Genomic DNA, 230,686 nt, shown 5'->3' on the forward strand with positions numbered 1-230,686 from the left:
AGCAACAATCAAAAGTATGGCTGCCGAATTGGCTAAAGGTCTAAAAACACCAGAAGACTTAAACCAAATGACAGCAGTCTTTAAAAAATTCATGATTGAAACTGCACTCAATACTGAACTTTCAGACCATCTCGGTTATGAAAAGCATCAGCCCAAGAAAGGCTCAAATAGCCGTAATGGGTTTAGTTCTAAAACCATTACAACTCAAGATGGACAACTGGCTTTAGATATTCCCCGTGATCGAGAAGGTTCATTTGAGCCACAAATTATCAAAAAGCACCAAACACGCATCACCAGTATGGATGACCAAATCCTCTCACTGTATGCAAAAGGAATGACTAATAGGGAAATTGTAGCCTTCTTCAAAGAAATGTACGATGCCGATGTGTCAGCATCTCTCATCAGCAAAGTTACCGATGCTGTGATTGAGCAAGTGACTGAGTGGCAAAATAGAGCCTTAGATAGCCTTTATCCTGTTGTCTATCTTGACTGTATTGTTGTCAAAGTCCGTCAGCACTCCAATGTGATTAACAAGTCCGTATACCTTGCTTTAGGCATCAATATGGATGGGCAAAAAGAATTACTGGGTATGTGGATTGCTCAGACAGAAGGTGCCAAATTCTGGCTGTCAGTCATGACAGAGCTAAAAAATCGAGGAGTACAGGACATTCTTGTTGCCTGTGTAGATGGATTAAAAGGCTTTCCTGACGCGATAGCCTCTGTTTACCCTCATACTGATATTCAACTGTGTATTGTGCATGTTGTACGCAATAGCCTGAGATTTGTAAGCTGGAAAGACTACAAGGCTGTTACGTCGGGTCTGAAAGCGATTTATCAGGCAAGTACAGAGGAAAATGCTTTAAAGTCCCTAGACATCTTCTGTGATCAATGGAATCACCAGTATCCCAAAATTGGAGAATCCTGGCGGGCCAATTGGGAAAATATCCGAACGATCTTTAGCTATCCAGCCGAAATACGTCATGCTATTTATACAACAAATGCGATTGAGTCGTTGAATAGCGTAATACGCCATTCAACGAAGAAAAGGAAAATCTTTTCATCTGATGACTCAGTAAAGAAGGTCATTTACTTAGCAACATCAAATGCTGCGAAGAAATGGACGATGCCAATTCAAAATTGGCGTTTAGCAATGAATTGGTTTACGATTCAGTTCGATGATCGATTAAAAGATCATTTATAAAAAATGGAACTTACACAAAATAATTTACAGGCTCTTTTTATCAGTTTTCTGGTGTTATTAGTAGTGATCCAGTGGAAAACATACGGTCTTCTGTTCGCAAAAACCTTATTTATCGTTCTGTTTTCACTGGTTATAAGTGACCTCATCGAATTCTTTTATCATCATCCTCGACCGTTCCAGTTGCATTTGGGCGACAAATTGATTGGTCATGGCGCTTCATCCTCTTTTCCAAGTCAGCATACCTTAACCATCGTGATTATTGCCTTTTCTTATTTATTGGCTGGATTTAAAAAGATTGGAATATTGGGCTTGGTACTGAGTCTGGTGGTGGGTGTATCCAGAGTTTTTGTGGGTGTACATTTTCCTTTCGATATTGTTGGCTCATTCATCATTGGATTTATATTGGTTGTTGCAACCAACTATGTCTTAAAAGAAATGACGTTAAGAATCAGACGAATCCGTCCCATCCGTGTGATCGATTAGTTTTAAGATATACCTAAAAAAACGGAGCAGAGGCTCCGTTTTTTATGACTTATTTAGCTGGTTGGATATCCAGTTCAAAGGTCCATGTGGTGGCACTTGAGGCGTTACTAGGGTCTGCATATTTGACATCTGTGAGATGTAGACGAGCGTAGCTGTTGCCTTTATTTCCTCGAATGATTGTTGCACCCGCAGGATTTGCTTTTAGCATATGGGCTGCTTGTAGACCATCTGCCTGTGCTGCACTTAAGGTTGGATAATAGTTATACCAGCCATAAGTGAGTTTTTGAGGGTATGTTCCCTTAAAGGTTGGATTCAAAATGGAGGTAATACTGTTAGAACCCCATTTGATATTGGTTGTAGAAGCAGCTGCTTTTAAATCAGCTTCTGTAGAGACATACGCATTACTATCTTTAAACTTATCAATGATTGGTTTACCGTCGGCAGAATAGAATCCTGCTGGTTGTGAGGCAACCATACTGCCTATACCTTGATTAAGTTGAACATTGTAGCGATTAAATGCGAGTTGCCATTGTCCTGTTGCATTTTTACTGGTAGTACCTGTAATCAGATCAACATAGTTCCAGCCTTGAGTCGCATCAATCGTTAGGATTTTTACGTCATGAGGAAGTTGTGTATTGATATAACGAATTGAAATATAACCTGAGGTTGAGCCTTGATAATAATTATAAATCTGTACCGCAAACACCGGTTTTTCGTAGCTTCCAATTGCTGTTGCAGCGCTTGAATCGGTCGTGACCAAGAAAGTTTTAAAGTTTGGTGACATACGGTGATCACCAAACAGATCATATTCAAAGAAGCTGTTGCTGCCCGATGAGGTGTCCATGAATGCATTGCTATACGCATCTACACTCCATGCCTGAGCTGGTAAACTGCCGCCTTGTGTTGCATCCAGTTCTTTGGATAGGTTTGTCCATGTTGCATCAAATGGTGAATAAAGAGCACCGCCATTGCCTGAACCGCTTACACCACTGTTGGTAAATAATAGTGGGGTACGTGTGCCCATTGCAAATTTAAGATCCCAGTCGGTTGTGGTACATGAAATTTCCGCTTGCGTGTCGATATCATAACAATAAGCGTTATTTGCAGTGGGTGTAATGCTCCATTGTTTGCCTTTTACTGTAAATAGATCGGTATTGGTCACAGGCGGATTGCTGGTTCCACTGTTATCTGATGATCCACCTCCACCGCCACAAGCGATCAGAAGGGTACTTAAAGTACTTAAAGCAAATAACTTGGCTAAATTAAGATGAGACATTGATATTGATCCTATAAAGATTATTTCAGATTGCTGTTCCAGTTAAAGCGAAGCCCCATGTAGGTATATCGACCGGCAATCGGGCGATAATCTACTGCGCTAGAAAAATTACGTTGTTCATTGAAGAGATTGTCGATACCGGCAAAAGCACTGATGTAGCGGTTGATGCGATAATCCACTTGCGAGTCGAATGTCACCCAGCTTGGCGACTGTTGCTGATTGGCACTATCGCCGTATTCATTGCTTTGGTAACGGCCGCGTAGGGTCAAATCAAGCTGATCATTCAAGGCATAATCTGCGCCTAAACGTGCAATATGTTTGGGGCGTCGTGTTAAGAGGGTATTGCTGGTTTTATCTTTTGCTTCGGTATAGGTATACGCACCATTCACCGAGAAATAAGGTGTCAGCTTCCATTTGGCAGATGTTTCAATCCCTTTGGTCTCCGCCTTGGCAACGTTGCTGTAGCTGTATTGAGTGATGCCATTGACTGTCGTGGCATGATCAAAATCGGTTTGGATCAGATCCTGAATATCATTCCAGAACAGGTTGATATCCGCATTCCAGCGATCATTTTGAACCAGACTTAGTCCAAGTTGATAACTGTCCGATGACTCTGGTTTTAAGTTGGGATTGCCAATGACGATATAGCCTAAATGACTATGATCAAAAGAATAAAAACGTTCTTTTAAGTTAGGTACGCGATAGCCTTGACCATAGCTCAGGCGTAGATCGGCAAGCAGATCATTCTGGTCGTAAAAACGATATTTGCTACTGAGTTTAAAAGCATTGTGATCGCCAAAATCATCATCATTCTGGAAACGCCAGCCGATGACTGCATCAAGGTTTTGTACGAGATTAAAGTCATTTTGAACATAAAATTCATGACGATCCCGCTTTACCGAACCGCCTTGCATCTCAAATTTACCGTTATTGCTTTGCTCTAACTTTTCTTCATGCCAGTCATAGCCCAATTGCCAGTTTTGCTTATTCCATTTGGGGAGTGTCAGTTGCGAGCTGAAATGATTATTTTCCTGATTCGAGTGTCTTAAAGCAGAAAGGTATCCATCTAAAGTTTGGGTCGAGGTTGAGTCATAGGTTTCATGGACAGCTTTTAAATCGACTTTGCTATTTTTGATGAAATTAAACTGTGAACCCGCACTGAAACGTTGGCGTTCAATATCTTCAAGTTTGTATTGTTTTAAATAAAATGGTGGAACGAAATTTAGACTTCGCTGGCGGTCTTTTTCTTTATATTCATTGAAATCTGCCCATAGCATAAATTGGTCTGAAGGCTGCCACGCACCATAAAATGCATACTGCTGACGCTTTTGCTCATCACCTTGTTGAGGATAATCGTTCGGATTAACGGCAAAGCCATCGCTACTAAACTGGTCTGCGATGATGCGACCTTTTAAAGTGGCATTTGCCGCTTCAATACTGACTTTCTGATGGTGATTATTGATCGATGTATTTTTACCATCTGCATTTTGTTTACCATAAGAGCCAATATCGACTTGCCCTGAAATGGCAACACCGTCTTGCACTTTTTTAGTGATGATATTGATTACCCCACCCATTGCAGATGAGCCATATTGTGCCGAAGCTGCACCTTTAATAACTTCAATATGCTCAATACCACCAATTAAGTATTGATCTAAATCAACAGTAGAACTGGTACTGGCAGCAAGTGGCAGACCATCAATCAGAATCAGCACCTGATCGCTACTCAGACCTTGTAATGAAATTTCATAACCTGATTTGCCATGAATTTCTCTTAACAAGATGCCTGGAATATTTTCCAAAGCATCTTTTAAGGTAATGGCATTGGTTCTTTTTAATTCTTCTTCATCAATAATTTCAGTTCGAATCGGACTATCAATTAATTTTTTTTCTGAACGTGTGCCTGTCACCACAATGGTATCGAGAACATGCAGAGGTGTTTTAGTAACTGCATAAGTTGATTGCTCGGTTGCATACACAGAAGGAGAAATCAAACCTGCTGCTAAAAGAGAAGCAAATAAAATATTAGGTTTAGAACAAAATTGAGGAGAGAGTATATTCACAATATTTAATCGCAATGAAAATTATTCCATAAATTAAATGGTAATCATTCTCACAATAATTTACAATGCTTTACAGGTTTATTTCAAAAAGATACAAGCGACTGAACTAGGGGAAGTTGCTTTATTTAATTGATTCAGTAATTTAGCGTCGAGTTGAGATTTTTTATATGAAGCTTAAGTTGTCTTATGTTTTTGTAACTGCACTGATGATGGGGATCAGTAGTGTGAATGCTGCACAACAGCCAGTAAAATTGGCAGATGCTTTACAACAGCAATCTTTGCATGAAAATCTGACACAAGAACAAGCGCGTCAGGCCATCCTGAAAATGGCAGGAGAATACAAAGTTGATTTCCGCTTTGAAGAGCTTTATTCACTCAAACCAGACTATAAAGTTAAAAAAGATGACCTATCCAGTGGTTATGAAACTGTTGTGGTTTTAGAAAATACGCCAAATAAAGTGTCGTTACAGCATATTTTGGTTGCAGATGGTCACGTGGTGAAGCACTGGCGTCAGGACTGGGAATATGAACCGACCAAGATGTGGAGTTATATTGGGGATTATCGCTGGAAAAGTATGGATTTAAAGCCAGAACAGAGCAAAGGCAAATGGCTGCAAACGGTATGGCAAGTTGATGATTCTCCTCGTTATGCAGGCTTGGGTACATGGACCAAAGATAATGGTGCAGTGGAGTGGGTATCGAATGAAACCTACCGCCCGTTACCACGCCGTGAGCATACCACGCGTAATGATTATGACGTGATTATTGGGATTAACCGCCATGCACTTACTGCAACGGGGTGGGTGCATGAGCAAGACAATATTAAATTTGATACCAAGACCAATACGGCACTTGCCCGTGAGCTGGGAGTTAACCAATACAATAAAGTTGAAGGCTATGATTTCAAGGCTGCTTATGATTACTGGAAGAAGAATGCGGCTTACTGGAGCGCAGTCAGAGATACATGGGCGAATGCATTTAACCAGAATCAAATCGTGGCATTAAAATTTGCAGGAAAAAATGAGAAATCTCATTTTAGTTATTTTAATGATCAGGCAAAGTCAGTCGCAGGAAAAACGGTCAAAGCAGAACAATTGCAAACCCAAGCGAAAACCTTACTTAACCAGCAGCTTGTGGAAGGCAAGCTTCATTAAAAGGGCTATGCGCTCAGCGGGACTCGAACCCACGTCGGTCGCTTAGGAGGCAACTGCTCTATCCAGTTAAGCTATAAGCGCATAATTTTATGATTATAAACAAAAAAGTGATTGCAGATGCAATCACTTTTTGAGAAAACCGATCAACTGTTAGTTTTCAGTATTACGATTTAAAAATTTATAAAAAATAAACATCAATACAATCCAGATTGGAATCATCAGCACTGATTCTTTAAAGCCTTGCTGCCACATGATATACAGCACAACACCAATAAATGCCAACACCAGATAGTTACTGAATGGAGACCACAGCGCCGGATATGAGGTTTTGATTTGTGCAGTTTTAATATGACGACGATATTTCAAATGGGTCAAGCTGATCATGGCCCAGTTTAAAACCAGCGCACCAACAACAACATACATCAAATGACCTAAGGCATCTTCAGGTACAAAGTAGTTAAGTAAAACACAGCCAAAGATCAGGAACGCAGAGAGCAGTACTGCTGGAACAGGGACACCTTGCTTATTGGTTTTGGTAAAGATTTTCGGTGCATTACCTTGCTGAGCTAAACCAAAGACCATACGACTATTGGCATACATACCACTGTTATATACAGATAATGCCGCTGTCAGGATAATAAAGTTCAGTAAATGCGCGGCCCAACCGATTCCCATCTGACTGAAAATCATGACGAAGGGACTCTTATCCAAACCGCCAAGATCGAGTTGATTCCAAGGGACAAGCGACAACAGGATCGCCAGTGAACCGACATAGAACACCAAAATACGAATCACCACCTGGTTAATCGCTTTAGGAATTGTGGTCTTTGGATCTTTGGCTTCTGCTGCGGCCATACCGATCAGTTCAATTCCGCCAAAGGCAAACATCAAGAAAGCCAGCATATAGAACAAGCCTTCAAAGCCATGCGGGAAAAAGCCGCCTTGTGACCACAGGTTGCTAAATGAGGCCGTCGAGTTTGCATCAGCAGTGAACAGTAAGAAAAGACCAAACAGGATCATGGCCACGACCGCTGTTACCTTGATGATCGCTAACCAGAACTCTGATTCACCATAGAATTTAACATTGGTCAGGTTGACTGCGGTAATCACCACAAAGAAAAACAAGACTGACTGCCAGGCGGGGATTTGCGGCCACCAGTAATTAATATATTTACCTACGGCGGTGAGCTCAGTCATTGCCACAAGGATGTAGAGCACCCAATAGTTCCAGCCCGTAATAAAACCTGGAAATTTACCCCAATACTTATAAGCAAAATGACTAAATGAACCTGCAACAGGTTCTTCAACAATCATTTCACCTAAATGACGCATGATTAGAAAAACAATCAAGCCGCCAATTGCATACCCCAAAATAATAGATGGTCCAGCAGACTGGATAATTTGCGCAGAACCTAAAAATAAGCCCGTACCAATTGCTCCACCCATCGCGATGAGTTGGATATGGCGGTTTTTTAGTCCACGCTGAAGTTGAGAAGAATCGTTGTTCAAAGGACTGAGCTCGACGAGGAATTAACTGGATTATTCTAATAGATTGATTGATTTTCGCCTAGTAAAAGTACAGCATTGCCATGACTGCAAAGTTGTTTTTAAAAGTTATTTAAAATTATATATTTAGATTAATATTAATGTGAAATTTGCTTTATATTTATACAGTAAAATCCGATTCTTGTTTTTCCCGACGGATGGTTCCACATTTTTGCCATTGTACAAGTCATGAAAAATACTCAATATAATGCACAGATTTTATCCATGAAAATATAATCAGGCACCATTGGTCGTATGGTATTTATAACGGCTGTGCAGTAATTTGAGATGCAAAATACCGCTGCACCAAGAATATGATAAAAGGAAGAATGGACATGAGCTCAGTACCGCAAATCAAAGTCGCTGCAACCTATATGCGCGGTGGCACAAGTAAAGGGATATTTTTCAAACTGGATGATTTACCCGAAGCGGCACAGGTAGCAGGCAAGGCACGTGATCAACTTCTTTTACGCGTGATTGGCAGTCCGGACCCTTATGGCAAGCAGATTGACGGGATGGGCGGCGCAACCTCCAGTACCAGTAAAACCGTGATTCTGGCAAAAAGTTCAGAGCCAGACCATGATGTGGATTATCTATTTGGACAAGTCTCCATTGATCAGCCATTTGTAGACTGGAGTGGCAACTGTGGCAACCTCACCGCTGCTGTGGGCTCGTTTGCGATTTCTAATGGTCTGGTCGATGCCGACCGTATTCCTGAAAATGGCATCTGTACGGTACGCATCTGGCAGAAGAATATCCAGAAAACCATTATCGCACATGTACCTGTGACTAATGGTGAAGTACAGGAAACCGGTGATTTTGAACTGGACGGGGTAACGTTTCCAGCAGCAGAAGTTCAGATTGAATTTCTGGATCCTGCAGATGATGGTGAAGAAGGCGGCGATATGTTCCCGACAGGAAATGTTGTGGATCAATTGACTGTTCCTGAGGTAGGTACCTTTGACGCAACATTTATTAATGCAGGCATTCCAACCATTTTTCTGAATGCCGAAGATATCGGTTATCAAGGTACAGAATTACAAGATCATATTAACGGCGATGCGGCTGCTTTAGCGCGTTTTGAAAAAATCCGTGCCTATGGCGCGGTGCACATGGGGCTGATTAAAGACATTTCAGAAGCAGCTGCACGCCAGCACACTCCTAAAATTGCATTTGTATCAAAACCAAAGTCGTACACGTCTTCAAGTGGTAAAGCAGTTGAAGCGACTGATGTCGATTTACTGGTTCGTGCCTTGTCGATGGGCAAGTTACATCATGCCATGATGGGAACTGCCGCGGTGGCAATTGGTACAGCTGCTGCCATTCCGGGTACGCTGGTGAATTTGGCAGCTGGGGGCGGTGAACGTGAAGCCGTTCGTTTTGGTCATCCTTCCGGCACCTTACGTGTGGGCGCTCAAGCCGAACTGATTGATGGCAAATGGGCTGTGAAAAAAGCCATTATGAGCCGTAGTGCGCGTGTATTGATGGAAGGCTGGGTGCGTGTACCGGGGGATGCGTTCTAGGCATTACTGAGAACGATGCGATAAAGCCTTCATTTGAAGGCTTTATTATTTGGAATCGATTAAAACTACAAATGCAATTTCTTCAGATAAATAGTGTTATGATGTCGCCATTCTGGCAAGTCTTGTCATTTTCCTTCCATTAAGATTTCCCGAGGCAATTGTGTCATCTATTTCTCAAGTTAATGCGGATGTTTTAAAACAAGCTCAACAACGTATTCAACAGGATTTATTGACAGCATTGGCTGCATTTTCGATTCCAGAACCTTTAAAAGCAGCTGTTCATCATGCCGTCATGCTTGGTGGAAAGCGGGTTCGTCCAGCACTCTGTTATGCCGCTGCATCTTTGCAACCGAATCACAATTTTGCAGCAGCCCGCCGTGCAGCAGTGGCGGTTGAACTGATCCATTGTTATTCATTGGCACATGATGATTTGCCATGTATGGACAATGATTTATTGCGTCGTGGACAGCCGACTTGTCATGTCGCCTTTGGTGAAGATACGGCACTGTTGGCGGGTGATATTTTGCAGTCGATGGCCTTTGAAATCCTGGGCAGTCGTCTGTTTGATGAACAGGGCCAGGGAACTGAAGCCGCGATTGTGTTGAAGCAGGTACAGATCTTGGCGACCGCGAGCTCAAAAATGGTCTGTGGTCAAGTCCTAGATTTGCAGGCAGAAGGGGCTGGTAAGCAAGTTAATCAGGCCGAATTGGAAAATATTCACCGCAATAAAACCGGTGCCTTGATTCAGGCAGCGATCATGATGGGTGCTGTAACCATCTTTGCGGGTACGGATCAGGCGATTCCTAAATTACGTCAATTTGGTCAAACTATTGGTCTGGCGTTTCAGGTACAAGATGACATTCTGGATATTACCGCCAGCACAGAAACCTTGGGCAAAACTGCAGGTAAAGATGAGCAAACGCAGAAGTCGACCTATCCTGCTTTAATGGGGCTGGAACAGGCACAAGCCTATGCGCAAAGTTTGCATGATCAGGCCTTTGACGCTTTAGCGTATTTTGGGGATGATGCCAAAGAACTGGTCGACATTTCGAAGTTTTTGCTAGCGCGTAAAAGTTAAAAAGCAGTCAGTTTTTCGCTATTGATTGATGTTATAAAAGACCAACTTTATGGTCTTTTATGTTTTGGAAATAACAAAAATGCAAATAAATACAGCCGATTCGCCATCAATTCAAGATGTGAACACGCTCGCTGAAATATTTAATGCCTATCGGGTTTTTTATCAACAGGCCAGTGATTTAGCGGGTGCAAGACAATTTATTGAAAACAGATTAAATCATCAGGATTCAGTATTCTTTATCCGGAAAAATGACAACAACAAGATCATTGGTTTTGTACAGCTCTATCCGACTTTTTCTTCAGTATCGCTGGGTAAGGCTTGGATTTTAAATGATCTTTATGTGGATCAGAACTATCGTCGACAAGGTATTGCATTATCCTTAATGCAGCAAGCCATCCAATTTGCGCAAGACACACAGGCCAGATTTATTGCATTAGAGACCGATGCCGAGAATATACAAGCACAAAACTTATATCAAAAACTCGGTTTTCAGGAGCAATCAGCAACCCGATTCTTCGCTTTATCCTTCAATCATATTTGACCTGATCTCATTGGCTTTGAGCTGAGAAGGCTGCTGTTGAAAATTTGATTTAAGCTATCATGTATGAAGATACATAGTCCTAAAATAAAACCAAATAATGATCAAGATAGAGTAGGGGGAAATGTCATGAATCAGAACCAACTCGAACAATGCGCTTTGCACTATGCGCAAAACCTGCCTTTTGCTATCCAGTCGCAACCTTTTGGTCCCGAGTTTGAGGTATTCAAAGTCTTTGACAAAATGTTTATGTATATCGGTTTTAATGCCGGAGCATTGCTTGTCACGGTGAAATGTAAGCCAGAGAAAAGTCTGGAATATCAGGAACTCTATTCTGCGATTTCAGCGGGTTATCACATGAATAAGAAACACTGGATTTCGATTGCCTGTAGCCCCGAGATCACGCCTGATCTGGTACAGGATCTCATTCAGGATTCCTATGATCTCATCATAGCGAAGCTGCCACTTAAAACCCGAAAACTGATCGGGAGAGTTTAAATAAAAAAAGCAGCGTTTACGCTGCTTGTTTTATTGGATAGATGGCTTAATGTTTGCCCATGATGCCACGAATGGCATTGAGTACATCGGCAGGCAGAACCACGGTTTTGGCATTGCCAGATTTAGATAAATCCTGCATTGCTTTCACGTATTGTTCACCGAGTAGATACGCCACAGGGATTTCTTTATCACCTACCGCACTGGTCACCATTTCAATGGCACGTTGTGAAGACTCGGCAAGCACAACCTGTGCTTCTGCATCACGACGAGATGCTTCCAGACGACCATCCGCTTCCAGAATTGCAGCCTGTTTTTCACCATCCGCTTTGGTCACAGTTGCACGACGCTGACGTTCAGCGGCTGCTTGCGCTTCCATCGCCGCCTGCATGGTATGTGAAGGTTGAATATCCTGAATTTCAACCGTTTTCAGAGTAATACCCCAATCTGAAATATCATCAGAAATGGCAGCTTTTAATTTCGCCTTGATATGATCACGTGAAGAAAGTGCATCATCCAGATCCATTTCACCCACGATCGAACGCAGTGACGTCTGCACCAGGTTTTGAATAGCCCAGGTATAATTTTCAATACCGTACACTGCCTTTTCTGGCGTAGTGAGGTTGATATACGCTACGGCATTCATCAATAATACGGCATTGTCGCGGGTAATCACTTCTTGTGAAGGAATATCCAGAACAATATCTTTGGTGGTAATTTTATATGCGACTTCATCCACATAAGGAATCACGAAGTTTAGACCTGGACTCAACGTGGTATGGTATTTACCTAAACGTTGCACAATCCATTTATAACCTTGGGGAACAATACGCACCCCTTTAAAAATAGTTACACCGATAAAAGCTAAAAAAGCTAAAACAATAATCGTACCGACAGACATTAGAAACCCTCTTTGTGTTTATGACGTATGAGGTTGAACGACCAAATCATTACCCAAAATATCAACCACGCGAACGCGATCACCGACATGTACAGGAGTTGTACAACGGCAATGCCATTCATCAGAACCTAAAACAGGGATCGGAAAGCGTACAATAATTTGTCCATGCTCAAGTCCGGTCTGGATCACCATACCGACTTGACCAATGGTTGCTTCGCGAGGGAGACCCGCTTTGGTTTTATCAATCGACAGCGGTTTGATAAATTTGAACCAGAGAATCGTACATAAAATAGATAAAATACCCCAAGTAATCACTTGGGTGGTAAAACCCATCATCGGGAAAAGCCACAGTAAAATACATACCATGACTGCTGCTATGCCAAACCACAATGCAGCAAAAGCAGGCAAAATCAGTTCTGAAAGAATCAGTAAAATCCCTAATACAAACCAGTGCCAAGGTTCAACTACAAATTCCATAGATTTGCTCGCATAACTAAACGGAGTAGAGGTGAAAAAACATTCACCTTAGCACTGTAGCAGATGATTATCTTTATGAATATGAAAAGATTGTTTTTTTAGGCATTGTGGCTGTTGAGGACTAAAAAACTGGGGCTAATGCAAGTTTTAGTGGTCTCAACAGCCTTTGAGGAGGAGTTTTAGAATTTTGGTCGTGGTGCTGGTTTTAAGGCAGCGGGAGATTTCTTAAATGCGGTAATTGCACTTTGAATCGCCGTGATCTTGGCCTGAGCTGCTTTTTCACCTTCTAAAATGGCTTGATTACTCGATTTAAGATCCAGCACGCCTAGATGGCCCACTTTAGGTTGAATCACGATGGTAGCCTGATTCAGTTCTTCATTAATGCTTTGTTGACCCATGATATTAATGGTCTGGTCTAACAAGCCCCACATGCTGAGCGGCTTACCACCGACAGGTCGTGCAGAAATGTCCACCGCAATCACGATATCGGCACCCATATCCTTCGCGGTTTTCACCGGAATTGGACTGACCAAGCCACCATCCACATATTTGGTCTTGCCGATGACCGCAGGGACAAACACATTGGGAATACTGCAAGAGGCACGTACCGCCTGACCGGCATTGCCTTTAATAAACTCGGCTTTTTTGCCACTGTCTAAACGGGTGGCGACTGCGGCAAAACGAATCGGGAATTGCTCAATTGGCTTATTGCCGACTTGGCTATTTACATAATTCTGGAGTTTCTGACCAAGAATAATGCCTTGGCTATTAATGGTCAGATCACGTAAATCCGACTCTTGCAGTTTCAGGGCAAGGTTCTGCATTTGATAGGGTGTTTGACCGCTGGCATAAATACTGCCGACAAAGCTACCGGCACTGGTGCCTGTCACGATTTTCGGTTTGATGCCATGCGATTCTAAGACTTTAATCACACCAATATGGGCAAAGCCTTTGGCACCGCCACCGCCTAATGCCAGTGCAACCACAGGCTCACGTGCCTGAATTGCGGTGGTGGGTGGAGTTTTCTTTGTGATCTGATCACAGCCAAATAAAGCAAGACCAAAAACAGCCAAGCAGGACAGACGAGCAATGTTCATAACAAATGCAGATAAAATGTACAAAAAGATGGGCACATCAGAGCAGATTTACCCTTCATTTTCTAGTTTTTTTTCACAAGTTTTTGTAAGGGTTCAGCCAGCCAATCCGGATTTTTCGGCGAGAAGTGCCCGACATAGCGCTGCATGATCTGATCAAGATCTTGCTGGTAATGCCCGGTCGGGGTAAATGCGCCCAAACAGTAAATGGTTTTATGGTCATAATCAAAGGCAAACATCACAATCGGAATGCCGGCTGCATGGGCAATGTGATAGAAGCCACTTTTCATTTTTTCGGCTTTTTTGCGTGTGCCTTCGGGCGCCATACCGACCCAGATTTTATCGTGCTGTTGAATGGTGGCGACCACTTGTTCAGTCAGACCATGGGCGCTATCGCGACGAACCGGAATCAGTCCGGCCCAATTTAATAGCGGCTGGAAAGGCGGCTTGAATAAGGTGTCTTTACCCAGTACGGTCACTTTTAAGCCCAATCCGCCAATTGCCAGAAAGCCATACCAGCCATCGATATTGGAGGTATGGGGAGAAATGATCGCGACAGCTTTAGGCAGGTTGGGAATTTCTCCTACAACCGTCCAGCCTTGAGCAAGGAACAGCTTTTTACACAATGCACGGCTATAAGATGTGCCACGTTGTGGAACCAGGGGCGGTAAATCTGGAAAATGTTGTGGCATACATGAATATAAATAATGACAACTTTATTCATGTTAAACGCTGATGACAGCGACTGCATTGGCAAAAAATAAGATTTTATTGCTAGAAGAATGAAAGGATTGGATACTGATGCTCCCTTATTACACCAGCGCTGGAAACTGAAAATGCCGAATCTTCGTCAGGTTTACATTTTATTGTTTTCTTTGTATTGGGCGCAGGGTTTGCCTGTAGGCTTTATGACCCATGCCTTGCCCGTGATTCTGAGGGCGCAAGGTGTATCGCTTGCCCATATTGGTGGCTTTGGCTTATTGATGCTGCCGTGGTCGATCAAGGTGTTTTGGGCGGCTTATGTTGATCGTGTGGCTTTATCCCGATTAGGGCATTACCGTAGCTGGATTATTCCCACACAATTATCCAGTGTGCTGATCCTGATTATCTTGTCCTTTTTCCCGATTCAGGCACTGGATCAACCCGGCTATCTGCTGGTTTTCTTTGTCTTGCTGTTTTTGTTGAATTTAACCGGTGCCACGCAGGACATTGCAACCGATGGACTGGCAGTCAACTTACTCAAAACAGATCAACAGCACTGGGGCAATACCTTTCAGGTGATTGGATCACGCCTTGGGTTTATCGTGGGGGGCGGGGCAGTGCTCTGGTGTCTGGACTGGTTACACTGGCAAGCCACCTTTCTGGCGTTGGCTTTATTGGTATTTCTCAATACCTTACCCGTATTGTTATACCGTGAACCTACGCATGCAAACTCAACGACAAGAACGCAGACATCTTCTGTGTCCTTGTTGCAGGCGATCAAAGCCTATTTAAACTATTTTCAATCGTCACCAGAATTAAAAGCCTGGTTACTGGTCCTGATCAGTTTTAAAGTATCTGACGGGCTTTCAGGGCCTTTATTAAAGCCACTGATGGTGGATATGGGATTGAACTTCACCCAGATCGGGGTTTATATCACCATGTTCGGTGCGGTCGCTGCGCTGCTTGGGGCGGGGATGGCCGGACTGCTGCTCAAGCATTATTCCAGAATAGCCTGTTTGATGCTTTTCTCTATTCTAAAAATAAGCAGTTTGATCGCTTATGCAATGATTGCTCACGGCTATGAAAGCCATGTACAGATTGCACCTGTCTGGTTATATACCGTCAATGCCTTTGAAGATGCTTGTTCTGCGATGCTGTTGGTGGTGATGCTGACACTGGTCATGCAATATAGCCGCAAGCAATGTGCCGGAACGGACTTTACTTTTCAGGTCTCAATCATGGCGACTGTCAGTGGCTTGCTGTATTTAATCAGTGGATTTGCTGGAGATGTATGGGGCTACTCTGGTTATTTGAGTTTTATCTGTGTGGTTGCGATGGTTTGCTTAGGGCCGATTTTTTATTGGAAAAATAAAGTAAGCTCAGTTTAAATTTTTATTACAAATATATTGCTAAACATAATAGAAATGAAACAAAACATGAGCCTGTTTAAGTTTTATTTATCTTGATATTTCCCGTTTTTAGTCTGAAATGAAGGATTTTCTGAATTGAGATTGTTTTCACAATGTTCTGCCAATTTGCATTATTAATTATTTGATACAGCAATTAATTTGTTAATATATAAAGAGATAAAATGAAATTAACTACATTGGCCCATGATGTATAAAAATTAAACTTTAGTCGAAATTAGAATAATTAAATAAGATTTTAATCGTTTTGTCATATAAAGTTCATGTGTAGGATTTGTTACAAATTAAACCAGGATGTAAACAATGAAAATCAAAATTGTAACAGCAGCAGTGCTTAGTTTACTGGCAACCACAACATTTGCAGCGCCCACCTTTTATGGGGAGATTGATGCCAGTGTTGATTATTTACCAGAAAAAAATGCAAAAAAATCAAATAAAGATGTCTGGGAGATTAGCTCAAACAGTTCATTTGTCGGACTTAAAGGCGATGAAAAACTTACTGAGCGTTTAAGTGCTGTATATGCGATTGAGTGGGCATTTAATGCTGATGGTGATGGCGACGACTGGAGCAAGCGTAACCGCTTTGTGGGTTTAAAAGATATTCAATTGGGTACTTTGAAAATTGGTGCCCATGATACGCCATTAAAGCAATTATCAAGTGTAGTCGACACCTTTAATAATTATGTAGCGAACAAAGCTGATATCACAGGCATTTTCTCTGGTGAGAACCGTGTGGCTAATGTGGTTATCTATGAATCTCCAGCAGTCAAGTTACTGGACGGTGCGTTTAAATTTAATGCATTATTAGCCACTGGTGAATCAAGTGGTATTAAATCAGACAAAGGCGTTGTTAAAACAGCTGGACGCGGTTTAGGTGATGCATGGTCAGCATCGGTGACTTATGAAAATCCATTGCTGGTGGGGGGTATTGGTTATGATAAAGCGATTCCAAGTAATTTCTTAGGACGTGGTATTTTAAATGCAGCTGAGCCGAAAATTGCTTCAACACTAGCGGCAGATACTTTTGCGGCAGCCAATACAGTACGTGCCATTGGTAAAGTGACGCCACTTGAAGGCCTGGCATTAAAAGCCCTCTATCAAACTTCTGAAGTTGAAAAATCGGCTGGTAATGGCAATGGCGTACTTACTGATAATATTGATGATGCACAAGGCTGGTTAGTGGGCGCTGAATATAATCTTCCACAAGCCAAAAACTGGACGGTAAAAGGCCAGTACAGTCAGAATGACACCAGTTTTAAAAATGACACCGCCGACTTTAAAGCAAAGCAGGTGATTGCTGGAGCAGACTATGCCTTTAACAAACAGGTCAAAACCTACGGTTATGCAGGTTATTTAACCCTTGAGCAGGCCAGCAAAAAAGACAAGCAACCGGTTGCAGGTCTAGGACTGGAATTTAAATTCTAAACTTTGCTTTTTGCAAGTACGCCCTTTAAGTTCGCTTAAAGGGCGTTTTTTATTAATTCATAAAACCATCGTAAATTCGGTTAAATAGCATTAAACTGTTTTTAGAAAACACGATGTTATTTAAACTTTTATTAAAATTATGATTGCACCGAATACTTTTAATTTGCTTCTGATGCGGTTTAAGTCATTTTTAAGTTTTTATTCTTATCTTTAAAACACTAAGAAATTTATTTTTAGATCATGATGCCTATGTTGCTGCAAAGACTCAGAACCAAGCCAATTTCATTACTGACCTTTAATATATTACTGGCCATCTGGTTAGGTGTGTTCCTGAATGTCGCTTTTTATAAAAAGATGTTGGCTTTAACGCCCTATACAGGCATCAAGGCTGGACTTTTTGTCGCTGCTTCTGTGGGCGTGGTCACGGCTTTATATGCTTTTGTTTTTCAGCTACTGAGCTGGAAATGGACCGCAAAACTGCTGGCGATTGCACTGGTCTTTATTGGCGGTTTTGCTGCCTATGCAGTCAATACCCTAGGGGTCTGGATTACCTCCGATCAGATTCAAAACCTGATGCAAACCAACTTTTCTGAAGCACGAGACACCTGGTCCTGGCGCTTGTTGATCTGGATGGCCGGGATGGTACTGCTGCCGATTCTGGTGATTTTGATGACCAAAATCAAATCTGAATCCATTCCCCGGCAACTGTTTAAAAAGTTGATTGCCTCGGTGGTTTCCTTGGCTTTGGTTGGTGGACTGTTATTTGTTTTCTATGTCGATTTTGCAGCTATTTTCCGTGAGAACCGCGATATCAAAGGCATGATCTCGCCTCAAAATATGATCGCCTCTTCGGTATCGTATTATAAAAAGAAAGCGCCTAAACAGAATTTACCGTTGGTACATTATGGTGAAGATGCACAGCGAACTCAGGCTGCAAAGGGTCCGCCTAAACTGATGGTATTGGTGGTGGGTGAAACTGCCCGTGCAGAAAATTTCTCGTTAAATGGTTATGCCAAAGAAACCAATCCGAAATTAGCCAAGCAAAATATTATCAATTTCTCGCAAGTCAGTTCATGCGGTACGGCAACTGCTGTGTCGGTACCGTGTATGTTTTCAGGTATGCCGAGAGAAGATTATGATGAGCAGTTAGCAAGCCATCGTGAAGGACTATTGGATATTGCCAAACGTGCAGGATATCAGGTGACCTGGATTGATAATAATTCAGGCTGTAAGGGCACATGTGACCGGGTAGAACAGTTTAAAATTCCTGAGCCGATCCAGCAAAAATGGTGTAAGGATGGCGAATGTCTGGATGATATCCTGATTGATAGCTTAAAAGCCTATTTAGCGACGATCCCGAAAGACGATACCCAACCACGTTTAATCGTATTACATCAAATGGGTAGTCATGGACCTGCCTATTATGAACGTATTCCGCCAGCATTCCGGGTATTCAAGCCAACATGTGATACCAATGCGATTCAGGGATGTACTCAGGAAGCATTGATTAATAGTTATGATAATACTTTGCTTTATACCGATTATGTGCTGGATTCATTGATCGAAACCTTGAAAAATACAACCCAATACCAAACAGGTTTGTGGTATCTATCTGATCATGGTGAGTCGACAGGTGAGAGCGGCATGTATCTGCATGGTGCGCCTTATGCCATTGCTCCGACTCAGCAGACCCATGTACCGATGTTGATGTGGTTCTCAAGCGCATGGCAACAACAGGCCAACAAACAGATGACATGTCTGGCTCAACAAAGTAAGAACAAACTGAGCCAAGATAATCTGTTCCCGACCTTGTTAAGTTTGCTTGATGTAAAAACCAAAGTAATAAATGCTAAAGATGACATGTTAGAAACATGTGCTAATCCATAAGGTGAAATGAAATCATGACCAAGATCTTGATGATAGAAGATGATTTTATGATTGCAGAGTCAACATTGACCTTACTGCGATATCATCAGTTTGACGTGGAATGGGTCAATAACGGAGTCGATGGACTGGCTTTGCTCACCAAGCAATCTTTTGATCTGGTGCTTCTGGATTTGGGGTTGCCACTCATGGACGGGATGCAGATCCTGAAACAGATTCGCCAACGCAGTGCCTTGCCGGTCCTGATCATTTCCGCCAGAGACCAGTTGCAAAACCGTGTGGATGGTTTGAATCAGGGCGCAGATGACTATCTGATTAAACCGTATGAGTTTGATGAGCTGTTGGCACGGATCAATGCCTTGTTACGCCGTGGCAATGTTGAAACGGCACAACTGAAAAGCCAGTCACAGTTGCTCAAAAGTGGCGAACTGACGCTGGATGTCGATCAGCATCTAGCTACATTTAAAGGCCAGCAGATCGAATTGTCTAACCGGGAATGGGCGATTCTGATTCCGATGGTGACGCATCCGAATAAAATTTTCTCTAAAGCCAACCTCGAAGATAAGTTGTATGATTTCGACAGTGAAGTCACCAGTAATACCATTGAAGTGTATGTACATCATTTGCGGGCCAAACTGGGCAAAGACTTTATTCGAACCATTCGTGGTTTAGGTTATCGTTTGGGACAGTCATAATCCAATGCAAAAAAGCCGCCATTATTCGCTGAAGAAAAGACTGATCTGGGGAACCTCCATTTTTAGCGTGGTGTTAGGTTGTTTTCTGATTTTGGCCGCTTATAAAATTTCATTACATGAAGTGGATGAAATTTTAGATACGCAAATGCAGTATATGGCCGAGCGCTCGACCTCCCAGCCTTTGACCACAGTTTCAAGTCGTGTTGAATTGCACCGGACCTATCATGAAGAAGATTTACTGATCGATATCTGGGCTTATAAAGACCAGTCCCATTTATGGCACCAGACCCATCTCTTGGTTCCGCCAGTCAAACAGGCGGGCTTTTATACTCAGAACACGCCACAAGGGAAGTGGCGTGTCTATGTCATTCCACTTAAAGATTATCAGATTCAGGTGAGTCAGCAGGAGCAGGTGCGAAAAGTTTTTGCATGGGAGCTGGCGGGCAGCATGTTTATTCCTTATATCCTGTTGCTGCCTGTAGCGATTATTGTACTAGCCTTTATCATCAGTCTTAGTCTTAAACCGCTGGATGAATTTAAGGAAGAACTGACCCAGCGCGATTCCGATGGCTTATCACCGATTGATGTGAAAGATTATCCGCAGGAATTATTACCGACCATTGAAGAAATGAACCGGTTGTTTGAACGGATTCAGCATGCACAAACCGAACAGAAGCAGTTTATTGCCGATGCTGCACATGAGCTGAGGACGCCGGTGACGGCCTTGAATCTGCAGACCCGTATCTTGATTAGCCAGTTTCCTGAACATGAATCTTTGCAGAATCTGAGTAAGGGACTCGCCCGTATCCAGCATCTGGTGACTCAGCTTCTGGCCTTGGCTAAACAGGATGTCGCACTCAGCCTGATTGAACCGAATACCAATTTCCGTCTTAATGATGTAGCGTTAAATTGTGTGGAGCAACTGGTCAATCTGGCCATGCAGAAAGAAATTGATCTCGGCTTTGAGCGTAATGATTTAATTGAAATGCAAAGTCTTGAGTCGACGGTGCATTCGATTATTTTTAACCTGATTGACAATGCGATTAAGTACACACCAGTGCAGGGGATCATCAATATTTCGGTCTATAGCGATACCGATGATTTTGCCTATATCCAGATCGAAGACAGTGGTGCAGGGATTGATCCTGAACAATATGACAAGGTGTTGAAGCGTTTCTACCGGGTACATCACCATTTAGAGGTCGGCAGTGGACTGGGCTTATCAATTGTGGATAAAGCGACCCAGCGTTTGGGTGGTGTGTTGAGTTTATCGAGAAGTATTGAACTGGGTGGATTATCGGTATTGGTTAAATTACCGAAAAAACTTGCCCATCATGAAGACAAGGCAAGTCACTAAATCGTTGAGGAAATGACTCAACTGATCTGGGGTGCTGTTTCGGCTTGTTCGCGTAAATAACGTAGAAACAGCACACATTTCTGAATACGCTTACCGTCATTGCCGACTTTACTGACATTAAAGCGTAGTACCCAGTTTAAACGTTTGCCGACTTTGCAAATATCTTTATAGACTTGTGGTTCGGCCAGTAGGGCTTGGTAAAGTTGCTGGCTGGCCTGTTCAAGCTGTTCAAACTCAAAATGATAAGCGGTGGAAAAAATAAATAATAACCAGTCACGTACAAAGCAGTCATGCAGGCTGAGTACATCTTTCGGATCGGTTTCAAAGTCAATAAAGGTAAACTGGTTCTGTTGATCAACCAAAATGTTACGCGCGAAAGCTTCGCTTAAATAACCTTGCTGCTGATGAATATGACTGATGGCTTGAATGGCCTGATCAAATAAGGCATATCTCGCTTCAGGATGATCTTTGAGGCTGCCCAGCTTCTGGTCGAGCTGACTGACAGGACTTTGACGTTGCGAGCCAACGTCTTCCAATAAAATGCCTTTTTTTGAAACTGCCAACACATTCGGCGTCGAGATCCCTAGCGCTTTGAGTTGTTGAATGCGTTTGAACTCGCATTGAATGGCCTTCGCTCCGCCCTGATTGGGGACCGGTGTAATTGCACCTAGATTAAAGATCTTGGCCAGCCATTTCAGCGGCGTATAAAGCCATAGTCCATGGCGTTCAGAAGCCTTTTTTAACCATACTTTGCGTAAGCCTAATTCATAAGATTGAATAGAGTCTTGTTGGGAAGCAAGCGTAGATTCTAAAAATATTTGAAAATCGGACATACGACAGCAAAAAAATCCTAATGTGAGCAAAATTCAGTGCCCGCTCAATGGACACTGTTTGTCACTTTACCACATCAGATGCCAATAAAGGTACTGCATCGCGTTTTGCTGCGCGTTGATGATACTTATAAATAAATGTATAACATACTAAATTAATTACAACACAGACCCACGCTGTCCACAGGTTATGACTGAGGAAGTGGGCACCACGCATCATCTGTGCCCAGCCCATGGCGAATCCAATCAGCATTCCAGCAAACAGATAGAACCAGGCTCTGCGTTTGTGATTGAGGCGATAGACAAAATAACCGGTGATCAAGGCAAAGCCTGTACTGGCATGACCGCCGGGAAAGCAATGTCCGGCAGTTGCAGAAAAATCCCAGACAAAACCTGTTACGGTTTCATGGGTCATATACCACGGGCAGGCCTGGGCAGAGTGCGCTTTGAGCAAGCCTACGATGCAGGTACACAACATACTGACCCAAAACATATAGCCATATTGCCAGCTTTGAACTTTCAGTTTTTCAACTTTAAATGAAGCACACCACAGCAAAAAGAAGATCACGTAAATGGCAGTTAAAAGCTGTTTAACGTAACTATGGTTAAGTTGTTCCAGAAACCAGTCATGCTTATAAGGAAAATCACCATGTAAGCTGACCCAAGGCGCAATCAGATGTAAGTCAATTGCTCCGCCTACAGGAAAAACCAACAGTAAAATAAAAAAACTGATAAAAACTAAAAAGCTCGTCCATAAGAAAAAAGGCGTTCTTAAAATCATGGAACATACTGTTAAGGTGAGATAGACATCTCACTATTTAATTCCTAAAAGCTTAATCAGCTCTTAAATGTATATAAAAAAATGTTGGGTGAACGCTTGCTTGGAAAAGCTTAAAGATTTTATAAATCTGGAGGGCAAGTTTGAGCATTTTATAAAATAACGCTCGAGCTTTATTCGATAAAAAGCAGCCATTTAGGCTGCTTTATTTGTCGGATATTGTTTAGGTTAATGCAAAATTTTATCGAGAAACTGCTGCGCGCGTTCGCCACGTGGCGTACCAAAGAATTCATCTTTGGAGCAGTCTTCAACAATTTTACCCTGATCCATAAAGATAATCCGGTTGGCCACCTGACGGGCAAAGCCCATTTCATGGGTCACACACATCATGGTCATGCCTTCTTTGGCCAGTCCGACCATGACATCCAGTACTTCGTTGATCATTTCCGGATCAAGTGCCGAAGTCGGTTCATCAAACAGCATGGCAATCGGGTCCATGCTCAGCGCACGTGCAATCGCCACCCGTTGCTGTTGCCCGCCTGAAAGCTGGGCCGGATATTTATTGGCATGGGCACTGAGTCCAACACGGTCCAGATAAGCCAGTCCTTTTTTATTGGCTTCTGCTTCCGAACGTCCCAAGACCTTGATCTGGGCTATGGTCAGGTTTTCAGTAATGCTCAGATGTGGAAACAGTTCAAAATGCTGAAATACCATACCAACCCGGCTACGCAGTTTGGTCATATCGGTTTTGGGTTCGTGCACGGGTACGCCATCGACAAAGATTTTACCCTGTTGAAAGGGTTCCAGCCCATTGACGGTTTTAATCAAGGTGGACTTGCCTGAACCTGAAGGACCGCAGACCACCACCACTTCACCTTGACGGATCTGGGTGCTGCAATCGGTCAGGACCTGAAACTGGTCGTACCATTTACTGACATTTTGGAGGTCTATCATTACTTTATTGTCGCTCATACCCGTAACCTCCTTTGTAAACGTTTAACTGCGAATGTGGCAATGGCGCTGATGCTAAAGTACACAAGTCCTGCAAATAGAATATATTGGGTAAGCAAGGACATTAAATCTCCACGAACATAGGTTGTTCTGAAAAAGTCGAGCAGACCAATGGCATACACCATGGTGGAATCCTGAAACAGGATAATGGTTTGCTGAAGTAATAACGGCATCATTTTTCTAAAGGCCTGTGGCAGGATAATCAGTCGCATCGACTGCCCATAACTCATGCCCAACGCGGATGCCGCCGCAGCCTGTCCTTTCGGAATCGACTGGATACCAGCGCGGACAATTTCAGAAAAATAAGCGGCTTCAAACAGCATAAATGCCACGATACTGGAAACCAGTGCGGTATCAATGGTCAGATACTGACCTGTTGCTGCGGTATAGATAAAAGGAACGGCAAAATAAAACCACATCAGCACCAACAGCAGGGGGATGGAACGGAACAGGTTGACATAAGCCTGTGCAACCACATTCAGAATCCTGATGGATGACAGACGCATTAATGCCAGCAGTGTACCAATGGCAATACCGCCAATGGTAGCAATAACTACGACTTTTAAGGTAATGCTGAAACCATGCCAGAGAGCCGGTCCGGACTGCTGTAAATCACTGAGAAAAGAAGTGAACCATTCCATGCTACTTACCTCCTGATATTAAACCAGGAATGCGTAAACGCTTTTCCAGCAGGTTCATGGCAAAGATAAGACAGATATTGATGACAATAAAAATCACGGTGACATAGGTGTAGATTTCGATGGTGTTCTGGGTATATTCACTGATAGTTTTCATCTGCGAAATAATTTCTGCCACACCCACCAAAGACGCAACCGAGGTGTTTTTCACGCAGTTGGTCAGCTCGGAACTCAACGGCGGTAAAATGGTACGAAAAGATTGCGGCAGAATGACATAGCGGTACAGTTGCAGGGTAGAAAATCCCATGGCATAACCGGCATTAATTTGCCCTTTGGGCAGCGCTTCAATACCTGTGCGCACCTGCTCACAGACACGTGCTGCGGTAAACAGTCCAAGTCCGATACTGGCCGAAATCAGGGCCGTGGTATTGGCACCCAGATCATTCATCCACCAGTTTTTAATCGGTGCAGGTAGAAAGTTGGGAACCACATAAAACCAGATAAATAACTGAACCAGTAAAGGGATATTCCTGAACACGGTGACATAGGCCGTACCGATGGCTCTGGCGGTTTTATTTGGAAGTGTGCGCATAATTCCGAGGATACTGCCTAGCAGCATGGCGATACTCCATGCCACAACAGCAATCACGATCAGCCATCCCAGGCCGGTGATAATCCAGTTCAGGTAGGTGGTGTCTCCAATACCTGTCGATTGCCACAATACTCCCCAGTTCCAGCTATAATTCATAATAACTCCTGAGAAGAAACGGGAGAACATCCTCTGTTTCCCGGTTCTGCAATAATAGTCTTGTTATCGCGGGGAATTACTTATCCCGGTCATGTGGATTGGCAATCAAGGCTTTGAGCTGATCAGACATCGCAAAGTCCAGGTTAATATTTTTTGGTGGAATTGGTTGCTGGAACCATTTTTTATACATGTTATTGATTTCACCAGAAGCATAAGTGGCTTTAATGGCATCATCAACCACCTGTTTAAAGCCTGTATCACCTTTACGCAGCATACAGCCATAGATTTCATGAATTGGAGCAGTGCCGACGATTTCCCATTGATTCGGATCTTTGGCTTTGGATTTTTCTCCCGCCAGTAAAATATCATCCATCATGAATGCCACAGCACGACCATTTTGTAGCATCAAGAATGATTCGGCATGGTCTTTGGCAGAAATGATTTCGCCAATGCCCAGTTCTTGCTGGTGCTGGCGGATATAACGTTCAGAGGTTGTTCCTGCTGTGGTGACCAGTTTCTTGCCTTTTAAATCTGAAAAGTCCTTGATACCGGAGTTCTTGGCCGTGAGCAGTCTTGAACCCACTTCAAAGAAACCGACCGAGAAATCAACCTGTTGCTGACGCTCTTTATTGTTGGTGGTTGAGCCACACTCCAGATCAACCGTCCCATTAGAGACCAGTGGAATACGGTTCTGGCTGGTCACCAGGTTATAGCGGATTTTCAGGTCTGGCATATTCAGCTTTTGCTTGACCGCTTCAACTACCTTGAGTTGCAGGTCATGGGCATAACCGACTGGCTGATTCGGATTGGAAGCAATGTAGGAAAAGGGAATCGATGAGTCACGATAACCGAGTACAATCGTACCAGAGCTTTTAATTTTATTGAGTGTGCCCGAAGAAGAAGCACTACCATCTGCCGTTTTGTCACCGGCAGCAGGGGCCTTATTGTCGCTACAGGCACTGAGTCCCAACATCAGGGCGCTTGCACAAAGCAGCGAGGTCATGGTGCGTTTAGATGTCATCTACAAAACTCCTTTTGTATCATTCTGATGCATTCGTAATTGTTGCGGTTTAACCGTTGATTGTTATGAAAAATAATGTTTTCTTTCTAAACATAAAAAATACATTATTTTTCATCTTAATCAACTTGCATACGATTGCTCAAGCGATATTGTTTACCGTTTTGTTAATGGTAACTGTTGATGAATTAAGCAGTTTTTAAATGAATGAATTCTGATAAAAATGCAGGATATATAAAGCATAATTCATGCCGTATGGATAGATCGCTTTATTCAGGCAATACCGTTCTGGAAGTCTAGGCACAATGATGTAAAGAGACTGTATTTTTAAGAAGAGATAAAAAAAGCGGCCTGATCAGCCGCGTTTAAATAAGATAAAAGTTAGAACATCGATTCTTCGGAATTCGCTGAAATTTTATGAATGGACAGGTCGGCACCACGATACTCGTCTTCTTGGGAAAGACGCAGTCCAAGCGTGGCTTTTAACAGGCCATAAACCAGAAAGCCGCCAGCCAGTGCAACGATAATGCCCAGACCGGTACCAATGATTTGTGAAATAAGGGAAATGCCGCCAAGCCCGCCCAGTGCTTGTTGTCCAAAAATTCCTGCGGCAATCCCACCAAAGGCACCACATACGCCGTGTAATGGCCAGACCCCCAGTACATCATCGACTTTCAGTTTGTTTTGGGTATAGGTAAACAGGTAAACAAACAGTGCACCGGCGATGCCACCAATCAGTAATGCACCAATAGGGTGCACAATATCTGAGCCTGCACAAATCGCGACCAGACCCGCCAGCGGACCATTGTGTAAGAACCCCGGGTCATTTTTACCCATAAAATTTGCTGCCAGGGTGCCACCGACCATCGCCATCAATGAATTAATCGCCACCAGACCTGAAATGGCTTCAACCCGTTGAGCGCTCATCACGTTAAAGCCAAACCAGCCGACGATCAGGATCCATGAACCTAAGGCGAGGAATGGAATTGAAGACGGCGGATGTGCGCTGACACGTCCATCATTTTTATAGCGACCATGACGAGCACCCAGTAAAATTACGGCAGCCAAAGCGATCCAGCCACCCATAGCATGCACCACAACTGAACCGGCAAAGTCATGGAAACTTGCACCAAATGTGTTTTCTAGCCACTTTTGCAAACCATAGTTGCCATTCCAGATCATGCCTTCAAAGAAGGGATAGATCAGCGCCACCAGAAGCAGGGTCGCAATCGCTTGCGAGCGCATCTTGGCACGTTCGGCAATACCGCCTGAAATAATCGCGGGAATGGCTGCGGCAAAGGTTAGCAGGAAGAAACAGCGCATCAGGTTATAACCATGGTCTGAGGCTAAGGTGCTCCCTGCATGGAAAAAGTTCTGGCCATAGGCAATCCAGTAGCCGATAAAGAAGTAGGCAATCGCTGAAATGGCGAAGTCGGTCAGGATTTTACTTAAGGCATTCACCTGATTTTTATGCCGTACTGTGCCGAGTTCCAGAAATGCAAAGCCAGCATGCATTGCCAATACCAGTACTGCACCGAGCAGTAAGAAAAATAGATCTACGTTTTGCATAGTGGTGCTCAAAAAAAGTGCTAAATTCGATTCTGGCGCATAGCTTTGATTCATTTTTTGCACCAAAAAGGATTTAGTAAATCTAAAAACTCAGGCTGTAGGGGAACAGCCCAATTTAATGAAATAAATAATGCAAAAAGTGCACCAATTTAGAAATTAATTTGTAATTTTGGTGAATAGTGGTGCAATTTGCTTAAAAATAGCACAGTTTATGCGGTGGTTTGAATGCAATATCACCCTGCAAATTTCATTTATTGTTTTAGTTGATGAACAAACGCAAGCGAGCATACCATCGTCACGCTTTATCTTGATCCGATAGAAGAACATTCCTGACGATGGCGAGCCTGCGTATTTACAGCACAGGTGGGGTATAGCTTAAGGTTCTGCCTAAAATCCAGAGTAAAAACAGCACCAAAGGTAGATGAACAACCAGTTGGGTGACGGTAAAACCAATCACGTCTTTGGCTTTGAGTTTTAAAATCCCGAGCATGGGCAGCATAAAGAAGGGGTTGATCAGGTTGGGCAATGCTTCTGCTGCATTATAAATCTGTACCGACCAGCCGAGATGCACTTGCAGATCATTGGCGGCCTGCATCACATAGGGCGCTTCAATAATCCATTTCCCGCCGCCAGAGGGTACAAAGAAACCCAGTACCGCAGAGTAGATGCCCATCACAATGGCAAAGGTTTCTTTGGAGGCAATCGAGACAAAGAATTCGGCAATATAGTGGGATAAGGAAAGGTCTTCGCTGTTTAAGGCTTGCGTCATAATAAAGGCAATACTGCCGTAGAGCGGGAACTGGATCAGAATTCCTGAGACCGCAGGCACCGCCTGACTGACGGCATTGAGAAAATTACGCGGGGTACGGTGTAAGGCCAGACCTAACATTAAAAACACAAAGTTATAGGTATTGAGACTGGAAATGGCAATGATGGGATTGGTTTTGGAAAACTCGATAAACATCCAGATCAGACCTAATGCCACTACAACAATGGTCAACAGGGGGGAGTTTTCCAGCCAGTCGCCAGGTCGGGTCGATTTAACTTCAGTCTTTTCCTCTTCATTAAAATCTAGCTCAAAATCCTGCATGGTTTTGACATTATCCCCTTTGGGTGCCGACCAGTAGGCAATCGCAATCGAAACAATCACCAGAATCAAAGTCATCAGCATCGATTGCCACAGGAAGATGGTTTCAGTAAATGGAATCACACCGGTTAGGTTATAGATCGACTCAGGCAGACTGGCTTTATTGGCTTGTAATTGTGCCGCAGATGAACTGATGCCCAGTGCCCAGGTCGCACCCATGCCAATAATGGCGGCAGCTGCAGCAGCGCGATAGTCCATATGTAGTTCTTTACGCTTGGCCAGTGCAATCACCAGTAAGGCGGTTAAAATGGTACTGACCGCCCAATTGACCAGTGAAATGAGCAAACTTGTGGTGGCAACCAAGACAATGGCACTACGTCCCGAATGCGGAATACGCGCCATCATCTGAATCAGTTTTTTCACAGGCGCAGACACGGAAACCACGTAACCGACGATAATCAGCATGGTCATTTGCAGGGTAAAGGGAATTAAGCTCCAGAAACCGTTACCGAACGAACTGGCAACATCCTGTACCGGGGCACCGATACAGATTGCAGCGAATGAAACAATGATGACACCGAGTAAGGCAAAAATATAAGAGTCTGGAAACCATTTTTCCGACCAGTTACTGATCCGTAATGCGAAACGCTCCAACAGCGCAGGTTGTTTATTCATCTTAAGCATCCATCTTTGATTGTTATAAAGTTCATTTGTCCTAAATGAATTTTCTGTTGCCTAAAAACGGCTAAAAGTGATGCTCGGAAAGCATCACTTCAATATAGGGAAATAAAAGGAGGTGGTTGGTTAAGCTTGGGCTTCAATCAACAGCTCAACACCCGTGGCCTCCCGGATTTGCTGTTCAGTCACATCAGGGGCTAACTCGACCAGTTTGATGCCTTCAGCAACCACATCCAGTACGCCCAGATCGGTAATGATGCGATGCACCACTTTTTGACCTGTGAGCGGTAAGCTGCACTGTTTGACGATTTTGGCTGTTCCATCTTTGGCATTGTGTTCCATCAACACCACCACGCGTTGTACGCCGGCAACCAGATCCATGGCACCGCCCATCCCTTTGACTTTTTTGCCCGGAATCATCCAGTTGGCGAGGTCGCCTTGTTCAGAGACTTCCATGGCACCCAGAATGGCGATATTGACATGACCTCCACGGATCATGGCGAAGGATTCACTGCTTGAGAAAAAGGCCGCACCTGCACGCGCAGTGACGGTCTGTTTACCTGCATTGATTAAATCAGGGTCGAGTTGTTGTTCAGTTGGAAATTCGCCAATGCCGAGTAGACCATTTTCCGATTGCAGCCACACATCCATATCCTCTGGAATGTAGTTGGCAACCAGTGTTGGCAGGCCAATACCGAGATTGACGTAGAAACCATCCTGTAATTCTTTTGCGGCACGTTGTGCCATTTGTTCACGTGTCCATGCCATGATTATGCGTCCTGTGCTTTTAGAGTTTTTTGTTCGATCCGTTTTTCAGGTGTAGCGTTCAGTACCACACGATTGACGTAAATGCCCGCTAAATGGATTTCATCTGGATCAAGCTCGCCAATCTCAACGATCTGTTCAACTTCGGCAATGGTAATTTTTCCAGCCATGGCACATTCAGGGTTGAAGTTTTGCGCGGTTTTACGGAATACCAGATTGCCGGCTTTATCCGCTTTATAGGCTTTAACCAGTGCCACGTCTGCGGTCAATGATGGTTCAAGGATATAGGTGCGACCATTAAATTCACGTTGTTCCTTACCTTCAGCCACCAAGGTACCTGCACCTGTTGCGGTATAAAAGGCAGGAATACCTGCGCCACCAGCACGTAGTTTTTCGGCGAGTGTGCCTTGAGGTGTGAGTTCAACCTCAAGTTCGCCATTTAGATACTGGCGTTCGAATTCTTTATTTTCGCCCACATAAGACGAAATCATTTTTTTAATTTGTCGGGTCTTGAGCAACACACCCAAGCCAAAATCATCAATGCCTGCATTATTGGAAATACAGGTCAGGCCGGTTACACCTGTATCTTTTAGCGCTTCGATCAATGTCTCAGGGATACCGCATAGGCCAAAACCGCCCACTGCAAAGGTCTGCTGATCTTGCACCACATCTTGTAGTGCCAGTGCTGCGGTTGAATAGACTTTATTCATTTTTTTCACCTGTAAATTCCTTGGTTTCTATTAGTTTTAGCACTCAGGGATTATTTACAGAAGTTTAAATTTCTAAAGGATTAATGAGGGAAACTCATTAATACCAGAAAATTCATCGATTTCACTCAAAAGGGCGCTATGACGGGCGAGTTGGTCTTGGTCTGGTAACTGAAGGGGCTTAGCCAAAATCATGTTGTAGCAGGATCTCGATAAACTCGGCTGAAATATTGGAAAGCTCAAAGTCTTTTTTATAGACAATGCCAATCGCCTGCGGCAGTTTACCGTCCTCAATCTCAATCAGAACGTTATGTTCCTTGTCGATAAAATTCTGAAAATGGCGGGGAATGGCACTGACCCCCATATCCAGTGCCACAAAGCTGGAGAGGGAACTGATCTGATGACATTCAACTTTTAGATCTAAAGTCAGATGATTTTTAAGACAGTTTTCTTCAATCAGGTGTCGAACAATCGAGGGATGTTGTAAGGTGACAAAGGGATTGGCGCACAGCTGTTTCCAACTGATTGATTCTGCACTTGCCAGTGGATGCGTCTTGGGCAACAGCGCCAGAAAATCTTCCTCAAATAAGGGCCTAAATTCCAGTTGATCATGGCGTGGTGGTTCAAAGCAAATCCCAATTTCAAAAATACCATCCTGAACATTTTCCAGTACTTTCTCATTGGGAATATCATGAATGGAAAAGCTGATATTGGGATGCTTGGCTAAGAAGCTATGAATCACTTGCGGCAAAATCGCATGGGTGACAAAGGGCATCGAGGCAATATTGAGGGTGCCGCGATTCAGTTTAAAACGTTGTTTAACATCCTTTTCCATATCCTCCCAGTTGGCCAGTAATTTCTTGGCATAGGGGATCAATGATTTTCCTTCCTGTGTCAGCTCGACGCGCCGGGTATTGCGCTTAAACAGCTTGCCCCCGAGTTCTTCTTCCAGTGATTTGATACTCAAACTTAAAGCAGACTGACTGAGATGCAGTTCAGCAGAGGCATTTGCATAATTCAGGGTACGCGTCAGCGCAAGAAATGCCTTGAGTTGCTTAAGTGTCATGTTCAGTCGCCTGTTCGGAAAGTTTTGATTTATATGGTGTAATTTATAAAAAAAACAGCGCATTGTGACTGGCATTTTTGTTAATTCGCTGGCGCAAGGCAAGCCGTTTATTTTTAACTCAAGGACAAATGATTATTCGCTCACTTTATCTCAATATCGAAAAATAGATTTTAAAAATAATCCGCTAAATATACTTTAAATGGATTGATGAGTATTATTCAATAGTTAATTTGTTTTACTAATCAATTAAATTATTTGCTGTTAATTCATGTAACATATTGATTTATAATAAAAGTTAAAATGATATATTTTGTTTTAATCGTCTTGTTTTTTATGATTTTAATGCTATTTTAAAATACGTTTGAGCATGTATCTTTGTTTTTAAATGCTGTATTGCCATCGGCAGTTTCTTGATTTTATTTATGGTTAGGATAACCACCATACAGAATAAAAAAAATAATTTGGTTGACCCTGACATATATTCTTTGGAATGGAGTAAAAGAATATGTGGGATTTATTTGTCATTCTGCTGTCTTTAGGCTTGCTGATGTACACCGCCTATCGCGGTTTTTCCGTGATTTTGATGGCACCGTTGTGTGCATTATTGGCGGTTTTTCTGATTAACCCCGCCAATGTGCTGCCGTTTTATTCGGGCGTTTTCATGCCGAAAATGGTCAATTTCATTAAAGACTATTTTCTGGTGTTCTTGCTGGGTGCAATCTTTGGCAAAGTGGTAGAAATGTCGGGCATTGCCGAGTCGATTGCCCGCACCATTGTCAACTGGATTGGTGCAAAGAAAGCCATTTTAACCGTGGTCTTACTTGGTGCCATTCTGACCTATAGCGGTGTCAGCCTGTTTGTGGCGGTATTTGCGATTTATCCATTTGCCAATCAGTTGTTCCAGCAAGCCAATATTCCAAAACGACTGATTCCCGGCACCATTGCCTTAGGCGCATTTACATTTACTATGGATGCCTTACCGGGGACACCGCAAATTCAGAACGTGATTCCAACCACCTTCTTTGGCACCAATATTTATGCAGCGCCGTTTTTGGGTGTCATTGGGGCGATCTTCGTCTTGAGCATGGGCTTATTATATTTGGAGTCACGTCGTAAAGCTGCAGCACGAGCAGGTGAAGGCTATGCAGGTTTTGCTGCTGAAGGTACCGTCACGCAAACGACTGCTGATATCGAGCTATCTAATCAAAGCAACGGTTCAGTGCTGCGTCAATGTCTGGCCTTTGTGCCGTTGATTCTGGTTGCAGTGATGAACCGTTATCTATCCACAGCCATCAAAGAATGGTACCCGAATGGCTTTGATTTTAATGCCATTGGTCTCGCTAACTACACGGTTGATGTGGCAAAAACAGGGGCGATTTGGGCAGTCGGTTTGGCCTTGATTGTCGGGATCATTGCGGCAATTTTATTTGATTATCAACGTGTAGTGACCAACTTTAAAGAAGGGGTGAATGCCAGTATCAGTGGTTCATTGCTGGCGGTGATGAATACTGCTTCAGAATATGGTTTCGGTGCGATTATTGCGGCATTGCCGGGCTTTGCTTTAATCAGCCATGCACTCGGTACCACATTCACCAATCCTTTGGTCAATGGCGCTGTGACCACGACCGTATTGGCAGGGATTACCGGTTCAGCCTCGGGCGGGATGAGTATTGCCCTGAGTGCGATGGCAGAAACCTATAACGCTGCCATTGTCGCAGCAGGCATTCCACCGGAAGTAATGCATCGTGTGGTGGCGATGGCCTCGGGCGGTATGGACACACTACCCCATAATGGTGCGGTAATTACCCTGCTTGCGGTTACGGGCTTAACCCATAAGCAATCCTATAAGGATATTTTCGCGGTCACCATTATTAAAACCTTGGCGGTATTTGTGGTGATTGCTGCATTTACATGGTTTGGGATCGTCTAAGGCATATTTTAATTTGAGCTTGCCCATAATAAGGGCGAGCAATCCAGATAAACAAAAACAGGAGTAGCACCGTGACTCAACAACTTGAAGCCAAAGTGGCCTTTATTACCGGTTCAGCCAGTGGTATTGGTTTAGAAATTGCGAAAAAATTTGCTCAGGAAGGCGCGAAAGTGGTGATTTCTGATGTGAATGCCGAGAAATGTCAGCAAGCGGTTGAGCAGTTAAAACAGCAGGGTTTTGAAGCCTTGTCTGCGCCTTGTGATGTAACTGATGAACAGGCTTATAAAGCCGCGATTGATTTGACCACACAAACCTTTGGGCGTCTGGATATCCTGATCAATAATGCCGGTTTTCAGCATGTCGCCGCAATTGAAGACTTCTCAACCGAGATTTACCAGAAACTGGTCCAAGTGATGCTGACAGGTTCATTTATCGGGATTAAACATGTGTTTCCGATTATGAAAGCACAACAATATGGCCGGATTATCAATATGTCTTCGATCAATGGTTTGATTGGTTTTGCAGGTAAGGCGGGATACAACAGTGCCAAGCATGGGGTGATTGGCTTGACCAAAGTGGCGGCTCTGGAATGTGCGCGTGATGGCATTACTGTGAATGCATTATGTCCGGGTTATGTAGATACGCCGTTGGTGCGTGGGCAAATTGCGGACTTGGCCAAAACCCGTAATGTGAGTCTGGAAAGTGCTTTGGAAGATGTGATTTTAGCCATGGTGCCGCAGAAGCGTTTACTCAGCGTGGAGGAAATTGCCGACTATACGATTTTCCTAGCCAGCAACAAAGGGGCAGGGATTACAGGGCAGGCGGTAGTGATGGATGGGGGATATACCGCACAATAAGCTGTGTATGTGATTGAAAAAGCCGCTCAATTGGGCGGTTTTTTATGAAATGACAGTGATGAGTTAGCACAGCGCAATGCGTTTAATTTTTTCATCTGTTAAGAAAAACACAGATGTTGCACAGGTTTCTTCTAAAACATTGACAGAAATACCATCACCTTTGAACTTTAGATAATGTTTTGGGTCAATTTGCTCATCAGCTAAGATATTTCCATCTTCATCAAAGCGATAATCTTCATCCACGTAAATATCTGTTTTAGGTGCAACTTCAAAAGTTCCGAAAATATCGAGGTCATAATCTTTATCTGTATTTTCGTAATAATAAACTTTGTCGCTATTTGAGATACGGAATTCAAAGAGATATTTCATTCCTTTTTTATTTGGGTTTTTCAGTACTCGAAAATTATCCAGATCTCCATCGCCATCAAAATCAATAAATAAAGGTTTTTTGAGATGGGTTGTATCGACTGAATAGCCTTTTGGTAGTGGGGTTGAATTATTGGCGAGATAATCGGATTCGGGTGTAGCAGGAATAAGCACAGGTTCTGATACGGCTTGAGTCTGTTGAGCTGCCTTTTGAATGGGTTGATCGCTTTCTGCTGATGTTTTTGGTTTTTCATTACATCCAGCGAGCAAAATAAATGAGGTGAGTAATAGGACTTTATTCTTCATACAATTTGAGTATTTAAATGATGATGTATATAACAGATTTTAGCTTAAAAGTTGGGTCTGTCATTTTTTATGTTTAATTCAAATTGAGGAGTATGAGAACTTTCTTTAGTCGATATTTTTTGAGTTAGAATGAACCAGCCTTTAATTCTAATACGACTTCATATGAACAATAAACTCGTCAGCTTTTGCCTTTTATCAGTCTGTTTAACTCAGTTGAGCCACGCCCAAGCAACGCCATTCAAGACCTATCAATCTGAGCCGTTGCATTGTGGTGAAGCGACTTTTCAAGTGATTTCATCCTGTTTTGATCCAGATGAAGGCGCGCTGAGAGGAAGTGGTGGCGTCATGCGTGAATCTTGTCAATCCAGTCATTTGCTGGTGAACTGGAAAGGACAGCAAAAGCGGATTGATTTTCCAATTGCAACCGCAGCACAAATGCAGCAATTAAAAAGCAAAGGCTATACGTTGCAAAAAGTGGTTCGCCACGGGGATTGGTCTCCACAAAGTTTGGCCTGTGGTCAGGCCAAAGGCATTTCGGGATATTTTGTTGTGGTAAATCAAGCAACTACCAATGATTTGAATCACGAGTACTTGGGCAAAGGGTCATTGAGTGAAGAACCTGTATTACTGAATTTGAATGGCACGATGACCAGTGATGCAGTTAGACAAAAAATCTATCCCTTGCTGAAACAAGATAAAGTTAAAATCACCAAAGTCGTTTCAGCCAATGCCTTATTTGGCGATGAGTAAAGCTTAGTTCAGCGACTGGTTTATCCAAACACGATATTGAAAGTGTTTGCTGACTTTGTTGGCTGATTATTGCTACACTTTTTAATTTTTAGGCAGATGCGTGATGTCTTTTGATCTTAAAGTCAGTTTAAAGCAAAGGGCTGAACCTTCCTCACAGCAGAAAAAGCTGAATCGCCTGATTGATCAAATAGAACAGCAAAAAATCAGCCTTGCCATGTGGCAGAATGCCCAAGCTGAAATTCAGCAACATACACGGGAAAAGCTGATGCCTGTGTATAGTGAGCTGCATGAAATCCTGTTTCAGCAATTAGATCAGCTTTGGACGCTATTACAACAGCACGAGTTTTCTAAAGCCGATATGCAGCAACTGGATGAAAAAATTGCCCAGCTTGCGCAGTTGTTAAAGCGTTCCAAAATGTTGAAGGATGAACAATTAACGCTGGTCAAGCAGATTGATACTTTTTATCAGCAACATGCCCAGCAATCGCTTAAAAAGAATAAAAAAGTACAGTCAGCCAAATTTGAACAGAATGAAAGTTATGAGCAAAGTACGGCACCAGAAGAAGAGGATGACTTTGAGCAGTATGCCGCTGAGCAACAACAGGCACGAGAACAGGCCAAACTACTTCGACAGCAACAGAAACGTGAACAAGCCGAACAAATGGCAGCGCAATCGCTGAAAACCGTGTATTTAAAAATTGCTGCCATGATTCACCCTGACCGTGAGCAAGATGAGGCCAAGAAAGAAGAAAAAACCGAGTTATTCCAACAAGCGAGTCAGGCTTATGAACAGCAGGATTTGTTTTATTTACTGAAACTGCAATTACAGTTGGAACAGAATAAAGGCGTTGGAGCTAAAGCGTTATCTTCGGAGCAAGTGAAGTTTTATAAACTGGCTTTGGATGCACAGAGCCAGCAATTGGAACATCAAATTGAAGAAATTCTGGATTCTTTTCAGTTGGCGAAAAAAGTAAAGGCTGAGCATCTGCATATGAGTGATGTATATAAAACCATCGATGCGGATTGTGCTGAGTTAAAGCAGCAGTTGAAGTGGGAAAAAGAGCGTTTAAAACATATGAAAAAAGTGAGTGGGGTAGAGATGTTGTTGGAGCATGGGGTGCTTTGATTTTCCCTCACCCCCTTGCGAAGCAGTGCTTCTCATCCCTGAGGGAGAGGGAGTTACAAGTGATTATGTACCTGCATAAAATTTATAATGAACGTTCCCTCTCCTTTTAGGAGAGGGCTAGGGAGAGGTAAAAATAATAAATGAAACTAGGTCCACAATTATTAGAATTTGCTAAAGTCATGCGCAGTAATGCAACTGATGCAGAACATCTAATGTGGCAATTACTTCGGGCTAAACGATTTATAAATCTGAAATTTCGCAGACAGCATGTGATTGCACCTTATATTGTGGATTTTTACTGTCATGAATTGGGCTTAGTGATTGAGTTAGATGGCAGTCAGCACGGTACTGACAATGGAAAAGAATATGACGCTGAACGAACCAAGTTTTTAAAGGCTTCGGATTTAAAAGTGGTGCGGTATTGGAATCATGATGTGCTAAAAAATACTGAATCAGTTTTAGGAGATTTATGGAATGTTTGTTTGCATTTAAAAAGAGAAAGTACCTCTCCCTAACCCTCTCCTACGAGGAGAGGGAATAGAATCCATCAAATACTATATTAATTCACATATCTAAAATTAATAATTAGCAAAGTTAATTTTTATTTAGTTCAATTAATTTTATTAATCGACTCAGTTTTGAAAAAGCATAAAGGGCTGAATTATCAGCCCTTTATACTACAGATTAAATTATGAACTTTAAAGATTAAAGAGCAGCAATCTGTTCCATACTTTGCTTAATTTTCGCTAACTGATCAGCAAACTCAGCCAGTTTAACCTTTTCACCTTCAACAACCGCTGCTGGTGCTTTCGCTACGAAACCTTCATTCGAAAGTTTATTGGCAATTTGATCATGTTGCTTTTGAACCTTATCTAAGTCTTTCTGCAAACGACCTAATTCAGCTTTAGGATCAATCAAGCCCTTCATTGGTACAAATACCGATGCATGGCCTACAACACTTGAAGAAGAAAGCGGTGGTTCTTCGCCTTGTGCCAGGAAAGTAATGCTTTCAACTTTCGCCAATGCCTTAAATAACGCTTCGATACGTGTGATTTGCTCACGTTCAGCATCAGAAATATTTTGCAGCAATACCGGCAATAAACGCGCATTACCCAAGCCCATTTCACCACGGATATTACGTACCGCACCAATCAGATCTTGTAACCACTGCATATCTGCTTCAGCTTGATCATTCACTTTTGCTTGATCAGGCACAGGGTATTGCGCAGTCATAATCGTAGTACCGCCTTTGCCTAACATTGGCGCAAGCGTTTGCCAGATTTCTTCAGTCAAATACGGCATTAATGGATGAGCCAAACGTAAAGAGGCTTCCATTACTGCAAGTAACACACGGCGAACTTCGGCTTTACGCTCTTCTGATACATTGGCATCGTTCAGAACTGGTTTGGTTAACTCAACGTACCAGTCACAGTATTCATTCCAGATAAAGTCATAGATCGCTTGCGCAGCAAGGTCTAAACGATAGGTCGCGAATGCTTGGTGTACCGCAGCTTCTGCTTTTTGCAGACGGCTCATGATCCATTGTTCAGGCAGTTCCCAAAGATCAGGACGTGCTTCTTGACCAACAGTTTGACCTTCCACATTCATCAACACGAAACGGGTCGCGTTCCAGATCTTGTTACAGAAGTTACGGTAGCCTTCAACACGTTTCATGTCGAACTTGATGTCACGACCGGTGTTGGCAAGCGCACAGAAGGTAAAACGAACCGCATCTGTACCGTAAGCCTGAATGCCTTCCGGGAATTCTTTACGCGTTGATTTCTCAATCTTCGCTGCCTGTTTCGGGTTCATCAAACCTGTAGTACGTTTTGCAACAAGGCTTTCAAGATCGATACCGTCAATCAGGTCGAGTGGGTCAAGCACGTTACCTTTAGACTTTGACATCTTCTGGCCTTCGCCATCACGCACTAGGCCGTGAACGTAAACGGTCTTGAATGGAATCTGTGATGTCCCATCTTCATTTTTCATGAAGTGCAGGGTCATCATGATCATACGTGCAACCCAGAAGAAGATGATGTCAAAACCTGTCACCAACACATCAGTCGGGTGGAAGGTTTTGAGGAAATCATTGGCCGCATCTTTCTCTGCATCACCGGTCCAACCTAAGGTTGAGAAGGTCCACAGAGCAGAGGAGAACCATGTATCCAGTACATCTTCATCCTGGTTTAGAGCAGTATCCGCAGGGATGTTATTTTTGGCACGAACTTCAGCTTCGTCACGACCCACATATACATTGCCTTCTGCATCGTACCAGGCTGGAATACGGTGACCCCACCACAACTGACGTGAAATACACCAGTCCTGAATGTTGTTCATCCACGCCATATACATGTTGCTGTATTGCTCTGGAACAAACTTGATACGACCATCTTTCACCGCTTCGATTGCAGGCTCTGCCAATGGCGCAATCTTTACATACCACTGGTCAGTCAATAGTGGCTCAATGATCACGCCAGAACGGTCACCGCGAGGTGGTTTCAAGGTATAAGGTTGAATCTGCTCTAACCAGCCTTCAGCTTCAGCCTGTTCAACCAGTTTCTTACGCGCTTCAAAACGTTCTAAACCGATATAGTCCGCAGGGGCAGCAATGGTTTTAGAAATCTGCTCGCCGGCTTTGGCAATGTATTCAAACTCAGCCAGAACTTCTGCATTTTTATTGAAGATATTGATGATTGGCAATTCACAACGCTTACCCACTTCATAGTCATTGAAGTCGTGCGCAGGGGTGATTTTTACACAGCCCGTACCAAACTCTTTATCGACATATTCATCTTTAACGATTGGAACAGCACGGCCGGTAATTGGCAGGATAATGTTCTGACCCACAAGATGCGCATAGCGTTCATCATCCAGCGCCACCGCAACAGCAGTATCACCCAATAGGGTTTCAGGACGTGTGGTTGCGACTACAATGTGATCTTTACCATCGTGGGTACGCAGTGATTTGTCTTCAAAGAAATATTTGAAGTGCCACAATGAACCTGCTTCTTCTTTATCTGACTCAACTTCGAGATCAGACAGCGCAGTTTGTAGTTTCGGGTCCCAGTTAACCAGACGCTTACCGCGATAGATCAAACCATCTTCATGCAGTTTGACGAACACTTCTTTCACTGCATTGGATAGACCTTCATCCATGGTGAAACGTTCGCGTGACCAGTCTACAGACGAGCCGAGACGACGGATCTGACGGGTAATGGTACCGCCTGACTGTTCTTTCCATTCCCAGATTTTTTCGATGAACTTTTCACGGCCCAGATCATGACGGCTAATGTTTTGTGCACCCAACTGACGTTCGACCACCATCTGCGTTGCAATACCTGCGTGGTCAGTCCCCGGTTGCCATAAGGTATTTTTACCCATCATACGGTTGTAACGGGTGAGGGCATCCATGATGGCATTGTTAAAGCCATGTCCCATGTGCAAGCTACCGGTGACGTTCGGTGGTGGAATCATGATACAGAATGATTCACCTTGACCTGAAGGCTTGAAGTAACCTTGTTGTTCCCAGATTTGATACCACTTCTTTTCGATCTCGGTTGGATCGTAAGTGGTTGCAATATTTTGAGCAGATTGAGCGTCAGTCATAGTACAGAAGATTAAAATTGAATAAAAAATTGCATCTATTGTAGCAAAAAATCCTCGCTTCTGTAGGTCTTTCAGCATGCCATCGCCGATTCAATAGAGCCGCTCAAATAATGTCTGCATTCCGGTTTGTTGCAGCGACATGAGAGCACATCCAGTTTCTTGAGCGCAGATGACCTGATTGCAGGCAAGACGGGCTAAATCCTGATCAGGCACTTATAAACTTTGATTTTTTCTCATAAAACCGATGAAAGGCGTTGGATTTTTAAATAAATAAGATTAGATTTGTGTAATGCATCACATAACTAAAAAATATTGATGCGTAAAACAACAATATAAAAATGCGAAAACTAAAAAGGGATGAGGCTCATGAGTTATTCAATTCTATTGAAGATTAATGAAGTTAGGCATGGACAGTTTGAAACAATTCGCCAGCAATTGAATGCGGGGACGCCTGAAAGTCAGGCTCGTCTGCTGGGAGAAGTCTTGTCGGAAATCGCCTGTGATATCGTTGAGCAGGTCTTTTCAGTGTTACTGATCCAGAATCGCCAGCCGACCCAGTTAACGCAAAAATATACGGCTGAATCTGAAAAAGTCATCCAGCAAATCATTGGTGCTGTACGTAAATATATGCCTTGGTCGATTGCTTTATTTGGTAATGAACGCTTATGTCCTTTTGCTAATTATTTTTCCAATATGATCAAGTATCACGACGAGCAGGTCTATGTGTCTTATCCGATCGATCGGCATTTGGTACAACAGGCACATGCTTTAGTGACAAGACTCAAAAATAATGAAATCAGTGATATGGTCGATGTGTTCCAGACTTTGATCCAGATTGTCGATTTGGGTGTGACCAATTTGTTCCGCGAACCGAAAAAATGCCTCAACTTTAATATGGTGGTGGATAAAACCCTGAATGGCGTGATTAATATGACCGCCCATCTCAGTTATAAACGTCTGGAAAAAATGAGCAATCAGGTTGATAGCAATGCTGCAACTGATTGTGTGAACCATTTTTTAGCATTTATGCATGTTGATACAGAATAGAGTGTGATAAATTCGGCGGGTACAACGCCAAAAATGATAGAAAAATAGATTGGATAAAAGGGCTTGTTCAACAAGCTCTTTTTTATGGAATCTAACAATTAGGGTTATTAGAATGAACACCGCCGTTTTTTTAAATATTCATGCGGACACTTACGCAAGGTTTGCGCATATTCGAACGCAATTATTACAAGGAAATAAAGAAAGTCAGGCTAGCGCTTTAGGGAGTGTCTTATCCGAAATGGCTTGTGAAGTCGTTGAGCAGGTTTTTATCGTTCTATTACAAGAAAATAAACAATATTCGCAAACAGGTGAATCCGAAAAAGTGATTCAGCAAATTTTGGAAGCGATTCGTAAATATATGCCGTGGTCGATTTCATTTTTTGGCAATGATCGTTTAATTCCTCTGGTTGAATATCTTTCAAAAACTTTACAGATCGAAGATGAAACCATTTATATGACTTATCCGGTCAAGCAACCGTTGGCAAAGCAGGTCAAGGCATCTAGCCAGAAACTGGCAAATGGCGATCATAATGAAATTTCAAATTCACTTAAATTACTCACCGAAGTCATTGATGCAGGGGTTGATCACTTGATTCGTGAACCGAAAAAATGTTTAAAGTTCAATTTTGTGGTGGATAAAACCTTAAATGGCGTGATCAATATGACCACGCATCTGGGATATAAACGTTTGGAAAAATTAAGTACCCAGATTGATCAGCAACTGGCTGCAACGTATGTGGATTACTTCCTCAAATTTATGCGCCATTCAGCATAGGCAGGATATAAAAATGGCAAAACTGAAAAGTCTTGAAAATAAAGTGGTCTGGATTACGGGTGCTTCTTCGGGTTTAGGCAAAGCACTGGCACGAGAATGTGCACTACAAGGTGCACAGGTGGTTTTGACTTCACGCCGTTACGATGAGCTGGAAGCGGTACGTGTGGGCTTACTCAAGCCAGAACAGCATCTTTCAATTGCTGCTGATATTACCGATGAAGCTCAGGTTCGCCATGCGCATGAACAGGTTCTGGCAAGTAAAGGGCGGATTGACTGGTTGATCAATAATGCCGGTCTGAGCCAGCGTGCCTTGATTCAGGACACCACCATGCATACTGAACGTGCCATTATGGAAGTCGATTACTTTTCGCAAGTGTTCTTCACCAAGACCGTATTGCCGACCTTGCTGAAACAAAAATCAGGCCGTGTAGTATTTGTCTCCAGTGTTGCAGGCCTACTCGGTACGCAATATCGCGCGACTTATTCAGCAGCCAAAGCTGCCATTCACATGTGGGCCAATAGCTTACGTGCCGAAGTTGCCAATGACGGTGTTGAAGTGTCAGTAGTTTTCCCCGGTTTTGTCAAAACCAATGTGTCTTTCAATGCCTTAAACGGTGAAGGTAAACCGCAAGGCCATCAGGATGAAGCGATTGAAAATGGTCTGGATGCCGATGTATTTGCCGAACGGGTGGTGGAATCCTTGATGGCAGGGGACGAATACATTGTGGTGGGGGGTAAAAAAGAGCAGCTCGGTGTTCTGGTGTCGCGTTTATCGCCGGGTTTGCTGTATAAAATGATCCGCAAAATGAAAGTGAAGTAAGTATCACAATGAGGTATTTAAAAGAGTGTAGCCATGATCGATAGCCCGCGTTTGCCTGACTCTGTCTCTGGCCATCGTGTATCGATTGCCTCTATTGTCAGCTATGTGTTGCTTGCGTTACCTGCCAGCATTGTTGTGGGTGGCGGATTGAGCTGGCTATTCACCTTTAATATGGCAGACTTTGAAGGTGGCAGCGGCTATGCTGCGATCTTCGTTTTTATGTTGACAGCACCGATCAGCTTTCTAGCTACCCTGATTGCTTTGCCGATTATGATTAAAAAGAAACCAACAATTGTGCCTCGTGTGATTTGGGGGTTTGCGGGCTTAACTTTACTATTGCTTTTATATGTCACAAGTATCATGTAGTTGCCTGAAATAATGAAAAACTGGTCTGACTGATAGATGCCAAAGGTAGAATGAAATGACAGTAGATAGCCGCAAGAAAGCCGTTTTTAACTGGAGCGGGGGCAAAGACTCTGCTTTGGCCTTGTATAAGGTCTTACAAGAAAAAGAGTTTCAGGTTATCGCACTATTGACCACGGTCAATGAAGAGACCGCATTGTCTTCGATGCATGCCATTCCGCATACATTGCTTGAAAAACAGGCTGAGAGTATTGGCATTCCGCTTTATCCGGTATTTCTACCCAAGAACCTTCCCGTATATGAACAACGTATGCTGGACGCCGCCAATCACTTTAAGGCGCAAGGGGTGGAGCATTTTATCTTTGGCGATATTTACTTGAGTGATGTGCGCAAATATCGTGAAGAGCGTTTGCACCCTTTAGGCATTGAAGTGGTGGAGCCGATCTGGAATCTGAACTCGGCTGAGGTGATGCAGGATTTTCTGGATTCAGGAATCAAAACCAAAATCATCGTGACCGATGCCAGCAAACTTGATGAATCCTTTATCGGGCAGGATATTGATGCCGCTTTGCTTGAGCGTATGCCAGCGGAGGTGGATGTCTGTGGTGAAAATGGCGAATATCATAGCTTTGCTTATGCAGGTGCTTTATTCAAATATCCTGTCGAGTTTGAAATCGCGGAAACACGTCAGCTGTCGTATGAGTTCAAGCTGGACAATGGCGAAGAAAAAACCTATCACTACTGGCAAGCGATTTTTGCAGAATAGGGCCAAGGTCCTGTATATGACACAGGGCCGTTAAAATTTATTAAATTATTTCTTTATTTTTAATGGGTAAAAGCGGTTTGATCCAAATGACGGATGTTATGCACAATCGGTAGGTCGATTGAGCTTTGCCCCAATAGAACCACACCGTAGCAAGCAGGTCTGAGCGCTGCTTAGGGTTGCACAAAAATGAAAAAAGCTTGCCTCACTTTAATCGTGAAGGCATGGAGATTGTAGATGGAACGACGACTTTCACTTTTGGCCAAGGAACGTACGATTGCCCACTCGGGCTATAACCGTTGGCTACTGCCACCTGCCGCACTGGCAATTCATCTCAGTATTGGTATGGCCTATGGCTTTTCCGTATTTTGGTTGCCCTTATCCAAAGCTCTGGGAATTGATGCGCCGATTGAATGTAAAGATATCGGTTTGCTTGAACAACTGTTCACCACGACCTGTGATTGGACAGTGTCTACCCTAAGCATCATGTACACCTTGTTTTTTGTATTCCTGGGCTCATCTGCCTTTTTATTTGGGGGGTGGCTTGAGCATGCAGGACCGCGTAAAGCGGGTGTGGTTGCGGCATTTTGCTGGGCTGGTGGTTTGATTCTGGCGGCGCTAGGTGTATATACGCATCAGTTGTGGCTGTTGTGGCTAGGAGGAGGAGTGGGAGGCATCGGGCTGGGGCTGGGTTATATTTCGCCTGTATCGACCCTGATCAAGTGGTTCCCGGATCGTCGAGGTCTCGCCACAGGTCTTGCGATTATGGGCTTTGGTGGCGGTGCCATGATTGGCGCGCCGCTCGCGGATCAGTTGATGAAGTTTTTCGCAACCGATATTTCGGTAGGTGTATGGCAAACCTTTCTGGTCTTAGCCGCCGTTTACTTTGTTTTTATGATGGGAGGTGCATTTGGTTATCGGATTCCGCCTTCAAACTGGAAACCAAGTGGCTGGCAACCCGCAGCAAGCCAAGCGAATGCGCTGGTCACCAGTCGTCATGTACATTTAAATAAGGCATGGAAAACCAAGCAGTTTTGGCTGATTTGGGGCGTACTGTGCTTAAATGTTTCGGCAGGTATTGGCATTTTAGCGATGGCTTCTCCGTTGTTGCAGGAAGTGTTTGGTGGGCGTCTGATCGGTTTAGAGATCGGAATCAATGAATTAAATACCGAACAAAAAATGCAGATTGCGACCTTTGCCGCAGGATTTACCGGTTTACTGTCATTATTCAATATTGGTGGGCGGTTCTTCTGGGCATCTGCATCGGATTTTATTGGTCGTAAAAATACCTATTTCATTTTTCTGGCCTTAGGCTTCTTGTTATACGTTTCGATCCCTCAACTGGCTCATGCCGAAAACCTGCCTTTATTCGTTTTAGCTTTCTGCGTCATTCTGTCCATGTATGGTGGGGGCTTTGCCACAGTACCTGCTTATCTGGCGGATATTTTTGGTACCCAAATGGTCGGGGCAATTCATGGTCGTTTGCTGACTGCATGGTCTGTGGCAGGGGTATTGGGCACCTTGCTGATTACCAATATTCGAGATTATCAACTGGCGCATGGCGTGGCTCAAGCCCAATCTTATGATACGACCATGTATATTCTGGCGGCTATGCTAGCCATTGGATTTGTCCTCAATTTAATGGTCAAGCCGGTTGATGAAGATCAATACATGACCGAGGCTGAATTGGCTGCCGAGAAGGCCTTGGCTCATGAGAAATTACCGCAAGATTCCAGTCTGAATCATGGTGTAGCACATGCACCTTCCAAGACAATTACCGTGGTACTGGCTTGGCTGGTGGTGGGTCTGCCTTTACTGGCAGGCATTTGTTTTACCTTACAAAAGGCGATCGTTTTATTTCATTAACCTGAAAATCCTAGTCATAAAAAATGCCTCAAGCCATGAGGCATTTTTTTATTGTGTTCGATATGACTGTTGCGGCTTGAGAATATGCGACTGGAACAGCTTATTCGATGATGGCCGTTCCATAAGCAAACACTTCAACCATGCCACCTTGCATTCCCAGTTCTGTCGTACTGAGGCGAACCCCCATAATCTGTTTAGCGCCCATGGCATGTGCTTCTTGCTTCAGGCGAACCACAGCTTCACGACGCGCACGTTCCACCACACTTTCATAGCTGACCAGACGCCCCCCAAAGAAGTTGCGAATGGAGGCCAGGACATATTTAAAATAATCGTGAGAGATCACCACATTACTGCTGATCATTTGCCCGGGTGCTGTGGGGTGTACAAAGCGATTGGTATCGATCCGGATATGGGCGAACTGTTGTTCTTTTTGATCCAGTTCACGTAAGTGTTTTTGCTCGATATGGCGACCAAAGCCCCAACCCACAGTAAACAGGATCAGAAACAGGACAATCTGAAAAATTAATCCTTCCATACGCTTGCCTATGCGCCGAATGGATCAGGGAGTTTAGGCGCAACAGGCTGCACCACCACCGCTGTACCATAAACAAACAGCTCAGATGCACCTTGGGCAATATTTGAGGTCGAGAAACGGATGCCCACAATGGCATTGGCACCTAAAGCTTTTGCCTTATCAATCATCCGTTGAGTGGCTTCTTGGCGTGACTCTTCGAGTAGTTCGGTATAGCCTGTCAGTTCACCGCCGACAATATTCTTTAAACCCGCCATCAGGTCACGTCCGACATGCTTACTGCGGACGGTGCTGCCATAAACCACATCAAGCTGACGTAAAATTTCATGGCCGGGTACAGACTCTAAACTGCTCAGTAACATCGTCTTCTTCTAAATCATCAATATTTCAGTATTTGAAGATAAGAAATATTCGCAATTGTTGCAATAAAAAAGCTCACCGAAGTGAGCTTTTTTGTCTGCAAAATCAAATTATTTTGCGTAATGCTGTTGTGAGCTTGAAGGCTGGTGCGTAACCGTCTCGCTGGTTGAGGCTTTTAGGCCGCCACCCAGTGTTTTATAGAGCTCAACCTGATTGTTCAGGTCAGCCTGTTGCAATAACAACAAGCCTTGTTCCGCTGAGTAAGCAGAACGCTGAGCATCCAACACGGTCAGGTAACTATCAATACCGGCACGGAAGCGGGCATTTGAAAGTTTATAGGTCGTATTGGTCGCATCAACCAAACGGCGTTGCGCAGTTAAACGATCGCCAATGTTGGCACGTGTTGCCAAGGCATCATTCACTTCACGGAAAGCTGACTGGACAGACTTCTCATAGTTAGCCAATGCAATTTTCTGATCTGTTTCAGAGATTTTGATGTTGGCCTTACGTGTACCCCAGTCAAAGATCGGGATATTCAGGCTTGGACCAATTGACCATAATCCATTGGCTGATTTGAATAAATCACTCAAGTCAGTCGATGCATAACCCGCAGAACCGGTCAGGCTAATGGTTGGGAACAGTTGTGCTTTGGCAGCACCAATATTCGCACCCGCAGCACTTAACTGGTATTCAGAGGCTTTGACATCCGGACGGTTGTTCAATAAGTCACTTGGTAAACCGGCACTTAATACACCTTGTCGGGTGATACGTGCAACTTGCTGTTGCGGCAACAGATTCTGAGGAACCTGCTGGCCCACCAGTAAGTTCAACAGGTTTTGTGCCTGAGCAATCTGGGTTTTGTAGTTGGCCACATCATTACGTGCTGTTTCAACTGAAATCTGTGCCTGACGCACAGGAATTTCACTATCGATACCGACATCAAAACGTTTTTTGTTCAGGTTAAACGAGTCTTGTTGCGCTTTTAGCGTCTGATCGGCAAGTTTAAGTTGTGCACTTGCAAACGAGTAATTTAACCAAGCCTGAGTGACCTGACCAATTAAGCTGATTTGCGTGGCATCACGTGAACTTTGCGTCGCGAGATAGCTATCCAGGGCTGCATCTTTCAGGCTGCGTACACGACCCCAGAAATCCAGCTCATAAGACGTCAGACCCAAGCCCACCTGATAGGTTGAATAGGGGTTGCCCGGATCACGGCTAGGGGTGACCTGACGAACGGCACTACCACTTGCGCCAATGGTTGGCAACTGGTTGTTTTCCGAGATCTGGTATTGCTGCTGAGCTTTTTGAATATTCAAAGTAGCAGTACGTAAATCACGGTTATTGGCAAGCGCCATATCAATCACTTGCAGTAAGCGCTGGTCAGCAAAGAAATCTTTGTAACCTTGTTCCGCGATTGATGTTCCAGAAGCATTGCCATAAGACGCGTAGCTTTCAGGAATATCTGAGCTTACCACAGGCTCTGGCCCGCGCATGCTTTGGCAGGCAGCCAAAGACAGCGCGAGTGCAGAGATTGCAATGCCACGACTGGAAATAGACCATACAGTTTGCATCACGATCAATGCTCCTGAGTATTTAAAGTTTTAGGTTTGTACTTAAAGATACTACGAATCCACACGAAGAATACAGGGATGAAGAAGATACCTAAAAGTGTTGAAGAAATTACACCACCCAGTACACCATAACCGACCGAGTGTTGGCTACCTGCACCGGCACCGCTTGCAAGGGCAAGTGGCAGTACACCGAAACCGAAAGCCAGTGTAGTCATGACGATTGGACGTAAACGCATTTTTGCTGCATGTAAGGTTGCTTCAAACAGGTCTTCACCTTGTTCTTGCAATTCTTTGGCGAATTCGACAATCAGAATGGCGTTCTTCGCTGAAAGACCAATCACCGCAACAATTGCCACCTGGAAATAGATGTTAAAGGATAAGTTTGGATCTCCTTTAATGATCATACCTAACCAGGTCAGTGTAAATGCACCGACGATACCTAATGGTACAACCAGTAATACCGACACAGGGACTGACCAGCTTTCATATAATGCAGCAAGACACAGGAAGACGATCAATAATGAAAGAACCAGTAATGGTGCTGTCTGGCTACCAGAATCACGTTCTTCCAGAGATAAACCACTCCACTCATAGTCGAAACCGGTTAAGCCCATTGATGGTAACTTACCAATGATTTCTTCCATGGCGATCATTGCATCACCAGAGCTGACGCCCGGTGCAGGGGTACCCTGAATGTTCACCGATGATACGCCGTTATAACGCTCTAGACGAGGAGAACCATAAGTCCATTCACCTTTGGCAAAGCCAGAGAATGGAACCATTTCACCCTTGTTATTACGTACATACCACTTGTTTAGGTCTTCAGGCATCATGCGTGTATTCGCTTCACCCTGAACATAAACTTTCTTCACACGACCACGGTCAACGAAGTCATTGATATATGAACCACCCCAAGCCATGCTCATGGTGCTGTTAATATCTGCCAGGCTTACACCCATTGCACCTGCTTGCGCCTGATCAATGGTGATCTGGTACTGTGGTGTATCTTCCTGACCATTCGGACGTACACCGGCAAGACGTTTGTCTTGTGATGCCATACCTAATACCGCATTACGTGCCGCAATCAGTTTCTCATGACCTTGACCGCTTACATCTTTCAACTGGATATCGAAACCAGACGCGACACCCAGTTCAGGCATTGCCGGTAACTGTAATGGCATGATGTACGATGCATCTTTCACAATCATGTTCAATGCCATACCACGTTGAATAATGGCACCGATCTGTGATTCAGGCGTTGTACGCTCGCTCCAGTCTTTTAACTTGATGAAGGCCAGACCCGCGTTTTGACCGACCCCTGTGAATGAGAAACCAGCCACAGTAAAGATCGAATCGACGTTTTCTTTTTCCTTGTTCAGGAAATAGCCTGTCATGGTATCAATGACTTTGTCCGTACGCTCCAAGCTTGCGCTCGGTGGTAACTGCACTAAGGTCATGACCACACCCTGGTCTTCTTCTGGCAAGAATGAAGATGGCAACATTTTGTAGATGCCGACCAAAGCTGCGATCACCGCAATATAAAGCACACCAGAGAATAACTTGTGGTGAGTCATGCGATTGACACCACCTTGGTATTTCTCTGCAACTTTTTCAAAACTACGGTTAAACCAGCGGAAGAAACGCGCAAAAATGTTATTGCTTTGTTCTTTGTTTGGATCATGTTGCTTTAACAGGGTCGCACACAGGGCAGGGGTAAAAGTTAATGCCACGATCAAAGAAAGGATCATCGCCGTAACCAAGGTGATGGAGAACTGACGGTAAATTACCCCGGTGGTTCCGCTAAAGAATGCCATCGGTACGAATACCGCGGTTAATACACTGGTAATACCCACCAGCGCACCGGAAATCTGACTCATCGACTTTTCAGTCGCAGGCACAGGTTCCAGATGTTCTTCTTGCATGACCCGTTCAACGTTCTCGACCACAACGATGGCATCATCCACCAGAAGACCGATGGCCAGTACCATGGCGAACATGGTCAAGGTGTTAATCGAGAAACCGAAGATATTAATTACGGCAAATGTACCCAGTACAACGACTGGTACCGCCAGAGTTGGAATAATCGTTGCGCGCCAGTTCTGCAAGAACAGGAACATCACGATAAATACCAAGACCACTGCTTCAATCAGCGTGTGGACAACACTTTCAATTGATAGACGAATAAACGGAGTGGTGTCATACGCAAGCTTGTCTTTTAAACCGCTTGGATAGTTATGACGTAACTCGGATAAACGTTTTTCAACCGCTGCTGCTGTATCAAGTGCGTTGGCACCGGTTGCAAGCTTGATTGCAACACCACCCGCAGGGTTACCATTAAATTTCGAGTCGAACTGATAGTTATCAGAACCCAATTCTACACGAGCAACATCACCCAAACGTACCTGTGCACCATCTGAAGAGTTTTTCAGGAAGATGTTTTTAAATTGCTCAGGTGTTTGCAACATGCTTTGTGCATTTACCGTCGCATTCAGGACTTGGCCTGCTGTTGATGGCGCACCACCGAGCTGACCGACTGCAACTTGCGAGTTTTGTGCACGAATTGCGGTTGCCACATCGTTTGGTGTCAGGTTAAAGCTGGTCAGTTTTGCCGGATCTAACCAGACACGCATCGCATACGAACCACCAAACACCTGTAGTTCACCCACACCTGCAACACGGCTTAGCGGTTCAGAAATGTTTGAGTTTACATAGTCTTTAATGTCCGATGCAGACAGGCTGTTATCTGGCGAATAGAACGCGATAACCTGCAAGAAGCTGGCGCCAGACTTGGTGACTTTTACACCCTGACGTTGTACGTCAGCAGGTAACAGCGCTGTTGCCGATTGCAATTTGTTTTGAACCTGAACCTGTGCGATATCCGGATCGATACCTTGTTCGAAGTTCAAGTTAATGGATGCTTGACCATTACCCGCACTGTTCGATGAAATGTAACGTAACCCATCCAGACCATTCATTTGTTGTTCAATGATCTGGGTAACGGTATTTTCAACAGTTTGAGCAGAAGCCCCAGGATAAGTCGCAGAAATCGTGACCGTGGGGGGAGCAATTGTCGGATATTGTGCAACTGGCATCTTTGTCAGCGTGATAATCCCCGCCAACATAATGACCAGTGCAATCACCCAAGCGAAAATTGGGCGATGGATAAAAAATTGAGCCATGCAATCTACCCCTTAAGCTTCTGAAGTTGCTTTTTGTTCAGCTTTTGGTGAGTTGGCTTGCTTTTGTTGTTCAGCTGCTTTTGGCGCTGCATTCTGACCTTCAGCTGCTTTTGGTTGATAAGGTTTTACAGACACTTCCTGTCCTTCTTTGACCTTAGCCACACCGTCAACAACAACTTTATCACCAGCCTGTAGGCCATTCGTTATAATCCAGTCCTGACCTTTGACACCAGCAGTGGTGACCGGACGGGTTTCAATCACACCTTTGGCATTGACAACCATTGCAATGGCTTGTCCTGTCGGTAAACGAGATACCGCTGCTTGTGGAATCAGGTAAGCATTAGGCAAAATCCCTTGCGAAATCTTTGCAGTTGCATACATGCCTGGTAATAACAAATGGTTTGGATTCGAGAACACCGCACGTAAAGTCACGGTACCTGTATCCGGGTTGACACTTGCATCAGAGAATGCCAGCTGGCCTTCGACAGGGTATTCCGACCCATCTTCAAGCGTGATTTTGACACGGGTATTGTTACTGTTATTCAAACTGCCTTTGCTCAGTTGTTGACGCAGACGCAATAACTCGGCACTTGATTGGTTAATATCCACATAGATCGGATCAAGTTGTTGAATGGTCACCAATGGATCGGCCTGGTTTGCAGTCACCAATGCACCTGGTGTCACCGAAGAACGGCTAGACTGACCAGAAATTGGCGCACGTACAGTTGAGTAGCCCAAGGTAATTTCAGCATTTTTCAATGCGGCTTGAGACGCTGCAACATCTGCTTCAGCCAGTTTGACCTGAGCATTGATATCGTCATACTCTTGTTTAGAAACCGCATTGGTTCCCACAAGTTGACGATAACGGCCTTCTTTTACGCGTAAAGCATTCAGGTTCGCTTGTTGACGTAATAACGCCGCACGTGCATTGTCTGCAGTCGCACGGTTGGTATTTGCATCAATTTGATAGAGTGCTTGACCTGCCTGAACGTAGCTACCTTCAGCAAATAATCGTTTTAAAATTACGCCGCCTGTTTGCGGACGAACTTCTGAAACTTGATATGCAGAGGTTCGGCCTGACAGTTCGACGTTCTGTTCAACGCTTTGTGGTTGAGCAACAATGACACCTACTTCAGCAGGTGGCATTTTTTGAGCAGCAGCAGCTTGCTGTGCATCTTTAGGATCTTTGCTACAACCAACAAGCGCAATGCTTGTTGCTAATGCGCAAGCAGTGAGGGCAGGAGCCCAAAGCTTAGCCGACATCATTATTCCACCTCAATTTAGATTTTTTATCTAAAAACAAATTGTTGCTGAAAGTGCTTTGATACAGCCCAAACCAAAGCAACGCAGTCCAAATCAACCCAATTCCCCAACCGGCCAGAACGTCGGTCGGGTAGTGAACCCCCGCATAAACTCTAGATATCCCCATGAAAATAAACCATAAAGTAGATACTAAAATGACACTGGTGAGATATTTATGTTGTTGGCATAACAACATGATGATACTCGCCAGGGTTGCAGCATAAAGGCTATGGGCACTTGGGAAGGATGCGCCATAACTTTGAACCAAGTGATAAAACTCCATTGGTCTTGGCCGATCAATGCTCCATTTCAGAAGCCAACCAATCACAATACTGCCACTCACGCTTAAAGCGATAAAGGTCACATTCCTATAATTTTTAATCCGGCTTTGGTACACACACAAAAGAGAGGTTAAAAATAATAAAAAAGGCATGCCACCCAGACGGGAGAGCAGAACTGTCACATGGTTAAGCGTAAATGAACGGTGCTCAAAAAAAGCTTGAACACTAAAAAGGTCTAAAGTTGATGCGTTGGCATTCATGAATCCAATCGCACCGAGTCCTAAAAAAAAGCAACCAATACAAAGCAATAGGTACGGCATGCGCTACTCATTATTTGCTTAACCGTTGTTCAGGGTTGTTGAGTGTTTGAAAGTGTACTCGTGAGTACACTTTAGGTCAAGTCTTGAAATTTTATGATAATTTCATTTTGAAGTTTTTTTAAGGTTCAGTAAAAAAACATAACAAAATTTGATGCATATCTCATTTTGGCTTTTAAGTGTTTAATGTGGTATTCATGCGCTGTAATCACTTTTCCAGCTGTTTAGAATGCATCAATCCATCAAGTTTCTGACAGAACATCTGTAAAAATAAAGTCATAAATTCACCGCATCCGCTGTGCCCGTTTTTTTAAGTTTAACTAAAAAATCCAGTTCAGATCAGCGATCACCTGTTGCATCAAGCCCAGCATAGAAAGGGACAACCGATCTATTGAAACTATTTCTGGCGGGTTGATTATATCCAAAAATAGTTCAAATGTTAGACTTGTAGTTTGCTGACTTTTCTGTACAAAGTTAATGAGATGATGAGGCGTTTTTAGGCTGCTCTTCCACTTCAACCGGTTGCTTTGGCGGCCAGAAAAAATCGCTTGGTCGGGTCAGGAAGTGGGTCATCACTAATTTGGCCAAAGGTTTCCATTGTGCAAAACGAACCCGGCGAGCACGCAAAGCCACAATAATGGTCAAGGTAAAGCTGACGAACAAGTTGGTGAGACCAATGAGCAGGACGCCGAGGAACGACACGATAATCAGACCGATATCCGGATTACCAATAGTCATTAGACCCTGGATAAAGTTCGCCGAGGCAAAGGCAATATGACGGATATCCAAAGGTAAACCCAGAATGAATCCAATCGTACCCATACTTCCCAGCATAATCCCGAACAGGAAATTACCGGCCAAGGCACCGAGATTGGTCTCAATATAGCTTGCAAATTTATCCAGACGTTTTTGTCCCATCCAGCGCTTGAGACGTGGATGCTGTCTTAGACGCGGCCCTACCTTACGATAGACGGCCAGATTATCAAAATAGCCGGCAATCAGGCCGGATAAAAACAGACAGACACCGGCTATTGCTGCATGAGGCACCGCTAAAGAAGTGAAGGGGTTGAGGCTATGCAGAATTTTTGCCGATTTGGCGTGGTTAAGCAGCGGTTCTCCCAGATTGTATTGCCACAAAAAGGTAATCAGCGCCGCCGTCGGAATCGCAATCGAAATATTCCCCAGAATCGCAATAAACTGGGTTCGGATAATATTAATAATCAAAGCGGCCAGTTCAGCAATCTGTGCGGTTTTACTGCCTTTCTGTTGCTGTACCGTGGTTGCAAGTGCAGCCGCTGTCATGGCCGGCTGTTTGGTCGCCACTGTAAAGTGCAACACGTGAATCAGTAAAAAGCCCAGCGAATAATTCATACTGAACAAAAAGGCTTGCATTAATGGCGCAAGCACTAAACGTGCAGTTAAAATTTTGAGACTTGCCATGATGGCAATAATCACACCTGCGCCAGCCGCTGCCTTGTACATACCAAAGAAGCCAGCCTTGTCGGTACTTACATAATGCTCACCCGTTCTACTGGCGTTTTCAGTCACCTGAAGGGCGATCAGTTCACTGGTCGAGTTAAGTAAATGACGAACACTTTTACTGTCATAATGCGCTTTGGTCAAATCGATGATCAATTCACCCAGTGCGGTATAGCGCGCTTCGGTTTTACTGGCCAAGAGTGTCAGCAACAGTTCAATCCGGTCCAGAGACTGCTCCAGTAACGATAGCAGATAGGTCAGACTGATACTGACCCCGATCCGTTTGGTGGCACGACGTATTTTAAGTACCACATCACGACACTGGTCCAGCATTACAAAGGCTTGTGAGGCATCAGGTGGGGGTAAAACTACAACCGCATCCTGATCTTCAATCTGTTTTTTATATTTCTCAATGAACTCAATGATATCGCGGTTCTGAACCAGAAAAGGCGATTCGTATTCGATAATGTCCGGCTGAGCATTAATAAACTCAGGATACAGGCCAATTCCGCTAATCCGGTAAGATAAAACCGTAATTGCCTTGATCAGTTCGTTTTTGGAAACCTGTTTTTCGATGGTATTGCTTTGACTTTCAGCCAAGAGGTTAAATAAGGTCGTCCAGTCCTGATTATCGATCAGATCAAGCCATTCATAATCATTTTCCTGATGAAAGACTTTTCCAATCAGGGTTTTCAGTTGTTGACCATCCTCGACCAGCGGCAGGAAATGCGCCCCTAAACGCTGTCCTAACTGATTCCAGAAACCATCCAGCGAAAGAATGCCGCTATCGGCATATAAACTAATCTGTTTATATTGGCTGATCAGTTTGAGTAAAAAGTTTTGTAGCAGAATGGCAGAGGTTGGGGTAAGTAATAAGATTCTGATCAGGGCGTGAATATGTTGTTTGACTTCATCCGCATCGTTTGGATTTTTAGGGCGGATACGATTGACCAGTTCAATCAGGAGATTTTCATCAAGAACAGCTTGAGGTTGATCAAGCTGTTCCTGCATTTTTAAAAAAAGATCAGATAAAGTTAAATGCATAAGCAGTCAGAAAAATTATTGTAGTCGATGTAAAGCCATGAGCGTCAAATTGATCAGTGCTTGGCGATATTCATTATCAGGCAGCGCTTTTAATGCTTCCAAAGCCGCATCTGTTTCCTGCTGAGCACGTTTTTGACAATATTCCAGGCCACCAGAGTGATGAACAATCTCAATCACTTTGTCCAGTTGCTCAACACCACCTGTTGCAATACTGCGACGAATAATCGCATGATCATCACCAGTTGAATGAGCTAATGCTGAAATTAACGGTAAAGTCGGTTTACCTTCCATTAAATCATCACCGATATTTTTACCTAATGTTTCTGCATCGGAGGTGTAATCCAAAATATCATCGATGATCTGAAAGGCATTGCCAAAATGGCCAGCGAAGCGGCGTAACGGTTCCCGGTATTCTTCCGCCCCCGCTAAAATTGCCGCACCTTCAGTCGCAAGTTCGAATAAACGTGATGTTTTGCCGTGAATAATGCTGAGATAGGTTTCTTCGGTGGTATCCGGCTGGTGCTGTGATTGCAGTTGCAGGACTTCACCTTCCGCGATTTCACAAGTTCCGGTTGAAAAATCTTTCAATAAGGTCATGTTATTCAGATCAACCAACAGATCAAACGCACGTGAGATCAGGAAATCACCGACCAGAACCGCAGTCTGGTTGTTCCAGGTTGCATTGGCGGTTGGACGACCACGGCGCAAGCTCGATTCATCGACCACATCATCATGGACCAGTGTAGCGGTGTGCAGCATTTCAATCACCGCCGCCAGATGCTGGGCCTGTTGCATATCGGCCAAACCGCAGGCACGGGCTGCAAGTAGGCACATAATCGGACGCATGCGTTTGCCACCGGCTTCGACCACATGCTTGCTGACACTCATCACCAAACCGACTTTTGAGCTAATTCCTTCATTGATGAGGCGATCCATCGCAGCAAAATCTGTCGCAACAGGGGAGAGAATGTCTTGCTTAAAATCGATAACCATATGAAGAAAAACCTCGTATAGGTGGGTAATGTTGCCAAGTGTAGCAATTAATCTGTGACTAAACTGTTATGCAGACGGTGTAATCCGCTATTTAAAACGCGATCATGAACTCTTTGCTCTTAAATTAGACAGAAAAAGGGCTGTTCCCACCAAGCGTTATTACTTTACTCACCACAGTACAAAATACAGTTTGTTATTGTCACAATTTGTTTTTGAAAATGTATTGCAAATCTTGACGCGAATCAATCAAAAAAGTGCGCCCACAATCTAATTGATTTTACTAAAAATTCCAAGCAAGTTATCGATATACGGGCATTTATGCAAAATTACTTGTTGTTTGAGCAATTTTCACTTAAAATTTGTCCCCTTGTATAACCCCAGTGGCGTTCGTCTTAAGATCGATATGTCCCTTTATCGGCACGACGACACGGGCAAGTTGGAGTACATTATGTACGCAGTAATCCAAAGCGGTGGTAAACAGCACCGTGTTGTTGAGGGTGAAACCCTTAAAGTAGAATTATTGAAAGCTGAAACTGGCGCGACTATTACGTTTGATGACGTATTAATGGTTGTTAACGGTGACAACATTCAAATCGGTGCTCCAGTTGTAGCTGGCGCAAAAGTAACTGCAGAAGTAGTTGGCCATGGTCGTCACGACAAAATCCGCATCATCAAAATGCGTCGTCGTAAACACTACCGTAAGCAACAAGGTCACCGTCAATGGTTTACCGAGTTGAAAATTACTGGTATCGCAGGCTAACACGAGGAGTAAATAGACATGGCAACTAAAAAAGCCGGTGGATCGACGAAGAACGGTCGTGATTCGAATCCTAAGATGTTGGGTGTTAAAGTTTACGGTGGTCAAACTGTAACTGCTGGTAACATCATCGTTCGTCAACGTGGTACTGAGTTCCACGCTGGTGCAAATGTTGGTATGGGCCGTGACCATACTTTATTTGCTACTGCTGACGGCGTAGTAAAATTTGAAGTGAAAGGTCAGTTTGGCCGTCGCTATGTAACTGTTGAAGCTTAAGTTTTAATAGTTCGAGAAAACCCGCGTTGAGCGGGTTTTTTTATGCGGATAAGGTTTGAATTGTGGTTTAGTCCGAAGCTTTTCCAAAGTTTCCGGTTTTTAAGTCTTCATAGGCCTGTAAAATTTCCTCATAACTATTCATCACAAAAAAGCCATGTCCATTGATCGGTTCCTGCAAGGGAGGCGCCGATAAAAATAACAGATCACAGTTTTCTAAGGCGGTGATCGCAACATCCGTATCAAGGCTGGACATCACCGCCAAGGCTTGCTCTTCCAGAAACTCTTCATCCGCAGCGAACTGCAGTTTGCCTTTGCGTAAATAAATTAAAGTCGTGTCACCATGATGGGCAGGCAGGATAAGTTGCTGTTGTTTATTTAGATAGACATCTAAAACATTCATTGGACTATAAGTGTGGGCAATGCCCTGAATATTGCGGAACTGACCAGCCACGATACGCACATAACCTGCTTCATGTTCCAGTTGCACTGTAGGGATGCTATGACTTAGCAAGCTTTGATAGTGCGGAGCTGCCATCTTGTCTTTTGCGGGAAGATTGACCCACAATTGCAACATTTCAAAATACCCACCGCGCTCACGAAAGGCACGGCTAAAATGTTCCGTATGTTGAATACCGGCAGCTGCGGTCATCCACTGCACATCACCTGATGTCATAATGCCGCCATGGCCGGCAGAATCCTGATGTTGTAATTCACCTGCAAACACAAAGGTCACCGTCTCAAAGCCGCGATGCGGATGTTCATTCACGCCTTTTTTGGGACTTTTCGGTGCCAGTCGTCCAGGTCCCAGATGATCCAGCAGTAAAAAGGGTGAGGTGGTGTTGCCCAGTTCCTGATAAGAAAATACCGACAATGCCGGATAAAAGTCACCAATGGCAAAATGCGTGTCATTACGGTGGATAAAGGCCAGGCTTTTCATGGTGGATTCTGTTCAATATGCTTGGCTTTAGCTTAGCAAACGCTACTGATTCGTCTAGATAAAAACGGATCAATAATTTTCTTTCACCAGACATTGACTTGAGAATGAGTGAATCAGCAAAAAGTTGATTTTTTACTCTTACAATCTCTACATAAAGGTCGCAACTTCATACATAATGCAGAACTTTGCGACACGAACTACACAAAACCTGTGCTTTTCTTCATTTTTTTAATGATCAAAAACAGTAAGATGTCGGCATAACAGTAGAAATCTGATAGAAGGTTGTTTTTATGAATTTCGTAAAAAAAATGGCTTATGCTGCAACATTAAGTGCAATCACACTTGCTCCGGTTGTGAGTAGTCAGGTCTTTGCTGCACCTGTCGCTGCATCGGCTCAGCAAGCAACAAACAGTCTGGTTCAGCAGTTATCTGGCTTGCAACGATTCACCGCAGATTTTGAACAAACCACAAAAGTTGCAAGTAGCAACAGCAATAAAACCGCACAGAAAAAAAGTTTGACCGCTCAACATATGAATCAGACCTTTAAGGGAACGATGAAAGTTGAACGTCCAGGAAAATTCTATTGGGAAACCACCAGTCCGGCCAAACAAACGATCGTGACCACAGGTAAGGTGGTATGGATCTATGATCCTGATTTACAGCAAGCCGTCCGTCAAAGTCTGGATGATCAAATTGCCAATACCCCTGCATTATTGTTATCGGGCAATACCAACCAGATCATGCAGTCTTATCGTGTGACCCAGCCGGACCGTAGCAAACTGTATTACACCTTGTATCCGAAACAGCAAGATGGCGCATTCCAAAGTCTCACCATTAGTTTTGGTGCCAATAAAGCACCGAACTTGATGATCTTGCAGGATTCTTTGGGTCAAACCACCTATGTACGTTTCAATAATCTTAAAGTGAATCCTTCGATTCCAGCATCGGTGTTTAATTTTACACCGCCTAAAGGGACCGATATTATTGATCAGTAAGTCCTGATGAGATAAAAAAGCCGCAGATGATGCGGCTTTTTTTATTGAACCGTTTATAGATACATTTCTTAATTTCATCTACGGGCAAGGCTTTGTATAGTGAAGAAAAACATCAGAGACGTGTAGGACGATGAATACTTCACAACTATCAAAATTTCTTCCCATTCTTCCTATCCTGACGGTTGTGGCATTAGCCGGGTGTCAGCCGAAAAAAGAAACGGCTACCCCGACAGAAAAAACCAGCGATATTCCGCTTATTCATGCCACCGTTACCGCAGTTAAAATTCCAAAACAAAAGGTGTGTCTGGAAGATGGCTGTACCACCTATGACTTGCAAACGGTACACACCAACCAGACCTGGATAGATGACTATTTCATGAACCGGATGAAAAAGGCTGAGCCGAATGCGTTTGCAAATCTGGCTGACCAAGAGGTTAAAGCTCCCGCTGATGGAATGGTGCAGAATGAGAGCAGTACCTCTGTCCGTTTTTTGGGGCAAAATTATAACCTTGCCACCTTTGCCATTCAGAGCTATTCCTATTCAACAGGTGCGGCACATGGCATGTCACATCAAGAGTTTGTCAACTTCGACTTGAAGAACAAGAAGCACATTACCGTGAGCGAACTGCTTAAACCGGAGATGAATAATAAACTTCGTGATGAACTGTATGCTGCAAACCAGAACTGGTTAGAACAGCATAACATCAAGAAAGACCAATTACAGGTCAGTGATAATTATTACTATGGGGTAAATGGCATCGTCTTTGTTTATCCGTTGTATGAGCTGGCTTCTTATGCAGAAGGAATGAGCGAACTGAGCTTGCCATATTATGCGGCGAAGGAGTTTGTCAAAGCCGAATACTTGCCGAGCTTGCCAAAAGATGCAGGCTAGTTTGAGTACAGCCTCTACATATCGTGTGTAGAGGCTGTACAAGCGCTGTATTTTTTTAGGTTTAAGCCTTACACTATAGCCAGTTTTTTCCTCTATTCATGATTGATTATGATCGACCCAAAGTTACTCAGAAATAATATTGAAGCAGTGAATGCTGCTTTGGCAAAACGTGGTATTCAGTTAAATGTACAAGAGTGGGCTGATTTAGAAGCTCGCCGTAAAGATTTGCAATCCAAAGCTGAGAACTTACAAGCAGAGCGTAATGCTGGTGCTAAACAAGTCGGTCAAATCAAAAAATCGGGTGGAGATGCTTCCGAAATCATGGCGCGTATGGCAGCCATCGGGGATGAGATCAAAGCCGCTGAAGTGGCTTTGGCTGAGTTACAAGCTGAGCTAGAGCAAAAATCTCTCGCCATTCCAAACTTGCCAGATGAGTCGGTTCCCTTTGGTAAAGACGAGAGCGATAACCTTGAAATCCTGAAATGGGGCACACCACGCCAGTTTGATTTTGAAATTAAAGATCATACTGATCTAGGTGAAATGATGGGTGGTCTGGAGTTTGAAACAGCGACCAAATTGACAGGTTCACGTTTCAGCGTCTTGAAAGGGCCTTTGGCGCGTTTACAACGTGCGTTAACCCAGTTCATGCTGGATACCCATACTCTTAAAAATGGTTATACCGAAGCTTATGTACCGTATTTGGTCAATGCAGACAGCTTGCGTGGTACAGGCCAACTTCCTAAGTTTGAAGAAGACCTGTTCAAGCTACAAGGTGAAAAAGAGTATTACCTGATCCCAACCGCTGAAGTGCCAGTGACCAACTTCGTGCGTGACGAAATTATTGATGCGGATCGTTTACCGCTGAAATATTCTGCGCATACCCCATGTTTCCGTAGCGAAGCAGGTTCTTATGGTCGTGATACCCGTGGCTTGATCCGTCAACACCAATTCGACAAGGTTGAAATGGTGCAAATCGTTAAACCAGAGCATTCAATGCAGGCGCTTGAAGACTTAACTGCACATGCAGAAGGCATTTTGCAGGCTCTTGGTCTGCCATATCGCAAGATTTTGCTCTGTGGTGGTGATATGGGCTTTGGTGCGGTTAAAACTTATGACCTTGAGGTTTGGGTACCGAGCCAGAATACCTATCGTGAAATTTCAAGCTGCTCAAATATGGGCGATTTCCAGGCACGCCGTATGAAAGCACGCTACCGTGTGGATCAGAAGAAGATCGAATTGGTGCATACCTTGAACGGTTCAGGTCTGGCAGTTGGGCGTACCTTGCTTGCAGTGATGGAAAACTATCAACGCGCAGATGGTTCAATCGAGATTCCAGAAGTATTACGTCCATATATGGGCGGTGTTAGCTACATCGACTAAACTTTGCATCGAATTTGTGCATAGTTTTTGCTTGAGCTCAATCAGATTGAAAATATAGAGGCGTGACGTGGAAATCTTCCCAATCTCTTTAAAGTTGCAACAGCAACGTTGTCTGATTGTGGGCGGTGGGCATATTGCCTACCGCAAAGCAAATTTACTGGTCAAGGCAGGTGCAATTGTGGATGTGATTGCACCTGATATCCTGCCCGAATTACGCCAGCTGGTTGAACAATCGGCAGGGCAATATATTCAAGCTTCTTTTTCTGAAGCTGTTCTGGCCACGCCTTATCGCTTGGTGATTGCAGCGACAGATCAGCCTGATGTCAATAAAGCAGTATTTGAACAGTGTGAACAGCGTAATCTGCTGGTGAATAGTGTCGATGATATTCCGCATTGCCGTTTTATGGTGCCTGCAATTATTGATCGTTCACCGTTGGTGATTTCGGTCGCTTCCAATGGTGCATCCCCGGTTTTATCCAGACAGTTACGCACGCAGATCGAAACCATTGTGCCGCATGGCATGGGTAAGCTGGCTGAGTTTTCAGGCCAGTGGCGCAAGCAAGTCAAAGCCAAAATTGCCAATCCGGATGAGCGTCGTATCTTCTGGGAAAACCTGTATGCCAGTCCGCTGAAAGAACAGGTTTTCAATGACAATATTGCTGTAGCCAATGATCTGATTGAGCAGGCTTTAACAGAATGGACCGCACCGAAAGGTGAGGTTTATCTGGTTGGGGCAGGGCCGGGCGACCCAGAACTGCTGACCTTAAAGGCATTGCGTTTAATGCAACAAGCAGATGTGGTGATTTACGACCGTCTGGTCTCTACGCCGATTCTGGACTTGTGCCGCCGCGATGCTGAAAAGATTTATGTCGGTAAAGCGCGTTCTAACCATTCGGTTCCACAAGATGGCATCAATGCCTTACTGGTGGAATATGCGCAACAAGGTAAACGTGTTTGCCGTTTAAAAGGTGGCGATCCGTTTATCTTTGGTCGTGGTGGTGAAGAAATTCAGGAACTGGTCGAAGCCAATGTCACTTTTCAGGTCGTGCCGGGCATTACCGCAGCTTCAGGCTGTTCCGCCTATGCCGGTATTCCACTGACCCATCGTGATTATGCACAAAGTGTACGGTTCCTGACAGGACATTTAAAAGAAGGTTCACCTGAGCTGCCGTGGAATGAACTGGTCTATGAAAACCAGACCTTGGTGTTATATATGGGACTGGTCGGTCTGGAACGTATTTGTGAGCAATTAATTGCACATGGTCAGCGTCCAAGCATGCCTGTGGCCTTGATTTCCAAAGGTACCACGCCGGAGCAAAAAGTGGTGGTGGGTACTCTGGCGGATATCGCAACCAAAGTATCTGACAATCAGATCGTAGCACCGACTTTAACCATTATTGGTGAAGTGGTCAGTTTACGTGAACAGTTAAAATGGCAATAGAATCCCTCCTTGCGGAGCTATAACCGCTCCTCACCTCTTTAAAAAAGAGGGGGAGTTCCTCCCTTTGAAAAGGGAGGCTAGGAGGGATTATGAAAAGTAGAGAAAATTTGTGATTCATGTCGTCCTATACGAGCCTGAGATTCCAGCGAATACAGGTAATATCATTCGTCTATGTGCCAATACCGGTGCGCAACTACATTTGGTTAAACCTTTGGGTTTTGAGCTGGATGATAAAAAGTTAAAACGTGCAGGATTGGACTACCACGAGTGGGCAAGAATGCAAATTTGGGACAATATTGAGCTGTGCCTCGCTGACTTAAAAGCCAAAGGGGTTGAGCATGTCTTCCCATTGACGACTAAAGGCACAGCAACACCGCATACGGTTGATCTGAATCGTCCCGTGGCCTTGTTGATGGGACCTGAAACCCGTGGTCTGCCTGAGCAAGTGCGTATGATATTCCCGCAAGAGCAGTGGATTCGTTTGCCAATGGCGGAAAACTCAAGAAGCTTGAATCTTTCCAATGCGACCGCTGTCATTGTCTATGAAGCATGGCGACAACAAGGCTTTAAACAACTTTAATCAAAGATCGCCATATGGGCTTGCCACAACCAGCGTATATCCATTGAGGTCTCTAAACCAGATCTCCCGATGATGCGCATTGGGATTGTATTTAGGGCCTTCCAGAATTTCGACTTGATGAGTTTGTAGTTTTAGTACAATCTCATCAAATCGATTGCTTTCAAACCACAATAACACGCCGTTACCGATCACTCGTTTCGGATCGCCGATATGTGGATGTTCATGCGCTTGCCATTGGTGCAATTGCAGCACCATGTGTTGCTCAAACAGCAACTGTTCATATTCTTTACCGCCATGACCGCTTTCCAGGCCAAGCATTGCCTGATACCACTGACTGGTTTTCTCGACATCACTCACTGCAATTAAAGGTTGTGCAATCATCGCCTGTCCCTCATTTTTATTGGATTTCTTGTGGCTGTATCGCATCAAAACGCTGTTGAGCGTAGATGACCTGTTCGATATTACTCTCAGCCCAATCTTTGAGTTGATATGCCATTTCTGCTACTTCCAGACCGAGTGGAGTGAGTGAATAATCCACTCGAATCGGTGCGGTATTCTGGACTTGCCGTTGAATAAAGCCATCTCGTTCCAGCATTTTTAGCTTTTGTGACAAGACCTTGGGTGAAATACCCTGAATGCTTTTTTTCAATAAATTGAAATGTTGGGTGTCTCGTGCCAGCACATTGATAATCATCAGTACCCATTTGTCTGCAATTTTTTCGAAAAATAAACGGGCAGGGCAATGTTGTTGATAAATATCGTATTTTAATGTCTGATTCATAGCGATAACCCTCATTTTCTCGAGCGAATGTCAGTAGTTACCAGTTGGTAACTAATTGACACCTAGTTTCTAAAATATATCATTAAATCGAACTTTTGAAAAATTTTGGATACTCTCATGACACAAATTGCAGTTGTATACTTCTCGGGCTATGGCCATACCAAAGTGGTTGCTGAAACTTTTGCGGGTGCAATTGATGCGGCTTTGATTGAAATTGATCAGAATGGCGAGATTACTGAACAAGACTGGCAAACCCTCAATAATGCGCAAGGTATAGTGTTTGGTGCGCCCACCTATATGGCGGCAACACCGTGGCAGTTTAAGAAATTTGCTGATGCATCTTCTAAAATCTGGTTTACACGCGGCTGGCAAGATAAGGTATTTGCAGGTTTTACCAACAGTGCAAGTCTGAATGGTGACAAGCAAGTGACCTTGATTCAATTACAAACCTTGGCGTCACAACATGGTGGTATTTGGGTGAGCTTGGGTTTATTACCTGCCAATACCAAAGCGGCCAAACGTGAAGATGTGAATAATCTGGGTGGTTCAGTTGGTCTGTTGGTTCAGTCACCGTCAGATGCCAGTGTGGATGAGATTCCAACAGGTGATTTAGAGACTGCGAAGCTTTATGCACAACGTGTAAAAGCAATCGTTGAAAAATTGCATGGTTAAAATAAAAGATAATAAAAAAGGCGCATTGAGCGCCTTTTTTATTTTAATGTGATGAGAATTAATGTTTATCATCAAATTCATTATGTTGTGGTGCGTTGTATTTAAAGCCCTTGGTTTTATAACCCAAGTATAAAATACCAAACATGGCCCACCATAAACCGAACTTCAATGCTGATTCTTCAATTTCAAGCCACATCGCAAAGATGCTGATAAAGCCGAGCAAAGGAATAATCACAAAGCTGATAATGTCTTTCAGGTTTTTAGTTCGGCCATCTCGTAAGGCATATCGAGAAATCACAGACAGGTTTACAAAGGTAAATGCTGTCAATGCACCAAAGCTAATCATTGAAATCACAATATCCAGATCCATAAAGCCCGCAGTCAATGCGACTAAACCGACAATGATAATGTTATACGACGGAGTAAAGGTTTTTGGACTGATATGACCGAAAATCTTCTTATTGATTACGCCATCACGACCCATCACGTACATCAGGCGAGAAACGCCTGCATGTGCAGAAATCCCGGAAGCCATGACTGTTACAATGGCAAAGGCCAATACATAAGACTGGAATAATGAACCGCCGACCAAAAGCAGAATCTCGGGTTGAGTTTCAGCAATATTGGTGAAATACGACTTAGGATCATTCGGGAAGTAAATCTGCATAAAGTAGGTGCTAATAATGAAAATAACACCAGCAAATAATGCCGTCAGGAAAATCGCTTTCGGTAAGGTCTTTTCTGTATCTTTGGTTTCTTCTGCCAAAGAGCTGAGTGAGTCAAAACCTGTAAATGAGAAGCAGAGCAGGGTCGCACCTGTGATTAATGCACCCACTGACGTGAGTTCATTCCAGAACGGTTCCAGACTCCACAACTGATAACGGGTTTCAGCCGTAATCGCGCCGTCTGCATTAATCCCCATCTGTAATTTGTCATAAACCAGATAGGTAAAGGTACCAATCACAATCAGCTGCACCAGTACAATCCAGCTATTGAAGTTGGCAACAAAACGGGCACCACGCAAGTTGATCCCTGTCATGAATGCTGTGAGGACAACCACCCAGACCCAGTGATTTACTGTTGGGAACAAGGCTTCCAGATAAATCACCGCCAAGATAATATTGACCATCGGCGAGAGTAAATAATCCAGCCAGGATGACCAACCCACCATGAAACCTACATTGGGATGAATTGATTTTTGTGCATAGGTATAAGCCGATCCTGATGAAGGGTATCGACGGATCATGTGACCATAACTGATTGAAGTAAATAAGATTGCAATCAGGGCAACAATATAAGAGGTTGGAACATGGTGATGACTTTCTTCGGAAACCAGTCCGAAAGTGTCAAACAACGTCATGGGTTGGATGTAAGCTAAACCAATAATAATAATATGCCAAAGACCAAGTGTCTTTTGCAGCTTAGCTACCGGTGGAGTCCCAGAGATATTTGTCAACGGCGTTATCCTCATAATCGTTGATCAAGGATCAGCTATGGTTTAAGGATCATTTGAGACGAAATGATCCCCCCTACAGAAAAAACGAAGTGCGCCAATCTATCGTAAAACGCTATAAATTGGCAGTACTTTTACAATTTTTTTAGCAACTTTTTTGCCAAAAGGGTAAACAAAAAGATGAATATAGATTCACCAAAATAAAATAAAGCCTCAATGATGAGGCTTTATTTTATTTAAAGTTAATTAATTCAATGAATTACCATGCTTTTTGCAAGATTGCACGGATATCTTGCAGGTTGGCTTCTTTTGGATTGTAGATGATAGAACCATCATTTAACGCCTTTTCAGCCACTTCATCCAGTTGCGCTTCAGTGATTTTACCTGTTTCGCGCAAGGTACGTGGAAGCTTGGTCAGGCTAAATAAGCGGTCGCGCATTGCAAGCACGGTGGCAATGGCTTTGTCGGCACGTAAACTTGCTGGCGTTTGTGCATAAATATCGGCGCCTGCAAGTGGCAGTAATAGTTCACCAATCTTGTCGCCATTAATTTCTTTGTTATATTCAAGCACATATGGCAAGAACAGGTTCATGCATAGGCCGTGGGGCAGGTGGGCTACTGCGCCCAGCGCATGACCGAGTGAATGAACCAGACCAACCATTGAATTCGAGAAAGCAATCCCGGCCATGGTAGATGCCTGAGCAAGCTCTAGGCGACCTTGTGCATCGCTTGGGTTATCCAAAACTTTGAACAGGTTTTCACTGATCTTTTTAATGCCGGCACTGGCATAGGCATCACTCAATGGATTGGCTGCCAAGCAGGTATATGCTTCAACACAGTGCGTCAATGCATCCATACCCGTCATGGCAGTCAGATGCGGTGGCAAGGTCTGGGTCATGCGTGGATCGAGAATCGCTGCATGTGGCATCAGGTAGTAAGAGGCAAAAGCCAGTTTTACATTACGTTGCGTATCCGAAACTACCGCCACCATGGTCGTTTCTGAACCGGTACCTGAGGTGGTTGGAATCACGAAGAAAGGTTTTAATGGTTTAGGCAGGTTGTGTGCACCTGAATATTGCAGCAGGTCATCGCCACCTTCAGAGACCAGGATATTGGTTGCCTTAGAGGTGTCGATGACTGAGCCACCTCCAATCGCAATAATTGCATCACACTTTTGCTTGCGATACAGTTCTGCGGCTAAGCGAACCACTTCCAGACTTGAATCGGGTGGTACATCATCAAAAATTGCGCCAATGACTGCATCTGTGGTGCTGAATGCTGCTTCGATCGGGCTGAGTAAACCATTGGCACGCACGCCTTTGTCGGTAATGATCATGGGGCGTTTTGCGCCTAAAGTCGCAAGTTCAAAAGGAATGTGCTCTAACGCAGCGTTACCAGCAATGACTTTTACAGGACAGAAAAACTCGTAATAAGGCTTAGCCATGTTATGCGCTCCGTTTCAGATATGATTTTGCGACTTTAAGATAGATATTTTTTGCACCTGTGAATTTTTCTTTTAGTGTCAATTCAGCAGGGTAACGTTTGACTGCCAGTGAAGCGATCAGTTTTGGTAGGATCAAGGCTTCCATTTTATTCAGGCAGCGCACCAGACGGATGGCACTGGAGACATCACCATCAGCAATCATACGGTCATTGGCAAAGGCCTGTGCCGTACTTTCCTGAAAAGAAAACACCAGAAAGGCATGGGTCAGATGCTTGAAAGTAATGGTCAAATCAGGCTTGCCTTTATAGTTTGACAACAACTCTAACTGTTTTTCTTCTGTCACACGTGCCACAAACGCAGGTCCATTTGGAAAAACATTCATTGAAAGGATAAAACCAACAGGAAACTTGGACACTTCCTCTTGAACTTCACGATCCACTTGGCTTGCCATTACGAGGCCACGACCCACAACGTCCATCATGAGTTTGACATAGGCAAATTGCAAAGTGGGCTTCACTGCTTTGGTTGAAATCACTTGCTCGTCCCTTGTTAAAATTATGCACTGCTAATTTAGAGTATTTACTCTAATTTATTTTAATTGGATTGAAAAGTAAATTATTCAGATATGACTACAAGGTCATTAAAGAAATCCGTATTTTTTAGGTAGCTAATGAACGTATCGCAAAGCTGTTCGAAGCTTGGGTAATCTTGCAGTAAGTCTTGCAAGCGCACCATTTCTAAACCTGCGTAGCCGCATGGGTTAATGGTTTGAAAGCCGGTTAGGTCGCAATCGATATTCAGTGCAAGTCCATGATAACTACGACCGCGACGGATCTTAAAGCCCAGTGAACCGATCTTACGTCCATCGACATAGACTCCAGGCGCATCAGGTTTGGCATAAGCTTCAATATTGTATTGTTTGAGCAGATCGATCATGGCTTGCTCGGCAAAGCTGACCAACGTACGGACATGCCACTTCAAGCGATTTAAATCCAGAAGGAAATAGGCCACCAGTTGACCTTTGCCATGCCAAGTGACCTGACCGCCACGATCAGTATGAACGACCGGAAGATTGCTCTGCATCAGAATATGTTCTGCCTTACCTGCTTGTCCTTGGGTCAGGACATCCTGATGTTGTAATAACCAGACTTCGTCAGGGGTGTTTTCATCACGCTGGGTTGTGAAGTCTTTCATGGCTTCAAAACGTGTCGTGTAATCTTGAAGATCATTGAAACAACGAATGATTAAGGTCGGTTTTACAGCACTCATTACAGCAGAATTTCCTTAGCAGCTTTTAATCGGGGAGTGGCTTAATTATGGAATGATTTTGAGTAGATAAATAGCCGTTTAAGCATAGATAGGCTGTTATTTTTAACGTAAAAAAATCCAAAATACTGTCGCATTTTGGATTTTTGTATTAAAGCGCTGTCTTGATTAAAGGACAGGCTGCAAGGTCAGCATAGAGTGCATGAACTTGTTCCAGCTCTTCAAAGCGTAGCTGAGCCGTTAAAGAGTGGTATTTACCTGTACGTGAAGGCTGAACTTTTACTGAGTTGCCATCAAATTCAGGGAAGTGCTTCTGCAAAATATCAACAACAGCGACTCGAAGTTCATCCCCTGCATTACCAATCAGTTTGATTGGATAGTCCATTGGGAAGACCCAAAGATGTTCTTGTAATTCACGAGAAGGAGTGCGGTCTAACATGAGCAACCTCTTAATTTGAAACGCCTGCATCAGTGCAGGCGCTTTTGATCTAATACATAGATGGGGATGAAGTGCTAAACTTCAAGTCCTGAGGAAGGGCCTTAACCCTCACTCAAGATGTCCCAAAAGATTAGTCGTTTTCCAGGAATGAACGTAAGTGTTCTGAGCGAGAAGGGTGGCGCAGCTTACGTAACGCTTTCGCTTCAATCTGACGGATACGTTCACGTGTTACGTCAAACTGTTTACCGACTTCTTCCAAAGTATGGTCGGTTGGCATATCGATACCAAAACGCATTTTCAATACTTTAGCTTCACGTTCAGTCAGGTTTTCAAGCACTTCACGGGTCGCTTCTTTTAAGCCTTCTGAGGTCGCAGCATCCACTGGAGAAGTGATGTTCGAGTCCTCAATGAAGTCACCAAGATGCGAATCTTCGTCATCACCGATCGGTGTTTCCATCGAAATCGGTTCTTTCGCGATTTTAAGAACTTTACGAACCTTGACTTCGTCCATTTCCAGACGTTCACCTAACTCTTCAGGCGTTGGTTCACGGCCCATTTCCTGAAGAAGCTGACGTGACACACGGTTGATCTTGTTGATCGTCTCAATCATGTGTACTGGAATACGAATGGTACGGGCCTGATCCGCAATCGAACGGGTGATCGCCTGACGAATCCACCAGGTTGCATAGGTCGAGAATTTATAACCACGACGGTATTCAAACTTGTCTACGGCTTTCATCAAACCGATGTTACCTTCCTGAATAAGATCGAGGAACTGTAAGCCACGGTTGGTGTATTTCTTCGCAATCGAAATCACCAGACGTAAGTTTGCTTCTACCATCTCTTTCTTGGCACGGCGTGCTTTGGCTTCGCCAACCGCCATACGTTTCGAAATCTCTTTGATGTCTTTAACGTTTAGGCCAAGGTCGTTCTCGATATCGGCAATCTTTTGCTGGAATGCCAATACGTCTGGACGTACTTTTTCCAGATGGGCTTTGGTTTCGGCAGGTGCTTTGGCAATCTGTTCGTCTAACCAGGCAGGATTTGATTCTTGCTCAGGGAAGGTGGTACGGAACTGGTTACGGTCCATACGGCCACGACGCACTGCATAACGCATGATTTCACGTTCATTTGAACGGATCTGTTCATGGGTACCACGAATCATTTCTGAAATGATTTCAAATAGACGCGGGGTAAATTTGAACATCATGAACACAGCAGCAAGTGCTTCAAGTGCTGCTTTCGCTTCTTCACTGTTACGACCGTGTTTTGCCACAACGGTTTTTGTTTCGTTCCAAGCCGCTTCTAATTCCGAGAAACGAACTTTAGCAACCTCTGGGTCTGGACCTGAATCACCTTCAGAGTCATCATCACCTTCAGATTCTTCTTCTTCGTCATCATCATCAAGTTTGACGTCTTTGGCTTTAGATGAAGAATCTTTTTCTTCATCTTCTTCTTCAATCTCAGCTTCTTCCAGAACTTCTGGAATATCTTCATCAGTTTCCGGGTCTAAATAACCAGAAAGAATATCGGCAAGACGGCGTTCGCCAGTTAAAAAATCATTATATTCTTGTAAAACAACTTCAACAGCATTTGGCCAGTAAGCAATCGAGTGTAAAACGTCACGAATACCTTCTTCGATGCGTTTTGCAATGCTAATTTCGCCTTCACGTGTAAGAAGTTCAACGGTACCCATTTCACGCATATACATACGTACAGGGTCAGTGGTACGACCAGGCTCACTTTCAACCGATGCTAATACGGCAGCAGCTTCTTCTTCGGCAACTTCGTCAGCAGCTTCGGTGGATTCACCAAACATGGTGTCATCAGTTTCTGGCGCACGTTCATGCACTGGAATACCAACGTCTTGAAGCATCTGGATGATGTCTTCAATCTGCTCACTTTCCGTAATTGAGTCTGGTAGATGATCGTTAACCTCAGCGTAAGTTAAATAACCTTGCTCTTTGCCTCGGCTAATCAGAGCCGCTACTTGCGAAGTAGGGGAATTCATATCGCTCATCTTTGCTTACTCTTTTGTTGAATCTGTGGCGGTGAAAAACCGTGCATGATAGCACAATTCACGGTGAATGTTTTGGATTTGATCCGTTTGCTCTAAATAAAAAATAGAATGGATTGCACGTTTGTTCATTAAATATGGGGTTAAGTCATAATTTTTCAAGCGTAATTCCTGTTTAAAGAACTTTTTTGATTGTTGATGTCCTTGGATTATAAATACACAAAAAAACTGCCGAAAAAAAGTACAAAACACGGTTTTATAGTAAAAAAAACAAATAAAACTTGACAAGGTGGGCTAAGACCGATAAATAGCGGCTAGACCCATTAACATTTTTTCATTAGAGGTACTTAGTGTCTTCTACAGATTTTGAACTAGATGATGATAACTACGGTGAAGATGATGTTGGTTTTGATGAGTCATCAGGTAAAATCAGCGCTAAAGAATCATTAGAAAAGCGCCGTTTAATTGATGACCTTTTAGCTCAACGTCGTTTAGAACGAGAATTAAAAGATTTTGACTATGATTTCGACGATGATGACCTTGACGACGAAGACTAAGCGAAATTGCTAAGACTTCACGTCCGAAAATGTTATGCTGTTGCCGATGTATTTTTGAAACTGGATTAAACAAAGAATGAGCACGTTAGATTTAGACTTATTGAGTAATTATCTTGACGGTGATCAAAACGAATACGGTCTAGATTTTGCAGCGACTCATGGCTTTTTGTGTGCAATTGCCGTTGGTCCACAATTTGATCGTTGGTTAGATGAACTTTTCGAAGGTAACCACAAAAAACTTCCTGCAGAAGTGCTTGAGCAGGTGAAGCTTTGGTTGGAATCGATTCGTCAGGATTTAGCCAATGAAAATGGAATCGAGTTTCCATTTGAAATCGAAGAAGCGGATGTCGAGTCAAGCTTGGGCGATTGGAGTGTGGGTTTTGTCGATGCAATGTTCCTGAATGAAGATGCATGGTTTGCACCTGAGTTTGAAGAACAGTTGATCGATTTAACTTTACCGATCATGGTCTTTAGCGGGATCGATGAAGAAGATCCACAAATGGAATCTTTCCGCCGTAATGGCCAGTTGATGGATGAGTTGGCAGAAGAAATTCCTGAAAACTTAAATGAACTTTACCTGATGTATCATACGCCAGCGTAATGGTGCATCCAGAGCAGCTTAAAAAAGCTGCTCTAGCAAAATAAATATGAAAACGTCCCGAGTGGACGTTTTTTTAATGCTGGCTGTTATTATTAAAATCACATAACAATATTTTATGCTGCCATCATCATGATGTGTTTAATTAAAAAGTCGCGATAAATAAACTGCATCCTAATCCGCTGAGTACAATGCCTATCAGACGATTAATAATAATCTGTTGAGACAGAATTTTATTTCTAATACTGGGCGTGGCACAGAAAAGTGCGATTAGACAAAACCATAATAAGTGACTTGCAGACATGAAAAGACCATAGCCAAGAAGCTTAGCATTGCTATTTTCGCTGCTCATGAGTTGAGAATAAATACTCATGACGAATAATGTGGTTTTAGGGTTGAGGCTGTTGGTGAAAAAGCCATGCTTAAATGCTTGCCAGCGAGTAAGATCAATATGGCTTTCTTTGAATATCACTGCTGCTTGGGTAAATATTTTATAGCCAATATAAATCAGGTAGGTCGCTCCAATATATTGGATCACTTGAATTAAACCGGGAATGTGATGTTGTAAAAACTTTAATCCAATCACACTGTATGCAACATGCACCCAGACTCCACAGGCGATACCATAAGCTGTGCTGAGTCCTAAGCGGCGACCATAGAGATAACTATTTCGGCTGACCAGGGCAAAATCTGCACCTGGACTCATAACGGCAAGTAAGGTGACCAAGCCAACCGCAATTATTTCATTCACTCATCTATTCCTGTAAGCATTGTTTTAATAATTTCTATATTTTTCATATTCTTGCTATATTTAAAAACGAAATTTATTCTGGTTTATGCATGAGTTTTTGGAATGATTGAGCGCTTGTCTTTGAATTCGCTTAAATTTTTTTACTATGTCGCTCGTTATGAAAGTATGACGAGTGCCGCAGAACATTTATGTGTGACACAAGGTGCAGTCAGTAAGCAGCTTAAAAGCCTGGAAGAGATGCTTGGTTTTACCTTATTTATTCGTGAAGCACGAAAATTACGCTTAACCCAGCAAGGCGAGGTGCTGTTTGAATGCTGTCAGCATGTATTTCAACAGATAGACCAATGCTTAGTGCAGCTTAAGCAAACTGAAATAAAAAAGAATTTAGTGTTGTCCTGTGAACCGACGATTGCCATGAAATGGCTGATTCCACGGTTGGCACAATTTAAACAGCTTTATCCCGCCTTTGAAGTGAGCCTGCTCACGGCAGGAGGAGAGGTGGATTTTAGAACACAACACATTGATCTTGCCTTGAGGCGAGATGATTTTGATTGGGGGAATGCAATTTATAGTGAAAAGATTGCAGAAGAGCAGATGTTATCTGTGAAAGCAAAGCATTCACAGTCTGCGGAAAACCAGATATTTATTTCCAAGTCGAGGCCGCAGTTATGGCAGAAATTTAAGCAACATCAAGCCCAATTAAAGTATTTTAAACCCGCTCCTCTTGAGCATTTTTATTTGTGTATTGAAGCTTGTTTGGCCGGATTGGGTGCAACTGTGGTTTCGGCTTATATGGTAGAACGGGAAATTAAATATCATCTGCTGGAACCGATGACATCTGGATATGCTGATGGTTCGTCTTACTATCTGTTATCAGCACAACCTTTTGAAGAAGATGTCCGAAAGATATTGTTGAGAGATTGGCTGAGAGATGAAATGCGCAGCAGCCAGTTATGGCTGGCAGCCTTTAATCCCTTGGCTTTAGATTCATCAGATTAATCTGGTGGCGTTTGAATTAAGCTCTAGGTTTTTTGTTGAGATAAAACTTTTTAACTGCCCACCATGCAATATACACCATCACAATCAGCAAAATGATAGTGCTGATCCTTTGCATAATCAGACTCATCAATGCCTGATTCTGACTGAAGTGAAAACCCAAATAAGCCAGAAAACTGGTCCAGATCACGGTCCCGGCTGTACTATAGAGCATAAATTTACTAAACGGCATTCGGCTCATGCCCGCAGGAATACTGATTAAAGACCGTACTGCCGGAATCATTCTGCCAAAGAATACAATGCGATGACCATGCTTGTTGAACCACTCTAGTGCTTTATCTAAATCGGCAACCTGAATACGCAAGTACTTGCCATATCGTTCTATGAGCCTGACCAGACGAGGTTGAGGAACTTTGCGGCCAATCCAGTACAGCAGCATCGCTGCGAGTATGGAACCTGAACTGCCTGCCATGATGACACCGATGAGCGTCAGTTCACCTTTTGAGGCGGTATAGCCCGCTGAAGGCATAATAATTTCTGAAGGAATAGGTGGAAAAACATTGTCCAGAAACATTAAAAATGCGATACCTAAATATCCCAGTTTTTCCATGATGGAAAGCACCCATTGTTCCAGTCCCATAACGCCTTTATATAATTCATTTGATTGTTGTTTTTAGCATAGTTGTGCCAGGGCGATTGCTCAAGCAGTGAAACGTTACATCATTTTATCAAGCCCATAAAAAAGCCATAGTTTAACTATGGCCTGGAGAAATCTTTTTTGTCGTTTACAGACGCTTGCGTTTTGCAGCCGCAATCTGCGACTGGCGCATACGGAAGCCTGCTTTTTGCTTATCGCTGGTTTTATCAATACAGTAAACACAAGACACGCCATGTTCATAACTTGGCAGTTCAGCTTCAACTTTGGTCAGTGGCCAGCCACAAGCGTGACACTTGATGTTTTCGCCTTCTTCAACGCCGTGGGTTACCGCAGTACGGCCATCGAATACAAAGCATTCCCCTTCCCACATACTTTCTTCAGCAGGGGTTTCTTCGAGGTATTTAAGAATACCGCCTTTCAGGTGGTAGACTTCATTGAAACCTTCTTGAAGCAGGAGAGAGGTTGATTTTTCACAGCGGATACCACCGGTACAGAACATCGCAATTTTTTTGTCTTTGTGCTGTTCAAGGTTTTGCTTGACGTATTCCGGGAATTCACGAAATGTTTCTGTTTTCGGGTCAATCGCACCCTTGAATGTACCTGCTTTGTATTCGTAATCATTGCGGGTATCAATCAGAATCACGTCATCACGGCTAATCAGCTTGTTCCATTCTTTAGGATCAAGGTAGTGGCCCACCAAATCACGTGGCTTTACTTCTACACCTAAAGTTACAATTTCTTTTTTGAGCTTAATTTTCATTTTACGGAATGGTTTTTCAGAGCTTTCAGACTCTTTATATTCCATTGCGTTAAAACCTTCGTCCAAAAGAAATTGATGGATTGTATCAATGGCAGCGCGGTCACCTGCAACCGTACCGTTAATTCCTTCAGAAGCGACAATCAGAGTTCCACATAAATTGATGCGATTCACCAAGTCTAAAAGACGTTGTTGCAGACCTGCTGCATCTGAAACTTCTTTAAATTGATATAGTGCCGCAACAACCCAATTATTGGTCGCTTGCTGTTCTACAGGTGCAAGCTGTTCTACAGTAGCGTTCATGGATAACTCCAAATGTATTAAGATAGGAAAATAAGGCGCATATCTTAGCGTGAAATCTGAAAATAAGCGAGAAAACCATAAAATAAATATGGTTTTATAGGAGTTGGTTTTGAGTAATGATCGTCGAATTCCATCATTGACCCCATGTGCAGGGCGCTGTTCAACGGTATTTGGTGATCTGGTCTGTCGTGGTTGTCGTCGTTTTAATCACGAAGTAATTCAGTGGAATACCTATACGGCCGAGCAGCGTTTGATGGTGTGGAAGCGTTTAGATGCACAGCTCGATCAGATCCTAGTGCCTTTATTACCGCATGCAAACGTACAGCATGTTGAAGGCTTTATTCAAAATAAGCGAATTCGGGTTTTAGACAGCGCCACTACAGGTCGTAAGTTGTATCATGCTTTAAAGCTGTGCGAGAAGAATAAACATTTGGCCCATGAGAGTGGGCTTGGGATTCGTGATGCTCAGGTTAAACCGATCTGGGATGAATTTGAACGTCGGGTACTGGCCTTGGCAAAAGCGAGTTATGAGTTGGCGTGGTTACGTGCCGATGGCATCAGTAATACTTTAATGCGTGCTTTAGAGCTGGAAGAAGACGAGATTTAAGCAAGGACTTGTTATTGAAAATCTTATTGATCATGAGGTTTGTTGATAGACATCTAGCTCATCTTGTTCATATTTTGAGATTAGTTGATCTCCCTGTTATGAAATAGGTTGGATAGTTTTAAAGCGCTAGGGTTACGGGAAAAATATTGTGCCATGATCTGCTGATCTTGTGCACGAATCAAGCTGATTTTAAAACCATGTGTCGTCGTTCCAGAAGAACGCCCTTTAGATCGGTAGATCTTTTCAGTGATGCTGTACATGTTTTTTCCATCACTAAAGCGTCGATCCTCCAGAGCTTGTAGTTGTATGGGTTGAGGAAAATGATAGAGCACTTTTAATCGTTGATAAAACTCATCATAGATATAAATATTTTGCTGATCTGCAAAAATATAACTGAAATTTCCTGGATAGGGCTCACTGCTTTGGCTGCCAATGAGTTGCAGGTGTGATAAATCAACAGGTGTTGTTCCCCAAAACTTGTGCTCAGCACTATGTGGTAATGGATGTTCATTTAAATAAAAAGATCGACCGTCTGTTGCTAGATGTAAGTTTTGACTAAAACGGTTGCTGCCACTAAAAATCTGCGTCTGTTGCGCATTTAACTTGTCCAGCTTTTTATCTTGATAATAAACCACCTGTTGATCGTGAATATATTGGCTGTTATTTGGAAATGCTTGACTCTGTTGCGGATTTAAATCTGTTAATGCTGTTGTTTTGTAGTAGACCTGTTGGTCATCTTTGGCATAGAAATAGCTAAGTGCATTAAATTGTGGATGTAATATCGCAGTAAAACCAGCTGCATTTGCATTGGCTAGGGGCCTATCCTGAAAGTAAACCTGTTGACCATCTTTGGTGAAATCATTGCCTAAATAGCTTGCTTGCGCAGGATTTAATTGAGACAAGATGTGGTCTTGCCAGTAAACATGTTGGGGTGTTTTGCCAACATTGCTATACAGTTCATCGGCACGATCAGCAAGATGACTTAAAGCCAAGCCTGTAAATTGATTGGCACTCGCAGAGGGAAGTAGAAATGTGCCTTGGCCTTGTTTAAAAATATAGACCTGATTTTGAAAAGTTTCAAAATTTGTGCCAGAGATTGACTGGGTGTGTTGATGAGGCAAATCAACGCTGCCATCGTTAAATTCATGCCAGAGGAGACAGCTCATAAAAAGACTAAAACTGGCTAAAATAACAAGGATTAATCCAGCTGTAAGCCATTTTTGTTTTCTTTGAAAAGAGTCTAGCGCCTGTTGATCTGCAATTATGCTAATGCTATCAATATCGGTTTTCTTGTTGATAGTTGCATTGCTGGTACGTTGTAATTGTTGCTGTTTAGCCAGAGCTTCCAGTTTTTTCCAGAATGGTAAAAACTCACAATGTTGCTGGGTTAAAGTGGCAGGCCACATCCATGAATTGAAATAAAAATATTGCCGATAAGGTACTGTTTGGATTAGCAGGTTTAAGCTATGGATCTGGGCATGATGTTGTCGCAGTTGAATATGAATTAAATCTTGCCAAGGATAAAAATAAGTCTGCGCTGATTTTTCTAGACCGAGACCTTGCCGATAGAGTTTAAGCGTAATCGTTTGTTTTAAATATTTTTGATAAAGCTGGTTATAAAGATAAAGAACAGGTAGCAATAGGCCCAACATCAACGCAATATTAAGCAGTTGGGCAAAGAAGGGGAGAATTTGATAAAAATAATAAAGGCTAAAATCGTAGAAGCAGTAAACCAAAAATAACCAGCTCAGAATGATCAGTGCCAAAAACAGCACAAATGACGGAATCTTCATTTCGTATGCTGTGATTGTTGTTTCGTATAAAACAGCGGACTTTTTGTTCATTGCTTTAATGTTTTAGTGGGACGTATATAAAGGTATGTAAGTGTTATTTTTCTCAAGCATAACGGATAAAACAAAAAAAGGATGCATAAGCATCCTTTTTTATCAACGCTAATATGAATTAACGTTTGATGTCGCGCTGCGTCGAGCCTGTGTAAAGCTGACGTGGACGACCGATTTTGTACGGACCGCTGTGCATTTCCAACCAGTGGCTGATCCAGCCTACTGTACGTGCAAGTGCGAAGATTACCGTAAACATTTCTGTTGGGATACCAATCGCTTTTAAGATGATACCTGAGTAGAAATCTACGTTCGGGTAAAGCTTACGCTCTACGAAGTACGGATCGCTAAGCGCAATACGCTCAAGTTCCATAGCAAGTTGCAATTGTGGATCGTTGATGCCTAAAGCTTCAAGAACTTCATCACAAGTCTGTTTCATGACTTTAGCGCGTGGGTCGAAGTTTTTGTAAACACGGTGACCGAAGCCCATGAGTTTAACTTCTTTACGCTTCACTTTTTCCATGAATTCAGCAACGTTTTCTACGCTACCAATTTCATCAAGCATCTTAAGTACAGCTTCGTTTGCACCACCGTGAGCAGGCCCCCAAAGTGCCGAGATACCAGCAGAGATACATGCATACGGATTCGCACCAGTAGAACCGGCAAGACGAACTGTAGAAGTAGATGCATTTTGTTCGTGGTCAGCATGAAGCGTGAAGATACGATCCATTGCACGTGACAGAACAGGATTTACCTTGTAATCACGGTCAGCAGGTGTTGCAAACATCATGTGTAAGAAGTTTTCTGCATAACCAAGATCATTACGTGGGTAAATGAATGGTTGACCTACAGTGTACTTGTAGCTCCATGCTGCAAGGGTAGGGATTTTTGCGATTAAACGAATCGCGGTAATTTCACGGTGATTTACATCTTCGATGTCTAAACCATTGTGATAGAACGCAGATAACGCACCAACAACACCAACCATGATCGCCATCGGATGAGCATCACGACGGAAACCATTGAAGAAACGGCTGACTTGATCGTGAACCATGGTGTGGTTACGTACTTTAGCGTCAAATTCTGTCTTTTGTTCAGCATTTGGAAGTTCGCCATTTAATAATAAATAACAAGTTTCCAAGTAGTCTGCTTGAGTCGCTAATTGATCAATCGGATAGCCACGGTGTAATAACACACCTTTGTCACCATCAATGAATGTGATCTTAGATTCGCAAGCCGCTGTCGCCATAAAACCAGGATCGAAAGTAAAGTGACCTGATGCTAATACATCTTTAACGTCAATTACATCTGGGCCCAATGTGCCGCTGTAAATTGGTAATTCAATTTCTTTGCCATCAAGCTGTAATACGGCTTTTTTGCCAGTTGCTGCAGACATTCAATAGATCTCCTGTCCTGGTGAATGATTATCTGACTCGAAATACTAATCTTGTCATGTGCGAATCAGACGGTGTCAAAATTTGCTATAAGATTAGTGGCTACTAAAATTTTGTCAATTATACTTAGGGATAAAAAATGACGTTGCTACAGTCAATTAGTCATTCAGTATCGAAGAAAAAACTGAGTAAAATCACAGCACCGGTCGAGTATAATATGTCAAATCAAGATTTAGGTGCAGAAAAAAAATGAAGCATCAGTCCAATTGTAAGTAAATTTTTAGGGAGGCAAGATTTTGCTGCTTATAAAATAAATACTTATCGCTTTTCAAAAGCCTGTGTTTCCCTATGCTTAGCCTGTACTGGTCATTAAAAAAACAATTTAAAACGTGACTTTTAAACTAATAATTGATTCATTTTGGTGCAATTGATTGTATAAAAAATGACTGATTGATTTCTGGGGCTGACTTATAAAAATAGATTATTAATTGATTATATTTAATATATAAATGAGCGCTATTATTTTGAAGTATGCATAAACTGTGATTATTTGGACAAATAAAAACTTAAAAACGAATTATTTTGAGAAAATATAAGAAAAGAATTTATTAAATTAGAAACTATCCATAAAAAATAGTATCTTAATTTTATCATTACAAAACAACTAGATAGTATTTTTTGTCTGAGCATGTAGTTTTTTTGGTCATTATTATGCATGTGAATGATTCTTATTTAAAGTTTTTTTCGACTAAAGCGAAAGCTGATTGTTTGTATTTTGATATTTCACGTTTTATAATTCGATGTCGTTTATAGGTTAGGCATGTGCTGTGCTTGCCTAACAATGCCAGCTTTCCTTTGAATTAATTCAAACAAACTCCGGATGGAGTTTCTACCTACAGGATGCCCGCTGTGAAAAGCAACAGACCTGTCAATTTGTCCATGGGTCAGGTGTTAGCGGTAAATTTACGCTCACCCGTGGCTATTGCATCAATTCTACACCGTCTATCAGGTGTAATCGTTTTCTTATTAGTCGCTGTTCTTTTATGGATTTTGGATAAATCTTTATCTTCACCAGAAGGATTTGACTACGTTAAAAATGTCGTTTTCGGAAATATCCTTGTACGTTTTGTCGTATGGGTATTTGTAGCTGGATTAATTTTCCACCTAATCGCAGGGATCAAGCATTTACTTGCTGACCTCGGTTTTGCTGAAGAATTACAAAGCGGTCGTATCGCGGCTACAGTTTCATTGATCTTATCTGTGATCGGTATCGTCGCAGCCTTTGTATGGATTATGTTCTAATGAAAAGTGCTACAGGTTTAACAGGTTCAGGTTCACGCGATTGGTATATCCAGCGTATCAGTGCTGTAGTGTTGGCTGCATACACTATTGTTTTATTAGGCTGGATCCTTTGCCATAGCGGATTTGGTTATGAACAATGGGCTGGCTTTATGCTGACTTTGCCAATGAAGATCTTTTCTTTATTAGCAGTATTATCGCTGGTTGCACACGCTTGGATTGGTATGTGGCAAGTCTTTACTGATTATGTAACGACTCGTCAAATGGGTCCTTCAGCTTCAGGTTTACGCCTTGTACTTACTTCTGCTGTCATTATTTCAGTGATCGTGTACGCAATCTGGGGTATCCAGATTTTCTGGGCAAATTGATAGGAAGAGATCATGGGCGCTATTAACCCTAAAGAAGATTATTCAAATATTCAAAACCTCACTTTCGATGCCGTTATCGTCGGTGGTGGTGGTTCTGGTATGCGCGCTGCTTACCAACTTGCTCAAGCGGGTTTAAAAGTTGCGGTATTGACCAAAGTATTCCCGACACGTTCGCATACGGTTGCTGCCCAGGGTGGTATTGGTGCGTCGTTAGGTAACATGCAAGAAGATAACTGGCACTATCACTTCTATGACACGGTTAAAGGTTCTGACTGGTTAGGCGATCAGGACGCAATCGAGTTCATGACCCGTGAAGCGCCAAAAGTTGTTTACGAGCTTGAACACCTAGGTATGCCGTTTGACCGTAACCAAGATGGTACGATCTATCAGCGTCCATTCGGTGGTCACTCTGCTAACTACGGTGAAAAAGCGGTTCCACGTGCGTGTGCTGCTGCCGACCGTACTGGTCATGCGTTATTGCATACCTTGTACCAAAGCAACGTGAAAATGGGCACCCAGTTCTACGTTGAGTGGATTGCATTAGACTTGATCCGTAACGAAGCGGGTGACGTGCTTGGTGTAACTGCGATTGACCAGGAAACCGGTAACATTGCGGTATTCCAGGCTAAAGCAACCTTATTTGCTACTGGTGGTGCGGGTCGTGTTTATCGTGCATCTACAAACGCATATATCAATACTGGTGACGGTCTTGGTATGGCTGCTCGTGCAGGTATTCCATTACAGGATATGGAATTCTGGCAATTCCACCCAACGGGTGTTGCGGGCGCAGGCGTATTGTTAACCGAAGGTTGCCGTGGTGAAGGTGCGATTCTTCGTAACAAGGACGGCGAACCGTTCATGGAACGCTATGCACCGACTTTAAAAGACTTGGCGCCACGTGACTTCGTATCACGTTCTATGGACCAGGAAATTAAAGAAGGTCGTGGTTGTGGTCCTAAAGCCGACTATATCTTGCTAGATATGACGCATTTAGGTGCTGAAACAATCATGAAACGTCTGCCATCTGTTTATGAGATTGGTAAGAAGTTCGCAAACGTTGACTGTACCAAAGAACCGATTCCGGTAGTACCAACAATCCATTATCAAATGGGTGGTATTCCAACCAACATTCATGGTCAAGTAGTTGTGCCGCATGGTGTGGAAGAGGGTGAATTCTCTGCGCACTACGATAAGGATACTAAAGAGTATTCTTATAAAGGTACGCGTGACTATGTGAAGCCGGTAAAAGGTTTCTACGCGATTGGTGAGTGTTCTTGCGTATCGGTACATGGTGCAAACCGTTTAGGTACCAACTCATTGCTTGACCTTGTGGTATTTGGTAAAGCAGCGGGCGAACACATCATTGATTACGTGACCAAACATCATGGTGATGACTATGCACCGCTTCCAACAGATGTATTGGTTAATACCTTAGAGCGTGTACGTAAACTGGATGAATCAACGACTGGTGAAAATGCACAAGAAGTTGCTGATGCAATCCGTGACATCGTACAAGATCACGCAGGTGTATTCCGTACCCAAGCGTTGCTTGACAAAGGTGTGAAAGAAATCCTTGCGATTGAACCACGCGTACGCAACATTCATTTAAAAGACAAGTCTCGCGTATTTAACACTGCACGTGTTGAAGCGTTAGAAGTTGAAAACTTGTATGAAGTTGCGAAGGCGACCTTGATTTCTGCTGCTGCACGTAAAGAATGTCGTGGTGCGCATACCGTGGTTGACTATGAGTTAGCACCGGATCACCCAACTTACTCTTACGGTCGTCGTGATGATGAGTGGATGAAGCATACTTTATGGTATTCATCAGACAACCGTCTTGAATATAAGCCAGTGCGTTTCAGCCCGTTAACGGTTGAAGCAATCGAACCTAAACCACGTACATTCTAATCGGGAGAACCAAGATGAGTAGAGGCACTCGTACATTCGAAATCTACCGCTATGATCCTGATAAGGATAAAGCGCCGTACATGCAAACCTTCAAACTTGAGTTAACCGACAAGCACCGTATGTTGCTTGACGCGTTACTTGCGTTGAAAGTGCAGGATGAATCATTAACATTCCGCCGCTCTTGCCGTGAAGGTATTTGTGGTTCGGATGGTGTGAACATCAATGGTAAAAACGGTTTGGCGTGCTTGTGGAACTTGAACGACTTGCCAGAGAAGATTGTAATCCGTCCTTTACCAGGTTTACCTGTGGTAAAAGACTTGGTTGTAGACATGAACCAGTTCTATGACCAATATGACAAGATTCAGCCGTTCTTGATCAATAACCAGCCAGCTCCGGCGAAAGAGCGTTTACAGTCTCAAGAAGAGCGTGAACACTTAGATGGTCTATATGAATGTATTCTTTGTGCATGTTGTTCAACTTCATGCCCATCATTCTGGTGGAACCCTGATAAGTTCCTTGGACCATCTGCATTGTTAAATGCGTATCGCTTTATCATTGACTCTCGTGATACAGCAACACAAGAGCGTTTGGCTCGTTTAGACGATCCGTTCTCTTTGTTCCGTTGTAAAGGGATCATGAACTGTGTATCTGTATGTCCTAAAGGTTTGAACCCGACAAAGGCAATTGGTCACATTCGTAACATGTTATTAGATCAAGCGGGTTAATTCGTTTTTTCTAAGCCAGAAAGGGGCCCCGCAAGGGGCTTCTTTTTTTATTTTGCGAAAGCTTAACGACTGGTTGAAAAGTAACTGCCTGAGTAAAACCTGACTTGAATTTGAGAAATTTAGCCTCAAATATTTATGGATTTTGTTGCTAATTAAAATCATTAAAATCGATATCGTGACTAGGTTGATTTATTTTTAATCAAACTGGATGCGCTTTGTGCAATATTTGTAGAGAATGTTTATTTTTGATCGATTGGAGTGCAACTTTTATCAAAAGGGCGGTATATTAGAATATAATTTGATATGTGTATTTCGCTGCTTTATAGGTGGTATGTGTCAAAAAAATCAATCCAAGCTTGAGAACATGTTAGGATTTCTGCCACAACTGGAATCAAAAAATAAGCAGATTCTTGGGCTTATGAATTAAGAAAGCCTTCAAGATTTGTACAGGTTTTAGTGAGAAAGTCAATTTAGAAAAGTTAAAAATTTAGTTAATTTTTCTAAAATGATTTGCAAAAAATTGCTCGATTTCATCGAGTATGAAGAATGAGTTATGTGCCTTGAATTGAAGGTGCATGGCTCATTTGTTACATCACAGGGATTACTCCTGATGTGTAGTAATAATGTCTCAGGGTTGGATTACCTTGGGTAGTAGTGTCGTGTTACCAATTTGGCACTATGAATCATGGGTGTGCTTAAAAGGCAGCCTGTATTATTTTTTGCAATAGGAAATGGGTCCAAAAATGCAAGAAGTTGCTGACGCATTGCGTCTTGACACTGAACTTTCCGCTGATAGTGCAGCGTATATTGAAGAGCTATACGAACAGTACCTAACTTCTCCAACCTCAGTGTCAGAGGATTGGCGTGAATATTTCGATAAATACCCTAAAGGTGATCAACCACACGGCAGTGTGCGCGAGCAATTCCTCCTTCTGGGCCGTAATGCAAGCCGAGTTCAACCTGTTGTTCAAAGCACTGTAAGTACAGAACATGAGCGTCGTCAAATTGGTGTATTACAACTCATCGCTGCTTACCGTAACCGTGGTCATCAAAAAGCTAAACTCGATCCATTAGGTCTTGCGAAACGCGAAGACGTTCCTGACCTCGATTTATCTGCTCACGGTTTAACCAAATCTGATCTTGATACTGTATTTAATACAGGCAACCTCGCCATTGGAAAAGCAGAAGCAACCTTGTCTGAAATGGTTGAAGCCATGGAAGCAACGTACTGCGGTTCAATTGGTGCAGAATATATGCATATCGTTGACACTAAAGAAAAGCGTTGGATTCAACAGCGTTTGGAAAGTGTTCGCGGCAAATTCAACTATACCAATGATCAGAAAAAAGGTTTCCTGGAGCGTTTAACTGCTGCTGAAGGCCTGGAAAAGTATCTCGGTAATAAATTCGTTGGTGCGAAACGTTTTGGTGTGGAAGGCGGTGAGTCTTTTATTCCAATGATGAACGAAATCATTCAACGTGCTGGTAGTGTCGGTTGTAAAGAAGTTGTGATTGGTATGCCACACCGTGGTCGTCTCAACCTGCTTGTTAACATCATGGGTAAAAACCCGGCTGATCTTTTCGGTGAGTTCGAAGGTAAGAGCCTGCATAAAAAAGGTTCAGGTGATGTGAAGTATCATCAAGGCTTCTCTTCAAACGTCATGACACCAGGCGGCGAAGTTCACTTGGCATTGGCGTTTAACCCATCGCACTTGGAAATCGTTGGTCCAGTGGTTGAAGGTTCGGTTCGTGCGCGTCAAGTACGTCGTAAAGACATTGGCGGTGATGACGTTCTTCCTGTTATCGTTCATGGTGATGCTGCGTTTGCAGGTCAAGGTGTGAACCAGGAAACCTTCCAGATGTCACAAACCCGTGGTTACACAGTGGGCGGTACAGTCCATATCGTGATCAATAACCAAGTGGGCTTCACGACTTCTGATCCACGTGATACACGTTCTACCGAATACTGTACTGACGTTGCGAAAATGATTCAGTCACCGATTTTCCATGTAAACGGTGATGATCCTGAAGCGGTTATTTTTGCCACTCAAATTGCACATGACTTCCGTCATGAATTCCGTAAAGATGTCATTCTGGACTTGTTCTGCTACCGTCGTCGCGGTCACAACGAGGCGGATGAGCCATCTGCAACACAACCATTGATGTATCAAGTCATCAGCAAGAAAGCAACGACACGTACGTTGTATGCTGATCAGCTGGTTCAGGAAAAAATTCTTGACCGTGCAAGTGCTGATGCCATGGTTGAAGGCTACCGTTCTGATCTGGAAGCGGGTAACCACGTTGCCAATGCACTGGTTCGCGAGCCGAACAAAAAAATGTTTGTGGATTGGACGCCATACTTGGGCCATGAATACACAGACATCTGGGATACAACATTCAGCATCGACCGTTTGAAAGAGCTTGGTCAGAAGATGAATACATTGCCAGAAGGTTTTGTATTGCAACGCCAAGTTCAAAAAGTCATCGATGACCGTGCGAAAATGCAAACAGGTGAAATGCCACTGAACTGGGGTGCGGCTGAAACTTTAGCCTATGCATCTTTGCTTGATGATGGTTTCCTGGTACGTATCACTGGTGAAGACGTAGGTCGTGGTACATTCTCGCACCGTCATGCGAAATTGCACAACCAAGTTGATGGTTCAGTTTATATTCCGCTTTGCCACATCAAAGAGAATCAGCCACGTACTGCGGTTTATGACTCTTTATTGTCTGAAGAAGCTGTACTGGCATTTGAATACGGTTACTCAACTACTTTGCCGAAAAGCTTGATCGTTTGGGAAGCGCAGTTCGGTGACTTCGCAAACTGTGCGCAAGTTGTAATTGACCAGTTTATCGCTTCGGGTGAAACCAAGTGGGAGCGTGTTTGTGGTCTGACCATGTTGTTGCCACACGGTTATGAAGGTCAAGGTCCAGAGCATTCATCTGCACGTTTAGAGCGTTTCTTGCAGCTTTGTGCTGAAGACAACATGCAAGTGATGACCCCAACGACTCCTGCGCAAATTTTCCATGCGTTACGTCGTCAGGCAGTTCGTCCGATTCGTAAGCCAATGATTGTAATGTCACCAAAATCATTACTACGTCATAAACTTGCGACTTCAACACTTGATGAATTGGCAAACGGTTCATTCCAAACCGTGATCGATGAAATTGATCAAATCAATAAAGCAGACGTAACTCGCTTAGTGCTTTGTGGTGGTAAGGTTTATTACGACTTGCTTGAAAAACGTCGTGAACTTGGTCTTAACCATGTTGCGATCGTTCGTATCGAACAATTGTATCCATACCCAGAACAACGCTTGGCTGAAGTTATGGCTGAGTATCCAAACATTCAAGAACTTGTTTGGGCACAAGAAGAGCCGAAGAACCAAGGCGCTTGGTTATTCATCGTTCCTCGCTTGTATGAAGACGTTCTTAAATCTGGTAAACAAATCCGTATTAGCTATGCTGGTCGTGAAGCATCTGCCGCACCTGCTTGTGGCTCGCCATACTTGCATGCAAAACAACAAGCTCAGCTCATCAATGACGCACTTGCTATTGAAGTTGAACAATCAGGAGATTCTAAATAATGGCAACCGAAATTAAAGCACCGGTATTTCCAGAGTCAGTTGCTGACGGTACGATCGCAACTTGGCACAAGAAAGTAGGTGAACCTGTATCACGTGATGAAGTGATCTGTGACATTGAAACCGATAAAGTTGTTTTAGAAGTGGTTGCTCCAGCTGATGGTAGCCTTGTTGCAATCATCAAAGATGAAGGCGATACCGTTCTTTCTGACGAAGTGATTGCTCAATTCGAAGCTGGTGCTGTTTCTGCGGCTGCTCCTGAAGCTGCTGCACCAGCAGAAGCGGCGCCTGCTGCATCTGCACCTGCGGCTGCTGCATCAACTCAACCGGTTGATCAAAACCAGGCACCTGCAGTACGTAAAGCATTGTCTGAAACCGGTATCAATGCTGCTGACGTTCAAGGTACAGGCCGTGGTGGTCGCATCACTAAAGAAGATGTTGCGAACCATAAGCCAGCTGCATCAGTTCAACCATTAAGCGTTGCTGTAGGCGAGCGTATCGAGAAACGTGTTCCAATGACACGTTTACGTAAGCGTGTTGCTGAACGTTTATTGGCGGCTACACAACAAACTGCAATGTTAACTACGTTCAACGAAGTGAACATGAAGCCAATCATGGAAATGCGTAAGCAATATAAAGATGCTTTCGAAAAACGTCATGGTGCTCGTTTAGGCTTTATGTCTTTCTTCGTTAAAGCGGCAACTGAAGCATTAAAACGCTACCCAGCTGTAAACGCATCTATTGATGGCGACGATATCGTTTATCACGGTTTCTATGACATCGGTGTAGCTGTTTCTTCTGACCGTGGTCTGGTTGTTCCTGTACTTCGTGATACTGACCGTATGAACTATGCAGAAGTTGAAAACGGTATCCGTGACTATGCATTTAAAGCACGTGACGGTAAGTTAGGCATCGAAGACATGACTGGTGGTACGTTCACAATCACCAACGGCGGTACTTTCGGTTCATTGCTTTCAACACCTATTTTAAACCAGCCACAAACTGCAATCTTGGGTATGCATAAAATCCAAGAGCGTCCTATGGCGGTGAATGGTCAAGTTGAAATCTTGCCAATGATGTATTTAGCACTTTCTTATGACCACCGTTTAATCGATGGTAAAGAAGCGGTAGGTTTCTTGGTAACAATCAAAGAATTGTTAGAAGAGCCAGCTAAACTCATTCTTGACCTATAATTTTTTATTTAAAAATCCCCCTAAGTCCCTCTTGAATTACAAGAGGGACTTTCACAAGTCTGATTAGTTTCTGGGTTTGTGAAATTTCTTCTCTGATAAAAGAAGATAGGGGAGATTCATTGGAGATAAAGATGTCTCAACAGTTTGATCTTGTTGTTATTGGCGGTGGACCTGGTGGTTATGAAGCGGCAATTCGTGCAGCTCAACTTGGTTTCAAAGTTGCTTGTATCGAAAAACGTATTCACAACGGTAAGCCATCTTTAGGTGGTACCTGTTTAAACGTGGGTTGTATCCCTTCTAAAGCATTGCTTGACTCTTCTCACCGTTACGAAGCAACTGTTCACGAACTTGCTGAACACGGTATTACCACGGGTGAAGTTAAATTTGATTTAGACACTTTGTTGGCACGTAAAGACAAAGTTGTAGATCAATTGACCGGTGGTGTTGCTCAATTACTGAAAGGTAATGGTATCGAGTGGTTACAAGGTACGGGTAAATTACTTGCAGGTAAAAAAGTAGAATTCACACCGTTTGAAGGTGATGTACAGGTTTTAGAACCGAAGTACGTGATCCTTGCAACGGGTTCTGTACCTGTCAATATTCCAGTTGCTCCTGTTGATGAAGACTTGATTGTTGACTCTACTGGTGCATTAAAATTCCCAGAAGTTCCTAAGCGTCTTGGTGTGATCGGTGCAGGTGTGATCGGTCTAGAGCTTGGTTCAGTATGGCGTCGTCTTGGTTCAGAAGTTGTTGTGTTTGAAGCATTAGATGCTTTCTTACCAATGGCAGACAAAGCATTGGCGAAGGAATATCAAAAAATCTTGAAAAAACAAGGTTTAGATATCCGTATCGGTGCAAAAGTTTCTGGTGCTGAAACCAATGGTCGCGAAGTAACGGTTAAATATAACCAAGCTGGTGAAGACAAAGAACAAGTTTTTGACAAGTTAATCGTTTGTGTAGGCCGTAAAGCATATGCAGAAGGTTTATTGGCAGAAGATTCTGGCATTAAACTCACTGAACGTGGTTTGGTTGATGTCAATGATCAGTGCCAAACATCTGTTGAAGGTGTTTATGCGATTGGTGACTTGGTACGCGGTCCAATGCTTGCACATAAAGCAATGGAAGAAGGCGTAATGGCAGTTGAACGTATCCACGGTCATGCTGCTCAAGTGAACTACGACACCATCATCAGCGTGATCTATACGCATCCAGAAGCAGCTTGGGTCGGTTTAACTGAAGAACAAGCCGCTGAAAAAGGTCATGAAGTTAAAGCTGGTCAATTCCCGTTTGCGGTGAATGGTCGTGCATTGGCTGCTGGTGATACTGCTGGTTTTGTGAAGTTCGTTGCTGATGCGAAAACAGATCGTCTTTTAGGTATGCACGTTGTGGGTCCTAATGCATCTGACATCGTACACCAAGGTATGATCGCGCTTGAATTCGTTTCTTCGGTTGAAGACTTGCAATTGATGACTTTCGGTCACCCAACTTTCTCTGAAGTTGTACATGAAGCAGCGCTTTCTGTTGACGGTCGTGCAATCCACGCGATTCAACGCAAGCGTAAATAAAACATAAAGTGTGGTTTGCCACACTTTTTTGAATGATGATGATTGTCTGGTTCAGGCAATCATTTATTCAATATGTAGCAGCCTGATTTTAAGAAGATCTGGCTGTATCACACAAACAACATAGTAGGTAACTAAATGAACTTACATGAGTATCAAGCTAAAGCATTATTGAAAGAATATGGCATGCCAGTACAAGAAGGTATCTTGGCAACAAATGCAGACGAAGCAGTTGCTGCATTTGAACAGCTTGGTGGTAAATTCGCGGTAATGAAAGCGCAAGTTCATGCTGGTGGTCGTGGTAAGGCTGGCGGCGTTAAAGTTGCAAAATCTAAAGAAGATGTTATCGAATTTGCTAACAACATCATTGGTACTCGTCTTGTAACGTATCAAACTGATGCAAATGGTCAACCAGTAAACAGCATTATCGTTGCTGAAGACGTTTACCCAGTTGAGCGTGAGCTTTACTTGGGCGCGGTTGTAGACCGTTCTAGCCGTCGTATTACTTTCATGGCTTCTACCGAAGGTGGTGTAGAAATCGAGAAAGTTGCGGAAGAAACTCCTGAAAAAATTATCAAAGTTGAAGTTGATCCTTTAGTTGGCTTACAACCATTCCAAGCACGTGAAGTTGCATTTGCTTTAGGTTTGAAAGACAAGCAAGTGAGCCAATTTGTAAAAATTATGGGCGCTGCTTACCAAGCATTTGTAGAAAATGACTTTGCATTATTTGAAATTAACCCACTTTCAGTTCGTGAAAATGGCGATATTTTATGTGTAGATGCCAAAGTTGGTATCGACTCTAACGCGCTTTACCGTTTACCTAAAGTTGCTGCTTTACGTGACAAAACTCAAGAAAACGAGCGTGAATTAAAAGCATCTGAATTTGATCTTAACTATGTTGCTTTAGAAGGTAACATCGGTTGTATGGTGAACGGTGCTGGTCTTGCAATGGCAACAATGGACATCATTAAACTTTATGGTGGTCAGCCTGCAAACTTCCTTGACGTTGGTGGCGGTGCAACCAAAGAGCGCGTAATCGAAGCGTTCAAAATCATCCTTGCTGATACTTCTGTACAAGGTGTTTTAATCAACATCTTCGGTGGTATCGTACGTTGTGACATGATTGCTGAAGCAATTATTGCAGCGGTTCAAGAAGTAAACGTAACTGTTCCAGTTGTTGTTCGTTTAGAAGGTAACAACGCTGAGTTAGGTGCTAAATTACTTGATGAATCTGGTTTGAAATTAATTTCTGCGAACGGTTTATCTGATGCCGCAGAAAAAGTTGTAGCTGCAGTTAAAGCGTAAGGAGTATCAATCATGAGCGTATTAATTAATAAAGACACTAAAGTATTGGTACAAGGTTTTACTGGTAAAAACGGTACTTTCCACTCTGCACAAGCTTTAGACTACGGTACAAAAGTTGTTGGTGGTGTTACTCCAGGTAAGGGTGGTACAACTCACCTTGACCTACCAGTATTCAACACAATGAAAGAAGCGGTACGTGAAACAAATGCTGATGCATCTGTAATCTATGTACCAGCTCCATTCGTTTTAGACTCAATCGTTGAAGCGGTTGATTCAGGTGTTGGCCTGATCGTTGTGATCACTGAAGGTGTTCCAACAATCGACATGCTTAAAGCAAAACGCTACTTGGAAACGAACGGTAACGGTACGCGTTTAGTTGGTCCTAACTGCCCAGGCGTGATCACTCCAGGCGAATGTAAGATCGGTATTATGCCTGGTCACATTCACCAACCAGGTCGTATTGGTATCATTTCACGTTCAGGTACATTGACTTATGAAGCTGTTGCTCAAACAACTAAGCTTGGTTTAGGTCAGTCTACTTGTATCGGTATTGGTGGTGACCCAATCCCAGGTATGAACCAGATCGAAGCACTTCAATTGTTCCAAGACGATCCAGATACTGATGCAATCATCATGATCGGTGAGATCGGTGGTACAGCGGAAGAAGAAGCTGCTGAATTCATCAAATCTAACGTGACTAAGCCTGTAGTCGGGTATATCGCTGGTGTAACTGCACCTAAAGGTAAGCGTATGGGTCACGCTGGTGCGATCATTTCTGGTGGTCAAGGTACTGCTGAAGAGAAATTCGCTGCATTTGAACGCGCGGGAATGGCTTACACGCGTAGCCCAGCTGAGCTTGGTTCTACTATGTTGCAAGTTTTAAAAGAGAAAGGTTTAGCGTAATACGTTAGATTTTAATCTTTAAAAAACCCCAATGGCGACATTGGGGTTTTTTATTGGCTGAAAAAGTTAGGTGGGAGCTATAAATATAAGTGGGTTTGGCTATAAAAACTGATCCTCAATAAAAATTAAAATTTAGCATTGCAGCCGGAATATACACCTAAAACATCAAATGACTGTCTGTTTTTTATGCATTTTAAAAAATTGAATGAGCTGTTTAAATTTCAACAACTTGTACCAAAGTGACAAAAATATTCACCTTCTGACCAAAAAGGAAAAGCATAAAAAACAGGGATTTTAATCTCTGGTATTTTTAAGTTGATGTTTTAAATCATGAAAAAATCAAAACTCGAATTGTTGTGTATTAATCAGTAAAAGTGTGACATAGTTTGCGAATTTTTATTGAAAGTGTTGTTTTTATGTATATTATTGTTTCTGAATTGCATAGCTTTTTTACAAAGATTTTAAACAATTTGGGGTGAAGCTAAGTAATGAAAAATCAATCAAATTTTTATGGATACTCTCAAATGAAAAAATTAAGTTTAGGGCTTGCTCTCCTGGCTATATGCGCAACATCGACAACTTTTGCTGCAACTGGCGTGATTACTTTTACGGGTCAGCTGGTTGCTGGAACCTGTAGTGCCAACGTTGCGGGAAGTGGTAATGCATCTGCCTCTGTAACCTTACCAACGGTTAATACCGCTGCTTTAGGTGCGGCAAATGCAACTGCGGGTACCACTGCATTTAAAATCAATTTAACTGGTACAGGTTGTACAGCATCTGGACCTTCAAGCTCTACCTTAATTGCAACGCCTTACTTCGAATCAGAAGTGGCTAAAGTGAATGCAGCAGGTCGTTTAATTAACACCGGCGCAGCGACAGGTGTTGATGTGCAACTGTTGACCAACAACCAGACCGTGATTGACGTAAATGCACCAGCACCAACCCAGTCAAGCAGTGTAGGGGTGTCTGCTGGTACAAACAGCAATGACTTCAACTATTTCGCACGTTATTTCGCGACAGCTGCAACCACTGCCGGTGCAGTAACGTCATCAGTAAGCTACAGCATTATTTATAAATAATTGTTGTTTCATTTTGGTTGGTTCAGGGAAATATAACAATATGCGTATCTCATCGATTGCCTTTGGCATTGCAATGCTCAGTTCGATCTCTACAGCAACATGTGCAGGAGTGACGATTACTGGTACGCGTATTATTTTTCCTTCCAACCAGAATACGGTCACGGTTCAATTGAGCAATCCTGATGATCGTCCTGCATTGATTCAGGCCTGGTTAGACAATGGTGACCCGCATCAGATCCCGGAGGCGGATAAGATCCCGTTTATCTTAACGCCTCCATTAACGCAAATTGCCGCAAATAAAGGACAAATGCTGCGCTTAATTGCGAAAGATACTACGGCTTTGCCTCAGGATAGAGAAAGCTTATATTGGTTTAATATTCTGGATATTCCAGCCGCTGAACAGGTAGAAAGCGCAGAAAAGAATAAATTACAGGTGTCGATTCGTTCACGGATCAAACTGTTTTATCGTCCTGTTAATTTAAAAATCTCACAAGACAAAGCATTTGCAAATATCACCTTTAAATATAATGAAATTAATAAAAGCATCATAGTAAATAATCCATCACCTTATTATATAAATTTTTATAATGTGAGCTTGAATCCGGATAAAGAAAATGTTGTTTATGCTGATCCATTAATGGTTGCGCCTTATTCTACTGAAAGTTTTAAACCTGGAATTCAATTTAAGCCTCAGCATATTAGCTATTTACTGATTAATGATTATGGTGGAAATCAGGCTTATCAAGCCGTCATCAATGGCGCAGAATAAATGAAGCATGCATTCGGATATAGCGTTATTTTTTTATGCATGCAAGCTACTTACGCAGCAGAAAATGAAAATATAAATCAGAAATTGCAAGCGAGAGATGGATCAAATAATCGAATTTATACCTTTGATGCACGTGCATTGTTTGGCGGACGCAATCAGGACATTGATCTAGCTTCATTCCGCCAGACCAATGGCGTTGCTGCGGGTGTGTACTCACTCAATACCAGTATTAATCATCATCGCTCATTGGGTCAGCTTACGCTTAAATTCGATCATTTGAATGCCGAGCTGACGGCGGTGCTATGTATTGATGAGCAATTGTTGAAACGGCTGGATCTACGTCCAGAAGTCTTGGAAAAGCTACCTAAAAAACCATGCTTGACCATTAAAGAACTCAATCCAGATGCCTACTATGATCTGGATATGTCGGCATTAACTCTGGATATTTCTTTACCTTTAGCCATCATTAATCAGCGACCAGAAGGTTATATTGCACCTGAACGATTTGAGCAGGGGGTGACTGCTGCTTATCTCGGTTACGATTTTAATCGTTACACCAGTAAATTGAATCAGCGAGAACAAGTCAGCAGCAATTATCTGAATTTAACCGGTGGATTCAATTTCAGTCGTTTTAACTTTCGTCATGCGGGAAGTTTTGACTCAAATGGAACACAGCTCGGCGGGTATCAATCTTATCTGAATGTATTGTCTACAGATATTCCTGCGCTGAAAGCACGGCTAGAGATGGGTGACTTTAATACCCAGACTTATGCAATTGACTCGGCGCAAATACGCGGCTTACAGCTTGCTTCCGATATTAGTATGTTGCCGATGTCGCAGCGCAGCTATGCACCTTTGATCCGTGGTTTGGCTAACACCAATGCATTGGTTTCTGTGTTTCAGAATGGCCGGAAAATTTACGAACGTACCGTACCTGCAGGTGAATTTGAGTTTAATGATCTCACAGCGGTCAATAATAATGGTGATTTAACTGTTCAGGTCACTGAAAATGGTGGGGAAAAACATAGCTTTATTGTGCCGATGCAAGGGAATATGAACCTTGTTCGAATGGGACAGTTAAACTACAGCATTGCCTCAGGTCAATACAAAATCAACAATAAAACCTCAGAGGATTATCTGGGTCAACTCAGTGCCGAATATGGCCTAAGCAATTATTCCAGCTTATATCTTGGCAGCAATCTCAGTCATGATTTTCAAAGCTATTTATTCGGTTTTGGCCAAAATACAAGGCTGGGCGGACTAAGATTTGATGCGGAAAAAACAAATGCGAGCTTAGCAAAAAATGACTATGCCGGATGGAAATATAAAGCTGCTTATCAATATAGCTATAGTCCGCTGAATACTTTTCTGAACGTTTCAGCACAATATCAAGATCGGGAATACATGACATTAAGTAATACGATGTCTTTACGAAATTTTAATGATTTGAATCAAGCTGAAATCGATAGTCTTTTTCTTACCTATTTATTAAAACAGCAATTTAACATTTCACTTTATCAAAATTTTAAAGAGGGTTTGGGCTCTGTTTATTTAAATGCCACCCAAAATAAATACTGGAATACCAATAAAGACTATGTGCAATATAGTATTAACTATAGTAATCGCTGGAATAGATTGAGCTATTCTATCGGTTATAGTCAAAATAATAATCAGTTAAATGATGCTGGAAAAGAAAATAAGGTTTATCTGAGCTTGTCTTTACCTTTAGAGTGGCGTAAAAAGCAGGCCAATCTGTATTCTAATATACAATATGCAGATAACGTCGGCCATCCAACCACAGCGAATGTGGGTTTCACTGGAACATTAGGGGAAAACAATCAATTCAATTATGGCTTAACCACGACCCAGAACTGGAACAATGGAAAAAATAATTCTGCTGTTTCAGCCAATATCAATTACAGCTTAGCTCAAGTACAACTAGGCGCTGTGACGGGCTGGAGTGATGACCAGACCCAATATGGTTTCAGTGCCAAAGGTGCGGTTGTCGCTCATCCTTATGGAATTACCGCAACCAATAATTTATCGGACACGTTTACCATTGTTCATGCAAAGGGTGCGCATGGCGCTGATGTGATGAATGCCTGGGGCAGTAAAGTTGACTATTGGGGTAATGCAATTTATGCCAATGTTTCTCCTTATGAAGCCAACACCATCCGTTTAGATACCAAGCATTTGCCTCTGGATGTGAATTTAACTGCGAATCAGGCGGAAGTCATTCCACGCCGTTATAGTTCAACCTTGATCAAATTTGATGTCGAGCAAAGCTCAAATATTTTATTAAATGTACAGGTTAAGGGTGAACACCAGCAGATCCCGATCGGGGTGCAGGCAGTGAATCAGGCGGGGCAAGTTGCAGGCATGTTTGGCCAGTCAAATCAGCTATTTATAGAAAAAGCGCAATTATTAAAACAAGATCTCTATGTGCAATGGGGCATGAATGAATCCTATGCTTGCCGTATTGCCGCACCAGAGAAAATGATTCCGCAGAATAAGCAAACGAAACGGATACAGATGATAGATGTGGAGTGTAAATAACATGCAGAACAGATATGCAATTACGCTCTTATGGACTGTTTTAGCGATTGTTTCAGTGCAACAGCTCCATGCAACCGATACAGGCGTGTGTAACTCTACACCATCTCAGCCTTTGGCAAGCAATACCAGCAGTATCACCGGTTCAAACTCTAACTGGACCTTGGCCACCAATTTTGCGACTTCTATTCCTGCTTACTCTTTGGTGAATTGTTCGAATAAGGTTCCTGATAATTTTGCAGACCGAAAAACCTCTTCTTTCACTACGGTGGGCAGTCATGTCAACTTTGATCAGTCGGTGAGTTATGCCGGTACAACCTATTACAAGATCGTTAACAGTAGCAGTCCTTATTTCAATCAATATGGCTATGTGACGTTTCAGGTTCAGGATACCAAGGCGGGGAAGCCAGTCTTAGCTTTAGCCAAAACCATTAGTTTATATAGCAATGCCACAGGCGAGTCCGCCACGCAAGGTGTCAATATTGTCAATTTAAAGTTCTATTTCACTGCGGCCTTGACGGAGAGTACAGCAGCGGTGCAGCTTGATTTAGGCAAGGTCTATCTGGATCTGACCGAAGGAACAAACCGTTATCAGGATAGTCAGTCCGGTTTTATACAATTGACCCTGACCCCGGCGAATACCAAGACCTGCAGTTTAAACAATCCGATTGTGACCTTGCCGACCATTGCCACCAGTGCCTTGTCCAGCACCGGAACCGAAGCAGGGGGGAAAACCCCTTTTTCAATCACGGCGACATGCAGTTCCGGGCTTGCCAGTACTGCACTTTATTTTGCGATGAGTGACAATTCTAATGTTGGCAATAACACCAACGTATTGAACAATAGTAATGCAGCCACCAGTAATGTCGGTATACGGATATATGATGCATCGAATAATAATGCGATAAGCTATAATACTGAATATCTGTTCGGAACGCTGGGATCTGGAGCAAATCCGTCTCTAACTAAAAATTTCTATGCAAAATATTATAAGAAAGATAATGTTGCCGCCGTTGCGGGAAGTGTCAATGCACAAGCCACAGTGACGGTGGTATATAAGTAATCAATTCCATAAAAAAAAAAGAGCCTGCTATAGGCTCTTTTTTTATTTCATATCAGACTTATTCTGCTTTGGGTTTATTCAGACCTTGGGTCAAACCATTGATGTCGCCCCCTTGCAGGCCCAGTTCATTCATCAGGCTATCAATTAATGGAGCTTGTGAACGGTAGCGTAAGGCACTATTTACCACCTGATCCGATAATGAGGTTGAACCGTTTTCAACCGCTTCACCGGAAGTTGCAGAAGCGCCAGCGAAGCCATTTAAACCATTGACTTGCAAGATCTTGATGTCATCAATATTTTCCATCGGTTTGACGCTTTCACGGATAATTTCTGGTAAATGCTTCAATAAGGCCAGACGCACCTGCATTTCAACCTGTTCCGCAGAAAGGGTGTTGGCTGCTTCATTGACTGCACGCGCACCTTCCGCATCGACTTGATATTGTTTCTCTAGGGCTTGAGCCAGCAACACTTTCGCATCTGCTTCACCTTTGGCTTTTAAGCGGATTTTCTCAGCGTCCGCTTCTGCGGCAATACGCACGGCTTCTGCTTCATCGGCAGCGGCTTTTTTACCCGCATCCGCAGCAACGGTAATGGCAATCGCTTCTTTCTCGGCAGTCTGTTTGGCTGCAACCAGTTCAACCGCCTTTTGACGTTCAGCGCGTTGGGTTTCACGGACAGTGACAACTTCTTCTTCTGCTTTTACCGCTTCAGCACGGGCTTTATCCGCCTGCGCCTTAGCTTCTGATTCGGCACGGGATTTTTCAGCAATGGCAATGGCACGATCCTGTTCAGCCAGCTCAATGGTTTTCTTCTGTTCAACCTGCGCTTTCTGGATTAATTGCGCTTTTTGAATATTCTCGTTTTCGACATCACGTGCAGAAGCAATCCGTTTAATTTCCACTTCACGTTCAGCCGCAATACGTGCTTCTTCAGCTTCACGTTTTTTGCCTGCTTCCTGTGAGGCAATCTCAGCCAATTGTTCGGCTTTACGGATGGAAATTTCACGTTCCTGTTCTAGCTTGGCATATTCTTCTTCACGTGAAATGCCAAGACGGGCACGTTCAGCTTCAAGATTTTTGGCACGGATCGCCAAGTCAGCATCTTGCTCAATGTCGTTACGCTTTTTACGGCGGTCTTCAATGGTTTCAGTCAGCTTGGTTAAACCTTCTGCATCGAAGGCATTTTGCGGATTAAAAAATTTAAAGCTGGTTTGATCGAGACCTGTTAAAGACACGGTTTCAAGTTCCAGACCATTCTTGGATAAATCTTCCGAAACAACTTGCTGAACTTTTTGCACAAAGTCGACACGCTTCTCATGCAACTCTTCCATGGCCATTTCAGCGGCCACCGCACGTAGTGAATCGACAAATTTACCTTCAACCAGATCTTTTAACTCTGGTGGAGACATGGTTTTACGGCCTAAGGTCTGGGCCGCGGTTGCAATGGATTCTGCAATCGGTTTAACACGCACATAAAATTCCGCCATGACATCGACACGCATACGGTCACGGGTAATCAATGCCTGATCCGCGGCACGCTTTACTTCTAAGCGTAAGGTATTCATGTTGACCGGGATAATTTCATGTAAAACAGGAAGCACGATAGCGCCTCCATTTAAAATGACTTTTTCACCACCAAAACCGGTACGTACGAAAGAGACTTCTTTGCTGGAACGGGTATAAAGACGCGCGATGACAATACCAATAAAAATCAGTGCGGCAAAAATAACACCTGTAATAATTAGAATTTCAGTCAATGCTGAACTCAACATTTAAACACACTCATGTAATAAATATAAAAACTAAGCAACAATCGCTTGGAAGCCAATTTTGGTTCTTTGCGTTAAAATAACGTCCTGACCTTGATGGAAAACCATATCAAATTCGGGTTCAACCAAGACGTAATGCATCTGGCCAAACTGGTCTTTTACTTTGGCCTGAGCAGGGGAGTTTGGTCTGGCTTCCCCTAAAATAATGTGGGCGGTACGACCAATCAGGTCATCATGCCGAATGGCTGTGGTTTCATCTTTGGGAATAATCTTGGCAATCAGTGCTGCGCTATAACGTACCAGTGGCATTGCCAAAAACAGGCAGGCAGGCGCAATGATCCATGCCGATACATATTGTTCTGTAAACTGGAAAAAAACATCCTGAATAATCAAGCCTGTTAATGCATACAGGGTTAAGAAAATAATTAACCAGATCAGTAACGGGACTTTGCCCAGATAAAGCCATTCTAAAAGCTGGGTAAACAGATTTCCTGACTGTTCCAGTGAAACATCGGCATGGTCAATATCAGTCAGGCTATCAGGAAGAAACTGTTCCAGAAAACTGGAACTACCGCCAAATAACAGCAAGATGAATTCGAGTACACCGATAAATAGACATAGCATTAAGGCAATGCTAAAAATAAGATTAGAAGGATGTGTTAATAAATCCCAGATCATCAGCGTTTCTCTTATTTCTTTTAGAGATAATTAATAAATTTTTTATAAAAATAAAACAGTTATAAGAATAAAACTAATACAGTTGAATTTCAACTTAAATTGTTTAGATTATGACAGGCGAAAAAAAAACGCAATGATTGGGGTTGTCATTGCGTTGAACAACGAATCTGTTTAAAACAGTTTCGGTTGAAAGGAGAAATGTCATGAGATTAGTGTTTGCTAATCTACAACGCAATCTTATTTAAAATCCCGACCAAGTTCATCGGTATTCATGTTAACAACTGTTAATACATGTTAATAAGTGACAAAAAGTGTTAGTTTTATATTTTATCGGGAAGTTCTAAAATCAAACTTAAATCAAACATTTATATTAAAAAAAGCCCGAAATCGGGCTTTTTATGTGAATAAGAACATAAATTAGAATTTAAATAATCCTAAGCCGTCTTTGACTTCATCAAGTGTCTGTTGAGTGATAATCCGGCATTTTTCAGTGCCTTGTTTAAGTACATCCATAATGTAATCCGGATCTTTTTCTAACTCGGCACGACGTTCACGGATTGGTGTAATCAGTTCTTTAAGTACACCTTCCAGACGTTTTTTCACTGTACCATCACCGAGACCACCACGACGATAATGCGCTTTTAATTCTTCCACTTCTTCTTTATTTGGATCAAAAGCATCTAAATAAGTGAATACGATATTGCCTTCAACCTGACCTGGATCTTCAATACGTAAGTGATTCGGATCGGTATACATGGCATTAACAGCTTTCTTGATGTCTTTGTCAGAAGCATTCAGCACAATGGTATTGCCTAATGATTTAGACATTTTTGCTTTACCGTCAAAACCAGGTAAACGTGCCATATTGGATAACAACGCTTTACATTCTGGTAACAGGTCATGACCGATTTGACGGTTAACACGACGAACCACTTCGTTGGTTTGCTCGATCATTGGAATCTGGTCTTCGCCGACAGGAACAACGGTGGCTTTAAATGCCGTGATGTCTGCTGCTTGCGCAATCGGGTAGCACAGGAAGCCCGCTGGAATATCACGCTCAAAACCACGCATCTGGATCTCGGATTTAATGGTCGGGTTACGCTCTAAACGTGCAACAGTCACGTAGTTAAGGTACAGCATGGTCAATTCATTCAGTGCAGGTAAGCAAGATTGCACACAAATTGTGGTTTTGCTTGGGTCAATCCCAACAGCAAGATAGTCGAGTGCCACTTGAAGAATGTTGTTGCGAACTTTATCCGGGTTATCGGCATTGTCTGTCATGGCCTGAGCATCAGCCAATAACAGGTGTTGATGATGACTGTCTTGTAGACCTACACGAGAACGTAATGAACCGACAAAGTGTCCAAGATGAAGTTGTCCAGTCGGACGGTCGCCTGTCAAAATGATTGGACGTTGATCAATATTACTCATGATATGTTCCAAGATTCAGTGATTTAATAAATATAAGATTGATATTATTGTACGGGAAATAATTTTTTTTCGTCAGCGATTGCTGAAACTTTTTCTGAAAAATAATATTGTGAATATACTGAGGGAATCTACAATAGCGACATAAATACAAATGAGGAATTAAAAATGGCGAGTGGTTTATTATTATTACTGGATGATATTGCGACGATTCTGGATGATGTTGCTGTAATGAGCAAAATGGCAGCCAAAAAAACTGCGGGTGTATTGGGCGACGATCTGGCGCTGAATGCACAACAGGTCAGTGGCGTACGTGCAGATCGAGAGCTGCCTGTGGTGTGGAGTGTTGCCAAAGGATCATTTGTTAATAAGTTAATCCTCGTACCATTGGCACTGCTTATCAGTGTGGTTGCGCCGTGGCTGATTAATCCTTTGTTGATGATTGGCGGCTTGTTTCTCTGTTATGAAGGTGTCGAAAAAGTCGTTCATACCTTGAAACATAAAAAAGCCAAAACCAAAGAAGAGGCGAGTGAAGATTTACAACATGTCGAAGTTGATCTGGCCAAGTTTGAAAAGGAAAAAGTCAAAGGGGCGATTCGGACCGACTTTATCTTATCTGCTGAAATTGTGGTGATTTCGTTAGGTACAGTTGCAACAGCAGCGTTTATGACTAAAGTGACAGTATTAAGTATTATTGCAATTGTCATGACGGTCGGGGTGTATGGTCTGGTTGCAATGATCGTTAAAATTGACGATTTAGGTTTATATTTAACCCAGCAGGCTTCTGAGTTTAAAAATAAAATAGGACGTGGTTTACTTGCTTTTGCTCCAGTTTTGATGAAAACACTGTCAATTGTCGGGACAATTGCCATGTTTTTAGTCGGTGGCGGTATTATTTCGCATACCATTCCTTTACTGCATCATTTTACCGAAGAAACCGTTGACCATTTAGAGCTGATTCCAAATGTGGGTTCAATCATTGGCGCATTGACGCCGACTTTGATCAATCTTGGAATTGGTCTGGTGGCGGGCGCAATTGTATTGCTTATTATCAGTCTGATTCAGAAAGTTTGGCCAAAGGCATCAACTTAAGCCTGAATCGTCATCATCAGAATAATGTGAGGTAGTTATGCGTTGGAAAGGTCGTCGAGTCAGTACCAATGTTGAAGACCGTCGTGGTGGTGGCGGAGCTAAAGCAGGTGGTATCAGTATATTGGGTCTGGTGGTGGCTTTTGTGGCCTGGAAGTTCTTTGGTGTCGATCCACAACAAGCCTATCAGGCCACGCAAGCCGTCACGGCACAATCGTCTCAACAGGGCAGTGCACCGCAAAGTTTGACCGCTGAACAAAAAGAAGCCAGTGATTTTGTCGGTACGGTACTGGCAGATACAGAAGACACCTGGACGCCGATTTTCCAGCAATTGGGAATGACTTATAAGCCACCTCGTCTGGTGCTGTTTAGTGGTGTGGTCCGATCAGGTTGCGGGACTGCACAAGCCGCGATGGGACCGTTCTATTGTCCGGCAGATCAAAAGGTCTATATTGATACCTCTTTCTTTAAGGATATGCGTCAACAGATGGGCATCTCTGGTGAGCAGAACCAGACCGAGCTTTCCCGTCAGGATCAGGCCGGGGATTTTGCCCAAGCTTATGTAATTGCACATGAGGTGGGACATCATATCCAGAATCTGTTGGGAATTTCAGATCAGGTACAGCAAGCACGTGCTCAGGCGAGTCAGGCACAGGGCAATCAACTCTCTGTTCGTCTGGAATTACAGGCCGACTGTTTTGCCGGTATCTGGGCGCATCAAAATCAGCAGCGCACCCAATTCCTTGAGCAAGGGGATATTGAAGAAGCGATGGATGCTGCTGAAAAAATTGGTGATGACTATTTGCAGCGTCGTGCCACAGGACAGGTTGTGCCTGATAGTTTTACTCATGGTACCAGTGAACAGCGTATGCAGTGGTTTCAGACCGGTTTGAAATCGGGTGATGTCAACCAATGTAATACTTTTAAGTGATCAGCCCCGGCGGTTTTTTGTCCTTGATTTTTATACGGAAGATATACGAAGCCTAAGCAGAATTAACGTAAAATAACATGTCTATGCTGAGTTGAGGATGATAGGTTTATTACTGTACTGAATCATTTGTAAATAAAATTAAATAATTAGTGAGCCAAACTGCAGCATAGACCTTCATTCTTTATTCAATCATAAAAAACAATAGACTTTTGAATTGCACTTTAGGGTTAATTTTAAAGTTTAAATAAATTGTATGTGTTGAAGATTGAAATAAATAAAGAGGTCATATGGGTAATTTTTTTCTTTTACAAGCATTAACGGTAATTTTTGCATTATCCATTGCCACCACCATTTTTAATAAACGAATACTGGGTTTTCCTCAGGCGATTGGGGTTCCGATTGTTTCTGCGATTTTTGTCTTTATTTTACAGTGGGGCGCAAGCCTGTTAAATGGTAACCAGTTTATTACCATTAATATTCATAATATTGAAGCTGCTGTAAGAAATATTGATTTTTATGATTTTTTAATTAATGGTGTGATTTGTTTCATTTTAACCTCTTCAGCTCTTAAGTTTAAAATTTCAGATTTAAAAAACTACTGGAAACCTATCGGTATTTTAGCCACGATTGCATTGGTGCTATGTGCTGGATTTTATGCAGGTTTATTGTATTTATTTCAATGGCTGGTTGGTTATCCGGTCCCGATTGGCGTTTTATTGTTATTAGGCGCAGCGCTTGGGGCGACAGATCCTATTGGTGTTAAAGGTGTACTCAGTTCAATTCGTGCGCCCCATCATCTCATGGTAAAGCTGGAAGGTGAGTCTTTATTTAATGATGCCATGTGTATTGCCTTATTTATGACTTTATTAAAAGTGCTACAAGGTGAGCATTTTTCATTATTGGCAACCGTCGAAACCTTACTTTATGAAATCTTTGTCGCGGTGATCATTGGTTTTGGATTCGGTTTTGCAATCTTGCGTTTATTACGCGGTAAACACGAGATGGAGTCATTAATCTTAACCACAGCCTTGCTGGCCAGTGGTTCTTATCTGGTCGCATTATTTGCTCATGCATCAGCGCCGATCGCTTGTGTCATTGGCGGTCTGATTGTCGGCAACAAATGGCAAGAGATTCGTGAACAGCGTGAAATACGTGAAGTGAATCACTTCTGGCATACGGTTGAAGGCATTATCAACTCCTTCTTATTTACCCTGATTGGTCTGGAACTCTTTATTCTTGATCTGAGTGCTAACCTGATTATTGGCGGGATTATTGCCTTTATTATCCTGCATCTGTCCCGTTTTGCGGCCAACTTTGCTTCTTTTGCCTTATTCCCATCTTTCCGTAAAAAAAGCTATAACGGCAGTTTAGCGATTCTATCCTGGGGAGGGGTACGTGGTGGTATTTCACTGGCCTTGATCCTGGCTGTGGCCAACATTCCTCAGCTTAGCCCATACAGCAGTATCCTGATTGGTTATACCTTTATCAGTGTGTTGCTATCCGGAGTGGTATGTGGTCTTGGTTTGCCTGCGGTGATGAATGCGTTCTACTACAATCCAAATGAAGAGAAAGAAGGCTTAAAAGGCTTCTATCAACGCATGTGTAACAAGATGAACCGCCGTGGTTTTAAATATATTATTGGTGAGGATGCTTTAGGGCGAGAGACGATTACCATCTATAACCCTGAAATTTTACTGGATCAGAAAACCGAGGACGGGGTCGCCACCATGCATCACCCAAGTAAACGGGAAGAGGTCAAACGCTTGGAAAATCCTGATAATTTTTAATCGTATATTTTTTTCTTTTGTTAAAAAAAGCCTTTTTATAATGAAAAGGCTTTTTTGTTTTTAGTTAACAAAATCGTTAAATGGTGTGTTTAGTTTAATTAAAGTGTGGAAAAAGCTTTTATTTTAATTTAAATAATATATTTAAAAAGTTTGTTTAATTTAATTAAAATACTTTTTAGGAACTCATTATTTCTTTGTAAATTTATTTGTTTAAAAGTGTAATTTTTTTATTTTTTAAAGTAATTTTTATTTTTTTTGTTGTTGTAAAACATGTATTTGTGTAAGTGTTATAATTTATTTCAATGTAAGTTTATTTTCTTTGTTTTGTGAGCTATTTAACATTTATTCGGTTTAATTTAAAGTAGTGTCGTGAACTCTATCACTTGAAAAAATAATTTTAACTTCAGTAATAACGTCATTAGAAATTGATTTGAAATTAATAATATATAATTGAGGAATATAATCATGTCTGAAATACAAATTATTTCCAAGGAAAGTCATAAAACCCTTGCAAATACGACGGAAAAAACAGCGACTTTACCATCTGAGGCCACGGTGGTTCTGGTTAAGATCCCTGTCAACGATATCTCAACAGTAAAAAGAGATGGTTCTAATGCCGTTATTTTACTGAAAAACGGAGAAACAATTGTTATTCAAAACTTCTTTAATGAAGGGGCGAATCTGGATAACAGCCTGGTTTTTCAAGGCGAAGATGGTCAACTCATTTGGGCACGTTTTAAAGATGCCGAAAATGATGCGGATGCAGATAGTGACGCAGATGCAGATGCAGATGCAGACACGGAAGGAGCGGTATACTTAGAAGAAACGCCAGCGGTTGTGCCAGAGGCTGCTCCTGAGGTTCCTGTTTCAGATGTGGTCTATCAACCGATTCAGTCTGTAGAACCTTTGCTTTACCATGACGGTGGTATGAATCCATGGTTGTGGGCTGTTCCTTTAGTGGCTGGCGGTATTATTGCAGCAGCAAGTGGCGGCAGCGATAGTCATGGGCGCGATAATAATAATGGTAATAATCCAGACACTACACCACCAGACACTGGTGCAGTTAAATTTAATGTAGATCCGGTGACTGCGGATAATGTCCTGAACGCGGCAGAATCAGCATCGACCGTCAAGGTGACTGGTACCTTAACCGGTATCCCTGCTGATGCAGCAAACACAGTGGTGACACTCGTCATTAATGGTAAGACTTATACGGCAACGGTAGATCCGGCAACTGGTAAATGGACTGCTGATGTGGCAGGTAGTGATCTACTGGCTGATAGTGACAAAACCATTGATGCAAAAGTGACTTTCACCGATGCGGCAGGCAATAGCAGTAACGTTACGGATACACAAACTTATAACGTAGATGTGACTGCACCAGCTGTACCAGAAATTGATCCAATTAATGGCAAAGATCCGATCACGGGGACAGCAGAACCTGGTTCAACCGTGACTGTGACCTTCCCTGATGGCAGTACCGTTCAGGTTCCTACTGATCCAACTACAGGTGAATGGACCGTACCAAACCCGGGCGGTTTAAAAGATGGCGATACGATTAAAGTTATTGCGACTGACCCAGCGGGTAACCCATCTGCACCGGGCTCAGAAACCGTGGTTATTGATAGCACACCACCAGATACAGATGGTGTTCAATTTAATGTAGATCCAGTGACCGCAGACAACGTTTTGAATGCGGCAGAATCCACTTCGACTGTGAAAATTACCGGTACTTTGACCGGTATCCCTGCTGATGCAGCAAGCACAGTCGTGACACTCGTCATTAATGGTAAGACTTATACGGCAACTGTAGATACAGCAACAGGAAAATGGAGCGCAGATGTCGCAGGTAGTGACTTGCTGGCAGATAGCGATAAGACCATTGATGCAAAAGTGACGTTCACTGATGCTGCAGGCAATAGCAGCAACGTGACCGATACCCAGGTCTATACAGTGGATACCACAGCACCAGACAATACCGGTGCAACCCTTGCGATTGATGCGGTAACTGCAGACAACGTATTGAACGCAGCAGAGTCAACTTCGACTGTGAAGGTGACCGGTACTTTAACCGGTATTCCTGCAGATGCAGCTACGACCGTTGTTACACTTGTGATTAATGGCGTGACCTATACCGCAACTGTAGATCCAGCAACTGGTAAATGGACGGCTGATGTGGCAGGTAGTGACTTGCTGGCAGATAGCGATAAGACCATTGATGCGAAAGCGACTTTCACTGATGCCGCAGGCAATAGCAGCAACGTTACGGATACACAAACTTATAACGTGGATGTGACTGCACCAGCGGTACCAGAAATTGACCCAATCAATGGTACCGATCCAATCAAAGGTACTGCAGAACCGGGTTCAACCGTGACGGTGACCTTCCCTGATGGATCAACGGTTGATGTTGAAACGGATCCAACTACAGGTGAATGGACCGTACCAAATCCGGGCGGTTTAAAAGATGGCGATACGATCAAAGTTATTGCGACTGACCCAGCAGGTAACCCATCTGCACCGGGCACAGAAACTGTAGACCTTACTCCACCGAATACAAGTAACGTTGAGTTTAGCGTTGATCCGGTCACAGCAGATAATGTCCTCAATGCAGCAGAGTCAACGTCGACTGTCACAATTACAGGTAAATTAACAGGTGTGCCAGCAGATGCTGCGAGCACTGTTGTGACGCTTGTGATTAATGGTGTGATCTATACAGCAACGGTAGATCCAGCAACTGGTAAATGGACTGCTGATGTGGCAGGTAGTGACTTGCTGGCAGATGGCGATAAAACCATTGATGCTAAAGTGACTTTCATTGATGCAGCAGGCAATAGCAGCAACGTTACGGATACACAAACTTATAACGTGGATGTGACTGCACCAGCTGTGCCAGAGATTGACCCAATCAATGGTACCGATCCAATCAAAGGTACTGCAGAACCGGGTTCAACCGTGACGGTGACCTTCCCGGATGGCAGCACTGTTCAGGTTCCTACCGATCCAACCACAGGTGAATGGACCGTACCAAATCCGGGCGGTTTAAAAGATGGCGATACGATCAAAGTTATTGCGACTGACCCCAACTTGGTGGTAACTCAATCGGCTTTGATGTACAGACTGGGCATGAGGGTACAGTGACCTTCCAATACAGTGGCTTAATTGATGCTGCATTGTTGTCAGACTATAAATTAGTGGTACAAAAATTTAATACCACAACCAATCAGTGGGAATCTATCCACGGCGATAGCGATGCTTCATTGCTTAGCTTGCACTTACTCGGTCTTGGTATCGGTAATGTTCCGGGTGTCGTACTTGAAGGTTTAGAAGCGGGTCAATACCGTGGCTTCCTGACTTACGATGGCTTATTAGGTGTAGGTGTCTTGGGTACCTTGTCTGCAACGATGGATGATTATGATCTATCGATCCCTGGCGGATACGAAGTCGGTAATGCCGAAGGTAACGTGATCCTTGATCCAGATCCAAACGGACAAGTCGATCAAATTACATCGACCACGATTGTCTCTGCTGTAAATGGTCATCCGATTGATGCCGATGGTGAAAGCTTCGATGGTCAATATGGAACGATTACCTTCCATCAAGATGGTAGTTATACCTATGTTCCGTTCGCGAATGGCTCGGGGGTGGGTCAAACAGATCAATTCACCTATACCTTGACCGATCCGGTCACAGGCGCGACCACAAATGCCAATCTGAATATTGTGTTTGATTCAATCCGTGCTGCGGACAACTTGGTGGAAGTGGAAATCAATCCACAATACCAATTGGTGGGCACAGAAACAGATTCAGCATTCTATGGTGTCTTGTTGAATGTCGGAAATCTGGTTGACCTGCAATTGCTGACTGTGGATACCGTTGATTTCAATGTCGCTGCTGGACAGGAAGGTGTTGCAACCTTTAGCTTCAATAGTCTGATTGGCGCATCGGCACTCGGTAACTACAATGTTGTATTGCAAAAATACAATGAAGTAACCGGTCAATGGGAAGCGGTGAATGGTACAGGTGACCGTTCATTATTGAATCTGACCTTATTAGGTAACACACCAACCGCGCAAATTGCGGGCTTGACCGAAGGCGAATATCGAGCGTTCTTGTCGTTCAATGGTCTGGTCGGTGGTGCAGTCGGTGTTACCCTGAACGGTGAGGTTGATCTCTACAACCCTGCGGTGATCACTGGATACGATGTTGTTGCAGCACACGGTAACCTGATCTCTGATCCAAATACCAATGGTGCAATCGACATTGCTACACCAAATAGTGTCATCAGTGAAATTAACGGTGTGGCCATCACAGGCTCTCCAACCACGGTGCCAGGCGCTCACGGTACCTTGGTGATCTATCCAAATGGTGACTATACCTATACACCAAATCCTGACAGTGCTGGTTTAGGACAGGTTGATGAATTTACCTATACCTTACGCGATCCGGCATCAGGTACCATTTCACAAGCGACCTTCTATGTTCACCTTGACAGTAAAGTTGTCGATATGAACTGGAACCCAGCGGATCCATCAGAACCTGCAACCGTAACCATTATTGCAGCAGACGATGCCGTGAATGCTGGAATTAGTGCGCAACCGCATCTTATTGAAGATGATCGTGCACTGGGCAGCGCAACTTACCTTGCATTGCTATCGTTGGCAGGTATCAACCTCCAAGCACCTTTACCATTCGTGAACAGCACAGTGAACTTCAATGTGGCGGCGGGTGAGCAAGGTACAGCGACCTTCAAATACAGCAGTCTGATTAATGAAGGCGCATTGGGCGATTACCAGCTTGTTGTACAGAAATTCAATACGGTCACAAACCGTTGGGAATCAATTACTGGTAGCAGTGAAGCATCTTTACTTAACCTTAGCGTGTTAGGTATCGGCTTGAATGCAACTCCGGGAGTGGTTCTTGAAGGTCTGGAAGAAGGACAATACCGTGCCTTCATGACCTATAACGGTCTATATGGTAAGAGTATCCTGGGCACATTGACAGGTAGCATGGATGTCTTTGATCCGACACAAGTGGATTACACAGGTGTTGCAGTAGAAGGCAACGTGATTACTGGTCTAGGTGTGGGTACCAATGCCGACTCAGTCACAGGCTACACAGTTGTGGGTTCTGTAACGTTCAATGGTGTGACAACCACAGTTGATCTCACCAATGGTGCAACCATTGTCGGTCAATACGGAACACTGCAAATATTTGCAAATGGCGATTATATCTATACACCGAATAATACCAATGCAAATCTAGGTCTGGTGGATCACTTCACTTATACCTTGTCAGATCCTTTGGGTGGCAATACCTCAAGTGCAAGTCTGGACTTCACCATTGGCAACAGTACGCCAGTGATTGCAGTTGATGACCTTGCAGTTGCCGAGATTAATCCGGAATATCTGCAAATTGGTAACGATGTTGCAGCTGGTAGTTACTTATATCTAGCGTTATTAAGCTTAACCGAGAACTTTGACTTCCAGTTGGGTGGACAAGGTGTTGGCTTTACTTTAACCGACAACACCCTAAACGATGTGACGTTCAATTACAGTGCATTAATCGACGCAAGCCTGCTTGCTGACTATGTACTCGTGGTTCAGAAATTTGATACTGCGACCAATCAATGGGTAGCCGTAAATGGTACAGGCGAAGCTGATTTACTCAGCCTTGCAGCCTTTGGTGGTAATTCAGTGACATTAGAGGGTCTGGGTGCAGGTCAGTACAGAGCCTTCATGACCTATGCGGGTAGCGGTATCGGTGTCAGCTTGCTCGGTACGCTTTCTGTTCAGAAAGATGTATTTGATGCAACTAACATCACCGGTTACAGCGTAGAAGCTGCAGAAGGTAATGTGATCCATGACATTGGTCTCAATGGACATGCAGATACTGCATCTGGTTTCAGTAGCATCACCAGCGTTGAATTCAATGGTGTGGCTCATACAGTAAATGCAACGGGTGTCACAACCATTGTCGGTGACTACGGTACCTTGTCGATCTACGCCAATGGTAATTACAGCTATCAACCAACTGCCAATGCCAGTGGTGTTGGCCAAGTCGATCAATTTACCTATACCTTGACGGATGGTGTGAATTCATCGCAAGCCACTTTGTACTTCCATATTGACAGCGATGCGGTCGATATGACCTGGAATCCGGCGGATCCTTCACAACCAGCTGATATCGTGGCTACACCTGTAGATGCGATTGATGATGTGGTGTCTGCGGGTATCGATGTCGTTCCACAAGGTCAGTTGGGTGTTGCCGTCGGTTCAGCAAGTTATCTGTTACTGGTGGGTGTGTCTGAGAACCTCAACCTTTCATTACTGGGTACACCAAGTGTGAAATTTAATATTGCAGCTGGACATGGTGCGGACGTGACCTTCTCTTACGCACCAACAGTTTCACTGTCATTATTCAATGACTACAAGGTGGTACTGCAAGAAAAAGCAGCAGATGGAACCTGGCATAACATTGATGGCGGTTCAAGCACAGGCTTACTCAACATCGGTTTATTAGGTAGTGGTGGTATTGGTGTAACAGTACCTGATCTAGGTCAGGGCGAATATCGTGCCTTCATGGTCTACACCGGTGTGGGCGTCGGTATCTTGGGTACCATGAGTGTAGTGAAAGATGATTTCGACTATACCGTTGCACCGACCAATACAGCGATTGAGGCTGAAGGCAATGTGTTAACAGGTGATTCAATTACCTTGACTACACAGGTTTCAACAGTCATTTCAGAAGTTGCTGGGGCGCCAACTGAAACCATCGGAACCAACACAACCATCGTTGGGGCTTACGGTACCTTGGTGATCTCTGCTAACGGTTCGTATACCTATACACCGAACACCACTGATTTGAGTGCGGTGGGCAAAGTCGATACATTTACCTATACCATCCGTGATGTACTGACTGGTGCGACCGATACGGCGCAATTGCATATCCAGGTCGGTTCACCTGATGCAACTGTGGTTTGGGATACAGTCAACCCTGGCAATGATGGTGTGGTTCAATTCACAGCCAATGCAGACAATGCAGTGGCAACAACAGACTTCTCGAATAGCAGAGATGCAGCTGTTGATGTCGATAGTCCGAATATTACGGTCAATCTCATTGGTTCAACTTCGGTGACTTCAAATAGCTTTACGGTAGCGGCCGGAACAGTGGCCAATATTGATCTGGCGGCAGTTTATACGGCTCAACCACTTGCGAGTTTATTGCCAACAGTCAGTTACGTGATTCAACGTAGTACTGATGGTGGAGTGACCTGGACCAATACTATCTACACTGGTTCACAAACTGCCTTGGGTAGTCTGGCAACAATTCAGGCGGGCAGTGTGGCCTTCCAGGACAATGTCGATTATCTGGCAGCGGGTCTGTATCGTGTTCAATACACTTTACAAGGCGTATCCCTAGGCGCAACTACCTTGGATACAAGTGTCACCACAACCACAATTCATCTGAATCAATACAGCTCTGAATGGATTAACGGTAACGTGTTACTCGGAGATGATATTGGTGGGGTTGCGGATACAGGTCTTCCAACACATGAAGGTTATAAACTTCAGGTGTGGGATAGCGTCGCTGGATCATATGTCGATGCGATTGGACAAAGTATCAATACCGGTAACGGTATCCTGATCATGCAGGCCAATGGTACCTATGAATACCGTCCAAATGATGTCAATGTGACTACGCATTTAACATCGGCGGATAGCATTGACTACAAGATCATTTCTGCAACAGGTGTCGAGTCGACTTCTACCTTGAATATTGATTTGACCCATACTGATTACAACCTGCTTTATACCAGTACAACTGCCAATGATACCTTCACTACAGGAACCGGATCAGATACCTTGATCTTCCAAATCCTGAATGGTAGTGCGGCATCAGCGGGTAATGGTGCAAATACAGGCGGTAATGGTGTTGATCACTGGACAGACTTTGTTGTTGGCAACACCAATACTGGTGCAGCGAACTACAATGATCAGGCAGACAAGATCGATATCCAGCATCTGTTGGATGGTGATCAAAATGCACTGAATATTGGCGAGTACCTCCGTGTAACCACAAGTGGTGGTAATACAACGATTGAAATCGATCGTAATGGTGATCCTGGTATCCTTGGTAGCAGTACGTATACACCATTGTTGGTACTTGAAGGGGTGACAACAGATCTGAATACGCTGTTAAATAACAACCAGATCATTTACTAATCCTAAAGCTTTAGCATAAAAAGAGAACCTTCGGGTTCTCTTTTTTCATTTTGAGTAGATCCTAAAAAATTGTGCTATCTTGTTTAAAACGCTTAAAAATTCTAACAACTGAAGACATGACGATTACGACGATTTCAGCACTTGAACAACTCAAACATCAACTCAGTGCTTACTTTGAAAAGGTTCAGCAACATCTGGATTTCACCGACACGGTTATTTTCTTGTCTTATGGCGAAAGAACCCAACGTTGCCAGGTCTGGAATACTGCATTGACTGAGTTACAACCTGCGCAACAGGCGTTGTTTACTTTTCTGGATAAACAATTCAACGAGCAGGGACATCTGTCAGAATTGTTAAAATTTGATCTGGCCTATAACATCCAGCCAAAGCACTGGCAGCAAATCGAACAAGACTTAAAATGCCAGTTGCATAATAATCACTATCGTAAAGGTATCAGTTTTGATCAGCACTTCCAGACCTGTTTTTTGGAACAGGAACTGTATGGCAAGGCCATCATTCGTGGTCTGAGCTATGACACGCCCAACTTTTTTGATCAAGATAACCTGAATGCCAGTATTTCAAAGAAATATCCGCATCAAGAGAGTCCGATCAAGCTCAGTGAAATTCAGCAGGTCTGGAGCTTTGATAGTCATGCCATATTTTATGAACATGGCCAACTCTTTCCTTTACACAGCCAATTCACTGAACATGGGGTACGTTACCTAACAGATGACAAAAAACAGCATTTCATGCACATGATTAAAGCTAACGCCCAGTTTCTTGAACAGCAGATTCAGGAGGATGGACGTTTTATCTATGGTTTTTTTCCAGCCTATGACCGTGACATCCGTAGCTATAACACGGTGCGGCATTGTACTTCGACCTATGCCTTGATTGAGACATTGTCACTTTTCCCACACCAGCACAGAATCGCAAAAATCCAGACAGCCATTGAATATGCCTTAAAACATTTCTATATCGAAAAGCAAAGTGGTCTGGCTTATATGTTAGATGGCGCAGATCTCAGCCAACTGAATGAAATCAAGCTGGGTGCCAATGCTGCTGCAATTCTGATGTTGAGTAAATATCAGGAAATGACAGGGGATGATCATTATCTGAAATTTGCCCAAGCCTTGGCCAACGGTATTTTGTCAATGGTCAATGATGCAGGCGAAACCGTACATGTCCTGCATTACCCAGACTATAGCGTGAAAGAAAAGTTTCGCATTATTTATTATGACGGTGAAGCGGCCTTGGCTTTATTACGACTTTATCAGCTACAGGCTGATGAAAAGCTGCTAAGTACGGTCAAGCGCATGTTTGAACGCTTTATCGAACAAAAATATGATCGTTATCATGACCATTGGCTGAGTTACTGTAGCAATGAGCTCACCAAAATTTGTCCGGAGGAAAAATATTTTCAATTTGGGATCAACAATTATCGCAGGCATCTGGTATTTATCCGCAATCGTAAAACTGCCTATGCCACTTTGCTGGAAATGATGATGGCGGCTTATCAAATGCTGTGCCGGATTCGTGATTTGGGTTTGAATGAGTTGTTTGCAAAAGCACAGTTTGAGGATTTAAAAAAGCTGATCGAGTTTCGCAGCGATTTTCAACGTACCGGATTTTTTTATCCCGAAGTGGCCATGTATATGGCCTGTCCTGAAAAGTGTCTGAATGCCTTTTATGTCCGGCATGACCGCTTCCGTGTCCGTATTGATGATCAGGAACATAATCTTTCCGGTTATGTGGCCTATGTTCAGCATTTTGAAAACTGAATCATGGAGGATGAAACCCATGCGCTCTCCTCAAGAGATCAAGATCATCAGTCGAATTGGCAATGAAAATTATCAGCATCCGCTCTGGCAGACTAAAATCGCAGGCGACTGTAGTGACTGGATTTTAGTTTATCTGGCTTTGCAAGCTATTGTTGCAGGTCAGGTGCAACTTGAGCAGAAGATAGCAATCGAGCAGCCGTTTGAACAGCAGCATCAACAGGGACAGTTACTGAAACAGGGGGCTTCTGTTTTGGTGCTATTGCAATATTGGAGTTTTACCCAAAGGCTCGAGCACAAGCAGGCACTTGGTTGTGCTTTGTTTGGCGATTGGCAGCAGGCTCAAATCCAGATGGTGCAGACTGCCCGGCAGTTTGGATTGCAACTGCCTGATCCAGACCGTCATGTACAGAATACCCTGCAAAATTTATCAGGTCTTGCCCAAGCCATCTTTAACGTGCCTGTATCCTTATTGCATACGGTATTTGTCAAAACATTCAAGCTTGCAGGGCAGCAGATTGCACCATTTAGCGCTGTATTGAGCTGTCACCAGCTCGATGCTGTTCTGATTCTCTCAAATCAGCAGCAACATTATTACTTTTCGTATCGCCATGAAAATCAGAGTCTAGGCATTTTTCATCTCTTGGATAATTTGCATCGGATTGACCATCTGCTGCCGTATTATCACTATTTTGAACCTGCTTTATTGCCTGCCAAACAGATTCAGGCCAAACGTGAATGGATCAATATCATTGGCGATACCTATTTCGGTGAGTTTTATACCCATAAAAGAAAAAACAAGGGCATAGACGATGCGCTACAACGTTATGGCTATGCGCATTCTTTTGAGAAGATCAAACCGTTTTTCCATGAAGATGAGATTAATATTGCCAATTTTGAAGCCGTATTCAACCTTGATCAAGATTCGTCGCTTAATGATAAAAAAGCCTTTATTCTGGGAGCACAGCCTGAACCGACTTTGGCCGAGTTTAAGCGCGTGCATTTGAATACGCTATGTCTCGCTAATAACCATTTAAAAGATTATGGTGAACCCAGTCTTAAACATACTTTGGCGTTGCTAAATCAAGCTGAGATTAATTTCATTGGGGCAGGGGCTGATCAACAGCAGGCGCATCAGTGCCTGCAAATTCATGCTGAACAGCAAACAGTTGCGATTTTTAATGGTTATTGGCATCGGCAGACGGCTTATCAAGCGCATGACTTTTATGCATTGGGGCAGAGTGCAGGTGTGGCGAGTATCAATGCCATTCTATTTGAACAAATCATGCAGTATCGTCAGCAATATCCACAGCATAAGATCATCGTGATCTGTCATTGGGGTGTGGATTTTAAAAGTACGCATCCTGAACAGGAACAGCTTGCACAGGTGTTAACCCAGATCGGTGCTGATCTGGTGATTGGTCATGGGGCGCATACCATCCAGCCTATTCAATATATTCAGCATAAACCCGTGATCTTCGGAATTGGCAATGGCGTATTTAATAGCAATGGCGAGTTTAAAAAGTATCAGGCTTTGCCGTATGGACTGGTGGTTCGAATCAATTTAAAGGCGCAAAGCGTACAGCTTTATCCCATCTTCACGGATAATTTACACAGCTTTTGGCAGCCTTATCCTGTAAATGGAGCACAATTCAAGCAAGCACAGGCTTTTTTAACCGGTCAGCTCAATTCGGCAGATTACAGGTTGGGACAAGATCATTTGGGTCGTTATATCCAGCTAAAATTTTAAGGATAACGCTTGTAATTCTCGAGCATGATACTGAGCTGTTCTTGGGTGAAGCCGAGATTACGTAAGCCACCGCTACCGAGTTTACAGTCATAACTGGTCATAATATTGGTTGGTGTGGCTTTGGTGGCTTTCGGCGCACAGACATGGCTTAAGCCAAAAGCATGACCCATCTCGTGTACACTGGCGGCCTGAATCTGGTAATTTAGGCGTTCCCAGTCAATTAAAATAAAAGGCTGACCCTGGTTTCTAAAGCCCCAACTGGTCACATCGGCATATTTGAGTTTATCGCCGTAGGAATCATAAATAAAAAACAGCACTTCCTTGCTTTTGCGACGGGGAAAGCAGGTTTTTACTGCACCAGGAATATTATCGGCAATCAAGGCTCTGGGCTGATTGAGTTGATTGGCCAGATCACATTTTCGTTTACTAAAGTCCTGATAAGAATAGTAGCGATGGAATTTGAACTTAAAGATTTTTTGATTGTTTTCATCGACAAAATACTGGTTCAGGATGCCCAGCTCTTTATACATTTGCTTTTTGCTATCAAAGGCTTGGGCTTCAGGACGATTGGTGGTAAAAATAAAACTGACATTGACTACAGGCAAGTCATCTGAAGCACCTGCGTGATATTCATAAGGCGTGATTTTTACAGGTGATTTTTGTGTGGTACAGGATGCACTAAAGACCAGACAGCATACTGTCAGTGCTGTGAATTTTAACCGCATTGTTGTTCTCTCAAGTCGTAGCATTTTAATTATTGTGTCTAGCGTTTTCGCATGATTTTTATCATCTTAGCAGATTTTTATAGGTTGTATTGTGCAAGATACCAATGAACTACATCGACAAATCCTGGAAGTGATTGCGCTGATTCCATATGGCAAAGTGGCAAGTTATGGACAAGTTGCCAAGTTGGCGGGCTTGCCTAAACATGCGCGTTTAGTCGGTTATGTGCTCAAGCATTTAGACAAGCAAAGTGAAATCCCGTGGTATCGTGTGATTAATTCTCAAGGAAAAATCAGTGTAACTCGCATCAATCAGCGTGGTGAAAATGTTCAACAGATGTTATTAGAACAAGAGGGAATCTATTTATTAAATGGCAAGGTCAGTTTAAAAACCTTTGGTTGGCAGCCTTAACTTTTAAATGAGCACATTTTATCAGTGAAACATACATGAAAATTGAATTTGTAAAAAATGATCATGAAAATGAATTAGATACCGTGCTTTATGGTTTAAATGTAGATCAATATCAATATGATCAAGAAAAGATTATTTTTCATAATTGTCTCAATCCACAAATAACTACAGAAATGGAAGCGTTGAAATTATTCACTAGAACGAAAAAAGATTATCTCTTTGGACTCTATTTAAGCTGTCATCAAGAGAACATCCATGAAAAGATGAATGATCAAATATATTTTCCCTTTGATTTCGCATATCAAAATAATGATTTAATTATTTTTTATTCTTTTGATGGAGAGGAGAACACAGAATTGGAGTTAAATGAGTTCTTTAAGAGAAAAGAGCTGATTTATAAATATTTAAATGGTGAGTGTGGTCAAAAATATTGGTTTGCTCTCAGTGATTTTGAGAAGAAATGCTGGTTAGATATTGCTTATCTAAAAGCTCAACTAGCGCAAATGGAGGATCGTATTGTTAAAGAAATTATTTTGGATGGGGCGTATATAGAGTCTGAATTAGATTTATATTGCCATATCGGGGAGGAGGTTGGTGGTGTGTTAGGTTACATGGGCTGTAATTCTGCAGCATTAAGGGATTGTTTAACTGATGATGAGATTAGACCAACTCAGTATCCTTTACACATCGTATGGAAAAATTTTGAATATTCATTAGAAAAATTTAACCAAGATGATATTCAGTACTTCATTGATCTATTATCTCAAAATGCTAATTTGAAAATTTGCTGATTGTACCTATCAACGCACAATCAATACTGGAATATGGCTTTCAGCCAAAACTTTCTGCGCCACGCTACCCAAGACAAACTGTTTAAAGCCTGTACGACCATGAGAACCCATCACGATCAGGTCAGCACCTAGGTTTTGCGCTGCGCCAATAATTTCCTGATGGACGGCAAAGCCTTCTAGGATTTGTGTGGCCACCGTCAGGCCATGCTCTTCAAATTTTTGCTCGGCTTTCGTTAAATTATCCTGAACATAACCTCGAACACGTTCAATCAAATCATTGCTTTGACCCATACGGATATAAGCATCTGCCAGATAAGGATCAAGTGCCATGACTTCAACCACAGTCACTTCACTGTCTAAGGCCTTCGCCAGTTGAGCTGCTTCACGAATGACATTCGCAGCAATTTCGGAGTCATCGATCGCAACTAAGATTTTTTGATAAGCCATGTTGTTACTCCTTCTATTTATGATTTTGCATTGAATTGAGTCAATAAAATTTGCTTAATATATGAGCTATGATTCTATTCTAGACCTATTGCGATGAGAATAAAACCTAGCATTTTTATAGGGATAGTGAGGGTTTAAACTTGTATATTCAATGATCTAGCACTAATATTAAATTTTATCTTTATATAATTAATACAATGACTGAATTAAACCAACTTAATTGGAATAAAACAAATCTAGAGAATATTGAAAAGGCTTGGGAGGGAGATTTATGGGATCGTGAGCGTTTAGGAATTCAACTCACAAACTATGTAGATCGTTTGCAGTGTGGAGCTGTTTTAGCTCTAGATGCACGTTGGGGAGAAGGAAAAACATGGTTTGTTAGACATTGGAAAAAACATCTGGAAAATGAAAATCATCATGTGATTTATTTGGATGCTTTTGCAAATGATTATTTAGAGGATCCCTTCTTAACAATAGCATCCGAGATTAGTCATGCTTTTAAAGAGTCTGATGAAATTGACAATCAAAATGTTGAAGATTTTAATTCAAAGACGGCATCTGTACTAATTTCCTTAGCTGCAATTTTGCCAGTAATAGCAGCCAAGGCTGGATTGCATTGGATAGGTCTTGGAGGTGCTGGAGAAGCTGTTCAAGAATTATATAGAGATGGGAAAGAATTTTATGATTCAGTAAGTGATGAGATCACTGCAAAAGTTAAAGAGCACATTGAAAAGAAAATTGAGAACCATCAGATTGAAAAAGAATCTGTTCGAGATTTTAAAAATGAGCTTGCTCAACTTGCTGAAAAACTCAACAAGCCATTAGTTTTTATAATAGATGAGTTAGATCGTTGTCGTCCTGACTTCGCTATTCGATTGATTGAGCGAATTAAACATTTTTTTGATATTCCCAAAATTGTTTTTGTTTTAGTGATGGATAAAGTACAGTTTTCTAAAGTTATCTGCCATAACTATGGTTATGATGAAAACCTAAGTGAGGAGTATTTAAGCAAATTTATTGACTTTACAGTGTATATAAAAGAGGTAAAGGAAATACAGAATTTTAGTTACATTCTACAATCCCATTTATTTAAAATTAATGAAATAGTATCATTTGAAGATAAAAATGAATTTTTTTATTGGGCTTTATTTTTACAGTTAGAGGTAAAGCATAATGCTAGAGAGTTAATTAAAAAGATAAATCAATATGCATTATTAAGAACAGATAATGATTATAAGAATATAATACTCTTTACATTTTTGATGAAAGGTAAAAGTACGTTAAATTTTAGAAAATTTATAGAAAAAATTGCTTCAAACTTGATTGCGAATATAAGAACTGATAAATATCAATTCGCAAGAAAATATGGTATTTCCACATGGAGTGGCTCTTTAGATGAAATATCAGACTCTAATTCGTATCGTATAATTATGCAGAAAGAATACGCTATTGAAGAATCCATTATAGATCAAGTTTTATATACTTATAGTCAAGCAGATGGTACTAGTGATAAGAGTAATAAAGAGAATTACTTAAAAGGTGTTCTTGAAAAACTAGCAATTTTTCCTTTAGAACATTCAAATAAATTTGTAAGCGATTGGGAAAATTATATTAGAACTAGTATTTAGGTCTGATGACTAAAAAAATTGATTAAGCTTTCCACATCATCCGTCTGCAACTGTTCTCTCATCTTTAAAATCTGCTTTTCATCCAGATCATAAAGCTTTAGAGAAAGAAATTTTTCAATGTTCTGTTCAGAAAAGCGGTATTTGATGACTTTGGCTGGGACACCGCCAACAATGGCATAGGGTGGAACATCCTGAGTAACTACAGCACCTGTTGCCACCACAGCACCTTCACCCAGTTTCACCCCTTGCATGATCATGGCACGACTACCAATCCAGCAACCATCAGCAATCACGGTGTCACCTGCAGGTAGAAAGCTGCGTGTATCAAAGGGGAAGGTTGAGATCCAGTCAGGGCGGTGCAGTTGATTGCCACCCATCATAATCACGCATTCCGCGCCGAAACAGACAAAATTACCAATATAAAGTTGATCAATCGGTTTCTCGGGTGTGGACGGCTTATCATGTAGATAACGCACCACACAACGTTCAAAGCCCTGATCCCAATACGCAGAATAATAAGAATAATTGCCCTTGATATGGATGTTGGGGTTTTTCACCGTCTTAGAAATAAACTCGAACTCACACCAGTGTTTCACAGGAGAGTTGATTAATTGATCCATATCTTAACAATAACTACGAGAGGAAAGCGTCGCTATTATAACGACTAAAGTGAATACGGTTCTTTTTATGAGGGAAAAATTTCCTTACTCATGTAAACAAGCGTTGAAGATGATGAGGAAATAAAAAACCAATAAATGCATAGAGCATGGTCATTTTTTTTGAAAATAACACGTCCAAAACCAAAGAACTCTTCAATAAATGAAGAGTTCTTTGGAGACTTAATCGAGCGTGTTAAATATATTCCACACTTACGATTTCGTATTCAACCTCACCTTGCGGTGTTTGAATTTTTACTTCGTCGCCTTCGTTTTTACCTAAAAGACCACGAGCAATCGGGGAGTTTACTGAGATTTTATTGATTTTAAAATCTGCTTCGTCATCGCCTACAATTTTATAAGTCTTACGTTCTTCGGTATCCAGGTTTTCAATGGTAACAGTCACACCAAATACAACACGACCATTTTGCTCGAGTGTTCTGACATCAATTTCTTGAACTGCACCGAGTTTACCTTCGATATCCTGAATACGGCCTTCGCAGAAACCTTGCTGTTCACGAGCAGCATGATATTCAGCATTTTCCTTTAAATCACCGTGCTCACGTGCTTCAGCAATCGCCTGGATAATACGTGGGCGATCAACTGTCTTGAGCTGTTGTAATTCTTTCTCTAAGGCAACCTTGCCTTCGGGAGTCATAGGATAACGTTGCATTTCAGTCCCTCTAAAGTGGTTGGGAAAATACAGGATTAAAAAAAGAAAAAGCCCGCCACCGATAAGGTGACGGGACTTTATCGGTAGAGAATTAACCTACAGTTTGTAAATCTTGCAAGCGGTACACATCCATTGGCAATTTCACAGCAAATGCTTGGCAAACTGCTTCAGCACCGTTGATTGTCGTGGTGTAGTACACCTTGCCTTGTAGGGCAGCACGACGAATCATGGCAGAATCATACTGAGCTTGTTTGCCTTCTGTTGTGTTGACAATAAGATGAATTTCACCATTTTTCAAGCGGTCAACAATATGTGGGCGACCTTCGGTCACTTTATTGACAGCTTCACATTCGATACCCGCTTCTTTCAATACACGGTGTGTACCATTGGTCGCAACAAGTTTGAAACCATAGTCAATCAACTGTTGAGCGATGTTGGCAATGTATTTCTTGTCTGATTCACGAACTGACAAGAAGGCATGCTTCACTTCGCCTTCAGTTGGTAAACCAGGTAAGCGTTCATTTGAGCCTAAAACAGCTTTATAGAATGCTTCACCAAATGTTTTACCTACGCCCATCACTTCACCTGTAGATTTCATCTCAGGTCCAAGCATAGGGTCTACGCCTTGGAATTTAGCGAATGGGAAAACGGCTTCCTTCACAGCAAAGTGAGTTGGAATGATTTCTTTAGTAAATCCTTGAGACTCAAGAGATTGACCTGCCATACAACGTGCAGCCACTTTCGCCAGAGAGTCACCGATACATTTCGATACGAATGGAACCGTACGTGATGCACGTGGGTTCACTTCAAGCACGTAAACATCGTCGCCTTTGACTGCGAACTGAACGTTCATCAAGCCGACAACGCCAAGTTCTTTTGCCATTGCAACCGTTTGACGACGCATTTCATCCTGAATTTCTTTTGATAAAGAATAAGGAGGAATCGAACATGCAGAGTCACCAGAGTGAATACCAGCCTGTTCAATATGCTGCATGATACCGCCAATCACCACGTCTTTACCGTCAGATACGCAGTCAACGTCGACTTCAGTTGCATCGTCAAGGAAGTGATCAAGCAGGACAGGGGCTTCATTGGAAGCCTGTACTGCTTCACGAAGGTAGCGTTTAAGCTCTTCTTCGTTATAGACGATTTCCATCGCACGGCCGCCCAGTACATAAGATGGACGTACAACCAATGGATAGCCAACTTTAGCCGCTTCAGAGATACCTTCTTCAGCAGATTTTACAATGCTGTTGTTCGGTTGACGAAGCTGTAAACGTTGAATCATTTGCTGGAAGCGTTCACGGTCTTCTGCACGGTCAATTGCATCTGGAGATGTACCGATAATTGGTGTGCCGGCTTCTTCTAAAGCACGTGCCAATTTAAGCGGGGTCTGGCCACCGTACTGTACGATCACGCCTTTCGGTTTTTCGGTACGTACGATTTCAAGTACATCTTCAAGTGTTACAGGCTCGAAGTATAGACGGTCAGAGGTGTCATAGTCGGTAGAAACCGTTTCAGGGTTACAGTTCACCATGATGGTTTCATAACCGTCTTCACGCATCGCCAATGCAGCGTGTACACAGCAGTAGTCAAACTCGATCCCTTGACCGATACGGTTCGGACCGCCACCAATTACCATGATCTTGTCACGGTTTGACGGGTTCGCTTCACATTCTTCATCGTAAGTTGAATACATGTAGGCGGTACCAGATTCAAACTCGGCAGCACAGGTATCCACACGTTTGTAAACCGGGTAAACCCCCAGGTTCCAACGTTGCTTACGGAATTGTTTCTGAGAAATACCCATCAGGTCTGCAATACGCAGGTCAGATAAACCTTTGCGTTTGAACGAGCGAATATTGTCAGCATTTAAATCACCAAAACCTAAAGTTTTCACTTGAGCTTCAGTTTTAATGATGTCTTCGATCTGGATCAGGAACCAGCGGTCGATTTTGGTTGCTTCAAATACGTCATCTAAAGAGAAACCGTGACGGAATGCATCTGCAACATACCAGATACGCTCTGGACCCGGAACTTTAAGCTCTTTTAGGATGATGTCTTTGGCATTGGCAGTACCTGCTTCGATTTTTTCATCAAAGCCACTGACGCCAACTTCAAGACCACGAAGTGCTTTTTGTACAGATTCCTGGAAGTTACGACCAATCGCCATCACTTCGCCCACAGATTTCATTTGAGTGGTTAATACCGGCTCAGCTTGTGGGAATTTTTCGAAGTTGAAACGTGGAATCTTGGTCACAACATAGTCAATCGATGGTTCGAAAGACGCTGGGGTTACGCCGCCAGTGATGTCATTTTTCAACTCATCAAGGGTGTAGCCCACTGCAAGTTTCGCCGCGATTTTTGCAATCGGGAAACCTGTTGCTTTAGAGGCAAGTGCAGATGAACGTGATACACGTGGGTTCATCTCGATCACAACCATACGACCGTCTTTCGGGTTAATACCGAACTGAACGTTTGAACCACCTGTTTCAACACCGATTTCACGCAGAACTGCAACCGATGCATTACGCATCAATTGATATTCTTTGTCTGTCAATGTTTGCGCAGGCGCAACGGTGATGGAGTCACCCGTGTGAACGCCCATTGGGTCAAAGTTTTCGATCGCACAGACGATGATACAGTTGTCGTTTTTGTCACGAACAACTTCCATCTCGTATTCTTTCCAGCCAATCAAAGATTCATCGATCAATAACTGGTGAGTAGGAGAGAGGTCGAAACCACGTTCACAGATTTCAAGGAATTCTTCGCGGTTATAGGCGATACCGCCACCAGAACCACCCATCGTGAATGATGGACGAATGATGACCGGGAAACCGAAACCGGCTTGAATGGCCAAAGCTTCTTCCATTGTTTCAGCAATGGCCGCTTTTGGACATTCCAGACCAATTTTACGCATTGCGATATCAAACAGTTTACGATCTTCTGCTTTTTCAATCGCGTCTTTTGATGCGCCAATCAGTTCAACATTATATTTTTCAAGAACGCCGTGCTCATCGAGTGCAAGGGCACAGTTCAATGCAGTTTGACCACCCATGGTTGGAAGGACTGCATCTGGACGTTCTTTTTCAATGATTTGTGCAACAGTTTGCCAAGTGATTGGCTCAATATACGTTGCATCTGCCATTGCAGGGTCAGTCATAATGGTCGCTGGATTCGAGTTGACCAGAATAACGCGATAACCTTCTTCACGAAGCGCTTTACATGCTTGCGCACCTGAATAGTCAAACTCACACGCCTGACCAATGACAATAGGACCAGCACCAATAATTAAGATGCTTTTAATATCCGTACGTTTAGGCATTATTCGCTCCTTAATTACTTCTTAGCGGCTTCGATAAGTTCGATGAAATGATCGAACAACGGCGCACAATCATGTGGACCAGGGCTGGCTTCAGGGTGACCCTGGAAGCTGAATGCTGGTTTGTCAGTACGATGAATACCTTGGTTTGTACCATCAAACAGTGAGCGATGTGTCACTTTTAAGTTTGCTGGTAAAGTACTCTCATCGACAGCAAAGCCGTGGTTTTGAGAAGTAATCATCACTGTACCGTTCTCAAGGTTTTGTACAGGATGGTTCGCGCCGTGGTGGCCGTGATTCATTTTCATGGTCTTCGCACCTGAAGCAAGCGCTAAAATCTGATGACCTAAACAAATACCGAATACTGGCAATGTTGTGGTTTCAACAATGGTTTTGACTGCTTCGATGGCATAGTCACATGCTGCCGGGTCACCAGGACCATTTGACAAGAACACGCCATCCGGATTTAAAGCAAGAACCTTTTCAGCAGGAGTCTGTGCAGGAACCACTGTCAATTTACAGCCACGGTCTGCAAGCATACGTAAGATGTTGGTTTTGACACCATAATCGTATGCAACCACATGATATTTTAATTCTGGTTGAGTGAAACCCTGACCTAAAGTCCAAGAACCTTCAGTCCATTCAAAACCCGTCGGGTCACAGCATTCTTTCGCAAGATCGAGACCGTTTAAACCGCCAAATTCACGTGCTTTCGCAATCGCTTGTTCTTCTGTAATATTTTCGCCAGCAAGGATACAGCCGTTTTGTGCACCTTTGTCACGTAAAATACGTGTCAATTTACGGGTATCGATATCAGCGATGGCTACAACATTATGTTGCTCCAGGTATTCACTGAGTGATTGTTCAGAACGGAAGTTGCTGTGCAATAAAGGAAGATCACGGATAATCAAACCATTCGCCCATACTTTATGGATGCGACCTGATTCAACGTCTTCACTATTACAGCCAGTATTTCCAATATGAGGATAAGTCAACGTCACAATTTGTTGTGCGTAGCTTGGGTCGGTCAAAATTTCTTGATAACCAGTCATGGCAGTGTTAAAAACGACTTCACCAGTCGTACTACCCGATGCACCGATAGACGTTCCTTTAAAGATCGTTCCATCTGCGAGGGCTAAAATGGCGGGGGTGCTCAAACCAAAGCTCCTGAACTAAGACCACAAAAATTAGGCTGTAAAAAAGCGAGAAGACATAAAAAAAGGCAGGCTGTCTTAAAAAAACATGCCCCTCCTTCCAGTCTGCTCGCTTGTAACTTAACAGCGCATTATACGCATGAGTGCGTGAAAAGTCTATGTGTTTTTATTTATTAAAATCAGGAATTACACGATTTATTTTTTTAAATGGCTAGATAACTGTCTATTGCAAAATCTCTCATCTTTATATGGTTATCATGAGATATTATGCAAATTGTCTGACAATTTTAATGTTGTCTAAGAAGTAGCCGTTTTATCCTATGCTTAGCCAAAAATTAACAATCAAGAAGAGGGTAAGCAAAATGGCTGAGAATCAAACTGCACCGGTAACGGCTGAAGAAGTGAAAGATACAGTTGTTGAGAAAACAACCAAAGCGAAACAAGAGGTTACTGCAAAAACGGCTGAAGTGAAAACTGCTGTGGCAGAGAAAACTGCGAAAGCGAAAGAAGCAGTCGCAGAAAAAACCGCAAAGGCAAAAGAAGTGCTTGCTGAGACCCAAGAGCAGGCGAAAGAAGTGATCGCTGAAACGCAAGGTCAGGTCAAAGAAGCTTTGGCAGAAACTCAGGAAAAAATTGAGACTGAAGCAAAAGAATTAAATCAAAACGTTCAAAACCAGTTTGCGCAAATCAAGCAGGATATTTTAGAGCGTATTGAAGTGATTAAAACTCAACTGAATTCATCACAAGGTAACTTGCTTGAACTGAAAAATGCATTGAAAACTGAGTTGAATGCATTGATTGAAGACTTAAGCAAAGTGAGCAAAGAACTGAAAGATGATATTAGCCAGATTTCAGTAAAGCATAAAGATACCCTGGTCGGTAGTTTTAAGCGCACTAAAGAGCAAGCGGTTGAAGCATGGAACAAGGTTCGTGCCAGCTAATTGCCCAAAGAATTAAAAAAAGCGAGAATTTTTCTCGCTTTTTTTATGCTTAACCTATTAAAACTGATGTAACCAGTCGCGCTTGTTATGGAAGTCAGCTTGAGGGCTGCTGTGCTGCATTGCAAAATAATGCATACCTTGAGTGGTATTAAGTACAGCGGTTAAACCGATATACAGGTCAGCCCATTTAAGTTGATGCTCACGCATAAACTGAGAGAAATCTAGACTGACATTCAAGCCATAATGCGTGCGTTGTAAATGATTCAGTTCAATATCATAGGCAGCGACAGGCGGCATATCTTCAGGGAAGCGGTATTCTTCAAATTGATAGACTTGCCACGCTTGAGAAGGGGAAAGGTTAATTTCTCGGTAGAAATCTTGATCTTTCACGCCCACAAAAATTTCAAAGCAGGTCTGTTCCCATAAAAAATCATGACGTGGATGCGCCGTAACCTGATCTGGGTAAATCAAAAATTGATTTGGGTCACGAACCCAAAAACCAACATTCAAGGTTGCTGGTGTTTGTTGCTCAATCGCCCCAACCACCGTAATGGCACTAAAGCGATCAAAAGCGGATAGTTCATAACTCGCCATGCTAATTACTTATTACTTAAGTGAGCAAAACGAACTAAGTTAGACAGGTGCTGGTTTTGTTTCGCCGCTTTTCTATAGAGCAGAACAATTTTACCAATCTTTTGTACAGACTCGGCACCGGTTGCTTCTACAATCGCGTCAATGACGGCACCACGTGCATCACGGTCTTCACCCGCAATTTTCACTTTAATCAACTCGTGATCGTTTAACGCACGATTTGTTTCTTCAATGACGTTTTCTGTAAGACCTTGGCTACCAATCATTACAACTGGATTAAGTGCATGACCGATTTGACGTAAACGTTTACGTTCATGGATAGATAAAGCCGCCATTAAAAATACCTGATTGGAAAAACGACCTAGTATAACTTGCATCCTGTTTCTAAGATAGATTCGCAGACCGACACTTCAAACAAATATGTGAAAAATTGCTGAAATAACCAATTGGCCTGATCGGAAAAAATCTGTAAAAGTTCGTGTGAATGAAGTACATCCGTACTGTAATAGGCGAAATTTTCACGTACAATGACTCATCAGAAGTTTTTTGAAATTTAGTGAGTTATGGCGACACGCATTACCAATCAAAAATTGTCTAAAAGCAGTCGTGCATGGATGAGAGAGCATTTAGATGACCCTTTTGTAAAAAAAGCACAAAAGGAAGGTTATCGCGCACGTGCGGCGTATAAGTTACTTGAAATCCAAGAAAAATATAAAATGATCAAGCCCGGCATGACGGTGGTCGACTTGGGTGCGGCGCCGGGCAGTTGGTCTCAGATTGCGGGTAAACTGGTTGGCTCAAACGGTTTGGTGATTGCCTCAGATATTCTGGAAATGGATGCATTGCCAGACGTAACCTTCCTGCAAGGCGACTTCCGTGAGGAAGAAGTTTTCGAAAAATTGTTAAATATTTTAAATGGACGTCAAGTAGACGTTGTAATTTCGGATATGGCCCCCAATACATCAGGTAATAGGGCTGTTGATCAACCGCGTCAGATTTACTTATGTGAACTGGCTTTGGATTTTGCTCAGAAAGTTCTCGGACCAAACGGACAGTTTGTTGTTAAAGTGTTCCAAGGTTCAGGATTTGACGAATTCCGCAAACAGGTGGTCGATAGTTTTGATGTATTAAAAACAGCCAAACCTGCGGCATCACGTGCTCGATCGAAAGAAGTTTTTTTGATTGGTCAAGGTCGTAAAAAGGCATTGCAATAAAAGTGTACTTGCCAAGTTGTTAAAAATTGTGCATTTTGTACCTTTTAAGTTTTTTGCAACGCAAATTCATTGCTGTTTTTGTGAAGGTCAGCCAAGATTAGGTATGATCAAATTAGATTGATATGGGAATAAAGCCTTGAGCGATTACTTCAAGAATGCCGTATTGTGGCTCATCATACTCGGTGTTCTGATTTTGATTTTTAGCAACGTCAGTGACCGCAATAAGCCTGCAGCGATGAAATATTCTGATTTCGTTGCAGCGGTGAATGCTGGGCAAATTAAACAAGTCACAATCGACGGTTTAAATATTAATGGTGAAAAAACCAATGGTTCTTCATTTGAGACGGTTCGACCTCAAGTAGAAGACACTGAGTTGCTACCAAGCTTAAATAAACAGAATGTAGTGGTTGAGGGCACAGCACCGCAACGTCAAGGCATTTTGATGCAACTTCTCATTGCAAGTTTCCCGGTATTACTGATCATCCTGTTATTCATGTTCTTCATGCGTAATATGGGCGGTGGTGCTGGTGGTAAAAACGGTCCTATGAGCTTTGGTAAGTCAAAAGCGAAAATGTTATCTGAAGATCAGATCAAGTTAACATTCAGTGACGTCGCTGGCTGTGATGAAGCAAAACAAGAAGTGGTTGAAATCGTTGATTTCTTAAAAGACCCAGCCAAATTTAAACGCCTTGGTGCAACCATTCCACGTGGTGTACTGATGGTTGGTCCTCCAGGTACGGGTAAAACATTATTGGCGAAAGCCATTGCCGGTGAAGCTAAGGTTCCATTCTTTAGTATCTCGGGTTCTGACTTCGTAGAAATGTTTGTCGGTGTCGGTGCTTCTCGTGTTCGTGACATGTTTGAACAAGCGAAACGCCATGCGCCATGTATCATCTTTATTGATGAGATTGATGCAGTCGGTCGTCATCGTGGTTCGGGTACAGGCGGTGGTCATGATGAGCGTGAACAAACCTTGAACCAGATGCTTGTCGAGATGGATGGTTTTGAAGGCAATGAAGGCGTAATCGTGATTGCTGCGACCAACCGTGTAGACGTACTGGATAAAGCCTTGCTTCGTCCAGGCCGTTTTGACCGTCAAGTGATGGTGGGTTTACCAGACATTCGTGGTCGTGAGCAGATCCTGAACGTTCACTTGAAGAAACTTCCTTCGGTGACAGGTGTGGATCTTAAAGTGCTTGCACGTGGTACACCTGGCTTCTCGGGTGCACAATTAGCAAACTTGGTCAATGAAGCTGCATTGTTTGCTGCTCGCCGTAATAAAAACACGGTCGATATGCATGACTTTGAAGATGCCAAAGACAAGATCTATATGGGCCCTGAACGTAAATCGATGGTGATTCGCGAAGAAGAACGTCGTGCTACGGCTTACCATGAAGCGGGACATGCCATTGTTGCCGAGATGCTACCGGGTACCGACCCTGTGCATAAAGTAACGATCATGCCACGCGGTTGGGCATTAGGTGTGACCTGGCAGTTGCCAGAGCAAGATCAGACCAGCCACTATAAAGATAAGATGTTGAATGAACTTTCAATCTTGTTTGGTGGTCGTATTGCGGAAGAAGTATTTATTAACCAAATGTCGACTGGTGCATCGAACGACTTTGAACGTGCAACTAAAATGGCGCGTGCAATGGTCACCAAATACGGTATGTCTGATGCGCTTGGCGTTATGGTTTATGAAGATGAAAACCAGAATGGTTTCTTCGGTAATGTCGGTAGCCGTACCATTTCTGAAGCGACTCAGCAAAAGGTCGATGAAGAAGTACGTCGTATCTTGGATGAGCAATACAAAGTTGCACGTGAGATCTTGGAAAATAACAAGGATATCGCACATGCAATGGTGAAAGCGTTGATGGATTGGGAAACAATCGATCGTGACCAGATCCGTGACATCATGGAAGGTCGTGAGCCGCAACCACCTAAAGTTTATGTTGCTGATAATCCAGTGGCGGCATTTGAACCACCGAAAGATGGTCCATCTACACCACCGCCTTTACCAGCAATGGGCTAATCAAAGATCAAATAAAAAGAGCGACTTCGGTCGCTCTTTTTTTGTCTGGATTTTGCGCCAAACTGAAAATAAATCAGCAACGAAGCATCAGCTGTGTTGTTAAAATAAGCCTGTTAAAGTGCAAAGAGTTTTGATGATGCAGTTGATGCCATTACCCCAAAGTCAATTATCCTGTGGTCGTTTTCGATTAGACCTTTCACAACCTCAGGTGATGGGAATCTTGAATGTAACCCCGGATTCATTTAGTGATGGGGGGCAGCATCACCAGAAAGATCAGGCGATTCAACATGCTTTACAGATGATTGAAGATGGGGCAAGCATTATTGATATTGGGGGCGAATCTACCCGTCCCAATGCATCACCTGTAGCGCTAGAGGAAGAACTTCACCGTGTGATTCCTGTGGTCGAGGCATTATCCAAATATGATGTGATCATGTCGATTGATACCAGTCAGCCTGAAGTCATGCGTGCTGCCGTCCAAGCCGGTGCGCATATCTGGAATGATGTACGTGCCTTAACCCGCCCTCAAGCCTTGGAAACCGCCGCCGAGTTAAAGATTCCTGTGGTGTTGATGCATATGCGGGGTGAACCGACCAATATGAATCAGCTGGATCAGTATAATGACGTGACCGAAGAGGTCATTCAGGAGTTACAACAACGTCTGGATCAGGCCATTGCGGTTGGCGTTAAGCCGGAAAATATTATTATCGATCCAGGTTTTGGTTTTGCCAAAAATGCCCAGCAAAATTTCCAATTGCTCAATGAGTTCTGGAAGCTTAACCGAATGGGGTATCCAATTTTATCGGGCTTATCACGGAAACGTTTTATTGGTGAAGCTTTAAATGGTGTCCCAGCCCAAGAACGTGCGGTGGGCAGTGTAACAGGGCATCTTTTAAGTATTCAGCAAGGGGCAAGTATCGTTCGGGCACACGATGTTAAAGCCACGAGCGATGCGGTCAAGGTCTGGAAGATGATGCAGGCTTAAAAGTGGCTGAGATGTCAGTAGAGCTTCAGGGCTCTATTGACTTGCTTGACCAGATTAAATATAACAAGACTATAAAATAAGCAAAGTGATATTAAAAATGGAAAATAAAACAATTACATATAAAAGTTTATGGGTGTTTGCCCTCATTTTGAGTCTTGGATTTATTATTTCTGCAGGGGTTATGGGCTATGCCCTGAAACAGTTTAATAGCACTAAAAATTCAATTACAGTCAAGGGCCTGGCTGAAAAACCGATTCAGGCTGATTCCGCACGCTGGGAGATCCATCTCCAAAGTAGCCATACATCGGACACGATTCCACAGGCCTATCAATTACTTGATCAGCAAATGAAAGCCTTACAGGCGTTCTTTGTAGAGCATGGTTTTAAAGCGGCAGATATGCAACTCGGAAATAAAAGTTCACAACCCTATTATGAAGAAGTGAATCTGGGGGACGGGCGAATCAATCGCGAGTTTAAAGGCTATACCGCTTTACAGAATTTGGTGATTAATAGCCGCGATATCAAGAAGATTGAACAGGCTGCCAAAGATGCATATCTACTGGATGAAAAGGGCATTGCGATTGAGCAGAAACCTGAATATTTGGTATCAAATTTAGAGGAAATCAAAATGTCGCTGATTGCCAATGCCACCCAAAATGCCTATAGCCGTGCCAACGAGTTTGCCAAAGTGGGTGGTGTAAAGGTCGGAATGATGCGTTCTGCCAGTCAAGGGGCATTTTATATCTTGCCAGAAAGTGGCTCGGATGATGATAGTGATTATGGCGGTGCTTATGACAAGGCCACCATTCATAAAATTGCCCGTGTGGTGGTGACCATCAATTATGCGATTGATTAGGACAACTGTTTAGCTGATTGATCAGCCAGGCTGGAAAGATACATTCGAATACGGTGTATCTTTCTTTTTTTGCATACAATTCTTTGTATCGTGACTGTATTTGAAAAAATGAAATAAATTGGGGAAGTGAATAATGCATCAATCAACAAAAATTTTAACCCTGAGTTTGCTTAGTTGTATGATCATGGCCTGTAGTACACCTGTTAAACAGTATGATCAGGTTGCAGTTGAAACTGCGATGCCTGTAGCACCCTCACCAATGAGTCAGTCCAATCAGGGATTGATCAAAGCACGCAAGATGATCGCACCAGCATCTTATATTGCCGTGATGCCCACCATGGAAAGACCGCGCTTAGAGCAGAACACTGAAAAATATCAAAATAATGAAGTCAATCCAGTACATCGTGTTGCGGATCAAGCTGTTTCAACGTTTAGTATTGATGTAGATACAGGTAGTTATAGCAATACCCGCCGTTTTTTAAATGACGGGCGGTTACCGCCTGTTGATGCGGTTCGTGCCGAGGAGATGATTAATTATTTTGATTATCAGTACCCGCAGCCAAATAGCATTCATCCTTTTTCGGTCACTACCGAAACCGTTGATTCGCCATGGAAACAAAATGCCAAGCTGATCAAGATTGGTATTCAGGCCAAAGACCTGAGCACCAAACAATTGCCACCTGCCAATCTGGTCTTTTTGGTCGATGTCTCTGGCAGTATGGATGCAGCTGACAAACTGCCTCTGGTAAAACAGACTTTACGCTTACTCACCGAGCAACTTCGAGCACAGGATAAGGTCACCATCATTACTTATGCCAGCGGTGAAAAACTGGTCCTGGAACCGACCGCAGGCAATCAAAAAGACAATATCTTGGCCGTGATTAATGCCTTGCAGGCAGGCGGGGCAACCGCAGGTGAACAAGCCATCCAGTTGGCCTATCAGCAGGCTGAAAAAGCCTTTGTGAAAAATGGAATTAACCGTATTCTGCTGGCGACAGATGGGGACTTTAATGTTGGTATTACCGATTTTAGTACCTTGAAAGGTATGGTGGCAGAGAAACGTAAAAGCGGGATCTCGTTAACGACATTAGGTTTTGGTATTGGGAATTACAATGAGCAGTTGATGGAGCAACTGGCGGATGCAGGCGATGGCAATTACAGCTATATTGATAATAAAAATGAAGCGAAAAAAGTGGTACAGCGTCAGCTTTCATCGACCCTTGCGACTGTTGCTCAGGATGTCAAAATTCAGGTCGAATTTAATCCTGCAACGGTGAAAGAATATCGTTTGGTCGGTTATGAAAACCGGATGTTGAAGCAGGAAGATTTTAATAATGACCAGGTCGATGCCGGGGATATTGGAGCGGGACATAATGTCACCGCGATTTATGAAATCATTCCAGTGGGGCAACAAGGCTGGCTCAATGATTCACGTTATCAGGCCGCGGCAAAAACTGACACAAGCAAAAAGTCGGAATATGCGTTTGTAAACTTGCGCTATAAGTTACCAAATCAAGAGAAAAGTATTTTATTGAGTCAAGCGGTGAGGGCGGAAAGCAGACCATTGGCTCAAGCCAATAACGATACCCGTTTTGCCATTGCTGTGGCCTCTTATGCCCAGCAGCTAAAAGGTGGACAGTACAATGGCGCAATGGGATGGGATCAGATTATCCAGCTTGCACAGCAATCGGCGAAACCCGATCCTTATCAAATGCGAGAAGAGTTTGTGGAGCTTGCAAAGATTGCCAAAAGCTTAAGTGCTAAAAAAGAGTAAACATGATTAAAAAAAGCGGTCGGAAAACCGCTTTTTTTATGTCTAAATATCGTGATTTTGGTTGGATTATGTTATAAGCATGGCGTTTTATTGGCATATTATTTTTATGTTCGACGATTTACTCCTCCCCATGTTTGACGATGAATATTATCCCGATATTCTCGTTGCTGAAGTGAAACAGCACATCCAGAAGTTTTCAAAAAAGGTGAGCCGTACTGACTTATCCGAAACGGAAATCTATCGTTTTGCACATCAAACCATGATCGAAATTAACGAAATGAAACCGCAATTTGAAGATCTGGATTCCAGTTTAGATGACACTGCCGCAGATTATATTGCCGAAGCCATGATGATGGTGGTGCAAGAGGTCGGTTATCTGGATATTGAAATGGAAGAATTGATTGCCAATCGAGAGTGGTAGAATTCACTCTCGCTGGTTTTTTATAAAAATAAATATTATTTCGAAGTGGTCTCACTCCAAAATTTAGGTAAAACAATGTGCCCTGAAATCCATGCTTCAATTTTAGGCTGTTTTATTTTTTGATAGTACATGCTCTGTGTATTAATGAGTAAGCCTAGGGTATCGCCTTGATTCAATCGCCCATTCATACTTGGCAACTCAATGGTTAAATGCGGTTTATCCAGCTGGGTTATGTCTTGGGTAATCTGGTCATAAGCCTGTTTTCGGGCTGCATTAAACGGCGCAGTCTGATCATTTAAAACCTCATATTTCCCTGTGAGTTTTGATTTAATCGCAACAGAGATAAATAAGGTCGGATCTACTTTAGATGGTGTTTCTACCTGTAAAGACAGCCGTGGGGCACCCGTGATATAACTGCGCTGGGTGGCGGTATGGATAGGTACAAAGACTGCTTGAGTTGCAGTCGGTGCGATCCAGGTTTTATTCAGACGATAGGACTGAATTGCATTCAGGTCATTTAAGTTCGTGACAGGACTTTGATCCACACATAACTCCGGTAAGTTGATCGCTGGCGTTTGGTCCTTCAGCTTCTGGTTGAACCAGTCCAAGATGGTATTTTGCAGATTATATTTTTGCTGGTTGCCACAACTCACCGTTTTGCCAATATACCAGAAGGGTGTGTTGCCGCGAGGCGAATGCTGGGCAAAAGGCTGTAAATGTCCGCCCTGTACTCCAACCAAATGAACGTCATGCTGAGCATGCTGAATACATTGGGCTGCTTTTACTCCTTCATTAAAGGGAAACAAGATATCTCTAAAACCCTGAATAATCAGTGCATCCGCTTGAGGTGCCTGTGCATGATCGCAAAACCAGCTGGCTTGATGGGTTTTTAAAAAATCATAGGTAGATGCTTTCAGTTGACCTTGTTGCGTTTCAAGATAGGCCTGTTTTAATTCGGGATCAAACTTATTCCAGTTCCACCAATCGCCAATCAGGTTGAGAAAACCGATCCAGTTACTTTTGGGTACTCCATTTGGCGCAAGGCTATTGACGATGTCATACCATGTTGTGATAGGAACGATGGCCTGCAAACGGGGATCACGTGCTGAAGCGATGTATTGTACGCCACCTGCATAAGATTCACCGATCATGCCTGTACGCACGCCATGTTGATTTGTTGCCAGTTGCGGCAGGTTTTTTTCTGCCCAGTTCATCAGGGTGATGACGTCTTGAGCTTCTTTCTCCGGATCAGTCAGGCGGATTTTTCCTTGGCTATCACCGTGACCACGCTGGTCATAACTCATGACCCAGTAGCCCTTCTGCCAGGCCGTTTTCGCGACTTGTCCGGTAGGTAACAGGAAACCATACAAACTCAGTTCCGGACGTTTCATCCGAGAGAGACCAAAGCCATGCGTATGTAAAATTAAAGGCGCAGTCTGGCCTGGTTTTAAATGCGGTTGATACACCGTAAAGGCCAGTACAGTTCCATCAGGTGCCGTTGTTTTTGCCTGATAGTAGCGTTGTTTTAGTTCGGTGCTTTTGCTGGTCACCACGGTTGTTTGGGTTGTGGCATGTACACACCCTTGCAAGACGAATAATAGGCCGAAGCAGAGCCAGAAGACGTAAGAACGCATAGATTATTTCATCCTTGAACAAATCTTTGAGAAATCACGAGGTGATCGGGATAGTTTACTGTGGCTTGTTGGTCGATACTATTGCTGACAGGTCCAGTTGACTGACCTGTCAGTTTTAAAACCTTATCTATACCTTATTTTCTACGGTAAGCGTAAAGAAATAAGCCGAAGCATAGAAAAATAAGTCCAATGATCAGATGTGAGCTTAATGCTTCATTGTTAAACCATATTCCCCAGCCAGTCGCAAGAACGGGTGTTAAGATGGTAATCAGCATGACCGTGGTCGGATTCAGTTTCTGGATCAGGTGAAAATAAAAAATCATGGCCAGTACAGATGAAAATAATGCGCTATATAACAAGGCCAGACCTGTTTGCAGACTCGGCAACTGGGTCGGTGCTTGGCTGAGGAAAAAGGGTAATAAACACAGGTAGCCGAACCACGAAACAAGCGTTGAGCCTGTGGTTTGAATAATGGGATGGATCCCCGCACCAATTTGTGCAACGGCAAACATGGAAAATACGTACAGCAGCACTGCAATAATTTCATAGATGACCCCAAGCCTATCTAGCTGGATATGCGTTGCACCAAGACCTAAGGTGAGCGAAAGTCCGAAAACGGCCAGGATGAGTCCATACCATTGGCGTTTTAAAAAGTGTTCGCGTTTGAGGATAAATACGGCGATCAGTCCCGACCATAACGGTGCGGTCCCATATATAATCGAGATCATGCCGGAAGAGACGCGGGTTGCGCCTATATAACAAAAGGTCATGGAGCCGAACAGCCCAAGCGCACCGGCACCATAACTGAGTAGGGCAGTCTTGTTGATGGTCAGTTTCAAGCGAAAATAAAGTAGGCATATTAAGGCCAGTGGAATGGCGATACTGAATCGCAAGAATAATCCCCAAGCCCAGTGTATTTCATGCACTGTCCAGACCGCAGCTAAAGGTGTAAATGACCAGATCAGCACCACGGCGATGAATTGACCGACTGTAGCAAGGCGAGGGGAAACAGGGGCTACAGCCGGTTGTAGCTGTGGTATGGAGAGAGCATTCTTTTCAGGCAATTGGGTCATGACATGATTCCTGTAATAACAATGGTGAAATTAAGACAATAAAAAAGGTCGCTCATGAGGCGACCTGTGGATTCAACTGATGTTTAAAGTGTCATCATCTGAAATATATCAAGTCTCCTCGCGGTAACGCGTAGACACGTCGCCATGCCGCATAGACAGAAATGTCTTGCGCAATCGCATTTGGACGTGAACAGGAAGCTTGAGGGTTCAACATATAAAATATTCGAAACTGATTCTGATCTTTTATAGCATAGAGAGTGTTTGAAAAATAGCCATTTCTCAAATCAAGATAAAAATATAGGCAAAGTAAATCAACAATTGGGCATTGCTAAAATTGCAGATTTTTCCATAATGTTGCCAACAAATTCTGAAAGAAGTTTGCTCTTGTCTGCCTTTGAAATTTTTGCGGTCGTGATCAGTCTGATTGGTGTGACCTTAACCATTCGACGCCACATGTGGTGCTGGTGGTTTAATTTTCTGGCGTGCAGTTTATACGCCTATTTTTTCTTTAGCATCCGCTTATATGGTGAAACACTGCTGCAATTTTTCTTTATTGCGATGAATGTGTATGGATTCTATTACTGGCTAAAAGGCAAACGTCAGGACCATGAGATCCGGATTGAACCGATTGCCAAATCTCGGGTATTGGCGCAAATGGGTATGGCGGTTCTTTTTGGTCTGCTGTTGGGCTTGATGCTTAAACATTTTACTGATGCTGCGGTACCGATGCTGGATTCGCAATTGGTGGCATTCAGCTTATTGGCCACCTACTGGACCAGTCGAAAGCATATTGCCACGTGGATTCTGTGGATTTTTGTCAATATTATCTATGTGGGCATGTTTATCTACAAAGAAGTTTTCCTGACCGCAGGACTGTATGCCGCCTTTGTTGGGCTGGCTGCTTATGGCTGGTGGCAATGGCAACAGGTCAAGCAAAAACAGCATAGCCATGCATAAATAAGGGCAGCTCAGACTGCCCTTAAATTTGAAACAAGACTTATTTTGCCGTGGCTTGATAACTTTGTATTGCCTGACGCCCCAATGCTGGATCATCGGTAAAGATACCATCTACACCTGCTTTGAAATACAGCTGCATTTCCTTGATTGAACCTGCGGCACAACGTTCCGCTTCTTTGGCTTTATCTGCGCTACATTTTAAGCTGGCTGGCAGGAAGTTATTTTCAGGCCGGAAGGTATATGGATGCACCTTTAGGCCCGCCTGATGGGCATCGGTCACAAAAGAAGTGGTTTGCATGGTTTCTTGGTCGATAATATAAGGTTTCCATGGTCCTACACCATTTGCATATTTTGCAACGTCTTTTAATCCCTGTGCAGTTGCCATATTGCCATAGGTAGTCGCAATATTTTGAGCGACATAATCCGCAGGGCGTACTGTTTTTTCATCGTAAAGCTGGATCAGTTGGGCATGTTTGACACTTTTGTGCAGATCAAGCTGGTTCTTTAAGTATTTCAAATTGCCCACTTCAAAAGACTGTAAATAGATCGGTGCAATATCGCGGGTGTATTGGTATTTAGACAGTGTTTTAAGTAGTGTATCTTCCATTGCCAAATTCTGTTTTTGAAAATAGGTGGGATGTTTGGTTTCAATATAAAGACCAATAATTTTGCCAGTTTTCTTATAATGCGCTTCAGCCAATTCGATAATCTGTTCCAAGGTCGGAATGGTATAGAGATCATTATACTTCTGGTTTTCAGGACGATATTGTGGAATACGCTCACGTGCTTTCAGTTGTTGCAATTCGTTTAATGTAAAGTCTTCGGTAAACCAACCGCCATTAAAAGATGTTCCATCAATCACTTTGTTTGTTTTACGATCAGCAAATTGCGGCAGGGTTGAAACATTGGTGGTACCGCCAATTTCATTTTCATGACGGGCAACCAGAACGCCATCTTTGGTTGAAACCAGATCTGGCTCAATAAAGTCAGCACCGTCGTCAATCGCCTTTTGATACGATGCAAGCGTGTGTTCTGGACGAAGTGCACTCGCTCCTCGATGCCCCACCACCAGAATTTTAGGACCCTGATTATTCGGTTGTTTGATATTGTTTTGATCATTGTTGTCATCATTGCAACCAGCAAGGCTGATCAGGCACAGACAAAGAACTGCTTTTTTAAACATAGATAAGCTCATGTGTTTTTTATTCAAGCCGCTAGTTTGAGCGTTGAAGTTATCAAACACATGACAGGGAGATGATGATTTTATGAAAATATCAAGACTTTTAAATAGCAGCAGTACTTAAATAAAATTCCAGTTTGAAGACATTCTCAAACTGGATAAAAAAATAATGTATTTTTAAAATTTATTTTTCCAATAAGGCCAGTTGGCTTCCGGTGTGAAATGATAATTGTCATCTAACCAGTAAGTTTGAGATGGGGAGGATTTGTCTTTCAGTCCCATGATGCGCATCAGATTGTTGTCCAGTTCCGCAGTATTTAAGGTTTTTTCTTTATCTACACCTGTGCTGTGTAAGCGATCTGACCACATGATTACAGGTACTTGATAACCTGCTTTGGTATTTGGACTATGACCGGCATAATCAATTTCATGTCCAACTTCATTGCCATGATCGGAAACCACAGTAAAAGATCTAAAATCAGGTATCGCATCTGCTCTTAAATTATCCAGAAACTGGCTCAGTAATGAATCTTCGTACAAGACCGCATTATCATAGTCATTGCGCAGTGAACGAATCCACGGATCAATGTCCCGATTTTTGAGATCAGTTTCGACAGCATCGTTACTGTTGCTGGAAAACTGGTTAAATGCCGCTGGATAGCGCTCTTCATAGTTTGGATGGGCGCCAATCAGATGGAGAATAATCAGTTTTTTCGGTTCAGGATCGGCCAGCGCCTGTTGATAATCAGGAATGAGTGATTCATCCAGAGAGGTGCTACTACGGCCAGAGCGTTTGTTTTTATAGACTGCTTTATCGGCATAAGAACCGAATAAAGAAGATAAGTAAGTATCGTCCTGATTACTGAGCCAGTAAATTTTATATCCCGCTGCCCGTGCATAGGCCAGAATACTTTCTGGGGAATATTTATTATGTTCTGAAGCAGGGCTTTCGGTTAACAGTACACGTAATGCATTGATTGTAGACGGTGAGGGGGAGAATGCATTACAAAAGACCTTGATCTCATTCACGCGTTTTGCCAGTTCAGGCGTGGTATTCCGCGGGTAGCCACAGATACTCAGATTTAAACTGGTTAAACTCTCTGACAGGACCAGTACATGGGTCTGTTTGCCTTTAGCCTGTTCGGTCAGTACCAGATTGTGCTTGGCACTTTTGTCCCATTGCTGATGGACATTTTTATGCTGTTTGATGCGGTCTTTAAAATCCTGGATTTTGGTCTGATACTCAGTCCAGAATACAATCGGATGTACCTTGCGAGAAGGTTTCATCAGATAACTGGTGATTGCCAGCAAGATCAGAAAAATAATACAGCCCCGATAAATTCGGCTGTGCCAGAGTCGGCTAAAATGAATCGGTTTAACCAGTTTAAATACGGTAATGCTATACAGGATGACTAAGGTCAACAGACCTGCTCCCACCATAAGCATGGTACTAAGATGAAGCTGAAAAAATTCCAGACTTTCCCGACGGTTGGTATTGGCAAGCGCTTCAATAATGAAATAGGCCTCATTATCACTATTGAATAAAAACCAGGTGCTTGAGCGGAGTAAGGCATCTAACCAGGCCAAAAACCACCAGATGATGGCAAGCAAGTACCAATAGACTTTCTGTCGGGTAATGGCCAGATAAATAAATAGCACGCCAGGCAATGATAAACAGCCAAGTCTTAAACCATCAGATAAATTACCGACTGCAATCAGTAAGCCGCCTGTGATCAAGGCGGGCAATAAGATCAACAGCAGAATATTTAAGTTTTTTAAGCTGGCCTTCATATATGCCTAATACAGTATGGGGAGGGGAGATAAACTAAGCGTGCTAATATCGTTTTTAGTGGGGGATGTGTCAATTCAAAATTAAGAAGTCTTTGATTGCACAGTAAATTAAATTGATTCGCACAGTTAAGCTGTTGAATTATTGCAAAGTTAGCGCATTATTTTTTATTGCAAATAACCTGAAATTCATTATTTCTCCGCAATTTACGCTTTTTGAAATGATATGTTAATAGGGATGGCGTTTGCCTGTCAGCTCGGTAATGATCATATTCTGAAAAGTGCCTGTATTTACCTATCTTTTTGAAAAACTGACTGTTTCACTAATGGAATGAACAGCCATGCTATCTAAGTTTTTTATTCATCGTCCGATCTTTGCCACTGTGCTGGCAATTATTGTGATGGCAGTTGGTTTATTCGCCATTCTGAATTTGCCCGTAGAACGTTATCCCGATATTGCACCGCCCCGAATTACGGTATCGGCCAATTATAGCGGTGCGGATGCTCAGGCGGTTGAAGATAGTGTGACCCAGGTTTTGGAACAGCAAATTAAAGGCATTGATCACCTGCTCTATTTTAGTTCGAGTAGTGATGCCAGTGGCAACAGTCGTATTAGTTTATTCTTTGAACAAGGCACCGATCCTGATCAGGCACAGGTACAGGTCCAAAATGCAGTCAATGGGGCAATTAACCGCCTTCCCGATGATGTTCAGCGCCAAGGTGTGAATGTTCGCAAATCTTTAAGTGATTCCTTTATGGTGATTGGGGTCGGGGATAAGTCTGGCCGGTCGACCAATCTGGATATTTCCGATTACATTACCAATAACTTTGAACTCAATCTAAGCCGGATTGAAGGCATTGGCGAAGTCAGTGTGTTTGGTTCGCAATATGCCATGCGCATCTGGCTGGACCCGCAACGACTTGAACGTTATCAGCTTCAGGTGGGTGATGTCCGAACAGCGATTGAAAACCAGAATACACAAGTGGCAGCAGGTGCGATCGGAGCACTGCCTGCGGCAAGCGATCAATACCTGAATGCCAAAGTCACCTCGGGATCATTATTACGTACCCCTGAGCAGTTTGAAAATATTATTATTAAAGCTAACAATGATGGCAGTTTTGTCTATTTAAAAGATGTCGCCCGGGTTGAGGTCGGCGCTGAAAACTATCAGGTGTTTAACCGGATCAATGGTTATCCTGCTTCGGGGCTGTCCTTGTCGCTGACTGTTGGCGCGAACGTGATGCAAGTGGCGGATGCGGTATATAAAGAAGTGGCTCGTTTGGAAAAAACCTTACCAGCAGGTTATTTTGTGATGTATCCACGGGATGACACACCATTTGTAAAAGAATCAATGTCACAAGTGGTATCCACCCTGATTGAAGCCATCGGACTGGTGGTACTGGTGATGTTTATCTTCCTGCAAAACTGGCGAGCAACCCTGATCCCCGCCATCACGGTACCTGTGGTAATCCTAGGAACTTTTGCGGTCTTGGCCGTTTTGGGCATGAGTATTAATACCCTGACCTTATTTGCCATGGTGCTGGCGATTGGGTTGCTGGTTGATGATGCGATTGTGGTGGTTGAGAATGTTGAGCGTCTTATGCACGAGCAGCAACTCAGCGCCAAACAAGCTTCGATTCAATCGATGCAGGAAATCAGTGGGGCTTTGGTCGGGATTACTTTGGTCCTGACCGCCGTTTTTATTCCGATGTCCTTTTTTAGTGGGGCGACAGGGATTATTTATCGACAGTTCTCCATCACCTTGGTGGTGGCGATGGGGTTATCCTTACTGGTCGCCTTGATTCTAACCCCGGCTTTATGTGCCATTTTGCTTAAACCGCAACACAAACAAGCACGTTGGGCAGTCAAATTTAATCAGGGACTGGACTATATTAAAACACGTTATCTGAAGGTGTCTAACAAAGTCATCAGCCTGAAAAGCATGTCCTTGATCGGTATTGCTCTCCTGATTGGGATTTTTGCCTGGGTCTATCGCGAATTGCCTAGTAGCTTTTTACCTCAGGAAGACCAAGGAACTTTAGCAGTGCAATTCCGTTTACCGGAAGGTACGCCGATGAGCAAAACGGAAAATGTCGGCAAACAGATTTCTGACTATTTCCTTGAACATGAAAAAGCCAACTTAAATGGGGTAATGGTGATTCATGGACGCAATTTTTCAGGTACCGGACAAAATCTTGGGCAGGCCTTTGTTTCACTGAAACATTGGGATGAGCGCCAGGGCACGAAAAATAGTGCCCAGCAAATTCGTGCGCGAGCAATGCAGTATTTTGCGCAGAATAATCAGGCCCGTATTATGGTGATGATGCCTTCGGTAATTCGTGGGCTTGGAAATTCAGATAAGATCGATTTCTGGCTACAGGATACCAAGGGTTTGGGCAGACAGAGTCTATTAAGCTCTTTTCAGGATTTACAGCAACAGGGCAATGCGCTGGATTCGGTCGAAAATGTGGATAAAAAAGGCAATGATGATCAGGCGGTACTGAATATCAAGATTGACCATAAAGCAGCGATGATTCACGGACTCAACGTCAGTGATATTAACCGCACCTTATCGACCGCGTGGAGTGGCAGTTATATCAATGACTTTATTGATCGTGGCCGGATCAAGCGCGTGTATCTACAAGGCGATGCGCCATACCGCTCCAAGCCGGAAGACCTCAATTACTGGTATGTGAAAAATGCCAATGGGCAAATGGTGCCGTTTTCGCAATTTAGCCAGATTGATTGGCAAGGCGCACCGCCAATGCTGGAGCGTTTTATGGGCTATCCTGCCATTAGTCTAGAAGCGGATGCAGCCAATGGATTCAGTAGTGGACAAGGAATGCAGGCCATTCAGGGACTGGTCGATAAAATGCCAGATGTCGGGCTGGCCTGGAGCGGACTGTCTTATCAGGAACAGCAATCCAGCAATCAGGCGATCTGGCTGTATCTCATTTCGATTGCCTTTATTTTTCTGTGCCTTGCAGCCCTATATGAAAGCTGGTCAATTCCTTCGGTGGTGATGGCTGCAATTCCATTAGGGGTCGGCGGAACGATTTTATTCAGTTACCTGTTCGGTTTCGCTAACGATATTTATTTCCAGATTGCTTTGCTTACCACCATTGGTTTGTCCTGTAAAAATGCCATTTTAATGGTTGAATTTGCAGCCAGCCTGCAACAACAGGGCCAAACCGCACTGCAAGCGGCTTTACATGCCGCAGGATTACGACTCCGTCCAATTTTGATGACCTCGATTGCCTTCGGTGCCGGCGTTATCCCGCTGATGTTTTCGAGTGGTGCGGGTGCGTTAAGCCGACAGGCCATTGGTTATAGTGTGTTTGGCGGTGTGGTATTCGGGACCATTCTGGTACTGATCTTCATTCCGTTTATGTATGTTTTGGTCAGAACAGCATTCAAGCCAAAACCGAAGATTGAAACTGCTTAACCATATTGTTTTACAACAGCGCTAAAATGAACAGTTGCTGGCTTAGACTAAGCCAGCAACTGTTCATTTTTGTTGAGTAAGTTGAGAATATTCAAAAAAATTTGTAGTATTGCCGTGCCGTATAAACGGTCTAATGAGGTTTGATTGCCTAAATGGACACGCAGAGTTGTAATTTATCCAAGATTACACATTTTTATTTTCATCAAAGTCTGCATGAAGCTTTCTATTTAGCAGTAAACCAATAGGCTGCTTGTAGTTCTTCATTGCAGAGCATTTGTAGTGAAGAGGCTGACATGAGCTACAATAATTTTTTATATTTACTAAGCGACGCACTTAAAAATAACCATATTGAACTTGCACTCGCATCCGTACAGACCTTTCGGGCGGTGGATCTTGCCGACGTCTTGACCCAGCTCTCTGTAGAGCAAAGCCAACTGTTGCTTAGCCACTTACCTGAGCGTGCCTACGTTTTCTCCTATCTTCCGCCCAATGAACAGGTCAAACTGGCCAAAGCCATGCCTAGACATATACTGGCAGAGATTATTGGAGAGATGTCTTCGGATAAGCGCGCTGATGTCTTCAAGTGTCTGGATCAGGAACAACAGAATGCATTACTGCCTGCCTTAGCGCAGGCTGAAAGAGAAGATATTCGCCAGCTTTCTGCTTATCTGGAAGGAACGGCAGGGGCAATCATGAGTTCTGAATACGCCACGCTCAAGCCTGATATTACGGTCAAGGATGCAATTAAAATGTTGCGTCTGGAAGCACCCGATACCGAAACGATTTATTTTGCCTATGTACTGGATCAGGCACGAAAAATTTTGGGGGTTTTATCCCTGAAACAGTTAATTCTGGCAGATGAAGAACAGAATATTAATGAGTTGATGGAAACCAATGTGCTGACTGCGTATGTCGATACCGATCAGGATGAGGTGGCCAAGACCATTGCCCGTTATGATCTGTTGGCACTCCCAATTCTTGATCACTACGACATGATGGTCGGGATTGTAACCTATGATGATGCGATGGATGTGGCCAGTGAAGAAGCCACCGAAGACTTCTTAAAAGTCGGGGCAGTGGATGCATCGTCCAAACTCAGCATTAAATCTGCACCTATTTTACAGCTCTACCAGAAACGCGTGTTCTGGCTGGTTTTCTTGGTATTTGGAAGCCTACTTTCCGGCATCGGGATTGCACATTATGAAGATGTAATTGCGCAGAATCTGGTGCTGGTCTTCTTCTTGCCATTACTGGTGGGGAGTGGCGGAAATGCCGGCTCACAGTCTTCCACCCTGATGGTCCGTGCTTTGGCGACAGGAGATGTGCAGTTTAAAGACTGGTTCTCGCTACTGGGGCGGGAAAGTCTGGTGGCCCTGTGCCTGGGTGGCACCATGGCGGTGGCTGTTTCGCTACTGGGCTATTTCCGTGGTGACGAAATGGTGGCACTAGTCCTGGCCTTAAGTATGATGGGGATTGTATTGATGGGCTGTCTGATCGGGATGAGTTTGCCGTTTATTTTAAATAAGGCCGGGCTTGATCCAGCCAGTGCTTCAGCACCGCTGGTCACTTCGATTTGTGATGCCACCGGGGTGATCGTTTATTTATTTATCGCCTCCATGATTTTATTCTAGGCTGTAATCATAATTGTACCGACAAAACCTAAAAACTACTTTATTCTCAAGCATAAACATCGTTTTTAGGTTGAGCGAATGACTGATTACCCAGAACAAAAAAAACTAACTCAGCAGCAAGCGATTGCGGTCGAGCGTGATTTGGCCAAATTTGCCAATACCATGGACAATCTGGTCCGCATACCCTTTACCAAGCAGGGTGTGGGCGCGGATGCTGCATTAAGCACGATTCCATTTGCTGGAGATATTGCCGGTTTTATCCTGACCTTATATGCCTTTAAAAAAGCCAGAGATGTTGGTGTACCGCAACATAAGCTCAAAGATGTGGTGAAACTGGCAATTATGGATATGCTGGTTGGCTTCGTACCGATTGTCGGCACTGTATTTGATGTATTCATCCGCCCTAGCCGCAAGACGCTGGAGATCGTGCATGAGCATATTCGGGAAGAGTATCAGGTCCGCAGCGATATTCATGTGGTGCATCCATTCCTGCATGAGTCACTTGAGCAAAAACAGAAAACTTCTGCTTTCTGGCGTAATCCGGTGGTGAGCTGGATCTGGTTACGCATTCCCGATCTATTGGGCATCGCAGTGCTGATGTTACTGGTGCTGGCAGTGTGGGTAGGTTTCAGTTATTTGTGGCAATTTTATCAATCTTTCCAGACACGCTAGTCTTTAGGCAAAAATAAAGCCTCCATGATGGAGGCTTTATCATGAATCTGATACTGATTATTGAACGTTTAACTGCTGCAATGCCGCAACACGTTGTTCAATGGTTGGGTGGGTCTGGAATAAAGCCGCTAAGCTAAAGCCTTGTTCCTTACCTTCCGCAATTGCAAATGCTTTCATTTCTTTCGGCATTTGATCAGGCATTTCTGACTCTGCCTGTAAACGAAGCAGGGCAGAAATCATGGCCTGTTTACCTGCTAAACGTGCGCCAGCTTCGTCTGCGCGATATTCACGTTGACGAGAGAACCACATCACGATGGCAGAGGCCAAAATACCGAAGACGATGTCGAGTACGATGGTAATGGCAAAATAAGCAAGACCCGGTGCTTCACCATCTTCACGACCAAATACATTACGGTCGATGAAGTCACCTGCTATACGTGCAAAGAACATCACGAAGGCGTTGACCACACCTTGGATCAGCGCAAGAGTGACCATGTCGCCATTGGCAACGTGACCGATTTCGTGCGCCAGTACAGCACGAAGTTCATCTTTGTTCATACGCTCGAGTAGGCCTGTTGAAACAGCTACTAAAGCATCATTTTTATTCCAACCTGTCGCAAATGCATTGGATTGGTAAGAAGGGAAAATACCCACTTCAGGCATGTTAATACCTGCACGTTGGGATAATTGCGCCACTTCTTGTAATAACCAAGCTTCTGCTTGACTACGGGGTGCATTTGGGTCAATTAATTCTGTCCCAGTGGTTTTTTTAGCCATCCACTTTGACATGAACAGGGAAATAATCGAACCCACCATACCAAAGACAAAACAGACGACCAGTAGGTTGCCTAGATTCAAGCCACCCGCGCCATGGTAACTACCGACACCGAAGAGTGACAAGATAATGCCAGCTACAACCAGTACCGCGAGGTTGGTTAGCAAGAACAAACCAATCCGCATCATTGAGAAAACCCTCTTATAAAGAAAAAGTGATCTGATTTATAAATTATAAATCATAACGCTAATATGCAGGGCGAACCCTAAAAATTCAAGAAAAAAATCGGCGCAGATACATTTAGCCAATAAAAATATCAATTGACTATGAAACAGGGACTTAAATGCGATTTTGTCTAAAAAATAGCGGGAAAAATCATGCCATGAGAATACACAGCCTGAATTGTCAGTTGCTTAGACGGATTCGGGCTGTTGCGGTGGCATTGGCAGTGGTATAGGTTCCCGATGGCGCATCGGTAAAGGTCCCATCTGCAAGGGTAATGATCTGGCGATTGTAGGATCTAGGGGCGGGAGTGGCTTCAGCAATATTATTGGATGATGAGGAATAATTCGCAGATTGCGCCAGTACCTGAGTATTGCTGCTGTTTGATTCTGTAAACGTGCCTAAGCCTGAAGCATAAAGATTTTGGTAACGGCTGGTAACACGACGGACATAATCCTGGGTTTCACGAAATGGCGGAATGCCGCCGTACTTATCGACATTGCCTTCACCTGCATTATAGGCCGCAATCGCCAATTGGGTATTACCATTAAAGCGTTTCAGTAACCAGCTTAGGTACTTTGCACCGCCAAAAATGTTTTGTTGCGGATCATAGGCATTACTGACATTAAAACGGCGTGCAGTGGCCGGCATCAGTTGCATTAAACCTTGTGCACCGACTGGTGAACGGGCCTTGATATTAAAGCCTGATTCGGTATGCATGACAGCTTTAATCAAGCCCTCTGAAATTCCGTGCTGTTGAGCGGCTTGACGGATCAGCTGGTCAAATGCATTTTTATTCCGGCTATAGCTCGGCAGTACAGAGGCTTCACTAGCGCCCCAGTTACTATAGTTATGAATATTACTGTCAGGATAATAAGTGGCTTTGACCACTTTTAGATGACTGTACTCTGCCTTTTTCTTATTGGTGAGTAGTGTTGTCCCATTATCATCTTTAAATTGATAAATGGTCTGCCCAGCATAACTTGATGCTGTCGCATTAAAAAAACCGATTGTTCCCAAGCAAGCAGCAAAAAAATAAGTTGTTTTGTTCATCGTTATAATATTCGCGAAAGGATGAGCATAAGTTGCATGTGGCAGTTTAACAAAAAAAAGCAAAAAAAGATCTTTTGCTACAATTTTTTTATTTTTTACTGTTAGACAAAAATCAAGTCAATTTGTGCGAATGTTCGGCAAAAAAAATTAAAATATTTATTTTAAAAACTAAGTCTTGACTTATGTAAGTTATTGATTTTAAATTAATAAAATGATTGGTTAAAAAATGATCAATTTAATGGGAAGCCTTATTTTAAGATAAAGGCAGTTTGTCAATAGCTAAGAAATCCACAAATTTATCCACAGCTTTTGTGGACAACTGTGGAAAAGTTTGAAATATAAGCAATCTGGGCCAGTTTGACATTTTGTGATCAGAATTTTACCAGTATGAAACTGAAATATGACGATTGAAAGAAATTGAAAAATTCTTTAGATGCGCATTTTTTCGGAATGAGATAAAATCGCGCGGTATTTTTGTTTATGAGTAAATCACGTCTATGTACGCGCCAGTGGAGTCCAACCAAGGATTTAATTTCAAGCCAGAGCTTCCGACAAGTTCGGCGTATTATCGCCTGTTGAAAAAACTTCGTCGTCAGGTGGGGCATGCAATTCGTGATTACAACATGATCGAAGAGGGCGACAAGGTCATGGTCTGTGTGTCGGGTGGTAAAGATAGCTATACCATGCTCGATATCCTGTTGCAATTCAAGCGTATTGCGCCAATCAACTTTGATGTGGTTGCTGTCAATCTGGATCAGAAACAACCGGGCTTCCCTGAAGATGTCTTGCCACGTTATATGGAAGAGAACAATATTCCATATTACATTCTGGAAAAAGATACCTATACCATTACCAAGCGTTTAACGCCTGAGGGCAAGACCTACTGTGCGGTATGCTCACGTTTACGCCGTGGTTCACTGTATGGCTTTGCGCAGGAGATCGGCGCCACTAAGGTCGCGTTGGGTCACCACCGTGATGACATCATGGCGACCTTCTTTTTGAATTTGTTCCATGGTGGAAGTTTGAAAGCCATGCCACCAAAACTTTTGTCTTCGGATAAAAAGAATATCCTGATCCGTCCTTTGGCTTATGTCGAAGAGAAAGACATCATCAAGTACGCGGAATTACGCCAGTTCCCGATCATTCCATGTAATTTGTGTGGTTCACAGGAAAACTTGCAGCGTGCCATTATCAATGACATGTTACGTGAATGGGACAAACAGCACCCGAAACGTTTGCACAGTATTTTTGGTGCATTACAAAACGTTTCTCCTTCGCAACTGGCAGACCGTGAGTTATTCGACTTTGAAGCACTTGATGGTCAACGCGAGTTTGACATGAAAGATCCGGAAGAGATGAAAAACCGTCTGGATGTAGTCAACCTGAGTTTTGCGGCAGAGTAAAGTATAAATTTTTTTGAAAAGGTACTGGTTAAGTACCTTTTTTTTATAAAAAATTTAAAAATTGAATCCTGCGTACAAAAAATCATAGCCCAAAATAAAAATTACATGCTATAACAGGGCACAAGCAAATTGCTTCATGAGATGTCGTCTGGATAGATGGCACAAGAAATTGAACAAATACATTTGAGGAATAATCATGGCTGCATTTTTAACTGATGATTGGTTTGCAACTGTTGAAAAACTTACTGCTGAAGCTGGTGATTTAAACTTGCCACCTGCGCTTGCGAATTTAGCGATTAACTTGGTTGTAACAGATGCAGCTGGTAATACAGAGCTCTCTTTGGATGCAGGTAAAATCCAGAAAGGTTTATCTTCAAATGCGAAAACAACCTTAAACATGGATGCTGAAACTTTACGTAAAGTATTCCTTGAGTTTGACATGGCTGCTGCAATGCAAGCATTCATGACAGGTAAAATCAAGGTGCAAGGTGATATGTCTCAGCTTATGGCTTTACAAACAGCCAAGCCAAGCCAAGAGCAAAAAGATTTATTCAAGAAAGTGCTTGAGCAAACGGCTTAAATTCTTTCTCCATAAAAAAGCTTACCTTAAGGTAAGCTTTTTTATTGCCTGACACTTAGACATCGATACGGCTATTGGTTTTGATGTGTTCCAAGTAGGTACGAATCCGCGTGACATATTGTAGCGCTTGCTTATAACGACCATTACGTGCCTGATTGCGTTGCAAGTGATCGTAGAGGTTAACCCATTGATTTGGGTCCTTACCTTGGGCACGGATACGCTTCTGGATCTGGCTGACAGCGCCGGGGCCCATGTTATAAGCCACCAATGCATACCAGTTGCGGTCCGGATAAGGTACATTCGAGAACTGGTCCAGCATCAGATCAAAATATTTGGCACCGCCCTGAATACTCTGGACCGGATCAGAACGATTACTGACACCCATGGCTTGAGCTGTGCTATTGGTCAGCATCATTAAACCACGCACACCAGTGGGAGAAACTGAGGTCGGTTTAAGATAAGACTCCTGATAGCCAATTGCAGCCAGCAAGTGCCAATCTAAATTGTATTTAGAAGCGCTCTGTTTAAAGCTGGCCTTATAAATCGGCAAGCGTTGTTTCAGATCTTTCTGAATGGTTGACCAGGACTCTGGCTTCACCACATTCCGGTTATAAAATGAAGCGAGCTGTTGGGTAGTTCCCATCTGTTTGCTCTGGCAGACATAACCACTTGCGGTTAAGGTAAGCGGATCATCTGCCTGTTTAAATACCCAGTTTAACTGAGGGTTTAAACCATTTTTACTGAGGCTGGCCTGATCGCCACAACTGGCTGAAAAAGAAACCAGTTGTTTGTTCTCAATTGCAGCGAGGTTGGCTGTGGTCATGGCAAGATTGGCTTTGCCCTGAGCCACCCATTTCAATGCCGTGGCATTGTCAGGAACCGTTTTAAAATCAAGTTTTACATTAAGACTTTGCGCATAATTACGCGCGAGGTCATAACCAAAACCATGTAAAAATTGACCATCATTAAATACTGTGGTTGGACTTTCAACTGCAACGACAGTAAGAACATTGGTGGTTACAACAGAGTTGTATTGATGCGATTTTTCTGCATTCAAGCTGTTAAAAGGTAAAACCGCAATACTTAAAGCTAATGCTTGGAACGGGAGTGTGGAAGATAAAGAGTTAAGGCTAGGCCTAGACCCAGAACTTGAATTACTGTGCATGTTGTCTCCGCTACAGATAATTTATGCCCTAAAAGTTCAGCAATACACTGCCTTAACTTTTAAAAGTTGATAAATTCAATAAGGGGTGGGCAAGTCATGAACGTCATTCAAAATGACATCGATTAAAGGGAAAAAATGACGCAAATGTTTCACAACATTAATAATGCGTATAAAAAATAGACAAAATCAAACTTAGGCGCGCATATTAAGCGCCAAAAAGCAGATTGTCAAATTTTAACGTAAGAAAAAATGAGAATTGCATCACAAACACATGATTTAGAAAAAGAATGAAATTTATACACTTTAGTCGTGGCGAAATAAGGCATACAATGCAAAAACTTGTAAATAGAATGTTGTAGTAACGTATTTTAAGCCTATGAAATCGAATTTAATCACCCGTACCGGACATGATTTACTGGTTGCCGAACTCAAGAAGCTTTGGCATGACGAACGTCCGGAAATTACTAAAAAAGTGAATTGGGCTGCAAGCTTAGGTGATCGCTCGGAGAATGCCGATTACCAGTACAATAAACAGCTACTCCGGAAAATAGACCGCCGTGTCCGTTATTTAGGCAAACGTCTGGAAGAATTAAAAATTGTAGATTATGTACCTGAGCAGGAAGGCAAGGTCTACTTTGGGGCTTGGGTGGAAATTGAAAATGATGCCGGCGAACAAAAAAAATTAAGAATTGTCGGGGTGGATGAAATCTATGATCATCATCCTCAGCATATTTCGATCGAGTCACCGATGGCGCGTGCATTGCTCAGTAAACAGGTCGATGATGAGGTGGAAGTGCACACACCTTTGGGGAAAAAAGTGTGGTATATCAACTCAATTCGCTATGAAAAGCCTGAAAATTCGTAAAAATACCGCTTGTTGATTTTATTTTGAGCATTTGATGCAGGTTTTTAAATAAAAGATTTGCCAAGTTGAACTTTTATTTATATGATAGCCGCCATTGGAAGCGTGGCAGAGCGGTTTAATGCACCGGTCTTGAAAACCGACGAGGGTGTGAGTCCTCCGTGAGTTCGAATCTCACCGCTTCCGCCAAATACGAAAAAGCCCTTGTGAACACAAGGGCTTTTTTATTGCCTGATGATTTAGATCAATAATTTGGTGGCAATTGCCCACATCATGAGGCCGACCAGAACATCTAATACTCTCCATGAGCTGGCCTTTTTAAATAAAGGTAATAACGCTCTTGCCCCATAGCCCAGCGCAAAGAAGAAGATCCACGACGCCAGAATGGTGCCTGCCGCAAAGAGATAGATCTGATCTGCAAATTGTACAGAAATAGAGCCGACCAGAATCACGGTATCCAGATAGACATGCGGATTGAGCCAGGTAAAGGCCAGACACATGCCGATAATTTTAAGCAGTGAATCCTTTTCAATTTCACTTGGATTCAGCCCACTATTATTCTGGATAGCGGAATAAAAATTTCGCAGGCCATACAGAAACAGAAAGGCTGCACCAAAGTATTTCGCAAGCGTGACAATCAGGGGAAAATCCACCACAATTTTCGAGAAACCGGTCACCCCCAGGTAGATCAGAATAGAATCGGAAAGTGCGCAGATTAAACAGACCCAAAAGACATGCTGCTGTTTTAAGCCTTGTTTCAATACAAAGGCATTTTGTGCGCCAATGGCTAAAATGAGAGAAAAGCCGATACCAAGCCCATAGAAAAATGCGGTCATAGATTGAGCTCCTCAAGAATTAGGGTGGAATAGGTGTGTTCTTTCCTGATCTGGGCTTTGGATGCTGATTAAGATCAGACATCGCAATGACTTAGACGCTGAAAGAAGGGAGATGTTCCACAATGAAAATTTATGTTTGCTATTATCTTTTTTAAATTTTAAAAGTCAGTAAAATTAAGATTGTTTTGGGTTGCCTAAATTTTTTTAAGGTAGGTTGATGCAACCCAGTCGATTTCAAATCTTGTTGTCCGAATTTCCCCCCTTTGTTTTCCAATTATTGCCCTTATCTTGCGCGTTGTTTTAAATAAAAATTAAAAACAATCGACACAGGACGTGTTCGAGTACATCTCTAAACAAATATTTTAAAAATAAGTCAGTGAGTCGGGCATGGATCTCAATCTTCCTATCCAAAGTGTAAACGATGGAATTTCCAGCAAAACACGGAAAGTGATTGCGCTGGGTTTTGCAACACAAGGTCTTGGCTACGCAACCGTAATGACCGCACTTCCCAGCATAAAAGGCCGCTTCAGGCTGTCTGATGATCAGTTGTCGTTGATTATTCTGGGGGTATGCATAGCAGCGGCGCTCGGTTCGGTTCTCGCTGACCGTACCGCAGTCAAGTTCGGATCGCGATTTGCTGTTGTAACGGGTTTTCTGCTTGAAGCTGTTGGGGTCGCAATTGCTGCATGTAGTCCAAATGTGATGCTGATGATTGCCAGCTTTTTGCTTTATGGTCTTGGACTAGGCTGTTTAGATGCAGCACTGAATATGCAGGCTGTTATGATGGAACAACGGCTTGGTAAGAGTGTATTTGGTGGTTTCTTTGCTTGTTATACAGCGGCGGCATTTTTGGGTGCATTAATCATGTCAGCCACTGTATCAACTTCACTTGGCGCAACGACAGCATTATGTATTGCAGCAGTGATTGCATTGATTACTTCGCAACTCTCGAGACACTGGTTATTTCAGCAAAAACAATCTTCAGGATTATCTTCACCACCGAAAGCAGTGATTCCATATCGGCAACTTCTCATTTTTGGGATGATTATTCTGATTATATTTACGGTCGATTCTGCCATCAGTACATGGAGTTCAATCTATCTCAAAGATGTTTTAGCCAGCTCGGCCACTGTTGCTCCTTTAGGTTATGCCGCTTATCAGATTGGCATTTTACTAACACGCTTAGGACTGGATTACTTGCTGCAATTTAAAACTGCGACATGGGTTGCTTTGGTCACGCTTCTGATTGGGGCATTTGGCTGTGTGTTATCCGGGATAAGCCATTCACTCGTTACCGTTATTTTAGGTTTCGCACTGGCTGGTGTAGCGGTGGGTGCCTTGGTTCCGCTTACATATTCTGCTGTAGGCCGTTTGGATGAAACCCGAAGAGATGAAATTATTGCTCGCGTGAATATTTTTAATTATGGAGGGGCAGTCGCAGGTGCAGTGATGGTTGGGTTATTAGCGACTCCCTTTGGTTATGCACCGTCTTTTATCGGCTTGGCATTTGCGTTACTCAGTATTATTTATTTGAGAAAACGATTGCTTTGATCTGCATCAATCCAGACAAAGTACGGGGTGACGGTCAGGGATCAGGAACTTAACAATGGCCCTGCAAAAATCAGGGAGGGCAAGCTAAATCAGAATGGTATCTTAAAGCCATTAGATCCATTGCTTCAAAGCATGGGAAATTTTTCAGATTGAACGTTTATATTTACCATTGCCTTTTTAAAATTTAAAAATTCAGTAAAATTAAGATTGTTTTGGATTACCTAAATTTTTTTAAGGTTTGTGATGCTAGACAATAAACAATGTGAAGCCTTCTTTGCTGTTGCAGAAGATGGAAGCTTTGAACAGGCTGGAGCAAAGCTTTGTATTACTTCTTCAGCGGTAACGCTGAGGGTACAGGCGTTAGAAAAAGAGCTGGGCAAATTGTTATTGATCCGTGGTCGTCCTTGTGTACTGACTCAGGCAGGTCAGCAGCTGTTCGAGTATTTGCAACATATAAAACGACTGGAGCAAAACCTGTTACATGGTTTGACGGGAGGAGGAGATGCCAACTTTTTCAAGACGGTGATCGGTTCCAATGAAGATTCTTTGGCAACCTGGCTTCTGCCAGCGTTGCAAGAGGTATTGCTCAAACAGAAAATCGTGATTGAGCTAAGAACAGATGACCAGTCACATACCTATTCCTTACTGGAAAAGGGCACCGTCAGTGCCTGTATTTCAATTGAAGACCAGCCGATGCGGGGCTGTCATGCAGAATATCTGGGGGTGATGCGTTACCGAATGGTGGCCACTGCGTCATTCAGAAAAAAGTGGTTTGCTCATGGTATCGACCGGGAAAATCTGCGTCATACGCCTGCGATTATTTTTAATCATAAGGACCGACTACACTTCGATATACTTGAAAAGCATTTTGGTCTGATGAAAGGCAGCTATCCCTGTCATTTAATTCCGTCTTCCGAATCTTTTGTCACCGCCATCAAGCTGGGACTGGGGTATGGCATGGTGCCGGAGTTGCAATTGGTGACTGAGAAGAATGAAGATGCTTTGGTTGAGCTGTTGCCCGAAGCAAAAATGGAAGTACCCTTGTACTGGCATCACTGGAATCAACAATCCAAACCCTTACAGCTTTTAACCCAGCATATTGTCAGTCAGGCAAAGGCAATCCTGATATAAATAAATCAAGAAGTTTATTTAAAATAAAAAACGCATATTTATATAAATTCTGACATGAGTAATATATTTAATTCTCAGGTCATATTTATATGGAATAGCTTCTAAATATAATCGACCGATATTTAGAAGCGGTATTTCGAGATATATGAAGTCTAGTGGCTATTTAAATAGCTTGCAAGGATTAGAAAATTCTAGAGCTATCTATATATTGTTTAGACACATCATTTAAGGCAGCCAGGATAGACGCTGCATCTTCAGTGGCCAAAGCATTACTGATTTCCTGCATATAATGCGTGAGTTGGGCTTTCACTTTACTTGAAAAATCAGGGCTGACCGGTTGATCTTCATAGAGCAAGACATAGTTTTTTGTAAAACCATAGATGAGTAATAAAGCACAATGTTCTAGAGGATGTTCGGCCTGAATAATGGCCTGTTCACATTGAGATTTGATTTGTTTGTAGGTATCTGTTCCATTCGGAAGCGCTTGAAAAGTTTCAAAGATCGTTTGGAAAGTCATTTGAATTACTCGCTCAAAAAGAAAATCTACAGATCATTGCAATGAAAATCAAGTCATAATTCTATATTTAAAATAATTTTTACAAACTATTTTATTTAGAGGAATAAATAAGGATTTATGGGTCTAATCATTTAAATCCTGATATTAAAAATAAAGATGTATTAACTGTGAATATTGATTGAACAATCTCATTCGCAAGGTGAGGTGTGCTAAATTTTTTAACATTTCCGATACTAGCTATATACATGCAGTACAAATTAAAAAAAGCTTAAATGTGGGAAAATGTACGGAATTATTTGATTTTTATTGGGTTAGCTATGGTTGCGAAGAATATTTTATTGGCCGGAAGTCTTGCTTTTGTTCTGGTGGGCTGTACTTCGATAACAACCATGACACCTGCTCAATTCAGTCAGTTAAGTCCGACCCAGATTCCATTTTCAGGGAGCTGGTCTGGCGAGGCAGGGGCATCGATGGCCGTTTTAAAACTAAATCGTCAGGGAAGCGGTATGTTGTGTATGGATGATCGTAAGGAAGCGATGTCTTACAAGGTAAAATTGGTCGACAATGTGCTGTACAGTGATCAAGGTATAAAATTTAATGTGAAAGCATTGAACCCTAGTAATGCAAAAATTCATGTGAGTTTGTTGGGTATTGGTGCGACGCTGGATCTGAATAAAGATGATTCACTCAACAATGTCACACCCCGTTGCAAGCAGCTTTTAACCGGTGCATGAGTTGATAATTTGATTTTTTCTTATGTTGTTCATTTTTAATCTTTTCCGCTGATCACGAGAGTGCTATGTTTTCTCCTTATATTCATGCATTTGCATTGTTTTTCTCTCTCTTAAACCCCTTCCTGATGAGCGTCTATATGGTGGGGATGATCCGTAATACCGAAGCCAAGGTATTTAGTAAAGCATTGATTCAAGGCAGTTTGATTGCTTTTGGGGTGTTTATCCTGTTTGCATGGGGTGGTGAGAACATTTTTAGCCGTTATTTGAATGTCCGCTTTGAATCATTCCAGATTTTTGGTGGCTTCATCTTTCTGGTGATTGGTTACCGTTATGTGTTTCAGGGTGCGGAAACCATTGGTGAGATGCGGGGAGCACCTGAGCATCTGGCGGGTACTATTGCGATGCCTTTTATGATCGGTCCGGGTACCATCAGTGCAGCGGTCGTGACCGGGGTGAGCGTACCGTTTAGCGGTGCAATTGCAGTGATCGCGCTTACCTTGATCCTGACCTGTAGTATTCTCATTCTGATGAAGTTTGGGCATGATCACCTTCGTTATAAACATGCCAAATATATTGACCGGTATTTTGATATTGTTGGCCGGTTGTCTGCCTTGCTGATTGGTACCATTGCAATTGATATGATCGTCAATGGAGTGGTGGGTCTGATACGCTCGGCCAATTTAAGCTAAAACCATTCAATAATCTTTGAACTGGAGCTGTTTTTATCGGGAATAGATTCTTTTATCCCGTGTAAAAACAGCTTTAATGTCACTATTTCCAATTAAATAATAGAAAGATCATAAAAATAATTGATGATGTTTTAGCGTTTTGCGCATATTTTTATGCGCATGAATCAACGATAATAATCAGGTTACATTCTTAATGAGCTGTTCTCATGTATCAATTAGATCAAGCGAACCAGGCACCTGATGACCAGTCAGAGCTGACTATGACCGTTTTGATGACCCCAGACATGGCAAATTTTTCAGGCAACGTTCATGGGGGGACGATTCTCAAGCTGCTCGATCAGGTTGCATATGCATGTGCAAGTCGGTACTCAGGAAGTTATGTGGTGACTTTATCGGTTGACCGGGTGAATTTTAAAGAACCGATTTATGTGGGCGAACTGGTGACATTTCTGGCCAGCGTCAATCATGTTGGGCGCACCTCAATGGAAATCGGTATCCGTGTCGAAGCGCAACATATCCAGAATAGAACCATACGCCATACCAATACCTGCTATTTCACCATGGTTGCAGTGGATGAGCAGCGTAAGCCCAAACAGGTACCAGCCTTAAATCTGGATACGGAATGGAAACGTTGTCGTTTTGAGGCAGCAGAGCAGCGTAAAGCTACACGTTTGCAAGAAGTTCATCAACCTTCATGCAGTATGTTTAAAAAATCGACGCAATGCTAAGCATCTAAATTTTAAGATGCTCAAAAAATAAAAATCGGACCGCAGCATGGTCCGATCTTTTTTTACATTGGTAATGAAATAAGCGTTAGATCATTACGAATGTTGGTCTAAAGGTCTGGAGGAGACCTTCAGATCTGCTTAGTTTGTTGGTGCAGGTGTAGATGCAGGTGCTTCAGCAGTTGCGTCAGTCGCAGCTTGAGTACCAGGTTGCTCTTGAGTAGAAACAACTACTCTGTCCTGAGTCTGAGCTTGTTCTTCAGCTGTTGCTGCAAATGAAGACGCTGCTGCAAGAGTAAGAGTTGTTGCAAGAAGAGTTTTGATAAGTTTCATGTTTGGCATCCTTATTTCATTTAAAATAACAGCCATCAATGGAGGATTCAGTCAATCCGAATCTCTCATTTCGGCATGAGGTCCATGCTATGGGCCAAACGTTTTTGCAGCAACATCCTTAACAATCTATTACGTCCTTCTTAACAATATGAAATATTGCGTCGCTTTATGTAGTCGCTGTGTAAAATAGCATGAAGAAATTAACGATGAAAATGTATGGAAATATGTTTTTGTGATCAAAAAACAAGCGGATTTTTTACGTATTTTAAACATTGATTTAAGTTTAACAAATATTGGTTAATTGAATAAACCATTTGTTTTTTTAGATTAAATATAATTTTCAGATATTGATTGTGATGAATATCACCTTATTTTCAATTAATGGGTTTAAAGACATAGTATATCAATCAATATTCTTTAATTTATTTAATCAATTTTTCTCTTTAGAATGAAATAAATTTTTAATGCGAGTGCCTCGTGAAATTTCTTGCGCCCAAAACGGTCCCCACCCATATTATTTCCGGTTTTCTAGGAGCGGGTAAGACTACGTTATTACAGCACTTATTGACGCAAAAGCCTGAGAATGAGACTTGGGCAATCTTGATGAACGAGTTTGGCCAAATTGGTGTCGATCAACAATTGATTAACCAACAACAAGGTTATGCAGTCAAAGAGCTATTGGGCGGCTGTCTATGTTGCAGTAGCCAATTGCCGATGCAAATTGCGCTTGCACGACTATTAACTGAAAGTAAACCTGACCGTTTATTTATCGAGCCGACCGGTTTGGGCCATCCTGCGCAGCTTCTGGAACAACTGACTGAGCCACACTGGCACAGCAGTTTGGCGATGCGGGCTTTAGTGATCGTGGTAGATGGTAGCCGTTTACATGATCAGCAGTGGGTCAAGCAAAACTTATATACGGATCAACTCAAAGCGGCACAAATTGTGGTGCTATCCCATATCGACTGTATGACTGCAGAGGATCGTCAGGCATATGTAGCTTTAAAACAAGACTATGAAACCTATGTGCAGTATTGGATTGAAGCTGAAAATGGGCAAGTGGATATTCAACGATTGGATATTCAGCAGCAGGCAATACAACGTAAAATCCAGCCTTTATTAAAGCTACAACAAGCACAACCGACGCATGCACCAGTCGCTGAAATTAAACAGCTGCCTTATCACTATATTGAGACGGCTCAAGGGTATACAGTCGCAGGCTGGAAACTTCCCAAACGTTGGCAGTTCAATTTTTATGAGCTGCTGGATCTGTTGTGTACACAGCAAGACTGGGTACGGATCAAGGGAATTTTTCATACCGATCAGGGCTGGAAAAGTTTTAATTTCAATCCTCAGCAATTTAACTATAAATCTGCCGAAGAAGGCATTGATAACCGGATTGAGGTGATTACGCAGTCTGAGCAGGATTGGCTGGCATTTGAGACCCAGTTACTGGCTTGTCGCAATCCTGAAGATTCATCGAGCATCTGAATAATTCAGCGCATTCTTGCCCGCAAAATAGAGTATGCTTAGCGCCAAATTTGAGAGTACCGTATTTTAAGAGTATCGTTTATGGCGTTAAAAGCAACAATATATAAGGCAGACCTGAATATTGCCAATATGGATGAGCATATCTATGCAGATTATCAACTGACACTGGCATTGCATCCATCCGAAACCATTGAGCGTTTAATGGTTCGTATCCTTGCTTATGCGCGTTTTGCCGATGAGCGTCTGGAATTTACCAAAGACCTGTTTGAAACAGATGAGCCTGCTTTATGGCAAAAAGACCTTACAGGGCTGTTAGAAAAGTGGATTGAAGTGGGTTGCCCATCGGAAGATAAAGTCAAAAAGGCCAGTGCCCGTTGTAAGCAGGTGGCTGTCGTGACATATGGCTCGCAAGCAGACGACTGGTGGCAGAAGAATAGCAAGATTAAAACCTTAAACAATGTACAAGTGTGGCAATTGGCGCCTCAAACCACACAGGCGCTTGAAGGCTTATGCGAACGGACCATGCAATTACAGCTGAATATCATGGATGGCGAATGGACCTTGCTCAGCGACAAAGGTCAGGTCGACATTCAATGGCAACAATTGCAATAATCTTGATTTGAGTTATTTGGAGAGATAGAAATGAGCGCAGAATTAGAAATTATTGATTTAAAAGTCGGTGAAGGTAAAGAAGCGGTGAAAGGTGCCTTAATTACCACGCACTATACCGGATGGCTAGAAGATGGCACCCAGTTTGATTCTTCACTGGATCGCGGCAACTATTTTGAAACCGTGATTGGCACAGGCCGTGTGATCAAGGGTTGGGATCAGGGCATTATCGGTATGCGCGTGGGTGGCAAGCGTAAACTGATTGTGCCAGCACACTTGGCTTATGGCGCGCGTAAGATTGGAAAGATTATTCCGGCCAATGCCAATCTGACCTTTGAGATTGAGCTTTTTGATGTAAAAACCCGCGACGAATAACATTTTTGTAGCGTAGCAATGAAGGTGATTTAGTCTGGTTTTTAGCTAAATCACTTTAAAATCAAATACATATTATTATAAATATAATCTTTAAATAACATTATGATTTTTAAATAAATTTCTTTTATCTGAATTATAGAGCAACCCAAGAGAAAAATATTGATTCTCTATACGCTCCTGTATATGTTTGAGTGAAAAGCGCAATTTTTGATGATACTGTTGTAAAACCCCATTATTCACTACAGGTCATGATCATTTGTGCTTTGGGTGATTACGGGTGGCGGGGGCAAGACCACTTGTAATTGAACCATGATAAAAAAATAGCATAAGCAACGATAAGAATTTGAGTGAGTAGAGGTGGGTATGAATGATTATTTGGATATCACTGCATCAGAGTTGTTAAGGGAGCTGGATCATTTTTTTCTGATTGATACCCATGATGGTGCGGAAACCGGTTTCTGGGTCAATGAAAAAGCTTTAATGGATAAACATTACTGGCTAGATGGTGAATATAAAGTCGAAATTTTGAGATCCTTGCAGCCATCGCATCAATATGCGCCGCATGATTATAAATTGACCCGTTTGGCGACAGGCGAAGATGACAGTAATGTGGTATTACTGGAATATGATGGTGTGCATAAAAAAATATTGACCTTCCGCCGTGGGGAATGGGTGAACCGTTTAAATAAATATTTTTATCAAAAAGAACGGCACTATTTACAGCAGCTCGCAGACGATCCGAATTTTCAGTCCATCCAGTATTAAAGCCAATCACGATTCGAAAACTCCTAATGTTGCGTGTCATCTTAGGAGTTTTTAGATTTTTGTTAATAAAACCCCAGTTATTCTGTGATTTATTTCATAAAAAATACTTTTAAGTTTATTTTCAGTTTTTAAAATTATAAATACAATCCATATTCCCAGCTGATCATTTGAATTCTCTGATGTTTCAATAAAGTGTAAGAGGCTTCAGGCATGCTTTGCGATCAGCACATTTCTAATCTTGAGACGATATCTCTATGACCACACGTTTCGTGTCTCCGACCTTAAATATAGTTTTAGGTCTTGTGTTTGGCGTGGTTGCCAGCACCACTACGTTTGCTGCAAAACCAAAAATTGATGCAACCACCTTAACCGTCATTGGCTATCATGAAATCACAGACAGGAAAGATGCGCTGATTCCTAGCTATTCGGTGACGGCACAACAGTTCAGTGAACATATCGACTGGCTCAAGAAGAATGGCTATCACTTTATCAATGTTGATCAGTTGATCAAGGCACATCAGGGCAAGTATCGACTGCCGGCAAAACCGGTGTTGTTAACGGTGGATGATGGTTATCAATCTTTCTACCAAAATGCCTACCCGATTATTCGTGCTAAAAAAATCCCGGTGGTGCTGGCAGTGGTGGGGTCATGGCTAGAACCTAAGGCGGGCCAGAAGGTGGACTTTGGCGGTGAGGAAATTGCACGCAATAAAATCTTGAGCTGGGAAGAGCTGAAAGATATGCAAAATAGTGGTCTGGTGGAAATTGCCAGCCATAGTTACCATTTACATCAAGGTATTAATGCCAATCCTCAAGGCAATCTGGAGCCTGCCGCGATTGCACGCATTTATGATCCAAAAAGCAAAAGCTATGAAAGTGATGCAACTTATCAGGCACGTGTTTTTGGAGACCTGAAAAAGAATAATGAGCTATTAAAAGCCCATGGTCTCCGTTCACCGCGTGTCATGGTCTGGCCCTATGGGCGCTATAACATGCAACTGGTACAAGCCGCGAAGCAGCTCGGTATGCCGATTACCATCACGCTGGACGATGGGGCAGATCATGCCAAGCAATCCTTACAGAATATGAGTCGTATCCTGATTCAGGGCAGTATGTCGACCAGTGCACTGGCGCAAGAAATTAAAAACCGTGAACTGAACCTGAACGACAATAATCGTCCGCAAAAAATCATGCATGTGGATCTGGACTATATTTATGATCCGGATGAGAAGCAGCAAGAACGTAATCTGGATCATCTGATTGATCGTATTAATGGCATGGGCGTCAATACCGTCTATTTACAAGCCTTCTCTGATCCGGATGCCAACGGCTCAGCGGATATGGTGTATTTCCCGAACCGTCATATTCCAATGCGCGCCGATTTATTTAATCGGGTGGCTTGGCAAATCCAGACCCGCACCCCTGTACAGCGTCTCTATGCATGGATGCCATTACTGGCTTGGGAACTGCCTAAAACCGATCCGGTATCCAAAGATCTTGTGGAAACGCAGCAGGCAAAAGCAGGCGAGCATTTGAATATGGGCTATATCCGTCTCAGCCCATTCTCGCCAGAAGCACGTCAAACCATTAAGGAAATTTATCAGGATCTGGCAAAATCGACGCCGTTTGATGGTCTGTTGTTCCATGACGATGTGACCTTGTCGGACTATGAAGATGCGAGCCCCGAGGCTTTGGCTGCTTATGCTAAGCAAGGTCTGCCGACCGACTTGGCAAAGATTCGTGATAATGACGCTGATTTGCAAAAATGGACAGCCTATAAGACACGCTATTTAGATGATTTCGCAATTGAACTGGCAGGAGAGGTGCGTCAATATCAACCTTTCTTAGTGACTGCGCGTAATTTATATGCACAGGTGGCGTTAAATCCTTATGCGGAAAACTGGTATGCCCAGTCGTTGGAGCAATCACTGAATCGTTATGACTTTACCGCGATTATGGCCATGCCTTATATGGAGCAATCTGAGAATCCGGAAAAGTTCTACAGTGATATTTTAAATCGCGTGAAAAAATATCCAAATGGTGTGAAAAAGACCGTAATGGAGCTACAGGCCATTAACTGGCGCAATAATGAAAAAGTGCCTTCCGAGGAAATGTCAGCGACCATTAAGTCTCTATATGAGCAGGGCGCGATGCATATTGCCTATTATCCTGACGATCCGATCAAAGGGCATCCAGATGTAGAAACAATGCATAAGGCTTTTAGTCTAAAATCATCTCAATTAGTACCATAGTCGAGTAATGTAGATGAGTTGGCTTGCTTTATTGTGGTCATATGCCATTAAATTTGTTTTTTACTATCCCTTGTTCATGTCGTATTTGTGGATGGTCGGGGCAATTATTTTCTACTGGAAAGAGCGTCAGGATCCGCCTTATCAGCAACCTGCTGCTTTACCTGAGTATCCAAAAGTTGCGGTTTTGGTTCCCTGCTTTAATGAAGGGGACAATGCTGAAGAAACCATTAGCCATGCACTGAAGCTGGACTATCCTAACTTTGAAGTGATTGCGATTAATGACGGCAGTTCTGACAATACTGGTGAAGTACTGGATCGCTTGGCGACCCAGTACGACAAATTACGTGTGGTGCATTTAGCGCAAAATCAGGGTAAGGCCATGGGACTGCAAGCAGGTAGCCTGATGACCGATGCTGAATTCCTGATCGGGATTGATGGCGATGCCTTGCTCGATCCGCATGCCGCTACATGGATGATACGACATTTTCTGGAAGATCCAACAGTTGCAGCGGTAACAGGCAATCCACGAATCCGTACCCGTTCGACCTTGCTTGGACGGATTCAGGTGGGCGAGTTTTCTTCAATTGTCGGCATGATCAAGCGTGCCCAGCGTACTTTTGGCCGTTTATTTACCGTATCCGGGGTGATTACCGCCTTTCGTAAAAGTGCGGTGCATCAGGTGGGCTACTGGTCACCGAACATGCTGACCGAAGATATTGATATTACTTGGAAACTGCAACGTGCCGGTTGGGATGTGCGTTTTGAGCCGAATGCGTTGGTGTGGATTTTAATGCCTGAAACCTTAAACGGGTTGTGGAAGCAGCGCTTGCGTTGGGCGATGGGCGGGGCACAGGTGCTGGTCAAGAATATCGATGTCTTCCTGAAACCAAAATTAAATTTTTTATGGCCGTTGATGTTTGAGCTGTGTTTGACACTCGTTTGGTCATATTTGATGCTTATTATGGCGGTGATCTGGTTATTGCATTTCGTGCTTGCGATACCGGCACTGGCAGTGGTCAGCTCTCCATTTTTACCATATGGCAGTGGAATTTTATTGGGGGCCACCTGTCTAATTCAGTTTGCTTTAAGCAAATGGATGGATAGTCGTTATGAGCCAAACTTAGGGAAAAATTATTATTGGATGATTTGGTACCCGTTTGTGTTTTGGTTAATCACGATTACTGCTACAATCGTCGCCTTTCCAAAGGTCCTGTTGCGTAATGATGAAAAGCGTGCCCGTTGGATTAGCCCAGATCGTGGAATTCGTTGAATCGCAAAGATTCATTTTGCTGAGTAACAAGCAATGAAAGCAGACAGTTTGATTATTGATATACGTCGCCAGCTCCCATGGCATAAACGTTATTTTTCGACCACCACCACCGCAATGATGTGGGCAGTCTGGTTGTTATTATGGCGTCCCTTTATTTTGGTCTGGGTCTTGATTGAATTACAAAAGGCCCATATTGCCCAGCGTTTGATGTCGGCATTGAGTGACGGCATTGAGCATGGTGTCACGGCCCTGTTTATGTGTGCAGTAGCTTTATTGCTTTGGGGACTGTTACCGGCCAAGCGTGTGCATCAAAAACATGTAGTGGAAAAAACACTGCCTGATTATGCACGTTATTTTGAGCTACCTGAGCAAGAAATTCAGGCAGGGCGTCAGCAGAAGGTCAGTATCGTACATCATGATGAGAATGGTAAAATTATTCGGGTGGAATAATCTTTGCTGTTTTAGAGTGAATGCCTGAGTCTTTTCTCGGGCATTTTTATTTTATCTTTATAAATTTCAGGCATAAAAAAACCAGCTTACGCTGGATCTTTATTTGCACCATCTTTCATTAGCTGAAAAATGGTGCCCGAGGCCAGACTCGAACTGGCACGCTTTGTGGGCGGGGGATTTTAAATCCCCTGTGTCTACCGATTTCACCACTCGGGCATGTGCGCAATAATAGAGGACACTTTAAAACTTGGCAAGAGTAAAACTCACTATTTGCTTTTTTTTCAAGCGATTCAGAAGTTTGTCTGATGAAAATTAAGCAGTGTCATATAAGCTTCATGATTCTTTCATCAAACTGAGATTAAAGCTTCATGTTGGCGAATTAACTTTACTCATTTATTTAAACCAATAAAAGTAAGGTAGCTATCCAAATAACAGCAAAAATTTCACGGCGGGAACTCATTCAAAAAAGTCTATTCGGTTTCGGGGCGTTGTCTTTAACTGCGGGGTTGACGGGCTGTAACGACAGCTCAGATCAAGAGACAGCAACATTGCAAGTGAATTTTGAACATGGGGTTGCCAGTGGTGATCCATTGCAGGATCGCGTGATCTTGTGGACACGTTTGACGCCAAGCGAGAGTAGTGCGCGTCTGCAAGTGACCTGGGAAATCGCTTTAGATCAGCAATTCAAGCAAATCATTAAAACCGATAAAGTCATGACAACGGCAGCCTATGATTTTACCGTAAAGGTCGATGCCACAGGTTTAAAAGCAGATCAAAGCTATTTCTACCGTTTTATCTTCGGCGATAAGGTTTCACCTATCGGTCAAACCAAGACTTTGCCCAGCAGTGCGACAAAAGTCAGTTTTGCGGTATGTTCATGTTCTTATTATCCGGTGGGCTATTTCTATGTATATCGTGAAATGGCCAAACAAAATGTCGATGTGGTGATTCATCTGGGCGATTATATTTATGAATATGGTGCAGATGGTTATGCAAAAGATGAAGCTGTTCGTAAACTTGAAGCAGATAATAATACGGAAATTATCAAATTAAATGATTATCGCAAGCGTTATGCGCTGTATCGTAAAGATAAAGACTTGCAGGCATTGCATCAGCGTCATCCATTTATTGTCGTCTGGGATGACCATGAGTTAGCCAATGATGCATGGCGGGAAGGAGCGGAAAATCATACTGAAGAAACTGCACAAGCGAAGAATGAAGGTAAGTTTTTAGAAAGAAAGTTGGCAGCTCTACAGGCTTATTTTGAATGGATGCCGATTCGTCCAGTGGATGAGCAACATACCAAGATTTATCGCCAGTTTGACTTTGGCGGGCTGGTGAATTTGATGATGCTGGATGCCCGCATTATTGCGCGTGACGAACAGTTGAACTATGCCAACTATATGACAGCGAATGGTTTGGATATTGCAAAATTTCAGACGGATTGGATCAATCCAACACGTACTTTAATGGGGGAAACTCAGCGTGAGTGGCTATTGGGGAGTAAAGAGAAAAATATAGTAGGTGTCTTGCAAAGCTCAACTGCAACTTGGGATGTTTTAGGTCAACAGATTCTGATGACTAAAATGCTGGTTCCAGCAGAGTTACTGTTTGCGTTGGCAGAAATTACTTCGGGACATCCGAGTGATGAAACTTTGGAAAAAATGAATGCACAGATTGCTGAGCTGATTACGTTGAAAATCCGTTTGCAGAAAGGCGATCCTAGTTTAACAGCACAAGAAAAAGCGCGTGTTTTGACAGTTGCACCTTACAACCTAGATGCATGGGATGGTTATTTTGCTGAGCGTGAGATTGTGTATGCAGCTGTGGCACAATTAAAGAAAAAAGTAGTGGTGTTAGCAGGGGATACCCATAATGCATGGTCATCGAACTTATACAGTAAAGATGGTGTCTTTGTTGGGGTGGAGTTGGCGACCAGTTCGGTATCTTCACCTGGTTTGGAAAAATATTTAGATATTCCATTGGCGCAGCTACAACAGTTTGAATTTGCCTTCACCACCTTGATTGATGAGCTGAATTACTGCAACTTAAATCAAAGAGGTTATTTGGTCGTGCAATTTGATGCTGTGCAGGTTCAATCACAATGGATTTATCTGGATTCAATCAAAAAGTCTGACTATGCGGTTGATCAGAGCCGTGGCTATCAGTTAACGCTGGATAAAAACTTAGTCACAGTCAAAACAGGGCAGCAAGTGGCTTAAGTTTCAAGTGTGGTGGGGAGCCAAGTCAATGTACTTGGCTTTTTTATGATATTCCAAATTTCAGACATAAAAAAACCAGCTTACGCTGGATTTTTATCTGCACCATGTTTCATTAGCTGAAAAATGGTGCCCGAGGCCAGACTCGAACTGGCACGCTTTGTGGGCGGGGGATTTTAAATCCCCTGTGTCTACCGATTTCACCACTCGGGCTTTACCAATGGAGGCGGAGGTCGGAATCGAACCGGCGTACACGGAGTTGCAGTCCGCTGCATGACCACTCTGCCACCCCGCCATCTCTTGGTGATGCACATATTAGCAATCTTTTAAAAAAAAACAATAGTGTTTATCGCGAATATGCACATAAAAACAACATCTAAAAGAATATTGCTCAAATTATCATGTATTATTTACCCAATTCATTCATACCCACTTTGGAGATGTGCTGTGGCATTGGTTTTAGACGGTCGTGCATTAGCAAAACAGATTGAAACGGATTTGTTGGTACGTGTAGAAGCATTAAAAGCAAAATCGGGACGTACCCCAATCTTGGCCACCATTCTGGTTGGCGATGATGGTGCATCTGCAACTTATGTGCGTATGAAGGGTAATGCCTGCCGCCGTGTCGGGATGGATTCGCTTAAGGTTGAGCTTCCTAAAGAAACCACAACTGAACAGCTTTTGGCTGAAATTGAAAAATTAAATGCCAATCCTGATGTGCATGGCATCCTGTTGCAACATCCTGTGCCTGAACAAATTGATGAAAGAGCATGTTTTGATGCGATTTCACTGGCAAAAGATGTGGATGGGGTGACTTGTTTAGGTTTTGGTCGTATGGCGATGGGCGAAGCCGCTTATGGTTCAGCGACTCCAGCGGGTATCATGACCATTTTGCAAGAAAACAAGATTGAAATCGCAGGTAAGCATGCAGTTGTTGTCGGCCGTTCTGCTATTTTGGGTAAACCGATGGCGATGATGCTCTTACAAGCCAATGCGACTGTGACGATTTGCCACTCTCGTACTCAAAACTTAGCGGAACTGGTGAAACAGGCCGATATTATTGTAGGTGCAGTGGGTAAAGCTGAACTGATCCAAAAAGACTGGATCAAGCAAGGCGCAGTTGTGGTGGATGCCGGTTTCCATCCACGTGATGGTGGCGGTGTAGGTGATATCCAGTTGGTGGGTATTGAAGAGATTGCTTCAGCTTATACCCCAGTGCCGGGTGGCGTGGGTCCGATGACGATTACCACCTTGATTCGTCAAACTGTAGAAGCTGCTGAAAAAGCATTAGGATAAGCATTGATAACCCCTCGCCAAGAGGGGTTTTTTTAGAACTAAATCTATATGAGTTGTACATTTCAATTTGCCAAGGCGCCTGAGCAATTGCTGAAGGCATTGCATGAGGTCATTCCAAACACCGACTTGCTGGCACAACAGTTACCTGAAACGCCGATTTCACTGTGGTTGATTCCTCCGGTATTTCCAACCGACCGTTTAGATGATGAAGTGATTCGACGCATCTGGAATGAAACACCGTACTGGATTTTTTGCTGGGCGTCCGGTCTGGCCATGGCGCAATGGTTATTGGCAGAGCCGCATCATGTTAAAGATAAAGTGGTGCTGGACTTTGGTGCTGGATCGGGTGTAGTTGCCATTGCAGCAAAAATGGCGGGTGCGAAGCGGGTGATTTGCTGTGATATTGATCCGGTCAGTCTGGCATCATGTCGTGAGAATGCATTATTGAATGATGTGGAACTGGAATATCTGGATGATTTGTATCAGTCCGGGCAAGTCGACGTATTGTTAGCTGCAGATGTGCTCTACGATCAATGTAATCGTTTCTTTCTGGATGAGTTCCTGAAGTTTGCCCCTGAAGTGTGGGTGGCAGATAGTCGGGTCAAGAACTTTAGTCATCCGCAATATCTAAAAATTGACGAGCGCAGTGCCACTACCTGGCCAGATCTGGACGAATCAAAAGAATTCCGTAATGTGAGCTTTTATCGAACCAAATAACATCAGGCAGGTTCAGGATGAGCTTATCGGATGGTTAAATATAAAATCTTAACACAGCACGCCCCAAGCCCATGTTAAAACATAGAAGATCAGTAATGACGTTGTAAGATGGCATTAAATAGAACATAAATGGAGCATCCTATGGGAATTGAACACGTTGATGATGGGAAACACGGCGCTTTTAAGTTGTTCGAAGGCGAGCAACTGGCAGGTGAAATGGCATATACCTGGGCGGGAGACGGTATGCTCATTATTGACCATACAGATGTCGATGATCAATTTCGTGGGCAAGGTGTAGGGCATAAGCTGTTAAAGGAGTTAATTGCCTTTGTGCGTGAACGTCAGGTGAAAGTCATTCCTTTATGTCCGTTTGCAAAATCGGTGTTTGATAAAGATCTCTCGATTCATGACGTTTTAAAATAATAAAAAGGATATCTCCAGTGCCGGGGATATCCTTTGTTTAAATAATCGGCCTGATTAAGAACAGTTGTAACGTACCACTTTTAAGGTAGCAGGACGGGCTTCAAGCGCCTGACGAGTAGCATAACCTTCGCTATTGTTGAAATCTGGCGAGTTTGATAGGCCAAAAGTTGCGCGACTGTTACCGAGCTTGACGCCATATTGTTCTTGTTGGGTCGGATTCATAATTTCATTGACGCTAAGCACTGAAATTTTGTAGTTTTTTTCTGCACCTAAGACCTGTTTGCAGGCATGTTGTAACTTTTTCTCATCAATATCACGATTGCTATGTGCTGCCAGTGTGTAGGCAATCGTTGCCGAAGTCGTTGTTTTATTTTCAATTTGGTAGCCAGTCACACCATTATATTGATGTGGACTGCTTTGACAGGCTGCAATAAGAAGAGTACCGCTTACAAGAAAGAATAAATTCGTTTTTTTCATATCAATGGTCCTGTTATTTCTGCTTTTAGTATCGCATAAAAACAGTTTTTTATTGTGAGTTATCTTTAAAACATGGGCTATTCATCGTTTTTATGTTCAAAGTTAAAGAAAGAATTTTCGTTTTCGAACAATTTTGCATATAATCTGCCAAGTTTTTTATTTAATACAGAAGTCATTGCTTTTTTGCAGTATTGTAGCCCGTTTTTTAACGGGCATTTAATTTATTGCACTATACACAAGCAAGTCTGGATAGGTATGTCATGATCTCTACAGATAGTCAAAAAAAATACGTGGTTGCATTTGACCAAGGTACAACGAGTTCCCGTGCAATCGTATTGGATCACGATGCGAATGTCATCAGTATTGCTCAGCGTGAATTTACGCAAATTTACCCACAACCAGGTTGGGTTGAGCATGATCCTATGGAAATCTGGGCGACGCAAAGCGCAGTATGGGTTGAAGCTTTAGCGCAGGCGAGTATCTCAAGTGATCAGATTGCGGCGATCGGGATTACCAACCAACGTGAAACGACGGTGATCTGGGATAAGCAGACAGGTAAACCTATCTACAACGCAATTGTATGGCAAAGTCGTCAAAGCAATGAGATTTGTAACCAGCTTCGTCAGGATGGCTGGCAAGACTACGTGCGTAAAGTGACGGGTCTGGTGATTGATCCATATTTCTCGGCCACAAAAATCAAGTGGATTCTTGACCGTGTGGAAGGCAGCCGTGAACGCGCAAAGCGTGGTGAATTGCTGTTTGGTACGATTGATACCTGGTTGTTGTGGAAACTGACCAATGGTCAGGCTCATGTCACTGACTATACCAATGCATCACGCACCATGTTATTCAACATTGAAACACTGGAATGGGATGACAAACTGCTAGAAGCTTTGGATATTCCAAAAGCGATGTTGCCAGAAGTGCGCAGTTCTTCAGAAGTTTATGGTTATACCCACACCATTAGCGGTCAGGAAATTGGAATTCCAATTGCCGGAATTGCAGGTGATCAACAGGCAGCCTTGTTTGGTCAAATGTGTGTAGAAGTCGGACAGGCAAAAAATACCTATGGTACTGGCTGTTTCTTGCTGATGAATACCGGCAAACGTATGGTTCAGTCAGATCATGGTCTGCTAACGACGATTGCGTGTGGTCCGCGTGGAGAAGTGAACTATGCACTGGAAGGTGCAGTGTTTAATGGTGGTTCATGTGTACAGTGGTTACGTGACGAACTGAAAGCCATTAATGACTCCCATGATTCTGAATACTATGCCACCAAAGTTAAAGACAGTAATGGCGTCTACGTGGTGCCTGCATTCACTGGCCTGGGTGCACCGTATTGGGACCCGACTGCACGTGGTGCAATCATGGGCATTACCCGTGGTGTCAGCATTGAACATATTATCCGTGCCACACTCGAGTCGATTGCCTATCAAACCCGTGATGTACTGGATGCCATGCAACAGGATTCAGGCGAAAAGTTACGGACCTTACGTGTGGATGGTGGTGTTACTGCCAATAACTTCCTGATGCAGTTCCAGGCCGACATCATGGGGACTTCGGTAGAACGTCCAGCCATGAAAGAAACCACGGGGATGGGTGCTGCATTCTTGGCAGGTTTGGCGGTCGGTTTCTGGTCTGACCTGAACGAATTAAAGAGTAGAATGACCATCGAAAATACCTTTACCCCGGAGTGTGGTCAGGAAGTGACTGAAAAACTGTACAAAGGTTGGTTAAAAGCGGTCGGACGTACTCGTGATTGGGCGGAAGATTAAGTTAAAATAACCCGATTGAGTAACACCTAAAACAATACAGGATGGATGAGCATGAGCTTGATATTGCGCCAACAGAAAACCCTCGAATTAGTGAGAGAACGTGGCTATATCAGTATTGAAGAGCTTGCTCAGCATTTTGATGTGACGCCGCAAACCATTCGCCGTGATATTAATCAATTGGCGGATGAGGGGTTGTTGCGTCGTTACCATGGTGGTGCAGCGCATGATTCAAGTGTGGAAAACACTGAATATACCATGCGTGTCGGGCATATGCTGGAAGAAAAAAGAACCATTGCAGCGGCTGTCGCTGCAGCCGTTCCGGATCATGCTTCATTATTCATTAATATCGGGACCACAACCGAAGCAATTGCGCACGCATTGTTGAACCATACCGGTTTGCGGATTATTACCAACAACCTCAATGTTGCGAAAATTCTCAGTACCAAAGAAGACTTTGAAGTTCTGATTGCCAGTGGTCGTGTCCGTCCGGATGGTGGGGTGATTGGTCAGGCGACTGCGGACTTCTTTAAACAGTTCAAAGCGGATTATGCACTGGTCGGGATTAGTGGTATTGAAGAAGATGGGACTTTGCTGGATTTCGATTTTCAGGAAGTTTGCGTTTCGCAAGAAATCGTTTCCAGCGCACGTCAGGTTTTTCTTGCTGCCGATAGTAGTAAGTTTGGCCGTAATGCCATGATTCGTCTGGGTTCACTCAAGCAGGTGGATTGTATTTTTACCGATCAGCAACCGAATGAGGCTTTTATGAAAACCATTCAGGAACTGGATGTCGGTTTGATTATCGCTAAATAAATCTTCATTTTAGAAAAATTGTTACTTTTCTTGAGCCAAAGGCTTTTGGCTCGAGATCACTTGATTAAAATAATCCTGATTCTCTTATAAACAATAGCTTTCCGTAATTTTTATCTTTGCATTGTCTTGCTTTTCATTTTTGACCATTTATCTAAAAATGTCTATAAATTGGCATTTTTTAGGCTAATATTTATTGTTTATTTTCATTTAACATGTTTAAATGTTCGTAATTGAATAATAATGAACATTTGCGGTGATTTATGCAAACTTCTCCTCAGTCAAATGACAAAATTTATGATCTTGCCGTGATTGGTGGTGGTATCAATGGTGTTGGTATCGCAGCTGATGCATCAGGTCGTGGTTTGTCGGTGTTCTTGTGCGAAAAAGATGATTTGGCCAGCCATACATCTTCTGCAAGTAGTAAGCTGATTCATGGTGGTCTGCGCTACCTTGAGCATAAGGAGTTTCGCTTGGTGCGTGAAGCATTGGCTGAACGTGAGGTATTGTTAGCTAAAGCGCCGCATATTATCCGTCCAATGCGTTTTATCATGCCGCATCGTCCGCATTTGCGTCCGGCCTGGTTAATCCGTACCGGTTTGTTCTTTTATGACCATCTGGGCAAACGCGAAAAATTATTGGGTTCAAATAATGTCTACTTTAAGGAAGACAGTCCGCTAAATGCTGCGATTACCCGTGGTTTTGAGTATTCGGATTGTGCAGTCGATGACGCTCGTCTGGTGGTGTTAAATGCCATGCATGCACGTGAAAAGGGTGCTGATATTGTGACCCGTACCCGTTGTTTATCTGCACAACGTGAAGGTCAGTACTGGGTGGTTGATCTGGAAAATGAACAAGGTCAATTCCAGATCAAAGCCAAGGCTTTGGTGAATGCTGCTGGCCCTTGGGTTGCACAATTCATTAAGCAGGATTTACAGCTTAAATCACCATACGGTATCCGTCTGATTCAGGGCAGCCACATCATTGTGCCGAAGCTGTATGAAGGCGACAAAGCATTTATTATGCAAAATGATGACCGTCGTATCGTGTTTGCAATTCCGTATCTGGACCAATACACCATGATTGGAACCACAGACCGTGAGTACCAGGGTGATCCTGCACAGGTGAAAATTACCCAGGAAGAAACGGATTATCTGATTAAAGTGAGCAATGCACACTTTAAAAATCAGTTAACGCAAGCCGATATCGTGTCGACTTTTGCGGGTGTGCGTCCATTGTGTGATGATGAGTCGGATAATCCGTCTGCCATTACCCGTGACTATACCTTAGCACTATCTAAAGAATCGGCTGAGCAGGCACCGCTACTTTCAGTGTTTGGCGGTAAATTAACCACTTACCGTAAGTTGGCAGAGTCTGCCATGCAACAGTTAAAACCATTCTTCCCGGACATGAAGGGAAGCTGGACGGCAACTGAAGCCTTACCGGGTGGTGAAAATATGGAGTCGGCTGAACAGTTGGCAAAAGAAATTCGTGCACAAATGACAGATGCTTCTGAAGCTTTAGCAAAACGTTGGGCATCTGCATACGGTTCGCGCATCTGGAATATTGTGGGTGAAGCCACTTCAATCGAGCAGCTTGGACAGCATTTTGGTCAAGGCCTGTATGCACAAGAAGTTGACTACTTATGTGCTGTTGAGTGGGCGAGCAATAGTCAGGATGTGTTATGGAGACGCTCTAAATTGGGTCTGAACTTTGCACAAAGCGAAATTGAAAGTTTAGATGCCTATCTGGCAACTAAACCACATCACACTGTTGCTGCTTAAGTCTTTTTCATAAAAAAAGCCCCTTATCTGAACGATCAGGAAGGGGCTTTTTTTATGGCGATTGATTAGTATTTAAATTTGAATGCAACCGTGTAGTTTGCTGGTGCTCCGTAATAGCCTTGACCACCAGATAAACCTGTTAAGTATTTTTCATTGGTCAAATTGTTACCATTGAGCTGAACTAATAAGTGATTATTCACTTCATAGCTAGCCATTGCGCTGAGCAATGCATAAGAGTCCTGCGTAATTGATGAATATGAAGTATCTTCAATATCATCTTGCCATTTCAGACCAGCGCCAATTTTAAGCTTTGGTAGTTGTGGAACCGTATAGGTTGCAAGTAAATTAATGGTTTGGGTTGGTATGTTGGCACGTGCTTTATCGCCATTTTCCATATTTTTCAGACTTAAACTAGAGACACCAAAAACCAGATTTAGGTTGTCTGTGACATTGCCAGATAAGCCAACCTCAACACCTTGGCTGCGTATAGTACCAATTTGAGAGGTATATTTCCCTGAATTTGTGTCCCAGAGTGGATTCAAGGCAAAGTTTTCTTCATCGGTGCGGAATACAGCAAAATTACCTGTTAAGCGACCATCCAGCCATGAACTTTTGATCCCCACTTCATAGCTTTTGCCTTCTACTGGTGCAGCAGTTTCACCTGTTGCAGAGTTGAGAACAGTTTGCGGGCGGAAAATTGAAGTATAGCTCATATAACCTGTATATTCAGGATTGAAATTATAGGTCAATCCAGCATAAGGCGAAGTTTTATCTTTGCTATATTGGGTGGTTTCAACTTCCGAGAGGTTAAGGCCTAAGATAAGTTTGAGGTCATCTGTAAGGTGGAGTCGAGTGGCTGCATGTGTTGATTTTAGCGTTGAATCTTCATCGGCAGCATAATAAGTATCACCCCACTTTTGTGTTGATGGAGACCAGCTTTCAAGATCAGTTGTAATTGCATTTAAGCTACTGCCATATTGATATTGGCTTTGTGCTGTGTAATTTAACCAAGAATAACCAATACTCAACTCATGACGCTGACCAAATAAGGGGAATGTTCCTTGAATATCAGCAGTCGCGGCTTTCTCACGAAAAACTTGATTATAAATCTCAGGGAATAAGGAAATGCCAGAGGTATTGTCTGATGACGATGGATTGCCAGAAAGGTAGAGCATTTGATCGTCTACTTTTGAGCGTTTGTAATTGTAAGTTAATTTTGCAACCCAATCGCCACCTAATTTTTGTGAAATATCGGTAAAGTAGTTGTCAATATTCCAGTCATAAAAGGTCCATGGAGGTGCATAGTTATAGTTTCTTGAATAGCTGAGTTGTTGTCCTGCATCATTAATTAAAGGTAATGATCCCCATTGTGAGCCATTGGTGTATTGGTTTAAGCGAGAGTAGCCGACAGTCGCTGTTGTTGAGGTTGTTAAATCTGCTTCGACAATCGCTTGAACGCCGTTTTTCTCTTCCGAATATTTATCTAAATAAGAATTACCTGTTTTTTCAAAGGCACTGACACGAGCACGGACATTGCCACTTTGAGTTAAGGCACCTGAAATATCGGCTTCATAGCGTTGCGTATCCCATGAACCATAGCTAACACCCGCATTGGCTTGGAACTCTTTGGTTGGGCGTTTACGAATGTAGTTAATAGTCGCACCTGGATCGCCGAGTGCATTGGTCAGCGCATCTGCGCCTTTAATCACTTCAATGCGATCATAAAAATAACTGTCAGGATCGACATTGTTGTAGTTGTAGCTATCAAGTTGAGGGAAGCCAATACCGTCATAGAGGATGTTGGAAATATCGAGACCACGTGCGGTATAGGTCGTACGGTTGGTTTCTAGACCAGTTACAGTGACGCCAGGTGTGTTATTTAAAATATCGCGGGTGGTTGTTAAATTAAAATCATCCATTTGTTGACGTGTGACAACATTGATGGTTTGAGGTGTTTCTTTGGCTTGGATATTGAGTTTGGTTGCACTTGAGCTATTTTTAATAGTGTAAGCTTTGCTTTGTTCGCTACTTCCATCCTCTTGAGTGGCTTGTACCTTAATCGTCGGGAGTTGTTGCGATGCCTCATCAACTGCATGACTATATGAGCTGATACTGACGAGTGTAGAAATTGCTAAAAACAGGGGAGTGCGTTTAAACAGTGGGGAAGAGCTCATGCTTACAACCATGTAAATGAGAAATATTATTATTATAATTATTGTTAATATTCGTTAATTTTGCAATTAGTTTTGTCTTAAGCTTAATGGGAATAGTTAGGGCTAAGCAGGGGATTGATAGAAAATTTCGACAAGCCATAAAAAAAGGCCACCGAAGTGACCTTTTTATTCTCTTTGAACCCGCTTTATGAAAGAGGGAAGTTAAGAGACTTAAGCAGATTTAACTGCTGCCAGTAATTCATTTTGACGATCTTTAAGCGCTTGAGGTAAGCGGTCACCAAGTTTGGTAAATAACTCAGTGTGGCTTTCAAGTTCTTTGATCCACTGGTCTTTATCTTGTGCTGTAACTGTTTCGAATTGCTCTTTAGAGAACTCGATACCTGTCCAGTTCAATTGTTCGTAAGTTGGAACATAACCGATTGGTGTTTCAGTCGCTTCAGCGCGGCCTTCACAACGATCGATGATCCACTCAAGAACACGCATGTTTTGACCGAAACCAGGCCATACGAAGTTGCCTTCAGCATCACGACGGAACCAGTTTACGTTGAAGATTTTTGGTAATTTGTTACCCGCAGCTTCAGCTTTCGCACCGACTTTTTTGCCCATGTCTAACCAGTGACCGAAGTAATCAGCCATGTTATAACCGGCAAATGGAAGCATTGCGAAAGGATCACGACGCACGATACCTTGTTGACCAACAGCGGCAGCAGTGGTTTCAGAACCCATGGTTGCTGCTTTATAAACGCCGTCAACCCAGTCAAATGCTTCAGAGACTAAAGGCACAGTGTCTGCACGACGACCACCGAAGATGAATGCAGAGATTGGTACACCCGCTGGATTTTCCCAGTCAGCATCAATCGAAGGGCATTGACCCGCAGAAACGGTAAAGCGTGAGTTTGGATGCGCAGCTTTTTCGCCTTCAACGTATGGCTGGCCTTTCCAGGTGATAAGATCAGCTGGAACTTCTTTAGTTAGACCTTCCCACCATACTTCGCCGTCTTTGGTCACTGCAACGTTGGTATAGATAACATCTTTATGCATCGTTGCGATACAGTTCGGGTTAGTCTTGGTATTGGTACCTGGTGCAACACCGAAGAAACCAGCTTCAGGGTTGATTGCGTATAAGCGACCATCTTCACCTGGTTTGATCCAGGCAATATCGTCACCTACAGTTTCAATCTTCCAGCCTTCATAGCCAGCTGGTGGAATCAACATAGCAAAGTTGGTTTTACCACAAGCAGAAGGGAATGCAGCTGCGATGTAGTGTTTTTCACCTTGCGGATTGGTCACGCCTAAAATCAGCATGTGTTCAGCTAACCAGCCTTGTTCGCGGCCCATTGCAGAAGCAATACGTAATGCAAGGCACTTTTTACCAAGCAAGGCATTACCGCCGTAACCAGAACCGTAAGACCAGATTTCACGTGTTTCTGGATAGTGAACGATATATTTTTCATTGTTACATGGCCAAGCAACATCTTTTTGACCATCTTTAAGCGGTGCAGCAACGGTGTGTACACATGGAATGAATTCGCCATCTGTGCCTAACACGTCATAAACTGCTTTGCCCATACGTGCCATTTTTGTCATGCTGACAGCAACGTAAGGAGAATCTGTTAATTCGATACCAATGTGTGCAATGTGGCTTCCTAAAGGACCCATTGAGAAGGGAACCACATACATGGTACGGCCTTCCATTGCACCGTCAAATAATCCATTTAATTTTGCGCGCATTTCCGCAGGAGCAACCCAGTTATTCGTTGCGCCAGCATCTTCTTGGTTTTGAGAGCAGATATAAGTGCGGTCTTCAACACGAGCAACGTCAGAAGGATCAGAATTTGCAAGATAAGAACCAGGATGTTTTTCTTGGTTAAGTTTCTGCATGGTGCCGTTAGCGATCATCAAGTCCATAAGACGTTGATATTCTTCTTCGCTGCCGTCACACCATTCGATTTTTGCTGGTTTGGTTAATTTTGCAATTTCTTCCACCCATGCAATTAGCTTTGGGTGACGAACGAATTCTGGTGCGTTCACTTGGGTCATGGTGATGCCTTTTTAAAGTGTGTACAACGTACAAGTTCTATCTACTGGATGGCAGTAAGATAGATGAAGTAAAAAAAGTGGCTGTATTAAAGCATAAAATCATAAAAAATATAAGACTAAAGAATAGGGTGGGTTCTAAAGCAGGGAATCTGCTTTTGATTTTAAGTTATTGTTTTTATAATGAATTATCATTTTATATTTTGCTATTTTGTTTATTTATATATGTTATTTTTGTTATAAATTTTTATTAAAAACAATAGTTTAATTATTTTTTTATTTTCTTGAGAATTGTTATTGATTATATGAATGAAGCTCATTCAAAATTTACATAAACAAGCTATTATTTGTTGATTTTGTAAACAAAAATAGCCCTGTAATCTTCCTTAAGGTTGAAAGTTATGCCCCCTAATGTCCAGCCTCTGTCCATTATTTATAATCAAAAATCAGGTTTTCATGCGGCACAGCAAGATGAAGAATATGAGCGTCTGATGACCTTCTGGACGCAATATGGATTCGAAATTCAGGTGTTTGAGCTCAGTTCGCAAACAGATTTTGATGCCATGATGAGAACGGTGCTGGCCCGGCATCAACAGACGGAATCACGCGGCGTTGTGGTGGCAGCGGGAGGAGATGGCACACTCAATGCGGTCGCGAAAAAACTGATGCATACCGATATTCCGATGGGCATTATTCCCTTGGGCACTTTTAATTATGTGGCACGGGTCTTGAATATTCCCCTAGATGTGTTTCAGGCTGCAGAGGTGATTGCTACCGGCGCGATTCAGAAAGTCCATATTGCCACCATCAACGATCAGATTTACTTAAATAATGCCAGTCTCGGCTTATATCCTTTATTTATTAAAAAGCGTGAGCGCTTTAACCAGCATCTAGGGCGTCTTCCTTTAAATGCTTATACCTCTGCGCTGGATGTTTTGTTGCGTGAGCATAAATCCCTGAAACTTTCAGTCAGCGTGGATGGAGAAAAATATCCTGTGGCAACGCCATTGATTTTCTTTGGCAATAATCAGCTACAACTCAGTGACATGAAATTAAGAATTGCGGAGTGTGCTGCTAACGGCAAACTGGCTGGGGTGGTGGTGGCTAAAAGTGACCGCTTCAGTTTGTTAAAACTGTTATGGAAACTGATTCAAGGGAAAATCGATCAGGCTTCTGGTGTCTATACATTTTGTGCCGAGCATATCCAGGTCGATTGTAAAAAGCCACAGTTAACTGTTGCAATAGATGGAGAGTTGAAAGAGATGCAAACCCCATTAAAATTTGCCGTTGAAAAATCTGCTTTAAAGGTAATGGTTCCGAATGTTACTGCATCTGTCTGACCTGCATTTTGGAACAGAGCGTGAAGCCTGTATTGACGCGATCAAACAGTTTTGTCTGGATCATCGTCCAGAAGCGGTGGTGGTGAGTGGCGATCTGACCCAACGTGCACGATTGAAGCAGTTTTATGCCTGCCGTCAATTTCTGGATGCACTGGAAATTCCTTATCTGGTGGTACCGGGTAATCATGACATTCCGCTTTATCATGTCTGGAATCGCTTCTTCTCTCCTTTTGTGCGTTATCAGGCCTTCTTTGGTCGCATGGAAACTACCTTGGAGACTGAACATTTTTATCTGGTGGGGGTGAACAGTATCCGGCGGCGCTACCATACCCGGGGACATGTTTCTCTGGAGCAGATTCATGAAACTTATCAGCGTTTGAACAATGCGCCCGCCAATAAAATCAAAATGGTGGTGTTTCATCAACCTTTTTATACCTTTCCCAATGAACATGGCGATAAAGACTGTCCAGTGCTGGGGAAAATTGCTTTGGAGCAGTGGGGTAAAACCGGCTTGTTCGGTTTATTACACGGTCATTTACATAAAGTAGCGGTACACGATCTCAATCAGATTTTTCATTTGGGATTTGATCATCCAATTCTGGATATTCATGCAGGAACAGCCACATCCAAGCGTTTACGCTTCGGATTATCCAACAGTTTTAATGTGATTTCGGATCAGGGGCGGATCGAGCATTACTGGTTCGATGAATCGCTGCAAACATTTGTGAAATCACAAAATGTTGTTTAATTCGGCATAACCTTATTCTTGTGCTTAAAAAAACATCTATAAATAGAATTTTTTTTTATTTTCCCCTTGAAGCCATTTTTTTCATCCCCAAAAAAGTGGCATACCAAAATTTTATATGTGTTGCCACGAACTGGTGACACACATTAATCAATAAGACTAAGTCTGATGGAGTTAACTATGAGCAACATTCGTCCATTACATGATCGTGTTGTGATTCGTCGCGTAGAAGAAGAAACCAAAACGGCTGGTGGTATTTTACTTCCAGGTTCTGCTGCAGAAAAACCATCTCAAGGTGAAGTAATTGCAGTCGGTAATGGTCAGATCACTGACAACGGCGTTCGTGCTTTAGACGTTAAAGTTGGCGACAAAGTATTGTTCGGTACTTATGCGGGTACAACAGTAAAAGTAAGTGGTGAAGAACTCTTGATTATGAAAGAGTCGGATATCTTAGCTGTGCTTGAAGGCTAATCGACACATAACTCAAATTTATTATCAGATTCAGTAATTAAAAAGATTCGGAGTTTAACATGTCAGCTAAAGACGTAAAATTTGGTGATTCAGCTCGCTCAAAAATGATTGCAGGCGTTAACGTACTTGCAGATGCAGTAAAAGTAACTCTGGGCCCTAAAGGCCGTAATGTTGTTATTGACCGTTCTTTCGGTGCGCCACACATCACTAAAGACGGTGTGACTGTTGCGAAAGAAATTTCTTTAAAAGACAAGTTTGAAAACATGGGTGCTCAACTTGTTCGTGAAGTTTCTTCTAAAACCAATGACATCGCGGGTGACGGTACAACAACTGCAACTGTACTTGCTCAAGCAATTTTAAATGAAGGGATCAAATCAGTAACTGCTGGTATGAACCCAATGGATTTAAAACGTGGTATCGATATCGCAGTAAAAACTGTGGTTGAAAATATCCGTACCAATGCAAAACCTGCTGATGATTTCAAAGCAATTGAACAAGTAGGTTCAATCTCTGCGAACTCTGATACCACTGTAGGTAAACTGATCGCTCAAGCGATGGAAAAAGTGGGTAAAGAGGGTGTCATCACTGTAGAAGAAGGTTCTGGCTTCGAAGACGCTTTAGACGTTGTAGAAGGTATGCAGTTCGACCGTGGTTATATCTCTCCATACTTCGCGAACAAGCAAGATACGCTTACTGCTGAACTTGAAAATCCGTTCATCCTGCTTGTTGACAAAAAAATCAGCAACATCCGTGAATTGATTACGGTATTGGAAGCTGTTGCTAAAACAGGTAAGCCACTACTTATCATCGCTGAAGATGTTGAAGGCGAAGCGCTTGCGACTCTTGTTGTGAACAACATGCGCGGTATTATCAAAGTATGTGCGGTGAAAGCTCCTGGTTTTGGTGACCGCCGTAAAGCAATGCTTCAAGACATCGCGATCTTGACTGGCGCGACTGTTATTTCTGAAGAAGTGGGCATGTCTTTAGAGCAAGCTTCTCTTCAAGATTTAGGTACTGCGCACAAAATCACAGTATCTAAAGAGAATACTGTGATTGTTGATGGTGCAGGTAATGCTGAGCAAATCGCTGAACGTGTTCAACAGATCCGTGCGCAAATCGAAGAATCTACTTCTGAATATGACAAAGAAAAACTTCAAGAACGCGTTGCTAAATTAGCAGGCGGTGTTGCTGTCATCAAAATTGGTGCAGCAACTGAAGTTGAAATGAAAGAGAAGAAAGACCGTGTAGACGATGCGCTTCACGCAACTCGTGCAGCAGTTGAAGAAGGTGTTGTTGCGGGTGGTGGTGTTGCACTAGTACGCGCTGTAAATGTGTTAGATGGCTTAAAAGGCGCTAACGAAGACCAAACTGCGGGTATCAACATTTTACGTCGTGCGATTGAAGCGCCACTTCGTCAAATCGTTTCAAATGCAGGTGATGAGCCTTCAGTTGTGATCAATGCAGTTAAAGCGGGCGAAGGTAACTTCGGTTATAACGCTGCAACTGGCGAATATGGCGATATGCTAGAAATGGGTATCCTTGACCCTGCTAAAGTAACGCGTTCTGCACTTGAACACGCAGCTTCTGTTGCCGGTTTAATGTTGACGACTGAATGCATGATTACTGACATCCCAGAAGACAAACCAGCTGCTCCAGATATGGGCGGTATGGGTGGTATGGGCGGAATGATGTAATTCATCTTCGTCTAGATAAAAAAATCCCTGCCTACGCAGGGATTTTTTTATGTGAAAAATATTGAATGTTTATTTAAATAAAATAATTGTCCAAGTAAAAAAGATAATGGCTAAAGAAACAAATTGTGCAGCGCTGCCCATATCTTTGGCATTTTTAGACAACTCATGTTTTTCCAGCGAAATGCGGTCAACGACGGCTTCAATGGCGGAGTTGAATAACTCTACAATAATCGCCAACAGGCAGACGGCGACCATTAAGGCCTGTTCCAGCGCCGAGACATGCACAAAGAAGCTCAGCGGAATCAAGATGACATTGAGCAAGATCACTTGTCTAAATGCAGCTTCATGACTAAACGCTGCTTTAAAGCCGGCCAGTGAATAGCCCGTGGCATTGAAAATCCGTTTGAGGCCATTTTTGCCTTTATAAGGAGAGTAGGATGTCATTGCGATATGGAGAGACTGAAGAAAGCTTTAGTATAAATCCAAATATGTTGCAGTAAATTGGCAAGATGTCGCATGCGTGTACCAATCAAGACAGTTTTCTGCCAGCGAATCTCATTAGAGTTGCATTTATGAATTGTCAATTCAGATCAGGCTAAGGATAATAAGCACAGGTCTATTGAGGGAAAATTCTGCATGAAAATTATCGCAGATGAAAATTTGGCATTTACCGATTATTTCTTTGCGGAATTTGCAGAAATACAGCATCGGGCAGGGCGTAGCTTGACGCATCACGATGTACAGGATGCAGATGCACTGTTGGTTCGTTCGGTGACTAAAGTGAACCATGCCTTAATTGATCAGACTAATATTAAATTTGTTGGCAGTGCCACTATTGGAACCGATCATTTAGATATCCAGGCCTTGGAACAACGAAACATTGCCTGGAGCAACGCGCCTGGCTGTAATGCACAAGCAGTGGCGGAATATGTGATTACGGCCTTACTATATTTAAATACTGATTTATTAGAGAAAAATAAGGACTTTACTTTAGCGATTGTGGGTCTGGGCAATGTGGGTAGCCGTCTGGCGGTGATGGCGCAACTATTGGGTTGGAATGTCATCGGTTACGATCCTTATGTGCAACTTGCCGGGATTGAAAATGTTTCTTTTGAGGCATTGTTAAATCGTGCCGATGCCATTTCAATTCATGTACCTTTAACGGTGTCTGGCGATTATCCAACCCAGCATTTATTTGATGCGACTGCATTTGCTGCAATGAAACCATCTGCTATTTTAATCAATAGTGCGCGTGGTCCTGTGGTTGAGCAAGCTGCCTTGATGGCGGATATTGCAACAAGCAAACGCCAAGTGGTACTGGATGTGTTTGAGTTCGAGCCAGAAATTTCAGAACAATTACTGGATCTACTGGCATTAGCGACGCCGCATATTGCGGGTTATAGTCTGGAAGGTAAGGCCAGAGGCACGCAGATGATCTATGAGGCGTTTTGCCAGACCTTTGCTTATGACGTGACAAAACGTTTTGAAAGCCAGTTGCCACAGGTGCCTCAATACTTTAATCAAGATTTAAAAGCGGCACTTAAACAGCATCTCACGCAGATTTATGATATTGCTGCAGATGATCAGCAACTCCGTGCTTGTGTTCAGGATGGCAAGGTCGAGCAAACTGCATTTGATTTACTCCGAAAAAATTATCCTTTGCGCCGTGAATGGGCTGCACATGGTGGACCGAAAGCATGAGCCAGACGATGAACAACTATCAGCCAACGTGCTCCATTGAGGCTTTAAAAGCACGTGCAACGATGTATCAGAAAATCCGCCAGTTTTTTGCTGAGCGTCAGGTTCTGGAAGTGGAAACCCCAGTGCTGTCTCAGGCAGGTGTGACTGATGTGCATTTGGCTTCAGTACAGGTACAGCGTCATATTCATGGCAAATTAAATACCCAATATTTACAGACCTCACCCGAGTTTCCAATGAAACGCTTATTGGCCAGTGGAAGTGGACCAATTTATCAAATCTGTAAAGTATTTCGTGATGATGAGCATGGGCGCAAGCACAACAGTGAATTTACCATGCTGGAATGGTATCGTCCGGGGCTGGATTTAAAGGCACTGATGCATGAAACGGCGGATCTGTTAGCAACCTGTTTGGCACATCGTTTTGGTGAAATTCGTCCAGTGGTGCTGAGTTATAAGCATGCTTTTCAGGATCGCTTGGAGATTAATCCGTTGCAGGCAACCTTAAAACAGCTCAAGGATACCGCCCATCGTGTCGGTCTGAATCTTGACTTGGGCGATGATCGTCTGGGGTATATGGATCTGTTGTTTTCGCACTTTGTCGAGCCAAGTCTGGGTTTTGATACACCTGTCTTTTTAACCGATTTTCCACCTGAAATGGCATCACTGGCCAAAGTGAAACAGGATGAAGAGGGTGAACTGGTTGCAGCGCGTTTTGAGGTCTATATTGAAGGGCTGGAACTGGCGAATGCCTATGATGAACTGCTAGATGCCGAGATATTGGCCTCCCGTTTTGAAGGGGACAATGCAGAGCGTGCACAACAAGGTTTGCCTATGATTCCAACCGATCAGTATTTGCTGGCAGCTTTACCGCATATGCCTGAATGTTCTGGGATCGCGTTAGGGATTGACCGTTTATTGATGGTGGTGATGAATCAGGTCAAGATTGATCAGGTGATTGCTTTCCCTGCCGAGATTGCGTAACGCTGCATATTTTATGGTCTAGACTAATTGCATCAGCAACTGGATCAATTCACTTTGTCGATGTGTTCTGGTCTTTTTGAAAATAGCTTGCAGATGCTTTTTGACAGTATCAGCCTGAATTTCATATAAAAGGGCAATTTCTTTAGTGGTTTTGCCCTTCAACAGTTGCTCGCATATTTTATGTTCGACCGGTGTGAACATAAACAGCTGGGTACATCGGTCTTTTTGATATTTAGGCAGATGTTGCAGCCCTGAAAATGTTGCCAGTAATACCGGGCGTAAACCAAAAATCTTATGGGTTTTTTCGGGGCAGAGCAGATCCAGTGTTAAAAACAGCTGATGATCGAGGTGCATCACCTGACTTCGTTCGGCATAACCGACCTGAGAACTGGTGTGATGCAGGTGTTCTAATTCAAGCAGGTGCTGTTCAAATATTTGCTGTTTATGTGGTTGGAAGTAGAAGCGGCGCTGTTCAATGCGGATGTGCGTATTATGTTCGATAAATTTTTCTGCCTCTGCATTCATTTCCAGAATATCGCCGTTGAGATTAATAATCGCAATGGGTTGATTCATTTTCCGGATCAATTGTGATCCAAGCAAGGTCATGGTGGAATATTCAAAATGATGGCGATAGTGCTGAAGCTTTTGCTGGATCTGCGGCAATATCTCATAAATCGGCTGGAGTTCAGAGCAACTTAATGCACCACGATCAGGGCTGGTAAGCAAGGCCAGAATCACACAGATTTTATGATCATAAATGACCTGAAGTGCTGAGCAAAAACGTAAATTGAGCGGTTGTAAAATCTGTTGGTAGACCTGGGTCTGAACAATGTCCTGTTCGCTAAAGTGTTGTGTGCAATGCATCCAGCCTGTGAGCGGTGCTGCCAATAATTTTTTTAGTTGTGGGTCATCATCAAAAGCTAAACGAAGTTGTTGCAGCGCCGCTCGCTCAAGTTGCTGGGAATCAAGATCAACCCCATGATGTACACTAAATGACAGGGCCTGCACTTCAAGATCGACTGCCAGAAGTTGTGTGGCCTGAAGGTCAAAATGCTGGTTTAGCTGTTCAAGGAAAATCAACCAGTCATCAGCATGTTGAACCTTGTTCAGAATGTCCAGTACAGCATGGGATTGGGTTTGATTCATTGAATGCGTCCAGCAAAGAGCAAGATCTATTTCCATATAGTTTATATGGGTTTTATCCAAATAAAATGATCAATCAGAAAAAATGTAATTTTCTATACAATTAAAAGATGAATTAAGCCATGCAGGGACGATGGAAAACAAATCAATTGCCTCAACCAACATGGCTTTAGGCAAGATCACATTTAGCAACGACCTTTTTGGGCCTGTCCTGGTGAGCAAAAGTCACCATGCCCATCGTGACATCCTTCCGGATCGCCTACAACACTGCCATGCGGTGTATGCACTGCACAAGCGGATAGGCTGAATATCAACAGCAGATCAAGGTAGCGTGATATTTTTCATGGTTCCGTCCCGTATTTTTATTGCTTTAAGGATCACTTTAAAACGATCAATTACTTTTTACCAGAACGGGACTGAAACTTTTTCAATAAGATGGATGTCACTCTTGTGGTCTTAATACGGTTCTAAACCCGACATGGGTTGCCGCCAGATCAAACTCCTGAGGATAACGACTGCTATTGCGATAACGTGCACAGAAATTAGAGGCACACAAGAATGAGCCACCTTTCAGCACATATTGCGTGGTCGCGTTATTGTGTTGACGCAAGTCGGTATAATTACCCATGTGTTGATCATGTGCACCGTGATAGACCGAAGACGTCCATTCCCAGACATTGCCAATCATGTCAAACAGTTTAAAGGCATTGGCCGGGTAACAGCCGACGGGTGCAACACCTTCAAAATGATCTTCAACGGTATTGTTACCTGGAAAATCACCTTGCCAATAATTGGCTTGCGGATGTTGATGGGCATCTTGTGGGCCTTGGTGTAAAGGGGTATCTGTTTTTGAACCTGCTTTGGCAGCATATTCCCATTCCAGCTCGGTGGGCAAATCATGCCCTAACCAGACTGCATAATGCTCTGTATCATTCTTGGTGACATAGCGCACGGGTTCGGAGGGCTGAGGGGCTTGACCCTGAGGGCCATTCGGGGTTTTCCAGGTATAGTCAGCTTTGAGTTGCCACCATTGATTGGGATGATTTAGATCAGGAGAAAACACCGCCGCCTGCTTTTGCTTTTCTGCATCGGTAACGTAGCCCGTCGCTTTGACAAAACTGGAAAACTGGGCAACTGTGACTTCGGTCTGGTCGATCCAGAAGCCTTCGACTTGACGCTCTCTGGCGCCAAAGTTGAGTTCATCCGGATAGGCCTGATTAGAACCCAGTGGAAAGGAGCCTTTAGGAATCCAGACCATGCCCGCTGTTTTATGTTTTTGCCAGGCATCGGGTAAGCCAGAATAATTCTGGCATTGGCTTAAAGAGCCCAACGATAAAGGTTGAGCCGTTGGGTGTTGTTGCGATGGCTTTACCTTCGACTCAACTTTGCTACAACCTGCCACAACGGACAGGCTACAGATGGAAACTAGAATGCTACTCAGTTTCATTGAGGGTTGTATTCCTTAACGCCATTTTGCTGGGTGTATTTGTTATATACATCGACTAGTTCTTGTAGCTTCGCTGGGTTACTTTGGGCAAGGTTTTGGGTTTCACCACGATCATTTTTCAGGTTATAGAGTTCCCAATTGCCTGTACCCAGTTCAGTTGTGCCTTGTAAGGCAATTTTCCAGTCGCCTTGGCGTGCGTATTTACTGCCATGTAATTCATCGGCAAAGCTAAAGTTGACTGGGCGAATTGCCTGAGCCTTGTTTTCAAGTAGCGGTTTCCATGAATAGCCGCTTGGGGTATTCACCTGACGACCTTTATATTGGCCCTGTGGCACAGCAATATTGGCATAATCTAAAACCGTCGGGAAAACATCCAGCACCGAGGCAAATCCATGATGCGTGCTTTGTGCCTGGGTTTGATAAGGGAGTTTTACAATGGCAGGGGCAGTGGTCGCACCTTCACCTGCCGTATCTTTCCATAAATGGAATGGCGCAGCACTCACTTCTGCCCAGCGTGGCCCGACATAATGATATGAACTGGATGTACCCACATTGGCGACGCTGTTGTCAAAGCCTGATTCGGCGCCATAGTTGAAACGGACAAAACCTTCGGCACCATTATCTGAAACAAAGAAAATCAGTGTATTGTCATATAAATTATTGCGTTTGAGATATTGAATCAGTCGGCCAATATTGGCATCTAGATTTTCCACCATGCCTGCGTAGATTTCCATTCTACGGGCTTCCAGTGCTTTTTGTTCAGCCGAAAGCTCGTTCCATTTGCCATATTTTTGTGGGGCATTTTGCGTGGCAACCGGTTCAGCGGCAATAAAGTTGGCAGGGATCAGACCGAGCTGTTTCTGGCGGGCAATACGTGCATCGCGAATCACGTCATAGCCGACGTCATAAACACCACGATAACGGTCACGATATTCAGCAGGAGCTTGTAAAGGCCAATGCGGTGCAGTGTACGCCGCATAGGCAAAGAATGGCTTGCCTGAGTTTTTACCTGACTCTAGATAACTGATCAATTTGTCTGTGAAATAGTTGGTCGAGAAGAAATCATCAGGTAAAGATGAAATCGGCACTTGTTTACCATCTTCGGTATAGGTGGCATTACGCTTGTAGGCAGCCGGTGCCTGTTTAAAATGCAAATCCAGTCCTTGTAGTAAGGTAAAGGAATGGTCAAAACCTTTGGCATGGGCATTGGTTGCAGGGGTTAAGCCCAAGTGCCATTTACCACTGATATAAGTGCGATAGCCATTGTCTTTAAGGACTTCAGCTATCGAAAGTGAACGTTCATTCAGATAGCCTTCATATCCGGGTTGGCCTTCTAGATGCTTAGGCGTGAGTTCAGCCATCGCGCCAATACCCGCCAGATGGTGGTCGGTCCCTGAAATTAATTGCGAACGGGTTGGCGAGCAGGTTGGGGCAGTGTGATAGTCGGTTAAAATACGACCTGCTCGGGTGAGTTCATCAATATTGGGGGTATGAATTTCTCCACCAAAAGCGCCTAAGTCTGAATAGCCTAAGTCATCGGCCATGATGAATAAAATGTTAGGTTTTTTCTGGGTTTCGACCACAGTACTGGATTCTTTGGAATCATCATTACTGCATGCTGAAATCGAAAGGCTAAACAGGGCAATCGACAAGGTGGTGAGCAGGCTGTTACGAGGCATGAGAATCGACTTAATCCGTTAAAATAATGCAGTCGAGTTTAGAGAGATGATTTTTATGATAAAAATAATTAAAATTTGATTATTAATCTTAAAAAAAGAAAAGCCCCATCTCTGGGGCGAATATTAAATCTATTTAAAAAGGCAGTTTGGTCAACTGGTTCAGGAAATGTGGAATGACGCGAGGTTCCAGAATAATGGTGACCACAACACCATAGGCGGCGCCCCAAAGATGTGCACTGTGGTTGATATTGCTATTGCCCCGTTTGCCCGACCAGATGCTATAAGCCACATATAAAATCGCAAAAATAATCGCAGGCACTGGAATAAAGAACACGAAGATCAGGTTCCAGGGCTGAAACAGAATATAAGCGAATAGCACCGCTGATACTGCACCAGAGGCCCCTAGGCTGGCCCAGTGGGCATCATGGCGATGTTTTAAATAACTCGGCAAAATGGCAACAATCAATCCACCCAAATAGAATAAGACAAAGCCCATGTCATAAAAAAACTGACGGTAAAAACTTTCAATGATATTGCCAAAGAAAAACAGCGTGATCATATTGAACAGGAGATGCGTACCGTCGGCATGAATAAAACCATGCGTGATAAAACGGTCATACTGCCCGCGTTGCATGGCAGGTGGCCAGAAAATCAGACGGTTCATCACTGCCTGATTGGAGAAAGCCAATAAGGAAATTGCAACAGTAATAATGATCAGGGTCACAGTGTGACCAAAGGGTAGATGTAACATAAATAGTTTAAATTGATCAGAGTCTAAGCAATAATGCCATTAAAAACTTAATAAACAATGATCTTGCATAGAATTCCTACAAAAATGGTTGATTTTTTTTAATTACCCTCCATCTTCGGTTAATATAACGACATCAGCTTGAGGATTATTGTTATGTCGACTGAGAACACCAACACTGCTGTCGCAGAAGAAATTCCAAACCTTTTGATTACTCCCTCTGCACAAGAGTATTTAAGTGATTTATTAGCAAAGCAGAATACTCCAGGGATTGGCGTTCGTGTTTTTGTAGAAAATCCGGGTACTCCACGTGCTGAATGTTGTATGGCTTATAGTGCCCCTGAAGAAGTGGTACCAACCGACTATAAGCAGGACTATCCAGATTTTCCTGCCTATGTTGATGCACCCTCAATTCCATATTTAGTGGATGCAGTGATTGACTACAACAAAGACCGTTTTGGTGGTCAATTGACGTTCCGTGCACCGAACTCTAAAGTGCCACGCGTTGGTCCAGATGCCTCAATTGAAGAACGTATCACCTATGTGTTGCAATCTGAAATTAACCCAGGCTTAGCAGGCCACGGCGGTAACTGTAGCCTGGTTGAAGTACAGGATAGTCCGGAGCACGGCTTGACGGCTGTATTGAAATTCGGTGGTGGTTGTCAGGGGTGTTCTGCGATTGATGTCACTTTAAAACAAGGTGTAGAAACCACCTTAAGACAGCATGTACCAGAGTTACAGCGCGTTGTGGATCAAACAGACCATACACAGGCAGAAGGCGCGTATTTTAAATAATCGCAAGAAATCTACTGTATTTTAAAAAGTCCTTTCGAGGGCTTTTTTTGTTTGGACGTTTTAAATGATCCAATTCGTTCTGATCACATCCAATATTTAATTGTAGCAAGAATAATGAATTACCAAGTCTATATAGGGTCGGGTCATAGATTTTTCTTCAGCTTTTACACATCCTAACAGCCAATAATTAGTCAAATAAGTCAGGGTATTGAACTGAAATGGTTCCTGTAGGTTGAGCAAAATTGGTTCTCGTTTTTCTTGGAAATGTAAAGAAAATAAAGGTGCATAAAAAATAAGCATGGATAAGGAAATAAAGGATTTATGAAAAAGAAACTATTACTCGGTCTTGCAGTAGGGATTATCAGCCTCGCAGGTCATGCACAAATTCCACAGGTTGATGTCATTGTAATAAATGCTGATATTCGGACATCCAATCCTGCAAAGCCTAAGGCTCAGGCATTTGCAGTACAAAATGGAAAGTTTCTGGCTGTGGGAGATAACCAGTTCATCCAGAAAATGGCAACCAAGCAGACACAGATCATTGATGCAAAAGGCAAGACGGTTCTGCCAGGATTAACCGATGCACATACGCATCTGCTGGGAGGTCTGGAATTATGGGAAGGGGTAGACCTTTTCGGGATCACGGACCGTCAGGAATGGTTCAAATTAATTGCCAAAAGAGATCAGGAATTACCTAAAGGGGCCTGGCTGGTAGGTGGTCGCTGGGACCTTACTAGCCTGAAAGATAACCGTATGCCAACACGTCAGGAACTGGATGCGATTGTGCCTGACCGCCCTGTGGTATTACAGGACATTGACTACCACACCGTCTGGGTCAATACCAAGGCAATGCAATTGCTGGGCATTGACAAGCATAGCAAATCCCCGGAAGGCGGTGAAATTGTAAAAGATCCAAAGACTGGCGAACCTACCGGAATTTTTAAAGAGACAGCGGGAACACAACTAATATTGGGTAGTCCGCAATACAGTGGCGCATTACTTTCTGGAAAGGCGGCTTTACCGACAGTTGAACGTATCATTGCTCATTTTAATAGCTTGGGGATTACCTCAGTCCATGATATGTGGACCGAGCTGGCAACCGTATATCCGGCCTTGCTGGATTCAAAACAACAATTGCCGATGCGAATACGTTTTGGCTTGATGACAGGAGAAGATCATACCTCACCCGCCCAATTTAAAATCTATGCTCAACAAAGAGATGAGCTGAACCAGCGTTTTATGCAAAAAGAACGCGAATGGCAGCAGGGGCCGCAATTCCGTTTTGGCTATATCAAGTATATTATTGATGGAACCTTGATGAATTATACCGCCGCACTGAATGAACCTTATGCGGATCGTCATCATTTTAATATTGAACCGATGACTTCACAGGAAAATCTGAATAACTCAGTAAAAAATGCCAATGACGCCGGTTTCCCTGTCGCAGTTCATGCGATTGGTGACAAGAGTGTCGATATGGCGCTGAATGCCATTGAAAAGAGTCCCAAACATCAACAATTTATCAACCGAATTGAACATATTGAAGTTTTATCTAAAGATGATATTCCACGTTTTGCTCAGTTAGGTGTTGTTGCTTCGATGCAGCCTGATCATGCCATTTCCGGTAATTATCAGGAGTCGCGTCTGGGCGAGGCGCGTATGCCGTATAGCTATGCCTGGCAGTCTTTGCTGAGCAGTGGTGCCACAATGGTATTGGGAAGTGATTGGCCAACTGCGCCGGAAAATCCAATGTTGCAGTTAAGTGATGTGGTTTTTCGCGAGTATCAGGGCAAAACCCGTTATAGCAATAATGCCTTGAGTCTGGATGAAGCCTTATATGCCTATACTCAGGCACCAGCCAATATTGCAGGTTGGGGAGACCAGCTTGGAAGTATCAGCGTTGGAAAATGGGCTGATTTCGTTGTTTTGCAAGACACCTTGAAAACACCTCTAAATAAAGATATCAAGAACTGGAAAGTAGATGAAACCTGGTTTGCTGGCCGGCAGGTGTATAATAGAAAGACAACTGAAAAATAAAACAAGTGTATTAAAAAAGAAAGCCTTCAGGCTTTCTTTTTTTTACCGATAAAATGTTTTTAGGATATGTAAATAAATGGCTCTTTCATTTTTTTTAAATTGGTTCTAGGTTTTAATTATGTATAAAAGATAATAAAAATTCAGAATAATCAGATATTAATGGAATAAAGAAATGACAAAGAATAAGTGGATTATCAGCGTTATCGCATTCATGCTTATCTCCTCTGTACATGCAGAATCACCTGCTCAAGAAGAGACTCAGGATAACTTTCTAGTCAGTGGTTCGCTTGCTTTTTTAACAGAGTATTATTGGCGAGGTACCACTCAAACGAAAGGGAAGCCTGCGGTTCAGGGCACATTAAGACTTGACCATGATTCAGGATTTTATGCGCAATTATTTGCTTCAAATATACAGCTGGATATCGGGAGCAGTTTGGAGCTAGATTATTATATTGGTTATAACTATCCAATAAATAAAGATTTAAAACTGAATCTACAATATCTGGATGTGAACTATCCAGGTGAGGATAAAACGCTTCCGCAGGTGGATTTTGAAGAGTATTCAGTAGCTTTACTCGCTTCAAACTTACTCAAAACCGAGGATGAGCTGAATCTATCTTTTTACTATTCACCGGATTATACCTTGGAAACAGGAAAGACATTACGTTATGAGGTGGGATATCGCTATCCTGTTGCTGACCAATGGCATGTTTACACTCAGGTCGCCTATAACCAGTTTGCCAGCAAGGCTGCCTATACATTACTTTGGGGGACGGATGAAAAACGGGATTTTTATGATTATAAGCTCGGTGTAGATTTTAACTACCATGATTATATATTTGATCTGTATTATGCCAATGCTAATGTTAATCAGAATTTGCCAAGTGCCGATCAAACTGTAGTTTTTAGTCTGACTAAACTGTTTTAATTTAAATGCTGTTAAGTAGTAAAAAGATTTTGAATGATCAATATAATTTTTGCATGGACTGGTGTTGATAAAAGAAACTGAATATAAACAGTTGAAAATTTATTTTTAAAATAATTTCGTTTCTGAGATTGTTTTATATATAACTTTTTGACTGTTTTATGTTCGTAAAAGGAATTAAGCAGAATTTTCCAAAAAACAAATACAACAATAAGATCATTTTTTTATCAAATAGAATAATGGTGGAATTTAGTTATTTGACTGAAAAATAAAAGGAATTATGATTTATTTCACTATGCTTAAATTGGTACCTGTTTTATTGGAAGAATTGGCACTCGTTTTTAATTGAGTAATTTATCAAAGTAGAGTGAATAAAGTGAAGTCTAAAATATATTGATAAATGGATGTTAAAACGATGAGAGTGAATGCAGAGCGTTTATGGCAGATGCTCATGGATATGGCAAAAATCGGTGCGACAGAAAACGGTGGAAATACACGTTTGGCACTTACGGATGAAGATGTTGCTGGACGTACCCTATTGTTGGATTGGGCAGAAAAAATCAATCTTTCAGTTCACTATGATGAAGTCGGTAATTTGATCTTACGCCGTTCAGGTCAAAATGAAGCTGCTTTACCGATAGTGATGGGAAGCCATCTGGATACTCAGCCCAAAGGTGGCCGTTTTGACGGCATTTATGGTGTGCTGGCGGGTATGGAAGTATTACAGCGTTTGGCTGAAGAAAAAATAACGACTTCACATCCGCTTGAACTCGTGGTCTGGATGAATGAAGAAGGCGCACGTTTTACTCCTGCCATGATGGGTTCAGCAGCTTTTGCTGGTGTCATTCCGAAGCAGAAAATTTATGACAGCACAGATAAACAGGGTGTTTCGGTTTTTTCAGAGTTGGTACGTACTGGTCAGTTAGGTAATCATCCCTTGGCTCGCCCATTTCAGGCTTACTATGAAGTACATATTGAGCAGGGGCCGGTACTGGAAAAAAATGAAATTTCCATCGGGGTGGTGACGGGTGGTCAAGCTATTCTTTGGTTAGATGTTGAAACCAGGGGGAGAGCCGCACATGCAGGTACTACGCCAATGCAGATGCGTAAAGATACTATGGTCGGCACTGCAGCAATGATTGTTGCCTTGGAGCAAACTATTTTGCAGCAATTTCCTGAGGGGCTGGTGACCTTTGGTGAAATGCAGGTGGCCAATTCTTCGCGTAATACCATCCCGGGCAAAATCCAGTGGACGATTGATTTACGTCATCCGGAAGATGCTTCTTTAAAGGCTATGGAAAATGCAACCTATCAACTTTTGCAGACGCTCGCAGCACAAAGAAATCTGGAAGTGAGTATTTCACAACACTGGTTAAGTCCTGCGACCTATTTCGATACCGCCTGTATCACAACGGTACAAGATGCAGTAAACCGTTTGGGATACAGCAATCAGACCATTGTTAGCGGTGCCGGGCATGATGCAATCAATATTGCCAAACATTGTCCAACCACCATGATTTTCATCCCGTGTATTGATGGATTGAGTCACAACGAAGCAGAAGATATTTATGCCAAGGATGCGGCTCAAGGGGCAGATGTACTGCTTAATGCGATTCTGGATTATGACGCAAAATACGCAGCCCCAGCTGATCAAAAATATGTAGAAACAGTTGAATAATTAATCATTTAATGATGTGAAAAATGCATGCTCCAGGAATGGGGTAATGCGACAAGTATGGACGGATAAGTAATGAACTCTAAATTACCAGTAGAAACTGATATTCAAGATATCTGGCAAAAAGACAAGGACCATGTGATTCATCCATGGACAGATTTTTCGACTTTTAAAGATGAAGGTTCTTTAATTATGTCGAAAGGTGAAAATGTCTATGTATATGATGCACAGGGCAATAAATATCTAGATGGTATTGGTGGCCTGTGGTGCGTCAATGTCGGTTATGGACGTAAAGAGATTGCTGATGCTGTAGCAGAACAGATTATGCAGTTACCTTACTATTCTCCTTTTGGCCATCAGACCACAGCACCAGCAGCCAAGTTGGCCGCTAAACTGGCTGAGCTGGCACCGGGTAATCTGAATCATGTGTTTTATGGCTGTGGTGGTTCAGTGGCGAACGATACTGCAGTACGTTTAATCCATCACTATTTCTATCAGATTGGCAAACCATCGAAAAAGAAACTGATTGCCCGTAAAGACGCTTATCACGGCAGTACGTATATCAGTATGACCTTGACCGGTATTGAAGCTGATCATGTTGGTTTCGAGATTCATAATGAACTGGTTCACCATGTGTCATGTCCAAATCCGTACCGCAAGCCAGCATCGCAGTCGATGGAAGATTTCTGTAATGAAAAGGTTCAGGAACTGGAAGATACCATTCTGAAACTTGGCCCGGACAATGTCGCGGCTTTCTTTGCCGAGCCAATCATGGGTGCGGGCGGGGTGATTGTTCCACCAGAAGGCTACCATGCCAAAACCTTGGCCGTCTGTAAGAAATACAATGTATTGTATGTGTCTGATGAAGTGGTCACTGCATTTGGTCGCTTAGGTCATATGTTTGCTTCAGAAGACGTGTTTGGCATTGTGCCTGACATTATTACCTGTGCAAAAGGCCTGTCTTCGGGTTACCTGCCTTTAGGTGCAACCATCATTTCGGATGAGATTTATGAGGCCATCAGTAAACCACATCATGAAGGTGGTTTGCTTACCCATGGCTTTACCTATTCAGGTCATCCGGTCAGTTGTGTTGCTGCACTGAAGAATATTGAGATTCTGGAAAAAGAAAAGATTTGTGAACATGTTCAGGACATGGGCGTTTACTTTGAAGAGCAATTAAAAACTTTGGCAGATCTGGAAATTGTCGGTGAAGTACGCGGCAAAAAATTCATGATGTGTATCGAAAACCTGCGTAATAAACAAACCAAAGAACTGTTTGACCGCTCTGTTGGGGTAGGCAAACGTATTGCCAATCATTGCCAGAAACTCGGTCTGATTGTACGTCCTGTGGGACACATGAATGTGTTATCTCCACCCTTGATCCTGACACGTGATCAAATTGACTTTGCCGTGAAAACCTTACGTCATGCGATTCAGAATACCATTCAGGAATTAAAGGCTGAAGGTCATTTGTAAGCCGAATCTCTTTGATCTTTCAAGCAGTCAACTTGCCCTGCGGGGTGAGTTGAGTCTCGTGGGTTACCGTAACTTGCGAAAGAGCACTAGATGAGCGCGATGAAATAAATGAGTGATAAAGCTGATATTGGCGAAACAAAAAAGGTTGCATCATAGAACCAAAAATTTATATCAGCTTTATAACGTGTATGAGAGCAAGCAGATGAAGAATTATATCAATGGTCAATGGAAAGAGACGACAGGAACTTCCCAGATTACGGTCATTAACCCTGGCAGTGAAGAGGAGTTAATCCGTTTTACGACCGCTTCCCAACAAGATGTAGATGCTGCCGTAGCGGCTGCGCAACAGGCGCTGGAAAGCTGGAGTTTGACCAGTGCTGAACAACGGGCAAACTGGTTAAACAAAATTGCCGATGCCATAGACGCAGCAAAGCACACCTTGATTGAACTTTCCCACCGTAACAATGGTAAATCTTCGGAGCAAGCCCAAGTCGACGTCGAGAATAGCATTAAGTGCTATCGCTACTATGCCAATCTCGTCAAAGAATTTGCATTTAGTCAGGTGACCCAATGTGAAGATGGCATTGAACTGACCCATCAGCAAAATCCGGTGGGTGTGGTTGCTTTGATTACGCCGTGGAATTTCCCGTTAATCACCAGCGCCTGGAAAATCGCACCCGCCCTTGCCGCAGGTTGCACACTGATCTTTAAACCATCCGAACTGGTGCCATTGCCAGAGTATGAGTTTACCCAATTACTGGACCAGATCCAGTTTCCGCAGGGGGTATTTAACCTGATTCTGGGAGATGCCGTGGCAGCGCAGCATCTAGTGAATCATCCAGAGGTCAATAAAGTCTCCTTTACCGGCAGTACGGAAGTGGGCATTCATGTGATGCAGGCTGCGGCGCAATCGGTCAAGCGTGTCACATTAGAATTGGGGGGTAAATCCCCGATTATTATTCTGGAAGATGCTGATCTGGATGAAGCCGTCGATAAAGCACTTGGTGGCATGTTCTACAACAGTGGTCAAATGTGCTCTGCAACCTCACGTTTATTGGTACACCAATCACTGGCAGAGCGCTTTTACCAGAAGCTTAAAACTGCGGTGGAGTCGATGACTTTAGGTTCTGACCTGAGCGGCCCGTTGAGCATGGGACCGATGACGACACAAAAGCAATATCAGAAAGTTCATGAATATTTAACTATCGCACAACAGGAAAAGCTTCAATCCTTAATTGATCCTGAACAGATTGCCATTCCGGAAAAGGGCTTTTTCATTCAGCCTCATGTTTTTGTAAATGTACCGGCTGAAAGCCGCTTATGGACAGAGGAAATCTTTGGCCCGGTGATGTGCTGTCGAAGCTTTGAAACTGAAGAAGAAGCGATCCGGCTAGCCAATGATTCTGATTTCGGTCTGGCCGCCACCATTATCACCGGATCTTTACAACACGGTAAAAAAATTGCCAAGCGACTCCGCTCCGGGCATATCTGGATCAATTCTCATCAAATGATTCAGCCTGGTTCCTTATGGGGTGGTTTCAAAAAAAGTGGTATCGGACGTGAACTCGGGCAGTCCGGTATGCAAAGTTATTTAGAAGAAAACGTCATCACTATTTAATTTTTTCTAACAGTTTATTGAATCGGGAAAGGGACTTCTCTTTTCAATATAACGTCGGACAGGTGATTAAGAAGCACTGAGCAAGTGTGTGCATTGATGCAGGAGAAATATGCATGGAACGCGAAAAGAATCATAAAGGGCTTTCACTATGGCAAGTAGTCGTTATTGGTGTAGCTTATATGGCTCCAGCAACTGTATTTGATACTTTTGGGATTATTTCCAGAGTAACCGAGGGACGAGTCCCGCTGGCTTATATTCTGGCTTTATTTGCGATGCTATTAACTGCATTTAGCTATGCACGCTTTAGTAAACTGACACCAAAATCAGGATCAGCTTATACCTATACCACTGAAACCTGTGGCAAGACAGCAGGCTTTTTTGTCGGTTGGTGTTCCTTGATTGATTACTTGTTGATTCCGCTGGTGAATGTTTTGCTGGCTGCATTTTACCTGAATGCACTTATGCCTGATCTTTCCTATACCGCCTGGGTCATTATCATGGTTGGCATCATTACCCTGATTAATATCTTCCGGATCAATATTCTGGCCAATTTTAGCTTTATCTTTATTGCTGCCACGATTTTAATGATGTTGATTTTTATTTTCCTGGTGGTCACGGATATTGGTCATTCACAAGGCTATCAAGGCTTGATGACCGTTAAACCATTGTTTAATGGCAACCCTGAATATTTGACCTTATTAACTGGAGTTTCACTCGTCTGTTTCTCCTATCTGGGTTTTGATGCGGTATCGACATTGGCCCATGAAAGCCGCAATCCAACCAAGACTATTCCACGTGCCATCATGTTAACGACATTATTGGGTGGCCTGATTTTTATTACAGTGTCCTGGTTTGTACAGTTGTCCTTTCCAACACTTGAACAGTTTAAAAATCCAGATGAAGCCTTACCTGAAATTGCATTGTTTGTTGGAGGCGTATTTTTCCAGTCAGCCTTGCTTACCGTACAGATCATGAATGCATTTGCCTCCGGTTTGGCTTCTCATGCCAGCGCTTCACGTTTACTTTACATCATGGGACGTGATGGTGTGTTTAGCCAAAAAATATTCGGTTATGTGAATCACAGATTAGGTACGCCGTTATATTCGATTTTATTCGTGGGGCTGATTTCCCTGTTAGCGATTACCGTTGATCTGGCAACCGTGGTGAGTCTGGTCAGTTTTGGTGCCTTGATTGCATTTACCATGGTGAACTTCTCTGTATTCATGAAATTCTTTGTGCTTCGTAAAGAGCGTACGGGCTTTAAAAACATTTTCTTCAATTTGCTGCTACCACTGGTTTCGGTGCTGTGCTTATTAGGTTTATGGGTACATCTGGAAAAATCGGCACTGGAATTTGGAGGCGTGTGGCTATTGGCTGGGATTTTACTGCTGCTTTATAAGCGTATCCGCAAACAGCCGCTCTCGTTTGGGGCCACCACTTAAACCGTTTTAAACAATTGATTTGATAAACGAAGGTTTGACTTGTAAAAATTTGAAAATATGGAGACAAAATATATGGAACAGAATGCGACAACCCCAAAGCAGCAAGGTTTTAGCATGCCCGGCGAGTGGTCTGCACAAGAAGCGGTATGGATGATCTGGCCGTATCGTACGGATAACTGGCGTGGCAATGGCGCACCTGCACAACATGCTTTTGCCCAGGTTGCGGCTGCAATTGCCCAGAAAACGCCAGTATTTATGGCTGTTCCTCAAGCTGAAATGGAAAAAGCACGTCAAGTTATGCCTGCACAGGTGACTCTGGTGGAAATGGAAAGTGATGATGCCTGGACCCGTGATACGGGGCCAACCATTGTCAAGAATACGCAAGGCCAGAAAAAAGCCATTAACTGGGTATTTAATGCATGGGGCGGTAAAAATGGTGGATTATATTTCCCATGGGATCAGGATCAGTTAATTGCAGGCAAAATCGCTGCTCAGCACGGCATTGACACTTACTCGACACCGCTGGTTTTAGAGGGTGGGGCCATTCATGTGGATGGTGAAGGCACATTGTTGACCACCGCAGAATGCTTGCTGAATCCGAACCGAAATCCGCATCTGACTCAGGCCCAGATTGAAAATATTCTGCAAGAATGCCTGGATGTCACCACTTTCATCTGGTTACCTCAAGGTGTATTTAATGATGAAACCGATGGACATGTTGATAATATGTGCTGCTTTGTCCGTCCTGGTGAGGTGGCATTGCACTGGACAGATGATCTCAATGATCCGCAATACGCACGTTCACAAGCTGCATTACAAGTACTGGAAAATACAAAGGATGCAAAAGGCCGTCAATTGAAAGTGTGGAAGTTGCCATCTCCAGGGCCACTGTATGCCAGTGGAAACGAGACGATCGATATTGATAAGGGCAATGCCATTGAACGTTTTGAAGGTAATCGTCTGGCGGGCTCTTATGTCAATTACCTGATTAGTAATCAGCAGATTATTTTCCCGTTACTGGATGAACGTACTGATGAACAGGCGAAGGCATTGTTCCAGCAGATGTATCCAGACTATCTGATCACAGGTGTTCCTGCGCGCGAAATCTTACTCGGTGGCGGCAATATTCACTGCATTACCCAGCAAATTCCGGCTTAAGTCACGATGCGATATACAAGTTGAAACGTGGTCCAGATATGAGGCGCACTTTTCAACTTGCGCAATCAAAAAACAACGTAATATGCTTAAAAATTACTAGAAAAGTATCATAATTTTAAAGAAATAATCTAAAGCATAAAATTCCTAAAAAATTTGAAATATTTATTCATTTGATGATTAGACAGAGAGAGGGCTGCACGTAGGTTTACATGTTAGAATTTTATTCAAATTCTTTATTGTTATTTTTTAATTAAAAATTAGTTGTTTATGATTGGTTTTGTTTTCAAAATACTAAAAATTTAAATTATTTCCTCAATCTACCTACCAATCAATAATGAATATAAAATGAAGATATAAGTAATAATAATTATCATTTATATTTATTTTTTGTTAGAATTACCCACAAATTTTTCAATAATCTTTAAGATCTCTCTGAATCGGGTGGGAATATGTCCAACAAGATAGCACGTCAATCACTCCTCACTATTTCCGTATTGGGCAGTATGATACCGCTTGCACAGGCAGCAGAAACTCAGGCCAATAAAGAGGCCGTACAACTGGAAAAGATTGTTGTAACTGCAAGTAGCCAAGCTGTAGATGTAAAAGATGCGCCGGCTAGTATTAGTGTGATTACGCGGGATGATATTGAAAAACAGCCCGTAGCAAGTATTGGTGATTTGCTAAGTAAGGTTCCTGGTGTTACAGGCGGTATTAGCCCAAATGGTGATGGATCGAAAATTAAATTACGTGGTTTACCGGATAATTACACACTTATCTTGATTGATGGTAAACGTATTGGATCTTCTCGCGATACCAACTACCGTCCAGATTTAGGTCGCCAGGATTTAAACTGGATTACACCAGAAATGATTGAACGAATTGAAGTGGTACGTGGACCTATGTCATCACTCTATGGTTCAGACGCAATGGGCGGGGTGATTAATATCATTACTCGAAAAATTCCAGATAAATGGGGTGGAAGCTTAACCCGCAATTATACTGTTCCGACAGCGTCAGGAGATCTAGGGCATACGGATCAGATGGGAGTTATGGTAACAGGTCCCTTAACAGAAAACTTGGGTTTACGTTTAACAGCAGGCCGTACGGAGCGAGAAGCGGATCAGAATATTAAAGCGGGTCAGGGAACATCGGGTTATATTGATGAAAATTATAATGCCTTATTAAATTACAGAATTAATGATAAACATCAGGTTGCAGTTGAAGCGGGTATCTCTACCCAAAAAAATAAAGCAGGATTTGGAGAGGTTGTTGGCCGCGGTGGAGTGATTCGTGAGGGTGAGGTTGCTTGGGGGCCAGATGATTTAGAACATCATACTTATAGCATTTCACATGATGGGGATTGGGGCTTTGGTAAATCAAAACTGTCTGCTTATTACAACGATTACGATAGCAGTAATGAAAGTGGGATTGCCAAATCAAATGAAACCATTATTGAGGGAAATTTAAATATTCCATTTAATACCTTGTTTGAACACACTTTAACGATTGGTGGTCAGTGGAAGAAAAACGAACTCACGAACACACAAACAATCGGGACATTACCTGAGGGAAGCTGGGATGGTCAGAAATATTCTGATCCGACGGTTGATAATAAAACCTGGGCAATTTTTCTGGAGGATAATATCAGTCTATTAGATAACTTGAATTTGACAGTTGGTAATCGATTAGATCATGATGATAAATATGGTTCACATCATAGTCCAAGAGCTTATCTGGTTTATCATCCTTTCAATGATTTCACCATTAAAGGTGGTGTGGCAAAAGGATTCAGAGCGCCGTCATTAAAAGAAACAACGCCAGGCGCAGCAACATTTTCGCGTGGGAATGGCTGTAGTTCTTTAATCCCGCTGGGCTATGTATCTGGCGGTTGTTATATGGCGGGTAATCCGAATTTAAAACCAGAAGAAAGTACTAACTATGAAATCAATTTAAATTACAATGGTTTCAACTCTGATCTTGGCTTAACTTATTTTCATACAGATTTTAAAGATAAAATTGATTATGCGCCATTGGCTGAGATCAATGGCCGTTGGTATACCCGCAATGAAAATATTGGTAAAGCACGTACGCGTGGCTTAGAGCTTGTCGCCAATTTCCCGATTACAGACACTGTAAACTGGAATAATAATATGACGTATTTCTTTGAAGCGAAGAACTTGGATACGGGTAAAGAGTTAATTACCACACCTAAAATTACAGTAAATTCGGCCTTAAACTGGAAACCTACGGATGCCTTGGCATTAGAGTTCAATGCCAGACATCTAGGTAAACAATATTTCGGTGACAAGGTAACAACCAGCAGTTTGCAAAAACCTCATACTATTTTCGGGGTTTCAGCTAACTATGATTACAATGATAATCTGACCTTTAGAACAGGCATCAATAACTTGTTCGATAAAAATTTATCAAATGGCAGTGATTCATATTTGGTTGAACGCCAACGGGCATTTGTTGGTATTACTGTTAAATATTAACCTTCTGAAACAAGCCAGAAAGATAACTTGGGTGATCTTTCTGGCCTTAAACATCTAGTATTTTCACAATAATAAAACTTCTGTAAATATACGTCGGCACGTCCACGTACATAATCTGTCTCAATCACCTGTTCTCGTGCAGGGGATGAGCAAATGTCTGAATTCATGTTCAAACAAGATTTCGTCAATATTCAGATCACGCAGTTACAGAGCAATTGCCTGTTCGTGATGACGTGCGTACCGACAAAGCCCCCCTGATGCAGTTGCTGTTCCGGCTATGAAAATAGCTTCTTAAAAAATCAATAAAAAAGATTAGACAAAACAAAAAAGAATTAGGATTCGGATATTCACAATATGACTTGTATATGGCAATAAGTCATTAAATGTATTACCACCCATATAACACTGGTACTGCTAGTTTAAACCTCAATTAATTTTCGGACATGTCATATCACAGCAGGGTAAAGCTTATTTGCAAATATTCAGCTCAGAAAAAGCCTACATGATCTCGTGAAGGATAATTTTCATCCATCGGGTAAGCTAATCGAAATGTGTTAAAGCAAAGCAAGCCTTATAGAAAGTCTTCTTCAGTATGAGGAGAGAGCTACAGAGCATCGTTGTTCTAAACCTTATTTGGGGATAAATGTAATAGAAAAAGATTATTTTAGAAGTAGTGTTTAAGACAAAACATTTTCTTTTGAGCGGTTTAAAAAAGACAAAAGATAGCTTTATTAATAATAATTATCATTTTTATTGAGTTTTATTTAATTCTTGTTAAAATTCCTTTGAATTTTTAAGCGTATTTTAAGATTAATCTGATTTAGGTGGGAAAATGGCCAAGCACATAGTTCGACAATCTCTACTCGCAGTCTCAGTAATAAGTAGTATGATGGCGTTTGCAAATGCTGCTGAAACAATAAATGAAGAAACTAAAGTATCCGATAAATCAGATGAAACCGTTAAATTAGAAACGATTGTTGTGACTGCAAGTGGATCTGGTGTGAATGTTAAGGATGCCCCGGCTTCGATCAGTGTGATTACTTCCGAAGAAATTGCAAAACGACCTGTCTCGAGTATTGCGAATTTACTGGGTGAATTACCAGGCGCAGTTGGGGGCTATTCAAATGTTGGGCCGGGTTCAAAAGTTGCGTTTCGTGGTGCTCCAGATAAATATACTTTAATTTTGGTCGATGGTAAGCGAGTGGGTAATTCATCTCTGCTGGGTCATCGTCCTGATACAATTTCTCAAGATATTGACTGGATTTCTCCAGAAATGATTGATCGCATTGAAGTTGTACGAGGTTCAATGTCAACACTTTACGGCTCTGAAGCTGCTGGTGGTGTGATCAATATTATTACCAAGAAAATTCCCAATAAGCTTACGGGCTCATTAAGAACTGATTATAGCCAGCCTGATGGTAGCTCCCGCGGGGATACTGTTAATGTGGCTGCAAACATCGCAGGACCAATTACGGATAATCTAGGTTTTAGACTCGGCGGAAATATTAAAAAAAGAAATGCCGATGAGGGGATCAAGAATGGAACGGGTGAAAATCAAGAACAAAATATTTCAGGCCGTTTAAACTGGAAACTTTCTGATAACCAAGATTTTAATTTTGATCTGGGTTATGGGGTTGAGAAAAATCCTCAGTTGAGTGAGGCTGAGCAAGCGGAGCTGGGTACAGAACATTTTGGTGCTGACAAAATGGAGCACTACAATGTTGGTATCGGCCATGAAGGGCGTTTTGCTGAGGGATTAGTGACAAATGCAGACCTTTACTATAATCAATATGAAAATAAGACACCTGCATTTGCTGTAGACGGCGGTTCTAAAAGTAGTGAAACAGTTCTAGATCTAAAAGCCAATAAACCTTTAGATCTTTGGGGCCGTAAACATGATCTGACCCTTGGTGCACAAGGAAAATATGAACAGGTTTCTAATGCATCAAATATCGGCAATCAATTGGTCCCTGATGAAAATGGTAATATCCAGACCCCGGATAAGAACCCAGATGATTATTCATGGTCTTTATTTGCTGAAGATCAAATTCATCTGCAAGATAATTTTATTTTAACGCTAGGCGGCCGTGTTGATGGCAGCAATGATTATGATCCTAATTTTAGTCCACGTATTTATGGGGTCTATCATCCGACAGATGCCTGGACTGTTAAAGGTGGGGTTTCACGTAGCTTCAGAGCACCCAATTTAAAAGAGCGTTCAGGTTCATCTGGTACGAGTTCGATGGGGATGGGCTGTACAAGTTTAGCACCTCATGGCTGGCAATCTGGTCAATCTTGTTACATGTTAGGTAATCCGGATCTTGATCCGGAAACCAGTACCAATTATGAAATTGGTTTTGGTTATGAAGAAGATGGTTATGGTGTTGATTTCATCTACTTCCTCAGCGATTACAAAGACATGATTGTAAACAATTACTATGGGCGAATTAACGGTATCTGGTATACGCGCCAATCAAATGTTGAAAAAGCACGTACAAGTGGATTAGAACTGACCTATAAATTCCCGTTGAATGATTATTTACGCGTGACAGGGAATGCCACTTATATGATAGAGTCGGAAAACAAAGCAACTGGTCAATCATTGGCTCAAGTGCCTGAATTTACTACAAACTTGGCGGTATATTGGGATGTTACAGATCGTCTGAATACTTTTGCACGTGTGCAATATCTCGGTAAACAGGCCTTTACAGAAGCAGATCTCGTGGCAGGATCAGGTTCGGCTGGGAAGGAGTTATACTTCTCAAATGCCACCACAACGGGCGCAGTTGGGGTGAATTTTGATTATAATGATTCACTTAGCTTGAGAGCTGGCGTTGAAAATATCGGTGGTGATAAAGTCAACAAAGGAAGTGTTGATTATGGTGATGCGCCGCCAGCGACATATTATGTAGGTTTCACTACTCGATTCTAAATCGATATTTGATCAATAAAAGGGATCAGCTTATTCAGGTAGTAGGCTGATCTATTTTTTGAATTATTGGATGGTTTTTAGGTAAATTGAATGAGTTCTTCACAAGACGGTTATATTGTAGATGTACCTTATCCAACATTTGTACATAGACAAACGATGCCGTCGTGGCTGAATATGATTATTCAATCAAAAGGCTTTTGTGCTCCTGATCTTGTAACCCCGTATCGATATTTGGAACTGGGCTGTGCGATGGGAATCCATTTACACCTCACAGCTGCTGCAAATCCTCAGGGTCATTTTGTTGGCGTCGATTTTAATCAACAACATTTGATGGTTGCGCAAGAAGGTCTGGAAATGACCCATATTGATAATATCGAATTTATTCATACTGATTTTGAAAGCTTTTTAAATTATGACATAGAGCCATTTGACTTTATTGTAACGCATGGGGTTTGGTCGTGGATTTCATCTGAAAATCAAAATATTGTTGCACAGATTGTTGATAAATTTTTAAAAAAAGATGGTGTTTTATACTGTAGTTATATGAGCCATCCGGGTGCTACTTCTTTGATTTCAGTCCAGAAGTTAATGCTGGAAATATCTAGGAATTTGCAAGGGGACTCAGCAACCAAAGCTGTCCAAAGCCTGAATTTAGTTCGGCAAATTGGTGTAGCGAAGAGCGGATTATTTGAAAAAATACCAGGTTTAAATCAAGAGTTAGCCGAACTTGCCCAAGATAAGCCCAACTATATCGCTCATGATTTTTTGTCGGAACACTGGCAGCCTCAGCATTCTGCCGATATGATCCAACGCTTTGGCAAATTAGGCCTTTGCTATGTAGGGGGAGCAGGAATTATAGAAAATCTGGATAAGATCAGTTTGCCTGTAGACGTTCAAAAAGTTGTAAAAACTTTACCGTTAATTACTTTGCAAGAAACAGTCAAGGATATTGCCCGTTATACCTTGCAGAGACAGGATATCTATGTAAAAAATAGGACTCAACTCAATCAACAGCAATTAGAAAACTATTATTCAACGGTGAAATTTGGACTTCTACCTGCAGCTCCGCTTGGACAGGATTTAAGTCTTGATCCTAAGGTTGGTCGGATCAAAGATGCCATCCAGTTATTTGAACAGATACTTGCGTTATTAAACAAACAGCTGTGCTCAACGCTTGAGCTATCTAGTCTGCTGAAACAGAAGCTATCATTAAAACAGCTCACAGAGATTTTACTGGTATTGATGTGGGCAGGTTATATACATCCCTGCCAACACAGCAAAACTGCCTCTAAATTTGAAGCATCTATGAATCAATGGATGTCTGATCAACAATTGAATTGGAGATGTCTGACAAACTATGGGACGGCGATTCAAATATAAACGCAGGATTGAAAAAGGGTTATTTTATTATTTCTTAGCACAAATCTGCTGAACTTGCTCCGAATAATAAAACTTTTCTAAATAAGGGCGGGCACGCTCCCGTAAATAACCTGTCTCGATTACCTGTTGCAGTACAGGGATGAGTAATTGACTGAGTTCATGTTCAATCAATGCCTCATCAATATTCAGGTTACGTAATAAAAGATCAAAAGTCCGTTCCTGATTACGTGCGTACCAGGCATAGACACCATCATGCACTTGTTGTTTTAGATACGGTGTTTGACGAATATGATCCCAGATTTCGTGTCCCATCTCGACGGTTTTTGGTAAGTCCTGTACTTCAATATAATTCCGCAATACCGATAAGGGCATGACTTTAATTTTATGCCAGAGATTGGCCTGAAAATGATAGAGCTTGTCATCATTAAAGTGCTGATTGAGCACTCTTTCACTCATTTGACTGATTTTTAAAATATTCTTTTGCAGATAATGGGCAATGGTCTGGTTCAGGTTGGAATCAGTCACTGTTTCTAAAACCGATTTGCCCATTTTCATAAAATGCCCGACACCTGGAACGCGTTTCGACATCACTGAATTATCCAGATAATCCTGAATCGAGTGCTGGATTAACTGGCTAATCAGTGCTGAGAACGCGGGATTATTCACCACGGTTTTAATTAAACGCTGGCGGTGTCCACTTTTACTGGCCACATACTGCGCAATCGAATCTACTGTCAGCACAGGGATGACATCTTCAATGGTGGTCTGCTCGTTAACAGGATGAATCAGGGCAAAACGGATATGCTCCGCAATCTGCTCAACCAGAAAGGCACTTGCGGGTGTCGCAAGAATCTGTTTTTCAATCAGGTTAAAAATTTGTTCAAAAGACCAGAGTTGCTGTAACGGCTGTAAACGCAACCAATGATAGAACTGTTTAAATTCAGTTTGAATGGTGTCTGGCTGAGCAAACTCATGTTCAAGAAAGTCGAGCTGTGCATCAATCAGTTGTTCTATCATTGGATGTTTAGACATATATTCTCAAATTGCTAAATTAAGTTTATTGCGCTGGAGCCGCAGCAGTTTTTTGTGCCTGAATCTTGCTCAGGAACGGCAGATATTGCTGAACCACCAGTTGATCTGCTTCCAGAATCGGCATATGACCGACATTGTCCAGAATCACAGGCGTCTGGGCATTTTTCAGTAATGCTTTTAATTCTGGTACCACCTCAACATTAACGATTTTATCCTGCTTGCCCCATAAGATCAGGGTCGGTGCATCAATCGATCTTGCCAGCAAGGCAAATGAATCCGGCGTATAGAGCTTGTTCAAGGCAATCACCTGATCGACCATTTTCTGAGTCTGCTCAACCTGACCAATCATCATTTTTTCTTGTGCCTGAGCAATTTCTTTTGGAATGAATGGTGGAGTAAACATGGCTTGTTGCATCAGGAAATTGAAATCTCCTTTCTTGCTCACAATCATGTTTTTCACCTGATTTGGATCTTTTAAATAAGGCGTGGTCGCTGCCTTATAGACACCCGCCGCATCAATCAGGAAAAGACTCTTGGTTTCAAAGGGATATTGACCTGCATAGAGCATGGCAATGGAACCACCGAGTGAATGACCGGCAATATGTGCAGGTCCGGTCAGATTGGCGGCTTCCACAAAACGGCGTAATTTTTCGGTGACATTTGGCACAGAATAGTCAAAATCTTTCGGAACCAGTGTTTCACCGCTGGCTGGTAAATCCGGAATGATGACGTGGTAATTTGCTGTGAGGGCGCGTGCGACACGGTTCCAGTTGTCACGACTGCCTGCCAGACCATGAATTAAAATAATAATAGGCTTACCGGCTTGACCGCCTTCGCTATAAGACCAGGTGATATCACCCACTTTTAAGGTCTTGCTTTGTAAACCAGCCCAGGCACGTTCTTGCTGCAACAGGTTTTGAAAGCTCATTTCTATTTCGGCAGCTTGAGTTGTACTCACCGCGAGTGTGCTTAAGTTACATACCAGTAACGCAGCACCAAACGTCTTGCGCAAAGGTTGGGCAAATCGGGTATTGATCATCTTTGTTCAATCCTTGATCTATTTTTAAACCAATTGATTATTGAGGAAGAGACGACGCGAGTCATTTGCATAATCTACAGATGTATGGAAATTCTTGCCAATGAATTCAGCGATTTTCCGCTATTTTAGCGTTCAAAAGATTAGCAAGTATGCTGATCGTTTCTATTTTTGTCAGTGACTTTCAAACGGGCGCACATTAAACTGTTGCCTCAGGTCAATCACAAATGGATATACACATGCTCACCGCACAAGAAGCATTAGAACGTTTAAAAGCTGGTAATGCCCGTTTTGTAAAAGGAGAAGCAGTTCAACAAAAATTGTTATCTCACCAAGAACGTGCCGAGATGGCAAGTGATCAAAATCCTTTTGCAATTGTTTTAGGCTGTTCTGATTCACGTGTACCTGCTGAAATGGTTTTTGACCAAGGCTTGGGTGACTTGTTCGTGATTCGTGTGGCAGGCAATATTGTCGCACCTTCACAGGTCGGCAGTGTCGAATTCGCTGCAGAGCGTTACGATTGCGCAGTGGTGGTGGTACTGGGACATAGTCATTGTGGCGCGATCCAAGCTACGATTGATACCTTGATGAACCCAGAGCAACCACCTTCATCGAATTTAATGTCGATCGTCAACCGGGTACGTCCTTCAGTTGAAATCCTGATGCAAACCGAACTCAAAAATGATTTGAAGAAATTGTCTGCGCATGCGGTCCGTTCAAATGTATTTGCTTCCGTGAATCAGCTCCGTCATGGTTCAGCTGTACTGGAAAGCCTGATTGAAAAGGGCAAAATGATTGTGGTTGGCGCAGAATATTCACTCGAAACAGGTGAAGTTTCTTTTTTTGATTTCTAAGGATCAGGGCGAGTTTTAACTCGCCTTAATTTCGCTGATTAAAGTATAAATCTTTATTTTTATTGAATTAGAAAAATAAGCAAAGTAAAAGGGCAGAATCGATATGAAAATCATGCCTGTAACCGAGCCGTTCTTGGCTGACTGGCTGCAGTTAAGACGATTACTCTGGCCTGATCATGAAGACGCGCATTTACTGGAAATGCGGCAGTTACTCGAACAAACACAGACCCTGCAATTATTAAGCTATAACGATCAGCAGCAAGCAATTGCCATGCTGGAAGCGTCTATTCGATATGAATATGTAAATGGCACACAAAGCTCACCGGTGGCTTTTCTGGAAGGTATTTATGTGTTGCCAGAATATCGACGTTCAGGTGTTGCTAGCGCGTTGGTACAGCAAGTAGAACACTGGTCCAAGCAGTTTGCATGTACCGAATTTGCTTCGGACGCTGCGCTGGATAATACGATCAGTCATGCCATGCATCGCGCGCTGGGCTTTCAGGAAACCGAGCGTGTGGTTTATTTTAAGAAAAACATCAGTTGAAATCGTCAATTTTGTCAAAGGCGCGGTTTATAACGCAGCTTTGATATAAGGATAAGCCAGATTCAGCATCAGGGGTTGTGCTTTCGCATTCGGATGGATCTGGTCGTTCTGGATCAAGTGCTTCTGTCCTGCGACGCCGTCAAGAAAGAACGGTAGTAATTTCACTTTATATTGCTGGCTGACCAGCTTGTAATTATTTTCAAAGGCCTTGCTATAAGCGGTGCCATAATTCGGTGGTATTTTCATCCCGAACAGTAAAACATGGGCTTTCTGTTTCTGACTCAACTGCACCAGCTGGGCAAGATTGTTTTGAATCATTTGTGGAGGCTGACCGCGCAAGCCATCATTGCCACCCAGTTCAATCACCACCACTTCCGGCCGATAGGTTTGCAATAATTTTGGCAGTCTGGCCAGTGCGCCGCTGGTGGTTTCGCCGCTAACACTTGCATTGACCACCTTGTGCTGTTTCGGATACTGTTGGTCTAAACGTTGTTGTAACAAGTGAACCCAACCTTGTTTTGCATCTATGCCATAACCCGCGCTCAGGCTATCACCCAAAATTAAAATAGTCTTTGCTGAAACCAGTGTCGGGATCAAGCAGACACTGATCATTGCAAGCGTTTTAGATACTGACAAGATAACTTTAGATATTTGCATTGCACTTCAAATTTGTCCTAAAGGATACGTGACATCATGCCACAACCGATTATTTCTGCCCAAAAAGTTACACAAAAGATTCAAATTAATCAGCAAAGTTTAACGATTTTAAAAGAGATCGATTTGGAGATTTATCCAGGCGAACAGATTGCCATTACCGGTCGCTCAGGTTCAGGTAAATCAACCTTATTGGGCATCCTGGCAACGCTTGATCGTCCCAGCGCAGGGGAGTTATGGGTGTGTGGACAGGCGGTGCATAGCTTGTCGGAAGAACAGCGTGCGCAGGTTCGTCTGGAAAATATCGGTTTTGTATTTCAGTCTTTTCAGCTATTGCCGCAACTCAGTGCACTGGAAAATGTCATGTTGCCCTTACGCTTACAACCTGACTTTAATTTCAGGCAGGCAGAACAAAAAGCATTGGCCTGGTTAGAACGGGTTGGGCTAGTACGTCAGGCCCAGCAAACACCGAAAGTGCTCTCGGGTGGGGAACAGCAGCGCGTAGCCATTGCACGTGCCTTGATTGCAGAACCAAGAATTATTTTTGCCGATGAACCGACAGGTAATCTGGATGGACAAACGGCTGAAGAAATTGAACAGCTGTTATTTGAGCTTAATAAAGAATTAGGAACAACCTTGGTGCTGGTGACGCATGATCAGAATCTGGCTGCTTTATGTCAACGTCATGTCAAACTGGCGGATGGTCAGATTCAGGACATCGTCAAGTTTGGAGAGGGCCTATGAGTTCAGTGCTTAAGCCTCTCTTACTGCAAAGCTTTCGTACGGGAGGCTTGTATTTATTAATCATTGCCCTTTCTTTAGCGATCAGTGCGACCACAGCCCTCAAGTTTAGTAATACCCAAGTCCAAAATGCCGTCACCCTACAGGCCGCTGAAATGTTGGCTGCGGATCTGGTGCTCTACGATAAGGACCCGATTCAGACCGAATGGTCACAGCAAGCCCAAAAACTGGGTTTGCAACAGGCAGTGGTGACGGTATTTAGTTCGATGGCGCATACCTCGGATCAGTTTGTGATGGTCAATGTCAAAGCGATTGATGCACATTTCCCATTACGCGGTGAACTTGAAATTCAGCCCAAGTCACAAGGCCTGCAAACTGGACAAGTCTGGTTGAGCCCGCGGGCCGCTGATCTTTTACAGGCGAAAGTAGGGGATCAGGTTGCGATTGCGGATGCTCAGTTTAAAGTAACCGGGATTATTGAACACGATGCTAATCAGGAGCTTGGCTTTTCCGGATTTTCGCCGACAGTGATGATTCATCAGGCCGATATTGCCAAAACCCATGCCGTGCAAGTGGGCAGCCGGATTGAGTATCGGTTATTGATGGCAGGGCCGCCTGAACAGGTTAAGGCTTTTAAACAAGTCTTCAGGCAACAGACCCATCCTGAAGCGATGCTCGATCAGCCCGATGAGCAGCAGATGGAACAGGGTGAACAGGCTTCGCTGAAGTTACGCGATGCCAGCCAATCCAATACGCGCTTAATGAAACCGATTGAAAATCTGGATACCTTTTTACAGCTTGCCAATTTGTTAACCATTTTGCTGTGTGGTATTGCCATTGCCTTGACCAGTCAACGTTATGTACAACAAAATCAGGATCATATTGCGCTGATGCGCTGTCTGGGGGCGAGTAAGAGACAGATTTTGCTGGCTTATCTGGCCTTGCTTGGCATTGTCAGTGCTTTGTCGATTGGGCTGGGCAGTCTGATCGGGATTGCTTTAGGTTATGGTTTATTGCAGTTGATGTTGCAGCTGATTCCACAATTACAATTGAGCTTTGCACTGGCTGATTTACTGTTTGCCTTGCCTGTCGCCATTTTTACCAGTGTGATGGTGCTGATCGGTTTTATCTTGCCCAGTATCTGGGAGTTACTCAATACCCCTCCGATTCGGGTGATCCGTCAGCAGGAGCGTTCACGTAAATCGTATATCGCCATGTTTGCAGTCGGTATTGCCAGTCTGGTGATGTTTAGTCTGGTGCTGAGTGATAATTTGCAGTTAAGTCTATGGGTGTTGACCGCGATCTTGATGTTATGTGCGGTGCTTTTTGCCGTGATCTGGTTGCTGTTAAAAGCAATCAAGCAGCTCAAGCATCCGATCTCTGCCTATGTACGGATTCCGCATCAAACTACGCTACAGATTACCGCTTTGGCTTTGGGGCTGAGCCTGATTACGGTCTTGAGTGTCTTAAGAACAGATTTATTGCAGCGTTGGCAGCAACAATTGCCAGCAGGAACACCAAACCAGTTTGTTTATGGCCTACCGCCATTTGATATGCCGCAATTGAAACAGCAGCTTGAGCAGAATCAATGGCCGAGCACTCCGCTTTATCCGAATATTCGAGGCCGTTTGCTGGCCAAAAATGGTCAGCCTTTTGCAGCAGAACTGGTCAAGCAAAATAATTCGTTGCGTCGTGAACTGAATCTGACCCAAGCCGCAGTGTATCCGAAAGATAATCTGATTACTGAGGGCAATCCAGATTTTACCCAGACGGGGCAGGTGTCGGTAGAAGCCAAACTGGCCACGGAACTCGGGATCAAGATTGGCGATCAGCTCAGTTTCAGCTTACCCGAAGGGCCACTGAATGCGACCGTCATCAATCTGCGGAGCGTGGAATGGGAAAGTTTTAGCCCGAATTTCTTCTTTATTTTTTCACCGAAAACCATGGATGAAAACGCAGGCAGTTATTTAGGCAGCTTCTATGTGCCGCCAGCGGATCAGCCGAAAATGGTGCAATTGATTCAGCAATTTTCCAACACGGTGTTTATTGATGTCGGGCGTATCCTAGAAGAGGTGAAACGTCTGGTCAATGTTCTGGTGCAGATTGTCACGGTTCTGGCCTTGCTGGTGGGTTTATCGGGGGTACTGGTACTGATTGCCTGTTTAAATGTGCTGATGGATGAGCGCCGTAAGGAGGTGGCTTTATTGCGTTCCTTTGGTGTCGCCAAGTATAAATTAAAACGCATGCTCAGTCTGGAAATCGGTTTTATCGGTCTGTTGGCGGGCGTGGTGGCCTGTCTGTTTGCAGAGGTGATCAGTGCGATTGTCAGTTACAAGATGCAAATGGCGATTCAGTGGCATGCGGAAATCTGGCTGATTCTACCGTTGAGCATGCTAGTGGTATGTACGCTGATCGGGCGCTATCGTTTGAGTTACTTATGCGATATTCCGCCCTTACAAAGTTTAAGAGAAATGAACCAGTCTTAGAATGTAAGCTGGTTCTGACGCAGGATTTCATGCCACAGTGGAGTAAGTCCTGTGCTTAATTGGGTGCAATAAAAGTAGAATGCATAGAGCAGTAAGCTGCCCATCATTATGGCAATGGCCTGAGCCAGTGCTTTTCTTGGCGTTTTCTGGCTGAAATACCAGGTTGCGGCCAGTAATGCCCCCATCAGCATGCCGCCAATATGCGCGGCATTGTTAATGCCTGAAACGGTGAAACCGAAGACAAGGTTAATCCCCATCACCATCAGTAATGATTTTTTATCCAGCAAAAAGCGTTGCTGGGGCAAAGGGGGAAACAGGGAAATGACCGTAAGTGCTGCACCGAGTCCCATTACTGCACCCGAAGCGCCTGCACTGATATGCGGGAGTAATTTCGGGTCAAAATGTTGTAACAGGGCGTAGCCATCGCGAATACTTAAATAACTGGACAGGACACTGCCCATCAGGCCAGCCAGCACATACAAAGCGATGTAATAGCTGCGACCAAATAATTGTTCTGCCACACTGCCAAAGATATACAGTGCCCACATATTTAACATTAAATGGATCAGGCCAAAATGGAAAAACATACTGGTAAATAAGCGTTCCGCCTGCCCGGAAAAGGTAAGCGGGGTAAAATCTGCGCCCCAGGCGATTGCATCAACAGGGGCAGGGTCGGTAATATTCACCCCTGAAAGAATCTGCCAGCCAAATAATCCGACATTAACTGCGATTAATAACGCAGTAAACCACCAAGTTTGTATGTGCAATTTTTGGTTGATTTGTGGTGGAGTCGTTTCAGTCATATGTTTAGGCTAGTGATTGATATAAAAAATAGCTTAGCATGAATTTATTGCATGATGGAGTGATGCACTTTAATGAAAGCCTTTTTAGCACGCGCAGTAATGTTGATTATCGGCGTCATTCTACTGATCCAGCTGTGGATTTTTAGTAGTCTGGTCTGGTGGCGCACCCATCCAGTTAATACGACTATGTTTATGCGTTGGGATTATTTGACCGACTTTAAACCGATCAAGCAAGAATGGCGTGACTATGACAATATCAGTGATAACTTTAAACGCGCCATTTTAGCGGGTGAGGATGCCAAGTTTATTCACCATCATGGCTTTGACTGGGCAGGGATTCAGTTTGCGCTGGAACGCAATAGCGAAAAAGGTGAACTGGTGGCAGGCGGTTCAACGGTATCGCAACAGTTGGCAAAAAACCTGTTTTTGTATAATAAACGTTCTTTTATTCGCAAAGGTCAGGAAGCCGTGGCCACCTGGATGATGGAGCGGATGTGGTCAAAACGACGCATTCTGGAAGTGTATATGAACTCGGTTGAATTTGGTCAAAACCTCTATGGGGTTGAGGCAGCAGCCCAGTTTTATTATGGCAAAAGCTCTAAAAGTTTAACCCGGGAGCAGGCTGCATTTTTAGCCGCGCTGTTGCCCAATCCAAAGTATTATCAGGACAACCGCAATGACCGTAAGCTGCAATATCGTAAGCGGGTGATCCTAAAATATATGAATGGCATACAACTTCCGCAATAATTCACCAAATTTTAAAAAAAAGCCCAATATTTTGGGCTTTTTTACCAAATTGACATAATTTTGCAGCATACTTAAATCATCACTTGATGAATGATAAAGCAACAAGGTTGGGTATGAATACTGCAGTGACGACAACAACGCCAATAGAATATAGTTACAACGATCGTTATATCAATCGTGAGCTTTCGATTCTCGATTTCCATCTACGCGTACTGGAACAGGCTGTCGATCCACTTCATCCATTATTAGAGCGGATGAACTTCCTTTTGATCTTTTCACGCAATCTGGACGAATTCTTTGAGATCCGTGTTGCGGGCATGATGGAACAACTGACCTTGGGCAATGAAAGCCGCACGCCAGATGGCTTGACCCCAAAGCAGGTTCTGGAACAGATTTCTAAAACCACGCATGCCGCGATCGAACGTCAGTACCGCATATTAAATGAAGAAATCCTGCCGAAATTACGTAAAGAAGATATTTGCTTCCTGCGTCGTGGTGAATTAACACCGGCACAATCGGCCTGGATCAAAAAATATTTCCATGAGCAGGTTGCACCTGTGCTTACCCCTATCAGTCTGGACCCGGCCCATCCGTTCCCGCGACTGGTCAATAAAAGTCTGAACTTTATTGTCACGCTGGAAGGGAAGGATGCTTTTGGTCGTCAAATTGATCTGGCTGTTGTACCTGCGCCACGTTCATTACCGCGTGTAGTCCGTTTGCCTGATGAATTGACCGATGGTAAAGAACATCACGTGATGCTTTCGGCGATTATTCATGAACATATTTCTGATCTGTTCCCGGGCATGACTGCAACCGGTTGCTACCAGTTCCGTGTCACCCGTAATGCCGATCTGGCCTTAAACGAAGATGTTGAAGATTTGGCAAAAGCGCTGAAAGGTGAATTAAGTTCACGCCGTTTTGGTCGTGCGGTCCGTCTGGAAGTGACCCATAACTGTCCAAAGCATATTTATGAATATCTGCTTGATGAGTTTGACCTGAACGAAGAACAGTTGTATCGCGTTGACGGCCCTGTCAACTTGGCACGTTTATTATCCAACTTTAAACGTCCACATTTGCGTTATGACTCGCATACGCCTGTGATTCCAAAAGCCTTTAAAAAGTCGGAAAGTATTTTTGCAGCCATGCAAAAGCAGGACATTTTATTGCACCATCCTTTTGAATCCTTCGCCCCAGTAATTCAACTGTTGCGTGAAGCTGCGCGTGATCCGCAAGTGCTGGCGATCAAGCAAACCCTGTATCGTAGTGGTGCAGACTCGGAAATCGTGCAGGTGCTTGCCGAAGCTGCACGGAATGGGAAAGAAGTCACCGCGGTCATTGAATTACGTGCCCGCTTTGATGAAGAATCCAATATCGAAGTGGCCAATGTGTTGCAGGAAGCGGGTGCCGTGGTGGTGTATGGCATCGTTGGTTATAAAACCCATGCCAAAATGATTCTGGTGGTACGCCGTGAAAATAATAAACTGGTGCGTTATGTGCATTTAGGTACAGGCAACTATCATGCAACCAATGCCCGTATCTATACCGACTATGGTTTAATGACCACGGATAAAGACCTGTGTGAAGATGTGCATCGTATTTTTCAGGAATTGACCGGCATGGGTAAAATGGCCAAGCCGAAAAAGTTACTGCATGCACCATTCACTTTACATGCGCAGTTGATTAATTATATCGATGACGAAATTGCCAACGCTAAGGAAGGCAAACCTGCACAGATCATTATTAAAGTGAATGCCTTAACCGAAGTTCAGCTGATTAATAAACTATATGAAGCCTCACAAGCGGGTGTGCAGGTCGACCTGATCATTCGTTCAATCTGCTGTTTACGTCCAGGTTTACCGAATCTGTCGGAAAATATTCGTGTGCGTTCGATTGTCGGGCGTTTCCTTGAACATACCCGGGTTTATTATTTCAGTAATAACGGTAATCCGCGTATTTACGGTTCAAGTGCTGACTGGATGGACCGTAACCTGTTTAACCGTGTGGAAGCCTGTTTCCCGATTGAAGAGCCGACCTTGAAAAAGCGGATTTATCAGCAGGGTTTACTCAACTATCTCAAAGACAATCAGCAAGCCTGGTTGTTACAAGGAGACGGGGTGTGGGAACGTGCACGACCGGTAGAAGGTGAAGCGCCGCATAATGCCCAGCAGACCTTGCTGGAAGCCATTAAATAACCTGAAAAAGCAAAAAGCCGATCCTGATGGGTCGGCTTTTTTATACATGAAATTTAGTTGGTTTTTATTTCCAGCACCAGTTGATTGACAAGATCGGCTGCCTCTAACTCTCTGATTTGTGCCACATTACTCCCAGCCCAAAAAGCGCCATAACTGAAATCATGCTCAGCACTGGCAATGCTCATCAACTGCTTGGCCAAGTCATAGGTATATGGGTATTGCGGGGTTGCAGGACGATTCGGTGTATCAATCTGGGTATGCCAAGTCCCAATCAAGCCACGTGCCGGACGACCGGAAAGACTGGCGCTGATCTGGGTAATACTTTGATTGAACAATGCTTTGCGATAGGCGGCATTGGCACTGGAGCTTTTACACTGCACAAAGGCGGTCCCTAGCTGGACTGCTGACGCACCACGATTCAACATTTCCTTGGCCTGTTCGCCATTCATGATCCCGCCCGCGGCAATCACTGGACGATCGCAGTGTGTGGTAATCAGTTGAACCAGATCGCTGGTTTTAATTGCAGCATCAAAATGTTGATTGAAAATCCCGCGATGCCCACCAGCCTCAATGCCTTGCGCAATAATAATATCAATCCCCGCTGCTTCAATCGCTTGAGCTTCAAGTAAATTGGTTGCGGAAACCATGGTGATGATACCTGCTTGCTTCAAAGCCTGAATTTGATGCGGATGAGGAATACCAAAGTGAAAACTGACCGCCTTGGGACGGGTTTCCAGCACCACATTCAGGAAGTCATCATTGTCTAGAAAGCTTGGATAAATACAGTGAAGTGCGGTTGGCGCTTCTGCAGCGAATTTCTCAAATTGGGGACGGAGATAATCAATCCATTGCCGGGCAATTTTAGAATCCAGCTGTTCAGATTGATGGCAAAAGAAGTTGACCTGAAAGGGATGATCGGTCAATTCTTGCGTCTTCAAGATTTGTGCTTTGGCTGTTTCAGGGGTATTGGCCCCCAGACCTAAAGAGCCGAATGCACCTTGATTCGATACCTCAGCGGCAAGTTCCGGTGTGGAAACCCCAGCCATTGGCGCAAGTAAAATCGGGTGTTTTATTTCTAATAATTCTAAAATCGACATGATCAATGACTCATTGCATTTTTAATCACCTTAACGTAAAAACAAAAAGGCTTGCAAATAATAATCGCTATTTAATTATTGAATATAGGTACTATTTTCAATAGGTCAACATCTTCGGTTTAAATCGGGGTGACATTAAACAGGGAACCGACCCAGCTGGAAAATGCCATGGCCAGCATGCCCCATAAGCTAATCCGCAGACTGCCTTTCAGCAGGGAAGTGCGGGCAAAGTAACTGGACAATGCACCCAAGAGTGCCAATGCAATAATCCCGGTAATTAACACAGCGGATGCAATCCAGCGGTCTGGACTGAGCAAGATCGCTAGCATGGGGAGGGCGGCACCACAAGAGAACGATGCGGCAGAAGAAAGCGCTGCCTGAACGGGATTGGCGGCGGTATTTTCATGGATGCCAATTTCATCCCGTGCATGCGCACCCAGCGCATCATGTTCGGTCAGTTGTCTGGCCACTTCATGTGCGAGTTCCGGATTTAAACCGCGTGAGATATAAATCTGGGTCAGTTCCTTGAGTTCGGCATGCGGGTTGTTTTCCAGTTCTCGGGCCTCAAAACGCAGGTCGGATTTTTCAATATCTTCCTGAGACTTGACTGAAATATATTCGCCTGCCGCCATAGAGGTCGCACCAGAGATCAGCCCCGCGATACAGGTGATCAATAAGGTATGCGAGCTGGCACCACTGGCTGCCACCCCCATAATCAGGCTGGTCACCGAAATGATGCCATCATTGGCGCCGAGTACAGCCGCACGCAGCCAGCCTGAGCGTTGCATGACATGAGGTTCTGCATGATGTGAAAAAGACATTATTCTACTCGTTTAAATTTATTTAATCTGTTCAGGCCTGGTTTTATAAGGGCTCAATTGTCTATAAAATTCTATTGTTGTTTCATAAACTTAATCTATTATAAATTAACTTATTTTAACGATAGCATAACGATGATTTGGTTATCATATGTGAACAATTTAACATTTTAAATGCGAATAAGCCCTTTTTGCCATAGGCCCTGTTGTGAGTATTTTTAGTTGAGATTTGCGATGAATAATTCCAAAAATAAGCTGCTGAGTCATACACTATTCATTTTGGGGCTAATCTTGCCTGTACAACAGGTACTGAGTGCCGAGCCTGAATTTGTGAAGGAAGGGGATGCGGCCTATAAACCCGGCAATCCGATTTATGACCGTTGGGACAAGTTTTACAAGCTTGAACAAAGCCAGCCGGAAGAAGCTGAAAAAATCCTGCTTGAATTGGGACAGCTGACCCCACAAGACCTTAAAGTCTGGAAAAGCCTGACCTATCTGCAAATCCGTTTGAACAAGCAAAATGAAGCCATCCAGAGTGTACGTAAAGCCGAGCAGCTTGCACCGCAGGATGAACAGCTGAAACTACAGGAAGCCTATTTACTCAATCAGCAAAAAAGAAATAAAGAAGCCTTGGTGATCTTTAAAGATTTATCGGCTTCATCTGATCCGGAAATGGCGAGCAAGGCTCAGCAAGCAGTCCAGAATCTGAGTGCTTCAGCCGTCCCATCCACCTTTAAAGATGTCTACTTTGCGCCTTCTTATGAATCGCGTTATGACGATTTCATTTTCCCATTGAAAATGCGCTACGGGAAAAATCTGGATAATGGTCGGGCACAGGTGTATGGCTTTGTAAACCTGAACCGTGATACCAAATCCAAAGGCGGGGTACGTCCCGAGATTATTGATGAAAATGCGGTAACCGTCGGTGTTGGTGCAAATTATCAGCCGTGGCAGTCGATTCCTGTGCGTGCCTATTTAGAGGTGGGCGGGAGTTATGATCTGATTGATCGTAATCGGGATAAGTTCCGTGAAAGTGTAGTCGGTGGTGTTACTGGCTATCAGGAATGGTATGCCAATCCAGCGGTTGATCAACGTACCCTCTGGAATGATTATTTTACTGATTTATACGGTAATGTCGCGAGTTACTCACGAGAAGACTATAACGTTATTGCCGATCTGAGATTACGTTCGGGTTTTAATCTTTATCGTGGAGAAGCGGGTACCGTACAGGCCTACGGCAAGCTACATACTTTAGCGGATTCGGAAGGTGAAAATTATAATAACTTATTTGAATATGGTGCAGGTGTTGCCTGGCAGCCATTTAACTATGTACCGGTAAAACTACGCGTTGAGCGCTTATACGGGCATTATTTCAAAGATGCGCTGGCTGATGGAACGGATCGCTATAACAATACGCGCACGGAACTAGTGTTTTATAAGAGCTTCTAGTCGCGCGCGTTTGTAAGATAGGGTTATCCGCTAGAGCCGTATTTCAGTTTGTACCATAATGCCACGATATAAACAGTAATACGGTTCATATAATGCGGACCGTCAAAAATATACACTTTCTGTCCTTCATAGGCCTTAAGCTGTTCCACCACTTCCCACGGATAAGCTGAGCGGAACTGGCCTGATTTTGCTGGACGGAAAGCTTCCAAAACAATCACCACCTTATCCTTACCAAACTCTTTCTGAAGATTTTCCAGAATGATTTTTGCTTGCTGGGGCGAACGCGTTCCGACACCGACACCATCTTGAAAAAAAACATGGGTATTGTGCGGTAACCAGCTTTTTAGCCATACATCCAGATGTTCAGGGGACTGTTCAGCACTGTAGATACTGACCCAGACCGGTTTGGGCAAGCTACTGATCGCCTGTGCCAACATACCGACACCGAGCCAGGTCGGATCGGCCTCAACAGGAAAATAATAACCTTTTAGAGGAACGGACTGTGTTTTCTCAATGATCTGTTTGGAACTTTCTGCTAGTTGCAGCACATTAGAGCGGGCAAGTTTTTCATCATATTCGCCTGCTAGCCCCAAAATAATATTTTCAGACCACGGCTGCTGGTTGAGCTGTTTTAAGTTAAGTGTTTTGTCCCACTTTTCAAAGCCCATATCATGATCGAACCAGGCTTTGGACTGCACCGTTGACCATTGCGGTACAAAGGTGGAAACGCCAAGTAAATTCCAGTTGCCTGAGGGGGGAGCGGTTGCCAGATCGGGTTGCCAGAATATTCCCTCAATTTGGGGAGGCTGCACATCTGCCTGAAACAGATGCATGCAACCTCCTAAACTGATTAAGGCTGATAACGTAATCGTTTTTAAAAGTTTAGATTTAATCTGCCTTATTTTTAGCATGCGGTCGTTTACGCCAGTACCAGAGCAAAATTGCCAGAATCATGATAGCAGAGATTATTACCACCAAGATAAAGAATGATGATTGCTGAACCAGAGGCGCTTTCTGATTACCGACAATAATTTTTTGTAAGATAAATACTTGTCCGTTTTCTGCCACCAATATTTTGCTGGCATTATTCGGGATGTTGGTTTGAATCTTATCCCAGAGCTTGCTGAAGTTCTGCGCACCCTCAATTGAGTCGGTGATCACATCAAAACGTTGCTCATGGAAACTGACCAGAAAACCGCGTGCAGTGGCGGGCGCGTACAGAATATCTTTATGCATCAAAACTTGCTGACGGTAGATATTCGGGTTGACCTGTACATTGAGAAGCTCTGGTTTGGCTGGATCAAACTTGACCAGATTTAATGGAATCGGATCATTGGTCATCAGCATCTTTTTCGCCACCTGACTCATGCTCATGGCAATTTCCAGACTGCCTGAATTGCCATCAATCGCAATGGTAGGATGGGTGGCAAAACTCATCGAAAGCGAAGCGACACCGTTTTTGATTTTATGCGGCAGTTTTACGGTCGATTTTTGTGTATCAATCCAGAGTGAGCCTTTGGCTGAAGGCAAACATTGCGAGTTTACAATCACCGAGTTTTCCAGCTTCATGCTGAAATTGGTATTATTAGAAATGGTTTTGGCAAAATAGTTAAATTGCCGGTTGACCGGATCTGAATCCAGTTCAGCAGTTTTTAAGCTACCGGCCAGACCGCCATCAATCCAGGTGGTAATATTTGAGCCCTCTAGTAAACCACTCTGCACGCGCAAGGCGATTTGTCCTTGCAAAATATCTGTGGGTTGCCAAACCGCAGGGAAGTTTAAGAACAGGTTCTTTTCTGCCTGATTGAGTCGGAAATCGCTGATGCCTAAATCGGCAAGGGTCTTGATCTGTTTAATTCTGGCCCAAGGCGGTGCGGCCAGCTTATTAGGTAGCGTCGTGGAAGAGGTATCCAGTTGCTGTAAATAACTTGGATTTAATAGGCCATTGATGGCAGAGACCAGTTTTTCTGGATTGTCATATTGAATACGTAAAGTCGGGACATCATTCTCGGCACTGATCTGTACCAGAGTGCCATTCGGCAAAGGCGTTGCAGACTTTGCAATTTCAATAAAAAAGTTAGCTGGCTGATTCTCTGGCGCATTTTGTCCATACCACTGGATCGGAGTAACTGAGCTCCAGGCACTGATTAAACGCCCCAGCATCGAGGCTTCATTGAGATTGGCCTGATTGTATTTTAATACCCCGACAAAAGGTGTGGGACGGACCACCTGCGGGTTAAATAGGGCATCGGGTAAATCTTTTAAACGGTAAATTGGTCGGTGGCGGGAATAATCAATCTTGGAGTTGCTGAGATAGGTGACCTGATCCACATCTTCACTACAGAAGGTGGTTCGATCAGCTGCAGGCGAGGTCGGTGGCGAATATTGTTGCAAGATGAAATCTAGACGGTGAAAGCCACTCTTGGTCGCTGGAATATTAAAGTTCAGCGTCCCATCACCATTCAAGGTAGT

194 protein-coding genes, 5 tRNA genes and 1 pseudogene (1 of these 200 cut by a window edge) are annotated in these 230,686 nt (G+C 43.0%); 116 read left to right on the forward strand and 84 right to left on the reverse strand.

What is annotated here, in order from left to right:
- Positions 1 to 7 precede the first annotated feature (7 nt).
- Together ACINWC323_RS12565 and ACINWC323_RS12560 are read left to right on the forward strand one after the other, a co-directional pair.
- Positions 8 to 1,201, forward strand: a complete 1,194-nt coding sequence (locus tag ACINWC323_RS12565; RefSeq protein WP_221408631.1) for an IS256-like element ISAba26 family transposase — start codon at positions 8 to 10, stop codon at positions 1,199 to 1,201.
- Positions 1,202 to 1,204: 3 nt separating this feature from the next.
- Positions 1,205 to 1,684: a phosphatase PAP2 family protein gene (locus ACINWC323_RS12560; RefSeq protein WP_009511465.1), complete on the forward strand. Its 480-nt coding sequence runs from the start codon at positions 1,205 to 1,207 to the stop codon at positions 1,682 to 1,684.
- Between the two features lie 49 nt (positions 1,685 to 1,733).
- Here the strand turns inward: ACINWC323_RS12560 and ACINWC323_RS12555 are convergent, their stop codons facing one another.
- Both ACINWC323_RS12555 and ACINWC323_RS12550 read right to left on the reverse strand, forming a co-directional pair.
- The gene (locus tag ACINWC323_RS12555; RefSeq protein WP_009510899.1) at positions 1,734 to 2,960 is read right to left on the reverse strand and encodes an HmuY family protein; all 1,227 of its coding nucleotides are present in this window, start codon (positions 2,958 to 2,960) and stop codon (positions 1,734 to 1,736) included.
- 20 nt (positions 2,961 to 2,980) lie between these two features.
- The gene (locus tag ACINWC323_RS12550; RefSeq protein WP_009510688.1) at positions 2,981 to 5,038 is read right to left on the reverse strand and encodes a TonB-dependent receptor plug domain-containing protein; all 2,058 of its coding nucleotides are present in this window, start codon (positions 5,036 to 5,038) and stop codon (positions 2,981 to 2,983) included.
- A gap of 152 nt (positions 5,039 to 5,190) precedes the next feature.
- On the opposite strand from ACINWC323_RS12550, the gene ACINWC323_RS12545 reads away from it, so the two are divergent.
- Positions 5,191 to 6,177 (forward strand): DUF6607 family protein, encoded by a 987-nt coding sequence (locus tag ACINWC323_RS12545; protein ID WP_009511328.1) that lies wholly within the window; start codon positions 5,191 to 5,193, stop codon positions 6,175 to 6,177.
- Between the two features lie 8 nt (positions 6,178 to 6,185).
- On the opposite strand, the gene ACINWC323_RS12540 is transcribed toward ACINWC323_RS12545, so the two are convergent.
- Together ACINWC323_RS12540 and ACINWC323_RS12535 are read right to left on the reverse strand one after the other, a co-directional pair.
- Positions 6,186 to 6,258, reverse strand: a tRNA-Arg gene (locus ACINWC323_RS12540).
- A gap of 69 nt (positions 6,259 to 6,327) precedes the next feature.
- Positions 6,328 to 7,686, reverse strand: coding sequence for an amino acid permease (locus ACINWC323_RS12535; protein WP_032881325.1), 1,359 nt, complete (start codon positions 7,684 to 7,686; stop codon positions 6,328 to 6,330).
- Positions 7,687 to 8,057: 371 nt separating this feature from the next.
- Here ACINWC323_RS12535 and prpF point away from each other — a divergent pair, with 371 nt between their 5' ends.
- From prpF to ACINWC323_RS12515, 4 genes are all read left to right on the forward strand, one after another.
- Positions 8,058 to 9,245: a 2-methylaconitate cis-trans isomerase PrpF gene (gene prpF, locus ACINWC323_RS12530; RefSeq protein WP_009510934.1), complete on the forward strand. Its 1,188-nt coding sequence runs from the start codon at positions 8,058 to 8,060 to the stop codon at positions 9,243 to 9,245.
- Between the two features lie 160 nt (positions 9,246 to 9,405).
- A complete protein-coding gene (locus ACINWC323_RS12525) occupies positions 9,406 to 10,323 on the forward strand; it encodes a polyprenyl synthetase family protein (RefSeq protein WP_009510808.1) in 918 nt (305 codons plus the stop codon).
- 79 nt (positions 10,324 to 10,402) lie between these two features.
- Positions 10,403 to 10,864, forward strand: a complete 462-nt coding sequence (locus ACINWC323_RS12520) for a GNAT family N-acetyltransferase (RefSeq protein ID WP_009511322.1) — start codon at positions 10,403 to 10,405, stop codon at positions 10,862 to 10,864.
- 126 nt (positions 10,865 to 10,990) lie between these two features.
- On the forward strand, positions 10,991 to 11,359 hold the full coding sequence (locus ACINWC323_RS12515; RefSeq protein ID WP_009511183.1) for an MmcQ/YjbR family DNA-binding protein: 369 nt from the start codon (positions 10,991 to 10,993) through the stop codon (positions 11,357 to 11,359).
- Between the two features lie 46 nt (positions 11,360 to 11,405).
- On the opposite strand, the gene ACINWC323_RS12510 is transcribed toward ACINWC323_RS12515, so the two are convergent.
- From ACINWC323_RS12510 to ACINWC323_RS12495, 4 genes are all read right to left on the reverse strand, one after another.
- Complete coding sequence (locus tag ACINWC323_RS12510) at positions 11,406 to 12,257, reverse strand: SPFH domain-containing protein (protein ID WP_009510779.1); 852 nt, start codon at positions 12,255 to 12,257, stop codon at positions 11,406 to 11,408.
- An 18-nt stretch (positions 12,258 to 12,275) separates the two neighbouring features.
- Complete coding sequence (locus tag ACINWC323_RS12505) at positions 12,276 to 12,734, reverse strand: NfeD family protein (protein ID WP_005227022.1); 459 nt, start codon at positions 12,732 to 12,734, stop codon at positions 12,276 to 12,278.
- 179 nt (positions 12,735 to 12,913) lie between these two features.
- Entirely contained in the window at positions 12,914 to 13,831 is a 918-nt protein-coding gene (locus ACINWC323_RS12500) for a patatin-like phospholipase family protein (protein WP_009511342.1), read from the reverse strand.
- Between the two features lie 62 nt (positions 13,832 to 13,893).
- Complete coding sequence (locus ACINWC323_RS12495; RefSeq protein ID WP_009510673.1) at positions 13,894 to 14,520, reverse strand: lysophospholipid acyltransferase family protein; 627 nt, start codon at positions 14,518 to 14,520, stop codon at positions 13,894 to 13,896.
- Positions 14,521 to 14,664: 144 nt separating this feature from the next.
- Between ACINWC323_RS12495 and ACINWC323_RS12490 the strand changes: the two genes are divergently transcribed.
- The 5 genes from ACINWC323_RS12490 (at position 14,665) to ACINWC323_RS12470 (ending at position 21,318) form a co-directional block, all read left to right on the forward strand.
- Positions 14,665 to 15,918, forward strand: a complete 1,254-nt coding sequence (locus tag ACINWC323_RS12490; RefSeq protein WP_032881370.1) for an MFS transporter — start codon at positions 14,665 to 14,667, stop codon at positions 15,916 to 15,918.
- Positions 15,919 to 16,260: 342 nt separating this feature from the next.
- Positions 16,261 to 17,382: a porin gene (locus ACINWC323_RS12485; RefSeq protein WP_009511084.1), complete on the forward strand. Its 1,122-nt coding sequence runs from the start codon at positions 16,261 to 16,263 to the stop codon at positions 17,380 to 17,382.
- 249 nt (positions 17,383 to 17,631) lie between these two features.
- Entirely contained in the window at positions 17,632 to 19,269 is a 1,638-nt protein-coding gene (locus ACINWC323_RS12480) for a phosphoethanolamine transferase (RefSeq protein ID WP_009511320.1), read from the forward strand.
- Positions 19,270 to 19,283: 14 nt separating this feature from the next.
- The gene (locus ACINWC323_RS12475; protein WP_005227028.1) at positions 19,284 to 19,961 is read left to right on the forward strand and encodes a DNA-binding response regulator PmrA; all 678 of its coding nucleotides are present in this window, start codon (positions 19,284 to 19,286) and stop codon (positions 19,959 to 19,961) included.
- Between the two features lie 4 nt (positions 19,962 to 19,965).
- Entirely contained in the window at positions 19,966 to 21,318 is a 1,353-nt protein-coding gene (locus ACINWC323_RS12470; protein WP_009510937.1) for an ATP-binding protein, read from the forward strand.
- 17 nt (positions 21,319 to 21,335) lie between these two features.
- Here ACINWC323_RS12470 and ACINWC323_RS12465 read toward each other — a convergent pair whose 3' ends face one another.
- From ACINWC323_RS12465 to ACINWC323_RS12415, 11 genes are all read right to left on the reverse strand, one after another.
- Positions 21,336 to 22,151 (reverse strand): BUD32 family EKC/KEOPS complex subunit, encoded by an 816-nt coding sequence (locus ACINWC323_RS12465; protein WP_009511062.1) that lies wholly within the window; start codon positions 22,149 to 22,151, stop codon positions 21,336 to 21,338.
- Positions 22,152 to 22,212: 61 nt separating this feature from the next.
- Entirely contained in the window at positions 22,213 to 22,929 is a 717-nt protein-coding gene (locus tag ACINWC323_RS12460; RefSeq protein WP_009510950.1) for a phosphatase PAP2 family protein, read from the reverse strand.
- A 225-nt stretch (positions 22,930 to 23,154) separates the two neighbouring features.
- Positions 23,155 to 23,880, reverse strand: coding sequence for an amino acid ABC transporter ATP-binding protein (locus ACINWC323_RS12455; RefSeq protein WP_171062180.1), 726 nt, complete (start codon positions 23,878 to 23,880; stop codon positions 23,155 to 23,157).
- Between the two features lie 14 nt (positions 23,881 to 23,894).
- On the reverse strand, positions 23,895 to 24,578 hold the full coding sequence (locus ACINWC323_RS12450) for an ABC transporter permease subunit (RefSeq protein WP_009511330.1): 684 nt from the start codon (positions 24,576 to 24,578) through the stop codon (positions 23,895 to 23,897).
- A 1-nt stretch (position 24,579) separates the two neighbouring features.
- Positions 24,580 to 25,323 carry an amino acid ABC transporter permease gene (locus tag ACINWC323_RS12445; protein WP_005227034.1) on the reverse strand — a complete coding sequence of 248 codons (744 nt, stop codon included), beginning with the start codon at positions 25,321 to 25,323 and terminating at the stop codon, positions 24,580 to 24,582.
- 76 nt (positions 25,324 to 25,399) lie between these two features.
- A complete protein-coding gene (locus ACINWC323_RS12440) occupies positions 25,400 to 26,344 on the reverse strand; it encodes a transporter substrate-binding domain-containing protein (RefSeq protein WP_009511064.1) in 945 nt (314 codons plus the stop codon).
- Positions 26,345 to 26,722: 378 nt separating this feature from the next.
- A complete protein-coding gene (locus tag ACINWC323_RS12435; RefSeq protein ID WP_032881371.1) occupies positions 26,723 to 27,910 on the reverse strand; it encodes an ammonium transporter in 1,188 nt (395 codons plus the stop codon).
- Positions 27,911 to 28,262: 352 nt separating this feature from the next.
- A complete protein-coding gene (locus ACINWC323_RS12430; RefSeq protein WP_009511036.1) occupies positions 28,263 to 29,672 on the reverse strand; it encodes a short-chain fatty acid transporter in 1,410 nt (469 codons plus the stop codon).
- A gap of 129 nt (positions 29,673 to 29,801) precedes the next feature.
- Positions 29,802 to 30,443 (reverse strand): CoA transferase subunit B, encoded by a 642-nt coding sequence (locus ACINWC323_RS12425; protein ID WP_005288623.1) that lies wholly within the window; start codon positions 30,441 to 30,443, stop codon positions 29,802 to 29,804.
- 2 nt (positions 30,444 to 30,445) lie between these two features.
- Positions 30,446 to 31,150 carry a CoA transferase subunit A gene (locus ACINWC323_RS12420; RefSeq protein WP_009511252.1) on the reverse strand — a complete coding sequence of 235 codons (705 nt, stop codon included), beginning with the start codon at positions 31,148 to 31,150 and terminating at the stop codon, positions 30,446 to 30,448.
- A 178-nt stretch (positions 31,151 to 31,328) separates the two neighbouring features.
- Entirely contained in the window at positions 31,329 to 32,213 is an 885-nt protein-coding gene (locus ACINWC323_RS12415) for a LysR family transcriptional regulator (RefSeq protein ID WP_009511448.1), read from the reverse strand.
- Between the two features lie 505 nt (positions 32,214 to 32,718).
- On the opposite strand from ACINWC323_RS12415, the gene ACINWC323_RS12410 reads away from it, so the two are divergent.
- Together ACINWC323_RS12410 and ACINWC323_RS12405 are read left to right on the forward strand one after the other, a co-directional pair.
- Complete coding sequence (locus ACINWC323_RS12410; protein WP_009511402.1) at positions 32,719 to 34,143, forward strand: GntP family permease; 1,425 nt, start codon at positions 32,719 to 32,721, stop codon at positions 34,141 to 34,143.
- A gap of 71 nt (positions 34,144 to 34,214) precedes the next feature.
- Positions 34,215 to 35,000 (forward strand): 3-hydroxybutyrate dehydrogenase, encoded by a 786-nt coding sequence (locus tag ACINWC323_RS12405; RefSeq protein WP_009510980.1) that lies wholly within the window; start codon positions 34,215 to 34,217, stop codon positions 34,998 to 35,000.
- A 63-nt stretch (positions 35,001 to 35,063) separates the two neighbouring features.
- Here ACINWC323_RS12405 and ACINWC323_RS12400 read toward each other — a convergent pair whose 3' ends face one another.
- The gene (locus ACINWC323_RS12400) at positions 35,064 to 35,672 is read right to left on the reverse strand and encodes a hypothetical protein (protein WP_009511213.1); all 609 of its coding nucleotides are present in this window, start codon (positions 35,670 to 35,672) and stop codon (positions 35,064 to 35,066) included.
- A 162-nt stretch (positions 35,673 to 35,834) separates the two neighbouring features.
- Between ACINWC323_RS12400 and ACINWC323_RS12395 the strand changes: the two genes are divergently transcribed.
- The 3 genes from ACINWC323_RS12395 (at position 35,835) to ACINWC323_RS12385 (ending at position 38,063) form a co-directional block, all read left to right on the forward strand.
- The gene (locus ACINWC323_RS12395; RefSeq protein WP_032881329.1) at positions 35,835 to 36,422 is read left to right on the forward strand and encodes a hypothetical protein; all 588 of its coding nucleotides are present in this window, start codon (positions 35,835 to 35,837) and stop codon (positions 36,420 to 36,422) included.
- Positions 36,423 to 36,525: 103 nt separating this feature from the next.
- Entirely contained in the window at positions 36,526 to 37,548 is a 1,023-nt protein-coding gene (locus tag ACINWC323_RS12390) for a molecular chaperone DnaJ (protein ID WP_009511338.1), read from the forward strand.
- A gap of 140 nt (positions 37,549 to 37,688) precedes the next feature.
- Complete coding sequence (locus ACINWC323_RS12385) at positions 37,689 to 38,063, forward strand: endonuclease domain-containing protein (protein ID WP_009511384.1); 375 nt, start codon at positions 37,689 to 37,691, stop codon at positions 38,061 to 38,063.
- Positions 38,064 to 38,253: 190 nt separating this feature from the next.
- Here the strand turns inward: ACINWC323_RS12385 and ACINWC323_RS12380 are convergent, their stop codons facing one another.
- The gene (locus ACINWC323_RS12380) at positions 38,254 to 41,154 is read right to left on the reverse strand and encodes a valine--tRNA ligase (protein WP_032881331.1); all 2,901 of its coding nucleotides are present in this window, start codon (positions 41,152 to 41,154) and stop codon (positions 38,254 to 38,256) included.
- 366 nt (positions 41,155 to 41,520) lie between these two features.
- On the opposite strand from ACINWC323_RS12380, the gene ACINWC323_RS12375 reads away from it, so the two are divergent.
- The 6 genes from ACINWC323_RS12375 to ACINWC323_RS0118890 all read left to right on the forward strand — a co-directional run bounded on the left by ACINWC323_RS12375 (position 41,521) and on the right by ACINWC323_RS0118890 (position 46,788).
- Positions 41,521 to 42,201 (forward strand): hypothetical protein, encoded by a 681-nt coding sequence (locus ACINWC323_RS12375; protein ID WP_009511308.1) that lies wholly within the window; start codon positions 41,521 to 41,523, stop codon positions 42,199 to 42,201.
- Between the two features lie 112 nt (positions 42,202 to 42,313).
- Entirely contained in the window at positions 42,314 to 42,976 is a 663-nt protein-coding gene (locus ACINWC323_RS12370; RefSeq protein ID WP_032881332.1) for a hypothetical protein, read from the forward strand.
- Positions 42,977 to 42,989: 13 nt separating this feature from the next.
- A complete protein-coding gene (locus ACINWC323_RS12365) occupies positions 42,990 to 43,796 on the forward strand; it encodes an SDR family NAD(P)-dependent oxidoreductase (RefSeq protein WP_009511058.1) in 807 nt (268 codons plus the stop codon).
- Between the two features lie 33 nt (positions 43,797 to 43,829).
- Entirely contained in the window at positions 43,830 to 44,162 is a 333-nt protein-coding gene (locus tag ACINWC323_RS12360) for a hypothetical protein (RefSeq protein ID WP_009511266.1), read from the forward strand.
- Between the two features lie 55 nt (positions 44,163 to 44,217).
- Positions 44,218 to 44,925, forward strand: a complete 708-nt coding sequence (locus tag ACINWC323_RS12355; RefSeq protein WP_009511236.1) for a Dph6-related ATP pyrophosphatase — start codon at positions 44,218 to 44,220, stop codon at positions 44,923 to 44,925.
- Positions 44,926 to 45,159: 234 nt separating this feature from the next.
- Positions 45,160 to 46,788 carry an OFA family MFS transporter gene (locus tag ACINWC323_RS0118890; protein ID WP_032881333.1) on the forward strand — a complete coding sequence of 543 codons (1,629 nt, stop codon included), beginning with the start codon at positions 45,160 to 45,162 and terminating at the stop codon, positions 46,786 to 46,788.
- A 100-nt stretch (positions 46,789 to 46,888) separates the two neighbouring features.
- Here ACINWC323_RS0118890 and ACINWC323_RS12350 read toward each other — a convergent pair whose 3' ends face one another.
- The 8 genes from ACINWC323_RS12350 to sdsA all read right to left on the reverse strand — a co-directional run bounded on the left by ACINWC323_RS12350 (position 46,889) and on the right by sdsA (position 57,846).
- Complete coding sequence (locus ACINWC323_RS12350; RefSeq protein ID WP_009511019.1) at positions 46,889 to 47,323, reverse strand: YbjQ family protein; 435 nt, start codon at positions 47,321 to 47,323, stop codon at positions 46,889 to 46,891.
- An 8-nt stretch (positions 47,324 to 47,331) separates the two neighbouring features.
- The gene (locus ACINWC323_RS12345) at positions 47,332 to 47,682 is read right to left on the reverse strand and encodes a YbjQ family protein (RefSeq protein ID WP_005227055.1); all 351 of its coding nucleotides are present in this window, start codon (positions 47,680 to 47,682) and stop codon (positions 47,332 to 47,334) included.
- Between the two features lie 108 nt (positions 47,683 to 47,790).
- A complete protein-coding gene (gene adeK / locus ACINWC323_RS12340; RefSeq protein WP_005227056.1) occupies positions 47,791 to 49,251 on the reverse strand; it encodes a multidrug efflux RND transporter AdeIJK outer membrane channel subunit AdeK in 1,461 nt (486 codons plus the stop codon).
- A 5-nt stretch (positions 49,252 to 49,256) separates the two neighbouring features.
- Entirely contained in the window at positions 49,257 to 52,430 is a 3,174-nt protein-coding gene (locus ACINWC323_RS12335) for an efflux RND transporter permease subunit (protein WP_005288574.1), read from the reverse strand.
- A 12-nt stretch (positions 52,431 to 52,442) separates the two neighbouring features.
- Positions 52,443 to 53,696 (reverse strand): efflux RND transporter periplasmic adaptor subunit, encoded by a 1,254-nt coding sequence (locus tag ACINWC323_RS12330; RefSeq protein WP_005227058.1) that lies wholly within the window; start codon positions 53,694 to 53,696, stop codon positions 52,443 to 52,445.
- The gene (locus tag ACINWC323_RS12325; protein WP_009511122.1) at positions 53,683 to 54,333 is read right to left on the reverse strand and encodes a phosphatase PAP2 family protein; all 651 of its coding nucleotides are present in this window, start codon (positions 54,331 to 54,333) and stop codon (positions 53,683 to 53,685) included. The genes ACINWC323_RS12330 and ACINWC323_RS12325 overlap by 14 nt, the downstream gene beginning before the upstream one ends.
- Positions 54,334 to 54,804: 471 nt before the next feature.
- Positions 54,805 to 56,853, reverse strand: coding sequence for a site-specific recombinase (locus ACINWC323_RS12320; RefSeq protein ID WP_009510895.1), 2,049 nt, complete (start codon positions 56,851 to 56,853; stop codon positions 54,805 to 54,807).
- 15 nt (positions 56,854 to 56,868) lie between these two features.
- Positions 56,869 to 57,846, reverse strand: a complete 978-nt coding sequence (gene sdsA / locus ACINWC323_RS12315; RefSeq protein ID WP_005227061.1) for an All-trans-nonaprenyl-diphosphate synthase — start codon at positions 57,844 to 57,846, stop codon at positions 56,869 to 56,871.
- A 448-nt stretch (positions 57,847 to 58,294) separates the two neighbouring features.
- On the opposite strand from sdsA, the gene rplU reads away from it, so the two are divergent.
- Together rplU and rpmA are read left to right on the forward strand one after the other, a co-directional pair.
- The gene (rplU, locus tag ACINWC323_RS12310; RefSeq protein WP_004652230.1) at positions 58,295 to 58,606 is read left to right on the forward strand and encodes a 50S ribosomal protein L21; all 312 of its coding nucleotides are present in this window, start codon (positions 58,295 to 58,297) and stop codon (positions 58,604 to 58,606) included.
- A gap of 18 nt (positions 58,607 to 58,624) precedes the next feature.
- On the forward strand, positions 58,625 to 58,879 hold the full coding sequence (gene rpmA, locus ACINWC323_RS12305) for a 50S ribosomal protein L27 (protein WP_004640422.1): 255 nt from the start codon (positions 58,625 to 58,627) through the stop codon (positions 58,877 to 58,879).
- A gap of 67 nt (positions 58,880 to 58,946) precedes the next feature.
- Here the strand turns inward: rpmA and ACINWC323_RS12300 are convergent, their stop codons facing one another.
- The gene (locus ACINWC323_RS12300; protein WP_009510680.1) at positions 58,947 to 59,816 is read right to left on the reverse strand and encodes a pirin family protein; all 870 of its coding nucleotides are present in this window, start codon (positions 59,814 to 59,816) and stop codon (positions 58,947 to 58,949) included.
- A gap of 290 nt (positions 59,817 to 60,106) precedes the next feature.
- Here ACINWC323_RS12300 and lolA point away from each other — a divergent pair, with 290 nt between their 5' ends.
- From lolA to ACINWC323_RS12275, 5 genes are all read left to right on the forward strand, one after another.
- The gene (lolA, locus tag ACINWC323_RS12295; protein ID WP_005227063.1) at positions 60,107 to 60,811 is read left to right on the forward strand and encodes an outer membrane lipoprotein periplasmic chaperone LolA; all 705 of its coding nucleotides are present in this window, start codon (positions 60,107 to 60,109) and stop codon (positions 60,809 to 60,811) included.
- 130 nt (positions 60,812 to 60,941) lie between these two features.
- Positions 60,942 to 61,703, forward strand: a complete 762-nt coding sequence (locus tag ACINWC323_RS12290) for an RsiV family protein (protein WP_009511087.1) — start codon at positions 60,942 to 60,944, stop codon at positions 61,701 to 61,703.
- A 108-nt stretch (positions 61,704 to 61,811) separates the two neighbouring features.
- Positions 61,812 to 63,083: a serine--tRNA ligase gene (gene serS / locus ACINWC323_RS12285; protein WP_009510958.1), complete on the forward strand. Its 1,272-nt coding sequence runs from the start codon at positions 61,812 to 61,814 to the stop codon at positions 63,081 to 63,083.
- A gap of 67 nt (positions 63,084 to 63,150) precedes the next feature.
- The gene (cysG, locus tag ACINWC323_RS12280; protein ID WP_009511180.1) at positions 63,151 to 64,524 is read left to right on the forward strand and encodes a siroheme synthase CysG; all 1,374 of its coding nucleotides are present in this window, start codon (positions 63,151 to 63,153) and stop codon (positions 64,522 to 64,524) included.
- 109 nt (positions 64,525 to 64,633) lie between these two features.
- Entirely contained in the window at positions 64,634 to 65,104 is a 471-nt protein-coding gene (locus ACINWC323_RS12275; RefSeq protein WP_009510922.1) for a tRNA (cytidine(34)-2'-O)-methyltransferase, read from the forward strand.
- Here the strand turns inward: ACINWC323_RS12275 and ACINWC323_RS12270 are convergent, their stop codons facing one another.
- The gene (locus ACINWC323_RS12270) at positions 65,105 to 65,485 is read right to left on the reverse strand and encodes a VOC family protein (RefSeq protein WP_009510690.1); all 381 of its coding nucleotides are present in this window, start codon (positions 65,483 to 65,485) and stop codon (positions 65,105 to 65,107) included.
- Positions 65,486 to 65,501: 16 nt separating this feature from the next.
- A complete protein-coding gene (locus ACINWC323_RS12265; protein ID WP_009511193.1) occupies positions 65,502 to 65,885 on the reverse strand; it encodes a winged helix-turn-helix transcriptional regulator in 384 nt (127 codons plus the stop codon).
- A 117-nt stretch (positions 65,886 to 66,002) separates the two neighbouring features.
- Here ACINWC323_RS12265 and ACINWC323_RS12260 point away from each other — a divergent pair, with 117 nt between their 5' ends.
- Positions 66,003 to 66,557 (forward strand): flavodoxin family protein, encoded by a 555-nt coding sequence (locus ACINWC323_RS12260; RefSeq protein WP_009510991.1) that lies wholly within the window; start codon positions 66,003 to 66,005, stop codon positions 66,555 to 66,557.
- Positions 66,558 to 66,615: 58 nt separating this feature from the next.
- Here the strand turns inward: ACINWC323_RS12260 and ACINWC323_RS12255 are convergent, their stop codons facing one another.
- The 6 genes from ACINWC323_RS12255 to rpoD all read right to left on the reverse strand — a co-directional run bounded on the left by ACINWC323_RS12255 (position 66,616) and on the right by rpoD (position 73,179).
- On the reverse strand, positions 66,616 to 68,013 hold the full coding sequence (locus tag ACINWC323_RS12255; RefSeq protein ID WP_005288539.1) for an APC family permease: 1,398 nt from the start codon (positions 68,011 to 68,013) through the stop codon (positions 66,616 to 66,618).
- Positions 68,014 to 68,269: 256 nt separating this feature from the next.
- Positions 68,270 to 69,454 carry an iron-containing alcohol dehydrogenase gene (locus ACINWC323_RS12250; RefSeq protein WP_009511240.1) on the reverse strand — a complete coding sequence of 395 codons (1,185 nt, stop codon included), beginning with the start codon at positions 69,452 to 69,454 and terminating at the stop codon, positions 68,270 to 68,272.
- Between the two features lies 1 nt (position 69,455).
- On the reverse strand, positions 69,456 to 69,989 hold the full coding sequence (locus ACINWC323_RS12245; protein ID WP_009511452.1) for a hypothetical protein: 534 nt from the start codon (positions 69,987 to 69,989) through the stop codon (positions 69,456 to 69,458).
- A gap of 80 nt (positions 69,990 to 70,069) precedes the next feature.
- Complete coding sequence (gene lipB / locus ACINWC323_RS12240) at positions 70,070 to 70,723, reverse strand: lipoyl(octanoyl) transferase LipB (protein ID WP_009510872.1); 654 nt, start codon at positions 70,721 to 70,723, stop codon at positions 70,070 to 70,072.
- Positions 70,724 to 70,871: 148 nt separating this feature from the next.
- Complete coding sequence (locus tag ACINWC323_RS12235) at positions 70,872 to 71,159, reverse strand: YbeD family protein (protein ID WP_004775193.1); 288 nt, start codon at positions 71,157 to 71,159, stop codon at positions 70,872 to 70,874.
- Positions 71,160 to 71,289: 130 nt separating this feature from the next.
- Entirely contained in the window at positions 71,290 to 73,179 is a 1,890-nt protein-coding gene (gene rpoD / locus ACINWC323_RS12230; protein ID WP_005227079.1) for an RNA polymerase sigma factor RpoD, read from the reverse strand.
- A gap of 347 nt (positions 73,180 to 73,526) precedes the next feature.
- Between rpoD and ACINWC323_RS12225 the strand changes: the two genes are divergently transcribed.
- Both ACINWC323_RS12225 and ACINWC323_RS12220 read left to right on the forward strand, forming a co-directional pair.
- The gene (locus ACINWC323_RS12225; protein WP_004775189.1) at positions 73,527 to 73,733 is read left to right on the forward strand and encodes a PA3496 family putative envelope integrity protein; all 207 of its coding nucleotides are present in this window, start codon (positions 73,527 to 73,529) and stop codon (positions 73,731 to 73,733) included.
- Between the two features lie 76 nt (positions 73,734 to 73,809).
- On the forward strand, positions 73,810 to 74,334 hold the full coding sequence (locus ACINWC323_RS12220; protein WP_005227080.1) for a YecA/YgfB family protein: 525 nt from the start codon (positions 73,810 to 73,812) through the stop codon (positions 74,332 to 74,334).
- Between the two features lie 142 nt (positions 74,335 to 74,476).
- On the opposite strand, the gene ACINWC323_RS12215 is transcribed toward ACINWC323_RS12220, so the two are convergent.
- On the reverse strand, positions 74,477 to 75,082 hold the full coding sequence (locus tag ACINWC323_RS12215; protein WP_009511112.1) for a LysE family translocator: 606 nt from the start codon (positions 75,080 to 75,082) through the stop codon (positions 74,477 to 74,479).
- Between the two features lie 102 nt (positions 75,083 to 75,184).
- On the opposite strand from ACINWC323_RS12215, the gene ACINWC323_RS12210 reads away from it, so the two are divergent.
- Positions 75,185 to 76,081, forward strand: a complete 897-nt coding sequence (locus tag ACINWC323_RS12210; protein ID WP_009511066.1) for a LysR family transcriptional regulator — start codon at positions 75,185 to 75,187, stop codon at positions 76,079 to 76,081.
- A 16-nt stretch (positions 76,082 to 76,097) separates the two neighbouring features.
- Here the strand turns inward: ACINWC323_RS12210 and ACINWC323_RS12205 are convergent, their stop codons facing one another.
- Together ACINWC323_RS12205 and trhO are read right to left on the reverse strand one after the other, a co-directional pair.
- Complete coding sequence (locus tag ACINWC323_RS12205) at positions 76,098 to 76,718, reverse strand: DedA family protein (protein ID WP_009511345.1); 621 nt, start codon at positions 76,716 to 76,718, stop codon at positions 76,098 to 76,100.
- A 145-nt stretch (positions 76,719 to 76,863) separates the two neighbouring features.
- Entirely contained in the window at positions 76,864 to 77,796 is a 933-nt protein-coding gene (trhO, locus tag ACINWC323_RS12200) for an oxygen-dependent tRNA uridine(34) hydroxylase TrhO (RefSeq protein WP_009510993.1), read from the reverse strand.
- A 109-nt stretch (positions 77,797 to 77,905) separates the two neighbouring features.
- On the opposite strand from trhO, the gene ACINWC323_RS12195 reads away from it, so the two are divergent.
- Positions 77,906 to 78,403 carry a DUF1289 domain-containing protein gene (locus tag ACINWC323_RS12195; RefSeq protein ID WP_009511249.1) on the forward strand — a complete coding sequence of 166 codons (498 nt, stop codon included), beginning with the start codon at positions 77,906 to 77,908 and terminating at the stop codon, positions 78,401 to 78,403.
- A gap of 80 nt (positions 78,404 to 78,483) precedes the next feature.
- Here ACINWC323_RS12195 and ACINWC323_RS12190 read toward each other — a convergent pair whose 3' ends face one another.
- Together ACINWC323_RS12190 and gltA are read right to left on the reverse strand one after the other, a co-directional pair.
- Positions 78,484 to 80,247: a DKNYY domain-containing protein gene (locus tag ACINWC323_RS12190; RefSeq protein ID WP_032881334.1), complete on the reverse strand. Its 1,764-nt coding sequence runs from the start codon at positions 80,245 to 80,247 to the stop codon at positions 78,484 to 78,486.
- A 118-nt stretch (positions 80,248 to 80,365) separates the two neighbouring features.
- Complete coding sequence (gltA, locus tag ACINWC323_RS12185) at positions 80,366 to 81,640, reverse strand: citrate synthase (protein ID WP_005227086.1); 1,275 nt, start codon at positions 81,638 to 81,640, stop codon at positions 80,366 to 80,368.
- 898 nt (positions 81,641 to 82,538) lie between these two features.
- Between gltA and sdhC the strand changes: the two genes are divergently transcribed.
- From sdhC to ACINWC323_RS12120, 13 genes are all read left to right on the forward strand, one after another.
- Positions 82,539 to 82,940 carry a succinate dehydrogenase, cytochrome b556 subunit gene (gene sdhC / locus ACINWC323_RS12180; protein ID WP_050441709.1) on the forward strand — a complete coding sequence of 134 codons (402 nt, stop codon included), beginning with the start codon at positions 82,539 to 82,541 and terminating at the stop codon, positions 82,938 to 82,940.
- The gene (gene sdhD, locus ACINWC323_RS12175; RefSeq protein WP_005227090.1) at positions 82,940 to 83,305 is read left to right on the forward strand and encodes a succinate dehydrogenase, hydrophobic membrane anchor protein; all 366 of its coding nucleotides are present in this window, start codon (positions 82,940 to 82,942) and stop codon (positions 83,303 to 83,305) included. The genes sdhC and sdhD overlap by 1 nt, the downstream gene beginning before the upstream one ends.
- A 12-nt stretch (positions 83,306 to 83,317) precedes the next feature.
- Complete coding sequence (sdhA, locus tag ACINWC323_RS12170; RefSeq protein ID WP_005227091.1) at positions 83,318 to 85,213, forward strand: succinate dehydrogenase flavoprotein subunit; 1,896 nt, start codon at positions 83,318 to 83,320, stop codon at positions 85,211 to 85,213.
- 14 nt (positions 85,214 to 85,227) lie between these two features.
- Positions 85,228 to 85,938, forward strand: coding sequence for a succinate dehydrogenase iron-sulfur subunit (locus ACINWC323_RS12165; protein WP_005227092.1), 711 nt, complete (start codon positions 85,228 to 85,230; stop codon positions 85,936 to 85,938).
- 743 nt (positions 85,939 to 86,681) lie between these two features.
- Positions 86,682 to 89,522 (forward strand): 2-oxoglutarate dehydrogenase E1 component, encoded by a 2,841-nt coding sequence (locus ACINWC323_RS12160; protein ID WP_009510952.1) that lies wholly within the window; start codon positions 86,682 to 86,684, stop codon positions 89,520 to 89,522.
- Entirely contained in the window at positions 89,522 to 90,712 is a 1,191-nt protein-coding gene (odhB, locus tag ACINWC323_RS12155; RefSeq protein WP_005227096.1) for a 2-oxoglutarate dehydrogenase complex dihydrolipoyllysine-residue succinyltransferase, read from the forward strand. The genes ACINWC323_RS12160 and odhB overlap by 1 nt, the downstream gene beginning before the upstream one ends.
- Positions 90,713 to 90,843: 131 nt before the next feature.
- Positions 90,844 to 92,277, forward strand: coding sequence for a dihydrolipoyl dehydrogenase (gene lpdA / locus ACINWC323_RS12150; RefSeq protein WP_004652192.1), 1,434 nt, complete (start codon positions 90,844 to 90,846; stop codon positions 92,275 to 92,277).
- 135 nt (positions 92,278 to 92,412) lie between these two features.
- A complete protein-coding gene (gene sucC / locus ACINWC323_RS12145; protein ID WP_005227098.1) occupies positions 92,413 to 93,579 on the forward strand; it encodes an ADP-forming succinate--CoA ligase subunit beta in 1,167 nt (388 codons plus the stop codon).
- 12 nt (positions 93,580 to 93,591) lie between these two features.
- Positions 93,592 to 94,482 carry a succinate--CoA ligase subunit alpha gene (sucD, locus tag ACINWC323_RS12140; RefSeq protein WP_003655479.1) on the forward strand — a complete coding sequence of 297 codons (891 nt, stop codon included), beginning with the start codon at positions 93,592 to 93,594 and terminating at the stop codon, positions 94,480 to 94,482.
- 524 nt (positions 94,483 to 95,006) lie between these two features.
- Entirely contained in the window at positions 95,007 to 95,561 is a 555-nt protein-coding gene (locus ACINWC323_RS12135; RefSeq protein WP_009510823.1) for a fimbrial protein, read from the forward strand.
- 40 nt (positions 95,562 to 95,601) lie between these two features.
- Complete coding sequence (locus tag ACINWC323_RS12130; RefSeq protein WP_009511278.1) at positions 95,602 to 96,330, forward strand: fimbrial biogenesis chaperone; 729 nt, start codon at positions 95,602 to 95,604, stop codon at positions 96,328 to 96,330.
- The gene (locus ACINWC323_RS12125) at positions 96,331 to 98,886 is read left to right on the forward strand and encodes a fimbria/pilus outer membrane usher protein (protein WP_009511382.1); all 2,556 of its coding nucleotides are present in this window, start codon (positions 96,331 to 96,333) and stop codon (positions 98,884 to 98,886) included.
- A 1-nt stretch (position 98,887) separates the two neighbouring features.
- Positions 98,888 to 99,946, forward strand: a complete 1,059-nt coding sequence (locus ACINWC323_RS12120; protein WP_009510854.1) for a fimbrial protein — start codon at positions 98,888 to 98,890, stop codon at positions 99,944 to 99,946.
- Positions 99,947 to 100,004: 58 nt separating this feature from the next.
- On the opposite strand, the gene ACINWC323_RS12115 is transcribed toward ACINWC323_RS12120, so the two are convergent.
- The 3 genes from ACINWC323_RS12115 to trpS form a co-directional block, all read right to left on the reverse strand.
- On the reverse strand, positions 100,005 to 101,717 hold the full coding sequence (locus ACINWC323_RS12115; protein WP_009511389.1) for a flotillin family protein: 1,713 nt from the start codon (positions 101,715 to 101,717) through the stop codon (positions 100,005 to 100,007).
- Between the two features lie 30 nt (positions 101,718 to 101,747).
- Positions 101,748 to 102,392: a YqiJ family protein gene (locus ACINWC323_RS12110; RefSeq protein WP_005288468.1), complete on the reverse strand. Its 645-nt coding sequence runs from the start codon at positions 102,390 to 102,392 to the stop codon at positions 101,748 to 101,750.
- A gap of 417 nt (positions 102,393 to 102,809) precedes the next feature.
- Complete coding sequence (gene trpS, locus ACINWC323_RS12105; protein ID WP_005227112.1) at positions 102,810 to 103,823, reverse strand: tryptophan--tRNA ligase; 1,014 nt, start codon at positions 103,821 to 103,823, stop codon at positions 102,810 to 102,812.
- A 165-nt stretch (positions 103,824 to 103,988) separates the two neighbouring features.
- On the opposite strand from trpS, the gene ACINWC323_RS12100 reads away from it, so the two are divergent.
- The 7 genes and pseudogenes from ACINWC323_RS12100 (at position 103,989) to ACINWC323_RS12075 (ending at position 119,380) form a co-directional block, all read left to right on the forward strand.
- Complete coding sequence (locus tag ACINWC323_RS12100) at positions 103,989 to 104,912, forward strand: DUF808 domain-containing protein (RefSeq protein ID WP_009510795.1); 924 nt, start codon at positions 103,989 to 103,991, stop codon at positions 104,910 to 104,912.
- A gap of 37 nt (positions 104,913 to 104,949) precedes the next feature.
- Positions 104,950 to 105,840, forward strand: a complete 891-nt coding sequence (ypfJ, locus tag ACINWC323_RS12095; RefSeq protein WP_005227116.1) for a KPN_02809 family neutral zinc metallopeptidase — start codon at positions 104,950 to 104,952, stop codon at positions 105,838 to 105,840.
- A gap of 287 nt (positions 105,841 to 106,127) precedes the next feature.
- Positions 106,128 to 107,627 carry a cation:proton antiporter gene (locus tag ACINWC323_RS12090; protein ID WP_005288466.1) on the forward strand — a complete coding sequence of 500 codons (1,500 nt, stop codon included), beginning with the start codon at positions 106,128 to 106,130 and terminating at the stop codon, positions 107,625 to 107,627.
- A 465-nt stretch (positions 107,628 to 108,092) separates the two neighbouring features.
- Positions 108,093 to 110,711 (forward strand): annotated as a pseudogene (locus tag ACINWC323_RS20535) (Ig-like domain-containing protein); the annotation flags it as partial.
- 53 nt (positions 110,712 to 110,764) lie between these two features.
- On the forward strand, positions 110,765 to 115,852 hold the full coding sequence (locus tag ACINWC323_RS12085; protein ID WP_009511472.1) for a beta strand repeat-containing protein: 5,088 nt from the start codon (positions 110,765 to 110,767) through the stop codon (positions 115,850 to 115,852).
- Between the two features lie 116 nt (positions 115,853 to 115,968).
- Positions 115,969 to 117,633 carry an AGE family epimerase/isomerase gene (locus tag ACINWC323_RS12080; RefSeq protein ID WP_009511197.1) on the forward strand — a complete coding sequence of 555 codons (1,665 nt, stop codon included), beginning with the start codon at positions 115,969 to 115,971 and terminating at the stop codon, positions 117,631 to 117,633.
- A 19-nt stretch (positions 117,634 to 117,652) separates the two neighbouring features.
- The gene (locus tag ACINWC323_RS12075; RefSeq protein ID WP_009511376.1) at positions 117,653 to 119,380 is read left to right on the forward strand and encodes a CapA family protein; all 1,728 of its coding nucleotides are present in this window, start codon (positions 117,653 to 117,655) and stop codon (positions 119,378 to 119,380) included.
- Here the strand turns inward: ACINWC323_RS12075 and ACINWC323_RS12070 are convergent.
- A complete protein-coding gene (locus tag ACINWC323_RS12070) occupies positions 119,377 to 120,105 on the reverse strand; it encodes a zinc metalloprotease (protein WP_009510768.1) in 729 nt (242 codons plus the stop codon). The genes ACINWC323_RS12075 and ACINWC323_RS12070 overlap by 4 nt on opposite strands.
- A 91-nt stretch (positions 120,106 to 120,196) precedes the next feature.
- Here ACINWC323_RS12070 and ACINWC323_RS12065 point away from each other — a divergent pair, with 91 nt between their 5' ends.
- Complete coding sequence (locus tag ACINWC323_RS12065; protein WP_005231903.1) at positions 120,197 to 120,514, forward strand: MGMT family protein; 318 nt, start codon at positions 120,197 to 120,199, stop codon at positions 120,512 to 120,514.
- Between the two features lie 35 nt (positions 120,515 to 120,549).
- Positions 120,550 to 121,305, forward strand: coding sequence for a barstar family protein (locus ACINWC323_RS12060; RefSeq protein ID WP_009511051.1), 756 nt, complete (start codon positions 120,550 to 120,552; stop codon positions 121,303 to 121,305).
- Positions 121,306 to 121,314: 9 nt separating this feature from the next.
- On the opposite strand, the gene ACINWC323_RS12055 is transcribed toward ACINWC323_RS12060, so the two are convergent.
- Positions 121,315 to 121,752 carry a universal stress protein gene (locus ACINWC323_RS12055; protein ID WP_005231901.1) on the reverse strand — a complete coding sequence of 146 codons (438 nt, stop codon included), beginning with the start codon at positions 121,750 to 121,752 and terminating at the stop codon, positions 121,315 to 121,317.
- Positions 121,753 to 121,949: 197 nt separating this feature from the next.
- On the opposite strand from ACINWC323_RS12055, the gene ACINWC323_RS12050 reads away from it, so the two are divergent.
- Positions 121,950 to 123,383 (forward strand): KAP family P-loop NTPase fold protein, encoded by a 1,434-nt coding sequence (locus ACINWC323_RS12050; protein ID WP_009511378.1) that lies wholly within the window; start codon positions 121,950 to 121,952, stop codon positions 123,381 to 123,383.
- Here the strand turns inward: ACINWC323_RS12050 and ACINWC323_RS12045 are convergent.
- The 4 genes from ACINWC323_RS12045 to carA all read right to left on the reverse strand — a co-directional run bounded on the left by ACINWC323_RS12045 (position 123,380) and on the right by carA (position 129,191).
- Complete coding sequence (locus ACINWC323_RS12045; RefSeq protein WP_009510789.1) at positions 123,380 to 124,003, reverse strand: CatB-related O-acetyltransferase; 624 nt, start codon at positions 124,001 to 124,003, stop codon at positions 123,380 to 123,382. The two genes, ACINWC323_RS12050 and ACINWC323_RS12045, sit on opposite strands and share 4 nt — an antisense overlap.
- A gap of 232 nt (positions 124,004 to 124,235) precedes the next feature.
- Entirely contained in the window at positions 124,236 to 124,712 is a 477-nt protein-coding gene (gene greA / locus ACINWC323_RS12040; protein ID WP_005231898.1) for a transcription elongation factor GreA, read from the reverse strand.
- Positions 124,713 to 124,803: 91 nt separating this feature from the next.
- On the reverse strand, positions 124,804 to 128,037 hold the full coding sequence (carB, locus tag ACINWC323_RS12035; protein ID WP_009510915.1) for a carbamoyl-phosphate synthase large subunit: 3,234 nt from the start codon (positions 128,035 to 128,037) through the stop codon (positions 124,804 to 124,806).
- A 14-nt stretch (positions 128,038 to 128,051) separates the two neighbouring features.
- Positions 128,052 to 129,191 carry a glutamine-hydrolyzing carbamoyl-phosphate synthase small subunit gene (gene carA / locus ACINWC323_RS12030; protein ID WP_005231896.1) on the reverse strand — a complete coding sequence of 380 codons (1,140 nt, stop codon included), beginning with the start codon at positions 129,189 to 129,191 and terminating at the stop codon, positions 128,052 to 128,054.
- A 359-nt stretch (positions 129,192 to 129,550) separates the two neighbouring features.
- Between carA and ACINWC323_RS12025 the strand changes: the two genes are divergently transcribed.
- Positions 129,551 to 130,129, forward strand: coding sequence for a hypothetical protein (locus ACINWC323_RS12025; RefSeq protein ID WP_009510953.1), 579 nt, complete (start codon positions 129,551 to 129,553; stop codon positions 130,127 to 130,129).
- Positions 130,130 to 130,186: 57 nt separating this feature from the next.
- On the opposite strand, the gene ACINWC323_RS12020 is transcribed toward ACINWC323_RS12025, so the two are convergent.
- Together ACINWC323_RS12020 and yhbY are read right to left on the reverse strand one after the other, a co-directional pair.
- Complete coding sequence (locus ACINWC323_RS12020; protein WP_005231892.1) at positions 130,187 to 130,723, reverse strand: DOMON-like domain-containing protein; 537 nt, start codon at positions 130,721 to 130,723, stop codon at positions 130,187 to 130,189.
- 5 nt (positions 130,724 to 130,728) lie between these two features.
- Positions 130,729 to 131,055: a ribosome assembly RNA-binding protein YhbY gene (gene yhbY, locus ACINWC323_RS12015; RefSeq protein WP_009510737.1), complete on the reverse strand. Its 327-nt coding sequence runs from the start codon at positions 131,053 to 131,055 to the stop codon at positions 130,729 to 130,731.
- A 228-nt stretch (positions 131,056 to 131,283) separates the two neighbouring features.
- Here yhbY and rlmE point away from each other — a divergent pair, with 228 nt between their 5' ends.
- From rlmE to ACINWC323_RS11985, 6 genes are all read left to right on the forward strand, one after another.
- Complete coding sequence (rlmE, locus tag ACINWC323_RS12010) at positions 131,284 to 131,934, forward strand: 23S rRNA (uridine(2552)-2'-O)-methyltransferase RlmE (RefSeq protein ID WP_005231890.1); 651 nt, start codon at positions 131,284 to 131,286, stop codon at positions 131,932 to 131,934.
- A gap of 136 nt (positions 131,935 to 132,070) precedes the next feature.
- Complete coding sequence (gene ftsH, locus ACINWC323_RS12005) at positions 132,071 to 133,966, forward strand: ATP-dependent zinc metalloprotease FtsH (protein WP_005231889.1); 1,896 nt, start codon at positions 132,071 to 132,073, stop codon at positions 133,964 to 133,966.
- A 136-nt stretch (positions 133,967 to 134,102) separates the two neighbouring features.
- The gene (gene folP / locus ACINWC323_RS12000) at positions 134,103 to 134,951 is read left to right on the forward strand and encodes a dihydropteroate synthase (protein ID WP_032881376.1); all 849 of its coding nucleotides are present in this window, start codon (positions 134,103 to 134,105) and stop codon (positions 134,949 to 134,951) included.
- Between the two features lie 97 nt (positions 134,952 to 135,048).
- Positions 135,049 to 135,807: an SIMPL domain-containing protein gene (locus ACINWC323_RS11995; RefSeq protein WP_009511470.1), complete on the forward strand. Its 759-nt coding sequence runs from the start codon at positions 135,049 to 135,051 to the stop codon at positions 135,805 to 135,807.
- Positions 135,808 to 135,940: 133 nt separating this feature from the next.
- Positions 135,941 to 137,581 (forward strand): vWA domain-containing protein, encoded by a 1,641-nt coding sequence (locus ACINWC323_RS11990; RefSeq protein WP_009510907.1) that lies wholly within the window; start codon positions 135,941 to 135,943, stop codon positions 137,579 to 137,581.
- A gap of 106 nt (positions 137,582 to 137,687) precedes the next feature.
- Positions 137,688 to 138,002, forward strand: coding sequence for a DUF5713 family protein (locus tag ACINWC323_RS11985; RefSeq protein ID WP_032880531.1), 315 nt, complete (start codon positions 137,688 to 137,690; stop codon positions 138,000 to 138,002).
- A gap of 35 nt (positions 138,003 to 138,037) precedes the next feature.
- Here ACINWC323_RS11985 and ACINWC323_RS11980 read toward each other — a convergent pair whose 3' ends face one another.
- Complete coding sequence (locus ACINWC323_RS11980) at positions 138,038 to 139,636, reverse strand: alpha/beta hydrolase family protein (RefSeq protein ID WP_009510943.1); 1,599 nt, start codon at positions 139,634 to 139,636, stop codon at positions 138,038 to 138,040.
- Positions 139,637 to 139,770: 134 nt separating this feature from the next.
- Positions 139,771 to 140,709: a DMT family transporter gene (locus ACINWC323_RS11975; RefSeq protein WP_009511256.1), complete on the reverse strand. Its 939-nt coding sequence runs from the start codon at positions 140,707 to 140,709 to the stop codon at positions 139,771 to 139,773.
- Between the two features lie 384 nt (positions 140,710 to 141,093).
- Here ACINWC323_RS11975 and pnuC point away from each other — a divergent pair, with 384 nt between their 5' ends.
- Positions 141,094 to 141,666 carry a nicotinamide riboside transporter PnuC gene (gene pnuC, locus ACINWC323_RS11970; RefSeq protein WP_502322125.1) on the forward strand — a complete coding sequence of 191 codons (573 nt, stop codon included), beginning with the start codon at positions 141,094 to 141,096 and terminating at the stop codon, positions 141,664 to 141,666.
- Between the two features lie 40 nt (positions 141,667 to 141,706).
- Here the strand turns inward: pnuC and ACINWC323_RS11965 are convergent, their stop codons facing one another.
- Positions 141,707 to 142,849 carry a glycerophosphodiester phosphodiesterase gene (locus ACINWC323_RS11965; protein WP_009511346.1) on the reverse strand — a complete coding sequence of 381 codons (1,143 nt, stop codon included), beginning with the start codon at positions 142,847 to 142,849 and terminating at the stop codon, positions 141,707 to 141,709.
- Positions 142,850 to 143,023: 174 nt separating this feature from the next.
- Complete coding sequence (locus tag ACINWC323_RS11960; protein ID WP_009510940.1) at positions 143,024 to 144,637, reverse strand: phosphoethanolamine transferase; 1,614 nt, start codon at positions 144,635 to 144,637, stop codon at positions 143,024 to 143,026.
- A gap of 338 nt (positions 144,638 to 144,975) precedes the next feature.
- Between ACINWC323_RS11960 and ACINWC323_RS11955 the strand changes: the two genes are divergently transcribed.
- The 3 genes from ACINWC323_RS11955 (at position 144,976) to ACINWC323_RS11945 (ending at position 150,383) form a co-directional block, all read left to right on the forward strand.
- A complete protein-coding gene (locus ACINWC323_RS11955) occupies positions 144,976 to 148,080 on the forward strand; it encodes an efflux RND transporter permease subunit (RefSeq protein ID WP_009511141.1) in 3,105 nt (1,034 codons plus the stop codon).
- A 293-nt stretch (positions 148,081 to 148,373) separates the two neighbouring features.
- Positions 148,374 to 149,711 (forward strand): magnesium transporter, encoded by a 1,338-nt coding sequence (gene mgtE / locus ACINWC323_RS11950; protein WP_009511106.1) that lies wholly within the window; start codon positions 148,374 to 148,376, stop codon positions 149,709 to 149,711.
- A gap of 78 nt (positions 149,712 to 149,789) precedes the next feature.
- Positions 149,790 to 150,383, forward strand: a complete 594-nt coding sequence (locus tag ACINWC323_RS11945) for a DUF4112 domain-containing protein (protein ID WP_009510960.1) — start codon at positions 149,790 to 149,792, stop codon at positions 150,381 to 150,383.
- A 57-nt stretch (positions 150,384 to 150,440) separates the two neighbouring features.
- Here the strand turns inward: ACINWC323_RS11945 and htpX are convergent, their stop codons facing one another.
- Together htpX and ACINWC323_RS11935 are read right to left on the reverse strand one after the other, a co-directional pair.
- Positions 150,441 to 151,346 carry a protease HtpX gene (gene htpX, locus ACINWC323_RS11940; protein ID WP_005231873.1) on the reverse strand — a complete coding sequence of 302 codons (906 nt, stop codon included), beginning with the start codon at positions 151,344 to 151,346 and terminating at the stop codon, positions 150,441 to 150,443.
- Between the two features lie 217 nt (positions 151,347 to 151,563).
- Positions 151,564 to 152,433: a lytic transglycosylase domain-containing protein gene (locus tag ACINWC323_RS11935; RefSeq protein WP_009511326.1), complete on the reverse strand. Its 870-nt coding sequence runs from the start codon at positions 152,431 to 152,433 to the stop codon at positions 151,564 to 151,566.
- A gap of 497 nt (positions 152,434 to 152,930) precedes the next feature.
- On the opposite strand from ACINWC323_RS11935, the gene ttcA reads away from it, so the two are divergent.
- Together ttcA and ACINWC323_RS11925 are read left to right on the forward strand one after the other, a co-directional pair.
- Complete coding sequence (gene ttcA / locus ACINWC323_RS11930; protein WP_004774851.1) at positions 152,931 to 153,836, forward strand: tRNA 2-thiocytidine(32) synthetase TtcA; 906 nt, start codon at positions 152,931 to 152,933, stop codon at positions 153,834 to 153,836.
- Between the two features lie 196 nt (positions 153,837 to 154,032).
- A complete protein-coding gene (locus tag ACINWC323_RS11925) occupies positions 154,033 to 154,416 on the forward strand; it encodes an SCP2 sterol-binding domain-containing protein (protein WP_005231862.1) in 384 nt (127 codons plus the stop codon).
- A 55-nt stretch (positions 154,417 to 154,471) separates the two neighbouring features.
- Here the strand turns inward: ACINWC323_RS11925 and ACINWC323_RS11920 are convergent, their stop codons facing one another.
- Complete coding sequence (locus ACINWC323_RS11920; protein ID WP_005231860.1) at positions 154,472 to 155,581, reverse strand: transglycosylase SLT domain-containing protein; 1,110 nt, start codon at positions 155,579 to 155,581, stop codon at positions 154,472 to 154,474.
- Positions 155,582 to 155,957: 376 nt separating this feature from the next.
- Between ACINWC323_RS11920 and greB the strand changes: the two genes are divergently transcribed.
- Together greB and ACINWC323_RS11910 are read left to right on the forward strand one after the other, a co-directional pair.
- Positions 155,958 to 156,446, forward strand: coding sequence for a transcription elongation factor GreB (gene greB / locus ACINWC323_RS11915; RefSeq protein ID WP_005231858.1), 489 nt, complete (start codon positions 155,958 to 155,960; stop codon positions 156,444 to 156,446).
- 96 nt (positions 156,447 to 156,542) lie between these two features.
- Positions 156,543 to 156,632, forward strand: a tRNA-Ser gene (locus ACINWC323_RS11910).
- A 50-nt stretch (positions 156,633 to 156,682) separates the two neighbouring features.
- Here the strand turns inward: ACINWC323_RS11910 and ACINWC323_RS11905 are convergent.
- Entirely contained in the window at positions 156,683 to 157,279 is a 597-nt protein-coding gene (locus ACINWC323_RS11905) for a LysE/ArgO family amino acid transporter (RefSeq protein ID WP_005288361.1), read from the reverse strand.
- Between the two features lie 387 nt (positions 157,280 to 157,666).
- On the opposite strand from ACINWC323_RS11905, the gene ACINWC323_RS11900 reads away from it, so the two are divergent.
- Positions 157,667 to 158,830 (forward strand): MFS transporter, encoded by a 1,164-nt coding sequence (locus tag ACINWC323_RS11900; RefSeq protein ID WP_009510709.1) that lies wholly within the window; start codon positions 157,667 to 157,669, stop codon positions 158,828 to 158,830.
- Positions 158,831 to 159,073: 243 nt separating this feature from the next.
- A complete protein-coding gene (locus tag ACINWC323_RS11895) occupies positions 159,074 to 159,961 on the forward strand; it encodes an ArgP/LysG family DNA-binding transcriptional regulator (protein ID WP_005231855.1) in 888 nt (295 codons plus the stop codon).
- A 181-nt stretch (positions 159,962 to 160,142) separates the two neighbouring features.
- On the opposite strand, the gene ACINWC323_RS11890 is transcribed toward ACINWC323_RS11895, so the two are convergent.
- Positions 160,143 to 160,478, reverse strand: coding sequence for a hypothetical protein (locus ACINWC323_RS11890; RefSeq protein WP_005288357.1), 336 nt, complete (start codon positions 160,476 to 160,478; stop codon positions 160,143 to 160,145).
- A gap of 317 nt (positions 160,479 to 160,795) precedes the next feature.
- Between ACINWC323_RS11890 and ACINWC323_RS11885 the strand changes: the two genes are divergently transcribed.
- The 3 genes from ACINWC323_RS11885 to ACINWC323_RS11875 all read left to right on the forward strand — a co-directional run bounded on the left by ACINWC323_RS11885 (position 160,796) and on the right by ACINWC323_RS11875 (position 162,629).
- Positions 160,796 to 161,212 (forward strand): J517_1871 family lipoprotein, encoded by a 417-nt coding sequence (locus tag ACINWC323_RS11885; protein ID WP_032881378.1) that lies wholly within the window; start codon positions 160,796 to 160,798, stop codon positions 161,210 to 161,212.
- 65 nt (positions 161,213 to 161,277) lie between these two features.
- Positions 161,278 to 161,901 carry a MarC family protein gene (locus ACINWC323_RS11880; protein WP_005231852.1) on the forward strand — a complete coding sequence of 208 codons (624 nt, stop codon included), beginning with the start codon at positions 161,278 to 161,280 and terminating at the stop codon, positions 161,899 to 161,901.
- A gap of 206 nt (positions 161,902 to 162,107) precedes the next feature.
- Entirely contained in the window at positions 162,108 to 162,629 is a 522-nt protein-coding gene (locus ACINWC323_RS11875; RefSeq protein ID WP_005231850.1) for an acyl-CoA thioesterase, read from the forward strand.
- Positions 162,630 to 162,767: 138 nt separating this feature from the next.
- Here the strand turns inward: ACINWC323_RS11875 and ACINWC323_RS11870 are convergent, their stop codons facing one another.
- Positions 162,768 to 162,959, reverse strand: a complete 192-nt coding sequence (locus tag ACINWC323_RS11870) for a hypothetical protein (protein ID WP_009511294.1) — start codon at positions 162,957 to 162,959, stop codon at positions 162,768 to 162,770.
- A gap of 477 nt (positions 162,960 to 163,436) precedes the next feature.
- Here ACINWC323_RS11870 and ACINWC323_RS11865 point away from each other — a divergent pair, with 477 nt between their 5' ends.
- From ACINWC323_RS11865 to pgaD, 7 genes are all read left to right on the forward strand, one after another.
- Positions 163,437 to 164,450 carry a CobW family GTP-binding protein gene (locus ACINWC323_RS11865; protein ID WP_009511454.1) on the forward strand — a complete coding sequence of 338 codons (1,014 nt, stop codon included), beginning with the start codon at positions 163,437 to 163,439 and terminating at the stop codon, positions 164,448 to 164,450.
- A gap of 81 nt (positions 164,451 to 164,531) precedes the next feature.
- A complete protein-coding gene (locus ACINWC323_RS11860; protein ID WP_005231846.1) occupies positions 164,532 to 165,062 on the forward strand; it encodes a YaeQ family protein in 531 nt (176 codons plus the stop codon).
- Positions 165,063 to 165,092: 30 nt separating this feature from the next.
- Positions 165,093 to 165,434, forward strand: coding sequence for an FKBP-type peptidyl-prolyl cis-trans isomerase (locus ACINWC323_RS11855; RefSeq protein ID WP_005288344.1), 342 nt, complete (start codon positions 165,093 to 165,095; stop codon positions 165,432 to 165,434).
- Between the two features lie 363 nt (positions 165,435 to 165,797).
- Complete coding sequence (locus ACINWC323_RS11850; protein ID WP_005231844.1) at positions 165,798 to 166,199, forward strand: hypothetical protein; 402 nt, start codon at positions 165,798 to 165,800, stop codon at positions 166,197 to 166,199.
- Between the two features lie 254 nt (positions 166,200 to 166,453).
- On the forward strand, positions 166,454 to 168,451 hold the full coding sequence (gene pgaB, locus ACINWC323_RS11845; RefSeq protein ID WP_009511351.1) for a poly-beta-1,6-N-acetyl-D-glucosamine N-deacetylase PgaB: 1,998 nt from the start codon (positions 166,454 to 166,456) through the stop codon (positions 168,449 to 168,451).
- Positions 168,452 to 168,464: 13 nt separating this feature from the next.
- Positions 168,465 to 169,721 carry a poly-beta-1,6-N-acetyl-D-glucosamine synthase gene (pgaC, locus tag ACINWC323_RS11840; protein ID WP_032881336.1) on the forward strand — a complete coding sequence of 419 codons (1,257 nt, stop codon included), beginning with the start codon at positions 168,465 to 168,467 and terminating at the stop codon, positions 169,719 to 169,721.
- Between the two features lie 33 nt (positions 169,722 to 169,754).
- Complete coding sequence (pgaD, locus tag ACINWC323_RS11835; RefSeq protein WP_005231841.1) at positions 169,755 to 170,171, forward strand: poly-beta-1,6-N-acetyl-D-glucosamine biosynthesis protein PgaD; 417 nt, start codon at positions 169,755 to 169,757, stop codon at positions 170,169 to 170,171.
- Between the two features lie 130 nt (positions 170,172 to 170,301).
- Here the strand turns inward: pgaD and ACINWC323_RS11830 are convergent.
- Positions 170,302 to 170,387: transfer RNA gene (locus tag ACINWC323_RS11830), tRNA-Leu, on the reverse strand.
- Between the two features lie 212 nt (positions 170,388 to 170,599).
- Here ACINWC323_RS11830 and ACINWC323_RS11825 point away from each other — a divergent pair.
- Complete coding sequence (locus ACINWC323_RS11825; protein WP_032881337.1) at positions 170,600 to 172,393, forward strand: alkaline phosphatase D family protein; 1,794 nt, start codon at positions 170,600 to 170,602, stop codon at positions 172,391 to 172,393.
- A 124-nt stretch (positions 172,394 to 172,517) separates the two neighbouring features.
- Here ACINWC323_RS11825 and ACINWC323_RS11820 read toward each other — a convergent pair.
- Both ACINWC323_RS11820 and ACINWC323_RS11815 read right to left on the reverse strand, forming a co-directional pair.
- Positions 172,518 to 172,603: transfer RNA gene (locus tag ACINWC323_RS11820), tRNA-Leu, on the reverse strand.
- An 8-nt stretch (positions 172,604 to 172,611) separates the two neighbouring features.
- Positions 172,612 to 172,685 (reverse strand) — tRNA-Cys (locus ACINWC323_RS11815).
- A gap of 152 nt (positions 172,686 to 172,837) precedes the next feature.
- Here ACINWC323_RS11815 and folD point away from each other — a divergent pair.
- The 3 genes from folD to ACINWC323_RS11800 all read left to right on the forward strand — a co-directional run bounded on the left by folD (position 172,838) and on the right by ACINWC323_RS11800 (position 174,826).
- On the forward strand, positions 172,838 to 173,686 hold the full coding sequence (folD, locus tag ACINWC323_RS11810; RefSeq protein WP_005231839.1) for a bifunctional methylenetetrahydrofolate dehydrogenase/methenyltetrahydrofolate cyclohydrolase FolD: 849 nt from the start codon (positions 172,838 to 172,840) through the stop codon (positions 173,684 to 173,686).
- Positions 173,687 to 173,734: 48 nt separating this feature from the next.
- Positions 173,735 to 174,403, forward strand: a complete 669-nt coding sequence (locus ACINWC323_RS11805) for a class I SAM-dependent methyltransferase (RefSeq protein WP_005288333.1) — start codon at positions 173,735 to 173,737, stop codon at positions 174,401 to 174,403.
- A gap of 141 nt (positions 174,404 to 174,544) precedes the next feature.
- A complete protein-coding gene (locus tag ACINWC323_RS11800) occupies positions 174,545 to 174,826 on the forward strand; it encodes a GNAT family N-acetyltransferase (protein ID WP_009510920.1) in 282 nt (93 codons plus the stop codon).
- Between the two features lie 54 nt (positions 174,827 to 174,880).
- Here ACINWC323_RS11800 and ACINWC323_RS11795 read toward each other — a convergent pair whose 3' ends face one another.
- A complete protein-coding gene (locus ACINWC323_RS11795) occupies positions 174,881 to 175,303 on the reverse strand; it encodes a hypothetical protein (protein WP_009511110.1) in 423 nt (140 codons plus the stop codon).
- Between the two features lie 260 nt (positions 175,304 to 175,563).
- Here ACINWC323_RS11795 and glpK point away from each other — a divergent pair, with 260 nt between their 5' ends.
- The 3 genes from glpK (at position 175,564) to glpD (ending at position 179,669) form a co-directional block, all read left to right on the forward strand.
- Positions 175,564 to 177,078: a glycerol kinase GlpK gene (gene glpK, locus ACINWC323_RS11790; RefSeq protein ID WP_005231833.1), complete on the forward strand. Its 1,515-nt coding sequence runs from the start codon at positions 175,564 to 175,566 to the stop codon at positions 177,076 to 177,078.
- A gap of 51 nt (positions 177,079 to 177,129) precedes the next feature.
- Positions 177,130 to 177,888 (forward strand): DeoR family transcriptional regulator, encoded by a 759-nt coding sequence (locus tag ACINWC323_RS11785; RefSeq protein ID WP_005231831.1) that lies wholly within the window; start codon positions 177,130 to 177,132, stop codon positions 177,886 to 177,888.
- Positions 177,889 to 178,148: 260 nt separating this feature from the next.
- Positions 178,149 to 179,669: a glycerol-3-phosphate dehydrogenase gene (gene glpD, locus ACINWC323_RS11780; RefSeq protein ID WP_009511399.1), complete on the forward strand. Its 1,521-nt coding sequence runs from the start codon at positions 178,149 to 178,151 to the stop codon at positions 179,667 to 179,669.
- Between the two features lie 65 nt (positions 179,670 to 179,734).
- Here glpD and ACINWC323_RS11775 read toward each other — a convergent pair whose 3' ends face one another.
- The gene (locus ACINWC323_RS11775) at positions 179,735 to 181,855 is read right to left on the reverse strand and encodes a TonB-dependent siderophore receptor (RefSeq protein WP_032881339.1); all 2,121 of its coding nucleotides are present in this window, start codon (positions 181,853 to 181,855) and stop codon (positions 179,735 to 179,737) included.
- A 198-nt stretch (positions 181,856 to 182,053) separates the two neighbouring features.
- Positions 182,054 to 183,883, reverse strand: a complete 1,830-nt coding sequence (locus ACINWC323_RS11770; RefSeq protein ID WP_005231827.1) for a phosphoenolpyruvate carboxykinase (GTP) — start codon at positions 183,881 to 183,883, stop codon at positions 182,054 to 182,056.
- Positions 183,884 to 184,281: 398 nt separating this feature from the next.
- On the opposite strand from ACINWC323_RS11770, the gene ACINWC323_RS11765 reads away from it, so the two are divergent.
- The 4 genes from ACINWC323_RS11765 (at position 184,282) to groL (ending at position 188,130) form a co-directional block, all read left to right on the forward strand.
- Positions 184,282 to 185,220, forward strand: coding sequence for a diacylglycerol/lipid kinase family protein (locus ACINWC323_RS11765; protein WP_009511408.1), 939 nt, complete (start codon positions 184,282 to 184,284; stop codon positions 185,218 to 185,220).
- Positions 185,201 to 185,968, forward strand: a complete 768-nt coding sequence (locus ACINWC323_RS11760) for a metallophosphoesterase family protein (RefSeq protein WP_009511462.1) — start codon at positions 185,201 to 185,203, stop codon at positions 185,966 to 185,968. Before ACINWC323_RS11765 ends, ACINWC323_RS11760 begins: the two co-directional genes overlap by 20 nt.
- Positions 185,969 to 186,145: 177 nt before the next feature.
- Positions 186,146 to 186,436, forward strand: coding sequence for a co-chaperone GroES (locus tag ACINWC323_RS11755; RefSeq protein ID WP_004652030.1), 291 nt, complete (start codon positions 186,146 to 186,148; stop codon positions 186,434 to 186,436).
- Positions 186,437 to 186,495: 59 nt separating this feature from the next.
- On the forward strand, positions 186,496 to 188,130 hold the full coding sequence (gene groL, locus ACINWC323_RS11750; protein ID WP_004878354.1) for a chaperonin GroEL: 1,635 nt from the start codon (positions 186,496 to 186,498) through the stop codon (positions 188,128 to 188,130).
- A gap of 69 nt (positions 188,131 to 188,199) precedes the next feature.
- Here the strand turns inward: groL and ACINWC323_RS11745 are convergent, their stop codons facing one another.
- Positions 188,200 to 188,574 carry a diacylglycerol kinase gene (locus ACINWC323_RS11745; RefSeq protein WP_009511250.1) on the reverse strand — a complete coding sequence of 125 codons (375 nt, stop codon included), beginning with the start codon at positions 188,572 to 188,574 and terminating at the stop codon, positions 188,200 to 188,202.
- Between the two features lie 192 nt (positions 188,575 to 188,766).
- Between ACINWC323_RS11745 and ACINWC323_RS11740 the strand changes: the two genes are divergently transcribed.
- On the forward strand, positions 188,767 to 189,831 hold the full coding sequence (locus tag ACINWC323_RS11740) for a 4-phosphoerythronate dehydrogenase (protein WP_009511114.1): 1,065 nt from the start codon (positions 188,767 to 188,769) through the stop codon (positions 189,829 to 189,831).
- On the forward strand, positions 189,828 to 190,811 hold the full coding sequence (gene epmA, locus ACINWC323_RS11735; RefSeq protein WP_032881340.1) for an EF-P lysine aminoacylase EpmA: 984 nt from the start codon (positions 189,828 to 189,830) through the stop codon (positions 190,809 to 190,811). Before ACINWC323_RS11740 ends, epmA begins: the two co-directional genes overlap by 4 nt.
- Before the next feature lie 18 nt (positions 190,812 to 190,829).
- Here epmA and ACINWC323_RS11730 read toward each other — a convergent pair whose 3' ends face one another.
- From ACINWC323_RS11730 to ACINWC323_RS11715, 5 genes are all read right to left on the reverse strand, one after another.
- The gene (locus ACINWC323_RS11730; RefSeq protein WP_009511108.1) at positions 190,830 to 191,957 is read right to left on the reverse strand and encodes a helix-turn-helix transcriptional regulator; all 1,128 of its coding nucleotides are present in this window, start codon (positions 191,955 to 191,957) and stop codon (positions 190,830 to 190,832) included.
- A 182-nt stretch (positions 191,958 to 192,139) separates the two neighbouring features.
- Positions 192,140 to 192,292: a hypothetical protein gene (locus ACINWC323_RS20365; RefSeq protein WP_249364861.1), complete on the reverse strand. Its 153-nt coding sequence runs from the start codon at positions 192,290 to 192,292 to the stop codon at positions 192,140 to 192,142.
- Between the two features lie 104 nt (positions 192,293 to 192,396).
- On the reverse strand, positions 192,397 to 193,401 hold the full coding sequence (locus tag ACINWC323_RS11725; RefSeq protein ID WP_009510973.1) for an SUMF1/EgtB/PvdO family nonheme iron enzyme: 1,005 nt from the start codon (positions 193,399 to 193,401) through the stop codon (positions 192,397 to 192,399).
- Positions 193,398 to 195,080 (reverse strand): arylsulfatase, encoded by a 1,683-nt coding sequence (locus ACINWC323_RS11720; RefSeq protein ID WP_009510813.1) that lies wholly within the window; start codon positions 195,078 to 195,080, stop codon positions 193,398 to 193,400. Before ACINWC323_RS11720 ends, ACINWC323_RS11725 begins: the two co-directional genes overlap by 4 nt.
- Positions 195,081 to 195,213: 133 nt before the next feature.
- Entirely contained in the window at positions 195,214 to 195,831 is a 618-nt protein-coding gene (locus ACINWC323_RS11715) for a rhomboid family intramembrane serine protease (protein WP_005231817.1), read from the reverse strand.
- 153 nt (positions 195,832 to 195,984) lie between these two features.
- Between ACINWC323_RS11715 and nfuA the strand changes: the two genes are divergently transcribed.
- From nfuA to ACINWC323_RS11660, 11 genes are all read left to right on the forward strand, one after another.
- Positions 195,985 to 196,623, forward strand: coding sequence for a Fe-S biogenesis protein NfuA (nfuA, locus tag ACINWC323_RS11710; protein WP_009511435.1), 639 nt, complete (start codon positions 195,985 to 195,987; stop codon positions 196,621 to 196,623).
- 321 nt (positions 196,624 to 196,944) lie between these two features.
- Positions 196,945 to 198,660, forward strand: coding sequence for an amidohydrolase (locus ACINWC323_RS11705; RefSeq protein ID WP_009510939.1), 1,716 nt, complete (start codon positions 196,945 to 196,947; stop codon positions 198,658 to 198,660).
- Positions 198,661 to 198,832: 172 nt separating this feature from the next.
- On the forward strand, positions 198,833 to 199,588 hold the full coding sequence (locus tag ACINWC323_RS11700; RefSeq protein ID WP_009510764.1) for a TorF family putative porin: 756 nt from the start codon (positions 198,833 to 198,835) through the stop codon (positions 199,586 to 199,588).
- 412 nt (positions 199,589 to 200,000) lie between these two features.
- Complete coding sequence (locus ACINWC323_RS11695; protein WP_009510916.1) at positions 200,001 to 201,263, forward strand: Zn-dependent hydrolase; 1,263 nt, start codon at positions 200,001 to 200,003, stop codon at positions 201,261 to 201,263.
- Positions 201,264 to 201,335: 72 nt separating this feature from the next.
- On the forward strand, positions 201,336 to 202,736 hold the full coding sequence (locus tag ACINWC323_RS11690) for an aminotransferase (protein WP_009511203.1): 1,401 nt from the start codon (positions 201,336 to 201,338) through the stop codon (positions 202,734 to 202,736).
- 202 nt (positions 202,737 to 202,938) lie between these two features.
- Positions 202,939 to 204,354: an aldehyde dehydrogenase family protein gene (locus ACINWC323_RS11685; protein ID WP_009511481.1), complete on the forward strand. Its 1,416-nt coding sequence runs from the start codon at positions 202,939 to 202,941 to the stop codon at positions 204,352 to 204,354.
- Positions 204,355 to 204,467: 113 nt separating this feature from the next.
- A complete protein-coding gene (locus ACINWC323_RS11680; protein ID WP_009511089.1) occupies positions 204,468 to 205,796 on the forward strand; it encodes an APC family permease in 1,329 nt (442 codons plus the stop codon).
- 72 nt (positions 205,797 to 205,868) lie between these two features.
- Entirely contained in the window at positions 205,869 to 206,954 is a 1,086-nt protein-coding gene (gene aguA / locus ACINWC323_RS11675; RefSeq protein WP_009511022.1) for an agmatine deiminase, read from the forward strand.
- 449 nt (positions 206,955 to 207,403) lie between these two features.
- On the forward strand, positions 207,404 to 209,449 hold the full coding sequence (locus ACINWC323_RS11670) for a TonB-dependent receptor domain-containing protein (RefSeq protein ID WP_032881341.1): 2,046 nt from the start codon (positions 207,404 to 207,406) through the stop codon (positions 209,447 to 209,449).
- Between the two features lie 886 nt (positions 209,450 to 210,335).
- Positions 210,336 to 212,381, forward strand: a complete 2,046-nt coding sequence (locus ACINWC323_RS11665; RefSeq protein ID WP_009511450.1) for a TonB-dependent receptor plug domain-containing protein — start codon at positions 210,336 to 210,338, stop codon at positions 212,379 to 212,381.
- A gap of 90 nt (positions 212,382 to 212,471) precedes the next feature.
- Positions 212,472 to 213,761 carry a methyltransferase domain-containing protein gene (locus ACINWC323_RS11660; RefSeq protein WP_009511205.1) on the forward strand — a complete coding sequence of 430 codons (1,290 nt, stop codon included), beginning with the start codon at positions 212,472 to 212,474 and terminating at the stop codon, positions 213,759 to 213,761.
- Between the two features lie 27 nt (positions 213,762 to 213,788).
- Here ACINWC323_RS11660 and ACINWC323_RS11655 read toward each other — a convergent pair whose 3' ends face one another.
- Both ACINWC323_RS11655 and ACINWC323_RS11650 read right to left on the reverse strand, forming a co-directional pair.
- Positions 213,789 to 214,793, reverse strand: a complete 1,005-nt coding sequence (locus ACINWC323_RS11655) for a hypothetical protein (RefSeq protein WP_009510775.1) — start codon at positions 214,791 to 214,793, stop codon at positions 213,789 to 213,791.
- A 25-nt stretch (positions 214,794 to 214,818) separates the two neighbouring features.
- Complete coding sequence (locus tag ACINWC323_RS11650; protein WP_009510886.1) at positions 214,819 to 215,832, reverse strand: alpha/beta fold hydrolase; 1,014 nt, start codon at positions 215,830 to 215,832, stop codon at positions 214,819 to 214,821.
- A 236-nt stretch (positions 215,833 to 216,068) separates the two neighbouring features.
- Here ACINWC323_RS11650 and ACINWC323_RS11645 point away from each other — a divergent pair, with 236 nt between their 5' ends.
- Positions 216,069 to 216,683 carry a carbonic anhydrase gene (locus tag ACINWC323_RS11645; protein ID WP_009511404.1) on the forward strand — a complete coding sequence of 205 codons (615 nt, stop codon included), beginning with the start codon at positions 216,069 to 216,071 and terminating at the stop codon, positions 216,681 to 216,683.
- Between the two features lie 103 nt (positions 216,684 to 216,786).
- Positions 216,787 to 217,227 carry an AAC(6')-Ighjkrstuvwx family aminoglycoside N-acetyltransferase gene (aac(6')-I, locus tag ACINWC323_RS11640; RefSeq protein ID WP_009510932.1) on the forward strand — a complete coding sequence of 147 codons (441 nt, stop codon included), beginning with the start codon at positions 216,787 to 216,789 and terminating at the stop codon, positions 217,225 to 217,227.
- A gap of 27 nt (positions 217,228 to 217,254) precedes the next feature.
- Here aac(6')-I and ACINWC323_RS11635 read toward each other — a convergent pair whose 3' ends face one another.
- Positions 217,255 to 217,878: an arylesterase gene (locus ACINWC323_RS11635; RefSeq protein ID WP_171062181.1), complete on the reverse strand. Its 624-nt coding sequence runs from the start codon at positions 217,876 to 217,878 to the stop codon at positions 217,255 to 217,257.
- A 42-nt stretch (positions 217,879 to 217,920) separates the two neighbouring features.
- Here ACINWC323_RS11635 and ACINWC323_RS11630 point away from each other — a divergent pair, with 42 nt between their 5' ends.
- On the forward strand, positions 217,921 to 218,625 hold the full coding sequence (locus ACINWC323_RS11630; protein WP_009511425.1) for an ABC transporter ATP-binding protein: 705 nt from the start codon (positions 217,921 to 217,923) through the stop codon (positions 218,623 to 218,625).
- Positions 218,622 to 221,108, forward strand: a complete 2,487-nt coding sequence (locus ACINWC323_RS11625; protein WP_009510999.1) for an ABC transporter permease — start codon at positions 218,622 to 218,624, stop codon at positions 221,106 to 221,108. Before ACINWC323_RS11630 ends, ACINWC323_RS11625 begins: the two co-directional genes overlap by 4 nt.
- On the opposite strand, the gene ACINWC323_RS11620 is transcribed toward ACINWC323_RS11625, so the two are convergent.
- The gene (locus ACINWC323_RS11620; RefSeq protein WP_009510720.1) at positions 221,105 to 221,911 is read right to left on the reverse strand and encodes a rhomboid family intramembrane serine protease; all 807 of its coding nucleotides are present in this window, start codon (positions 221,909 to 221,911) and stop codon (positions 221,105 to 221,107) included. The two genes, ACINWC323_RS11625 and ACINWC323_RS11620, sit on opposite strands and share 4 nt — an antisense overlap.
- A gap of 72 nt (positions 221,912 to 221,983) precedes the next feature.
- Here ACINWC323_RS11620 and mtgA point away from each other — a divergent pair, with 72 nt between their 5' ends.
- Both mtgA and ppk1 read left to right on the forward strand, forming a co-directional pair.
- Positions 221,984 to 222,658: a monofunctional biosynthetic peptidoglycan transglycosylase gene (gene mtgA, locus ACINWC323_RS11615; RefSeq protein WP_009511161.1), complete on the forward strand. Its 675-nt coding sequence runs from the start codon at positions 221,984 to 221,986 to the stop codon at positions 222,656 to 222,658.
- Between the two features lie 113 nt (positions 222,659 to 222,771).
- Positions 222,772 to 224,850: a polyphosphate kinase 1 gene (gene ppk1, locus ACINWC323_RS11610; RefSeq protein WP_005231793.1), complete on the forward strand. Its 2,079-nt coding sequence runs from the start codon at positions 222,772 to 222,774 to the stop codon at positions 224,848 to 224,850.
- Positions 224,851 to 224,903: 53 nt separating this feature from the next.
- On the opposite strand, the gene ACINWC323_RS11605 is transcribed toward ppk1, so the two are convergent.
- Complete coding sequence (locus ACINWC323_RS11605) at positions 224,904 to 225,947, reverse strand: NAD(P)H-dependent flavin oxidoreductase (protein WP_009511199.1); 1,044 nt, start codon at positions 225,945 to 225,947, stop codon at positions 224,904 to 224,906.
- Positions 225,948 to 226,066: 119 nt separating this feature from the next.
- Entirely contained in the window at positions 226,067 to 226,768 is a 702-nt protein-coding gene (locus tag ACINWC323_RS11600; RefSeq protein ID WP_009510771.1) for a VIT1/CCC1 transporter family protein, read from the reverse strand.
- A gap of 231 nt (positions 226,769 to 226,999) precedes the next feature.
- Between ACINWC323_RS11600 and ACINWC323_RS11595 the strand changes: the two genes are divergently transcribed.
- Positions 227,000 to 228,214: a tetratricopeptide repeat protein gene (locus ACINWC323_RS11595; RefSeq protein ID WP_009510909.1), complete on the forward strand. Its 1,215-nt coding sequence runs from the start codon at positions 227,000 to 227,002 to the stop codon at positions 228,212 to 228,214.
- A gap of 23 nt (positions 228,215 to 228,237) precedes the next feature.
- Here the strand turns inward: ACINWC323_RS11595 and ACINWC323_RS11590 are convergent, their stop codons facing one another.
- Together ACINWC323_RS11590 and ACINWC323_RS11585 are read right to left on the reverse strand one after the other, a co-directional pair.
- The gene (locus ACINWC323_RS11590; protein WP_171062177.1) at positions 228,238 to 229,125 is read right to left on the reverse strand and encodes an alpha-amylase family protein; all 888 of its coding nucleotides are present in this window, start codon (positions 229,123 to 229,125) and stop codon (positions 228,238 to 228,240) included.
- Positions 229,103 to 230,686 carry the 3' portion of a hypothetical protein gene (locus tag ACINWC323_RS11585; protein ID WP_009511157.1) on the reverse strand. Its footprint extends 264 nt past the window's final position, so the window shows 1,584 of its 1,848 coding nt (coding positions 265-1,848); the start codon falls outside the window, past its right edge; its stop codon occupies positions 229,103 to 229,105. The genes ACINWC323_RS11590 and ACINWC323_RS11585 overlap by 23 nt, the downstream gene beginning before the upstream one ends.

This window comes from Acinetobacter sp. WC-323 (genome assembly GCF_000314615.1).
Lineage (GTDB): Bacteria > Pseudomonadota > Gammaproteobacteria > Pseudomonadales > Moraxellaceae > Acinetobacter > Acinetobacter courvalinii.

What these genes read in the sequence shown, in the direction of transcription:
- ACINWC323_RS12560 (WP_009511465.1), top strand. Translation starts at nt 1,205, where the DNA reads ATGGAACTTACACAAAATAATTTACAGGCTCTTTTTATCAGTTTTCTG.
- ACINWC323_RS12555 (WP_009510899.1), bottom strand. Translation starts at nt 2,960, where the DNA reads ATGTCTCATCTTAATTTAGCCAAGTTATTTGCTTTAAGTACTTTAAGT.
- ACINWC323_RS12545 (WP_009511328.1), top strand. Translation starts at nt 5,191, where the DNA reads ATGAAGCTTAAGTTGTCTTATGTTTTTGTAACTGCACTGATGATGGGG.
- prpF (WP_009510934.1), top strand. Translation starts at nt 8,058, where the DNA reads ATGAGCTCAGTACCGCAAATCAAAGTCGCTGCAACCTATATGCGCGGT.
- ACINWC323_RS12520 (WP_009511322.1), top strand. Translation starts at nt 10,403, where the DNA reads ATGCAAATAAATACAGCCGATTCGCCATCAATTCAAGATGTGAACACG.
- ACINWC323_RS12515 (WP_009511183.1), top strand. Translation starts at nt 10,991, where the DNA reads ATGAATCAGAACCAACTCGAACAATGCGCTTTGCACTATGCGCAAAAC.
- ACINWC323_RS12510 (WP_009510779.1), bottom strand. Translation starts at nt 12,257, where the DNA reads ATGTCTGTCGGTACGATTATTGTTTTAGCTTTTTTAGCTTTTATCGGT.
- ACINWC323_RS12505 (WP_005227022.1), bottom strand. Translation starts at nt 12,734, where the DNA reads ATGGAATTTGTAGTTGAACCTTGGCACTGGTTTGTATTAGGGATTTTA.
- ACINWC323_RS12500 (WP_009511342.1), bottom strand. Translation starts at nt 13,831, where the DNA reads ATGAACATTGCTCGTCTGTCCTGCTTGGCTGTTTTTGGTCTTGCTTTA.
- ACINWC323_RS12495 (WP_009510673.1), bottom strand. Translation starts at nt 14,520, where the DNA reads ATGCCACAACATTTTCCAGATTTACCGCCCCTGGTTCCACAACGTGGC.
- ACINWC323_RS12490 (WP_032881370.1), top strand. Translation starts at nt 14,665, where the DNA reads ATGCCGAATCTTCGTCAGGTTTACATTTTATTGTTTTCTTTGTATTGG.
- ACINWC323_RS12485 (WP_009511084.1), top strand. Translation starts at nt 16,261, where the DNA reads ATGAAAATCAAAATTGTAACAGCAGCAGTGCTTAGTTTACTGGCAACC.
- ACINWC323_RS12480 (WP_009511320.1), top strand. Translation starts at nt 17,632, where the DNA reads ATGTTGCTGCAAAGACTCAGAACCAAGCCAATTTCATTACTGACCTTT.
- ACINWC323_RS12475 (WP_005227028.1), top strand. Translation starts at nt 19,284, where the DNA reads ATGACCAAGATCTTGATGATAGAAGATGATTTTATGATTGCAGAGTCA.
- ACINWC323_RS12470 (WP_009510937.1), top strand. Translation starts at nt 19,966, where the DNA reads ATGCAAAAAAGCCGCCATTATTCGCTGAAGAAAAGACTGATCTGGGGA.
- ACINWC323_RS12465 (WP_009511062.1), bottom strand. Translation starts at nt 22,151, where the DNA reads ATGTCCGATTTTCAAATATTTTTAGAATCTACGCTTGCTTCCCAACAA.
- ACINWC323_RS12460 (WP_009510950.1), bottom strand. Translation starts at nt 22,929, where the DNA reads ATGATTTTAAGAACGCCTTTTTTCTTATGGACGAGCTTTTTAGTTTTT.
- ACINWC323_RS12455 (WP_171062180.1), bottom strand. Translation starts at nt 23,880, where the DNA reads ATGATAGACCTCCAAAATGTCAGTAAATGGTACGACCAGTTTCAGGTC.
- ACINWC323_RS12450 (WP_009511330.1), bottom strand. Translation starts at nt 24,578, where the DNA reads ATGGAATGGTTCACTTCTTTTCTCAGTGATTTACAGCAGTCCGGACCG.
- ACINWC323_RS12445 (WP_005227034.1), bottom strand. Translation starts at nt 25,323, where the DNA reads ATGAATTATAGCTGGAACTGGGGAGTATTGTGGCAATCGACAGGTATT.
- ACINWC323_RS12440 (WP_009511064.1), bottom strand. Translation starts at nt 26,344, where the DNA reads ATGACATCTAAACGCACCATGACCTCGCTGCTTTGTGCAAGCGCCCTG.
- ACINWC323_RS12435 (WP_032881371.1), bottom strand. Translation starts at nt 27,910, where the DNA reads ATGCAAAACGTAGATCTATTTTTCTTACTGCTCGGTGCAGTACTGGTA.
- ACINWC323_RS12430 (WP_009511036.1), bottom strand. Translation starts at nt 29,672, where the DNA reads ATGAATAAACAACCTGCGCTGTTGGAGCGTTTCGCATTACGGATCAGT.
- ACINWC323_RS12425 (WP_005288623.1), bottom strand. Translation starts at nt 30,443, where the DNA reads ATGGCATGGACACGTGAACAAATGGCACAACGTGCCGCAAAAGAATTA.
- ACINWC323_RS12420 (WP_009511252.1), bottom strand. Translation starts at nt 31,150, where the DNA reads ATGAATAAAGTCTATTCAACCGCAGCACTGGCACTACAAGATGTGGTG.
- ACINWC323_RS12415 (WP_009511448.1), bottom strand. Translation starts at nt 32,213, where the DNA reads ATGACACTTAAGCAACTCAAGGCATTTCTTGCGCTGACGCGTACCCTG.
- ACINWC323_RS12410 (WP_009511402.1), top strand. Translation starts at nt 32,719, where the DNA reads ATGTGGGATTTATTTGTCATTCTGCTGTCTTTAGGCTTGCTGATGTAC.
- ACINWC323_RS12400 (WP_009511213.1), bottom strand. Translation starts at nt 35,672, where the DNA reads ATGAAGAATAAAGTCCTATTACTCACCTCATTTATTTTGCTCGCTGGA.
- ACINWC323_RS12395 (WP_032881329.1), top strand. Translation starts at nt 35,835, where the DNA reads ATGAACAATAAACTCGTCAGCTTTTGCCTTTTATCAGTCTGTTTAACT.
- ACINWC323_RS12390 (WP_009511338.1), top strand. Translation starts at nt 36,526, where the DNA reads ATGTCTTTTGATCTTAAAGTCAGTTTAAAGCAAAGGGCTGAACCTTCC.
- ACINWC323_RS12385 (WP_009511384.1), top strand. Translation starts at nt 37,689, where the DNA reads ATGAAACTAGGTCCACAATTATTAGAATTTGCTAAAGTCATGCGCAGT.
- ACINWC323_RS12380 (WP_032881331.1), bottom strand. Translation starts at nt 41,154, where the DNA reads ATGACTGACGCTCAATCTGCTCAAAATATTGCAACCACTTACGATCCA.
- ACINWC323_RS12375 (WP_009511308.1), top strand. Translation starts at nt 41,521, where the DNA reads ATGAGTTATTCAATTCTATTGAAGATTAATGAAGTTAGGCATGGACAG.
- ACINWC323_RS12370 (WP_032881332.1), top strand. Translation starts at nt 42,314, where the DNA reads ATGAACACCGCCGTTTTTTTAAATATTCATGCGGACACTTACGCAAGG.
- ACINWC323_RS12365 (WP_009511058.1), top strand. Translation starts at nt 42,990, where the DNA reads ATGGCAAAACTGAAAAGTCTTGAAAATAAAGTGGTCTGGATTACGGGT.
- ACINWC323_RS12360 (WP_009511266.1), top strand. Translation starts at nt 43,830, where the DNA reads ATGATCGATAGCCCGCGTTTGCCTGACTCTGTCTCTGGCCATCGTGTA.
- ACINWC323_RS12355 (WP_009511236.1), top strand. Translation starts at nt 44,218, where the DNA reads ATGACAGTAGATAGCCGCAAGAAAGCCGTTTTTAACTGGAGCGGGGGC.
- ACINWC323_RS0118890 (WP_032881333.1), top strand. Translation starts at nt 45,160, where the DNA reads ATGGAACGACGACTTTCACTTTTGGCCAAGGAACGTACGATTGCCCAC.
- ACINWC323_RS12350 (WP_009511019.1), bottom strand. Translation starts at nt 47,323, where the DNA reads ATGGAAGGATTAATTTTTCAGATTGTCCTGTTTCTGATCCTGTTTACT.
- ACINWC323_RS12345 (WP_005227055.1), bottom strand. Translation starts at nt 47,682, where the DNA reads ATGTTACTGAGCAGTTTAGAGTCTGTACCCGGCCATGAAATTTTACGT.
- adeK (WP_005227056.1), bottom strand. Translation starts at nt 49,251, where the DNA reads ATGCAAACTGTATGGTCTATTTCCAGTCGTGGCATTGCAATCTCTGCA.
- ACINWC323_RS12335 (WP_005288574.1), bottom strand. Translation starts at nt 52,430, where the DNA reads ATGGCTCAATTTTTTATCCATCGCCCAATTTTCGCTTGGGTGATTGCA.
- ACINWC323_RS12330 (WP_005227058.1), bottom strand. Translation starts at nt 53,696, where the DNA reads ATGATGTCGGCTAAGCTTTGGGCTCCTGCCCTCACTGCTTGCGCATTA.
- ACINWC323_RS12325 (WP_009511122.1), bottom strand. Translation starts at nt 54,333, where the DNA reads ATGCCGTACCTATTGCTTTGTATTGGTTGCTTTTTTTTAGGACTCGGT.
- ACINWC323_RS12320 (WP_009510895.1), bottom strand. Translation starts at nt 56,853, where the DNA reads ATGCATTTAACTTTATCTGATCTTTTTTTAAAAATGCAGGAACAGCTT.
- sdsA (WP_005227061.1), bottom strand. Translation starts at nt 57,846, where the DNA reads ATGGTTATCGATTTTAAGCAAGACATTCTCTCCCCTGTTGCGACAGAT.
- rplU (WP_004652230.1), top strand. Translation starts at nt 58,295, where the DNA reads ATGTACGCAGTAATCCAAAGCGGTGGTAAACAGCACCGTGTTGTTGAG.
- rpmA (WP_004640422.1), top strand. Translation starts at nt 58,625, where the DNA reads ATGGCAACTAAAAAAGCCGGTGGATCGACGAAGAACGGTCGTGATTCG.
- ACINWC323_RS12300 (WP_009510680.1), bottom strand. Translation starts at nt 59,816, where the DNA reads ATGAAAAGCCTGGCCTTTATCCACCGTAATGACACGCATTTTGCCATT.
- lolA (WP_005227063.1), top strand. Translation starts at nt 60,107, where the DNA reads ATGAATTTCGTAAAAAAAATGGCTTATGCTGCAACATTAAGTGCAATC.
- ACINWC323_RS12290 (WP_009511087.1), top strand. Translation starts at nt 60,942, where the DNA reads ATGAATACTTCACAACTATCAAAATTTCTTCCCATTCTTCCTATCCTG.
- serS (WP_009510958.1), top strand. Translation starts at nt 61,812, where the DNA reads ATGATCGACCCAAAGTTACTCAGAAATAATATTGAAGCAGTGAATGCT.
- ACINWC323_RS12270 (WP_009510690.1), bottom strand. Translation starts at nt 65,485, where the DNA reads ATGATTGCACAACCTTTAATTGCAGTGAGTGATGTCGAGAAAACCAGT.
- ACINWC323_RS12265 (WP_009511193.1), bottom strand. Translation starts at nt 65,885, where the DNA reads ATGAATCAGACATTAAAATACGATATTTATCAACAACATTGCCCTGCC.
- ACINWC323_RS12260 (WP_009510991.1), top strand. Translation starts at nt 66,003, where the DNA reads ATGACACAAATTGCAGTTGTATACTTCTCGGGCTATGGCCATACCAAA.
- ACINWC323_RS12250 (WP_009511240.1), bottom strand. Translation starts at nt 69,454, where the DNA reads ATGGCTAAGCCTTATTACGAGTTTTTCTGTCCTGTAAAAGTCATTGCT.
- lipB (WP_009510872.1), bottom strand. Translation starts at nt 70,723, where the DNA reads ATGAGTGCTGTAAAACCGACCTTAATCATTCGTTGTTTCAATGATCTT.
- ACINWC323_RS12235 (WP_004775193.1), bottom strand. Translation starts at nt 71,159, where the DNA reads ATGTTAGACCGCACTCCTTCTCGTGAATTACAAGAACATCTTTGGGTC.
- rpoD (WP_005227079.1), bottom strand. Translation starts at nt 73,179, where the DNA reads ATGAGCGATATGAATTCCCCTACTTCGCAAGTAGCGGCTCTGATTAGC.
- ACINWC323_RS12220 (WP_005227080.1), top strand. Translation starts at nt 73,810, where the DNA reads ATGAGCACGTTAGATTTAGACTTATTGAGTAATTATCTTGACGGTGAT.
- ACINWC323_RS12210 (WP_009511066.1), top strand. Translation starts at nt 75,185, where the DNA reads ATGATTGAGCGCTTGTCTTTGAATTCGCTTAAATTTTTTTACTATGTC.
- ACINWC323_RS12205 (WP_009511345.1), bottom strand. Translation starts at nt 76,718, where the DNA reads ATGGGACTGGAACAATGGGTGCTTTCCATCATGGAAAAACTGGGATAT.
- trhO (WP_009510993.1), bottom strand. Translation starts at nt 77,796, where the DNA reads ATGAACGCTACTGTAGAACAGCTTGCACCTGTAGAACAGCAAGCGACC.
- ACINWC323_RS12190 (WP_032881334.1), bottom strand. Translation starts at nt 80,247, where the DNA reads ATGAACAAAAAGTCCGCTGTTTTATACGAAACAACAATCACAGCATAC.
- gltA (WP_005227086.1), bottom strand. Translation starts at nt 81,640, where the DNA reads ATGTCTGCAGCAACTGGCAAAAAAGCCGTATTACAGCTTGATGGCAAA.
- sdhC (WP_050441709.1), top strand. Translation starts at nt 82,539, where the DNA reads ATGCCCGCTGTGAAAAGCAACAGACCTGTCAATTTGTCCATGGGTCAG.
- sdhD (WP_005227090.1), top strand. Translation starts at nt 82,940, where the DNA reads ATGAAAAGTGCTACAGGTTTAACAGGTTCAGGTTCACGCGATTGGTAT.
- sdhA (WP_005227091.1), top strand. Translation starts at nt 83,318, where the DNA reads ATGGGCGCTATTAACCCTAAAGAAGATTATTCAAATATTCAAAACCTC.
- ACINWC323_RS12165 (WP_005227092.1), top strand. Translation starts at nt 85,228, where the DNA reads ATGAGTAGAGGCACTCGTACATTCGAAATCTACCGCTATGATCCTGAT.
- ACINWC323_RS12160 (WP_009510952.1), top strand. Translation starts at nt 86,682, where the DNA reads ATGCAAGAAGTTGCTGACGCATTGCGTCTTGACACTGAACTTTCCGCT.
- odhB (WP_005227096.1), top strand. Translation starts at nt 89,522, where the DNA reads ATGGCAACCGAAATTAAAGCACCGGTATTTCCAGAGTCAGTTGCTGAC.
- lpdA (WP_004652192.1), top strand. Translation starts at nt 90,844, where the DNA reads ATGTCTCAACAGTTTGATCTTGTTGTTATTGGCGGTGGACCTGGTGGT.
- sucC (WP_005227098.1), top strand. Translation starts at nt 92,413, where the DNA reads ATGAACTTACATGAGTATCAAGCTAAAGCATTATTGAAAGAATATGGC.
- sucD (WP_003655479.1), top strand. Translation starts at nt 93,592, where the DNA reads ATGAGCGTATTAATTAATAAAGACACTAAAGTATTGGTACAAGGTTTT.
- ACINWC323_RS12135 (WP_009510823.1), top strand. Translation starts at nt 95,007, where the DNA reads ATGAAAAAATTAAGTTTAGGGCTTGCTCTCCTGGCTATATGCGCAACA.
- ACINWC323_RS12130 (WP_009511278.1), top strand. Translation starts at nt 95,602, where the DNA reads ATGCGTATCTCATCGATTGCCTTTGGCATTGCAATGCTCAGTTCGATC.
- ACINWC323_RS12125 (WP_009511382.1), top strand. Translation starts at nt 96,331, where the DNA reads ATGAAGCATGCATTCGGATATAGCGTTATTTTTTTATGCATGCAAGCT.
- ACINWC323_RS12120 (WP_009510854.1), top strand. Translation starts at nt 98,888, where the DNA reads ATGCAGAACAGATATGCAATTACGCTCTTATGGACTGTTTTAGCGATT.
- ACINWC323_RS12115 (WP_009511389.1), bottom strand. Translation starts at nt 101,717, where the DNA reads ATGTTGAGTTCAGCATTGACTGAAATTCTAATTATTACAGGTGTTATT.
- ACINWC323_RS12110 (WP_005288468.1), bottom strand. Translation starts at nt 102,392, where the DNA reads ATGATCTGGGATTTATTAACACATCCTTCTAATCTTATTTTTAGCATT.
- trpS (WP_005227112.1), bottom strand. Translation starts at nt 103,823, where the DNA reads ATGAGTAATATTGATCAACGTCCAATCATTTTGACAGGCGACCGTCCG.
- ACINWC323_RS12100 (WP_009510795.1), top strand. Translation starts at nt 103,989, where the DNA reads ATGGCGAGTGGTTTATTATTATTACTGGATGATATTGCGACGATTCTG.
- ypfJ (WP_005227116.1), top strand. Translation starts at nt 104,950, where the DNA reads ATGCGTTGGAAAGGTCGTCGAGTCAGTACCAATGTTGAAGACCGTCGT.
- ACINWC323_RS12090 (WP_005288466.1), top strand. Translation starts at nt 106,128, where the DNA reads ATGGGTAATTTTTTTCTTTTACAAGCATTAACGGTAATTTTTGCATTA.
- ACINWC323_RS12080 (WP_009511197.1), top strand. Translation starts at nt 115,969, where the DNA reads ATGACGATTACGACGATTTCAGCACTTGAACAACTCAAACATCAACTC.
- ACINWC323_RS12075 (WP_009511376.1), top strand. Translation starts at nt 117,653, where the DNA reads ATGCGCTCTCCTCAAGAGATCAAGATCATCAGTCGAATTGGCAATGAA.
- ACINWC323_RS12070 (WP_009510768.1), bottom strand. Translation starts at nt 120,105, where the DNA reads ATGCGGTTAAAATTCACAGCACTGACAGTATGCTGTCTGGTCTTTAGT.
- ACINWC323_RS12060 (WP_009511051.1), top strand. Translation starts at nt 120,550, where the DNA reads ATGAAAATTGAATTTGTAAAAAATGATCATGAAAATGAATTAGATACC.
- ACINWC323_RS12055 (WP_005231901.1), bottom strand. Translation starts at nt 121,752, where the DNA reads ATGGCTTATCAAAAAATCTTAGTTGCGATCGATGACTCCGAAATTGCT.
- ACINWC323_RS12050 (WP_009511378.1), top strand. Translation starts at nt 121,950, where the DNA reads ATGACTGAATTAAACCAACTTAATTGGAATAAAACAAATCTAGAGAAT.
- ACINWC323_RS12045 (WP_009510789.1), bottom strand. Translation starts at nt 124,003, where the DNA reads ATGGATCAATTAATCAACTCTCCTGTGAAACACTGGTGTGAGTTCGAG.
- greA (WP_005231898.1), bottom strand. Translation starts at nt 124,712, where the DNA reads ATGCAACGTTATCCTATGACTCCCGAAGGCAAGGTTGCCTTAGAGAAA.
- carB (WP_009510915.1), bottom strand. Translation starts at nt 128,037, where the DNA reads ATGCCTAAACGTACGGATATTAAAAGCATCTTAATTATTGGTGCTGGT.
- ACINWC323_RS12025 (WP_009510953.1), top strand. Translation starts at nt 129,551, where the DNA reads ATGGCTGAGAATCAAACTGCACCGGTAACGGCTGAAGAAGTGAAAGAT.
- ACINWC323_RS12020 (WP_005231892.1), bottom strand. Translation starts at nt 130,723, where the DNA reads ATGGCGAGTTATGAACTATCCGCTTTTGATCGCTTTAGTGCCATTACG.
- yhbY (WP_009510737.1), bottom strand. Translation starts at nt 131,055, where the DNA reads ATGGCGGCTTTATCTATCCATGAACGTAAACGTTTACGTCAAATCGGT.
- rlmE (WP_005231890.1), top strand. Translation starts at nt 131,284, where the DNA reads ATGGCGACACGCATTACCAATCAAAAATTGTCTAAAAGCAGTCGTGCA.
- folP (WP_032881376.1), top strand. Translation starts at nt 134,103, where the DNA reads ATGCAGTTGATGCCATTACCCCAAAGTCAATTATCCTGTGGTCGTTTT.
- ACINWC323_RS11995 (WP_009511470.1), top strand. Translation starts at nt 135,049, where the DNA reads ATGGAAAATAAAACAATTACATATAAAAGTTTATGGGTGTTTGCCCTC.
- ACINWC323_RS11990 (WP_009510907.1), top strand. Translation starts at nt 135,941, where the DNA reads ATGCATCAATCAACAAAAATTTTAACCCTGAGTTTGCTTAGTTGTATG.
- ACINWC323_RS11985 (WP_032880531.1), top strand. Translation starts at nt 137,688, where the DNA reads ATGTTCGACGATTTACTCCTCCCCATGTTTGACGATGAATATTATCCC.
- ACINWC323_RS11980 (WP_009510943.1), bottom strand. Translation starts at nt 139,636, where the DNA reads ATGCGTTCTTACGTCTTCTGGCTCTGCTTCGGCCTATTATTCGTCTTG.
- ACINWC323_RS11975 (WP_009511256.1), bottom strand. Translation starts at nt 140,709, where the DNA reads ATGACCCAATTGCCTGAAAAGAATGCTCTCTCCATACCACAGCTACAA.
- ACINWC323_RS11965 (WP_009511346.1), bottom strand. Translation starts at nt 142,849, where the DNA reads ATGTTTAAAAAAGCAGTTCTTTGTCTGTGCCTGATCAGCCTTGCTGGT.
- ACINWC323_RS11960 (WP_009510940.1), bottom strand. Translation starts at nt 144,637, where the DNA reads ATGAAGGCCAGCTTAAAAAACTTAAATATTCTGCTGTTGATCTTATTG.
- ACINWC323_RS11955 (WP_009511141.1), top strand. Translation starts at nt 144,976, where the DNA reads ATGCTATCTAAGTTTTTTATTCATCGTCCGATCTTTGCCACTGTGCTG.
- mgtE (WP_009511106.1), top strand. Translation starts at nt 148,374, where the DNA reads ATGAGCTACAATAATTTTTTATATTTACTAAGCGACGCACTTAAAAAT.
- ACINWC323_RS11945 (WP_009510960.1), top strand. Translation starts at nt 149,790, where the DNA reads ATGACTGATTACCCAGAACAAAAAAAACTAACTCAGCAGCAAGCGATT.
- htpX (WP_005231873.1), bottom strand. Translation starts at nt 151,346, where the DNA reads ATGATGCGGATTGGTTTGTTCTTGCTAACCAACCTCGCGGTACTGGTT.
- ACINWC323_RS11935 (WP_009511326.1), bottom strand. Translation starts at nt 152,433, where the DNA reads ATGAACAAAACAACTTATTTTTTTGCTGCTTGCTTGGGAACAATCGGT.
- ttcA (WP_004774851.1), top strand. Translation starts at nt 152,931, where the DNA reads ATGTACGCGCCAGTGGAGTCCAACCAAGGATTTAATTTCAAGCCAGAG.
- ACINWC323_RS11925 (WP_005231862.1), top strand. Translation starts at nt 154,033, where the DNA reads ATGGCTGCATTTTTAACTGATGATTGGTTTGCAACTGTTGAAAAACTT.
- ACINWC323_RS11920 (WP_005231860.1), bottom strand. Translation starts at nt 155,581, where the DNA reads ATGCACAGTAATTCAAGTTCTGGGTCTAGGCCTAGCCTTAACTCTTTA.
- greB (WP_005231858.1), top strand. Translation starts at nt 155,958, where the DNA reads ATGAAATCGAATTTAATCACCCGTACCGGACATGATTTACTGGTTGCC.
- ACINWC323_RS11905 (WP_005288361.1), bottom strand. Translation starts at nt 157,279, where the DNA reads ATGACCGCATTTTTCTATGGGCTTGGTATCGGCTTTTCTCTCATTTTA.
- ACINWC323_RS11900 (WP_009510709.1), top strand. Translation starts at nt 157,667, where the DNA reads ATGGATCTCAATCTTCCTATCCAAAGTGTAAACGATGGAATTTCCAGC.
- ACINWC323_RS11895 (WP_005231855.1), top strand. Translation starts at nt 159,074, where the DNA reads ATGCTAGACAATAAACAATGTGAAGCCTTCTTTGCTGTTGCAGAAGAT.
- ACINWC323_RS11890 (WP_005288357.1), bottom strand. Translation starts at nt 160,478, where the DNA reads ATGACTTTCCAAACGATCTTTGAAACTTTTCAAGCGCTTCCGAATGGA.
- ACINWC323_RS11885 (WP_032881378.1), top strand. Translation starts at nt 160,796, where the DNA reads ATGGTTGCGAAGAATATTTTATTGGCCGGAAGTCTTGCTTTTGTTCTG.
- ACINWC323_RS11880 (WP_005231852.1), top strand. Translation starts at nt 161,278, where the DNA reads ATGTTTTCTCCTTATATTCATGCATTTGCATTGTTTTTCTCTCTCTTA.
- ACINWC323_RS11875 (WP_005231850.1), top strand. Translation starts at nt 162,108, where the DNA reads ATGTATCAATTAGATCAAGCGAACCAGGCACCTGATGACCAGTCAGAG.
- ACINWC323_RS11870 (WP_009511294.1), bottom strand. Translation starts at nt 162,959, where the DNA reads ATGAAACTTATCAAAACTCTTCTTGCAACAACTCTTACTCTTGCAGCA.
- ACINWC323_RS11860 (WP_005231846.1), top strand. Translation starts at nt 164,532, where the DNA reads ATGGCGTTAAAAGCAACAATATATAAGGCAGACCTGAATATTGCCAAT.
- ACINWC323_RS11855 (WP_005288344.1), top strand. Translation starts at nt 165,093, where the DNA reads ATGAGCGCAGAATTAGAAATTATTGATTTAAAAGTCGGTGAAGGTAAA.
- ACINWC323_RS11850 (WP_005231844.1), top strand. Translation starts at nt 165,798, where the DNA reads ATGAATGATTATTTGGATATCACTGCATCAGAGTTGTTAAGGGAGCTG.
- pgaB (WP_009511351.1), top strand. Translation starts at nt 166,454, where the DNA reads ATGACCACACGTTTCGTGTCTCCGACCTTAAATATAGTTTTAGGTCTT.
- pgaC (WP_032881336.1), top strand. Translation starts at nt 168,465, where the DNA reads ATGAGTTGGCTTGCTTTATTGTGGTCATATGCCATTAAATTTGTTTTT.
- pgaD (WP_005231841.1), top strand. Translation starts at nt 169,755, where the DNA reads ATGAAAGCAGACAGTTTGATTATTGATATACGTCGCCAGCTCCCATGG.
- ACINWC323_RS11805 (WP_005288333.1), top strand. Translation starts at nt 173,735, where the DNA reads ATGAGTTGTACATTTCAATTTGCCAAGGCGCCTGAGCAATTGCTGAAG.
- ACINWC323_RS11800 (WP_009510920.1), top strand. Translation starts at nt 174,545, where the DNA reads ATGGGAATTGAACACGTTGATGATGGGAAACACGGCGCTTTTAAGTTG.
- ACINWC323_RS11795 (WP_009511110.1), bottom strand. Translation starts at nt 175,303, where the DNA reads ATGAAAAAAACGAATTTATTCTTTCTTGTAAGCGGTACTCTTCTTATT.
- glpK (WP_005231833.1), top strand. Translation starts at nt 175,564, where the DNA reads ATGATCTCTACAGATAGTCAAAAAAAATACGTGGTTGCATTTGACCAA.
- ACINWC323_RS11785 (WP_005231831.1), top strand. Translation starts at nt 177,130, where the DNA reads ATGAGCTTGATATTGCGCCAACAGAAAACCCTCGAATTAGTGAGAGAA.
- glpD (WP_009511399.1), top strand. Translation starts at nt 178,149, where the DNA reads ATGCAAACTTCTCCTCAGTCAAATGACAAAATTTATGATCTTGCCGTG.
- ACINWC323_RS11775 (WP_032881339.1), bottom strand. Translation starts at nt 181,855, where the DNA reads ATGGTTGTAAGCATGAGCTCTTCCCCACTGTTTAAACGCACTCCCCTG.
- ACINWC323_RS11770 (WP_005231827.1), bottom strand. Translation starts at nt 183,883, where the DNA reads ATGACCCAAGTGAACGCACCAGAATTCGTTCGTCACCCAAAGCTAATT.
- ACINWC323_RS11765 (WP_009511408.1), top strand. Translation starts at nt 184,282, where the DNA reads ATGCCCCCTAATGTCCAGCCTCTGTCCATTATTTATAATCAAAAATCA.
- ACINWC323_RS11760 (WP_009511462.1), top strand. Translation starts at nt 185,201, where the DNA reads ATGTTACTGCATCTGTCTGACCTGCATTTTGGAACAGAGCGTGAAGCC.
- ACINWC323_RS11755 (WP_004652030.1), top strand. Translation starts at nt 186,146, where the DNA reads ATGAGCAACATTCGTCCATTACATGATCGTGTTGTGATTCGTCGCGTA.
- groL (WP_004878354.1), top strand. Translation starts at nt 186,496, where the DNA reads ATGTCAGCTAAAGACGTAAAATTTGGTGATTCAGCTCGCTCAAAAATG.
- ACINWC323_RS11745 (WP_009511250.1), bottom strand. Translation starts at nt 188,574, where the DNA reads ATGACATCCTACTCTCCTTATAAAGGCAAAAATGGCCTCAAACGGATT.
- ACINWC323_RS11740 (WP_009511114.1), top strand. Translation starts at nt 188,767, where the DNA reads ATGAAAATTATCGCAGATGAAAATTTGGCATTTACCGATTATTTCTTT.
- epmA (WP_032881340.1), top strand. Translation starts at nt 189,828, where the DNA reads ATGAGCCAGACGATGAACAACTATCAGCCAACGTGCTCCATTGAGGCT.
- ACINWC323_RS11730 (WP_009511108.1), bottom strand. Translation starts at nt 191,957, where the DNA reads ATGAATCAAACCCAATCCCATGCTGTACTGGACATTCTGAACAAGGTT.
- ACINWC323_RS11725 (WP_009510973.1), bottom strand. Translation starts at nt 193,401, where the DNA reads ATGAAACTGAGTAGCATTCTAGTTTCCATCTGTAGCCTGTCCGTTGTG.
- ACINWC323_RS11720 (WP_009510813.1), bottom strand. Translation starts at nt 195,080, where the DNA reads ATGCCTCGTAACAGCCTGCTCACCACCTTGTCGATTGCCCTGTTTAGC.
- ACINWC323_RS11715 (WP_005231817.1), bottom strand. Translation starts at nt 195,831, where the DNA reads ATGTTACATCTACCCTTTGGTCACACTGTGACCCTGATCATTATTACT.
- nfuA (WP_009511435.1), top strand. Translation starts at nt 195,985, where the DNA reads ATGTCGACTGAGAACACCAACACTGCTGTCGCAGAAGAAATTCCAAAC.
- ACINWC323_RS11705 (WP_009510939.1), top strand. Translation starts at nt 196,945, where the DNA reads ATGAAAAAGAAACTATTACTCGGTCTTGCAGTAGGGATTATCAGCCTC.
- ACINWC323_RS11700 (WP_009510764.1), top strand. Translation starts at nt 198,833, where the DNA reads ATGACAAAGAATAAGTGGATTATCAGCGTTATCGCATTCATGCTTATC.
- ACINWC323_RS11695 (WP_009510916.1), top strand. Translation starts at nt 200,001, where the DNA reads ATGAGAGTGAATGCAGAGCGTTTATGGCAGATGCTCATGGATATGGCA.
- ACINWC323_RS11690 (WP_009511203.1), top strand. Translation starts at nt 201,336, where the DNA reads ATGAACTCTAAATTACCAGTAGAAACTGATATTCAAGATATCTGGCAA.
- ACINWC323_RS11685 (WP_009511481.1), top strand. Translation starts at nt 202,939, where the DNA reads ATGAAGAATTATATCAATGGTCAATGGAAAGAGACGACAGGAACTTCC.
- ACINWC323_RS11680 (WP_009511089.1), top strand. Translation starts at nt 204,468, where the DNA reads ATGGAACGCGAAAAGAATCATAAAGGGCTTTCACTATGGCAAGTAGTC.
- aguA (WP_009511022.1), top strand. Translation starts at nt 205,869, where the DNA reads ATGGAACAGAATGCGACAACCCCAAAGCAGCAAGGTTTTAGCATGCCC.
- ACINWC323_RS11670 (WP_032881341.1), top strand. Translation starts at nt 207,404, where the DNA reads ATGTCCAACAAGATAGCACGTCAATCACTCCTCACTATTTCCGTATTG.
- ACINWC323_RS11665 (WP_009511450.1), top strand. Translation starts at nt 210,336, where the DNA reads ATGATGGCGTTTGCAAATGCTGCTGAAACAATAAATGAAGAAACTAAA.
- ACINWC323_RS11660 (WP_009511205.1), top strand. Translation starts at nt 212,472, where the DNA reads ATGAGTTCTTCACAAGACGGTTATATTGTAGATGTACCTTATCCAACA.
- ACINWC323_RS11655 (WP_009510775.1), bottom strand. Translation starts at nt 214,793, where the DNA reads ATGTCTAAACATCCAATGATAGAACAACTGATTGATGCACAGCTCGAC.
- ACINWC323_RS11650 (WP_009510886.1), bottom strand. Translation starts at nt 215,832, where the DNA reads ATGATCAATACCCGATTTGCCCAACCTTTGCGCAAGACGTTTGGTGCT.
- ACINWC323_RS11645 (WP_009511404.1), top strand. Translation starts at nt 216,069, where the DNA reads ATGCTCACCGCACAAGAAGCATTAGAACGTTTAAAAGCTGGTAATGCC.
- ACINWC323_RS11630 (WP_009511425.1), top strand. Translation starts at nt 217,921, where the DNA reads ATGCCACAACCGATTATTTCTGCCCAAAAAGTTACACAAAAGATTCAA.
- ACINWC323_RS11625 (WP_009510999.1), top strand. Translation starts at nt 218,622, where the DNA reads ATGAGTTCAGTGCTTAAGCCTCTCTTACTGCAAAGCTTTCGTACGGGA.
- ACINWC323_RS11620 (WP_009510720.1), bottom strand. Translation starts at nt 221,911, where the DNA reads ATGACTGAAACGACTCCACCACAAATCAACCAAAAATTGCACATACAA.
- mtgA (WP_009511161.1), top strand. Translation starts at nt 221,984, where the DNA reads ATGAAAGCCTTTTTAGCACGCGCAGTAATGTTGATTATCGGCGTCATT.
- ppk1 (WP_005231793.1), top strand. Translation starts at nt 222,772, where the DNA reads ATGAATACTGCAGTGACGACAACAACGCCAATAGAATATAGTTACAAC.
- ACINWC323_RS11605 (WP_009511199.1), bottom strand. Translation starts at nt 225,947, where the DNA reads ATGTCGATTTTAGAATTATTAGAAATAAAACACCCGATTTTACTTGCG.
- ACINWC323_RS11600 (WP_009510771.1), bottom strand. Translation starts at nt 226,768, where the DNA reads ATGTCTTTTTCACATCATGCAGAACCTCATGTCATGCAACGCTCAGGC.
- ACINWC323_RS11595 (WP_009510909.1), top strand. Translation starts at nt 227,000, where the DNA reads ATGAATAATTCCAAAAATAAGCTGCTGAGTCATACACTATTCATTTTG.
- ACINWC323_RS11590 (WP_171062177.1), bottom strand. Translation starts at nt 229,125, where the DNA reads ATGCTAAAAATAAGGCAGATTAAATCTAAACTTTTAAAAACGATTACG.